We start from the raw sequence: 187,329 nt of genomic DNA, 5'->3' as shown, positions 1-187,329 counted from the left end.
CCTACAACCCCAACAAGCAAGCTTGTTGGTTTGGGCTCTTCCCGTTTCGCTCGCCGCTACTCAGGGAATCGAATTTTCTTTCTCTTCCTGCAGGTACTAAGATGTTTCAGTTCTCTGCGTCTACCTCTAATCAGCTATGTATTCACTGAAAAGTAATATCCTATAAAAGATATTGGGTTCCCCCATTCGGAAATCTCTGGATCATAGCTTACTTACAGCTCCCCAAAGCATATCGGTGTTAGTCCCGTCCTTCATCGGCTCCTAGTGCCAAGGCATCCACCGTGCGCCCTTATTCACTTAACCTTATCAACCTTACGGTTGGGTCTTGATCACTTCTTCTAGCGATAGAAGGTTAATCAATAAATAAGCAATTGAACTTATTAAAAAACTCATTCAACGCGGTGTTCTCGGTTTATTTTGATTCTTTTTACTTCAATATCCAGTTTTCAATGAACGAATGTTTTGAGAGTAGACCTCTCAAAACTGAACAAAGCAAAGACGAAATGTGTATTTCCGTAATATTCCTTAGAAAGGAGGTGATCCAGCCGCACCTTCCGATACGGCTACCTTGTTACGACTTCACCCCAATCATCTATCCCACCTTAGGCGGCTGGCTCCAAAAAGGTTACCTCACCGACTTCGGGTGTTACAAACTCTCGTGGTGTGACGGGCGGTGTGTACAAGGCCCGGGAACGTATTCACCGCGGCGTGCTGATCCGCGATTACTAGCGATTCCGGCTTCATGCAGGCGAGTTGCAGCCTGCAATCCGAACTGAGAGAAGCTTTAAGAGATTTGCATGACCTCGCGGTCTAGCGACTCGTTGTACTTCCCATTGTAGCACGTGTGTAGCCCAGGTCATAAGGGGCATGATGATTTGACGTCATCCCCACCTTCCTCCGGTTTGTCACCGGCAGTCTCGCTAGAGTGCCCAACTAAATGATGGCAACTAACAATAAGGGTTGCGCTCGTTGCGGGACTTAACCCAACATCTCACGACACGAGCTGACGACAACCATGCACCACCTGTCACTTTGTCCCCGAAGGGAAAGCTCTATCTCTAGAGTGGTCAAAGGATGTCAAGACCTGGTAAGGTTCTTCGCGTTGCTTCGAATTAAACCACATGCTCCACCGCTTGTGCGGGCCCCCGTCAATTCCTTTGAGTTTCAACCTTGCGGTCGTACTCCCCAGGCGGAGTGCTTAATGCGTTTGCTGCAGCACTGAAGGGCGGAAACCCTCCAACACTTAGCACTCATCGTTTACGGCGTGGACTACCAGGGTATCTAATCCTGTTTGCTCCCCACGCTTTCGAGCCTCAGCGTCAGTTACAGACCAGAGAGCCGCCTTCGCCACTGGTGTTCCTCCATATATCTACGCATTTCACCGCTACACATGGAATTCCACTCTCCTCTTCTGCACTCAAGTCTCCCAGTTTCCAATGACCCTCCCCGGTTGAGCCGGGGGCTTTCACATCAGACTTAAGAAACCGCCTGCGCTCGCTTTACGCCCAATAAATCCGGACAACGCTTGCCACCTACGTATTACCGCGGCTGCTGGCACGTAGTTAGCCGTGGCTTTCTGGTTAGATACCGTCAGGGGACGTTCAGTTACTAACGTCCTTGTTCTTCTCTAACAACAGAGTTTTACGATCCGAAAACCTTCTTCACTCACGCGGCGTTGCTCGGTCAGACTTTCGTCCATTGCCGAAGATTCCCTACTGCTGCCTCCCGTAGGAGTCTGGGCCGTGTCTCAGTCCCAGTGTGGCCGATCACCCTCTCAGGTCGGCTATGCATCGTGGCCTTGGTGAGCCGTTACCTCACCAACTAGCTAATGCACCGCGGGTCCATCCATCAGCGACACCCGAAAGCGCCTTTCACTCTTATGCCATGCGGCATAAACTGTTATGCGGTATTAGCACCTGTTTCCAAGTGTTATCCCCCTCTGATGGGTAGGTTACCCACGTGTTACTCACCCGTCCGCCACTCCTCTTTCCAATTGAGTGCAAGCACTCGGGAGGAAAGAAGCGTTCGACTTGCATGTATTAGGCACGCCGCCAGCGTTCGTCCTGAGCCAGGATCAAACTCTCATAATAAAAGTTAGAACAATCTTGCGATTGTTAAGCTCAATTTGTTTGCTAGCATATTGCTTGCTTGTTAAAAATGTTTGTTGTCTTGAATTGAATCAAGACGCCCTACACATTTGGTTCGTCTATTCTTTGTTCAGTTTTCAAAGGTCTACGTTACCTCGCAGCAACTTTTATATCATAACAAACTTCCGTTTGAATGTCAAGAACTTTTTTTAAAAAAGTTTTTTTAAGTTGTTTTGCTCGGTTGTTGTTGTCTGTTGTGACAACTTCTATATCTTATCATCTCGTTTGTTATTTGTCAACAACTTTTTTGTTGTTTTTTCAAACTTTTTTCGAGAGATTTGAAATCAAGAATTGTTATTTAATTATTGATTTCTGAATCGCTCAGCTGTGTGACTCGCCTTGCGACATGTAATAATATACCAAGATTTCAAGCATTGGTCAATCATTATTTTCACTTTTTTTAAACTTTTTTTCAATACCGATTATTCTTTCTTATCCGATTAGATAAAGTTCGTTTTTTTATCAGATTACCAATTCTTTTTATTACTCATCTTCGATTTTTTTAGAAAAAAAGAATTGGTTTCAATTGTTTTTCTATTCTTTTTTATTTAATTTTTTGCGAATACAAAAAAAGATGCCCTTAAGGCATCTTTTTTTATCTCATTGTTGGGAATAATAATACATCACGAATTGATTGTGCATCGGTTAATAACATAACTAGTCGATCAATCCCAATACCTAATCCTCCGGTTGGTGGCAAGCCATATTCTAAGGCTTCGATGAAATCTTCATCTACTCCGTGTGCTTCATCATTTCCTTGTTCCCGTTCTTTTTCTTGTTCTTCAAAACGTTCACGTTGGTCAATCGGATCATTTAATTCTGTAAATGCATTAGCAAACTCTTTTCCGATAATAAACAGTTCAAAGCGGTCAGTGAAACGACCATCTTCTGGATTTTTCTTCGCTAATGGTGAAACAGCGACTGGGTGACCATAAATAAATGTTGGTTGTTGCAACGTATCTTCTACAAATGTTTCGAAAAATTCATTAATGATATGACCGACTGTCATGGCATCTGTAATTTCAACATTATGTTCTTTAGCCAACGCACGGGCTTCTTCTATCGTCATCTCTTGCCAAAAATCTACGCCCGTTTGTTCTTTGACCGCATCTACCATGTGTAGACGTTTGAAAGGACTTCCTAAGTCAACCGCTTGACCATCGTACGTGATATCAGTAGTTCCTAAGACTTTTTCCGCAGCATTACGAATAATTCCCTCTGTTAAATCCATCACATCTTGATAATCAGTATAAGCAGTATAAGCTTCTAGCATTGTAAATTCTGGGTTATGAGTGGTATCGATTCCTTCATTACGGAAGACACGACCAATTTCATATACTTTTTCCATGCCACCGACAATTAAACGTTTTAAATGTAACTCTAGGGCAATGCGTAAGTATAAGTCCATATCTAACGCATTATGGTGTGTGATAAATGGACGAGCAGCAGCTCCTCCTGCTTCGTTATGCAAGACAGGCGTTTCTACTTCGACATAGCCATTGCCATCTAGATAACGACGGATTTCGCTAATAATTTGACTGCGTTTCATGAAACGATCAAAGCTTTCTTTGTTACTGATTAAATCCAAATAGCGTTGACGATAGCGTTGTTCCACATTCGTTAATCCATGGTATTTATCTGGCAATGGACGCAAAGCTTTAGTTAATAACGTAATTGTTTGAGCTTTAACAGTAACTTCCCCCGTATTGGTTTTCATTACTTGACCTGTCACACCAAAGAAGTCGCCTAAGTCAGCATGTTTAAATAGTTCATAGGCTTCGTCTCCAACTTGGTCCTTCCGAACATAAATTTGAATTTGGCCTTCACGGTCTTGCAAATGGGCGAAACCAGCTTTTCCTTTACCACGTTTTGTCATCATACGTCCAGCAACGCTGACTTCTGTATTCATTTCACTAAGTTCTTCTTTTGTATGATTATCATATTGTTCATGAAGTTCTGCTGAATTATGAGTGCGATCGAAACGTTTACCGAAAGGATCAATCCCTTCTTCACGTAAAGCTTCCATTTTTTCGCGGCGCACGAGCATTTGATCATTTAAATCCTCTAAATGCGCTTGTTGTTCTTCTGCCACTGTTGTTCCTCCATTCTTGATTTTAACCTATCCTAATAATGCCACAGTAATTCGAAAAAAAGCAAGCCGAATTTTACTTTCGGCTTGAATTTTTTATTCTTCTATAGTAGTTACAGCAACTTTGGAAACCTTCTCTACAAAGGCATCAAGTAAATCGACAACTGCTTGTTGTGTTTCAACTTGGTTAATCGCAACTTTCACTTTGGCCGCTCGCGAGATTCCTTTTAGATAGTAAGAAGCATGTTGGCGAAACTCACGGACCGCAATTTTTTCACCTTTTAAATCCACTAATCGTTGTAAATGAACTTTTGCAATATTGATTTTTTCAGCTGGTGAAGGCTCAGGCATCAATTCGCCCGTTTCCAAGTATTCTTTCGTCCGTTGAATCATCCAAGGATTGCCCAAAGCAGCTCGACCAATCATCACACCATCCGCTCCAACATATTCTAACATGCGTTTAGCATCTTCAGGCGTTTTGACATCGCCATTTCCCATAAAAGGAATGGTTAAATGCTTTTTCACTTCCTTTAAAACGTCCCAGTTGGCTGTCCCTTCGTACATTTGGACACGTGTTCGACCATGCATAGCAATTGCCGAAGCCCCTGCTTGTTCGGCAGCCAAAGCGTTGTCTACAGCATATAGATGATCTTCATCCCAGCCTGTTCGCATTTTTACAGTAACAGGCAAAGAAACTGCCGAAGAGACTGCGTGAACCATCTCATGCACTTTATTCGGATCCAGCAACCATTTCGCACCAGCTTCAGCTTTAATTATTTTATTGACAGGGCAACCCATGTTAATATCAATAATCGCCGCTTGCGTATTTTCTTCCACAAACTTAGCAGCTTCCACTAATGTTTCTTTATCTCCACCAAAAATTTGTACACTTAAAGGATATTCTCGCTCATCAATATATAGCATTTCTAAGGTTTTTTTGTTTCTTAATTTAATTCCTTTGTCACTAATCATTTCACAAACAACTAATCCTGCGCCAAATTCTTTTACAGTCACACGAAAAGCGGCGTTACTAATACCCGCCATCGGAGCTACGACAACACGGTTGGGGATTTCAACGTCTCCAATTTTCCACATAGTCTTTCCTCCTACTTTTGTTTCGTATTGCGAATCGCTTCATCGCGAAGTTCAATTAATTCTTCTTCACTATAGTGATATTTATTGTTACAGAATTGACAAACTGCTTCTGCTCCATGATCTTCATCAATCATCGCATTTAATTCATCGATCCCAACAGCAATCAAAGCGGTCGCAAATTTTTCTTTGGAACAGTCACATTTAAATTGTACAGGCATTTTTTCTAAAATTTCTACTTCGTCTTCTCCCAATAAGCGATACAAGACTTGTTCAGGTGTTTCTCCATTTTCTAGTAATTGTGAAATTGGTGGTACTTCCGCTAGACGCTGTTCAATAAAATCAATGGTACTTTCATCGGCACCTGGCATTACTTGAATCATAAAACCACCGGCTGCTTTCACAGATTCATCCGTGTCCACCAATACACCTAAACCGATAGCTGAAGGAACTTGTTCAGAGACCGCCATAAAATATGTAAAGTCTTCACCGATTTCACCAGAAACAATAGGTGTTTGTCCAGAAAAGGTTTCTTTTAATCCTAAATCTTTAATGACTGTGAAAATTCCTTCGTTACCGACAGCACCACGTACATCAATTTTACCTGTTGCATTCAACTTTAAGCTGACATGTGGATTTTTAATGTAGCCTTTTGTTTCTCCACGGCCATTACTATCGACAATAATAGCGCCAGCTGGGCCATTTCCTTGTACTTTTACAGTTAATTTATCGTCACCTTTTAAAGTCGCTCCTAGTAAAAGGGCTCCAATCAATGTGCGCCCTAACGCTGCGGTAGAAGAACTCCATGTATCATGTCTTCTTTGCGCTTCGCTAACAGTTTCAGTGGCACTGATGGCATATGCTCGTATTGAACCTTTATAACAAAGGGCTTTTACTAAATAATCTTCCATTCTTTTTCCTCTTCTCTTGGTGCTTTTTTGTCCATTAGTCAGATAATACTAGGAATCAGGTGTTTTTTCAACCAAATAATCTTCCTTCTATAGAATATCTTAATATTATAGAAGGTGCAGTATTCGTCAACTCGACAAATACTGCACCTTCTACTAATTGGTTATTTATAACGATCTTCGTAGTTATTGCGATCATATTCAGAATTGGAATCTGAATCTTTTTTCTCTTCAGATTGGACTTCTTTTTCTGTTTGTTCGCTTTCTACTTTGACTTCTTCTGCTTCATCATGTAATTCTTTTTTCGCTTCTTCAAAGTCTTGTTTTTCTTCAACTTGTTTTTGCGCTTCTTTTTCTTCTAAAGCACGTTTTGCTTCTTCGAATGTTTGCGCTTCTTTTTCACTAGGATAGTCGCTGTCAGCACCTTCAGGCATTTTACCTGTTTCAAATAATGATTTGATTGCTTTTGCATCTAATGTTTCATATTCTAATAGTTTTTCAGCGATTAGTTTATGTTGTTCACGGTGCGCTTCGATAATTTCATGCGCTTTTGTATGAGCATCCATTAAGATACGGCGAACTTCCTGATCGATTTCAAACGCCACTTGTTCTGAGTAAGCTTTTGTTTGACCATAATCACGACCGACAAAGACTTGATGGTTTCCTTCATATTGAACAGGTCCTAATTTGTCACTCATTCCATATTCCGTTACCATGCTACGGGCAATCCCTGTTGCTTGTTCAAAGTCATTTGAAGCCCCTGTTGATTGAACGCCAAAGATAATTTCTTCTGCTGTACGTCCACCAAGTAAGCCAACGATTTGTTCAAACATATCTTCTTTAGTCATTAAGAATTGATCTTCTTTTGGTAAAGCAATCATATAACCGCCTGCGCGACCACGAGGGATAATTGTTACTTTGTGGACAACACGAGCACGGCTTAAGACTAAACCAACAATTGTGTGTCCTGCTTCATGGTAAGCCACCATTTCGCGTTCTTTTTTATTAATCACGCGATCTTTTTTAGCTGGACCAGCAATTACGCGGTCTTCGGCTTCATCCACATCAGAAGCATCAATTTTTTTCTTGTTACGACGAGCGGCAACTAAGGCTGCTTCGTTTAAGACATTTTCTAAATCAGCACCAGCGAAACCTGGTGTTTGTTGTGCAACAACTTTCAAATCAACGTCATCAGCTAACGGTTTGTTTTTCGCATGAACACGTAAAATCGCTTCACGACCTTTGACATCTGGACGTCCTACCAAGATTTGGCGGTCAAAACGACCTGGACGTAACAACGCTGGGTCTAACACGTCTGAACGGTTCGTTGCAGCAATTACGATAACTCCTTCATTGCCATCAAAACCATCCATCTCAACTAATAATTGGTTAAGGGTTTGTTCACGTTCGTCGTGTCCGCCACCCATACCAGCACCACGTTGACGACCAACTGCATCGATTTCATCGATAAAGATAATCGCAGGCGCGTTTTTCTTCGCTGTTTCAAATAAATCCCGGACACGGCTAGCACCGACCCCGACAAACATTTCAACGAAATCTGAACCTGAGATTGAGTAAAATGGCACACCTGCTTCACCTGCTACGGCTTTAGCAAGTAACGTTTTACCAGTCCCTGGAGGTCCTTCTAATAGTACGCCCGCAGGAATCCGTGCGCCTAATTCAGCGAAACGACGTGGATCTTTTAAGAATTCCACTACTTCAACTAATTCTTGTTTTTCTTCTTCCGCACCAGCTACATCTGAGAAGCGGACACGGTTAGCTTTTTTATCGGCTTCTTTGGCTTTTGATTTACCGAAGTTCATCACACGGCCACCGCCGCCACCGCCACCGCCTTGTTGGCTCATCATCATGTAGAAGAAGAAGAAAATAATCACTAATGGTAAGAAACTAAACAACAGTGACAACCAAGCACCACTTGTTGATTGTTCTTTGACAACTAGCTTCACCTTGTTATTTTGTGCCGCATCTTGAATGCCAGCTAAGGTTGTATCACTAGGTAAAACGGTTGTTGTGAAGCCTTTTGACGACGCTTGCGTTGAGCCCCACAATGACAGACCACCTGTGTCTTTCACTTCTTGTTTTTCTTTATACTGACCTTCAATCCGGTAAACCCCATTGGTTGGTTGAATGGTCATGTCTTTGACTTTTCCGTCTTCCAATTGTTGTTGGAAGGTTGAGTAATCGATGTCTGGCGATTGTTGGTTGTTATTTCCAAAAATGAAATAGACAACCATGACCATGGCAAGTACTACTAAGACGTAGTATAAACCATTTTTCATGCCATTATTCTTTTTGTTCATGCCTGTCCTCCTTATGCTCATCATTACAATTCATGTTATTCTTTTATCAATCCTGACCTTTACATTGTAACACAATTAATTCCTTGATAGATATTAATTTGATTCGTAAACTTCAGGTTTTAAAACGCCAATATAAGGCAAGTTGCGGTACGTTTCTGCATAGTCTAATCCGTAACCGACCACAAACTCATTGGGCACATCAAACCCTACGTAGTCAGCTTTAATGTCTACCACACGGCCTTCTGGTTTATCTAATAAGGTAACAATTTTCACAGATGCAGCTTTACGGTATCTAAACAAATCTACTAAATACGCTAATGTACGACCACTATCGATGATATCTTCTACGATTAAAATATGTCTACCTTCGACATTTGTGTCCAAGTCTTTGACAATTTTTACTTCGCCTGAAGAAACTGTCGCGTTGCCGTAGCTAGATACATCCATAAAGTCCAATTCTAAATAAGTATTGATTTCACGAGTCAAATCAGCCATAAATGGTACTGCACCTTTTAAAATACCGACCACTAAAGGATTTTTCCCTTGATATTCTTCTGTCAGTTGCTTGCCAAGCTCTGCAGACTTCGCAAGAATTTCTTCTTTGGAGATTAGGACTTTCTCAATATCTTTTTCTATCATAGTGCGCTCCTTTCAGCATTACTCCTTTGTCTTAAAAAGGAGTCTGTAGTGTATTTTATCAGTTTCTAAAGGAATACTCAAATAGGAATTTGCAAATTTTGGTACCCAAATGATTTCCTCTTGCTCATCCGTAATGACCCAAGCACTCTCTCTCGCTTCATTTGGCACTTTTTGATCAATAAAAACTCTGCTTAATTTTTTCGTAAACCCTGGTTTTAATGTAATCCGATCACCACTTTGGCGATGACGAACGGTCAAAGGTGTGGCTGTGGTCAACGGGATTGCCAACAACTGGCCCGCCCATTGATTAATCTCTTCAGGAAGAGGAAACGGTTTGTCTGTCGCAATTAATCCTAGCCACTCGGTTTCCGATAAATAAATCCCCGCACCAGGTACTAATAAATGTGTAACTTCTTCTCGCAGTGCAGCCTGTTTTTGTTCTAAGCATAGCCAATCATAACTTTTAGCTAGTTGCCATTGCTGTTCTAACATAACCGAGCCTTGCGGTTGCCGTTCATCATTCAAAACTTTTAAAATTTGTGTCATCTGGCGTTGGTTTAACGAAACCCCTAATGGCACTAATGTTTTTTGGAAAAACGCGGTTAAAAAGAAGTGCTGGTACGCAGGCGTTTCTTTTAATAATCTCTTCAAAGGAATGCGCCATCCTTGTTTGGTCGGTTCTACGGCTTCAGATAATTGAGGCTCAATTTGTTCTTGAATAAATTCTTGGGCAAAACGTTGTTCATTACTAAAAGAAGCAATCTGATCTAAGAATTGCGGATTTTCCTGCTTTAATAGCGGCAAAACCTGATTACGGAGCCGATTTCTCAAATATTCATTGGTTTGGTTCGTTTCGTCCTCAAAATAAACGAATGCTTGGCGCTGTGCAAATTGATACAATTCTTCTTTTGGATAAATAAGTAACGGACGAATCAATTCCCCTGTCGCAAAAGGACGTCTCTCTTTAATGCCTGCGGAATGGGAAAAATTAGTTCCTCGAATCAGCTTCATTAAAATCGTTTCCGCTTGATCGTCTAGATGATGTGCCGTCATTAAGACCGCCGCACCTTCAATTTCCATGACTTCTTTAAAAAATTCATAACGAAATGTGCGCGCTTTTGCTTCTAAATTTCGTTGCTTTTCAGGGTCTTCCCAACGTGTTTCATAATACGTTAGCTCTCGCTGCTGACAATAGGTAGCGAGATATTGCGCTTCCTGTGCCGACGCTTCTCGCAATTGATGATTGACGTGTGCAACAACCAATTGTAATTGTTCTTTTTCTGCCACCTGTTCCATTAACGTCAAAAGGGCCATGGAGTCTACACCACCAGAAACGGCGACCACGATTGTTTGATGCGGTTGCCAAAATCCTTGTTCTTTTCCTCGTTTATAAAACTGCCAAAACATTGTTCGCCCTTCTTTCTTCCTTAGAATAAAAGAGGAACCGAGAAATAACCCATTCGTTATCCCCAGTCCCCCTATTTGTTTGTGCTTAGCCGCGACGTCCGCCACGTCCACCACGTTTGCCTTCAGTATTACGTTTTAATGAAGATAAACGGTCATCACTATCTTTCAAGAAAGAGCTCATCAATGAGTCAAAATCTTGTTTATTGTTATTGTTATTTGCTTGTGGTTTATTGAAAGGCTTTTTGCCCCCTGCGCGTGGATTACGGTCACGATTCTCATAATTGTTTTCACGACGTTGAAATTCACGTTTTGGTTGTTGCCCTTCTGCTGGCTCTTGTGCTTTACGGATCGATAAGCCAATTTTGCCGTCGTCACCAACTGAGGTTACTTTCACTGTTACTTCGTCACCTACTGTTAATACATCATGAATATCTTTAACGAATCCATTAGACACTTCACTGATGTGTACTAACCCAGTTTTTCCTTCTCCTAAATCAATAAATGCACCAAAGTTAGTAATCCCTGACACTTTTCCTGGCAATTTAGCTCCTACTTCGATTGACATAAAAAAATTGTTCCTCCTATTTTTTCCCTAATTATAATTGCAGTTTATTCAGCTGAAGACTTAGTTGTTTCAGTTGAAGACTGTGATTGACTATTTTTTTCTGAACTGCTCTTGCTTTCTTCCGCTCCAGAAGTCTGTGTTTTTTTCATTTGTTCTGGTGTGGGATAAATCTGTTCGCCTTCTTTTGAGAGAAGGAAACGGCTACGTGCTAATTTTGCCACATAATCATCATCTTTTAACAAAGCAACGTCTTTTTTTAGATCCTTGACCTTCTTATCAACTGCTACGGATTCAGCAATTGCATCTGCTCGTTCTTGTTTAAAAGCACCTAAGCGATGATAATCTTTCATCAATTGGATGCCAGAAAAGGCAAAAATAATGAAGGCCACGAGAAAAATCGCTGCCAAGCGTCTGCGTCTAAAAATCAATTGTTTCTGTTGTTTTTGGAATTCGACATACTGTTCTTTCGTGTAGTCATTTTCCAATGCCGCAACTTTCTTCGAGTTTTTTTCATTCTTTCCCATCGTCTCGCTCCACTCGCTTTGGATTGTCCGTTTTATTATACCAACATCTAAGAACCTTGTCTAATGTTAATTTCAGAGAAGTTAAAGAAAATCAAGCTTTTTTCTAAAATATTCTTTGCTTTTGAAATAACAGCGGTTGATTTATTAATTTTTTTCAAAAGCGGCGCGTCTGTTTCATTAAAACGCTGAAAGGATGAAGCGCTTGGAATATTCATCTTTTCAATGAACTTGCCAAGCGCTCCATCCTCACCTGCTTATTCTTCAGAGACACGTGTTTCTGATTTTATTTCATACATTTTTGTGGCATCTTCTTTTTTCGTAGAGTCATTTAGTTGCAGGACTTCTACTTCTAAAATTCTGTTCCCAAATTGAATTTTGACAAGGTCACCAATCTTCACAGTACTAGAAGATTTGGCTAAGACTCCGTTGATTTGAATCCGACCTTTATCAGCGACTTCTTTGGCAACTGTTCTTCTTTTAATAATGCGAGAAACTTTTAAAAATTTATCTAACCGCATCACATTCACCTCTTTTATTTTTTTTGTCTCATCCGTAAAATTTTTGCGCCATACGGTAAACTTAACCATTCACGTATCGTAAATAATTCTAACTTAATGATGGTGCTAATAAAAACTGTACCACCCACTGCAACACCTAAAACTGTAACGAAAAACGCTTGACTTCGGTGATGCACACCTTGGAACAAGATGGAGATAATTCCTTGATAGACCAGTAATGACAGCATCATGATTGCTAAACTAAGCAACAGTTTTTTCAAAAAGTTTCGTTCTCGAACAAAACAATTAATCGCTGCATCCGATTGTCGGACTAAAACGAATAACGTCGCTAGTAACCCAAGAATAGTAGACCAACTAGCACCTAATGTTCCCCAACGAATGGTAAAAAAGCCCGTTGTCAGTAATTTCACTAATAAGCCCACACCAGCTGCCACTAAAGGACCTTTAAAACGATTGCGACTTTGTTCAATACTTTGGTAGGCCTGAATAATGGCCATAAAAGCGATGGATAAAACATACACCCCTAAAACATCGTTGCCTTTATAATCTTTAAAAAGCGTAAAGTTCATGTACGGCAATAACATCATCAGACCAATCGAAGCCGCCGATGCCAAGGTTGTGGTAAGACGCAAAAAGATTTTTGCAACTTGTAAAAATTGTTGACGGTCTTTTTTCATAAAATATTTTGTCAAACCTGGTAAAAAGGTCGAGCTTAAAGCTAAAGCAATTACCAATCCTAATTGAACTAGTGGTTGTCCTCTATCATAGACCCCTTTGTCCACTTTCGCAGCTAAATCAGAGAGCCCGAAAAGCATGAGGGCATTTTTTACTTTAAAGGAATCAATTAATTGAAATAGAATCAGAAAAGCACTATATAAAGAGACCAAACCACCCTCAATCATTAAACGTTTAAATAGTCCTGTGGTTTGAGGCATAATCTTCCATTGATGCAAGTATTCCGTACTTCCACTAAGAATTTTTCGATTGTAGTACCATAAGACAAGTACCGCTAAGATACCGCCAGCCAACGCACCACTCATGGCCACCGTCCCCGTTTGGTAAATGGAGCCACCAAAGTAATGATAGGACAACGCAGCTACTAGAATAACCCCGACACGCACAAACTGTTCCATCACCTGTGAAATACCACTAGGCACCATCAACAAATGACCTTGAAAATTCCCACGATAGAAAGAAAGAATTGGAACGAGTAAAAAGGTAAAGGAAACAACTTCCATTAATGGTTGGAGTGCAGCATCCCCCATACTAATAGCAATTTCTTGACTACCAAAGAAAAAGAAGGCCCAACAAGCAATCGCTAACCATAACACATAGGGATATAGTTGGCGCAACACTTGTTTTTGACTCCGAATATCTGGTTGTTCAGCAACAATTTTGGAAATAAATTGCGGTAAGCCTGACAATGCTAATGTCATCGCAATCCCATAGATTGGATAAACTTGCTGATACACGTAAAATCCTTCATCCCCTACAAAGTTCTGAAAAGGAACGCGATAAAACGCACTCAACACTTTTGCAATGAAGGAAGCAACGGTTAACACAACGGCACCTTGCATCATTCGTTGCATTTCTTTTTGTGCCATCTTCTAGGCCTCCTTTTAAAGGGAATCCGTTCCTTGCGAATGTTTGTATTTTTCTTGTCGCAATGCGGTTGTAAAAGTAGCAATTTCTTGAATCCAAACAGCTTCTTTACAATCTTTCGGCAACTTCAAGGAAATAGTCATTTGTTCTTTCTCAACTGCTAGATCCGCTTTTAAGCTGGTTGCCGATAACGCTTCAAACAACTGCTCCACAGAGTATGTTTTTGTGCCAATTTTACTTAACACAAACTTGACTTTTTGGTCGCGTTTACGAATACTTTCTAACAAGGCACGGTCGCCATCCATTTTGATACGGCCAGTGGTTAATAAATGCGCCACTTCGTCAGGATACTCTCCAAAGCGGTCTAACAAGTCCGCTTCTAATTCTTCGTACATATCCATATTTTCTAATTGACGAATCCGTTTATAAATTTCAATTTTTTGTCGTTCGTCTGTAATGTACGTTCCTGGAATATAAGCATCAATGCCCAAATCAATTTCAACAGACGTTTTTTGGTCTTGGATATTTTTTCCTTGTTTACGAGCAACTGCCTCAGATAACATCTGTGAGTACATATCAAACCCAACCGAATCAATGAAGCCATGTTGTTGGGCACCAAGAAGGTTTCCGGCCCCTCGAATGGAAAGGTCTCGCATCGCAATTTTGAACCCAGAACCTAATTCCGTAAAGTCTTTAATTGCTTCTAAACGTTTCTCGCTAACTTCGTTTAGGATTTTTTGCTGTTCGTACATAAAATAAGCATAGGCCACTCGATTGCTACGCCCCACACGACCACGTAATTGATACAACGTAGATAAGCCCATGTAGTCCGCATTTTCTACAAACAAGGTATTAGCATTAGGAATATCTACTCCTGTTTCAATAATTGTTGTAGTGACTAATATATCATATTGTCCTTCAATAAAATCAAACAAAGTATTCTCCAGTTGTACTTCTGTCATTTGACCATGTGCATACGCAATTCGTGCATCTGGAACTAGTGCTTGTAACTCTTCAACTTTTCGTTCAATCGTATCTACTCGATTGTATAAATAAAAGACTTGACCATCTCGGGCCATTTCTCGCTCAATCGCTTCCCGAATCGCCCCAGGATTATTTTCCATGACATACGTTTGGATTGGATAACGATTCTCTGGTGGGGTTTCGATGACGGATAAATCACGGACACCTAACATCGACATATGAAGGGTCCTTGGGATTGGCGTTGCTGTTAACGTCAAGACATCCACTTGTGAACGCAATTGTTTTAGTCGTTCTTTATGTTTCACTCCAAACCGTTGTTCCTCATCAATAATCAACAAGCCTAAATCACTAAAATTAATATCTTGCGACAATAAACGATGGGTACCAATCACAATATCTACTTGGCCATGTTTAATTTTTTCAATTGTTTCATTTTGCTGTTTTTTCGTGCGGAAACGACTTAATAAACCAATTTCTACAGGAAAGCCCTCAAACCGCTCTTGAATCGTTTCGTAATGTTGTTGCGCTAAAATAGTTGTTGGCACTAAAAAGGCAACCTGTTTATTGTTGCTAACAGCTTTGAAAGCCGCTCGTAAAGCCACTTCTGTTTTACCAAACCCTACATCGCCAACTAACAAACGATCCATTGGTCGAGATTTTTCCATGTCGTGTTTAATTTCGGCAGCACTACGTAATTGATCATCTGTTTCAGAATACGGAAAAGCCTCTTCAAATTCTTTTTGATACGCATCATCTGGCGGAAAAGCATAGCCTTTTTCCGACTCTCTTGTCGCATAAAGTAAGATTAAATCATCCGCGATATCTTCAATTTTCGAAGCAACTTTTCGTTTAGTTTTCGTCCATTCGCTGCCGCCTAGCTTGTTAATTTTCGGCGTTTTAGACTCGGAAGCAACGAACTTTTGAATCAAGTTCAATTGTGTTACTGGAATAAATAACTTGTCATCATTTTGGTACAAGATAGTCATGTAATCTTGATGAACCCCATCAACTTCTAAGGTTTCCATACCAATATATTTACCAATCCCGTGATTCGCATGAACGACATAATCGCCCGTTTTTAAGTCGCTATAACTTTTCAAACGTTCCGCATTAGAGATTGTTTGACGACGTGCCCGTTTTTTGGTCGTTGTATGAAAAATTTCTTTTTCCGTAATCGCCACGAGCTTGTTTTTAGGTAATTCAAACCCTGTTTGTAATGCCCCTTGAACAATTTGGACATGTCCATCTAACAGCTGATCCCAATTGCTTACTACGCTAGGTATGTCAAAGTCCTGAAATAGCTCTTCGACTTTTTGAATCCGTTCTTTCGTAGGAACAAAAACAACGACCGTTTGGTTTTGCTTTTGCCAACGGTCCACTTCCGCTTTTAGCAACGGCATTTGACCGAAGAATTGTTGCATTGAACGATATTGGAAATTATGGACTTCTTGGAAACGAAGATTCCCCATTCCTTTTTGAAAAAGTGAAAAGAAGGTCGTATTTCGTGCAGTTTTTCGCAATTGATCATGAAAGTCTACGCCAAAAGTTTGTTCAGAAAACACGCGCATTTCTTCAATTTTCAGGGTTTGCCATTCCGCTTCCTCTCTAGCGATTTCTCGCTCCGTTTCCATCATACGAGAATAATCATCCACAAAAAGCAAACTATTTTCTGGTAAATAATCTAACAGCGTAGTTTTTTGTTGGTACAGAAAATCTGTATAATAGTGAGCATTTTCTGTAGGAATCCCTTGTTCCCAAGAAGACAGCAACTGACCAAAATATTCTTCTAAAAAATCGGTCTCCGTTTGATCTTTAGCTGTCGCTAAACGTTTTTCTAGAGCATCTTGTAACCTCATCATGCCATGATTCATATCTGCCTTTGAGAATACTAAATCAGTCATTGGTGAAATCGTTACTTCTTCAAGATTTTCTAATGAACGTTGGGTATCTGCTTCGAAATAACGGATGGAGTCAATTTCAACATCAAACAGTTCCACCCGAACAGGGTATTCGGCATTTAGCGGATAGACATCAATAATGCTTCCGCGAATACTAAATTCGCCAGGCTTCCCGACCATCGATTGGCGTTCATAGCCCATTAACACTAAGCGTTGCGCGAGGATTTCAGGTTCTACTTCCGTCCCGATTTCCCAATGAAGTTGCGCATTTTGCCACGTTTCTTTCGTTGGCAAATATTTTCGTAGTCCAGCTACTGGTACGACCACGATTCCTGCATTCGCTGTCATCAGGAAATTTAACGCACTCACTCGATCTGCGCGCGCTTCTGGTGAAGAAAAGGCCATTTCGGCGGATAACACTTCATCTACTGGAAATAGATGAACTTGTTCTGAAGGTAAAATATTTAAAAAATCATCTACTAATTGATTGGCATAGTATAGGTTTGGGACCGCAATAACAATTTTTTGATGCGTCTTTTGTAAAGCGCCTGCCATCAGTAATGTTTTAGCAGAGCCTGATAACCCAGTAATTAGTTGGCGCGTTCCTGTTGTCATTAGTTGACTGCGCCATGATTTAGCAATTTCTGTTTGGCTAATTCGTTCGATAATATTCAAACAAGGGCCCTCCTTTCTGCTATTTTCCATTAAATTGATTCATTGTTTCAACAAACGTATGTCCTTCGCATGCATATAAAGCGGCATCGGCTGCTTTTTTTACAGCAAGTAACATCTCTTCGTGTGTTTCTTTGGGAAAAGTACTTAGTACATGGTGGATAACTGTATCATTTTTTGAGGGCCGACCAATGCCAATTTTAATTCTAGGAAAGACATTAGTTCCTAAATGGGCAATCAGACTTTTTATCCCATTGTGGCCGCCAGCACTACCTTTTTGCCGTAAACGAATTTTACCGACCTCTAAGTCTAAGTCATCATAAATAACAATCAAGTCTTCCTCATCTACCCCAAAGTAGGTCAACAGCGGCCCAACAGAGCGACCTGATTCATTCATAAATGTTAATGGTTTCACTAACAATACTTTCTCAGTCCCTATAAAAAACTCTGCAATATCTGCTTCAAAATTACTATTATTAAACGAAACATTTTGCCGATACGCAATTTCATCTAGCGTAATAAAGCCAATGTTGTGTTTTGTTTCTTTGTATTTACTACCGGGATTTCCCAGTCCTACGATTACTTTCATCTTTCATTCTCCTTGGATTATAAGCTTGCCAACACAAAATGGCTGGGAAGCGTATGCGCTACCCAGTTTTATTCATTATACCATAGAAATAAAAAAACTCGCAGTCTTTGAAGATTAAGAAAGATGTAAAAAAATTTTTTAGAAATTTAAATATGCGTAAGATAGTGAAATTACGCACATGTAAGAGCTACCATTTTGAAACAGGTCTGAAAACTGTATCATTTTTACAATCAAAGTTCGTGACATTTTTTACAAACCATGTTACTATCACTTTAGCAACAGGAAATAAAAACTCGTTGCTCACGAAAAAGAATGTAGAGGAAGGAATGGTACACATGACTGCAGCCGCAGGGAATAAAGATCACCAAAAAGTAATTTTAGTCGGGGACGGTGCCGTAGGTTCTAGCTATGCCTTTGCTTTAGTAACTCAGAATATTGCTCAAGAAGTTGGGATTATTGATATTAATGTACCAAAAACTGAAGGAGACGCGTTGGACTTATCTCACGCATTAGCATTTACTTCTCCTAAAAAAATCTATGCTGCTACTTATGACGATTGCCATGATGCAGACTTAGTTGTCTTAACAGCTGGTGCGCCTCAAAAACCAGGCGAAACTCGTTTAGACTTAGTTCATAAAAACTTGAAAATTAATAAAGAAATCGTTACAACAATTGTTGATTCTGGTTTCAACGGTATCTTCTTAGTTGCCGCAAACCCAGTCGACATTTTGACTTATTCAACTTGGAAATTCTCTGGCTTCCCGAAAGAACGAGTAATCGGTTCAGGAACTTCACTAGATTCTGCTCGTTTCCGTCAAGCAATTGCCGAATTAGTTGATGTTGATGCACGAAATGTCCATGCCTACATCTTAGGGGAACACGGAGATACAGAATTCCCAGTTTGGTCACATGCGAATGTCGCTGGCTTACAAATTTACGAATGGGTGAAAAATAATCCTGACGTCGATGAAGAAGCAATGGTTAATTTATTCTTCAACGTACGCGACGCTGCTTACACAATCATCGAGAAAAAAGGAGCTACTTTCTATGGAATCGCGGTTGCACTAGCGCGTATCACTAAAGCTATCCTAAACGATGAAAACTCTGTGTTACCATTATCTGTTTATTTAGAAGGTGAATATGGTCAAAACGATATTTATATCGGTGCACCAGCGATCATCAACCGCCAAGGAGTTAAACAAGTCATTGAAATTCCATTAACAGATGCTGAACAAGAAAAAATGGAAGCTTCTGCTTCTGCATTAAAAGAAGTTATTGAAACAGCTTTTGCTAAATTTGAAGCAGAAGAAGCAAAATAACTCCTTCTATAATAGTCGAAAATTTAAAACAACCAAGAGTGGCCACTATTGTTACTCCGCTTTAAAGCCTGGTACAAAAATCCAAAGTGATTTTTGCACCAGGCTTTACTTTTAATCTGTTTTACTTTACTCATCACTCAACTTTTTCAAAAAATTATTGTTTTGTTTAGCTCGAAAATAACAATAGCCACAAATAAGTTTGTTATCTAAAATTCACTACACTACTTAATACAGTCCATCTGCTTCTTCTTTTGTCACAATGTAAATATTTTTCATTTGCGTATAAGCATCTAGCATTGATTTATGCGTTTCTCGACCAATTCCTGATTTTTTATAACCGCCAAATGGCGCGCCCGCAGGCAATTGATTGTATGTGTTGACCCACATCCGACCTGTCCGTACACCACGAGCAACCCGTAATGCCACATTGATATCTTGAGAAAAGACGGCACCACCTAGACCATATTCAGAATCATTAGCTAAACGAATGACTTCTTCTTCCGTTTCAAATTTAATCACTGTTGCAACAGGACCAAAGATTTCTTCTTGGGCCACACACATTGTATTCGTACCATTCGCTAATAACGTAGGCGCTAAAAACGCCCCCTTGTCTAGCCCATTTTCTGTTAAACGTTGCCCACCAGTAATCAGCGTAGCTCCTTCCTTCACACCAATTTCGACATATTTTAAAATTTCTTCCAATTGATGCTCATTGATCTGAGCGCCCATTTCAACATCTTTTTCCCACGGGAAACCAACGTTCACTTGTTCAAACTTTTCCTTTAAAGCTTCTACAAATTGATCATAAATACCTGACTGAACGAACACACGAGACCCAGCACAACAAACTTGCCCTTGATTGAATAAAATCCCTAACTGCACGCCTTCTAATGCACGTTCCCAATTGGCATCTTCAAAAATAATGTTGGCTGATTTTCCGCCAAGTTCTAAAGTGGCTGGAATTAGGCGGTCGGCTGCGGCTTTAGCGACAGTGTACCCTACCTCTGTCGAGCCTGTAAAAGCTAGCTTATCAAACCCTGGATGTGCCAACATATAATTTCCTGAATCAGAACCACGACCGGTGATTAAATTCACTACTCCTTTCGGCAAGACTTGATCAAAAATCTTAAACAATTCCAACAGACTTAATGATGTGCTCGAGGACGGATGAATCACAACCGTATTACCTGCTGCCAACGCTGGCGCTAATTTCCAAGCACCCATTAATAAGGGGAAATTCCACGGAATAATTTGACCCACAACACCGATGGGTTCTTTCACAACAATGGATAACGTATCCTTATCAAATTCTTTGACAGATCCTTCTTCTCCACGAATCACACTAGCAAAATACCGAAAATGGTCTGCACTGGCAGGGACATCAATCGATTGCGTTTCCCGAAGCGGTTTTCCATTATCTAAAGTCTCCACCATAGCCAAATGTTCTTGATTTTCTTCAATCAAATCAGCAATTTTCAATAAAAGATTGCTTCTTGTTACAACGTCAACATCTTTCCATGTCTGAAACGCTTCTTGGGCTGCTTCTACAGCTCGATCCACATCTGCATTTGTGGCATCTACAAATTCTGCTAATTTTTCACCATTACTAGGATTGTAACTAGCAATCATTTTGTTACCACTACCTGTTGTCCACTCTCCATTAATATACAATTGATAGCTACTGGCAACTACTTGATTTATTTCTTTTTTACTCATTTACCCACCTCTTTTTTTATTTTTTGTATCCGCTTACAATTATAAGACATCTTCCACCTAAAAGTAAATGATTCTACCTAAAAAAAATATAGCTCTCAGCGACTGTTGCTAACTCATCCCGACCTGAAGCCTCCTGGCAATATCTGAATGTATTAAACTTTATTGGAGAGAACTTTTGCCACAAAAAAAAGCTAGCACTGAAGAATTAAAATTGCTTCTTCAGTGCTAGCTTTGATTTTTCCAACTCATTCGTTCTTATTGACAAAGAGCTGATTTTTTTATTTATCTTTTGGAACGATATAGTTCATTAAATGTGTTTCATCAGCTGAGATTGTACGTGTCGAAACAACGTTTAATCCCTTCACGTTCATTTCAGAAATTAAGATGCTACCATCTTTAAAGACTTTTTCCACAAATGCGACATGACCATAAGTATTGTCTGCGCCTAAAACACCAGCTGGGAAGGAAACCGCTGCGCCTGCTTTTGGTGTACGACTTACTTTGTACCCGCGTGCACGACCTGTTTCGCCCCAATCTTGACCATTCCCCATTGTTAAGTCCACACGTTTACCTAATTGCGTAATACGGTTGTAAACATATTGTGTACAGTTGCCCCAAGCATAACTATTAAAGGTGTCATAGTTTTTGCCATTATAGGCTGGGAAATTTGATTCCATTGGTTCAACGGTTGCTTTTTCTTTATCATAATAAGTTAAATCGTATGTTTTAATTAACGCATTTAATTTCTTATGGTAATCTTTGTCCGTTGCGTATTTTCCTGTTAGGAAACGTGTCGCTTCTTTGTATGATTTGGCTTCCGTTTTCCAGACACCATGATAGAAATCTTTATTGGAATCTAAACCATTTTTCAATAATTTCGCATAATCTTCCATTGATTCTTTATACGTTGGATATTGACGGAATTTTGCTTCTACTGTGTATAGGTTACCGAAACCATTGTCTTCATAGGTAATAAAAGAAACAGATTGACCTTTGTAATCGCCTTTAATACCAAACAAATTGTAGTTTGGTTTCTGGCTTAATTTACTATTGCCGCTGCCACTTTCTAAAATTGCTTGAGCAATCATCACACTAGCATATAAGTTTTTGTCCTTGGCCACTTTCCGAGCAGATTCACCGATTTCTTGAATAAACTCTTCTGTCTTCTTCGTTTTGCTGACCGTAAACGTCTCATCGTCTTCCACTAACCCAACCGTTTCATTTGTAACTGGTGGGACTATTTCGGGCTGCGGTGTTGACGCTGCTGGTTGCTCTACTGGCTTTTCAGCTGGTGCTGTTGGTGTCACTGGTTTCGCCGGCTGTTTTGATTCAGAAGTACTCGTGCCAGGTTTTGGCTGTTCTTTAGAAGAACTTGGTGTGGTCGTTGGCGTGGTACTTGATTCAGTTGTACTTGTTGACGTAGAATCTGTGGTTGACTCTGTTGTACTCGTCGAGGTGGAGTCAGTAGTCGATTCTGTCGTACTTGTGGATGTAGAATCCGTTGTGGAATCTGTCGTTTCGGTTCCTGACGTTTCCGTGGACTCCGTGGTTGCAGATTCACTTGATTCGGTTGAACTTTCTGTTTCAGTTGTTGATTCTTCTGTCGCTTCTGTTGTTTCACTAGTCGCTGTCGTTTCAGTGGCTTCAGCAGTTGTTGCTTCTGCGGTTGTTTCTGCGACAGAACTATTTTCAGCTACCAAGTTATTACCTTCTGCAAATGCACCTACTGGCATTGATGAACCTAAAAGTAATAAGGTAGAGAACAGGGCAAATTGTTTTTTCATACTCATTCTCCTTTTTTATTTTTCTCCATTTATTTTTATGTACCAACATATATAATTGACATAGTTATTGTTTAAATGGCTCCTTTTTTAATAGTATACTGTTTCATAAAAAATTTCTAGCAAAAAGTTAAAAAAATAGAAGAAAATTCACAAATTCTTCTATCTTTTTTTGGTAATTTTCTAAGAAAAAAAAGAAAGGGCTTGAACAAACATCAACGTCCTCTCTTTTTCTCGTTATCCTTCAAACAAAATACTTTTTTTTCGAAGTGCCTCTTTGATTTCTTGGAAAGTTTCTTCGTCTGCACAGCGAATAGTATGCAGATGGACGCCTCCTGTTAAAACTGATAGTAATGTAGCATGCTCTTTTTGATACTTGTCCATAAATTTATCAATATCTTTCTCTGATTGAATGCGCAAACTGCCGATTAATTCCCCATAAAGCGGATGTGCAATACTCACATCTACCACTTCTCCACCTTTGGCAACAATGACTGACAATTCTTCTCTCGTTTGTTCAGGTGTATGTTGACAAGCAATTTTCCGTTCAATTCCTTCTAAAGGTTGTTCCAACATATACCCTCGAGCTGTTGCGACAATTTCGACCCCTGTCGCCCGTAATAGAGCGACATCTCCTACAATAATTTGTCTGCTGACATCAAAAGCTTTTGCAAAACGAGTGGCACTAATTGGCTTTTCGGTCTCTCTTAATCTTTTAACAATCTCTCTTCTTCTGATTTCTCCATCCACGACCTTCGCCTCACTCTCCTAAATGTTTTTCTTGGAAACGTTTAGAGGCGTCCATAATTCCCTGGAAAGTCTCAGATAATGTTTCTTCATACTCGGCATTTTCAACATGATTCAGAATAGTTTCTAATACTTGTTGTTCTCTTTCAGAATCAAAAACCGCATGACCTGCTTTCTTTTTCACTGCAGCAATCTCTGCGACGACGTCCATCCGCTGTTCTAATAAACGGACCAGTTCCTTATCGATTTGGTTAATCTTTGCTCGTTGTTGTTCTAAAGAAGTTGTTGGGGCGTCATCTTCAGTCAATTCTTTAATTATCCGTGCTGGATTACCTGCGATCACACAGTTTTCTGGAAACGATTTGGTCACAACAGCACCTGCTGCCACCACTACATTATCGCCTAATGTTACGCCAGGAAGGACAATCGCTCCACCGCCAATCCAAACATTGTTGCCAATGATAATTCGTTTCCCTGATTCCATTCCGCTATTACGCTTGGCCGCTTGTAATGGATGCTCGGCTGTATAAAGTTGCACATTGGGTCCAAACATACAGTTATCGCCAATTTCGATTGGACAAACATCTAAAAAAACGTTATTAAAATTGGCATAGAAATTTTTTCCCACAGAAATGTTGTAGCCATAATCAAATTGAATCATCGGTTCGATGTACGTCCCGACACCCACTTTTCCAAACGTTTCTTCTATTAATTGACGACGAATATAAGTGTCTGGTTGTTGGTTAATTAACGCCATTTGTTCACGGGCTTTTTTGCGATCAGCCACTAATTCAGGATCTGAGGCAAAATATAGTGCACCTGCGATCATTTTTTCTTTTTCTGATTTAAATTCTTCCATTCCGTTACTCCTTTATCGTTAATTCTGCAAATATCGTTTCGGCTTTCGCTTCTAAAAAATAATAAGGTTGTTGTAAAAATAGCGGCGTTTGATTAATGGCTAAAATAGTTGCCGTTGGTTGTTTATAATGAATCAAATCACAAAATGGATGCACTTGAAAACTCGTGCCGACAATCACGATTAAGTCGGCAGAAGCAACGGCCTGAATGGCTTTTTCAATTGCCTCTTCGGATAGTCCTTCTTCATACAAAGTAATAGCTGGACGGATTTGTCCATGACAATCAGCGTGCCGATCACTAAGCAAATAGTCTTGCCAAGGAACCGTTGCACCACAAGTTTGGCAATAACATTCATATAAATTACCATGAAAGTCCACCACTTCTTGGCTACCTGCTTTTCGATGAAGCCCATCAATATTTTGTGAAACAATTTTTCCCCGTTTCATTTGCTCTAATTGGGCCATTTTCTGGTGAATGATATTAGGTTGTGCGTCTGGATGATAGAGCGTTTTAACGAATTGATAAAACTTTTCTGGCTCTGTTTTTAAGCAAGTCCGGCTCAATAAGTATTCCGGTTGCTGGATTCCTTGATAGACACCTTTTAAGGAACGATAATCTGGCACACCTGAGGCTGTCGAGATACCCGCACCTGTTAAAAATGTGATTTTTTGTTGGGTTGCCAACCAATGAATTGCCTCAGCTTGCGTGATATCTTGCATATCGATTCAGCTCCTAATCTTCTATATTATAACGTATTTTAACATTAGCACCAAAAGTTTTTCCACTTTTTGAAAACTTCTTACCTATATATTGATTTATCTTGAAAGAGTTTGTGACAAATTTCTCAACTCGTGGTAAAATATGCATGAGTAAAAGTGAGGTGAAACAACAATGGTCGCATTTATTATTTATTGGGCTGCAATTATTGCCTGCATCGCTTGGGGCGTTTTAAGCATTTGGTTCTCTGTTTTTTATCTTTCTCGTAAAGAAAACGGAAATCTTTGGGCTTTTGCGTTCTTCAACGTTATCGCTATTATCGCCTTAGCAATTGTTTTATTAGTTTACAAAACTTGGGATTTCGGTATCTTAACTTACTCAAGTCTAATTTATACAATTTTAGCTTCTTTAGGTGTATTGACTGTTCTTCAAGCTATTTTAGGTCGTGAACCAAAAGCTGTCAAAGCTTAAGTAAAAAGCAACTGTTCCTTTAGGAATGGTTGCTTTTTTCGTATTAGTTTCTATTTCGTAGGGAAAATGTTACGCTAATTTCATGGTGTTTGTGTCCTCTTGATAAATTCCTTTGCTGGAACATATTGACTTTCTTCTGGATTTATCCTAAAATTAATAACTGAATTTAATAACTGAATAGTGCCTCAAAAAAGAGGTAGAGGTCGCGGTTTTTATTACGCTTGTGGAGTGAGAGGACACTGGGAAGCAAGTTTAGGATCAATCGCCGAAATGCATAACGGAGCCTCTTCTGTTGTGTGTTGGGACGTAAGTTAAGAGCTTGCGGACTGTCTTAGTAGTGATGCTAAGTTGTGCTATGTTTCGTTGAGGAATTTTTTTCGACATTACCTAGCAACCTTACATCTGTTTGGTTGTTTTTTTGTATTCAAAAATAGGTTGTGACAGAAGTATTCTCCTTTAAAAAGACAGAATCGCTTTTGCTCAGCTGATTATCAAAGCTTGTTGATTGAAAAAAGACAAAACGATCAATCAGACAAGAAATTTAAAGGAGAGAAAAAGATGAACAAAAAAGTTTTTTCATTCAGTCTACTACTTGTCACGCTATTTTCGTTACTTGGCATGACAACCAACGCTTCGGCGGAGGAAAATGGTGAATTTCGTGTCGGCATGGAAGCTGGCTACGCCCCTTTTAACTGGTCACAGAAAAATGACGCACATGGCGCAGTGCCTATTCAAGGCAACTCTTATGCAGGTGGCTATGATGTTCAAATTTCTAAAAAAATTGCCGATGGTTTAGGTCGTAAATTAGTAATCGTCCAAACCAAATGGGATGGCTTGGCGCCCGCCTTACAATCTGGAAAAATTGATGCCATTATCGCCGGAATGAGCCCAACCGCTGAACGAAAAAAAGAAATTGCTTTTACAAACCCTTATTATGAATCACAATTTGTCGTAATTGTAAAAAAAGATGGCAAATACGCTAATGCAAAAAGCTTGAAAGATTTAGCTGATGCTAAAATTACGGCTCAACTAAATACATTCCACTACGGATTAATTGATCAAATTCCAAATGTCAATAAACAGCAAGCAATGGATAACTTTTCAGCTATGCGAACAGCACTTGCTTCTGGCATGATTGATGGGTATGTTAGTGAACGCCCCGAAGGCATAACAGCAACTAGTGTCAATAAAGAATTAAAAATGTTAGAATTTCCAAAAGAAAATGGCTTTGATGCTAGCGCTGAAGACTCACAAGTAGCAGTCGGCATGCGTAAAGGCGATCCAGACATTGAAAAAGTAAACAAAATTTTAGCAGGTATTTCTCAAGATGAACGGACAAAAATTATGGACCAAGCAATCAAGGATCAACCTGCAGCAACAGATAGTGATGAACAAAAAACAGGACTTATTAACGATTTCAAAAATATTTGGAATCAATATGGCGACATGTTTTTACGTGGTGCTGGTTTAACGCTATTTATCGCGTTAATTGGGACAGTTGTCGGAACAACCCTTGGTTTACTAATTGGTGTCTTCCGTACAATTCCAGATTCTGAAAACCCAGTCGCTCGTTTCTTCCAAAAATTAGGAAATTTAATTCTTTCTATTTATATTGAAGTTTTCCGTGGTACACCAATGATGGTTCAAGCAATGGTTATTTTCTATGGTTTAGCTCTAGCTTTTGGCATCTCTTTAGACCGAACAGTGGCCGCATTATTTATCGTTTCTGTGAATACTGGTGCCTATATGTCTGAAATTGTTCGCGGAGGTATTTTCGCAGTAGATAAAGGACAATTCGAGGCAGCACAAGCGATTGGGATGACCCATGGACAAACAATGCGTAAAGTCGTTATTCCCCAAGTATTACGTAATATTTTACCTGCAACAGGGAATGAATTTGTCATTAATATCAAAGATACAGCCGTGTTAAGTGTTATCGGTGTCGCAGATTTATTCTTCCAAGGGAATGCTGCTTCTGGCGCAAACTTCCAGTTCTTCCAAACCTTTACAATTGTCGGCATCATGTACTTGGTAATGACTTTTGTGATTACACGAATCTTACGTGTTGTGGAACGTAAAATGGATGGCCCTTCTGCTTACGTTAAAGTAGAAGAATTAACTGAAGAAGGAAAAGAAAGCTAGGAGGCAAACAGATGAGTGCAATTATTGAAATTGAACATTTACGAAAAAGCTTTGGCGAAAACGAAGTATTAAAAGATATCAATATGAACGTCAATAAAGGAGAAGTTGTCACCATTATCGGTTCTTCTGGTTCTGGTAAATCAACGTTACTACGTTGTATTAATTTGTTAGAAAAACCAACAGATGGCAAAATCATCTATAATGGTAAAAATGTTTTAGAACGTGGTTATAGTTTGCCCAAATATCGGACCCATTTAGGCATGGTTTTCCAATCATTCAATTTATTTAATAACATGAATGTCTTAGAAAACTGTACTTCTGGTCAGATGACTGTCCTAAAAAGAAACAAAGAAGAAGCCAAAAAAATTGCCTTAGAAAATTTAGAAAAAGTTGGCATGGCTCGTTTTATTGATGCCAAACCTGCTCAATTGTCTGGTGGACAAAAGCAACGGGTAGCCATTGCTCGAGCATTATCAATGGATCCAGATGTTTTACTTTTCGATGAACCAACTTCTGCATTGGATCCTGAAATGGTTGGCGAAGTGCTAAAAACAATGAAAAATCTTGCCCATACAGGGCTAACAATGGTGATTGTAACACATGAAATGGAATTTGCGCGGGACGTATCCGATCGTGTTATTTTCATGGATAAAGGTGTCATTGCCGAAGAAGGGACCGCTGAAGATATCTTTGTCCATCCAAAAGAAGCTCGGACAAAAGAGTTCTTACATCGGATTTTAACGAAAAACTAGTAAAAAAGAGGCAGTCATTCTGGTTAGAGTGACTGCCTCTTTTTTACTAGTTTTTGTATTGACGAATCATTGGCGGTTCATAGGAATCAATAAATGCACCAATTTCTTCTAAGGAATCTGAAATGAAAATTTTAGCTCGATCCGCCGCTGTTAAGAAATTAGTTTCTACCATTTTATCAAAAAAAGCAGCTAATAAATCATAGTAACCATTCACGTTGTATAAAATACAAGGGTTCATATGTTCACCGACTCGGCCCCAAGAGATCACCTCGCTAATTTCTTCGAGTGTGCCGGGACCACCGGGTAAAGCTAAATACACATCTGCCAATTCAATCATTTTTTTCTTACGCGCATGCATATCACTGACTGTATGCATCTTTGTAATGCCATTATGTGCAATCTCCCGCTCCATTAAAAAAGTGGGCATGACACCAATTACCTCTCCACCTTCTGCTAAAAGCGTGTCAGCCACCGTACCCATTAGACCAACATTGCCACCGCCATAAACTAGATCATAGTGATTTTCTTTCATCCAAGCGGCTAACGCTACTGCAGCTTGCTGATAGATTGGCTCATTCCCCAGACTGGCGCCACAATATACTGCCATTTTTTTCACAAACATACCCTCCATTTAGATAGATTCTTTTTTACCATCTATCCTCTGGTAGCTATGGTAGCATATTTTGATTTTCTCGAAAAGGTGCAGCCATTTTTCTTTTCGTTTTAAAAGTATTTGAATTTTCAGACAATAAATGCTATAGTCTTTTTATATTTTAAAATTTCAGAAAAAGGAGCCCTATTATCTTGTCTACCTCACTCACTATTCGCTTAGTTGCCGAAGCCGATTGGCCCGCATTACATGCCTTGGATCAAATCATTTGGACAAAAAAGAATACCCCTGCCGAGATACAACCACTCTCGCTTGCGGCATATCAAGAAAAAATGAAAGATGAAACGATTTTCGTTGCCATCAGCGGACAACAACTCGCTGGATTTATTGAAGTCCATCCGCCCACTTCGTTAGCAGCTCATCAAAAGCAATGGCTACTAAGTATTGGCGTTTCGCCAGATTTCCAAGGCCAAGGGATTGGTGGTTCTTTGTTGTCGTATGTCAAAGATATGGCCCAGATAAGCGGGATTCATAAGCTGAGTTTGCGAGTAATGGCTACCAATCAAGAAGCCATTCGATTCTATGAAAAACATGGTTTTGTGCAGGAAGCACATTTTAAAGAAGAATTTTATATAAATGGACACTATTGTGATGATTATCAGTATGCTTATTTCATAGAAAAATAAGAAAACCAATGTTTTCTATAAAAACTGGTTGCTCTCTGTTTCTTCTTCTGTTATTTTAAATAATAAGACAATATTAAGGAGTGTGAATCTATGCAAAAAAAGTTAGTTTGGCGTGATTATCTATACGTTGGTTCAATGTTATTCGGTTTGTTTTTCGGTGCTGGAAATTTAATTTTCCCTGTACATATGGGACAAGAAGCGGGGGCTTCCGTCTTTTTAGCAAACTTGGGCTTCTTAGCCACTGGAATTGGCTTACCTTTTCTTGGTGTCATTGCTATGGGTGTTTCTAAAAGTTCAGGTGTTTTTGACTTAGCTTCTCGGATTAATCGTCGTTATGCTCTTATTTTTACCTTACTATTATATTTAACGATTGGTCCTTTCTTTGCTTTACCAAGGTTAGCAACTACTTCTTTTGAGATTGGTCTTGCACCATTTGTTCCGAAAGACTTGCAATGGCTGGTTCTTGCTGGCTTTTCCGCATTATTTTTCTTAGCCGTTTGGCTCTTCTCTAGAAAGCCAAGTAAAATCTTAGATTATGTGGGTAAGTTTTTAAATCCGTTATTTTTAGCATTGCTAGGAATTTTGATTGTTTTAGCCTTTGTAAAACCATTAGGTCATGTGGCCAGTGCCGCTGTTGGTGAAAATTATATTTCAAGTCCTTTCTTTAAAGGATTTACAGAAGGTTATAATACGCTGGATGCTTTAGCTTCATTAGCTTTTGGGATTGTTGTCGTTTCCACTTTACGAAATATGGGCGTCGAAAAACCAGGAGATATCGCTAAAGGAATGATTAAATCAGGTGCTTTCAGTGTTGTATTGATGGGGATTATCTATACCTTACTTGCTTATATGGGAACAATGAGTATCGGGGCTTTTCCAATCAGTGAAAACGGCGGGATTGCCTTAGCCCAAATTGCCAATTACTATTTAGGCCTACCAGGGAGTATTTTACTGGCTTTTATCGTAGTTCTTGCTTGTTTAAAAACCGGTATCGGCTTAAGCACAGCCTTTTCTGAGACTTTTGAAGAAATGTTTCCGAAAGTTTCCTATCAAAAATTCTTGGCAATTGTTGTTATTTTACCAGCTATTTTTGCAAATGTCGGCTTAACCAACATCATTCAATTTGCCGTTCCAGTCTTGATGTTCCTTTATCCATTGGCGATTACTTTAATGCTTTTGGTAATCATCAGTCCTATTTTCAAACATCGACGGGAAGTCTATCAAGCAACGACCTATATCACATTGATTGCTGCTGTTTTAGATGCATTAAATAGCGCGCCTGCCTTTATCAAAGATACGGCGTTTGTAACAACGCTTTTAGAAAAAGCCGGCCAATACTTACCATTGTTCACTATTGGCATGGGCTGGGTCGTTCCAGCAACGGTTGCTTTTCTAATTAGTTGGGTTTGGGTCATGATTTCTAAAAAAGAGCCTATTCTTGATTAATTCTTACCAAAACGACACTAGAAAAAATGCGGAAGCGCATCTTTTCTAGTGTCGTTTTTATGTATATTCGTTGTACCAAACTCTTGACTATGGTAAATTGAAGTTACCAACAAGTACTGGAGGAAATTGCCCATGTTAGTTACAACAACCGAGAGAATTAGCGGTCAAGAATATGAAATTATTGGAGAAGTTTTCGGGTTAACCACACGTTCTAAAAATATGTTTAAAGATTTAGGTGCTGGACTAAAAAGCGTAGTTGGCGGTGAAATCAAAGGTTACACTGATATGCAACGAGAAGCACGCGACCAAGCAATCGAACGTTTAAAAGCAGAAGCCTCTAAATTAGGTGCAGATGCCGTTGTGATGATGCGTTTTGATTCTGGCACAATTGGCACAGACATGCAATCTGTCGTGGCTTACGGAACAGCTGTTAAATACATCTAAATTTTGTAACTAAAAAGACGCAGACCTTTTCTTGTAAGGTCTGCGTCTTTTTAGTTTTCATATTTCACTTCTGCTAAATACAATCCTTCTGGATGAGCAGTCGGACCTGCTAAATTTCGATCTTTGGCTGCGATAATTGCTGGAATCGCGGTTGGTTCCAGCCGCCCATTGCCGATTTTCAATAGCGTACCAACTAAAATCCGAATCATTTTATACAAGAAACCATCGCCCCGAAAAGTGAATGTTAATTCATCCCCCGTTTCATTGACATGAACACTGGCTTCATGAATGGTTCGGACTTTATCTTCTACTGAACTTCCTGAGGCACAGAAAGAGGTAAAATCATGGGTACCTAATAAATCAGGCAAAGCTTGTTGGATTTTTTCGAGATCAATGGGATACGGGAAATAACTAGCATAAAAACGTCGAAATGGACTTCGCGGTTTGCCAATATCCACTTTAAATTGATAGGTTTTTTCGATCACGTGATAACGTGCATGAAAGTCTTCTGAAACACGTTCCACGCTGCGCACAGCAATGTCTTCTGGTGTTTGTGTGTCTAACGCAAAGCGCATTTTTTCCAACGGACGTTCCTGCGGATAATCAAAGTGAATCACTTGGCCCATTGCATGAACACCTGCATCTGTTCGTCCTGAACCAAAAACCGTCACGGAGTGTCCGTTATTCATGCGTGCTAACGTTTTTTCTATTTCTTCTTGAACGGTACGCTCATTAGGCTGCTTTTGAAAGCCATGAAAATGAGTGCCATCATAGGCAATGATTGCTTTATAGCGGGGCATAATTTTTCTTCACCTTTTCTAAGTTCTTAATACAAATAAGCCAATGGTTAACAAGACAAAGCCAAACATTACTATTGTATCTCGTAGGTGCCAATGAAGAATGCGGTATTTTGTCCGTCCTTCGCCACCTTGATAACCTCTTGCTTCCATGGCAGTCGCTAAGTCTTCCGCACGATTAAAACTACTTACGAAAAGCGGAATTAAAAGTGGAACAATAGCTTTCATTTTTTGAAGTAAGTTTCCTTCACCAAAATCAACACCACGGGCACGTTGGGCATTCATAATCTTTTCCGTTTCATCCATTAATGTTGGGACAAAACGTAAGGCAATTGATAACATCAATGAAACTTCATGAACTGGAAATTTCACCACACGAAGTGGGCGTAACAAATATTCAATCGCATCTGATAACTCTAATGGTGCCGTCGTTAAAGTTAATAACGTTGACATGAAAATAATTAAAACAAAACGACAGAAAATAAACAGCCCATTCGTCACACCAAACTGGGTAATGGAAATAATTCCCCACTGAAAGTACACCTCTCCCCCTTGTGTAAACAAGGTTTGAAGAGCCACAGTAAACAGAATTAGCCATAATAATGGCCGAACACCGCGGATAAAGAAGCGGGCGCTGATTTTTGATAATGAAATAGCAAAAGCAGTAAAGGCTGCTATTAAAACATAACTCTGCCAATTATTTGCTAAAAAGATAATTCCAATAAAATAAAAACTAGCTAATAATTTTGCGCGCGGATCTAAACGATGGATAAAAGAATCACCTGGAATATAGCGCCCAAAAATCAATTTATTCATCATTTTGCCTCACCTGCTTCCTGCATTTTTTTCAGAAGCTGATCGGCTAATTGATCGGCCGTTAATGGTAATTGCTCAAAAGAAAAGCCTTTTGCCACTAATTTTTCAGCAAATTCGGCTGCAGTTGGCACGCCTAATTGTTTTTCTTTCAGCCATTGTGTCTCTTGAAACACTTCTTGTGGTGCTCCCGCTCGGACGATTTGTCCTTTTTCTAAAACAATCACATGATCTGCGTAATTAGCCACGTCATCCATCAAATGTGTCACTAAAACGATGGTCATATTATGTTCCTTATGCAGACGACTAAACATCTCCATCATTTCTTTACGACCCTTAGGATCCAAACCAGCAGTCGGTTCGTCTAATACTAAGACTTCTGGTTCCATCGCTAGCACACCAGCAATTGCGACACGGCGCATTTGACCACCTGATAACTCAAACGGAGAGTGTTGTAAGTATTTTTCATCTAAGCCGACTAAATCAAGCATTTTCTTAGCTAATTTTTTCGCTTCTTCGTCTGAAACACCAAAGTTTTTCGGTCCGAAAGCGATGTCTCGCTCCACTGTTTCTTCAAACAATTGTGCTTCTGGAAATTGAAAAACGATCCCAACTTTTTTACGAATTGGTTTTAAATTCTTATTATCAGTTTCTGGCGTAATTACACGCTCTCCAATTGTCACTTGGCCTTTAGTTGGTTTCACCAAAGCATTCAAATGTTGTAATAACGTTGATTTGCCACTGCCAGTATGTCCGACAATCGCTGTATAAGAGCCGTCTTGAATCGTTAAATTAATATCGAATAATGCCCGTTGCTCAAAAGGAGTATTGGGTTGGTAAGTAAAATCTACTTGTTTAAAACGGATGTCCATAACCAATCCACCATCCCTTCTTCTGTTAAATAATTCGTTGGCACAACAACGCCACGCTCTTTCAAAGCTACTTTTAATTTTTCAGGAAACGGTAAATCCAAGCCCATTTCAACAAGCGCTTCTCCTGCAGAAAAAATCTTTTCTGGTGTTCCCTCGTTTGTCAATTGTCCTTGGCGCATCACTAAAATACGATTCGCATTAGCCGCTTCATCAATATCGTGGGTAATAGAAATAACTGTTAAATTGCTTTCTTCTTTAATCTTTTGAATGGTAGCAATTACTTCTGCACGACCTTCTGGATCTAACATACTTGTCGCTTCGTCTAAAATAATAATATCTGGTCGCAAAGCAACCACACCAGCGATAGCTACTCGTTGTTTTTGGCCGCCAGATAGCCGAGCAGGTTCTCGCTTGGCAAAATCTAACATACGAACCCGTTCTAATGCATCGTGAACACGTTCGACCATTTCATCACGCGGAATACCTTGATTTTCTAAACCAAAAGCCACATCGTCTTCGACTGTTGAACCGACAAATTGGTTATCTGGATTCTGAAAGACCATTCCTACCATACGCCGGATATCCCAGACGTTTGCTTCATTTAATTCTTTGCCGCCAACTTTGATAGTCCCAGCAGCTGGCAGTAACAGACCATTGATCGTTTTGGCTAACGTTGATTTACCAGAACCATTATGGCCAATAATAGCGACCCATTCGCCTTGTTGAATGGAAAAAGACACATCTTTTAAAGCGGGAGAAGCATCTTCTGGTTGATAATTAAATTGGATATTATTTAGTTCAATGATTGGTTGCATCGCGTACTCCCTCAATCTATTTATTCTTTCTAACACTACCAAAAAAGTAGCGTTTTTTCAATCATCTGTTCTGATTCTTCACACTATTTTTTATTATACCAAAAGAACGGTCATTATGGGAGCTCTTATCTGTCTTGACAGGTCTATTTTTCATAAAAATAACTTCTTGTTCTCATAAAACAAGAAGTTACTGATTTTCTTTTAAAAATGTGTCTTCAAATATTCAAACGCATATTGGGCATATAACTCAGCACCCATTGCCATCGCATCTTCATCAATATTAAAACGACCATGGTGATGTGCCCATTCCGTATCTTTCTCTGGATTACCACTTCCCACTAAGGCAAAACAACCAGAAGCATGTTCAGTATAATAACTGAAGTCTTCACCACCGGTTGTCGGCTCTTCTTGTCTTAAGGCCGCTTCACCAAAATTTTCCTTAATTAGTGTTTGGGCAAACAGGGCATCCTGCTCATCATTAATCACTGGCAACGTTCCATATTGATAATCTAACGAAGCCGTCCCACCGTAAATAGCGGCTGTTTGTTCCGCATAGCGTTGCAGTGCCTGTTCTACTCGATTACGCGTTGCTACACTAAAGCAACGAACCGTCCCTTCTAAACGAGCATTCTCAGCAATCACATTAAAACGGGTCCCCACATCCATCCGTCCAATCGTGACAACTACTGGATCTAAAGGATCTGTCTCCCGAGAAACAATCGTTTGCAGATTCATCACGAAAGAAGAAGCTATGACTGCCGCATCAATACAAGCGTTTGGCATGGCACCATGGCCACCACGGCCTTTAAAATCAACAGAAAAAATATCTGCGGATGCGAAACTTGAGCCCACTCGACACGAAGCGGTTCCTACAGGCATTTGTGACCAGATATGTAAGCCAAATACATCATCAACACCGGTCATTGCACCTTGCGCAACCATTGATTTAGCACCTTGCGCATTTTCTTCAGATGGTTGAAAAATTAACCTTACTGTTCCCTGAAGTTCTTCCTGGATTTCTTTTAATACTTTAGCCGCTGTTACTAACATCGCGGTATGGGAATCATGCCCACATGCATGCATCTTGCCAGCTTCTAAAGATTTATAAGCTAAATCTTCATTTAATTCCTGTACAGGTAAGGCATCCATATCAGCCCGCAGCGCAACCACTCGGCCTGGTTTGCCGCCCACAATTTCAGCAATTAAACCCGTCGGTTCTGTTTTGCGATAAGTAATTCCTAATTGATCAAGAACTGCCGCGACTTTTTCTGTCGTTCGAAATTCTTCAAATTGTAATTCTGGATGTTGGTGTAAATCCCGTCGAAAAGCAATCATTTCTTGTGAATGCTGCTTGACTAGTGCTTTGATTTTTTTCATACTTACGCCCCGTTTCTACAAACTTAATAAAATACTTGAAAAAATACCCGCTAAAATAACCGAAACAATAGTGACTGTTACGAAACCTGCCACTAACATCGGTGGCATTAAATGGCTCGTTAAAGCCGCCTGTTCTTGTTCATCTTCTGTCAATGATTGAATCACTTCATTCGTAATAATATAATCGGCTGGAAAGCCATATAAAGCTGTCAACGAAACAGCGAATGCCATCTCTTTACTCACACCTAATACACGACCAACAATTGCTGAAAAGATGTACATCCCGATAACACCAATCACAATAATCCCAATCATTGGTAAAAATAAATCCATCAACATTTCAGGTGTGGCTTGTTTTAAGCCATCAAAGACAAAAAGCATTAACCCTAAAATCGCAAAACCAAAGCTATTTGCTTTCTGCAATGGTTGCTTTTCTAAAAAACCTAAAGACGTTGCAATCACGCCAAAACATAAACACAGCACAAAAGGACTAATCGTCACAAACGGTGCCGTCCACACAGAAACATAATAAGCAAGTGTGGCAACTAAGGCTAAACGTAAAATTCGTGAATAATCTGTATGATATCGTTTGGGTACTTTTTCAAATAGTTTAGGCACATCTGGTTCTGCTCCTGTTTCTTGCCCCTCTTGTTCATGAACTAGCTGCCATGTCCCTGCTCGATATTCTTGAAGCTTCCGCTTTCCTTCTTTTTTTAGAACAATTGAAGTTAAGGGATAACCAGCAAACCCTTGAATGACATAAATTAAAATTGCCAAAACCGAAAGTGAGGCTAAACCAGCTGATTGAGCCGCTTCTGACATTACTAATGAAGAAACTAAACCTCCTACTAACGGCGGGATTGCAACTAAAACTGTTTTTAAGTCAAAAACAAAAGTCCCCACAGCTAACAACAAGGCAATAATGCCCAGAATACCTGACAAAGCAATCACAATCGTTTTCCATTGATTAACCAATTCTTTAACAGAGAGCAGAGTGCCCATATTAGTAATCAACAGATACATTAATAAAGTGGCAACCACTGTAGGAATCCCTGCCACTTCCACAATATTTTGTGGAAAAATAGTCCAATAACCAAGAATAAATAAAACACCACAAACAAAAACAGATGGAATCCAAGCTTTTGTTTTGATAGAAACTACATCACCAATGTATAAAATAACCATCAGCAACGAAAAAGCAAACATTTGCGACATATAATTCCCCCTTCTACTAAATCAGATTGTTTAATTATCTGAAAATTCCAATTAATAACCAGTATAACAAACCGGAAAAGCTTCCGCAATGCTTTTAAGAAACAAAAAAGCTTTGAGAAAACAGCGTTTTCCCAAAGCAAAAAAAAATCACCTTTATATGATGAGTGCTCCCCTGCTAAAGCCATCTTTAGCAGGGAAAGCAGAGCTAGACTCGGAGTCGCCTCCAACATCATAACACTCTAAAAGAAACATCTATAAAGTGATCGGTTTATTAATTATTTAACAAATTCGATAACTACCATTGGTGCTGCATCGCCGCGTCTTGGTTCTGTCTTCAAGATACGAGTGTAACCACCTTGGCGTTCCGCGAAACGAGGTCCTAAATCGTTAAATAGCTTTTGTAAAGCTGATTCAACAACGATAGACTCATCTTCTTCACGAACACTAGCAACTTCATTACGAACGAAAGTAGCTGCTTGACGACGTGCATGAAGATCTCCACGTTTACCTAAAGTAATCATTTTTTCTACAGTTGAACGTACTTCTTTCGCACGAGCTTCAGTAGTTACGATGCGTTCGTTGATGATTAAATCAGTTGTAATATCACGTAGCATAGCTTTACGTTGGCTTGATGTGCGTCCTAATTTACGGTAACTCACGTTGGGTTCCCTCCTTCGTTTCTGTTCTCACGAGCCACTGCTGTTAAGCAGGACTGGAAACTTCGTAAAAGTCTTAATCGTCCTTACGTAATCCTAATCCTAGATCATGCAATTTAAGTTTTACTTCTTCAAGAGATTTACGACCTAAATTACGTACTTTGATCATTTCTGGTTCAGATTTGTTTGTAAGTTCTTGTACAGTATTAATGCCTGCACGTTTTAAACAGTTATATGAACGAACTGATAAATCAAGTTCTTCAATCGTCATTTCTAGCATTTTCTCTTTTTGAGTTTCTTCTTTTTCCACCATGATTTCAGCGTTTTTCGCTTCGTCAGTAAGGTTTACAAAGATATCTAAATGCTCAGTCATGATTTTCGCAGCTAAACTTAGTGCTTCTTGAGGAATGATTGAACCATCTGTCCATATTTCCATTGTTAATTTGTCGAAATCATCACGACGACCAACACGTGTATTTTCTACTTGGTAGTTAACACGACGAACGGGTGTGTAGATGGAATCAACTGGAAGTACACCGATTGGCATATCTTCTTTTTTGTTTTCGTCTGCTTGAACATAGCCACGACCAGGTTTCACTGTTAAGCGAGCATGGAAAGTAGCTCCTTCAGCAACACTACAGATAACTAAATCTTTATTTAGGATCTCAACATCACTGTCCACGATAATATCGCCGGCAGTCACGGTAGCGGGTCCTGTAATATCGATCTCAAGGGTTTTCTCTTCTTCAGCATATAATTTCAATGCTAAGCCTTTAATATTCAAAATAATTTGTGTTACGTCTTCTCGTACACCTGGAATGGTTGAGAATTCGTGTAAAACACCATCGATTTGAATATTCGTAATTGCAGCTCCTGGTAAAGAAGACAATAAAATACGACGTAGAGAGTTACCTAAAGTAGTTCCGTAACCGCGTTCTAATGGTTCAACGACGAACTTACCATAATCTCTATTTTCATCAATTTTTTCGATTCTTGGTTTTTCAAATTCAATCATTCTTATCTATACCCCTTTCAAAACGAAAAGTGTCTTGTTCAATGACGTTCCTAATTCAAACTCAGAATGAGTGGCGCTCATTAAACACGACGGCGTTTTGGAGGGCGGCATCCATTATGAGGAACTGGAGTCACGTCACGAATTGCAGTCACTTCTAAACCTGTTGCTTGTAATGAACGAATTGCTGCTTCACGTCCAGAACCAGGTCCTTTAACTGTTACGTCTACAGTTTTAAGTCCATGTTCCATTGCCACTTTAGTTGCGGCTTCTGCAGCCATTTGAGCGGCAAAAGGAGTTGATTTTTTGCTTCCTTTAAAGCCTAATGATCCTGCTGATGACCATGCTAATGCATTACCATGTGTATCAGTAATCATTACGATTGTATTGTTGAATGTAGAATGGATATGTGCTACACCTGATTCTATATTCTTTTTGACACGGCGTTTACGACTAACTTTTTTTGCTGCCATGAAGTTCTAACCTCCTTCACTTAGGAATTATTTTTTCTTGCCTGCTACTGTTTTAGTAGGGCCTTTACGAGTACGTGCATTATTTTTCGTGTTTTGTCCACGAGTTGGTAATCCACGACGGTGACGGATTCCACGGTATGAACCGATTTCCATCAAGCGTTTGATGTTTAAGTTCACTTCACGACGAAGATCCCCTTCAACTTTTAACTTATCAATTTCCGCACGAATCGCATCTGTTTGTTCGTTTGTTAAATCACGTACACGAACATCTTCAGATACGCCAACGTTTGCTAAAACTTTTTTAGCTGTAGTGTTACCAATACCATAAATGTAAGTAAGAGAAACTACTACACGTTTGTCACGAGGGATGTCTACTCCTGCAATACGAGCCATTATTCGTTACACCTCCTAATTATCCTTGACGTTGTTTATGTTTTGGATTTGCTGGGCAAATAACCATAACACGTCCTTTACGGCGAATTACTTTACAATGTTCACACATTGGTTTTACTGATGGTCTTACTTTCATGATAATACCTCCTGTGGTTTTACGGAGTACAATTATTTAAAGCGATAAGTAATACGGCCACGCGTTAAATCATACGGTGATAATTCAACTGTTACTTTGTCACCAGGTAAGATACGGATGTAGTGCATACGGATTTTACCTGAAACAGTAGCAAGAACTTGGTGTCCATTTTCTAGTTCGACTTTAAACATTGCATTCGGCAAAGTTTCGACGACTGTACCTTCGACTTCAATCATATCTTCTTTTGCCACGCACAGTACCTCCTTGTACTTGTTTCGCGTTTTCACACGATAAAACGGCGGAAACTCCAGCTCCCACCTAGAAATTCTCAACTAACTTCGTTATTCATTTTGATGTCACAAAACTGTAGAAGTCGGACTGATATATTCTACCATATTTAGTTATGTTTTGGCAAGAGAAACTGAATACAACAACAGGGTTAAACTGCGGGCAATTGGAAATTAGTTTTCGTCAATGATTTTTTTCACATCAGAAAAAACAGTATCGATTTCGCGATTGCCATCGATTGTATGCATCAAGCCTTGTTCTTTATAGAAAGCTAAGATTGGTGCGCTACTTTCAATGTTGACTGCCAAACGATTTTTAACCGTTTCGGGCTTATCATCTTCTCTTTGGTAGAATTCATGTCCGCCACAGCGATCACAAGTGCCTTCAACTTTTGGCGGGTTGAATAATTTATGATACGTTGCGCCACATGTGCGACAGATGAATCGTCCAGCTAAACGCTCGATTAATACATCTTCTTCTACATGGATGTCAATGACAGCATCAATTTTTTTGTTTAATTCTTTAAGCATTGTATCTAATGCTTTTGCTTGATCCAGTGTACGTGGGAAACCATCTAATAGGAATCCTTTGTCTGTGTCTGGTTCAGCAAGGCGTTCTTTAACAATTCCGTTTGTTACTTCGTCAGGAACCAGTTCACCTTTATCGATATAAGATTTCGCTTCTAGGCCCAAGGCAGTTTCATTTTTCATTGCTGCACGGAACATATCTCCAGTAGAAATATGTGGAATGCCATACGTATCAATGATTTTTTCTGCTTGGGTGCCTTTACCTGCTCCAGGTAATCCCATTAAAATGAGGTTCATATATTCTCCTCCTAATTTTAAAGACCGGCTTATGAAGCTAGCCATATGTGAGAATGGTGCTGAGGTAAAACCTCAACACTCGATTCTTACTTATTGATAAAGCCGACATATTGACGTTTCATCATTAATCCTTCTAATTGTTTCGTTGTTTCTAATGCAACCCCGATAACGATTAGTAAACTTGTTCCACCTAAACCGATTGATTGAGGTAAGTTCCAAACCATTTGCGCAATGATTGGAAGTAAAGCAACAAGTCCTAGGAAAATTGAGCCGACAACACTTAATCTCATTAACACGCCAGATACATATTCTTCTGTACCTTTACCTGGTCGCACGCTTGGAATGTAGCTTCCTTGTTTTTGTAAGTTTTCCGCTAATTTCTCAGGGTTTACTTGAACAAATGCATAGAAGAACGTAAACGCAACGATTAGGACAGTATAGATGATTGCCCCTGGAACTGTGTTATAACTGAAGATTTTTGTCATAATGTCATACCAATTTTCACCAGCGAATTTTGATGAGAAAGCTTGTAAAATGGCATTTGGTGTTGCAATTAACGAGCTGGCAAAGATAACTGGAATAACCCCAGCAGCATTTACTTTTAACGGTAAATAACTACTTGTTGGTGCACCAGAAACACGTTTTGTATATTGGATTGGAATCTTACGTTCTGCTTGTTGGAAGAACGTTACGACTGTAACGATCACCAAAATAGCAATAACTAAGATTGCAATGAAAATAACAGATTGCCAAATACGAGAAGACTCGATATTGACGAAGTAATCTTCATAGATTTCTTTGACTGCTCCTGGCAAACGAGAAATAATCCCGGCAAAGATAATCATTGAAACACCATTTCCGATTCCTTTTTCTGTAATTTGTTCACCCATCCAAGTCACAAACATCGTCCCAGCAGTTAAAATAACTGCAATCATCACAAAGGTACCTAAGGTTGGATTGTTTACAATCCCAGTTTGACTTAAGCTATTAAAACCAGCAGTGATCCCCATTGACTGAGCCACACCCAAGACAATCGTTAGATATCTTGTTGCTTGATTTAATTTCTTACGCCCAACTTCCCCTTGTTTTGACCATTCTACAAATCTAGGTACAATATCCATTTGCAATAGTTGAATAATAATAGAGGCTGTAATGTATGGCGAAACCCCCATCGAGAAGATAGAGAAGTTTTGCATGGCACTACCACTCACCATATTCAACATATTCAAAAAGGGTAAGCTACTTAAATCAGACAATCCCTTTGCATTCACCCCGGGCACAGTAATGTGCGCGCCTAGGCGAAATACAAACAAGATTAAAACTGTAAATAAGATTTTTGATCTAATGTCTTTGACTTTAAAGGCGTTCTTTAATAGCTTGAACAATTAGATCACCTCGATTGAACCACCAGCAGCTTCGATAGCTTCTTGTGCTGATTTCGAGAATTTAGCTGCTTTCACAGTTAATTTTTTCGTTAACTCACCATCTGCAAGAACTTTGATTCCCGCTTTTTCGTTTTTAACGATTCCTGCTTCTTTTAGGACAACAGGAGTTACTTCTGTTCCATCTTCAAAACGGTTTAAAGTATCTAAGTTCACAACAGCGTAATCTTTACGATTAATGTTTGTAAACCCACGTTTTGGTAAACGACGGAATAATGGAGTTTGACCCCCTTCAAATCCTAAACGAACACCACCGCCTGAACGGGCTTTTTGCCCTTTTTGTCCACGGCCAGCTGTTTTACCATTACCAGATGAAGTACCACGTCCAACACGGTTACGTACTTGGCGTGAGCCCTCAGCAGGTTTTAATTCATGAAGTTTCATAGGTTTGGCACCTCCTTAAGCAATCTTCTATTACAAATCTATAAATCTTAAACTTCTTCTACGTCCACTAAATGTGAAATAGTGTTAACCATACCTTTGATTGCTTCATTGGCAGGTTTTGTAACAGTACTATTCACTTTACCTAAACCTAACGCTTTAACTGTAGCACGTTGGTTTTGAGGACGTCCGATAACACTGCGTTTTAAAGTAATTTTTAATTCAGCCATTATTTTTGTCCTCCTTAACCGATAATTTCTTCTACAGATTTACCGCGAAGTGCTGCCACTTCTTCGGCACGTTTTAATTGTTTTAGACCTTCAACAGTTGCGCGAACAACGTTAATAGGTGTGTTTGAACCTAGTGATTTAGATGTAATATCTGCTACACCAGCTAATTCCAATACGGCACGAACTGGTCCACCAGCAGCTACCCCAGAACCTTCTACTGCAGGTTTCATAAGGATACGGCCGCCACCGAATACGCCAATTACTTCGTGCGGGATAGTAGAACCAACCATAGGCACTTCAACTAAGTTTTTCTTCGCGTCTTCGATTGCTTTACGGATAGCTTCAGGTACTTCTTGTGCTTTACCAGTACCGAAACCAACGTGTCCGTTTTTGTCACCGACAACAACTAAAGCTGCGAAACGTAAACGACGTCCACCTTTAACAACTTTTGTTACACGGTTGATCGCTACAACGCGGTCTTCTAATTCCAAATGTTTTGGATCAATATAAACCATGAATGGTGTTCCTCCTTCTCCTAAAATTCTAGTCCATTTTCACGAGCAGCTTCAGCTAAAGCTTGCACGCGGCCATGGTAAAGGTATCCACCACGGTCGAAGACTACTTTTTTAATGCCTTTTTCAGCGGCACGTTCAGCAACTAGTTTACCAACAGCTGCAGCTGTTTCTGTTTTTGTTCCACCTGAAATTTCTTTATCCAAGGCAGAGGCACTTGCTAGCGTCACACCCGCTACGTCATCAATGACTTGCGCGTAGATGTTTTTGTTAGAACGGAAAATGTTCAAGCGTGGGCACTCAGCAGTACCAGAGATTTTGTTACGTACACGACGATGTCTCTTTTGACGTGTTTTGTTTTTATCTGGTTTTGTAATCACAATTTTCACCTCTTTGATTTAATGTTTACTACTAATATTTCAAGCAGTCAGCAGATTACGGAAAAGAGAAGCTGGCAGACAAGACAAAAGCATTTTATTGGAAAAATCCCATAAAATGACAGTTGCTTGTTGTTGACTTCTGTTTTCTACACAGCTGTTATTATTTACCAGTTTTACCTTCTTTACGGCGTACAAATTCACCAACATAGCGAATCCCTTTGCCTTTATAAGGTTCTGGAGGACGAACGCCACGGATGTTAGCAGCTAATTCACCAACAACTTCTTTGTTGATGCCTTTAACGATAACTTGTGTGTTCGCAGGTACTTCAAATGTTACGCCTTCTGGTGCTGTCATTTCGACAGGATGAGAATAACCAACGTTTAAAGTTAATTTGTTGCCTTGTACTTGGGCACGGTATCCGACCCCGATAAGTTCAAGTGCTTTTTGGAAACCTTCAGAAACACCAACAACCATGTTGTTGAAGTTTGCACGAGTTGTTCCGTGGATTGTTTTCATTTCTTTTGAATCGTTTGGACGAGTGAATGTCACTTCGTTTCCTTCGATGTTCATTTTGATATCAGAAGAAAATTCGCGTGTTAATTCACCTTTAGGTCCTTTAACTGTAATGTTGTTTCCGTCTTGCTTGATTTCAACACCAGCAGGAAGAACAACAACTTTATTACCAATACGGCTCACTTAGAGACACCTCCTTGTGTATTTTTTAGAATTACCATACGTAGGCGATTACTTCGCCGCCGATATTTTTCGCTCTAGCTTCTTTGTCAGTAATTACACCCTCTGATGTAGAGATGATTGCAATTCCTAGACCGTTTAATACTTTTGGTACTTCGTCAGCTTTTACGTATGCACGTAAACCTGGCTTAGAAATACGTTTTAAGTTTGTGATAACACGTTCTTCGTTTTTACCATATTTTAGGAAAACACGGATTACGCCTTGTTTGTCATCTTCGATGTATTCTACGTCGCGGATAAATCCTTCACGTTTCAGGATTTCTGCGATATCACGTTTGATTTTTGAAGCAGGTACTTCTAAAGTTTCATGTTTAACCATGTTCGCATTACGAATGCGAGTTAGAAAATCTGCAATTGGATCTGTCATGACCATTGAACTATTTACCTCCTTTATGCGAGTTTACTTGTTTACCAGCTAGCTTTCTTCACGCCGGGAATTTGACCTTTATAGGCAAGTTCGCGGAAGCAAATACGGCAAAGATGAAATTTACGATAAACTGAATGTGGACGTCCACAACGTTCACAACGAGTATAAGCTTGTGTTGAATGTTTAGCAGGACGTTTGTTTTTAGCAATCATTGATTTTTTAGCCACGTAGTTCGCCTCCTTATATTATTTTTGGAATGGCATACCTAATTGTGCCAACAATTCGCGAGACTCTTCGTCAGTGTTCGCTGTTGTAACAATTACGATGTCCATACCGCGTACTTTATCTACTAAATCATAATCAACTTCTGGGAAGATTAATTGTTCTTTAATACCTAAAGTATAGTTACCACGACCATCGAAAGCTTTTTTGCTGACACCGTGGAAGTCACGTACACGAGGTAAAGAAACTGTTACTAATTTATCTAAAAATTCGTACATTCTTTCGCCGCGTAGCGTTACTTTCGCACCGATTGGCATTCCTTCACGTAAACGGAATCCAGCGATAGATTTTTTAGCTTTTGTGATAAGTGGTTTTTGACCAGTGATTAATGCTAATTCTTCAACAGCTTTGTCTAAGTTTTTAGCATTTGATACTGCATCACCCACACCCATGTTGATAACGATTTTATCAACTTTAGGTGTTTGCATAACTGAGCTGTAATTAAATTTTTCCACCAATGATGGTGTTACTTCTTTAATATATTTTTCTTTCAGGCGGTTCATTCAGTAAGCCCTCCTTCCGCAATTTTTATTTATCTAAAACTTCACCTGTTTTTTTAGAAACGCGGACTTTTTTGCCGTCGACTTCTTTAAACGCAACTTTAGTAGCTTCTCCGTTTGAAGGATCAATCACCATTACATTAGAAACATGAATTGGCGCTTCCACTTCAAGGATTCCACCTTGTGGGGCTGCTTGGTTTGGTTTTTGGTGTTTTTTAACGACGTTGACACCTTCAACGATAACTTTATCTTGTTTAGGAAACGCTGCTAAGACAACGCCTTCTTTGTTTTTATCTTTACCAGTGATAACTTTTACTTTATCGCCTTTTTTAACAAACATTACTGTTTCGCACCTCCTTTAACGTGGGCTCGAGATTATAATACTTCTGGTGCTAGAGAAACGATCTTCATGAAGTTGTTTTCACGTAATTCACGTGCAACTGGTCCGAAGATACGTGTTCCGCGTGGGCTTTTATCGTCACGGATAATTACCGCAGCATTTTCATCAAATTTGATGTAAGAACCGTCAGCACGACGAGCGCCAGATTTTGTACGAACGATAACGGCTTTAACTACTTCACCTTTTTTAACAACCCCACCTGGCGTTGCTTGTTTGACAGTAGCAACAATAACGTCACCGATGTTAGCAGTTTTACGACCAGATCCGCCTAGGACTTTGATCGTTAAAATTTCACGTGCGCCAGAATTGTCAGCGACTCTTAAACGACTTTCTTGTTGGATCACGATGTGTATCCCCCTTTCAGATTTTGTGCTTCAATCTATTAGGAAATTCTCGTTTTATTAGATAATAACTGCTTCTTCGACTACCTCTAGTAAACGGAAACGTTTTGTAGCTGATAATGGACGAGTTTCCATGATTTTTACGATGTCTCCAACTTTCGCTGTGTTGTTTTCATCATGCGCTTTATATTTTTTAGAATATTTCATACGTTTGCCATAGATAGGGTGGTTTTTCTTTGTTTCAACGACAACTGTGATTGTTTTATCCATTTTGTCTGATACCACGCGACCTTGGTAAACTTTACGTTGATTTCTTTCTTCAGTCATACGCGTTTGGCCTCCTTCCACTATTAGTTAGCTTGTTCACGCAATACTGTTTTGATGCGTGCAATCGATTGACGTACTTCTTTAATACGTGCAGTGTTTTCTAATTGACCTGTTGCTAATTGGAATCTTAAGTTGAACAATTCTTCTTTTAATTGTTTTTCTTTATCTAGCATTTCGGCAGTGGTTAATTCTCTGATTTCTTTAACCTTCATTCGATTCACCACCCATTTCCTCACGTTTTACGATCTTAGTTTTTACCGGCAATTTGTGAGATGCAAGACGAAGAGCTTCACGAGCTACTTCTTCAGGAACGCCTGCGATTTCAAACATGATTTTACCACGTTTAACTGGTGATACCCAGCCTTCTGGTGCCCCTTTACCTTTACCCATACGTACGCCGATAGCTTTACTTGTGTAAGACTTGTGAGGGAAAATTTTAATCCATACTTTCCCGCCACGTTTCATGTAACGAGTCATTGCAATACGGGCTGCTTCGATTTGACGGTTAGTAATCCAGTGAGATTCAGTTGCTTGTAAACCCCATTCACCAAATGCTACTTCTTTTCCGCCTTTAGCTTCACCGCGCATTTTTCCGCGGAATTCACGACGGTGTTTTACACGTTTAGGTACTAACATGATTATTTCCCTCCTTTCTCAGTGTTTTTTTTCGTTGGAAGAATTTCTCCACGATAGATCCACACTTTAACTCCTAGTTTTCCGTAAGTAGTGTCCGCTTCTTCCCATGCGTAATCAATGTCCGCACGTAATGTGTGAAGTGGTACAGTTCCTTCAGAGTATCCTTCTGAACGAGCGATATCCGCACCGTTTAGACGACCTGATACTTGAGTTTTGATTCCTTTAGCGCCAGCACGCATTGCGCGTTGGATAGCTTGTTTTTGAGCACGACGGAAAGCAACACGGTTTTCTAATTGACGTGCAATTCCTTCGCCTACTAATTTTGCATCTAAATCTGGTTTTTTGATTTCAACGATGTTGATGTGAACTCGTTTGCCAGTTAATTTGTTTAATTCTTTTCTTAGGTTTTCGACTTCAGATCCGCCTTTACCGATAACCATACCTGGTTTAGCTGTGTGAATTGAAATGTTAACACGGTTTGCAGCGCGTTCGATTTCAATTGTAGATACAGCAGCATCAGCAAGTTTTGTTGCGATAAATTTACGGATTCTTAAATCTTCGTGTAAGAATTCAGCATACTCTTTTTCAGCATACCATTTCGCATCCCAGTCGCGGATGATGCCTACACGCATTCCAATTGGATGTACTTTTTGACCCACTGATTGTCCCTCCTCTTAAATGTTTAAGCTCTGTTTTCATAAAGAAAACAGCCTATTTCATGAGACTTATTTCTCTGTTACAACTACTGTGATGTGACTAGTACGTTTGTTGATTGGTGAAGCTGAACCTTTTGCACGAGGACGGAAACGTTTCATTGTTGGTCCTTCGTTAACAAATGCTTCAGATACGACTAAGCTTTCAACGTCTAAGTCAAAGTTGTTTTCTGCGTTAGCAACTGCTGACATTAAAACTTTTTCAATGATTCCAGCAGACTTGTTCGGTGTGAATTTCAAGATTGAAATTGCATCCGCAACGCTTTTCCCTCTGATAAGATCGATTACTAAACGTGCTTTACGAGGTGAAGTGCGAACTGTTTTTGCAGTTGCTTTAGCTGATATAATTTGTTCTGACATTTGCATATCCTCCCCTCAAAATTAGCGTTTAGTTTTTTTATCGTCAGCAACGTGGCCACGATAAGTTCTAGTTGGTGCAAATTCACCTAATTTATGTCCTACCATGTCTTCTTGAATGTAAACAGGGACATGTTTCCGTCCATCATATACAGCGATTGTGAAACCTACGAATGATGGAAAAATTGTAGAGCGGCGAGACCAAGTTTTAATTACTTTTTTCTTTTCGGCACCTTGTTGTGCTTCGACCTTTTTCATCAAATGATCATCGACGAAAGGTCCTTTTTTTAAACTACGACCCATGGTGAACCTCCTCTCAAAATGTACGACACATGGTCAAAAAAATTATTTAGTACGACGACGAACGATAAGTTTGTCTGATTTAGCTTTTTTATTACGTGTTTTGTATCCAATTGCTGGTTGACCCCATGGAGATACTGGCGCTTTACGTCCAATTGGTGTTTTACCTTCACCACCACCGTGTGGGTGATCGTTAGGGTTCATTACGCTACCACGAACAGTTGGGCGTTTACGCATCCAACGAGAGCGGCCAGCTTTACCAATGTTGATTAATTCGTGTTGTTCGTTACCAACTGAACCGATTGTTGCACGGCAAGTTGCTAAGATCATACGAACTTCGCCAGAGTTTAAGCGGATTAATACGTATTTGCCTTCTTTACCAAGTACTTGCGCGCTTGTTCCAGCTGAACGAATTAATTGTCCACCTTTACCAGGTTTCATTTCAATGTTGTGGATAACTGTACCAACTGGAATGTTTTCCAATGGTAATGCGTTACCTACTTTAATATCTGCTTCTGGACCAGATACTAGGCGCATGCCTACTTCTAATCCTTTTGGTGCTAAGATGTATGCCTTAACCCCGTCTTCGTAATGAACTAACGCGATGTTAGCAGAACGGTTTGGATCGTACTCGATCGTTTTAACAACCGCTGCGACGTTATCTTTATTACGTTTGAAGTCAATCACACGGTATTGACGTTTGTGACCGCCACCTTGGTGACGAACCGTAATGCGACCGTTGTTGTTACGACCGGCATTGTTTTTTAATGGCTGTAACAATGATTTTTCTGGTGTTGAAGTTGTGATTTCAGCGAAATCAGAACTTGTCATGTTACGACGGCCATTTGTGGTAGGTTTGTACTTTTTAATCGCCACGTCTTATTTCCCTCCTACGTTGATATTGTTCAGGACTGCTTATTCAGCAGCTTCGAATAATTGAATTTCTTTTGAATCTTCAGTTAATGTAACGATCGCTTTGCGACGTTTTTTTGTATAACCTGCATATTTACCCATGCGTTTGAATTTTGGACGCACGTTTAAGATGTTTACGTTTGCTACTTTAACATCGAATGCTGATTCAACAGCTTGTTTTACTAAAGTTTTGTTTGCGCGAGTGTCCACTTCGAAAGTATATTTCTTTTCGTCCATAGCTAACATGGATTTTTCAGTGATCACTGGGCGTTTGATTACGTCTAGTAATTCCATTATGCAAGCACCTCCTCAATTTGAGTAAGAGCTGTTTGTGTTGCCAAGACTTTGTTAGCTGACACAACATCTAACACACTAACGTTATCAGAAGTTACTACAGAAACGTTTGGTAAGTTACGAGCTGATAAAGCTGCAAAGTCGTTACCATTTTCTAAAACAACTAATACTTTAGTATCGATAGACAAGTTAGCAAGAACTTGTTTGAATTCTTTTGTTTTTGGTGCATCGAAGCTTAAACCTTCTACTGCTACCAAGTTATTTTCAGCAACTTTATCTGATAATACAGATTTCATTGCTAAGCGACGAACTTTTTTAGGAAGTTTGTAGCTGTATGAACGCGGTGTTGGTCCAAAGACTACGCCACCTCCACGCCATTGTGGTGAACGGATTGAACCTTGACGAGCACGACCAGTTCCTTTTTGACGCCATGGTTTGCGGCCACCGCCACGAACAGCGCTACGGTTTTTAACTGCGTGTGTTCCTTGTCTTAATGAAGCACGTTGCATGATGATTGCATCATAGACAACACTTTCATTAGGTTCGATTCCGAAGATTTCTTCATTTAAAGTGATTTCACCGTTTTGAGTTCCATCTTGTTTGAATAATGCTACATTCGGCATTCCTTAGTTCCTCCTTTCCCTACACTTATTTAGCTTTCACAGCTGATTTGATTGTGATTAAAGATTTTTTCGCTCCAGGAATGTTTCCTTTGATTAAGATAACATTTCTTTCTACGTCCACTTTAACAACTTCAAGGTTTTGAATTGTTACGCGGTCGCCACCCATACGGCCGGCTAGTCGTTTATTTTTAAATACACGGTTAGGCGCTACTGGACCCATTGACCCAGGACGACGGTGATAACGAGAACCATGAGACATAGGTCCGCGGCTTTGGCCGTGACGTTTGATTGCCCCTTGGAATCCTTTACCTTTCGTAGTACCTGTAACATCAACAACGTCTCCTGCTTGGAAAACATCTACTTTGATTTCTTTACCTACTTCATATTCTCCTAGCTCAACATTCTTGAATTCTTTAATGAAGCGCTTAGGAGCCGTGTTTGCTTTTGCAACATGACCTTTCGCAGGTTTGTTTGATAAAACTTCACGTTTGTCTTGGTAACCAACTTGGATAGCTTCGTATCCGTCAGTTTCAACAGTTTTTACTTGTAAAACTACGTTTGGCGTAGCTTCAACTACTGTTACTGGAATTAATTCACCAGACTCAGTAAAGATTTGTGTCATTCCCACTTTTTTCCCTAAGATTCCTTTGGTCATGAGTACACCTCCATCTTAATTTTATAGTTTGATTTCAATATTAACACCAGACGGTAAGTCAAGCTTCATTAGAGCGTCAACTGTTTTTGGTGTTGGGTTCACAATGTCAATTAGACGTTTGTGAGTACGCATTTCGAATTGTTCGCGAGAATCTTTGTATTTATGAGTCGCACGAATAACTGTGTAAAGTGAGCGTTCTGTTGGTAATGGAATCGGACCTGATACGTCAGCTCCAGTTCTTTTTGCTGTTTCCACAATTTTATCCGCTGATTGATCTAAAATACGGTGTTCATACGCTTTTAAACGGATACGAATTTTTTGTTTTGCCATCTTGTTCCCTCCTTCGCCTATTTTAAAAGTAGACATAGCTCCACGAAAATTTATCCGGCATGCTCGTTCATGGCAAAGCGTCCGAGCGTGTCGCAACCTCTCGCTTCACAGCCGGCAAATCAAATCGTTGATCTACCAATGCTTTTTACACTCCTGTAAACAGCACCTTTTTGATTATACTATGAAAGGATAGTGTTAGCAAGGATTTTCTGCGTTTTTTTGAAAGAATTTTTTCTTGTTTTGAAAAGCATTTGTTTTGTTTTTCAATTCTTTTCATTCTATTTTTATAAAAAAAGAATTTGAGATTCCTTTTTTACCAGAATCTCAAATTCTCTCTTTTTTATTCTATTAACCAATCCGGCGCATTGGAATATCATTGTTATCTGGATGAACCAATAAATATTGAATAACATCAATATTGCTTGCTTGGAATGAGGCTGCACATGCTTGCAAATATAAGTCCCACATTCGATAGAAGCGCTCGCCTTTTTCGTCAACAATTTCTGTTTCTATATTATGGAAGTTTTTTGTCCAATGTTCCAACGTCAATTGATAATCTCTGCGCAAACTTTCCAAGTCAATCACTTGCAAGTCGTTTTCTGTCATATGGCCGACTAGCTCAGTGACACCAGGAATATAGCCACCAGGGAAAATATAACGATTAATCCAAGCATTTTTAGCCCCACCTTGTTGGCGACTGATCCCATGAATCAACGCCGTACCTTTAGGCGCTAAATTCCGCTGAACGACATCAAAATATTCATGTAGATTTTCCGCACCGACATGTTCAAACATCCCAACACTCGTAATATGGTCAAAAGACTCTCCTTTTAAATCACGATAATCCATCAATTTGACAGTCATTCGATCTTGTAGACCTTCTTTTTCTATAATATGGCGAATATGATGAAATTGCTCTTCACTTAATGTAATCCCAGTTGCTTTGGCTCCATATTCTTTCACCGCAGTTAAAATTAACGTGCCCCAGCCGCAACCAATATCCAGTAAAGTGTCGCCCTCTTTGATAAACAATTTATCTAAAATATGATGAACTTTATTCACTTGCGCTTGTTCTAATGTATCTTCAGGCGTTTTAAAATAAGCACATGAATACGTCATTGTTTGGTCAAGCCATTTTTTGTAAAAATCATTTCCTAGATCGTAATGGCTGTGAATATCCTCTTGCGAACGTTTTTTTGAATGACTTTCTTTAGGAAGCCATTTAATAAATTTAGCATTGTGTAAAAAGCTATCCTTTTGGTTATACACATCATAAATCAGCGCTTGGATATCGCCTTCGATTTCAATTTTGCGATCCATGTAGGCTTCCCCTAAAGTTAACGAAGCGTTATTCAGTAAATCCTTCACAGGAATTTTTTCATTGAATACAATTTTAAAAACCGGATCCCCCGACCCTTGCCCATACTCTTTGACGGTACCATCCCAGTATGTGACTTGTGTCTTTTTTGAAAAAGACCATTTAAACAGTTGACTGTACGTTTCTTTTTCTAACATTGCATTCCCTCCATTAAATACCATTTGAAGCCAAAACAAAAAGAAGTCGCTTTCCGGTAGTTCGTCAAAACAAACACCACAGTCCGTTCTAAACTGAAGCACAGAAAAGTTATCACCCCTTCTATGTTCCGCTTCTTTTTTTGCAATTACAGTTCTATTCTACTCCTCTTTTAAAAATTTGAACATTCTTTTAACGTAATACCTACTATTGTTATTCTTTATCACAAAAAAACTAGAGCCAGTCCTTGACAGACTCCTCTAGTTCTAAATATTATTCTTTCTTACGCATCCGTTGTTCCGCATGAGTGTAAGCGCCATGCCACACGTGCCCCACATAAGGATTAACTTGAATACCGTGTTTAATCGCCGCTGCTACAAATTTTTTCGCTAAAGTTACTGCTTCTAACACCGAATAACCTTTCGCCAAGCCAGCTGTGATTGCCGCTGAAAAAGTACAACCTGCACCATGATTATAATCAGTTGGATATAATTCATTTTCCAAAAGATGCGCGGTGTGACCATCGTAAAACAAGTCCAGTGCTTTTTCACCAGCTAAGCGATGTCCCCCTTTAACCACGACATGCTTGGCTCCCATTTGTACAATTCGTTTTGCCGCTTCTTCCATCTCCGCCACGGAAGAAATTTCGCCTAAACCAGATAAGATGCCCGCTTCAATTAAATTAGGCGTGGCAACTAATGCTAATGGCAGTAAATCGTTTTTTAGGCCTTCCACACTTTTGGGTTGCAGAATTTGTGCCGTTCCCTTACAAGCAATGACTGGGTCAATCACGACTTTTTGAATTTTTTCTTGTTTAATGTACTTACTAGCCATTTTAATATTTTGTTCATTACCCATCATCCCTGTTTTCAAAGCCGCTACTGGACCGCCTGCAAAAACCGAAATCAATTGTTTTTCTAAGAGCGTTTCTGGCAATTCAGTTACTTCATGTGACCAACCTGTCGTAGGATCCATCGTCACAATCGAGGTTAAACTTGAAAATCCAAAAACTCCATACTCTTCAAATGTTTTTAAATCTGCTTGAATCCCTGCCCCTCCAGTTGAATCGGAGCCTGCAATCGTCAATACTTTTTCCATTAAATCACCTAACCTTTTTCTCCAAGTATACGGAAGAAACAAGTCTGCTAAAACAGCCAATTGGCTTATTTTTTAGCCAGCCAATTTCTAAACAAAAAAAAGACCAGAGAATAAATTCTCTGGTCTTACGTCCGAATACCCCAGTTTTTCACGCTGGTTAAAGCTATAGTTAAAAAGTTAATTATTTAACGATTTCAGTAACAACGCCTGAACCTACAGTACGTCCGCCTTCACGAATAGAGAAACGAGTTCCGTCTTCGATAGCGATTGGGTGAATTAATTCAACGTCCATAGCAACGTTATCACCAGGCATTACCATTTCAGTACCTTCTGGCAATTCTACAACACCAGTAACGTCTGTTGTACGGAAGTAGAATTGAGGACGGTAGTTAGTGAAGAATGGAGTGTGACGTCCGCCTTCTTCTTTTGATAATACGTATACTTCAGCTTTGAATTTTGTGTGTGGAGTGATTGTAGCTGGTTTAGCTAATACTTGTCCACGTTCGATATCTTCACGTGCAACACCACGTAATAAAGCACCGATGTTGTCGCCTGCTTCAGCGTAGTCTAATAATTTACGGAACATTTCAACACCTGTAACAGTTGTTTTAGATGTTTCGTCTTTAATACCAACGATTTCAACTTCGTCACCAACGCGAACTTCACCACGTTCAACACGGCCTGTAGCAACAGTACCACGTCCAGTGATTGAGAATACGTCTTCGACTGGCATCATGAATGGTTTGTCAGTATCACGTTCTGGAGTTGGGATATATTCGTCAACTGCAGCCATTAATTCTAAGATTTTTTCTTCATAAGACTCGTCGCCTTCTAAAGCTTTCAAAGCAGAACCTGCGATAACTGGAACATCATCGCCTGGGAAATCGTATTCTGATAATAAGTCACGAACTTCCATTTCTACTAATTCTAATAATTCTTCGTCATCAACCATATCCATTTTGTTTAAGAATACAACGATGTATGGTACACCAACGTTACGTGATAATAAGATATGTTCACGTGTTTGAGGCATAGGACCATCAGCAGCAGAAACTACTAAGATAGCTCCGTCCATTTGAGCAGCACCAGTGATCATGTTTTTAACGTAGTCCGCGTGTCCTGGGCAGTCAACGTGTGCATAGTGACGAGTTTCAGTTTCATATTCGATATGAGAAGTGTTGATTGTGATTCCACGTTCTTTTTCTTCTGGAGCGTTATCGATAGAATCGTAGCTTTGTGCTTCCCCGCCACCGTGTTTTGATAATACAGTAGCAATTGCAGCTGTTAATGTAGTTTTACCATGGTCAACGTGTCCGATAGTACCAATGTTAACATGGGATTTAGAACGGTCAAATTTTTCTTTTGCCATTTTGAATGTTCCTCCTAAAAATATAAATTTTATTGTTTGTTTTATATGTGATAGACGTTACTAAAAATCGTCTGATCATCATAAGCTATTTTACACGAAATCTTGAAAAAAGGATAGTTCTAAAAACAAACCTTTTATTCTCAAGGAAAATTATGCGTTGCCGCCGTTTTTCTTGATGATTTCTTCTTGAACAGACTTAGGTACGTCTTCATAGTGGTCAAATACCATCATAAATGTACCGCGTCCTTGTGTTGCTGAACGTAATGTTGTAGCATAACCAAACATTTCAGCTAAAGGTACCATCGCATTAACGATTTGAGAGTTACCGTGTGCTTCCATACCTTCAACACGTCCACGACGACTTGTTACGTGTCCCATGATATCACCTAAGTAATCTTCAGGAACAGTAATTGTAACTTTCATCATTGGTTCTAAAATAACTGGGTTTGCATTTTTAGCCGCAGCTTTCAATGCCATAGAAGCAGCTACACGGAAGGCCGTTTCATTTGAATCGACATCGTGGTATGAACCATCGTAAAGTTTTGCTTTGATATCAACTAATGGATAACCAGCAAGAACACCGTTGTTCATAGAGTCTTCTAACCCTTTTTCAACTGCTGGGATGTATTCACGAGGAACCACACCACCGACAATTGCGTTTTCAAACTCGAAGCCTTTACCTTCTTCATTTGGTGTAAATTCAACCCATACGTGACCGTATTGTCCTTTACCACCAGACTGACGAACGAATTTACCTTCTGCTTTAGTCGCAGCACGGAATGTTTCGCGGTAAGATACTTGAGGAGCACCTACGTTAGCTTCAACTTTGAATTCACGTTTCATACGGTCTACTAAAACGTCTAAGTGCAATTCACCCATACCAGAGATAACTGTTTCACCAGTTTCAACGTTTGTTTCAACGCGGAATGATGGATCTTCTTCAGCAAGTTTTTGTAGAGCCACGCCCATTTTATCTTGGTCAGCTTTTGATTTAGGTTCAACAGCGACTTGGATAACTGGGTCAGGGAATTCAATAGATTCAAGAATAACTGGTGCATCTAATGCACATAATGTATCACCAGTTGTTGTGTCTTTTAGACCAACAGCAGCAGCGATATCACCAGAGTACACTTTGTCAATTTCTTGACGAGTGTTGGCGTGCATTTGTAGGATACGACCGATACGTTCTTTTTTGCCTTTTGAAGCGTTCAATACGTATGAACCACTTTCAAGGACACCAGAATAAACACGGAAGAAAGTTAAACGACCTACGAATGGGTCAGTCATAACTTTAAATGCTAATGAAGCGAAAGGTGCTTCGTCATCAGCTGGACGAGTTGTTTCTTCGTCTGTTTTAGTATCGATCCCTTTGATAGCATCGATATCTAATGGAGATGGTAAGTAATCAAGAACAGCGTCCAACATTAATTGAACCCCTTTATTCTTGAATGCTGAACCAGCTAATACAGGGAAGAACTCAACGTTGATTGTTGCTTGACGGATACCAGCGACTAATTCTTCTTCAGTGATTTCTTCACCTTCAAGATATTTCATCATTAAGTCTTCGTCAGTTTCAGCAACAGCTTCAACTAATTTTTCGCGCCATTCTTGCGCTTTTTCTAAATAATCTTCAGGAATATCAGTTTCTTGAATATCTGTTCCCAAATCATTTGTGTAGATTTCAGCTTTCATTTTAATCAAGTCAATGATTCCAGTGAAGTCTTCTTCAGCTCCGATTGGAATTTGAATTGGATGAGCGTTTGCTTGTAAACGATCATGTAATGATTCTACTGAATAGAAGAAGTCCGCACCGATTTTATCCATTTTGTTACAGAATACAATACGAGGAACTTTATATTCAGTCGCTTGACGCCAAACAGTTTCTGTTTGAGGTTCTACACCTGATTGAGAGTCAAGAACTGTTACCGCACCATCTAATACGCGTAGAGAACGTTGTACTTCAATTGTGAAGTCCACGTGTCCTGGAGTATCGATGATATTTACACGGTAGCCTTTCCACTGTGCAGTTGTCGCAGCGGATGTAATCGTGATACCACGTTCTTGTTCTTGTTCCATCCAGTCCATTTGTGAAGCACCTTCATGGGTTTCACCGATTTTATGGATTTTACCAGTGTAGTACAAGATACGCTCAGTTGTTGTTGTTTTACCAGCATCAACGTGGGCCATGATACCAATGTTACGAGTTTTTTCAAGTGAAAATTCTCTTGCCATTTTGTATGTTTACTCCTCTCTTTATTTAAATCGATTGTAAATTGACTTTCTGCTGCCACCTTACGCGACAGACAGAGAGGATCTTACCAACGATAATGAGCAAATGCGCGGTTTGCGTCTGCCATTTTGTGTGTGTCTTCGCGTTTTTTAACAGAAGCGCCAGTGTTGTTAGCAGCATCCATGATTTCTTTCGCTAGACGTTCTTCCATTGTGTGTTCACCACGTAGACGTGCGTAGTTAACTACCCAACGTAAACCTAAAGTTGTACGACGTTCTGGACGAACTTCAACTGGTACTTGGTAGTTAGAACCCCCAACACGACGTGCTTTAACTTCAAGAACAGGCATAACGTTTTTCATTGCTTGTTCAAAAACTTCCAATGGATCGTTACCTGTAGATTCTTTGATGATATCAAATGAATTATAGATAATGTTAGCAGCAATCCCGCGTTTACCGTCAACCATTACACGGTTGATTAAGCGAGTTACTAATTTTGAGTTATAAATTGGATCTGGTAAAACATCACGTTTTGCAACAGGACCTTTACGAGGCATCCGTAACTCCTCCTTCCGAAATATGATTTTTCAAGTTGTTATTGTCTTATTATAATTAAGCTTTAGGACGTTTTGTACCGTATTTAGAGCGGCTTTGTTTACGGTCGTTAACACCGGCAGTATCAAGCGCACCACGAACGATATGGTAACGTACCCCTGGTAAGTCTTTTACACGTCCACCACGTAATAATACCACGCTGTGTTCTTGTAAGTTGTGACCGATACCTGGGATATAAGCTGTAACTTCGATTAAGTTTGACAAACGAACACGGGCATATTTACGTAAAGCTGAGTTCGGTTTTTTAGGTGTCATCGTACCCACACGTGTACAAACTCCACGTTTTTGCGGAGAGTTAACGTTTGTTTGAGTTTTCTTAAAACTGTTATATCCTTTGTTTAAGGCTGGTGAATCAGATTTTTCTACTTTAGATTTACGAGGTTTACGTACTAATTGGTTAATTGTAGGCATTCCTTGTTCTCCTCCTTCCTTACTTCGCTTCTAGTTCCACACATCCAGGTGGTTCTTTTTTCGCGATAAAAAATAATGCAATCTCTGCACTCTTTATCAAATATGCTTTGATAGACAGTCAGCACGTCCCTATAAGGAACCTGTAGATAAAGCACCTTTGTTAGGATACCACGATAAGTATCAGCTGTCAACCCTCTTCTTTCGCCTTTCGAAAAAAAGATTTTCCTTCTATTTAAACGTACTTTTCCTTTAAAAATTTTTATGACTTTTTCAAAAACTTTCTATCTTTTTTAGTTAAATAACGGTACAATATCTTTGACTATTGAAGGGGGCGGAAAACAGCGATGAATCTGAAACAAATGGTAGGAATCGAAGCTGCAAAATATGTAGAAGACGGCATGATTGTCGGTTTGGGTACTGGCTCAACAGCAAAATTTATGGTAGACGAAATTGGTCGTCGCGTAAAAGAAGAAGGATTGTCAATCGTAGGGGTTACTACTTCAAAAGAAACAGAGAAACAAGCCTTGGCCTTGGGCATTCCTTTAAAAAGTATTGATGAGGTTCCGTATGTGGATCTTACGATTGATGGCGCCGATGAAATCAGCGCTGATTTTCAAGGAATCAAAGGCGGTGGCGCTGCCTTACTTTTTGAAAAAATTGTGGCCACTTATTCAAAGAAATGTATTTGGATTGTGGATAAATCAAAAATGGTGGACGATTTAGGGGCTTTCCCACTTCCAGTTGAGGTTGTTCCTTATGGCAGCCGCCAACTAGTGCATTTATTTGAAGAAAAAGGCTATCACCCAACACTTCGTTTAAACGCTGCTGGCGAAACATTGATAACAGATGGAGGCCACCATATCATCGATTTACATTTAGAAAAAATTACAGATCCAGAAGCTTTAGGTTCTTATTTAGACAACTTGGTTGGCGTCGTTGAACACGGCTTATTTTTAAATATGGTTTCTATGGTAATCGTCGGTTATGAAGATGGACCGAAAACCTTACATGTTCCCGCACGTTAAGAATGTGTGAAAAAAGATTATTTATATAGGAAGGATAATATATGAAACGAATTGGTTATGCACGCACAACTATTATTGAAGACGATTTAAAAAATCAACTAACCACTCTCCAATCGTTTGGTTGTGATGATATTTTCCAAGAGACATTTGATCCTCAAGCGGAGATCAGTGTCTTAGACGAAGTCGAAAAACTTCTTTCTGCTGGGGATACACTTATTGTTTGTAAATTGCACCATTTAGGTAAAACAACCCGCCAATTAACAGACTTTATGAAAATGCTAAAGGAAAAACAAGTTGATTTTGTCAGCATTTCAGAAGGAATTGATACTCACCTTCCAACAGGTGAAGCCTATTTCCAATTAATGGAGAGCTTATCTGCGATGGAATGTGCACTAATTAAAGAACGAACACTCGTCGGGCTCCACAAAGCTCGTGAAAACGGAAAAGTAGGTGGACGTCCAAAAATCGATGGACGCACCGTCCGCAAAATCCGTGCATTATATTATGAAAACAAAGAAACAATCCAATTTATTTCTAATAAATGCGGCGTTTCGGTGGGCACTTGTTATAAGTACATCAATTTACCTGAGACAGATGTCGAGCGGCTGTATTCCTAAGAATAAAAAAGAAGTCCTTCAGATGGGGCTTCTTTTTTGATTCGATTTCACTCTAATTTTTCAGCAACTTTCACGTTTTTTTACTATTTTCCATTGGAAATCTTGCGCAAAACGGTGTACAATAAACGTGGAAATCTTATTTTCAGAAAACTAAACTCAAAGGAGAGCTTATACATGCCAAAATTAGTTTTTTCTCGTCATGGACTTAGCGAATGGAATGCCTTAAACCAATTTACTGGATGGGCTGACGTAGATTTAGCACCTGAAGGTGTTGAAGAAGCAAAAGAAGGCGGCCGTAAAATTAAAGAAGCAGGCATCGAATTCGACGTTGCTTATACTTCTGTTTTAACTCGTGCCATCAAAACTTGTAACTATTTACTAGAATACTCAGATCAATTATGGGTACCTCAAATCAAATCTTGGCGCTTAAACGAACGTCACTATGGTAAATTACAAGGACTAAACAAAAAAGAAACTGCTGAAAAATACGGAGACGAACAAGTCCACATCTGGCGTCGTTCTTACGATACTCTTCCTCCATTAATGGAAGCAACAGATGAAGGTTCTGCAGCAAACGACCGTCGTTATGCAATGTTAGACCAACGCGATATTCCTGGTGGCGAAAACTTGAAAGTTACTTTGGAACGTGCATTACCATTCTGGCAAGATGAAATTGCGCCAGCTTTAAAAGACAACAAAACTGTCTTAGTAGCGGCTCATGGTAATTCATTACGTGCTTTAGCTAAACACATCGAAGGCATTTCTGATGAAGATATTATGGATCTTGAAATCCCAACAGGTAAACCATTAGTTTATGAATTAAACGATGATTTAACTGTGAAAGAAAAATACTACTTATAAGAACTTGTTTCTTATTAACAAAAGCGGTTTGCCAAGGCAAACCGCTTTTTTATGGATTAAATAAATTGACTTTCGGTTAAACAATCTTTATAAATCGCTACTATATCCGCTGCATCCAATGGTACATAAGCCTTTTCGGCAATTGCACTATGGTCCACAGCTTGTTGTGCCATTTCTTCAAATTTATCTGCTTCGATGCCAACTTCTGGTAATGTCATTGGAATGCCACAAGCCACAAAGTAATCATACAATGCTTGAATACCTTTTTTCGCTGCTACTTCCTCTTCTTGTTCGACTATTCCCCACACATTTCGAGCAAACTGTGCAAACTTGCCTACGGTTTGTTCAGACAAAACGTAATTCATCCAACGAGGCGTTAAAATTGCTAAGCCAATCCCATGCGTAATGTCATAAAACGCACTTAATTCATGTTCCATTGGGTGACAAGACCAAACACCTTGTTTGCCGCGCCCTGTTAAGCCATTTAAGGCTAAACTACTTGCCCACATTAAATTAGCACGTGCATCATAATCTTCTGGATTTTCTAAAGCAATAGGACAATTTTTGATAACCGTTCGCATTAAGCCTTCTGACACAAAATCTTGGACGTCTGTGCCTGTCGAAATACTAAAATAGTTTTCAATCAAATGACTGAAAATATCCGCTGAGCCAGCTGCTGTTTGATTTTGAGGAACCGTAAAAGTATTCGTTGGATCCAAGAACGAAACTTTTGGAATCATATTCGGACCACCAAAGCCTAACTTTTGATTGGTTTCTAAGTTAGAAATGACAGCACCTGCGTTCATTTCACTACCTGTCGCTGCTAAAGTCAAGATGGTCACGATTGGTAAAGCAGGACCAGTATACCCTTTTCTGGCTGCAATGACTGTCCAGATATCTTCTTCCGAATAAAAGCCCGCAGCTATTGCTTTGGAACAGTCAATGGTTGAACCACCGCCAACTGCTAAAATAACATCGACTTGGTTTTCTTTACACAACTCAATTCCTTTTCTAACGGTTTCAATGCGCGGGTTTGGTTCGACACCGCTCAACTCAATCAGTGTATGCCCGTTTTTTTGGGCCAAATCAGTAATTTGTTGGTACAAGCCATTACGTTTGATACTACCGCCACCATAAACAAGTAAGACATTTTTGCCAAATTGATCTAACACAGCAGGTAATTCGTCTAAACGATCTTTCCCAAAACGGATGTCTGTTGGTACATAAAAATTAAAGTTTTCCATTCTTTCATCCTCCATTCAATCCTCTTACGCATTTATCATACTATTTTTTCAAAAATCCGCCAATAAAAAAGCCGAGCAAATGACAGTTGCTTTCACAACGACCGATTGACCCAGCTTTTGATTCTTTTTTATAACGAATCGCTTGTTTTGATTAACAAATAAAGAAAATAAGGCGCACCGATGATCGCAACAATAATCCCTGCAGGCATTTCTCCATTGCCAGGCAATAGCCGACCAATCGTATCACTAACCAATAAAAGTAAACTCCCAAACAACGCCGCCAATGGCAATACCTGTTTTTGTTGCGTAAAACCACATTTGCGAGCAATATGTGGCGCAAGTAAACCTAAAAAATTAATTCCCCCTGTAACGGAAATCGCTGATGCCGCCAACATCACCGCTAACAGCAACGAAACGATTCGTTCTTTTTTCACAGCAATACCTACAGAAATAGCTGTTTCGTCCCCCAATTGAAAAATATCCAACAGACGATGACGCTTCATCGCAAAAAAGAACCCGATGACTAGCCAAGGCAACAAAGCGCCCACAAAGAACCAATTACTGCCCCAGATACTGCCTGCTTGCCACATTGTAACAAAACGGTACTTTTCAGTGTCAATTTTTGATGTAATTAATAAGGTGAGTGCTGAAATACCCGTACTCAAAATGATACCCGCTAAGACCATTCGAACTGGCGTCAATCCTAAACGATGATGATACGCAATTACCAAAATCCCAACAGCCGCTAGCAAGCCGCCAACTAAGGCCACGAGCGGAAGTGCAAACGTCGTGATACTTGTCGTCTCAACAAAACTAATAAACAAAATCACTGCCAAACCCGCACCCGCATTAATGCCTAAAATCCCAGTATCTGCTAACGGATTCCGAGTAATCCCTTGAAGAATAGCGCCGCTTAAGCCTAAAGCTGCGCCCGCTAGGACCGCAAGCACAATCCGTGGTAACCGAAAATCCCAAACTAACAGTTGTTTGGCCTGACTTCCCTGTCCCAAAAGAAGGGCTTTTAAATCCATGACGGAAACAGATAATTCCCCTTGCGTTAAACTGATACAAGCCGTTAGGATAATCCCAACTATTAAGATAGCCACCCAACGGGACACTTTTTTCTGTGTCATCCTAGTTGCCCTCCTTTACGAAATAAATAAAGAAAGAATGGGATGCCAATTAAGGCCGTGATAATCCCAAATGGTGTTTCAAAAGGCGGATTCACCATTCGAGCGATTAAATCTGCCACCAAAACGAGGAGCGCACCGCCTAACGCTGAGAACGGAATCAAGCGCCGGTAATTTTCTCCAGAAACTGTTCGCATCACATGAGGCACCACCAAACCAACAAAACTGACCGAGCCAACTAGCGCCACAGACAATCCTGATAAAAGCAAAATCGTTATACTGGCAAACAACCGAATACGCTGCGGATTTCGCCCCAAACCAATTGTTGCATCATCGCCAAACCGTAAAATAGTCACCGACGGACTAATCAGAATTGCTAATGCAAATGCGCCCAGAAAGATAGGGACGACTATTTTTAATTGTGCCCAAGAAATAACGCTGACACCGCCAAGAAACCAAAACGTTAACTCTTGACTCAAATTGAACTGAATGGCTAAGAATTGACTAAATGATAAAAAAAGGGCACTAATACCAGCTCCCACTAAGGTCAGACGCATGGGGCTTGCTCCTCGAATTGAATGATTAGAAAGATAATAAATCAGTGCCACACTCACGCCGGCACCAAGAAAAGAAACAACTAAAAGCCACCAATAACTTGCCTGAGGGAGGAAAGCAAAAACAAGCGCTAAGCCCAAGCCAGCCCCAGCATTGATACCCAGCAAGCCAGAATCTGCCAATGGGTTTTGCGTAATCCCTTGCGCTAACGCCCCACTCACCGCTAAACTTGCCCCCACAAAAGCGGCCCCTAAAATCCGCGGCAACCGAACCGTTTGGATGACTTGATGCGCTTGATTGGTCGCATCGAAGTGCGTAAATGATTCAATAATCGTTTGAATCGAAACCGACGTCGCACCAAACATCAGCGACAGAAGCATTGTCCCCAGTAGCAAAAAAAGACAGACAAGCAACACTTGCCATTGGTGTCTATAAAATCCGCTTATGCCTTTCATCCATCCAGCTCCATTTCCATCAACTCATAAGAAAGCACTAGTGGCCGCTGTGTCTGACTATGATAACTAATTTCTGCTTGAATAGCGAAAACATCTGCTAAGCCAGTAACAGTAATCACTTCTTGCGGTGTTCCCTCATTGATAATCTTTCCCTCTTTCATCGCAATCACGCGATCAGAAAAACGAGAAGCTAAATTAATATCATGAATCGTCATCACGATAGTTTTCTGATGTTCTTGATTAATTCGTTTTAACACATTTAAAATTTCTAGCTGATGCGCTGGATCCAAATAGGTGGTCGGTTCATCTAAAATTAAAATATCTGTATCCTGCACTAGCGCCATAGCAATCCAAACCCGTTGACGTTGTCCACCTGATAAAATCGCCACAGACTCTCTAGCTAATTCAGTTAAGCCTGTTAATTCTAATGCCCATTGTATGTACTCTTGATCTTCTGTGGTGACACTTTTCCAGCCCGATTGATATGGATACCGCCCGAAAGAGACGAGGTCAAAAACAGATAAATCGATTGTATTTTCTGGCGTTTGTGATAAGATCGCTAGTTCTTGCGCCACTTCTTTTGAAGAAAAATGTTGAAGTTCTTGGTTCTTAATGAACACCTTGCCTTTCTCAGCTGGCAAAATACGCGCAAGTGTTTTTAACAAGGTCGATTTGCCACAACCATTTGGTCCAATAATACTTGTAATAGTTCCCGCTTCAAATGAACAGTTCAGCGCTTCACTAATCACTTGACGACCATATCCTGTAGTTAAGTCCTCTGCCTCTAAATAATTCATAACCATTCCTCTTTAATTTTTCTGTCGTTATTTTACATTTATTGAGAATCGTTCTCACTCATTGTTCCTTGATTATAAAAGACCCTTCCTTAAAAAGCAATGTTTCTTCCAATCAAAAAAACGAATTATCTAAAAAATGCAACTTATTTGCTCAAAAAAGCAAGCGATGATTGACAAACGGTCGTTTTTAACTGATAATGAGAATCGTTATCAACTAAAAATAAAGGAGTTACACAATGAAACTTTTAAAAAAGACGGTCCTAATTGGTACAACCCTTCTTCTTGGTTCATTCTTACTCGCAGCTTGTGGTAATACGAATAAAGAAGCCAACAACGCTGACAAAACACATGAAGTAACAGATACCTTAGGCAATAAAGTAACCGTCCCCGCGAAACCCAAACGGATTATTGCGAGTTATTTAGAAGATTATCTAGTTGCATTAGGAGAAAAACCAGTGGCACAATGGACAGTTGGACAAGGCAGCATTCAAGATTATTTAGCGAAAGAATTGAAAGATGTCCCCACTATTTCCTATGACTTGCCATATGAAGCGGTTCTAAAATTTGAACCTGACTTATTATTAATCAGTTCATCTGCTCTAGTTGAAGGCGGTAAATACAAAGAATACAGTAAAATTGCGCCAACTTATGTAGTCAAAAACGGCGAAAATGTCACCTGGCGTGATCAATTGGAAGATATTGCCACTGTTTTAGATAAAAAAGAACAAGCGAAAAAAGTGTTAGAAGATTATGATACCTTAACCAAAGGCGTCCAAGAAGACCTCGGCAAAAAGGATGCTGGCAAATCTGCGGCAGTCTTATGGGTAACCAACAACCAAGTCTTTATGGTTAGCGATAATCGCTCAAGCGGAACCGTGCTCTATCAGGACTTAGGCCTCCAAGTTCCAAAATTAGTGGAAGAAATTTCTAAAAACGCTACTGCGGATTGGAATCAAGTTTCTTTAGAAAAATTAGCTGAGCTTGACGCAGACCACATTTTCCTTGTAAACAGCGATGAATCAGCACCTCTTTTCCAAGAAGCAATTTGGAAGAACTTACCTGCTGTGAAAAATAACCAAGTTCATACCTATGATAAAAAAAGTAGTTGGTTATACAACGGACCTATTGCGAATACTCAAATTGTTGAAGATGTAAAAAAAGCGCTCTTAAATTAAAAAAATGCTTGGATGATTGTTTTCATCCAAGCATTTTTTTAATTAGCAATTGCCGTTTCTAAACCAACTTCAATCATTTCATTAAACGTCGTTTGGCGTTCTTCTGCCGTTGTTTCTTCGCCTGTCACCAAGCTATCACTCACCGTCATAATCGCCAATGCTTCTACATCAAATTTTGCTGCTAAATAATATAACATTGCCGCTTCCATTTCAATCGCTAATACCCCGTATCGACCTAAACGAAAGACATCATCTAAGCTATCTTTGTAAAAAACATCATCTGACAATACGTTACCAACATGGGTAGTAAAGCCTTTTGCTTTAGCAATTTCGTAAGATTTGAGTAAAAGATCAAAGCTCGCAATTTGTGGAAAATCATATTTAGGAAAATCATTGCGAATCGCGGAAGAAGGTGTCGCTGCTGCTTGTGCGATAACTAATTCACGAACGTTGACTTTTTCTGAAATAGAACCACACGTACCAACACGAATTAACTTCTTCACATTGTAAGAGTTAATTAACTCATGGGCATAAATACCTGCTGAAGGCATCCCCATCCCTGTTCCTTGGACCGAAACACGCTGTCCCTTATACGTTCCTGTGTAACCTAACATCCCACGAACTTGATTATAGCAGACAGGATTCTCTAAAAAAGTTTCCGCAATATATTTTGCTCGGAGGGGATCCCCTGGTAGTAAAATTTTATCGGCAATTTCACCTGGTTTTGCTTCGATATGCACACTCATTCTGGTTTACTCCTTTTTTATAAAGCTGCTAGTGTTGCTTTCACTAACTCTTTGAATTGTCCTTTAACGCGTTCAGTTGTTTCAACTACTTCTGCATGATTTAAGCTACTTTGCATACCAGCTGCTAAATTCGTAATACAAGAGATGCCTAGTACTTTCATGCCACTATGCACAGCTACAATGACCTCCGAAACAGTTGACATGCCAACTGCATCTGCACCCATCGTCCGTGACATCCGAATTTCTGCAGGCGTTTCATATGTCGGGCCAGAAAAGCCCATATACACGCCTTCTTTTAAGTCAATATTTTGTTCCGCAGCCACTTTTTTTGCCACTTCCCGATATTCTTGCGTGTAAGCATGACTCATATCTGGAAAACGCGGCCCGATTTCTTCATCATTTTCACCAATTAACGGATTATCGCCTGTAAAATTAATGTGGTCATTGATTAACATCAAATTCCCCGGTGTATATGTTTCATTTACGCCACCAGCTGCGTTGGTTACAATCATTGAATGAATGCCTAAAGCAGCCATCACACGAACGGGATAAGTGACCGTTTGCATCGAATGTCCTTCATAATAATGAAAACGTCCTTGCATCGCCAAAACTTTTTTTCCAGAAAGCGTTCCGTAAACTAATTGTCCAGCATGTCCAACGACTGTTGAAACAGAAAAATGGGGAATTTCAGAGAAAGGAATAGCAATCGCATCGGTTATTTCATTAGCTAATTCACCTAACCCTGAACCTAAGATTAGACCGAAGTCTGCTTGTTGCACCCCTTTTTCTTTCAAAAACTCAGTTGTTTCGTTTAAATGGTTCGTTAACGTTGTCATGTGTTGCCTCCTCGAATTATTGTAATTGATTTAAAAAGCTTTGACCGTTTTCCGTTGCAGGAACTTCAAAGTTTTCAGCAATCGTTGCTGAAATATCTGAATAAAATCCTTGTGGCAAGCTGCCTTGTTTTGTCATTTTTTTACTATAAGCCAATAAAGGCACATATTCACGTGTGTGGTCTGTTCCTGGGAAAGTTGGGTCATTCCCGTGATCTGCTGTAATTAAAAGCAAATCATCTTCGGCCATAGCTGCCATAATCTCTGGCAAACGACCATCAAAATCTTCGATGGCTTTTGCATAGCCCTTCACATCACGACGGTGGCCATACAGCGCATCGAAATCCACTAAGTTAGTAAAACTTAAACCTGTGAAATCTTTGTTCATGACCGTTAATAATTGATCCACCCCATCCATATTGCTCTTCGTGCGGATAGCTTCAGTAATTCCTTGTCCATTAAAGATGTCGTTAATTTTCCCAACAGCGATCACATCATTGCCGTTTTCTTTCAACGAATCTAAAACAGTATGGCCAAAAGGATCTAGAGCATAGTCATGACGGTTACTGGTTCGAGTGAAATTACCTGGTTCACCAACATACGGGCGAGCGATAATCCGACCAATCATATAAGGTTCGTCTTTCGTAATGTCACGAACATATTGACAAATTTTATACAATTCTTCTAATGGAATAATGTCTTCATGCGCCGCAATTTGTAAAACAGGGTCCGCTGAAGTATAAACGATTAAATCCCCTGTTTTCATTTGATGTTCGCCGTAATCATCAATGACTGCTGTCCCGCTATATGGTTTGTTACAAACAACTTTTCGCCCAGAAAAATCTTCAATTTGTTTCAGTAATTCTTCAGGAAAGCCGTTTGGGAATACCCGAAAAGGTTTTTTGATGTTCAAGCCCATAATTTCCCAGTGACCGGTCATAGTATCTTTTCCAACAGAAATTTCTTCTAATTTGGTGGCATAGCCATCGTGGTCTGCCTCTGCTTTGACACCTGTTAAAGGAGCAATAGTTCCCAATCCAAGTTTTTCTAAATGAGGAATGGTTAGTCCCGCTTCTTTGGCAATATGACCTAGTGTATCACTGCCGACATCTCCAAATTTTTCAGCATCTGGTGCTTCACCAATACCGACTGAATCTAGTACGATTAAATGAACACGTTTAAACACACTTGCTTCCTCCTCTAAGGTCGTAAATACGTCAAGAATGACAATTATTTTACGCTAGCCTTTTAAATAGTCTCGAGAATCAAACAGAATAATCTATTTATTCTCAGCTCTTCAATTATACCATGAATCCGCTATTATTGCCTGAAAGAGCATTAAAATTTTCAATGATTCCTTCGATTTTAGCAGGGCTTAAAAACTGAAAGAAAAAAAGTCTCCCACCGTAATTAGGAAACTTTTTTATTGTTTTTTTCGAATAGCCTGCTCCTTAAAAAGAACACGACTCTTTATACAATCAAAACTTTTAACACTCCAAGCGGTCTCCCTCTTTTGGCACATTTAAATACCAGATAACCGCTTCTGATAAAATCACACCAATGCCAATGGGCGGATAAAAATAAATGCCGATATATCCGATTGCGAAAAGACAAAGATGAATGATTTTTGTTGCCTTACTATAAGATTTCGATTTTCTTAACTTAGCTGCACCTTGTGGATCTTTCACTACATTGTCTTCATAAATGATCCTTGTTAGCAAGAAGTAGGCAAAATCCCAAATCGTATACACAACAAGATAAAAATAAACGGGTGCCCGCATCCACCAAAATTCACTCACCCAAGCAGTTGCTACCGGAATGAAGGCCATGGAGAATAACCAAAAATTATTTGCCCAAAACGCTTTTTTAGAAAACCAATGAGTTACGGACATTATGTAATGATGATTGTACCATGCGATACAGATAAAAATAAAACTGACAATAAACGATAAAAAATATGGGATATTTTCTATCAAACCTGCCAAAACACCCACTTGAGGGGTTTTAATTTCTAAAATCATGATGGTCATGATGATGGCAATGACTGCATCACTAAATGCTTCTACACGTGTTTTATTCATTGAACGTCCTCCACTTTTCCTATGCTTACTACAAACAAAAGTATAGCAGAAAAACCAACGATTTTTGAAAAAAAGCTGCTAGAGCTGTTTGGTTTTTTTCAAAATTTCGACACTTCCTTCGAATTGTAAAAAACAGCCAAAGGAAAAAAGTTAAGTCTCCTTTATCAACTCGCTTTTTTGCAGTGAAGCAGTGCCTAATGTCGCTTGTGTTCAACTGATTATCCTAAGAAAAGAAATGGCCCCCCGTCGCTTTGACGGAGGGCCTATTTCTTTTCTTATTTCGTTTTGACGTAATTTTTCCCGTTCGCTTTTGGTCCCGATGATTTTCCGAAGAACACAACTAGGACTAAAATGGTCAATACGTATGGTGCTGCTTGTAGATAAACTTTTGGAATTTCTGAAATAATTGGTAGGTTTTCCCCAGCAATACTCAAGTTTTGTGCAAAACCAAAGAATAAGGCTGCGCCCATTGCCCCAAGTGGATTCCATTTACCAAAGATCATTGCGGCCATTGAAATAAACCCTTGTCCTGCAATTGTGGTAATCCCAAAACGACCCGCAATACTTTGAGCAAAGACAGCTCCGCCCATACCGCCTAAGAAGCCGGATAGCAAGACGCCAGAATAACGCATTAAGTAGACATTAATTCCCAATGTATCTGCCGCTTGTGGATGTTCCCCCACAGAACGTAACCGTAAGCCAAAACGTGTTTTATAAATGACAAACCAAGCTAAAATCGCAATCAAAATTGCTACGAAAGCTGGCAAAGAGGTTTTTGCAAAGAATAGTTCACCAATCACTGGAATTTTTGACAATCCTGGGAAAGAAAAATAGCCAAATGATTGTGTAATCATATCTGTTTGTCCTTTTTGATAAATAACTTTTACTAGGAAAACCCCTAGCGCCGGTGCCATCAAGTTAATGACAGTACCACTGATAATATGATCTGCTCGTAAGTTAATAGTTGCAACGGCATGTAAGAGAGAAAAGACAATCCCAACAACGCCTCCTACTAAACAAGCAATCCATGGTGTCGCCGCGCCAAATGTATCAGCAAACGTCAAGTTAAAAACGACCGAACTGAAAGCGCCCATTACCATAATACCTTCCAAACCAACGTTAACCACACCACTTCGTTCTGAGAACGTTCCGCCTAATGCTGTCAAGATGAGCGGAGTTGCATACACTAATGTTTGCGTGATGATTGAGGAAATTGTTGCTAAATCCATTAGATGTCTCCCCCCTCTTGATTGTTTTTGTCTGGCGCCGCTTCAATTGTTTCTACAATCGCTACTTCTTTTTTACTACCAGACGCTTTTGCTAACAAGAAACGAATTAAATAACTAATTCCCACAAAGAAAATAATCGCTGCAATAACAACATCAACTAATTCGGTTGGTACACCAGCTATCAACGGCATTCCTTGTCCACCAAGTTTTAACATTCCAAACAGTAATGCGGAAAGTAAAATCCCGATTGAGCTACCTGCTCCTAATAGAGACACGGCCATACCATCGAACCCAATGCTCAACGATGTGTTTTGAATAAAGAAGTTTTGGAAAGTCCCCAATCCTTGGACCGCACCACCTAAACCAGCCAGCGTTCCTGAAATCATCATAGATAAAATAATTGTTCGCTTGCTGCTCATTCCAGCATATTCAGAAGCAAATGGGTTTAACCCCACCGACCGAATTTCAAAACCAAGCGTTGTTTTTTTCATCAAGAACCACACAAGAATAAGGAAAATGAAGGCCAAGAAAATGCCGATGTTCAAACGAGAGCCATCACTGATACTTGTTAAAAACGGTGAGCGTAATGATGCATTCGCACCAATCATTTTGGTGATCCCTTTGTTCGCCATAATACTTGGTTTCATGACATTATTAGCAATATGATTTCCTGTGTACAATAAAATATAATTCAACATAATCGTAACAATAACTTCACTCGTCCCAAAATAGGCACGCAAGAAACCTGGAATGGCTGCTGCTAAAGCTCCTGCAACTGCGCCAACAATAATCGCCACCGGCAACGCAATCATCCGGGGTGCATCAGGCATGGATAAAGCGACCCAAATACTAGCCACCCAACCACATAAGGCTTGTCCTGAAAGCCCGATATTAAAGAATCCAGCCGAATTTGCCACCGAGAATCCTAAAGCGGTAAAAATCAACGGAGCTGCGGTGACAAAAATCTCACCAATACTTTTCTTTCCTTGGAAAGCTGTTTCAAACATCGCTTGATACCCAGCCACTGGGTCATAGCCAAAGATAACCATAATAATTGCCCCTAAGAGGAAACCCATAATAACAGATAACACAGGGACTAAAATATTTCTTATTTTTTCAGAACGATTATTCAACAGTTTCACCTGCCTCTACTTTTGATAACTCAGCACGGGCTTCTTCCAATGAGTAGCCAGCCATTAACAAGCCCAATTCATTTTCTGTCGTTTCTTTCGGATCAACAATTCCGACAATTTCCCCCGCATGAATAACAGCGATACGATCAGAAACGTTCAAAATTTCGTCTAATTCAAAACTTACTAATAAAACAGCTTTATTTTTATCTCTTTGTTCAATTAGTCGACGATGAATGTATTCAATAGCTCCGACATCTAAACCGCGTGTTGGTTGAGAAACAATCAACAAATCTGGATCGCGGTCCACTTCTCGGGCAATAATTGCTTTTTGCTGATTCCCACCTGAAAGCGCCCGAGCTGGTACTAATTCATTAGGAGTCCGTACATCGTATTCTTCAATTAATTCACGGGCGTGTTTGTTAATCATTCGATAGTTTAAAATACCTGTTGAACTGTATGGTTTTTGGTAATACGTTTGTAGGCCAATATTTTCAGCCAATGTCATCTCTAATACCAAGCCATATTTATGTCGGTCTTCAGGAACGTGGGCGACACCCATTTCCGTAATTTCCCGAGGTTTGCGATTAGTAATCTCTTTTTCATTCAAATGAATGGACCCGTTTTCGACTTTGGTTAATCCTGCTAAGGCTTGGATTAATTCTGTTTGTCCATTGCCATCAATCCCCGCAATCCCAACAACTTCCCCTGCTCGGACATCTAAGCTAAGATTTTTCACTGCATCTAAGCCGCGGCTTTCTTTCACTACTAAATCTTTAATTGATAAAATTGTTTCTTTCGGTTGCGCTGGTTTTTTCTCTGTTTTGAAGGAAACAGAACGACCCACCATCATATCGGCTAACTGTTGCGAAGAAACGTCTTTCACATTGACGGTGCCAATACTTTGCCCCCGGCGAATAACCGTACAACGGTCCGCCACTTTTTTAATTTCATCTAACTTATGTGTAATTAAAATGATCGATTTGCCTTCATCGGTTAGTTCTTTCAAAATAATCATTAATTCATCAATTTCTTGTGGCGTTAATACTGCGGTTGGTTCGTCAAAAATTAAAACGTTCGCACCACGATATAAGGTCTTTAAAATTTCAACCCGTTGTTGCATACCCACAGAAATATCGCGAATATAGGCATTGGGATTTACATCCAACCCGTATTGCTTAGACACTTCTTCAATCTCTTTTTTCGCTTTTTTCCGGTCTAAAATACCGCCATGGGTAGGTTCACTACCTAAGATAATATTTTCAGTCACAGTAAAGGCTTCAACTAACATAAAATGCTGATGGACCATTCCGATTCCTAAACGATTGGCTGCAGTAGGACTTGTAATGTTGACTTTTTCGCCATTCATATAAATCTCACCTGAGGTCGGTTCCAATAGCCCTGATAAGATATTCATCAAGGTCGACTTGCCTGCACCATTTTCACCTAGCAGTGCGTGGATTTCACCAGGTTTTACTTGTAAATCAATTTGGTCGTTGGCTTTGAACGTCCCAAATTCTTTGGTGATTTTACGCATCTCAATTACGTTTTCTTCTTGAGACAAGGTCTATTCACTTCCTAACAAAATTATATTGGCAATACTTTAGAGGGTAATTTTGACCCTTAACTAAGTAGTTGAAGAACCTCAACTATTTAGTTAAAAATCCAAACATCATAAAGGGTTTCCTTGGCAGCCGTCGCTGCCAAGGACCACTTCATTTTTAGAAGGAACAATAATGAGCCCTTCTTTTTTCATTTAGGAGCTTAAATTATTCTGGTTTTTCTGGGACTTTTACGTCACCTGAGATTACTTTATCTTTTGCTGTTTTAACAGCTTCTTTTGTTTTGTCGTTTAAATAGCCGTCTGTTAAGTCAACGCCACCATCTTTTAATCCATAAACTAAATGTTCGCCACCAGGGAATTTGTCTTCTAACGCACGGTTGGCAATATCTTGAACTGCTGTGCCGACACCTTTAAGGGTTGAAGTTAACGTGAAGTTGTCTTCTTTGCCGTCTTTTGTTTTGTACTTGCCATCAGCATCTTGATCGCGGTCAACGCCGATTACCCAAACTTTGTCGCCAGAACCTGATTCATTCAAGTCTTTTGCTTCTTGGAAGACTCCTTGTCCAGTCGCACCAGAAGCATGGAAGATGATATCAACGCCGTTTTGGTACATTGCAGCAGCTAAAGCTTTCCCTTTGGCAGGATCAGCAAATGAAGCCGCATATTTTGTATCAACAGTAATTTCTTTACCTAATTCTTTCGCAGCATCAGCCACACCTTTTTCAAAACCAGCTTGGAAACGGTCAATTACGACCCCTTCTTCACCACCAACAAAACCGACTTTGTTCGTTTTTGTTTCGTTTGCAGCAGCAACACCGGCTAAGTAAGCTGCTTCATTATCTCTAAATGTTGCAGAAACGACATTCTTTTTGCCATCGATTTGATCATCGATTAAAACAAAGTTTGTATCAGGGTTGGCATCTGCTGCAGAAGAAATTGCATCTTTTAGCAAGTAGCCAATACCAAAGATTGTGTTGAATTTACTTGATACCGCTTGGTCAATATTTGTTGTATAGTCAGCTGCATCATTCGATTGAATATATGCATACCCTTTTGAACCTTCTGGTAAATCATGTTCTTTACCCCAAGCTTGCAATCCTTCCCAAGAAGATTGGTTGAACGACTTGTCATCCACGCCGCCTGTATCTGTAATGATTACAGCACTATGCGCTGCATCCCCTTTGCCACCGCCGCTTTCAGCGGTTTTGCCTTTGCCACCACCACATGCTGCAAGTGAAACTGATAAACCTAATGCAATCAAACTAAAACCGAATAATTTTGCTTTTTTCATTTCTGTAAAGCCTCCTAAAAATAGTTTAATGTATTTAAACAACTAAGTTGTTTCTAAGGTTGGTCTGGGACTTTTACGTCACCAGAGATGATTTGTTCTTTGGCTTCTTTAACTGCCGTTTTGGCTTGATCGCTTAAGGCTTCTGTTGTTAAATCAACACCGCCATCTTTCAATCCATAAGTTAAATGTTCGCCGCCAGGGAATTTATCTTCTAATGCAAGATCAGAGATTTTTTTCACAGCAATATTTACACCTTTAATGGTTGAAGCTAACGTTAAGTTATCATCCTTGCCATCTTTGGTTGTATATTTACCGTCTTCGTTTTGGTCACGGTCAACACCAATCACCCAAACTTTATCTTTTGAACCTGTTTCATTTAGCGCTTTGGCTTCTTGGAAGATTCCTTGTCCTGTAGTCGCCGCTGCGTGATAAATAATGTCGGCACCTGCTTGATACATAGAAGAAGCTAAGGCCCGTCCTTTTGAAGCGTCTGCAAATGTCCCTGCATAAGTAGACGTAATTTGAATATCTTTGCCTAATTTTTTGCCAGCGTCTGCTACACCTTTTTCAAAACCAGCTTGGAAACGGCCAATAACGGGTCCTTCAACCCCGCCGATAAATCCTACTTTGTTGGTTTTCGTAGTGTTAGCTGCTGCCACACCTGCTAAATACGCAGATTCATTATCTCTAAATGTTGCAGAAGCGACGTTGTTTTTCCCATTAACTGTATCGTCGATTAGAACGAAATTCGTTTCTGGGTTGGCGTCCGCTGCATCTACTACTGCATTTTTTAGTAAATACCCAATGCCAAAAATCGTTTTAAATTGACTTGAAATGGCTTGGTCAATGTTTGATGTATAATCAGATGCTTCATTTGATTGAATATACGCATACCCTTGAGGTCCTTCTGGAAGTTTGTGCTCTTTGCCCCACTCTTGCATTCCTTCCCACGCAGATTGGTTAAAAGATTTGTCATCAATGCCGGCTGTATCTGTGACCATTACGACACTATGTTGTGGATCACCTTTTGTGTTGGCGTTCTTTTTGCTATTGCCACCACATGCAGCTAACCCAATGGTTAAGGCAACTGCTGCCAATCCTAGACCTAAAAATTTTGCTTGTTTCACTTTCCGAAAAGCCCCCTACTATTTTATCTATTATTTCATTCGCATTTATGCTATTGAAATCTACTTTGAGCCCAACGAAACCTTATGTCCTTTTTTTAAAAATCTTTATCTGTAAATGAATAGGGCAATAATGCCTCAACTGTCATTGTTTTAGTCGCGCCATCTTTACCAACTAGCGTGACCGGCATTTGTGGATCAAAGAATTCAGCCATTACTTGACGACAAGCGCCACATGGAGAAATGGGTGCCTCTGTATTACCTGCTACAACTAAATGTTGGAAGGTCCGTTCATCTTCTGAAATGGCTTTAAAAATCGCCGTTCTTTCTGCACAATTTGTTAAACCAAAGGAGGCATTTTCAATGTTGACTCCTTGATACATTTTCCCGTCTGCAGTCACTAAGCAAGCGCCCACAGGAAAGTTAGAATACGGTACATAGGCGTGTGCCAATGCTTCTACGGCACAATCAAGCCATTCTTGTTTTACTGTCATCTTTTTCGCCACACCTTCGTTTAATTTGAAATACGAATTAATACCCTTCGCCAGTTGCGCCAGAAACAATTGCTACACCCGTACTTGCACCGATGCGTGTTGCCCCAGCTTCAATCATTGCTAACGCTTCTTCTGCATTATGCACGCCACCAGAAGCCTTAACGCCCATGTCAGGACCAACTGTCTCACGCATTAAACGAATGTCTGCTACTTTAGCGCCGCCTGTTGAGAAGCCAGTAGATGTTTTAACGAAATCGGCACCTGCTTCTTTGGCTAATTCACAAGCTTTAACTTTTTCTTCGTCTGTTAATAAGGCTGTTTCAATAATCACTTTGACTAACGCTTTTCCTTTGGCTGCATCTACTATGCCTTGAATGTCTTGACGTACGTGATCGTATTGTTGTGATTTTAATGCACCAATATTAATCACCATATCCACTTCATTCGCACCATTTTTAATCGCATCAGCTGCTTCGTATGCTTTAACTTCTGGTGTATTCGCCCCCAAAGGAAAGCCAATAACGGTACAGACAGCGACGTCGGTATCTGCTAATTGCTCGCTAGCAAAAGCGACCCAACAAGGATTGATACATACAGAGAAAAAGTTGTACTCCTTAGCTTCGTCAATAATTTTTTGGACAGCGGCTTCTGTCGCTTCTGGTTTCAAAATAGTGTGGTCAATCATGCGGTTTAATTCCATGATGAGAATTCCTCTTTTCTTTTTGTTTTATTCCGTAATGATATCGTGAATCAAAATAGGCTCTTCGCCGGTTGGTCCAATTTCAATGTTTTTATAAAGCAATTGTTCGACTTCTGTCACGTCTTCACGATTGGCATAAATGGTTAGTAATGATTCGCCTTTTTCAACTGGGCTCCCTACTTTTTTGTGAAGTTTCAAGCCAACTGCAAAATCAATCGTATCTTCTTTCGTAGCCCGACCAGCGCCCAGCAACATTGCGGCAACGCCAATTTCATTGGCAACGATTTTTTGTACCACGCCTGTTTCTTTGGCAGGTAAATCAAATTGATAAGTTGCGGTTAATAATTTTTCTGGCTGGTCAACAACGGAACTGTCGCCGCCTTGATTTTCAATCATTTCTTTAAATTTCGCGAGCGCTCGACCGCTTGTTAATGCTTCTTCCAATAAAGCCCGTGCTTCGTCTAACGTCTCGGCTTTTTTAGCTAAAACGACCATCTGACTTCCTAAGACATAGCACATCTCCACTAAATCTTCTGGTCCATTTCCTTGCAAGGTCTCGATTGCTTCAACGATTTCTAAACTATTTCCGATGGCCTCCCCTAAAGGTTGTGACATGTCTGAAATTACTGCCATCGTTTGGCGATTTGCCAGTTTCCCAATGCGAACCATTGTTTCCGCTAATCGACGAGCACTTGCTAGGTCTTTCATAAAGGCCCCTTCACCAGTAGTCACGTCTAAGACAATCGCATCTGCCCCTGCGGCAATTTTTTTACTCATAATGGAACTTGCAATTAATGGAATTGAGTCAACAGTGGCGGTCACATCACGTAACGCATAAAGTTTTTTGTCTGCTGGTGCTAGATCACCTGACTGACCAATCACTGCCACTTTTGTATCGTTCACCAATTGAATAAAACGTTCTTCTGTCAATTCAACTTTAAAACCAGGAATCGCTTCTAATTTATCCAACGTACCGCCTGTGTAGCCTAAGCCACGACCAGACATTTTTGCTACATTGACCCCGACACTAGCAACTAATGGCGCTAAAATAAGCGTCGTAGTGTCGCCTACGCCACCTGTAGAATGCTTGTCGACTTTGATTCCTTCTATAGAAGAAAGATCCACAATTTCGCCTGAATGGACCATTGCTAACGTCATTTGTGTAATTTCTTCGTCTGTCATATCTTGGTAAAAAACAGCCATTAAAAAGGCACTTACCTGATAATCTGGAATTGAACCATCTGTGTATCCGTTGATAATAAATTGAATTTCTTCGCTTGTTAGTTGATGCCCGTCACGTTTCTTTTCAATAATGTCTACCATTCTCATGAATTCGTTCCCTCCGATTTCCCGATAATGTATTATACAACAAAATCGTTCAGCTTTAAACCATTTAGTAAACCAGTTTACTATTATTTTTTTCTTGTGAAAACGCAAACAACACGAACATTCTATTTCTAAGCTGTTTTTTAAATCGGTTTTGTGCTTTTTCTAGCAATAAACGTCGCATCAAAAACTTTATTTGGAACTTTCCCTGTTGGATCTGCAATAGCTTCCACCAAAAATTTTGCTGCATAATAGCCAATATCAAAACTCGGCTGATAGACGGTTGTTAAACTCGGCACCAAATATTCGGAAATTTCCAAGCCATCAAAACCAACCACCGAAATATCGTCAGGAATTTTCTTGCCCGCTTCTTCAATGGCTTGATAAGCTCCCATCGCCATTTCATCATTGCCACAAAAAATTGCTGTGATTTCTTCATTTTTCAAAACTTCTTTCGCCGCAGCATAGCCGCCATGCAAGTTCAATTCCCCAGCACAAACATAATGCGGACGAAAAGGTAAATTGTTGTCCTGTAACGCATGCTGATACGCCGTCACTCGTTCCGTCAAACGATAATAGCCGGCACTTTCACGCAACATGCCAATATGCTGATGCCCTTGTTGAATCAAATGATGGACCGCTTGATAAGCACCTTCGTACTCTTTAACGATTAATCGTCCACTATCTCGTGGATTAATCCCACGATCGACAAGAATGACAGGAATCGGATGTTCTCGTCGGTCTTTTAAAATATGATTTTCTGGCAAAACATTCGGCGTGGCAAAAATAATGCCATCCACCGACCGATGAATCAACTCGCTAACATATTGCATCGCTTGCTCGGAATCATGCTTTGAATTGCATAACAAAATCATGTAGCCTAACGAATTTAAATATGTTTCTACACCTTCAATCACTTTTGAGAAAAAGAAATCCGTCACATCTGGCACAATCATACCAATGGTTTTGGAATGACGGTTGATTACATTCGAAGCAAAGTAATCTGGTTTGTAATGATTTTCAGCGACTACCGCCAACACCTTGTTGCGGGTTTTTTCACTGAAACGACTCCCTTTATTATTCAGAATTTGTGAGACGGTTGTGACAGAAACACCAGCCATATCAGCAATTTCTTTAATCGTTAGTTTCATCGCGCCCCTCCCAACGTCTCCTTTTGCATTGACAGACATTTGTAGACGTGTTACAGTCTTCAAAATACTTATCGAATCTTTTACATTTTAACAAAAAAAAGACAAAAGAAATAGACTAAAAAGATTAAAAAACAAAAGAAAATGGAGGCTATTTTTTTCATGGAAGAATCCCGTGTCCGTCAATTACCAAAAATCGAGCTGCACTGTCACTTAGATGGGTCGATTCGACCAACCACTTTACGCACCATTGCTGAAAAACAAAACATTCCATTACCCCAAGACGAACAAGCCTTGAAAGAGTTAGTGGTTGCCCCTGAAAAATGCACCGATTTGAATGATTATTTAACTCGGTTCGACTTCGTGCTAACCTGTCTACAAACGGCCGAAGCTTTGCAAGCAGCGGCGTATGACGTGATTAGCCAAGCTGCAGAAGATGGCGTGGCATACATAGAGGTGCGTTTTGCGCCTTCGCAACATACAGAAAAAGGCTTACGGTTACCTGAAATCGTGACCGCTGTTTTAACTGGCTTAAAACAAGGCGAAGAAGATTTTGGTGTAAAAAGCAATGCACTGTTATGCGGCATGCGGCATGACCAACAACAAGCCATAGAAAAAATCGTTCACTTAGCGCATGATTTCAGAGAGACAGGCGTTGTCGGCTTTGATTTAGCTGGCAATGAAGTCGATTTCCCTCCATACACATTTGAAGACGTATTAGCTTTAGCCAACCAATTGTCAATTCCATTAACACTCCACGCTGGGGAATGCGGCTGTGGCAAAAATGTCGCTGATGCTGTCACTTTAGGTGCTACTCGGATTGGCCACGGTATTGCTTTGAAAGATACACCCGAATATTTGGCGCTCTTAAAAGAAAAAAAGGTTCTTTTAGAAATGTGTCCAACTAGCAACTTCCAAACAGGCACCGTCAAAACATTGGCTGAATACCCTTTTCAACAATTTATAGAGGCTGGCTTAGCCGTCTGCATCAATACCGATAATCGCACTGTTTCAGATACTACGTTAACGAAGGAATTCATGAAATTGGCCACTTGGTATCAATTAAGTTATGACGAAATGAAGCAACTCACTAAAAATGCGCTTGCAGGTGCTTTTTTATCGCCAGACGAAAAAAAACTGTTGAACCAAAAAATTGATCAAGCATATCTATTCTAAAAAAGAACCTCCACTAAAAAAGAACCTCCACTAAAGTGGAGGTTCTTTTTTACTCTGCTTCTTTAACACTTCGTAAAATATAATAGCCTTTGTCTTTTGTCACAATTTCAACATTGCCAAATACTTCAGCCATTTTCTTTTCTGCACTAGGTGCACCTTGTTTCTTTTGAATAACTACCGTTAGTGTGCCACCAACTTTCAACAACGGAAAAGCCCCTGTTAAAATGCCATGGACAACTTTTTTGCCTGCACGAATGGGCGGATTGCTAACAATCGCCGCGTAGGTCGTTTCGTTTAAGGTTTCATACACATTGGAAGAATGGATATCCACAGTAGTAATTTGGTTACGTTGGGCGTTCATTTGAGCTAGCCCAACCGCCCGTTGGTTGACATCCACCATTTCCACCAGTCGACCAGTCGCCGCTGCTAAGGACAACCCAATTGGTCCATAGCCACAACCAACATCTAACAAACGGCCTGCTGGTAAATTTTCCCATTCAAAGGCATCAATCAACACACGAGAACCATAATCCACTGTTCCTCTTGAGAAGACCCCACTATCGGTCGTAAACTGAAAGGTCCGACCACGTAATGGAAAAGACCAGCTTTCTAAATCATGTGCTAATTCTGGATTTTCTGTATAATAATGATTCACCATTTTGTTCTTCCTATCTATGCTTGTTTTGGTTTTAGTCTACCTTTTATTTCTCGAACAATCAAGGCACCTAATAATTCATAGCCCACTTGTGAAAAATGCAAACCATCCGCTTGTAAAAATTCATCCGTTCCAGGATAAACAGTCATCGCTTTATACAAATCAATAACTGGCAAGTTATGTGCCGCCCCGACTTCTTGTGCAACCTTGACCAATTCCTTGATACGCGTCTGTGGACGTTCTGGACGTCTGCCACTATCCGCATATGGTGGCGTAATTAAAATCACCTTTTCTGAACCAATTTCGTGAATCATTGTTTCAAGGTTTTCTCTAAACGTGGCTACTGTTATATTTCGATCCAGTGACGCATCATTGGCGCCAAAGAAAATCACTACCTCATCAGGTTTCTCAATTAGCACTTCTTTATTTAATCGTTTTAAACCATCTTCTGTTGTATCGCCAGGCATTCCAGCATTAATGACAGCCACTTCTTCTAGACCCATCGCAGCAATATCCCGTTTCACTAAGTCAACAAGAACAGGTGAGACGGCTTCGTCTAAATAACCAGCAGTAATGCTATCACCAAATAATACAATTTTTCTCATGGCTTTTCCCCTCTTTTCTAACAGTTTTCTCTTTTCATGATACCATTTTCATCATAAATTGGCGAAGAAGGGAATTCTTTTGTAAAATCCTGTGTTTCCCTTGTGAAATTATGGTAAAATGTACAAAGATTGAACAGGGTTTGGTGGAGGAACAATGGACGATAAAATGAATTACTACCCAATTTCCAGAGAAGAATGGCATGGGTTTTATCATGACGGCAAAGCACCGTTAACCGAAGCAGAATTGGATAACATTAAAAGTGTGAACGACCAAATTTCACTAAAAGATGTACAAGAAATTTATGTACCCTTAACGCATCTTATTCATTTGTACATGAAAGAATTTGAATCGCTAACACTTAGCAAAGGATTATTCCTACATGAATATGTCTCTGTACCACCATTCATCATTGGAATTGCCGGCAGTGTCGCCGTTGGTAAAAGCACCACCGCTCGTCTTTTGCAAAGAATTCTGGCCCGAACGTTTAAACGAAGAAACGTTCAACTCATTACAACGGATGGATTTTTGTATCCCAATAAAGTGTTAGAAGAACAGGGAATTATGGACCGAAAAGGGTTTCCTGAAAGTTATGACATGGAGAAGCTAATTAATTTCTTAAACGAAGTCAAAAGCGGCAAAGACGAAATTAAAGCACCCGTCTATTCTCACAGTGTCTACGATGTTATCGAAGGCGAATATGAGTTGATTCAACAACCAGATATTCTGATTGTTGAAGGCATTAACACCTTACAGTTACCCGCCAATCAACAAATTTATGTGAGTGATTTTTTTGATTTTTCTATTTTTGTGGATGCCGATCCAGCCTTAATTGAAAAATGGTACCTAGAACGTTTTGGGGCCTTATTAGATACGGCTTTCTTAGATCCTAATAATTATTATTACCAATATGCAATTGGCAAACGAGAAGATGCTTTCGCCATGGCACGGAATGTTTGGAAAACCGTGAACTTACCGAACTTGGAGGAATATATCTTGCCAACGCGCGGACGTGCGGACATTATTTTGCATAAAACGGAAAATCATTTGATTGACCAAATCTATCTACGTAAATATTAAGGGTTGACGAGCTAAGAAATATCCTGTATCTTTTGTAGAAATATCCTTGAAAATTTTCAGCAGAATGCATGACTTTCAAGGAGTAAAATGTTTTAATAAGTATAGCTAGACAAAGAAGAGTACGGAACAAAAGTGAACCACTTTTTAACCGCCTGATTCTCGGCTGTTTAAAAGTAGCCCCTGCGGAATTAAGCCAAAATTTTCTAAAAATCGTAAAACAATTTTTGAAAATCCTTTCTTAATTCTTGGTGCTGACCACTTTTTAACCGCCTTTTCTTTAGATAAATTTAAATGGATAAGGGGTAATAGACGTGACTAACGTTGCCGATTTGACATCTGTCGAAAAAATTATTGTTTTAGACTTTGGTAGTCAGTTTAACCAATTGATTACTCGTCGTATTCGTGAATTTGGCGTATTCTCTGAGTTATTAAGCCACCGAACTACGGCAGAAGAAATTCGCAAAATCGCGCCTAAAGGAATCATCTTCTCAGGTGGACCAAACAGCGTGTATGACAAAGATGCTTTTAGCATTGATCCAGAAATTTATGAGTTAGGAATTCCCATTCTTGGCATCTGCTACGGTATGCAATTAATGACTCATAACTTAGGCGGAAAAGTAGAACCTGCCGCAAACCGTGAATACGGAAAAGCAGAATTAGAAATCCTTGGTGATGCGACCTTATTCCAAGGAACACCTGCGAAACAAACCGTTTGGATGAGCCACGGTGATTTAGTAACAGAAATCGCTCCTGGATTCGAAAAAGTTGGGACAAGCAATGATTGTCCAATCGCTTCTATCGAAGATGCCAACCGCAAATTCTACGGCGTACAATTTCACCCAGAAGTTCGTCATTCAGAATATGGTAACGACTTATTACGTCACTTTGCTTTTGATGTGTGTGGCTGTACTGGTGACTGGAGCATGGAAAACTTCATCGATATGGAAGTCGCTAAAATCCGTGAACAAGTAGGCGATAAAAAAGTCTTACTTGGTTTATCAGGTGGCGTTGACTCAAGTGTTGTCGGCGTGCTTTTACAAAAAGCCATTGGCGACCAATTAACTTGTATCTTCGTTGACCATGGATTATTACGTAAAGGTGAAGCGGAACAAGTAATGGAAAGTTTAGGCGGTAAATTTGGCTTAAACATTATTAAAGTAGATGCGAAAGAACGCTTCTTAAGCAAATTAGCAGGCGTTTCTGACCCTGAACAAAAACGTAAAATCATCGGTAACGAATTTGTGTATGTTTTTGATGACGAAGCAACTAAACTTGCTGGGGAAGAAGGCGTTTCATTCCTAGCACAAGGAACTCTTTACACAGACGTCATCGAATCTGGTACAGAAACTGCGCAAACAATTAAATCACATCACAACGTTGGTGGTCTTCCTGAAGACATGCAATTTGAATTAATTGAACCTTTAAATACATTATTCAAAGACGAAGTTCGTGCCTTAGGAACTGAACTTGGCATGCCTGATGCAATCGTTTGGCGCCAACCATTCCCAGGACCAGGATTAGGTATTCGTGTGCTTGGTGAAATTACAGAAGATAAATTACAAATCGTTCGTGATTCAGATGCTATCCTACGTGAAGAAATCGCAGCAGCTGGCTTAGATCGTGACATTTGGCAGTACTTTACTGTCTTACCTGGCATCCGCTCAGTAGGCGTTATGGGCGATGGCCGTACCTACGATTACACAGTCGGTATCCGTGCTGTGACTTCTATCGATGGCATGACCGCTGACTTTGCCCGTATCCCTTGGGATGTTTTACAAAAAATCTCTGTGCGCATCGTGAACGAAGTTGCACATGTAAACCGTATCGTGTACGATATTACTTCAAAACCACCTGCAACTGTGGAGTGGGAATAGTGGTTGGAAGCACCGAAACCTTTATACATCAAGGGTTTCGGGCTTTTTTTCATTTTCTATTGCACTTTCATTGCACTTTTGAACTTTGTGCATGAAACCAATAGTGTGTTGGTTGGTTGGGGATGTATCGAGGTTTGTTATTGAATGTTTCGGACTCACAAGTCCTTTTAGTTTTGACGCAACTTCAAAATTACTGTGTGGATATAAATGGCCGTATGTTCCTAATGTTGTTTCAATGTCTTCGTGGCCTAAACGCTCCTTAATGACTAAGGCATTTTCGCCTATTTGAATCAATAAAGAAGCATGTGAATGGCGTAAAGCATGGATTTTAATCCGATGTACACCTGCTATCTTAGCAAAACGAGTAATCGCATAACTAATTGTATACTTTTGCGTAGGCTCCCCATTGTAACTCATTACAAATCCTGTTTTTACGACACTTTCTTGTATCTTTTGCCATTCTTGGAGAAGATTCAAAGTATCCTCATCCAAAACAATAAAACGATTACTGGCCTTTGTTTTTGGCTCAACAAACTCATAGTGACTTAAATTTTTATAGTACAAAGTTTTATCAATTTTTAGAACACCGGTATCAAAATCAATGTCCTCCCATTGGATGGCTGTCGCCTCTCCTATTCGCATCCCTGTCATAAATAAAAACCATAACGACACATAAAGAAAATTTTGATAATAATCTTCTCTATATATACAAGAGACAACCTTTTCAAACTCATCGATTGTCCAAAAGTCAATTTGGGACTTTTGTTTCTTCACATTCCCTACGATTTTTGATGGATTTTGTTTTGCCATTCCTAAAACAACTGCACGGTCCATAGCTATAGAAAAAATCCCCTGAACGTTACGAATATAAGAAGCGCTAAGTTTTTTGAACAATTTAGATTGCCATTTTTGAACATGAATAGGCTCAATTTTATTTACAGGTAATTTATAGAAATAAGAAAAATGTTTCCGAATTGAATTTACTCGATTTTCATAGGTTCTAATTTTGACTTGCGTTTTATACCAAGGTAGAAAGATCTCCTCCACATATTCTTTAAAGGGAATGCTATCCTTCTCTTCACTAAGATGTTCTGAGCTTTCCAATAACAATTTAGAGTATTCTTCTTTAGCTTCCTTGATTGTCTTAAAACCACTTTTGTACTTTTGCACTTTCTTTCCATTTTGATCATATCCTAGATTTACTCTAAAATAATAGGTTCCATTTTTTGCCTTTTTAATAGAATTATTTTTTGTCATAGTTTTGCTCCTTCTTGCAAGCACAAACTTAACCCGAGAAATCCTAATTAGAAATTTTAATTCCTAATATTTCTTCTACAGCTTCAATAGGTACCCTACCTAGTTTTTTTGATTGATAATAAGTGTGACCTTTTGAAATCATTAATTCTTTTGATTTTTTAATAATATCTGCTGAAAAAGAATTCCCATAGCCTAACTCTATTAAATCCTTCTTTGTAACAGTTATCATCAAGGCTCCTTTCGAGGTTTGATAAATTTCAATATTCGTAGTTATTTTACCACACCACGACACCAATTGTTGGATGCATGATTATGTTGAAAAACTATCTTCTATTGATGTATCACAAACCTACTTGCTTGTTCCAATAATAATATATTCTGTTGATAGCCTTTGCAGGCCATAGGAATTTCACCTCTCCCCAGTCTTTGGCGAGCCTTGCGGAAGTATCATTATTCTCTCTTTTCACCATACATACTAAGCGCTCAAAATATACTTTTTCATGGCGACATTCAGATGAAATAGAGTATTCGTTACCAACAGAATTATTTAATTTTCAAAGGTCAATAATCTATTTAAATTACGGAAAGAGGAAGACCTGCATCTATCTATTTATATCGAACTTAGTAACAGCTATAATCAACTTAGTTTCCAACATTCTACGAATATATTCATCTGGATAATTTCCAACAAAGCATTTTTCATCATATTGCCGAGTCATTGAAAGTTTGTAAATATAGGATTTGTAGGTTTTAAGTACAACGTCCATAGCCAACGAATCACCCTGAGCAGCCTTTGCAATTACAGACCCAGGTAATAAATTTCTTGAGGAAATTTTTTTTTATTTTTCATCATACACTCCCCGAGAAAGACTAGCCTTAATCTTTCTAATGGATCTTTTTCGCGAGTAATTTACGGTTCCTTTCTTAATACCTAATATTTCACCAATTTCGCGATCATTATAATAATCAAAATAGTATAAACAAATAATTTTCCTACTGAGCTTATCAAGGTCAATTAAAGCTTTTTCCAAATCTGACCTTAGAACAGGCAATCCATAAGATATTGATAAAACTATCTCTTCTTCGACATTGTAATTAAGAAAACTGTCCTTTCCGTGATCATGAACAAGATCCAAATCAATTTGATTTTCTCTCTGTACGCTTCTGCTGTCTCTAATGTCTTTTGCCTCGTTACATAGAACTTTTTTACAGTAGCTATCAAATAAATGTTGTATGTGAGCTTCTTGTGAATAATCCATGTTTACATCTCCTTAATGATCATTCATTCTGCTCTTCCTCTTTCCACAATTACTACGATTCAAAAGGCACTATTTTTTAAAAAAAGAAAAAAAAAACAAACTAGCCAAAAATAGCCAGTTTGATCTTTAAACAATCACATCTATATTTTTCATAGACAAGCGTTTAATTCACCGTTAGAAAACAAGTCTATTAATTGCTGAAAATATATATCCTCAAAAACATTTTTTAAGAACCTTCCAACCAAAAAACAAGTATATCACTACGTCAAAAAGTGACCAGAAAGAAATAGTCAGGATTGTTAAATCTTCACCGTAGATGCATAAATCGTCAAAATGCTATGTGAAAAAGCAAATAAATGATTAACAAATTGATACCTCAAAATAACTTCTATTATTGCTCTGATAAAGTTTCCTCTGATTCCATGTCAATTTTTCCAAGAACTATTAATTTCTTGAATCTATGATAATAAGATGGACTCATTTATCAAGAATTTTTTGGAAGCAATCTATTAATATAGCTAAGTCTTTCAGATAGTTAGCAACTTTTTTGCTTTTTAACTGTTGCCTAATTTATTTTTTTCTTTTTAGAACAAGTGCTATAATTCCTGCCGAACCGCTAATTAAGCTACCCAAGATAGATAATATAGCTGTTTGTTTTTCACCAGTTTTTGGTAAAGTTTTTGATGATGATTTGTTAGAATTGGTATTTCCTGTATTCTGATTTCCTGTGTTCGAATGACCTTTACTTCCTTTTACTTGGTCTTTGGTATATACATAGATTACGGTTTGCGGTTGGTCAGTGAATTGACCAGTCACATTGCCTTGCACTTCTTTAAAGGTATACCCCGGTATTTCTTTTTGATCTGTTGTATATTCTTCACCAATGTTGCCACTTTTTACGACATCTTCTAAAATTGTATTTCCATCTTCATCCGTGTATTTAACCGTTAGATTACCACCTACTGTTGGGTCTTTGATATATATATAGGTTACAGTTTGTGCTTGGTCTGTAAATTGTCCGGTCGCATTCCCTTTCACTTCTTTAAAGGTGTAACCAGCTATTTCTTTTTGGTCTGTCGTGTATTGGTCATCAATATTTCCAGTTTTTATGACATCCTCGGAAATTGAGTTGCCATCTTCATCTACGTACTTAACTGTGACATCTCCACCTGCTACTGAGTTTTTAGTATATATATAAGTTACAGTTTGTGCTTGGTCTGTAAATTGTCCGGTCGCATTCCCTTTCACTTCTTTAAAGGTGTAACCAGCTATTTCTTTTTGGTCTGTTGTGTACTCTTCCCCAACATTGCCATTTAATATAACGGAGTCTGCAATTTCATTTCCTTCCTCATCTTCATAATTCACAGTAACCAATGCATTACCCTCAGGCTGTCCTTCTTGCCATACATATGTCCCAGGTAACGAACCGTCATATTTTTCCATAAATACTTTACTACTATCATAAATAGAATTTGGAGTCACTGGATTGCTCTTAATCCATTTACCAGAATACAAACCATTTGTTTGATCTATTTCTGGTAATTCTGAGGCACTACCAAATTTAAATGCATTTCCTAATGTTAAACAACTTAATTTGTAATCTCCATAAAAAATCCCATACATTGTAATATTTGATGTTTCAAAACTGCTTAGGTCTAGCTTTTTAAGATTAGACATTGAAGAAAACATATCTTCCATGTTCCTTACATTCGATGTATTGAAACTAGTTAAGTCTAACTCATTAATACTATAATCTCGTCTAAACATATACGACATATCTTCTACTTTAGATGTATCAAAATTACGTAAAGTTAATGATTTTAGATTAGGGATCGTATCAAACATAAATTGCATAGTTGTTACATTTGATGTATCAAAATTACTTACATCTAAATTAGTTAAATTAGGCATGCCTTGAAACATACTTGCCATGTTTGTCACTTTAGATGTATCAAAATTTTGTAGATTTAACTGACTAACTTTTGAAGATTGAAACATAAATTGCATATTCGTTGCATTTGATGTATCAAAATTACTCAATTCAATATTTGATAAAGCAGGATTACAAAACATGTCACTCATATCTGTTACTTTAGATGTGTCTAAATTACCAGTAATACTTTCAAGATTCGTCCACATATTTATAGCTGAAAACAAGTGTCTCCCATAGCTTGGTACTTGAACAACGTCTTCAAATATAATACTTTTTACATCTTTCTTGCTAATTTCGTTACTTTCATCAACATAATCTGTAATATAAGTATAGTTTGAAATCTCTCCTTTCTTTACAATTAGTTGACCACTAGATTTATTAAATTCCACAGGAGCATTGCCCCATGAAGAATAAATAATCTCTTCCTTGTTATTGATAGGATTTGTACTTAAATTTGAAGTTGCTTCTGCTTTATTTAAATCGATGTTTCTGTCGTTCTTTGCTTCAGCATTTACATTTATAGTCCCTATCAATAGGGTTGAAAAAAGTAAAGTTGATAAGATATATTTTTTCATTGTTTCAATTCCTTCTTCTCTAATTAATAATAGTTTTTTACTAATCACAAAGTCTCCTGATACTCATGTGTCACTCACTTAAATATGTCATAAATCCATAGCTCTACTATCGGCAGTCAATAGAGTATCTGTTAGAGAGAATCATCAACCATATCGCTATCCAGTGTATCCGTTGATTTAGTTGTACTTGTGCTATCTGCATAATTTTGATCCCGAGAGTCTTTTGCCAATTGATACAATACATCTTCATCTACTGTGTAGTGGTTACCTTCTTTCTCCATTGTAAAGCTAACTTCTTTTGTTTCTGGTGATTTTTCAGGTGAATTAGCCATATCACCATAATACATGGCGTATAATTTTAATGTAATCAAGCTTTGAATTGTCTTCACATCTTTGTTCTGAGATTTGTGGATAAATTCTTCTTCATCTAATCCACCAAATAATTCTGTACGTGCATTACCAATTGGATTGGCTTCAGAGAGTCCTGCAATTGGGGTAATTGTCGCTGCGATAGTTATTTCATCTTTATTTAACTCTTCCACTTTAATGTCAGAGTCATAGCCAATTTCTTTAGTCTTTTCTAAGTAGGCATTCGCATAATCAGCAACAATATCTTCCGCAAAATATTTAGAGCCATCTATGATTAAATAATAATCATTTTCATTCGCTTCAAATTGGTCATTTTGTTTCTCAGCTAATTTAGATAGTAGGAAATCATCATTCTCATCTGCTGTTTGACCAGTTACTTTTTCCACACCATTGACTTTGCCATCATAGATATAACTAAGTACTGTCTTTGCATCATTTTCAGCACTTTTCAAACTAATTTCATTTGATGCTTGTGTAGATTCACTTGACTCATTTTTATTACTACATGCACTTAATGCACCAATAGTAAATAAAATAGCGCCTAATCTCCAAATATTCCTCATTTTTCCATCTCCAACTTATTTATTTTGTATTTATAATTGCTTAGTTTAATACCATAATTGACGAAAAATACTATTCATTTATGATATATCTAATCAAAAAAATCGTTCTCAACTTTTTCTGCATCAGTATATTTTGACAAAATACTTAAAAAGGAGTGGGTTACCACTCCTTTTTATGCTTAAATTTTAGCGTCTTTTCTTTGCAGACCAAGCTAGTCCAATCAAGACAACTATAATTACACCAATTACAGTTATCCAAACACTACTCTTCTCACCCGTCTTAGGGTAGGATTTTGGTGAGTAAGTACTTGAACTTTGTCCTGAATTTGATGGGTTATTTGTTTTATCAGAATCTGTAGGATCAGTTTTCTTAGTATTTAACTTAGTTAGTGTAATAAGAGAAGAATCCTTTTCAATTGTAAAGCGAATTGCTGTTTTATCTAATATATACCCTGTTGGGGCTTGGGTTTCAATCAATTGATATGAACCTTCTTCTAGTCCTTCAATTGTTGCTATACCATTTTTATCAGTAGTTATCTCTTCTTTGATAGTCTTTCCTTTAGAGTCTAGCAATTTAAATTTTGCGCCTGATAACAATTCATTCGTGCGTGAGTCTCTCTTTTCAATTCGAGCAGATTTCTCTTGCCCTTTATTTGTCTTAGTCAAATTCTCTTGAGAAGATTTATCACTTTTTACAACAAATTCAATTGGTGTTGCATCTAATGTATAGCCAGTTGGCGCTTGCGTTTCTACTAACTGGTATTCGCCTGGTTTTAAATCATTAATGGCTAGTTTACCGTTGCTATCTGTCACTAAGTCTTTCAGAACAATTTTGTTATTGCTATCTCTTAATTCAAAGGCTGCTCCTGCCAACTTGTCTCTTGTTTTAGAATCAATTTTAGTTAGAACAACTGAACCTACCGTTGGTTGATTCGTCTTCGTTACTTGAACTGCTTCTGTTTGGCTTTTTTCTATTGTAAAGGTTACTGGCGTAGCGTCTAAGTCATAACCAGTTGGCGCTTGCGTTTCTACGAATTGATAGTCTCCTGGTTCCAAGCCGTCAATCGCTAATTTCCCTGAATTATCAGTTATTAGCCCACTTTGCAGAGCTTTGCCATCTTTGTCTTGTAACTCAAACACTGCTCCTTGTAAGGCTTCCCCTGTTTTCGCATCGGTTTTACTTAAGACCACTCCTCCAGGAGTCATTCTGTTCGTCATTGATACTTGAACTGCTTCCGTTTGACCTTTTTCTATTGCAAATTTCACTGGCGTTTGGTCTAAGTCATAACCAGTTGGCGCTTGCGTTTCTACGAATTGATAGTCTCCTGGTTCCAAGCCGTCAATCGCTAATTTCCCTGAATTATCAGTTATTAGCCCACTTTGCAGAGCTTTGCCATCTTTGTCTTGTAACTCAAACACTGCTCCTTGTAAGGCTTCCCCTGTTTTCGCATCGGTTTTACTTAAGACCACTCCTCCAGGAGTCATTCTGTTCGTCATTGATACTTGAACTGCTTCCGTTTGACCTTTTTCTATTGCAAATTTCACTGGCGTTTGGTCTAAATCATAACCAGTTGGCGCTTGCGTTTCTACGAATTGATAGTCTCCTGGTTCCAAGCCGTCAATCGCTAATTTCCCTGAATTATCAGTTATTAGCCCACTTTGCAGAGCTTTGCCATCTTTGTCTTGTAACTCAAACACTGCTCCTTGTAAGGCTTCCCCTGTTTTCGCATCGGTTTTACTTAAGACCACTCCTCCAGGAGTCATTCTGTTCGTCATTGATACTTGAACTGCTTCCGTTTGACCTTTTTCTATTGCAAATTTCACTGGCGTTTGGTCTAAGTCATAACCAGTTGGCGCTTGCGTTTCTACGAATTGATAGTCTCCTGGTTCCAAGCCGTCAATCGCTAATTTCCCTGAATTATCAGTTATTAGCCCACTTTGCAGAGCTTTGCCATCTTTGTCTTGTAACTCAAACACTGCTCCTTGTAAGGCTTCCCCTGTTTTCGCATCGGTTTTACTTAAGACCACTCCTCCAGGAGTCATTCTGTTCGTCATTGATACTTGAACTGCTTCCGTTTGACCTTTTTCTATTGCAAATTTCACTGGCGTTTGGTCTAAGTCATAACCAGTTGGCGCTTGCGTTTCTACGAATTGATAGTCTCCTGGTTCCAAGCCGTCAATCGCTAATTTCCCTGAATTATCAGTTATTAGCCCACTTTGCAGAGCTTTGCCATCTTTGTCTTGTAACTCAAACACTGCTCCTTGTAAGGCTTCCCCTGTTTTCGCATCGGTTTTACTTAGGACGGCGCCTCCAGGCATTAATTTGTTTTTAACGGATACTTTCACAACTTCTTGTTGATCTTTTTCTATAGTAAATTTAATTGGAGTATTATCTAATACATAACCTGTTGGTGCTTTAGTTTCTACAAACGAATATTCTCCTGATTTTAGTCCATCAACTAGTATTTTTCCTTCCAAGTTCGTCTGAAGTGCTGAACGAACAATAGAACCATTAGAATCTCTAATTTCAAACACTGCTCCTTGCAAAGCTGTATTTGTTTTTTCATCTACTTTTGTTAATTCTACACTACCAGTAGTTGAAATATTCGATTTCTCTAATTGAATCTTTTCATTCTCTGTACCATGAATAATAAATGAAACAGGGGTATTGTCGAGAACATAGCCTTCTGGAGATTCAATTTCGGTAAGGGTGTATGTCCCAGGATTTAGGTTATTAATTTCTAGCAAACCATCATTTCCAGTTGTAAATGTTCCTAGAACTTCCTTATTATCAATGTTTTCTAGTTCAAATTTAGCATTTGCTAACGGTTCCTTAGTTTCTTTATCCACTTTAAGCAGACTTATATTATTTAATGGCTCGTACACCGGTTTTATTGGGGGAACAGGTGGTACAGGTTCATCAGGAACAACTGGTACGATTTCGTATATTGGCGGAGTAGGCTCTGTAGGTGGCGTCAATTTGGGAATATAATTTGATTGACTCTTCCCAAAAGTAGCATAGCTGTTTGACCAAGAACTAGCTGTCGCAACAGTTATTACCTCCCCAGATTCAGGTGTCAATAAATGGAAATAGCCGTAAGTTGCTTCACTCGCCATGTTGCTCAGAAGTTTTAAATACCCATACTTATTGGCTAAATCAGAAGCAGATAAATTTTTCAAATCATTGTAATAAGGAGCGCTATTATCTCCATCTTCTAAACTAACTTCATTCATTCCTCCAATAAGATTCATTGCTTTTTTTTGAGTCTCAGTTGCTTTGTCTATTGCACTCATAAAAGTATTATAATCAGCTGTTTCGTAGTTAGAATTATTATAGGCCTCAAAAGCTGAAATATACTGTTGAATCGCGGTTGTATATAAAGTCATACCTTGTTTTTTAGCTTCTTCTATTGCTGAAGACCACTTGCTGACCATATTTTGATCAACCATGAAAGTATCCTTATTCATTTGTTGATTTGCTGCATCGAATGCTAAACCACCAGTTTTAGTGAATAAGTCGGTCAAAGCTTGTTTAATATTATCTTCCGTTGGATGATCCAAAATTTGGGGAACATTATCTGCTGTTTGGCCGGTTGTACTGTTAAAAGTATGATAAAACTCTACACCTTTAAAACCGTCATACCAAGCGCCATTAATAGCTCCAGGTGTAACCCCGCTAATACTCATAGGCGGAGTAGTTCCATAAATTGATTGTTCAAATTCAGCATAAAGATTCCATTGATCGATTACTCCTTGAACATTAGATTCGATTTCTGAACTACCAGTAAATGGATCTGCAGCCATATTTCCTTTAATAGTAGAAATTAGTGATTCTCCATTTATAGATAACCCATAATTAGACATTTGCACCATAGCAGAATAATTCACTAGATAAGATTGTAATTGTGAGTAAGTACTGTACACATTAGGACCTATGTACTGTCCTTTTGAATCATGATCATTTATTTCTGCTTGTTTTTTATTATATTCATCTAGATCCTTTTGATACTGTTCAAGCGCCTTCTCATAAGCAGCTTTTTTTTCAGCGTTCTCTTTCTCAACTCGATCTGCCTCTGATTGGGCGTCATCATGCTCTTGCTTCTTCTGATTATATTCATCCAAGTCTTGCTCATACTGAGCATATTCTTCGTTATACTGTTTTAATGCTTTTTGATATTCCTCGTAATCATGATATACCTTAGTTTCTCGAGCTGAAGAATCGTCTGGACTAACCGTTTCAGCAAATACTTGAGCAATTCCCAGCTGTCCTATAACCATAACGAGACTTGCTAACATATAGACTACTTTGTAAATTCTCTTTTTCATTGTTTTCCTCCTTATATAAATTGATTGTTCAACCTGTAAATAAAAATGTTTGGGCCAGATGTTTCATCTTTTGTCCTAATTGCGTTGTAGTCTCTCTCCCCCTCTTTAATTCCGGTTTAGCTTCCAGCATAGAAAGATACCCTTCCAAGCTATCTAGTGGTTTAGTTACTGATTGATTAGGTAACCGCTTTTTTTCTTGATTTGACTTGGTAATAATTACTTGATTGTTTTTATATTCAACTAACGCAGAAGAGGTCGTATCATTTCTAAACCCTTTGCTGTCCTTTTCTGCAAAAAGTCCAATCATTCCAAGTGTAAACATAGGCTGCACAATGACTGCTGTTCCAAACAGTCCCAAAATATTTTTCATTATGTACCTCCTTTCACTTGATAATCGTTTTCTGAAAACAAGAATTCCTGTTTAATTCTAACTACAGTATTGCCAAAAAACTCCCAGTCACTGGGTGTTGGGGGATTTTTCCAAACGATTTGTGCACCTTTGAAGTTTTCCCACACACAATTCGAGATTAAGATCTTGGTATGAACAGAGACTCTGTGTTCAATAACGAGATTAAGATCTTTAAATCCTTCAATTTGTTTAATAATAAAATTCGTATAGTCGGATCCTTGAGAAAAATCAACACAGACATACACGGGCTGTTCTATTAACTCTGGTGGATTCACATCTAACAAAATAAATAAATAATCATAGAAACATCTACTTATTTGATCTTTGGACATCTGTGCGTATGCCTCAGTAATTTCATTCCAGATGATACTCGAATATACCGGGTATAACTCATCTATAGACTGGATTTGCTTGTTGGTCGAAAAGCTTGAAGTTTCAAAGCTATAAATTGTACGTTTTCGATTTGCTTGCTTTATTCGATGTGTGTATGCTCGTCGAACATCTTGAGATAAATCTATTTGGTAGCTAATCTTAATTTGATCAAGTATCTTATTACTCAATTCTTCACTTTTGTAATCTATACTTTCAAAATAGCTAAAGTCAAAATTATCCTCTAAATCATTAGCTAATTCTCCTTCCGTAAAAAGGAACATTGAAAGATAGGATAACTCATTTTTTAGGGTAGCTAAATCTACGTCAATCTCATTTGATAGATGTCGCAAATTTTTTTCGACACTACTAAAGATTTTGTTTGACTCTGAAAAAAAAGAATAAGAAATTGGTTTTCCATGTTTACAACGTGCCAAACTAATACTCGTTAATAGAGTAAATTTAATATTTTGTGTTGGTGTTAGTCGAAGATCAAAAAAATAAGTCAGAAACTCGATAATCTTTTTCGATAATGTAATTACTTCATTTGAAAATGGAGAATAGTAGCCATTTAAGCATTCAAATATTAAGGTACTTAATGTATTTCGAACCGCGAATTCTTCACCAATCAGCTGATTTTTCTTTACTTTAATATTTACTAATTTAAGAAAAGATACCAACTGTTTTCTCACCGCATAGGCTTTAGATTGACTTAGAAAATAGCTTTCTGCATATTTGTCGATACTTCCACTTTCTTCTAACAAGTACAACAATAATTGGAAAACCTGACTATTTTTAAAATAATCTATTTGTAAAAGTTTAATCACTGTTAAATCAATGTTTTCGGTTACTAGCACATCATCTTGAATGACTATTCGGCAGTTCTCTCTAAATTCATGCAAATCATAGTTTAGAGACTGTATAAACTTAACAAGTTTAAATTTAGATTGACCAGTTACCTCTACCAACTTTGAAATCGTTATATAATCATCCACTGTTAAATCTAAAAAACGAAGGATAAATAGTTGAAAGCGCTGATCTTCGTCAAGTAATTGAGAGAAATCCACTGAATGTCCCCCTTCCTCAGACAGTTAATTTCTAGTAAAACATAGCCTACAATATTACAAAATAATAGTAGCATGATTTTTATCTCGCTCATAGCAAAAGGCTCTGAAAGACTTTTACACTATAACTCAAAAAAAGAAAAAAAAATCAAAATTTTTCATATATATTTTTTTGATTTTTTCAAAAATGGAAAAAATTTAAAAAAACAGCTTTGCTCTAGTAAAAACTAAGATCATATTGATACAAACAGCTATGATTAATCATTATTTATAAATAATTACTCTGCCCAACAACTGACTTTCAGCTTAGATTTTCCGTAAACGATACTTAAATATAATGTATGAAAAAAGAGAACACCTAAATGTTCTCTTTTGCGCACCACTTACATTAAGATTTATTCTCTAAACCGCTAATATATTTAAGTCAAAAACTTAATTAAACAATCAATATTGATACAATCAAATGAGCTCTATTTTTTCCTAGTTAAAAGGATGCTTACTTCTGTACTCTTTCCAATTGAAAATGTTTATCTAACCAGCTGTAACTATTCATCGTGAGCATATCAATTTCTTTGAGCTTTTGATCATTAATCGTTGAGAAATCGTCTTTTTCTGCAAGATTTCCTAAATAGTTATTCCCCATATCAACTATAACCCCTACACCATCTGGAAATAACCAATACTTCGTCAATACTACATAACTTTGTGTAATCTCGCCTAACTCATCCGATAACCCATGAGAAGGACTACAATTTATAACAATTCCAGTCTTTACGTCGCCGATATTCTCTTGTTGATACAAAGTCAAAAAAGAACCTTTCTCCTTCATTTCTTGCATATCCATACTTTTCAACAAATTTCCAGTAACCCGAACTGCGGTATAGGTTTCTGATTCAAAAGGATTCGCCGTGTCGTACATACGTTTTTTCCCATCGTTAACAATGGACCACTGCTTCATCGTACCTTTAGCAATTAATACATCCGTAACTGGATCGTATCCCTCGCTAGGTTTGAGAGAATAATCAGTTAATTTATTCTCAACACTAGTAAATCCTACCATTTCAAGCGCGTAACCATTGCCAAAATCAAGTTTCTTTCCATCAAAATGCAAATTATATTTTTCTACTTTTTGGTAATTGGGAGGAAATTGAATAGTTAGATTCTTCATAAATATGGGGACTTCAGTGAATGGCTGCGATGCCTCAATTTCATCAATCTTTTTTTGGGAATTTAAAATCATATGCTCATTTACTAGTAAAAATAAATAAGGAATAACAATAACACAACCCGTTACAACAACACCTAGTAAAAGCAGCACCTTAATTTTTCTTTCTTCAAAAACCTTTAATTTTGGCTTTTCGAACAGTTGATCGTATTTCTCTGAAAACTTAGTTGATTCTTTATTCATTAGCCGCTCCTTTAACCTATTGTTTGGTTACCACTTGCTCAATTTCGGCATCTTTTAATTCCTCATTCATATGGTCATGGAAAGTAGTAAGAAGTGCTTCGGTTAATTCGGCCAAAATAGCATCTAAGTCGCTTTTAACTTGAATAACTCCTTCATCCTCAACTTCTGCTAATTCGATTTTTTGTCTTCTTTCCAATGTACTAGTAAAAGCAGGTAGACTTCTATATAGAAAATCTCCATATAAAACCAGATCTTTCGGTTCGTCCATTAGATGTTTAAAAATCTCCTTACTGGCATTAATCGCAGAAAGTACATTGTTTTGATTATCTACCATCCATTTCGACGATTGCTCGGCTAATAGAATTTGTTTCTTAGCCTCACTCATCACTTCTTTAAACACTTTTAAATCTCGATTGCTTAACTTATTTTCTTCTTGAAAAGCTAAAACTGCTAATAGCTGTTTTGTTTTTAATTTTGACCGTTTCATTAGTCTAAAACCAATAATAGACAAAATAAGTAGCATAAATACACCAATTATTACATAAAAGTACAATGAACAATCCCCCTAGTCAATATTGATTCAAACAAATAAAAATTTCGTTAATCATATCATTCTTCAACTGTTGCTTTAGCTAAAGAAAGGTAACGATTCATTTGAATACTTAGTTGCTCGTTGGTATAATGCTTCGCGCTTTGAAGAGTTATATTTATTTCACCAAACCCCATACGAATATTTACTTGTACAGCTTTTCTTTGAAATTGTGATAACTTATCTAAAAATTCTTCTGGTTGTTTTAAGTAAACTGAAACAAATTCTTGATTTATCATACTTGTCTTTTCTATTTTGGAAATACTTTCCCAAGGAATCAAGAATTTTTTTGCACTTAACGCACTTGAATAATCAAAAAAACCTTCACTATTCAAAATAATAATCGGCTTTCTTTTAAAAACTTGTTTAATCAACAAAAATTCACAAAATCCAAAAAAAACTGATCCTATCAAGCCAATGATAATTAATAAAAATTTTCCATCTACTAAACCACCCATTAAAACAGCTAAACTTGTCACGACCATCAAAAAACCTAGTAACGATAAACCAATTTGTTTTAATTTGCTTCGGTATATAATAAGTTCTTCATCCATTATCTTGCCTCTTTGTCATTGGTTTTGATACAATTTAGGGATTCTTTGCGGAATGATAAAGAATATCTTTTAATAAAGTAAAATCTTCCCGTTCAACTCTACCATCCTCATCGACACCTCTAATCATAAACTTAATATCAGGGAACCGCTCTTTCTCTTTATATTTATTTTTGAGTCTATTAGTACCAACTAGTTTAGCTAAATAGATATTTTTTGATTTCAATCTAAATTGTCCTTTATGATAATTCAGATTAACCCCACTTGCTTTGGACATTGTCCAATATATCTAGTAAACATCTTCGATCTTTCTATTTCTTAAGCTTTTTATATATTGCATCGTGAATTATTAGCAACTCAATCCCTCAACAGTTGGATACTTTTCCTTAATAAAATAATTAATTTCTTTTTTATTTCCAATCTCTAAAAGTCTTCTTAAAACTCTATTATCTTCTTGATCTAACTTGTAATCTAGGCTTCCTGAAGCAGCTCCTCTATGTTGTTCAATGTTGATGAAATAGTTATCTTTCTTGATTTCTTTCATAAGCGTATAACTATACGGAATGTTATAAACAACTTCAATCTCAAACTTATCCCCTTCAACTTTTACCCAACGCTGATAAAATTCAAATAAATGTGATTTAGGAGATATATCTTTGAAGTCTTGCGTATCTTCTATAGTTGATAAATAATCCAAAAAATATTTTTTTCCTTCTTCATAAGTCATTTCATCTGCTATCAATCTATACCATAATATGTCATTATTACTCTGTGTTGGGTAAATTTCAAAAAAACATTCTAAATCAGTAAGAACATAATAAATAAAGCTATTCGTAGCTTTGCCAGCATAAAAATTTAAAATGTTTTTTTATTTCTTCTGCACAAACGCTTAGAGGATTGTCATTCTGTAATATTTCAATTATGCCCTTTATTCTCAGTTCATCATATTCAGTTTTATACATTTCTTGTCCCCCGTTAGAATATCTAAATACCATCAAAATCGATACTTCTGTTTGCCAAAAACATGTTCAATGCCAAAATTCCTTATAAATAATTTGGGATATAAGTAATTTATTATTATGATTCGCCAAATAATTTTTGGCAAAATCAAGAGCCCAGTCTAAATCATCAAACTCATTTTCAAATCCTGAGGTATATATATTTAATCTTTCTAATAAAATCTCATCGTAAGAATTAATTCTAAACTTTTCATTTGATAAATTTAAGTTATCCACAACTTCAGAATTTTTCCAAATGATTCCACTTTTATCTACAATAAAATAACGTCGCAACAAAATTAAAGTTTTATATCCTCTAGGAATTATTTTATTTAGAGTAGAATTGCTCATTGGAGCATCAAAGTCACACTTTTGTCCTAAATAAGTTAATCCAGAGGTATCTATATAATATTCTAAGTTTGTACTCATATCAAAAGGATGATGAGCAGTAGTCGGATAATCATATTTTATATTCATTTTCATATCCCTCGCTTATTTTTATCTCAAATAAATCGACCTATATTGCATCGAAAAATTACTACCTAGAATAAATCAAGTACTTATCTTCAGAAATCATATCATTATAAAAAAAATCAACAGGGTAACTCATTTGATATTCCTTACATAATTGAGAAATGTTGGGACCGATAGATTGAACAATCGATTTTGCATTTGGACTATCCATTTTCACCACAAAACTAAATTCTTCATTATTCCTCATTAATGCCAAATAAATCCGCTGAATTGTATCGTCATTAACACCAACTTTGATTAAAAAATCAATTAATTCTTTAGGCGGATGATTTGGCAATCCAATTTGGACAGGGGTATCTTTCTTTATAGTATATATAGAGCTAAATACAACTCGATTAAGCTGAACACTATCAGAGTGAGGATTTAACCAAATAAAATCTAAATCAAGATGTTCATTAAATATTTGTATAAGTGTCGGATAGTTCACAGTCGCAAAATTTTTGGCTGCTTTATCAGAAACTAAACTTTGATTGATATCTGTATAGATATTGAGATAGATTTGTTCTTCTTTTGTAGAGAATAAGGTAAATTTCCCCTCTGAATCTAACTCAATAATTAATTGCTCAGCATTCTTCAGCCAATCAACTACTTTTTGAAATCCGATATCATTTCTAGGAAAATCAAAAAAAAGGCTAGGCAATTTCTTTTTTCTTTTAAAATTAAATAATGTCATTTTCTATTCCACCACATTTTGCATTGACATTCATCTAGGACCTAACGATACTAATAAGTGGCAAAGAGTAAATTAATATGTCTTCTGCTCAATCTCAAAAGCATCAGTTATACTTTTTGGCGCTTTCTTTACCAAAATACTCCTCACAAATGTTCCTTGGACAACTAAGCGTGTTGTAGCATTCATATCCCCACAAGTCACCAATGTAATCAACTTCTTACCTGGTTGTACATTTAATAATTCAGTTTTCGTTGGTGCTACTTTTTCTTTGAAATTGACCGTATACTCATAGATATTTACCAAATCCGTCAAATATACCTTATCCCCAAGTTCTACTTTCTCTAAGGGACTAAATAGTAAACCAGGTTCATATGCTCTATGACTTGCAAGACCATAATTTCCTTCACCCATCTTTTGATTTTCAGACATTGTTCCTGCTCCCCATAACAATGCTTCATTCGATATTCCTTTAAAAATAGAGAGATTAAGCGACACTTCAGGTATTGCAATTCCACCAATTACAGGTAATTTTTTATTGGATAACTTAGCTTTTAATACAGCTTCCGGGCTCATCTCATTTACTGTCTGAAAGTTAAAATCCGCTGACTTTTGATTATTTTTTTGCAGTTCTGCTGCGTTTGCACTCTTTAAACTATATATATCTGATTGATTTTTCACAACAAAAGACTCAATTTGTTTATTAAAAATTAGTCCTAATCCTATTAGGAAAAAAAGAAGAATCAATGTTTTTCCAGCGATATTTTTCACATATTTCATTGCCACCATTCTTTCTGTCATTATACTCAATTACGTCTAATCTATCACACATATTTCCTTTGATTACCAAATGAATTATCTTTAACCATACTGCTCCTTAAATACTATATTTCAATTGATTCGCAGAAGGTGTCGGTGTGCTCTCACTATATTTCCTCCTTAAAAACATTAATCATCATCATCTCCGAGAAGACTCAAGACATCTAAAAATAAATTTACAAAGTCTAAATAGATATCTATCGAGCTAGACATAGCTAATAGCCACCACGATTTTTTCGAATCGGCAATGTCATCCCTTAGTTTGTCTAAAAACCGAATTTTAATCATTTGATTGTCATAAGCAACATATAATGTGAAAACAACAACATCTGCTAATAGAATCAGCATATTTAATAAGCTGTTCTGATAATAATACTGAAAGAATCCTAATATGATTATTGCAAATAGTCCACCAAATAAGGGCATTCCCCATCCGGTTAAGTTATTCTTTGTTAAAATACCAAAAAGTGAACTACTTGCAAAAATAATTAATGTCAGTACGAAAGCTTCAAAAATCAGATTCTTATCATAAACTATAGTAACTAATCCAAGCGGGATACCCATAAGTGTTGTGAAACTAATAATCGATACCAGTCCTAGCGCTAAAGAATTGATTCCTTGTGCTATCCACAATAAAAAAATTAGTAGTAGTGATACCACAATAAATACAAAACCGTGTACTGAAAAAAGAACAGTTAGTATTTTCAATAATACATCTGGCTGTAAATACATGTACCACGCCACCGCCCAAGTATAGCCTAATTGAAGCATAAAAATAAAATATACTTTCAAAATATGCTTTAGTAAGAAGGGAACTTCCTCTTCTTTAGGAGCAAACTTGCTCGCTCTCAGTAGTAGATGAAACTTTCCGATATAATTTCCATCTACACTACCAATACTCGTCATTTCCTTTGAGAGGCTCAGTAAATCAGACGAGCTAGAATTTTCTTCAATGTTTGAATGTGCTTGCTTATTTCTTTTCATTTGGTCTTCTTCTTTCATTTGATAATCCACCCGTGCAAATACAGTTAAAAACAAATCGATTATTCTTTTTGTTTACTATTTCTCTCTTTCTTTAAGAACTTGGTATTGATTTCGAAACATAACTACCGCATTCACTAAAAAAAAGATACCTGAGACAATGATCAAGATTGCCAGAACCTGTCCGTTAGGAGTGGCTATATAAGAACCACTTTCATCCACCAATGTTTTTAGTGGTAAGGAAAAAATTGTAATAACTAAAGGAATTATAATGATTAAACTACAAAATAATCGCAAATATAAAGACGGATATGATTTGGCGTGATCCATGCCAATGCCTAATAGTGGAAGAGCTAATCCAATAAGTGGGATTCCAAAAGTAAAGATACTAATAAAAAGAATAGCTCCCCAATCCCAAAATAATAAACCTAAAACAAAAAACACATAACTAACTATCATTATTGTATGAGAAACTTTTCTATCCTGATTTAACACATAAGTTCCCTCCATATTAGAAGTATTTAAAAAAATAATCTAAGCAAACGATTAAGGAGAATCATAAGTCCCAAAATAATAAAAATGATATCCACTATTTTACTCACACACTTGCGTCTCTTCTGTTTGTTTACTATCGGATTTTCAGATCTACCATTAATTTGAGATTTACTCATTCGTGGAACACCTGGATATTTCCCTAAGACAGGACGTACAAAAGTCCTTTTAGGAATGCCACTTTCTACTAGAAAGTGAACCAATGTATTCATTTCATTGTCTTTTTGATTCGTCACAGCCAAAACAATATATAATTCTTCGTAATCCTGCCTATATTCTACTTGCTTTTCTGTTCTTCGATAGAATCGACACCAAACATCAGGCGACACTGCTAACTGCAATAAATCAGTCGTATTGCCCTTGATTGTTCGCCAGCTCAGCGCAACGCCTCGAATATCAGACAATAGAATTTTTTTGGTTGCCCCTAATCCAAAATTGATTAGCATAAAATTTTGATTGCGATCAATAAAAAAATGATACTTATTTATAGGAAGTATAACTTGTACAACTGATACCCAGGCCATAAATAATGCGATACAAATTACACCAAGACTAAAAACTATGTTATGGTCTAGAATCATCATCCAAGCAATCCCGACGAATCCCAGTGTCGTTAATATACAAAAAAAAGTTACAAAGAAACGAAAATGGTATTTAAGAATAAACGTATTTTTTTCTGACATATTGATTCCTCGTCTATTTATTTTGATTTCAGCAATATCTTTCCTTATTTTTTATGACTTCTTTTTTATAGAAGAATTCACGTTCGTTCTCTACGTAAGCAATCTCTAGATGAAGTTTTTTTTGTGCTTTCCCTAAAATATTGAATGTGAAATACATAGTTCCCATCAGTAAAATGAAGAAGACTATTCCATGGATTTTTAAGTTAAGTATTTCAGAGATGTACCAATAACCTACCATAGATAGTTCTGCAACAACTGTGGCAATAACCCATTGTAAAATTGCCATAAAGCGATAACGATACTTTGATTTTTGGATGTTCCTTCTCATAGAATCATTTTGTAATTTCGTCTCATAAAAATTTGGAATAGTAACCCCTCTGCGACTGAATCTCGGTTTACTATACGCCCAATATCCAGTCAGATGGATAACTCGATAGTTTATATCCTGAAAAAATTGAAAAAAGAAAAGCCACAATGGTATTGCTATTAGAACTAAAGCAACTGCTACTATATCTTCTGAAAAATGATAGCTGTATAGTAAGACTTCTCTAATTAACAAAATCCCCATAAAGAACAGCGAAGAAAGACCAGCCAGTATAATAGCAAGCACAGTTATACTGAAAAACAGAAGATACACAATTATTTTTTTCATGAATAATCCTTTCTATTTGTTGAACATCTTTAGAATAGATTGTAATGCTTCTCCTTGACCTTTATATCCAAGCATAAATGGTCGGATAATGAAGGTTTCAGCCACATCGTCAACAGGCTTTACTTTCAATTTATAACCTAATAATATCTTTTTCATTTCTAAAATCTCTATATTCTCTCGTTTCAATAAGTGGATTTCACCACTAATATGTCCTAAAGATGTAATTGGAAGTAAAACTAATTTAACTTCATCAATTGCTAGTATAAAATACGAGCCCCCAACTGTTGACCATACAAAATGAGCACTATGATTGTACAAATTGTTTTGTACTAAATAGTTCTCAATTTCTCTTTTCTTTAATACCATTTTATTTCCTCTATTCTTCAAAATGATCTAACCACTATTTTCCATTCAACTAGTTAAGGCTCATATGATTAGGCAAATCACTCATACAGATTAACATCCATGGAATTTTTTCATCAACATGTTTACCTAATAGTTCCCGATAATAACTAAACTGACTATCTTCAACCATTTCAATAATTTCAATTTCAGCTAATAAAGAATCTTCTTCATTATAATTTTTCAATTGATTTAGCATCTGTATTTTTGCATCAATTAGTAACAATTCGCGCATACGTACCAGAAAGTTCCGACTTTCTTCCTCGATTACCTGTATAAATTCTTCACGTAATTTTTTATAGTATAGAGTAAGATTTGAATATTCTCCTTCAAAAATAATTCCTACTAAATTATCATAATATTCCAAGTATTCCTCTGGCTTTTGTAAATTACATAGTTCCATGTAGCTTCCCTCCGAAAAGTCTTTCACCAAAAATAAGTATTATCATATTCAATAAACCCTATATCAAAACTAAAATGTAGAAATAACTCTCTTAATTTTTCTATTCCCTATATTGAGAATTATACTTAACCATTTCATTTTAATAATATTCAAATCATAGTTTTTTTTTTTGATTTTCTTTAATTCAGAAAAAAATACAAAATACCCACAAATATCCCATTGATTCTAATAGAGTGACAGAAACGTAAAAAGCAACAGGAAAAATAAAAATATGGGTAGGAGGCAATAGTGATTTTAGACAAAGCAATAGACACTTACTGATGATAAAAGCAAGAAAATCGATAAAAACTAACATATTCTTACCGTCAAAATTACATTCGAAAATCGGTATTGATATTATATAACGAAGTATTTTCCTAACTGAGTCAAATTCATAATGGCTTTTTTTATATTGGTTTAGTATAAGAATAGACCATATAGCCATTTTTCTGATCTTTTGTAACACTCTTGTTAAAATCAGTAATCACATTGTTTTGCTCACTTATAAATTTTTCTGGACCAATAGATTTTAATCACTTAATTTCTGATAATAACCAACCAAAAAAATTACGGAAATTGCTAATAGAAAAAGTATCACCAATCCTTTTTTCATACAACCCTTCTTTCCTATTTGTGAATTATATCATTCGCTTAATCCTCGTTATGTTCCCTCAAGAAGGCTTTTATCTCTTTTATGTTCGTGACAATATATTTTCTCCAACATAATACAAAATCGAAACAGTTTTTATTTGATAATCCTTCAAATACTTTTTGAATCTATTTACCCACCAAAGGTAAGGATATGCTTTTTGACAATCAGAACAATAATCCCGATAGAAAATTATTACCTTTTCAGATAATTTTAATTACTGGACTACATCTCGTGAACGAAAATCATGTTGCATTTGTAGAAGACACAAAATCAATAAAGTTGAAGTAACCAGATAAACAAAAATAGTTTTATTAATCAATCAGATCAACCGTTAAAGTACTTCCAAGACTTTTTATTTCCTGAAATTTACCAGATTCCACATCAAAAGATACCTGGTACAACTCTTTTGCCATTTTAAATTTCTCACCAGCTAATTTACTCTGATAAGAAACAATCACTAAACCATCAATTGTATTTTTTTGTATCGTACGATTATAAATCGACAACTTTAATACCTCGGATGTAGTGTTATTTGCATCACCATAGTATCCATGGTCTCCAAAGTAACGATCAATTAACAGATCGTTTAGCAAGGCAGATATAACTTTTTCTCGAGAAAAATACGTATCCGGTGTGAACGAAAATAATCCATTAAAAACATTAGTCACAGCATTTTGATATAATTGATTACCTATATTTCCACTATCATTAACAGCCAAACCCTTTTGGCTTTCTAATTCTTCGCTAATTGTAAGAAAAGATTGATGCTGTGTTTCTAGTTCCTGATTTAATTGATTTTTATCCTTTTTTAATTGTTGAATTTGACTATCTCGATTTTGAATCTGATCATTTTTCATCTGGACAAATGAATAAATACTTCCTCCACCGACCATTAATAATATGATCAAAAAAACGACTTTACCTTTCATACAATTTTCCTTTCTCACTTAATGGGTCTAGCAAAACAAACATCCCCACCACTCAATAAACTTGTAAAGGATGTTCCAAAAGCTTCAATATTTACACTGTCTCCGTTTCCTCCTTCCTGAATTATTTTCGTTTCTTTTCCTTGCCACTTCTCAGTTAAAATCCCCGTATGACCGTTATTTCCTGCTCCTGCTCCTTGATTGACAATCACAACATCACCAGCTTTCGCCTCACTTTCAGATATTTCTTTGAACCATTGATGAGACTCTTTTGCATCACTAGCCATACTCCCTGTATACCACCCCATATTTTTTGGAACTTTGTATCCGGCTTTATTTAATACCAACCAAACAAAACCGGAACAATCGGTTTCTCCAGATTTATTGGGATTCTTTAAATCCTCTCCCAAAGTAGGGGAAGGGTGAACTTGTTTATAGTGAAACCAGCCCAACCATTTATTGGCGACACTGAGAATATCCCCATTAGAAGCGCTACTTACTTCCTCTTCACAATAACCACCATTACTCTCACCAATTGCAGCATTACCCAAAGATGCCTCACTCGCCGGATCACTTGTTCCAAGCTTTGAATACCATGTATCGGCAAAGGATAGCCGTTCATCTAATGCCGGAATGCCGGCTCTTTCAAACAGAGTCTGCCATGACTCTGTTGCTTCATGAACATCTGTCATCTTTAAAGCTTCAATTGCACCTTTCTCGGAACCTCTCAATTCATGGACTAAAAAAGCCAACTGCAAACCCAAATTTGACCATGGCTTCCCCTTTTCTTTCGCAAAATTCATTAGCAGCGTCGTTCTTCCAGCAGTCCATTGTGCCAATCCATGTCCGGAAAGAGGATCATTAGGACGTTCAATAGCAGTTGGATCTAAACCCGATTCACGCTGGAAATTTCCTAACATTCCTGAAATCCCTTGAATTGTTGCTTCTGGAATTTCCTTTTTTATATACGCTGCAATCTGTTTTGCATTTTCTTCCATGGTTTTAGAGTCAATATCGGAAATTGATTCTCCTGCTGCAACGGTACAGTTCTGAGAACTCGTGTTATCAGAGCCGTTACTAAAGAAAGTCATTAGAAATAGGATGCTGAAGAATGCGACAAAACCTTTTACTACCTTACGCATCTGCCTCACCCACTTTTCGTTGAGAGACTCTTTGAACGACATGATTCTCTATATTTATTTGTTTATCTTTTGTACCAGAATCGCCCCTAGTGATCACTTCAATTCGTTGAGTTTTATCATCATTTTGAGTCTTACGTATATGCGGAACTGTAACAGACAAAGGAATTTTTTGATCTGAACGGTCCAGTGCTTTTCGATTAATTACAACCTTTTTACTTGATAAACTACGTTCTGTTAATATTTTTTTCTGTGGCGTTCTAGTAGTATTTGGTATCCCAATCCCACCTTTGTAAGATACAAAATGTGCTTGCGGATTGCTATTTTTACTACTATTCTTCTCTCTTTGTAACGCTAGGGATTTATTATTAGATTCTGAACTTTGCTGTTTTCTCCGTTGACGCGTCTTTTCATCTGGGGCATATTTCCCATAATTTCTTTTAACCCTTTGACTCGTCCTAACAATACCGGACTTAATCATTCCAGCGGTTTGATAAACTTTCTGAGCTCCAGGATGCAACTTCACTGCTACCTTTGTTCCGACTTCCGCCCCTTGTTTAATGATTTGTTTACCAGATTCCTTTGTTTCGTTAGCCTTTTGTTTTACTTGATCCATTACTGCATCAGCTTGTCCTAAGCCCATCTTCTGAAGGATTTCTTTTCTTTTTTTCCACCCGACCAAACTAATGATTCCCTTAACAATCAAATTCACCATGAAGCCTACAATACTTCCTGAGGCAATCAAAGAATCCACAACATTAAAAACCAAGAAAAGTAACAAAACTAGCACACTATAAATTGATTTCTGAAAAATGAATCCTACAAATGATTTAAATCCTTTAAACAACAGATATTCCATATTAGGGAAAAAAGATAAAATCAACAGAAACGGCAAAGCAACTAACATTAAAAGAGCCCCTAGCTGAAAGATAAATCGTATGCAGCCAATCATTAACATTGGTAATCCTAACGTCAGATTTAACATTGGAGAAACGGTGCCAACAATTAATTTATAAACTCCTTTATATGGCTTGAGATATTTTCGATATTTCTCGTTCTTTTCATCCCCCTCCGCTTTTTTTACATTTTCTTCTATTCGCTTTAACGTCTTCTCTGAACCATCTTCTCCTAAAAATTCACTAGCTTTAATATGATCGGCTTCTAACTTCCCAATATCAGTTGTGCCATAATTCATTAACAGGTAAGGTCCAACAACGGCTTTTTGATAATACATCTCCTGAATTTGTTCAATTGCATCTTCACTGTTTGTAGCTACTTCTAATCCTTCAATGCTACTTGTCGCTTGGTATATCAGTCCTTCCACTTCAATTGACCAACTGTCTAAACGTTTTGTGTACTCTTCCCCATGTGATGATATTTGACCATGACCAAACCATGTAAATGCAAAACTGATAACTAGTAGTAGTCGAAACAACCTATTTTGTGCTTGTTTTGGGGATTTCACAAAATACAGATAAACAACATACAAAACATAGATAGCAATCAAACCGATTCCCACAACGCTATAAAGCTGATCGTAAATATTTTTTGAAAATGTAAAAAACAAATGAATCAATTGATCCATTTCAGCTCCCTTATATAATTTTCCAATCATAAACGAGCCGACTTCCCAAACTAATTTATTAAAGCTATAGAAAATATTGGTAACTGACATCATCATATTGCTGCCACTTTCACCAAAAATGAGTTTGGAAAGAGAAAAATCTGAATCTACCATATAAGAAGAGAAAGTATCTAAATCATATGCTCCAACTTTTGTAATATCTGTCCCCTCAGTCGCCGCAAATGCAGTTACTCCAGCCATCAAAAAAAAGACGACTAGTAGTAACATACACATCGTCCTTCTCGAAACCTTTATTCTGTTCAAACGCAGCTTCATATTTGGCCTCCTTCCTTTTTTATGCGACCAATTCTTCAGCCTCGCTATTACTTGTCTTAATTGTCGTTTGTAGTGACTTGGTAACTTCTTCAAACGGGCTATGAACATTCAACTTCCCAACTCGTCCGTATGGATCACGCATCCAACATTGCCCTTTAATCATATGACGCATTTCATTTAGGTTTTCTTTGTTTATCTCCAAACCTAAATGAGATAAAATCTTTTCCCTTTCCGAATCTTCATCAAAAGCGAAAACAACACCATAATTTCCTTTCTCGGCCTCAGATCCCAAATCATCAATAAACTGGGTATCTAAAACTAATTGATTCATTTGTGAACGTCCCACGCGAGCCATGGCGGTGATAATTGCTCTACCGGAATTGGACTTACTGAAGACCCAAGCCTCCGTAAAGTAGACAGCCGTTTTTTTCGTTAAATCTCGTTTACCAAACATTTCGCAAAAACGTCCTAAGCTCACCATCAAACACAATGCTTTTCGATCAACATCAGTATAATCTGAAGCATCTTGATCCTCAGAAGGTAATTTAAGATCTTGAATCTCTAAAATTGTGACCTTTTCATTGAAATCTAGTCCTTTATTCTCTCCATATGAAAAGCCCAATCGCAAGATCGAATCTTGAATTGTGAGACTAAGAAAATTACCATACTCAGCAATATCCGGCGTTGAATGGTCTTTCAAATAGTCTATTACATGCATTAGACCAACAATTTCTCCTTGTTCCTTTCTATCTTGAATCGCTTCTATAGCTTCCAAGACTGCTCCCTTCAATTGAAAATTTGCACCTAAAGGATTCAGTTCATTAATCATATCTTGCGAAACCTGTTTCGCATCATTTCGAGTGAGATAGGTGATTGGATCAAGTACTCCAAAGTTTTCTTTGTTTCTCGCATCCAAGGACACATAGTTAAAGCTACGTAAATGATCAACATATTGTGGATAATGCTCTTGATAATAGGGATCGTTCATAATCTTCGTGAACCAATACCGTTTTTCACCTTTTGGATCGATAAAAAGGCTTTGAACATCTAAAAATGAACTATATAAGAATAGTAATCCCACTAAAAAGGTTTTGCCTTTCCCAGTTTTACCAGTTACCGCAATATGAGGAGCGTCATACAAGGCCCCTTTTATTCCTTCTGCAATTGCTAAAGGATTCAAAAAAACATATCGATTTGAAGCAAAAATCAGATCTTCTAATGGCGTTTTTTCTCCCTGAATCCCATCAGATCCTAGTACATCTTGTCTTCCAATATACCAGCCGGATTCCATACCTAATTCTTCAATAGTCGCGAACATCAATTCTCCAATACATTCCAAAGAAGTTCGCTGTACCCAATGGCGTTGCCCTTCCAAGTCTTGCCCCATAATCATCTTATGAAATAGATTGATCTGATCACGCTTGCCTTTATAAACTTTGACGGTATCATTCAAACTCTTAATGATTTCCAGTGAATGCTCACGAACGTCCTCAGCTGTCTTTCCATATACAATAAAACAACATAACCAATCAACTACTGGCTCCTTCTCATCCATTTTTTTTCGTATATTTTGCACCAGAAAGCGAATTTTTTTCATTCGATTCGATGATTCATCTCCGTCAGACATCTGTTCCAATTCTTCTTCTTTAAAACGATTATTTAACCAACCAAGTTTCGCCCCTAGTCCATTCACTCCTTTGGTTTCGGGATAGTGAATTTTCATTCTTAATTCCACAGGAAAACGTAAATCCTGACAGTAATGGAACAGATTTATATTCTTCATATTTTCTACAGTTTCACCAATTGGCAAAATTGCAATGTAACTTTCATCTAAATCGTCTTCTAGCTTCAAAATCCCTTTTCCTCTGTTCAACGGTGTCAAAACACTATTTTGTATATCTTCGATGGTTTTCCAATGATTCTCTTCATCAATATTATGTTTGATTCCACGAATATACTGCGCACGATTTGCATAGATCATGTCATTCTCTGAAAGTGGGCGAATAGAATATGGAAACAACAGTTGCCTTAGCTCCTTTTCCGTCTGCCGGATCATTTCAAATAGAACATCTTGATTACTAACTTCGTAACCAAACATTTCTAAAATACTTACGGAAATTTCTTCACTTATTCGCTTAATCACATCACGAATATCATCCGCGATATATCCGTCTCGCATTTTCACACCCAATAAAAATGATGAACGATACACCGTGCCTAACTCTTGTTCCAAAACACTAATCGTTTCTTTGGCATAGTATTCACCTAACTCCGGATTTTTTGGATCAAAACCTTCTCCGAGTTTTTTCATTTTATTTCTGAGATTTAAGGTCTTGGGGTACATTGTTAAATCTACATCTTTGTATGGCTCTAACATTCTCATTAAGCGAACCATCATTTCTTTAGTTTCTTGTACTGCTTTTGGATTATTTTGAGAAATTGTTTTTGGCTCCACTCGATAATAAGCCCATATATGACCACGATCGTTCAACAACATATTTTCCTTCAATGCTTTTAGTGGACTATTGATCCTAATCATTCGCTTCTCCTCTTTCCTTCATTAATTTAAAAAGGTCGTATGCTACCAAAAGCATACGACCCTAATGATTAATTAAACTTTACCGATTCATTTATTTCTTTGCGTTTCACTTTAGTCCAGCAACAAAAGGCAATATCTACCCACTCTATCGTGCCATAATAAATTAAGGTATCCCACAAATAGTAATGAATTTTCTTTCCATCCGGTTGTACCTTGTTAAGTAACATAACCGATGTCACTGGCACTGCTATGTAACTTAACATATTCATAAAAGGAATCGTCTCTTGCAAATGCGCAACAATGCCACCAAATAATACTCTAACGAGTCCCGCAATAATAATCCCTGTTACCAAGTCTACTAATACAATAGAAAAGGGTAAACGCACCACATTTGGAATTTCTTGTATATGATAGGGTTCTTTAAAAACAATCGTATAATTGTAAGGTTCCCATTCCATCATTATCCACCAAATACCTTTCCTAATATTTCACCAATCGCATTGAGAACTTTTTCTGGATTTCCCAAGAAATAGTATGATAATGCGCCGATAATTACAGAACTAATAATTCCTGCCGTTTTAGATTTTGCAAAATGCTTTACACAGCTATATACAATCACACCGATAACCGCGTATTTCCCCTGATCTAGCACCCATTGAACAATTGATTGTAATGTCATCCTTCATTCCCCCTTACCTAGTCTGCCCATGTGTGAGTCATTTTCTGTACGTAATATTTTCCCGATTTCTTAATAAGATGAAACGTTAATTGTTCTCTTTGACGAATGTCTGTATCTTTGTCTCTGAAGTTCACATCAGTTTTCACTAGAACTTCTTTCTCATCGCCTCTATAAATATTATTCTCAGCGGTATCCACAGTCACGGCTCCATTCAATCCTTCGGGATATTCCATCATATAGCTCATGTCCGCTGCTTTACTCGATGCGTATTTTTCAAGAAATTCGTTCATGAATTTTTCTGATTCCTCAGTTTCTTCCTGACTAGCCAATTTCATTTTTTCTGGTTGATACGTAATGGCTTTTGATATCTTTCCATTTCCTTTTAACGGAGTAAAATATGGATAGGCAATCACTCGCATGCCTTTTTTTTCTTCCGCAAAGGGAATATTTAATTGTTCTGTATTAGTAACCTTCTGGGGATCATCAATCTCTTTTTTCTCCACCACTGTCTTTCCTTTACCGGCATCTTTTTTCGTCTCAACAATCTTCTTTTGTGAAGTTTCAATTGTATAAGTGATTTCATACGTAGCCGTTTGAATTCCTTCAACATTAGCCAATTGAACAAACGTCATATCTGATAACATCCTTGTTGCATTTGGACCTGTCTCGTTTTCTTTAAGACCTTCAGCATAAAAATCTGAAACCAGCACATTCATTCTTTCTTTGTATTGATTGCTATCTTTAGGTACATTGACGTAACACCTTACAAAACGATCCATAAACGCCTGTATTCCAGGTGTATAAGGCAGATTTTTCTTTTTTTCTCCAGCCAAATCATTCGTTAACTTGGTAATACTTGATTGAATTTCAGATAGATGATTACTGACAGCCATTGCTTTTATATAAGCTCCAACACCCGACAACATTAAGACTATTAGGCTAACCCAAACAATCTTCTTTATTGATTTTGTTTGAATTCCTCGTTTTTTGGGGACTGTTGCACTTTTGTCAGACTCTTTCTTTTTGAATTTGAATTTCATAAGCAAATCCTTCCATTACTTTTCTTTTTGGATTTTTTAATTTTTAGAACTGATTGCTCCTACTACTGAGCTTCGAATGGTAGATTGGACAATACATGGCAAGTAATCTCCGAAGTAACACCAATGAATCTTATCCTTGTTCCAAAAATTTAAAATGCCGCAAGATACTTAATAGTTCTTGCCGCACCAGTTGCTCACCATACACTTTAATATCCCTCGGCTCACTCGAATTGATATACCTAGCCTTATAAAAATCATAACGATAACCTATTGGGGTTCCCAACTTGGTCCGCAGCACGTTCCCTTCAATTATTAAACTAGTTACTTTTGATAATTGCCGTTCAAATAATACTGGAACATATGGTGTATAAGGTAGATCGTTCCGGTGTAAGAAGGAGCATACTTTTTCATATTCTTTTTGTTCCTTTTCTGAAGGATTACTCGGATAGACTAAAAAGCCGTATTTTTCATGTAAAATACGGCTTAATGGAATACTATATTCTTTTTTCATTACTCTACTTTATAAGCTCCGCCCGAACCATGAAACGGTTGTTTGTCCCTGGGACCGCATGGTCACAAGTTATCAATGTTAACAACCCCTCCCCTTCAGAATCAAAAGTAACATACCCATCATTCTTACTGATACTTTGAGTTCTAGTCACTTTATATGTTACTTGCTCACTCTGATAAGTGATCTGAATGAAGTCTCCTTTTTTCACATTTTGTATTCCTCCAAATAATAAACCGGCATCTGTCATGTAATGCCCTGCCAGACTGAAATTTCTCTTACCAGGCTCTTGATTTGCTTTCATGGTACCTGCACCCACACTCAAATTTGACTGACTTACACCTTCTAAAATAGGCAGCTTCATACCAATACTTGGAATTTCAATCATTCCGACGCCTAATGATTGAACAACTTTTACTGCATTAACCTTCTCCATGTCACTCAAAGTTAATGGTTCTACATCTTTTCCTGAATAATCTAATCGACTTTTATCAATCGTTTTTGGTTTTACATTTGTCGAAGGATCTTTGGTAGATGGATTCTTTCTATTTACATATTTAGATTTTGACAACTTAGTTTTAGACTTATTCCCATTTTTTTCCGAGTCTTTTTCCATTTCATCAATCGCTGCCTGCTGTTTCTCTGCTGCTATCTGATCAAAATGATGTTGTTGGTAAGTGTAATAACCAAATATACTTATACCGGCTAAAATTACTGTAATCAGTAAAAGAAGTTGTACTTTCCTATTCTTCAGAAATTTCTTCATGAAAACCTCCAATCTAAAGAGAATACCTTTTTCAGATACTCTCTCTTGTTAGACTATAATTTTCTAAATTTACGAACCATGAATCCAATGCAGCCAATCGCACTAGCAAATCCTGAGATAGCCAAACCAATCAATCCTTTGCTCTGATAATTATCGGAATCAGTTTGAATCAGCACTTCGTGCTTATGATTATTAATTGCCGTATATTCAAAAGTCTGACCATCATCTTTTAGTGTGATATTTTTCTTTTCAAATGAACCTTCATACCCTTCAGGGACTTTCGTTTCCTTTACTGCATAGGTTTCATTTGATTGGATATCAAAAACCACGTTTCCTTCTTTATCAGTCTTCTTAACCGCAACTGTTTTGCCGGCTTTGTCTGTTTCAGTAAATTCTGCTCCAACTACAGCTTTCCCATTCTCATCTTTTTTATGGATGATAATTTTCCCTTTATCTTGGATATTTTTAGCAGTATATTCAAATACTTGTCCATTATTTGCTAACGTAATATTCTTCTGATCAAATGTACCATGATAGCCTGTAGGATTTTTTGTTTCTTTTACTTCATAGGTATTGTTAGACAAAATATCAAAAGATACATCACCATTCGCATCTGATTTTTTAACTGCCACTACTTTGCCAGATTGATCATATTGTGTAAATTCCGCATCTTTTAAAGCTTTATCTGTTTCATCTTTCTTGTGAATAATAATTTTCCCTTTGTCTTGAGTATTATTCGCAGTATACTCGAAAACTTGTCCATTATTTGCTAACGTAATATTCTTTTGATCAAACGTTCCACTATAACCTACTGGATTCTTTGTTTCTTTTACCTCATAGGTATTATTTGAGGAGATTTCAAATTCTACATCTCCCGATTTATCCGTGGTTTTAACTGCAACTGTTTTCCCCGATTTATCATATTGAGTGAATTCAGCACCAGCTAGCGGTTTGTTAGACTCATCTTTCTTATGAACGATAATTTTCCCTTTTTTCGTTAACTTCAATTTTACTTGAGCTGCATCTCCTTGATTATATTCCGCCGTTGATAATCGTTGATTACTTCCCGCAGTCCATACAAAATGGTTCGCTTCTTTATTTCCCTTACCCAAGGTTACAGTTACTTCATCTGGAGCATTGTTTTCTGTTGTAACTACAATTTTTGAACCATCAAGTTTGGCTGAAGCACCTTCTGAAACATTAGCTACATAAAGATCCTTCCCCCCACTTTGAACAGAAAATATAGCAGTATCACCTGCATTTATCGCCTGAGACGTTTTATCAAATTTAACAGGAGTTAATAGTTCATCGACACCAGACTGAATCGTATTCTTTGCTTGATCAACTGCTGCTTGTCGCATCGGCTCCGTTTCAATATTCGTCGCTCCGCGGATGGACCAAATCATTTCTTGACCAGCAATAGCGGAAGTATCATTCCATGTTTCATTAACGACTGTTTGGATCGCGGAAATCTTGTTCGCCTGGTCTTCTCCAACAATACTTGTTAAATTAGATGAAGTATAATTTGGTGTTCCCAGAATGGGTTCCCCTGGATCAATACAAAAAGCGTGTTGACCATTGACCTTATGTGCACGCATGAAGTTTTCCGTATACTGAATTCCATCTGAAGGCCGATTAAATAAAGCAACCCAAATATCTGGAGCAATTGGTTGAATATCTTTAAAATATCCATAGTCTGAACTTGTCTTCACTGCTTTCAGCAATGGTTGGTCCTCCGCTGATACTTCGGCCTCCCCTCCCAAAGCAATGATTCGTTCCATGAAATAACTTCGAGTCTTCTTGTATCCTTCTTGTTGCTTCAAGGTTGAATTATATTCTGAGCTTGAAATAGCTGCTTCACTAACAAATGGAAAATCCTTATTCTCTAATGCACCTTGCAACGAGTTCACATCATCATAATTCACACTAGTAAAATCACTTGGTGGATTTCCTACTTCTTGTGCCATCGTCACCACTGGCAATACAGAACTACTGAATAATGATATTCCCAAATATATTACCGCAACTAATTTACTTGTTTTTTTAACCATTCTTGTTTTTCCTCCATTTCTTAATGCTCCACAATCAGTACAGCACTTTCTTCTTTTTGAACTTCACTAAATCTATTTTTGGCTTCCTTATCTAACACATTCAAAGGAACAAAATTACTTAACAATTCTTTGTATAGCTGAAATACTTGTGTTTCATCTGATATAGAAAAACTTACTTCTTGTCCTTCCTTCAAATTGAATTCTTTATCGTAGGCCATCAAAGCCTGATTCGTGTCCGTTGCTGCAACCAATGCATAACCCGGAGACGCAAACTCATAATATTTCGTAATACTCACCTTCTTTCCGAAAAAATTTATATAATAAAAAAGCCCATGTCCTCATGTGCTTTGAATTGTTTCCATCCAATTTCAAGTTGAATGAAAAAAACTTATTCGTTTTAACTCTGTTGACACCAGATCATTGAATGACTCTCAAATAACAAACAGTCTTACCATCGATAATCTTATAGGTCCGTTGCAAGTGTTTGAAGTACTTCAGAGAGCCTAACAATTCCATCTCTTCAGTATGGGAAAGTTTCATTTCTTTCACTAACTGACTAAGCTGAATCATTCGCTTATTTCGACTATTAAGCCAATCTAATACTTTTTGTTCAATCATCTTTTTTCCTCCAGTCTATTTTGAAATTATTTCCCCGGTATGAGCCAAATACATTTTTCCTTGATCACTTAATAGATCTGATCCTTCGGTTAATTCCCACTCCAGAATTTTTGAATTGGACTCATTTAATTCAGCAGCTTCGATAATTTCTTCGATATAGTTTTCTCCACGAACTGCTCCCACATAATCTGCCATTTTGAGAATTTGACCACAGTAGGCACGAATATAATTGAGTTTCCTCCAAAAGTTAGGCTTTTCTGCTTTGATTGATAAATCTACAAATCCAGTGGCTCCGAGCATTTTATTCCAGCCTTCCCATTTGCTTGTTGTCCCATTTCTATTTTTTTGCCAGAAATATATCTTTTCATCTAGAACACTTCGTACAAGATAGAGCAGTTGACCTCCTTCTAGATAAGCCATGATCAGTTTGTTTGCTACTTTATTTTGAAAACGAACCTCATAGCGGTTCTTCACTTCCATATCTTCTGGACTAACGCCTAATTTTTCAGCCTGTTCAAAATTTTTCTGATAAAAACAACAATACAAATTGGATTGTCTGGAACCAAAGTAAACCGTGGCACCATTTTTTTCACTGCCTATCTCTTTAGCCCCATTCTGATAAGTTTGAATTGCTTGAACTTTTTTGAATGTTGAATCATATTCATTTCGTTCCACTTTTCGCGCCATTTCAGGAAGAGAAACATATTCTAAATAATCATCTATAGCGACATCAATTCTTTTAACAATTCCATTTGCTAAAAAGCAGCGATCAAAAAAAGCTTGCCAATTTTGGTCAAGCTCATTCATTACGTATTCATAATTTCGGCACCCTTTTCCTGCGAGTTGAATTAATACCCCTCTATCATCTCCTTTTTTTGAATTAAGTATCCATATATCTCCATATCGATACAACTCAACATAGCCATACATTCCCGTTGGATACTCAACAAACTTTTCAAACTCCATCAAAAGAATATCTTTTACAACGAAATGAATATCATTTGTTGGTATACGGACTCTTACGTAGTCCAGCATAGCCTTCAAACCTTCCGATTGATTTAATTCATCATAATAAGCAACCAACTCATTATAAAATTCCGTAGAACACTTACGTCTTCCGTTTTCAATGTGTCCAAGATAAGATCGAGAAATGTTAAAGGTATTCGCAACTTCTTCCTGTCTAAGTCCTAACTCCAGCCTGTACTTCTTTAGTTTTGTAATATCAATAACAACTCCTCCTTTTTGTAGCACAATTCAAAATATGCACTTTTTTGCTACAAGGTATTCAAGGGCTAATATCCCTATAACTAGAGGTTTCCGCCGATTTTTTTAGAGGGATAAGTTTTAAAAGTTACCCCCCTATTAGAATATAGGGGTTGCCAGGGTAGGCGCTACGCGCCTACCCTTATTCTCGTGTGTCACTCGCACACCGCTGCTCGCAGTTTGCGAGTCGTCCCCACCGCTACGCTGGCCGGCTCCGCCTTGCGTTTACTTCGTACGCACCTGGGGCCTCCTTCGCAAAACTGTGCGAACCCGTTCTACACAAGAAACGGGTTCCCTAACCGTCAACCGCTTCAGATGCAACAAACTCATTTTCGTTTAGAACTTTCTCTGAAGGATCAATTTTTTGTTTCGGAAATTTTTTGAATTCATCAAAAAAGTCAAAGCTATTAGGCACATATGCCGAAAAGAATTCACTTGTCTGAGCGTCCCCAGCATCGATATATCCTCGACCTTTTTCATTCGTATTATAAAAATCTTTTTCATTTGAGGAAGAGCCAAACATCATGTCATAACCTGTTCGTGATAATTTCCCTACACTAATTCTCAATCCAAAGTTATCGCGTGTAGCCAGCGGTAAATTATTTGCATCTCCACGTTGCATCCCAACTATCAGCATGACTCCAGCTTCACGGCCCTTTAAAATTAACCGGGTAAAGTAGTCATCTACTTCCGCCAGAGCTTTCATATCTCTAGACAAACTTTGATAAAACGCCTGCCATTCATCAATAACCAAGAAGTAAGGTTTCAAATCATAAGCTGTATAATCCGATCCATAAATGAATCTTTCCGGATCAATCATATAAGCATAACGGGAATCCATTTTTTCTACCGCTTGTCTTAGACACTGAATAATTTGTGCTTTTGTACTGAAAACATGTCCTTCAAAAACAGGAGCACGATCAAGGGTTTTTAGACTTGATCCTTTTCCATCACAAACATCGACCTGACCAATCTTTAAGCACGCTAAAATCATAGAAGAAATCAAATAGGTTTTACCACCATTTGTACCGCCTGTGATTAAGCAGTGACTTACTTTATCAATTCGCCACCAAATATTCTTCATTAACTGAATTCTATTAGGTTTTACTTGCATCTCTGTAACTGAAATCCTATTAGAACGGGCACTTGTAGCAAACATAAACTTTAAGTACCCTTTCTCTCTTGTCGTTTCAATACCATCAACAAAGAGTACCTTCTCTAATCTAGATGACAGTTCTTCAAATTCTCTTTGGAACCTATTTCCGTCTAAGGGGAAGTAAATCGCAATTTGATCCTTTTTCTTGCGATAAAAAATTTTTGGCCTGTAAATGACTTTCGCTTTTTTACGGGAATCTCCCTTCTTTCTCTGATTATCATAAATAATCCACTGATTTTCATGAACCATTTTAGCTAAACGAGATCTATGATCTACTCTAGAGAAAAAGCCATTTCGTTTAAACGACCATTGCCAAAACATGCATACCATAATATAGCTAAGAGCAAGTATCAAAATCGGCAACAGAAACAATCGAATAACGGGAAATACATTTAAATCTCGCTGCTTCAATAAATGGTTTACCGGATCATAGAGCCACTTGAAACAAGCAAAAGATATTACTAGTAGAAAAGGAGTCCATAATAATAAACGATAAATGGAGTTAATATGTTTATGAAAAGGTCGAATCCGTATCCCGCGATATACAAATAAGGAATCCATTAGTTATTGCCTCTTATTTTCCTTTTTCACTATTATCTTTGGCTACTTGTTTATCAGTTTTAGCGGTTTTTTCCATACTTTCCGCAACAATCGAAAAACCCGTAATCGCATCTACTACATTACGACTTCCTTGTGGCAACACTGCCCAAGCTGTTGCTTCCTTTACTCCCTTTAATAAGACTTCATCTCCATATTTTAAGTTCAAGCTACTCAGATTAAACATTGGCGGTAAATCCACATTAAAGTTAGTTTTTTGTTCTGAACTTACAAGCTCAACACTAATCGCTCGAATTTCATCCGTTCGCTCGCCATCCTCATTGTTTACAAATTTCGTAGGACGCTCCTGCACAAAAGTTAACGTACCCACACTCTCATTAAACAAAACAGGAATAGTCTCATCACTAAATCCATTTTCATCACGCAATACAAAAGGTGCTTGTTTAGCCATTTTGTCCACCTACCAATTCAATTTTTTCTGCAATTAATAATTTACTTGGACGTGCAATAACTTCTCCATCCTCGGTTACACCAGGTACTGCTTCGATCTCAATTCTTGGATTTACTAAACGAACTTTCTTTTGGAAAAAGTCTCCCACCAATGCTCCAGCTGTTGGAACACGAACCATAAATGATCCTACTTTATCCGAAGTTAAAGAAATGATTTCTGCTTCTTTTCTAGCACGCCGGCGTCTTCCCCGACCATTGGAGTCTTTCATAACTGTTTCTACTGATTGAACATAATCAATTGATCCCAAAAAACTTTCTGGGATTTTCACATATTGTAATGGCATCTAAAATCTCCCTTTCTAAATTTACTTTCTTAAAAGTCTTTGTCAGTATTTCTACTACCTAATCCAAAACATCCCATCATCAACGTATAGAATATTCCCACTAAACCGCCAATCTCTTCCTAAAGCTTCATAATCAAGATAAAACTCTAGATCTTTTGGAACGTTGATAAGTCCCTCATCAACAATATATTCCCCATAGGATTTGTCATCAGTAACTCCTTCAGCAAAAATGATATCTTCCCATTCTTTTAGTAATTCACCAATATCGCCATAATAGTCACCAATCAATTCATTCATATGTCTCAAAATATAGTCAGGAACTTCATCTAACTGTTCGGCTATTTCATTCAGTTTTTCTATTGAATCAAACTCCTTAATATCAAAAGGTGCCTCATAATCAGTGATAACATACTCATCAAAATCGTCATCAAGCCCAAATTTTCTGGATAGATCATTCGTCGATACCGGCAACTCAAACCAGTTTCCTCGCCCCCTATTTCTTTCTGATAAACTTTCTACATAAATTTGCACTACAAAATCACCCCCTTTCAAAAATCAGAATTCTTACTCTCCTGACTAGCTTTACAACTTGGACAACCTTATTCTTTCCGAAAAAAAAGAAGAGACTTATATAGTCTCCCCTAATTGAATATTGAAATTTTGTTTTTTTATGGGAATAAAAAGATCACTCTCAAGCTGTTTCTAATTGCACTTACATTGCACTTTTTTAATTTTTTATGCTTTGTAATCCATTCTAATATCAAACGAAATTCCCTGATACATCACCATTTCTTCTAATACTCCACATCTCAAAAATTGAGTGGGAATAACAATAAACCCGCTAGAAAACCTATAAATAGGTTTTCTAGCGGGTTTATTTTTTATTGGTCACACTTTCCTCCCACCATTCTCCATTTTTCCTTTGCTCCACCGCCCTCAAAGTCCTATAATTTAATCATAAGAATAATGGCTATTAATAAAATTTATCAATAAAAAGGAAGCGATTTCAACATGTCAAAAAAAACTTTTCTTAAGTATGGTTTTGTTGTCCTCTTCATAGGAATTTTTTTACTTCGTGCCCAAAAATTTATTTCTGAGCCCCTTTCGTACCTTTTTTCGGGTATTCTTTTGCTTATTGTTGCGTATTTAATACTCGTGAAAAAAATGAACTTTTTCTCAAGTTTGCTCACTGTTACCGATCAACCTTCTTCTACCCAACAACGATTAGGTCAACTTTCTGGTCTTGTCAGTTTATTGATTGGTTTACTTCTGGTAATTCTTAGCTTCATTTTCTTTCTCCAACTTTGATTCCCCCTTGACTCTCCCTTCACTCTTGGCTATGATTACCTTAGCAAGTACAATGGTGTACTGTGAACAGTCGAGCAACGGCGCTCAAAAAGATTGGCTTTCGTGCATTCTTTTTGAGGGCTTTTTATTTTTAGAAAGTAGGGAAATTGAATGGAAAAAATGTACCGCAGTCCGTATGAAGCGTACCCGTATCTATCTTCTAAACCAGAAGATTTACGATGTGATTTTGAATTAATGACTGATGAATTGGCCTCGATGACAGGTCTTCTACGAGGATACGTGCAACAATTAGACGTCCCTGAACAGCCTGCACTAACAGAAGAACTAGCCAAAATTTGCGAGTTAATCTACCATGTCAATCCAACGACCCGAACAAAATTAACAGTCACAGAGGAAGAAATAGCCTGGCTTTTGGAACGTGTCAATGCTATGAATGAACTGACATACGAAGAAAATCGTCCTTTTGTTTTACCGATGGGCACAATCTGTTCCTCTTATGCACACATTTTAAGAGCCAAAGCCAAAAATATTGTTCGTTTACTTTATCGCATGGACTATGGTGGTAAAAAAATTGATCCGCAGCTGTATGATGTAGTCAACTTACTCTCAGGTTACTTTTTCATGTTAGCTTTGTATCTAAATCAGCTCGAAAATGGTGAAGAAGTTCCCTTTGTTTCTCGCAACTATTCTATTTAATTTGGAGGAAGATGATGAATTCATTGCCAATACTTGAAAAAGCAGTGGGCGCGATCACCCTGCTTTCCGAAGAAAAACAAAATGCCGAATATGAAGGCTTTTTATGTCAAGTTAATGAATCGCAACAACTTATCCGCAGTCGTTTAGCCAAAAAAACGCCGAAAAAAGAAGGCTATTTTGCAGCCTTCTGGGAAAAAAATCAACAAAATCAGAACGAAGCCTTTGATGCAACGGAAGCCCCTGAAATGTTAGCAATTGTCATTGCTGATCAAGAAAAGCAAGGTCTCTTTCTTCTGCCGAAAGAATGTTTAATCCAACAAAAAATTCTCAAAACGAATCAACAAAAAGGCAAAATGGCGGCCCGTTTTTATCCTTCTTGGTGCCAAAACCTTAATCAAACCGCCAAAAAAACACAAAAATGGCAACTAGCTTACTTTACTGATTTATCTAAATACTAAAAACGTCAGCTGGCTTCAGAAGCCAGCTGACGTTTGTTTCTTCTACTGTTTAACCAATTGGTGGCGTACCTTCTGCGTTCCCAGCAATCGCTTCGATTTGAATCTGAGCACCTTTTGGTAAATCCGTCACACCAATCACTCTTCTTGCAGGCGTGCCTTCAGGGAAGTACGTTTGGTAGACGTCATCTACTGCCGCCAGCTCTTCAATCTCTTTCACAAAAATGTTCACTTTCACCAGATCAGCTAAGCTGTGATCCACACTTTCAATAATCGCTTTAATATTTTCTAAACATTGCGTCGTTTGTTCCTTGATTCCGCCAGCGACTAACGCATTTGTTTTAGGGTCCAATGGTAGCTGAGCTGATAGATGGTTGTAATGAGAAAAAGCAACAGTTTGTGTCGAAAATGGACACTTCGGTGCGTGCTCTGTATTATTTGCTTCAATAATTAATCCATGTCGATCTTCAATCGCTTGTGGTGGCGTACCATCCCCATGAGAAACCACCGCTTCTACTTGCACCGCCGCGCCCATTGGTAAATCAGCAACAGCAATCACTGTTCGTGCTGGCATATAATTGACCGTGCGCGCAATTCCTGAATCTGGGAAAAAAGCGGCATGTACTTGATTGACAGCTTCCAGCTTAGATAAATCTTTTAAATAAATGTTGATCTTCACAATATCATCAAAAGGCACATCAATACTGGTTAAAATGGCTTTTATGTTTTTCAAACATTGCTTTGTTTGCGTTTTAACACAGCCAGCCACAACTCTGCCCGTTTGAGGATCTATAGGCAATTGTGCAGACAGATTGTTATAGTGAGAAAACGCGACCGTTTGACTGGCTAGAGCATCAATTGGTGCCTGAACAGTCTGATTTGTTAATTTAATTAAATCCCCAGCTTGAGGTGCATTAGGGATAGTTCCTTCCCCATTTGAAACAAGTGCCTCCATTTGAACAGAAGCGCCTAACGGCAAATCTGCGACGGCAACCACTGTTTTAGCTGGATAATAATGGGTAAAAAAGGCCGCATAGACCTCCTCAACTGCGGCAGCATCCCGCATATCTTTGACAAAAATGGTCATTCTGACAATGTCACTCATCACATGGTTGATACTTTCAACAACCGCTTGGATATTTTTCAAACATTGTGTCGCTTGGGCCCGAATGCCACCTTCTACCAATTGTCCAGAGGTTGGCTCAATAGGTAACTGTGCCGACAAATGATTATAGTGGGAAAATGCGACTGTTTGGGCTGCGAGAGGATGCTTTGGTGCACGCTCTGTATTTCTTGCTAAGACGATATTTTCATTACTCATAACTCTACTCCCTTTTTTAGCATTCCAACAAAAATGATTCCGCTTACATTTTAAAGCGTTAAACTTCCAACAAGATCCTTTTTATTTTCCTGCTTTTCTATTAATGGTGATAGCTTTCCACCACCACTTCTTTCAGTCTACAATAAGAACAGGAACATTTCAATAAGGCATTCCTAAATTGATTGTTGACCCTCAAACAAATCTTCTTCCGTTAAAGAAGGCTGAGGTCGGGAAAGAACCGTTTAGCTCCGAGAAATAAGAAGAAATTTCCGAAAATTGCTCTTTAATTTTTGGAGAATTTCGGCTTATTTCCGAAGGAGTTGGTTCTGTTCCCGCCGTTTATCAGGTTTTGATCCTGGGACAAAAATCCAAAGTGATTTTTGTCCCAGGATCAGTCTTTATAGATAACTCGTTAGCTTTAACTAGTTTTATTTAACCACCATATACTCACGATAATTTTCCGAGAACGTATCCATTAGCGTATAAATTCGTTCAAAATCATAGTCACGACGAGGGTCATCATACCAAACACATTGAATACTTCCAATAATTGGAAGATTTGGGCTACCTGCTGGCACATCTGTAAATGCTTTTTTCGACATATTTGCTAAAGCATCATCATATTGATAAATGCCAGAATCAACATTGCCAGCTACCCAATACCACGCATCATTGGTATTAAAAATTTTGTGTCCTTTTTGAACAAAGTACTCAGGTTTGGCTACGTCATACCCACTCCAACCGGCTGTCCAATAAGAAATAATAATCTCTGGGTCAAATGTACCGAAAGAATCGTCGCTGTTGTAATAAATGCCATCATTGAAGCTCATTGGCTGCATGCCCGCATCTTTAATTATTTTAGCTAAATCATTCGCATAAGCGACAAAATCCTTGTAGCGCCCAGAAGATTGCAGTTTCGCCCAACCGCCCGTGTCGACATCATTTGCATACTCATCGCCGCCAAAATTGAAAATTTCACTATGCGTGGAAAAATAAGCCACGTACTTACTGATAATCGCCTTTGTGAAATTCACTGCCTTTTGGTTCCCTAAATCTACTGTTCGTTTTGAGCCATCAAAAGCGGGATTTTTAATCGCTAGTTTTTCCATGGCCACTAACAAGGCATCCATATGTCCTGGACTGTTAATCACGGGAATGATGTTGATGTTGCGCGCTTTCGCAAAAGCCAACAACCGATCCATTTCTTTTTGTGTTAACGCGTTGCCATTAGGGTCATTGTAATACGCGTTGTTGCCTCGTTGGATTGCTTTTGAAACCCGGTTGTGGTTGTATTTTTTACCATTCACATTGACCGACATATCATCCAAGATAAACCGTAAGCCATCATTTCCTAAAATTAATTGGACATCTGTGTACCCATTTTGACTGGCTTTGGCCACTAATTCTTCCAGTTGTTCCACGGAAAAATATTTTCTTCCCGCATCAATGGAAAAGACACTTTTTAAAGGTTGTGTTTGTTTCTCTTTTAAATTATCCAAAGCTGTTTGGACCTCCGTTTGCCAAGTAGTCACTTGCGCGGATGTATACGTTTTTCCCGCAAGTTCTGTTGCGACTGTCTCTTTTGTTGTTTGTAGTGCTTGAATCGTTTCTGGTGTATAGCTTTCTGCCTTTTCAATGGCTGTAACTGCTTGATCCAACGCACGATATAAAGTGGTTAAGTCAATGGCTAACAGGCCTTTTTCTAATTCAGCATCATAGATGTTTGAAATCCCTTGGCCATAATCGCCACCTAAAATAGCTTTATTCACATCATAAAGCGTTGTTGCTTGTGTCACTGCTTCTGCGGCTTTATTTTGTGCTTCAAGGTCTGTGTTGGCGTAGCTAATTCGTTTTAAATAGTGTTGCGCAGCCGCTTTCATCTCTGCAAGAGAAACGCCTTTACTCTCTGCAATGGCCGTTTTTGTCCAAAGCAAATTAGAAGGTTTTATCTGATTTAAATCGTCTTCATTATAGGTGCGACCATCGCGATCTAAGGCATAGAGGAACATGCCCCCTAAATTATTTTCATAAGAATAACGAGCTACTTTATACATGTTACTTTCCATATACGGCTCTTTTGTGTCATACCAGCGGTTGCGATCTTGCTCTTCTGGGAAAGTTAATCCTGGAACAAATCGTTCCCCATTGAGAACCGGACTTAAATTATTTAATGCTCGTTGCGTGCGTTGGTCATCGCTGCCATACTGTTGATACGCGAGAAAATCGAAACAGTCACTGACATCTTGTAAAGGTGGTAAATATTCTGCATTGGTATCATACAAAAATGGACGATCCGTTCCCGACTTCGGTCCAATGTATTTTGATAATGCACGAATGACACCATTAGATAGAACAATATCTTTTTCACTTGGACGAGTTTCCATGTCAATATCTAACCCATCAATTCCTAAATCATCGACAAATTTGGTTAACAACTCTTTCGCATAAGCATCAAATTCTGCTTCTGTAGGCGTTGTTCCTGCGTAAGGAACTTTTAATAGCTCGCTGTAATCAATCCCACGAACTAAACGAACACCTCGTGCATGCAGTGCTGGCGCATACTCATTTTTTAACGTATCATAAAATGGCTGTGCAAGTGCTTCTTGTCCTTTTGGCACATAACTAAAGACATTCACAATGTCAATACCATAAGGAATATCGTGCATCGTTAGCCAATTTTCATCTGGCAATGTTGTATTAACTCCTTGCATCGTTTTGTCACGCCAAGCCCGATAATAAACCATAAAATGTTTCTCTTGGGTCGGCTCATTGGCTTGGCTGATCATTGGTTGATGAAACAGACTAAATAAGATAAACGCCAAGCCAACCAATAACGAAAGACCCAGCCAACTGACAATTGTTTCTCTGTTTTCTCCTTTTCTTGTCGATAAATTGTTCCCCACTTTGAACACCATTCCTTTCTGCACTCCGTTCATTTTTGTGTATCCACCTAAAAGAAAGCGCATACACAACCATCAATAGAATAACAAAAAATAACGAATTTGCAAAATAGAAACTGGAAAAATGAGGATTTTCTATAAAAATCTTTTCCCGCCTAAAATCACTTTTGTTAGACGGCGTTTAAATGGTAAACTTTGAGACTTGCAAGAAAAATAGGCCTGTTTTTCTTGCAAGTCTCCTTTACTTAGTCGTGATCAACATCGGCGATTTTCACAACAATTTTCCCTTGCGCTCGTCCTGTCAGTGAATAGTCCACCGCTTCTTGAATTTGGCTAAAAGGAACGACTCGGTCAATTATCGGCTGTAATTTTCCCTGTTCAATAAACTCAGTGAGTAAAGCTAATTGCTCGCCATCTGGACGCATAAACAAAAAATGATAACTAACATCTGTGGCTTGCTCCAATCGATGAATCTTGCGAGTAGCTATTTTAAAGGCCCATTGTTTCCAAAGCGGCAAGCCATACTCTTTAGCAAAACGTTCGTTGGGAATGCCTGACAATGTAACAACTTTTCCCTGAGGTTTAACCACTGAAAAAGCTTTTTCTAAGATTGTCCCCCCCATTGTATCAAACACATAATCGTAGTCGGATAAAACTTCTTCAAAATTTTGTGTCCGATAGTCAATCACTTCATCTGCTCCCAACGCTTGAACCCATTCTTTATTTTTACTACTCGTTGTGGTGGCAACGTAAGCGCCCGCTAGTTTTGCTAATTGAATCGCAATGGTTCCAATCCCTCCTGAACCTGCTTGAATCAGGACTTTCTGGCCTGGCTGTACATTCATAATATCATGTAGCGCTTGATAACTTGTCAAACCGACTAACGGAATGGCCGCAGCTTCTTCAAACGTTAAATTTTTCGGCTTCATAGCTACAGCCGCTTGATCCACTGCAATATATTCAGCAAAAGTTCCCACGCGATTTTTGGGTACTCGTCCGTAAACTGCATCGCCCAGCCTAAAATTTTGAACATTTTTTCCAACAGAAACAACAATCCCAGCAAAATCACTGCCTAAAATCAGTGGCATTTGATAATTTAAAAGCATCTTTACTTTGCCATCTTTTGTTTTTAAATCAATCGGGTTGATACTGGCAGCGATAATTTTGACCAAAACATCATTGTCATGAATGGTGGGTAAGGGCACCTCCTCGATTGATAATTCTTTTTGTCCGTATTTATGAATTAAAGCGGCTTTCATCATTGAATCTTTCCTCTCTTTCTATCCCTTTTATTGGTTTAAAAGTTTAAACCTTTAATCAATTAGTATCTTAACGAAAAATGGGATCCACGTCAAGTTTCAGCCCTCAGCGTATTTTATTGACAAAAAACACGAAAAATGGTTTAATCGTTTAAAAATACGAACCAAAGAGGCGAAAGAATATGAAAGAATTAGAAGGAATTCAAACAGAATTTACTGCGCTTAGTGATTTTTTAATCGCATTGGGTGATGAAAAACGCCAAGCAATTATTATTGCACTGTTAGAAGACCAGGCCTGTGTTGGCCGTCGTGTCACTGAGTTAACAGAGGCGACACAACTCTCACGTCCCGCTGTTTCTCACCACTTAAAAATTTTGAAACAAGCCAAATTAATTGATTGTCGCAGTGAAGGAACTAAAAATTATTACTCACTTTCTCACGATACCACCAAAATTGAGCAACTCCAACAACTATTGACCCACATTACGTCGATTATGCCAGGGAGGAAGCAAGCATGAAAAAAATTCTCGTGGTCCTCACAAACGTTTCCCGTTATCACGGCACCGAAGAACCAACGGGCCTCTGGCTAGGTGAAGCCACGGAGTTCGTGGAAGAAGTAACCAAAGCAGGATTTTCAGTTGACTATGTTAGTCCCCAAGGAGGCTATGTCCCTTTGGATCCCCGGAGTATGAAATATGTAGATTCATCCATTATGGCAGTTTATGAAAGTGCTGATTTTCAAGAACGAGCGCTAGCGCATTCCCTCTCTCTTGAAGAAATTGAGCCAGATGAATACGCAGCAATTTACTTTACAGGAGGCCATGGCGTTATGTGGGACTTTCCTGATAATCCTCAGTTGCAAGCAATCACTCGTAGCCTTTACGAACAGGGCAAATACCTAACTTCTGTTTGTCACGGAATTGCTGGTCTTTTAAATGTCAAAGATGCGTCAGGAAATTATTTGGTTGCAGATAAAACCATTACTGGCTTCACTACTGCAGAAGAAATTTTAGCCATGAAAAAAGCAGTTGTTCCTTTCTTAAACGAAACAATTGCCAAAGAACATGGTGCTAATTTTGCGAAAAAGCGTCCCTATAAAGAATTTGCGTATCAAGATGGCCGTATAATCACTGGGCAAAATCCTTTTTCTGTCCGCGCTGTCGCAAGATTGTTAATTCAACAACTATCAAAATGAAACAACAGCGACTACTTTTAGGTAGTCGCTGTTGTTTCATTGCTTCTTCTTTTTTCCGAAAGCCGAAGCCCTAACATAAAAAATTTTTGATTAGCTAAAGAGTAACATCGCGCCAATTAAGATAATTAGGTTAATTAAGCCTAAGACAATCATTGGTTTGGCCATGAATTTTGTCCAAGTGGCATATTGAACTTTGGAAATTTCCAAACCACCCATTACGACACCAGATGTTGGCGTGATCAAATTAATCAAACCACAACCTGAAGCAAAAATCATAACCATCACTTCTGGACTTAAACCAATGTTTTTAGCTAACGCACCCATTACAGGAATAGAAACGTACGCTAAACCAGAAGTTGAAGGAATTAGGAAAGATAAACCTAAGTATAAAACAAAGGCACCGATGACAAATAAGACTGGGGAGAGTCCTTGTAATAAGCCTGCCGCTTTATCAAGGATAAATGAATCTAAATACGTTTTAGACATCAAAACAGATGCCCCGCGAGCAACTACGATAATTAAAACAACGGATAACATATCTTTGGCACCGTCGATAAATGCTTCAATGGTTTCTTTTTCAGTAAAGCGACCAATCAAGGCAGCAATGATCCCTAAAAGGAAGAACCACATCGCTAAGTCGCCAAAGTACCAGTCACCGAAACTGTTGCCTGTTAAAACAGACGTCCAGCCTTTGAAAATCGTCACTCCAAAGTCGTTCCATGGAATTAAGGAAACAATCATAATGACAAAACAGAAAGCGAATACCATTAAGATTTTTTTATGACGATTCGTAAATGGCATTTCTTTCGACGCTGCTTGTCCATACGTTTTTTCCATATCCTCTTGTTCTTGTAAAGATAAAATTGTTGAACCTTTGTCAGCCTTCACTTTTTTCGCATAACGCATCACAATGAAAATAGAATAGCTAGTAGAGGCCGCCCACAAAATAGCACCGACAATTAAAATAATTCCTGTATTCGGCTGAATGCCAATACCTCGCAACGCATCCATCGCTACCCCTGTGGAGAAAGGGTTAACCGTTGAACCGATAACACCTGATCCTGCACCCAATAGCACAGTACCCACTGCGACAAACGTATCAAAACCAGCGGCGACCATGGTGGCACTCAATAAACCATAAAAAGGAATTGTTTCTTCTGCCATTCCATAAGTCGAACCACCAATAGAAAATAAAATCATTAAAATCGGAATGATTTTCAATTCGTTCCCTTTTAACTTTTTAACGACTGATTGAATCCCTGCTTCAAGAGCCCCAGTTTGCGTCACAATATTTAAAAAGCCACCGAGTACTAAAATAAAAATATTAATTTCAATGGCATCTTTAAACCCATTGAATGGAGCCATGATAATATCCGATAATTTGGCCCCTACCACGTGGTCAACCATTTTGCCATCAATTTCTCTTGGGGTAAATGGCTGGCCATTTAGCAAGACCGTTACGATACCTAAAACAATTAAAATAATAAATAAAATACTAAAAGACGAAAGCTGTTTTTTGTTTTTCTTCTTTTTTTCTGCCATATCCTTTTATACAGGAACCTACTTTCCTGTATCTCCCTTCTCTATGATTAATTACTCAATCGATCAATAAAGAATGGTGTATCTAGAAAAGTTAAGAATTTATGACTGTAGCTAATACGGTTCATTTGGACTAATTTTTTCATAACACTGCTTGCTGTTTCCCGCGTAGTTCCACTCATCCGTGCAATGTCATTAATGGTAATTGGACAAGCAATTGCAACGCGTTCTCTGTTGTCAATTCGTTCTCCTAAATCATTTAATAACATCGCCAGTGATGTCACAATCCGTTCACATGCATCATTGGTTGTTCCTTTTTGGATTTTGATCATACTTTCTTTTAAAAGGACCGATTGTTCTTGAATCCAATGAATCAATTGCTGGGGATTATTTTGGAGAAAACGCTCAAACAGTTTAACTGGCACAAACACAACCTCAATATCCGTATAGGCAATCGCGGAGTCGTAATGAACCTCATCTTGAAACAGTCCGATTCTCGGAAAAAGAGCCTGCTTTTTCATAAAATGCAGATAGGAAAAATTACCACTGCGATCATTTTTTTCAATTTTAATGACACCTGAAAGCAATAAAATTAAATGATTTCTCGGATCACCTGGATAAAAAAGGACTTGGCCTTTTTTATAGGAGCGAACGAAACTCTCGTTACGCAATTCTGTTAGTTCTGATTCAGAAAAGTATTGAAAATCTTGATTATTTTTAGTGATTATTTTCTCTATCATCATCTTAATTCTCCTAAATACTATACTTTATTTTGTCACAACCGTTCCTACGATTTCATCGCCGCTCATACTTCCTAAGTTTTCCAAAGAAGTGATAATTGCTTGTTTATTGGGTTGGCTTTCTACAAACTGAATGGCGGCTTCAATTTTCGGTAACATACTACCTGGTGCAAAATGACCCGCTTGTTTGTATTCTTCCAACTCTGCTACAGTGACATTGGTTAATTGTTTTTCATCTGGTTTGCCATAATTAATGCACACATAATCCACGCCAGTTAAAATAACTAGTGCATCCGCATCCACTAATTCTGCTAGTTTTTCAGAAGCAAAATCTTTATCGATTACTGCTTCGACACCTTTTAATTCTTGTCCTACGACAGGGATGCCGCCACCACCACATGAAATGGTAATTATATCATTTTTTATTAAGGTATTAATAGTCTCAGCCTCGTGGATATCAATTGGCTTAGGACTTGGAACGACTTTGCGCCAGCCACGTCCTGCATCTTCTTTAAAAATAGCACCTGCTTGCATTGCTTCTTTGGCTTCAGCTTCTGTTAAAAATGGACCGATCGGTTTTGTTGGATTTTTGAATGCCTCATCTGCTGGATCTACGACCACCTGTGTTAAAACAGTAGCCACTTGTTTCTTGATTCCTGCTTTGTTTAATTCTTGATTAAGCGCATTGGACAACCAGTAGCCGATACTTCCTTGTGTCATAGCAACACACGTATCTAGCGGCATCGCTGGATTTTTTTCAGAATCAGCTGCTTGTTGTTGCAATAATAGATTTCCGACTTGTGGACCATTGCCATGTGAAACAATCAACCGATGCCCTTGTTTAATTAAATGAACTAAATAGGCAGATGTTTGAACTAATGCTTGCTGTTGTGCATGTGCGCTAGCATCATTTGAAAGGATGGCATTTCCGCCTAGTGCAACGACCATTTTTTTCCCCATTACAAATCCTTCTTTCCTATCATAATAAAGAATAGGCCGCCCTTCAAAAGAATCTCTTAAAGGGCGAAACGACTATTCTTTTTTCAATGTTTTTTCAGTTGCTTCCTACACACGAGGAATGAATAAGTTGCCTAAAGTAGCTGCCATGATCGCTTTAATAGAATGCATTCTGTTTTCTGCTTCTTCAAATTGACGACCATATTTACTGCGGAAGACTTCATCCGTAATTTCCATTTCAGTAATGCCAAATTTTTCAGCAACCATTTCACCGTATTGTGTTTTCGTATCATGAAAGGCTGGCAAACAGTGTAATACGATTAAATCGCCATCCATGTTTTCGGTTTTTTCTAACATAGCCATATTAATTTGATAAGGTTTCAACAGATTGACACGTTCTTCAAATTTATCTTCTTCACCCATGGACACCCAAACGTCTGTATATAACACGTTGGCTCCTTTAACACCTTTAGCAACGTCGTCTGTAATCATTAATTCTGCACCAGATTCTTTCGCAAATTCTTTTGCATAATTAACGACTTCATCAGAAGGGAACAATTCTTTTGGTGCACAAATGCGAACATTTACGCCTAAAATAGCACCTGTCACTAACAAGCTGTTTGCCATGTTGTTACGGCCATCGCCGACATATACTAAAGTGATTCCTTCTAAACGACCAAAGTTTTCTTTCACTGTCATAAAGTCCGCAATCATTTGTGTTGGATGCCATTGATCCGTTAAACCATTCCAAACAGGAACACCAGAATATTTCGCTAAATCTTCCACTACTTCTTGACTAAACCCACGGAACTCAATCCCGTCAAACATACTACCTAAAACAATCGCTGTATCTTCAACAGATTCTTTTTTACCTAATTGAATATCGTTGGCGCCTAGATACTCAGGATGTGCCCCTAAATCAATCGCTGCTGTCGTAAACGCAGAGCGTGTCCGTGTCGAAGTTTTTTCAAATAAAAGAGCGATATTTTTTCCTTCTAAATAGTGATGTGGAATCCCTTTTTTCTTCAATTCTTTTAAGTGAATACTGAAGTCTACCAAATACTCTAATTCTGCTCTTGTAAAATCTTTTTCTGCTAATAAACTACGTCCTTGAAATACTGAATTCATGATGATTCCTCCTATTTTTGGGTGTTTTTTAAAGATCTTCACGGTAAAGTGGCATACTCATACAACGAGGGCCACCACGGCCACGTACTAGTTCACTTCCTGGAATGTAATTCAATTTCACGCCTGCTTCTTCTAGCGCTTTATTCGTAATCGTATTCCGATCGTAAACAACAACTTCCCCAGGGGCAATTGCTAATGTATTTGAACCGTCGTTCCATTGTTCACGGGCTGCTGCTGTTAAATTTCCAGCGCCGCAACGGATTAGTTGAACATTGTCTAAATGCAAGTATTTGCATAAAATGTTATCTAATGTATCTTTTTCTTTTGTAATTTGGATGTCTCCATCTGCTTTTTCAGTGATCGAGTAAACAACCAAGCCGCCTTCGATTTCTGGATGAATCGTAAATTTATCATAGTCAATCATGGTAAAAACGGTATCTAAATGCATGAATTTACGATGTTCACCGATATCAAAAGCCAAGATATTTTTGAATCCTAATTTTTGTTCAAAAATATTTCTCGCAATTTTTTCAATTGACGCGGCGTCCGTTCTTTGAGAAATCCCAATGGCCACCACTTCTTTTGAAAGAATTAATTCATCGCCACCTTCAATTCTGGTTGATTCTGAACGATCATAGACTCTAGGAACCTCTTTTCCAGCAAAACGAGGATGATAATCAAAAATGTATTGCCCAAAAATGGTTTCCCGTTGTCGAGTTACTGAATACATATGATTTAAAGAAATCCCGTGGCCCATTGTCGCAAAGTTATCACGTGTGAAGTATAAGTTAGGCATTGGATCAATAATGAATGGATAATCCGCTTCAACCATATCTGTTAAAAATTCTTGCTCATATTTAGGTAATTCTTGTTTTTGAATGCCAGCAATCGCTTTTTGAATAAGTTCTTCGTTGTCGTCAATTTCTAACATTAACTCTCTAACTTTTTCTTTTGCTGATTCACTGCGAATATTGGCTTCTTCTAAGAATTGGTCAATAAATTGTCGGCGGACCTCTTCATTAATCAACGCTTCAGCAGCTAAGTCCTCTAAATAGACCACTTCGATATCTTTTGATCGTAACAACTCTGCAAATGCATCATGTTCTGCTTGTGCTTTTTCTAAAAACGGAATATCATCAAACAACAGTCTCTCCAGATAATCTGGCATTAAATTTTCTAATTCCTTACCTGGACGATGTAACATCACTGTTTTCAATTTCCCGATTTCAGAAAATACATTAATTGGATGACTCATGTGAAATAACCTCCTCAACTTAATTACAAACACAGAATAACAGACCTGATTAACCTAGGACGTGAGCCATTTGCCAAACAAAATACCAAATATACAACGGTATTCTTTCTTATGCATATTTCCAGCCCAAAAGAATGCGCTTTCATAGATATTCTAAAAAAATAATGCATAATTAAATAAAAAAAAATGCATTTATTCAAAAAAAATTATTTCTCCATACACTTCATAAAGTTATAATCTTATAGAGGTAAAAGGAAGGGAGCCAGAAGTCAAAACGACTTCTGGCTCCCTTCCTTTTATGCGTTACTTTTTGACAAAGGTGTTGGCTGAATAAATTGTTGAAAATACTGCTCTAGTTCTTGTGCTTTTTCCTCGGATGATGAAACAATAATAACAGTGTCGAAGCCAGCGACAGAACATTTCTTTTCACACAAAGACACTTCATCAAGTACAGCTGAAAACAATGTTGCGTTGTCTGGTAATGTATGAACCACTAGTAAAAAGGCGACACGTTCAACTTTGGTCACTACCTCACGAATTGCTTGTATCAACTGTTCTTTTTTTCGTTCTTCTAAAGAAGTGAATTGTTCAAAAATCGTTAACCGCATCTCGCCAGACTCATCTAATGCTTTGACGACTTTTAATTCCCATAAATCCCGTGAAATCGTTGCTTGTGCGACATTTATCTCGCGCTTTTTTAATTCTCTTAACAACTCATTTTGACTATGAATTACGGTTGTTTGAATGATTTCTTTAATCAAACTTTGGCGTGTTTGCTTATTCACAAATAACACCCTTCCCCCAGACATTTACAAAGCAATACTAGCAGAATCTCTCTAATTAGAATAGAAAAAGGGTCGTTTAGCCAAAAGATTCTCATTGATTTTGTCGGATATTTCGCATTTAAAAAAGTGAGACTTGCACAATTTAGTAAAACGTTGTACAGTGATTTTAGGGAATTACTGGCACCGTTTTAAATAACAGCAATGATGTTTTTTTGCATGATTAACTGAACTGGAGGAAAGTAATGAACCGATTAAAACGCCAAACGATGATTAAGCGATTGGTCACAGAAAATGAAATCCATACACAAAGTGAATTACTAGCATTATTGGAAAAAGAAAATATTCACACCACGCAAGCAACTATTTCTCGTGACATTCGTGAGCTGAATTTAAACAAAGTAGACAATGGTCAAGGAGAAGCCTATTATCGTATCTTGAATAATTCTGCCCTTCGTCCAAAATATAAAACAGATGAAGAACGTCTTGTTGACATTATTATTGAAACTGGTGTTTCTTTAACACAAATAGAGTTCACAAATCTTTTAACCGTCTTACCTGGCAACGGGCAAGCCATTGGGGTTTTAATTGATCGCATACGTATCCACAACCCTCATATCTTGGGCTGCATCGCTGGGGATGATACCATCTTAATTCTTTCAAAAAATAAAGAAGATGCCCTTGAAGTTAACAACTATTTCCAGCAGTATTTGTACCACCCATAATTCATCACTTAGTAAAATCGACTATTCTTTGACATCATTGCTATTTTTATTAAAGATAAATAAAAAAAGGCGTCTCAGTGAAAGCTGAGGCGTTTTCTCATGAGTTTTTCTTTTGAACACCGTCTTTTTTTTGTATAATAATCAAAAAGCAAAGAAAGGGTTTCTTATGACTGAACAATTCATACTCACTTCAAACGATCAACAAACTCAGCTCAATGTACGTCATTGGCCCTGTCCTTCACCCAAAGCCGTAGTTCAATTGATTCACGGCATGGCAGAGCATATCCAACGTTATGATGAATTTGCTCGTTTTTTAAATCAATTAGGGTTTGCCGTAATTGGTCATGATCATCTAGGTCATGGCGAATCTGTACAACCAAGCGCACCAATCTATGGTTTTTTTGGAGAACAAGGGCCTGAAAATGTCGTTACAGATATTCATCAAGTGAAACAATGGGCTGTGAATCGCTATCCACAATTGCCCTATTTTATGATGGGTCACAGCATGGGGTCTTTCGCCTTGCGCAACTATCTGCAAGACTATCCTGTGACTGTGCAAGGAGTCATTTTCATGGGCACTGGAACAAGTCCGTTACCTTTAACCGCAGCATTGCCTTTTATTAAAAAAATGGCCGAGAAACAGCCGAAAAAACCAGCTCCGTTCATTGATAAGCTGGCATTTGGTTCTTTTAGTAAAAAATTTCCTGAAGCAAGTTCCTTTAATTGGCTTTCTAAAAATCAAGCCAATGTCGCTGACTATGAAAATGACCCATTAATGGGCTTCGTATTTACCAATAATGGTTTTGCTACCCTTTTTTCGCTTGTTAAACGAGCCAATCAAAGGAATTGGTACCAAGCGATCCCAAAAGAATTGCCTATTTTAATCATTAGTGGCGCTGAAGACCCAGTTGGTGATTTCAGCAAGGGGCCAGCGAAAATTCAAAAGCAATTAAAGCATGCAGGTTTTCAGCACGTGACGTTACGACTATTTCCCACATTGCGTCATGAAATTTTATTAGAAACGGAAAAAGCTACAGTTTTTCAAGAAATTGGGCATTGGTTAACGGATTTAACGAATAAAAAAAGAAGGTTGATGTTGTGACATCAACCTTCTTTTTTAATCTATTTTCGTTAAACCGCCCATATAAGGACGTAGAACTTCTGGAATCGTTACGGTGCCATCTTCATTTTGATAATTTTCCAAAATGGCAGCCACTGTTCGACCAACAGCAAGTCCTGACCCATTAAGAGTGTGGGCATATTGAACATGACCCGTTTTATCACGATAACGAATCAACGCCCGACGTGCTTGGAAGTCTTCACAGTTTGAACAAGAACTAATTTCTCGATACGTTTTCTGTGCCGGAATCCAAACTTCTAAATCATAGGTTTTCGCTGCCGAGAAGCCCATGTCACCTGTCGAAAGAGTAATCACTCGATAAGGGAGGCCCAATTTTTCTAAAATGTCTCCAGCATTGTTGGTCATTTTTTCTAATTCTTCATAGGAGTGTTCTGCATCACTAAATTTAACCATTTCTACTTTATGGAACTGGTGTAAACGAATTAATCCTCGGGTATCACGGCCTGCACTACCCGCTTCCGAGCGAAAAGAAGGACTTAAAGCAGTAAAATAAATCGGTAACTCTTGCGCATCTAAAATTTCATTATTATAGTAGTTAGTTAACGGGACTTCCGCTGTGGGGATCAGCGTCAAATCACTTTCTGCAACTTGGAAGACATCTTCTTTGAACTTAGGAAACTGACCAGTGCCAAACATTGCTTTGCTATTGACCAAATAAGGAGGAATCACCTCGGTATAACCATGTTCATTAACATGTTGATCTAACATAAAATTATAGACCGCTCGTTCTAAACGAGCCCCTAAGCCTTTGTAATAAAGAAAACGGCTACCAGATACTTTCGCGCCTCTTTCAAAATCTAAAATTCCTAAGGCTTCACCGATTTCCCAATGTGGTTTCGGTTCAAATGAAAAAGTTTTCGGCGTACTCCACCGCCGAACTTCTACGTTGGCGGCTTCGTCTGCGCCAACAGGCACGCTCTCATGAGGTAAGTTAGGCAGACGTTCTGCAATTGCTGTGCATTGTTCTTGCAAATGAACAACTTCTTGGTCTAAAACTTTAATTTGCTCGCTAACTTCTTGCATATTTAGCAACTGTTGTGAAGCATCTTTTTGTGCACGCTTTAATTGTGCAATTTCTCCTGATACCTGATTACGGTGTTTTTTCAGTTCTTCAACTTTAACAAGTAACGCTCTTCGTTCTTCATCTAAAGCCAAAAAGCGTAATAAAACTTCCTCGTCCACACCACGTGTTTTTAACTTTTTCTGCACTACTTCTACATTTTGGCGAATTTTTTTCATATCCAGCATCTTATTTCCCTCTTCATGATTAAATTTTAAACAATGGTGAATTTTACTTTTTCAAAAATTTCATTCTTCATTCGTTGGCCAGTCGCTGTGCCAGCTAAGCCACCTAAACCCGTTTCTCTCAATTCTCGTGGTAATTGACGGCCAACTTTATTCATGGCTTCCACCACTTCATCTGCTGGTATTTTATTTACAATTCCAGCTAAAGCCATATCCGCAGCGATTAACGCATTGCCTGCACCTACTGTATTTCGTTTGACACAAGGAATTTCGACTAACCCAGCCACTGGGTCACAAACTAAACCTAATAAATTCCCTAAAGCCATAGCAAAAGCTTCAGAAGATTGGCGTGGTGTTCCGCCAGCCGCTTCAACAGCTGCAGCGGCGGCCATCGCTGAAGCACTGCCTACTTCGGCTTGACATCCACCAACAGCACCAGCAATCATCGCATTGTTGGCTGTGACCATTCCAAATAAAGAACTGGTAAATAAGAAACGAATTTGTTGATCACGCGTTAAATTCAAGGTATTTTTAATCGCTGTTAAAACCCCTGGTAAGGTGCCACTTGCACCAGCAGTTGGCGTTGCGCAAACAACGCCCATTGCTGCATTGACTTCATTCGTACCTAGTGCGGCTTGAACTGCAGACATCATTAAATCACCTGATAACGTTTTGCCAGCTGCGCGGTATTTTTTTAAACGCGCCGCATCACCGCCCGTTAACCCAGTAGGAGAAAAAACGCCTGCTCCTTCTTGCGAGCGTTTGACAGCAGCATCCATGACATCCAAATTTTGACCCATCTGTGTCCAAATTTCTTCATAGCTTTTTTGGCTACGCTCCATTTCTTGCTCAATCATCAAATCAGAGATTTTTTTTCCTGTTTTTTCAGCTTTATCGATAAATTCTTCAATCGAAAGGTACATATGTCAAACTCCTATCATAATAAGATTATTTTCGATGTGTCATCTAGTGAAAACAGTTGTTCTTTCACCGAGGAAATGGGTGCCGAATCTAAGTCAAAGATGAATAAAATTTGATTCCCTTCCACATAACGAGACACCGCATTCACTTGAATATTATTTTTTTGTAACGTATCTTTAAAAGCTTGCATCGCCTGCTCTTCTTGATTAATGACTAACAAAATAGGTAAAGGACCATGTAGTTGGACATTGAAACCGTCTAATTCAATGTATTTCACCTCGATAGTGCCGCCACCTACAGAAATTCCTGTTAAATGAATTTCGTGCGTTGCATCACTGAGTGTCACACATGCTGTATTAGCATGCTTCACTGGACTTTCTTCACTCATTTCTAAAAATTGAATCTCAATTCCTTGTTCTTCCGCAAGTTCAATGGATTGTGTTACGTTGGCATCATCTGCTGCTAGTCCAAGAATTCCGCCAATAATTGCAAAATCAGTTCCATGTCCTTTATGCGTGTCTGCAAAAGATTCATAGTATTTAATCACAATTTTTTCTGGCGTTCCGCCGAATAACTTTCTTGCCGCTAAGCCAATTGCTAAGGCCCCAGCTGTATGCGAACTAGAAGGACCAATCATAATAGGACCGATAATGTCAAAACAACTTTTGTAGTTCATTACTTTGTTCACTTTTTTAGGTTTATTGATGGCCATAGCTGTGTTCATACGTAACTCCTCCTTTGGTTTTTACTGCTTCTTTTTCTTTTTCACTGGTTACTTCCGTCGTTCCTTCAAATTCTGGTGTATTATCCACCGCTTCAATTCTGTAACGTTTAAAGACCAGCGCACCTAAAAATCCAAACATCAGACTGACCACTGTGATAATCGCTACTGCTAGTAAAGTCGTTTGAATGGCATTGTTACCTAATGTCACAAGTAAACCAGCCCACGGTGTTGCCATTCCTGTCACAGGTACTTTTAAGCCAAAGAAAGTCACTACAATACCACTAACCATTCCTGAAAATAAATTCGTTGCGTAAATAGGTATTGGATTGGAGCTGATGATATCGACTTGTGTTAATGGCTCAATTGCCACAGCTAACGGAGTTGAAGCTGTGCCTAGTTTTAACTTTTTAAATAGCGCCGCATTGACAATGGAACTGCCGTAACAAGTCAACGCACCGACAGCCATTGGTACACCAGTCAAACCAATCAAGGCAGTTAAAACCATTGAACTTAACGGTGTCATACCAACAATCGGGATAATAGCACCTAAAATTGCGCCCATCACATATGGATTGCCATCTACTGCACTTAAAATCGTGCCCCCAATAACTTCTAGGACACCTAATACAACGGGTTGAATAAAACCAGCAACTAACGAAGCAGCGACTGGAATGACTAAAATAACGACTAATAAGTCAATCCCTTCTGGAATACGTTTTTGCATCTGCTCAACAACAAAAGATAAAAGATATGCGGTAATAAAGGCTGGTAACAAGCTGACTTTAATCAATGACAGACCTAAAATAATTGAAAAAACTGGACTAATCCCGAAAGCGAGCGGCACAAGAGCTCCAGCTGCTAAACCACCTAGACTACCCATTGTTTCACCAATTTGCGACACATAATCTAAATGAAAAACGCCGCCTACTGCATACCGCAAAAATGCCTCTGGTAGAAAGGTGGCACAAGCTGCACCAGACAAAGCACTTAAAGATTTTTTCCCTCGCGGTGCTTTAAAAGAGAATAGGGACATGCCACATAAAACTAAGACTAACATCAAGATTCCTGATAACGTTTTCATTTCTTTGCCTCCAACTATATTTTTTTATAACGGATGGTACTCCTGAATAAAATTTTTATTGCTCAACAAGTGAAAGAATGAGCGAGCATTCCGATGAACTAAAGTACAATGAGTAACAAAAATTTCATTCCACATTCAGAGTATACGACTAAACAAAAGTTTAGTCAATGTATTTTTTTAACGTAAAGAATCTTATTGCTTTTCCATTAAAAAAGTATTACACTAAAATTAATTTCAGTGTAGGGGAGGATATCACTTGGAGTCATATTTACGTTTAAGTGAAGTAGATAAACAAATCTTACATTCACATGCCTTAATGCTTGATGGATTAGGGAACTTCTTTGGTAGTACCCATGAAGTCATTCTTCATAGTTTAGAAAATTTGGAAAGTTCAGCTATCAAAGTCATCAATGGCCATTTCAGTAACCGCAAGGAAGGTGCCCCCATTACTGATATGGCGTTAAAAATGTTAAGTCAAGTAGAGTCGGAACATGATTACGCTGTGAAACCCTACTACAATAAAAATCAAAAAGGGGTTATTTTAAAATCTTCCACTATTCCAGTTATCGGTGAAAATGATCGTATTATTGGATTAATCTGTATCAATATGCATTTAGAAATGCCATTAATTGATTACTTGCAAGACTTATTACCTTCAGGACAACAAAATGATATGTCCCAAGAGCTTAAAAATTCTGAACATTTTTCTGACAATATTGACGAATTAATCACTACTTCACTGACAAAAGTAAAACAAGCAGTAGAAAGCGATCCAAATGTATCACATTTGAATCAAAATAAAGAAATTGTTATTCGTTTATATGATCAAGGAATTTTTAATCTCAAAGATTCTGTCATAAAGATTGCCGATCGATTAGGTATTTCAAAAAATACCATCTATTTACATATCCGCAATCATAAAAAAGAAGAAGCTTAAACCATCAAAGCCACCAACGCTAACTAGCGTTGGTGGCTTTGATCACTTCTCTTCTATTTTAATTTGGTAAATCAAACAAGTAAGGTGCCCCTATTTCTCCATTTAACGTAACGTCTAAGCGATTTTTTGTGCCGGGAACTAAATTACTGGCTGTGAAATTCCCTTGGGCATCCGCAGTAAAACTTGCTAGAATCACCCGCGCATCATCTGCACGTGACACTAAAATAGTTGCATTCGGTGCTGTTTTACCAGAAATTGTCCCTTGTTTCGGATCAATCGTAATATTGCTAAAAGAAAGCGCTGCTTCTTGTCCTGAACTTGGAATATCAATTTGGACAGGTGCACTATTCCGTTGATCAACGGTTGCGATTAATTGAGTAGTCGCTCCCGCTCTGGGACTAATTACTGTAAAATTGCCATTGGCATCCGCATAAAAAACACCTGCTTGTGCAGAAGCATCACCGACTACCGTTGCTGTAATGGTTGCATTAGGTAATGTAGTACCATTAATTTCATTTCTTTCAGGATTGAAAACAACATTGGTAATTGTAATGTTTGTATCAGGTGCTTGGTTTTGAGGGACTTCATTCGTTTCATCAGTTCCTGCAGAAGGCTGCGTGGCATTTTCTGACGGATTTTCCCCTGTCACATTAGAATTTTGACCCGTGACAGACGAATGACTACTTTTCATTTCTTGTTGGCTAGAGGATTTCTGCGTGGCTTTCTTTGTTTCTTGCTTTGGCTTAGAATCATTTGTGCTTGCTGTTTTTTTGTTTCCACATCCTGCTAGACTTAAAGACAATACACTGAACGTTAACATACTGAACAAAGCAATTTTTTTCATTTTTCGTTACCTCCAGAAATCTTTTTGTAACATTAATGTAACATTGTTTTAAAAATCTAGCAATAATTTTTCAACCGTTTTCCTTTTTGTTTAAAAAGAAAAAACCTGCACAAAGGCATTTAGCCTTTGTGTAGGTTTTTATCTGCTAAATGGATTTAATGTTTGCGATAGCTTAAATAGTAAAAGCCAGAAACAAAAATGGCACCACCAATGATATTACCTAAATAAACAAAAATAAAATTACGGAAAAAGTCTCCCCACTGAACGCCGCCTTCAAAAATTGCGGCTGGAATGATGAATGCATTCGCCACACTATGCTGAAAGCCAATTGCAACAAAAATCATTACTGGAAACCAGATGCCTAATAGTTTCCCCGCTGCATCTTTCGCACCATAACAAAGCCATAAGGCCAGACCTACGAACCAGTTACAGCCAATACCTGAAATAATTGCTTGAAGCCAAGTTGCTGCAACTTTATGTTCTGCAAGAGAAAGAACCTGATTTAAATAGGCGCCGCTACTGGTTAAACCTAAATAATGGCCAAAAAAATAGGCAACAAATAGGGCGCCAACCATATTTGCCAATGTAATTGTGACCCAGTTCACGAGTAATTCTCTGAAAGAGACCTTTTTAGCAAACCAAGCCGTACTCACCGCCATCATATTTCCTGTGATTAACTCACCACCAGCCATTAAAATAACAATTAGACCAATTGGGAAAACCGCAGCTCCCACTAAAGCTTGAACACTGGCTAAATCTGCTGGAATAGAGGCGGAAACACGCACATAAGCCAAATAGCCGAGGGAAATCATGGCACCGCCGATAAATCCTAAAATGAGTTTTGCTACCAAAGGCTTTTGAATTTTTTTCTGACCATTTTCAATACTAATACTTAAAATTTCATCTGGTGTATACAAACATTTCACTTCCTTTGTTTTTTGTCCTCCTTTACTTTACCCTTATATCACAGAAATTCAAGTACTTTTGTGTATTTTTTCACTAAAAACTGTAGTTCTTTTAATTTTATATGAAAACATCCTGAAACAAGTCCTATTTCTTGTTTCAGGATGCTTACTTATCCGTTTTTAAAGAGTTATCTTTTCACTTTAAAACAATAGGTTGCTATGGCTAACGATAAAAAGATTAGGCCTAGGAAGCTCACAACTGCTGAAGATTGTTCCTCTGTTTTGGGGAATTTTTTCTTGGCAATTTTGGTCGTATTATCCGCTTTTTTGACTGTTCCTGACGATTCTTGATTTGTCTGTATCTGTTTAGTTGCTTGGTTTTCTGCTACTGATTCCTTTGTTTGACTAGCCTTGGCAGAGGGCTTTGAATTACTTTGAGCGTCATTAGGATCTTGATTAGACTCTACCGCGTAAATGACAGAATTCTGGCCTTTGTTTTGACTGCTTTCGTTTACAGTGCTTGGGGTGCTACTCTCACTTGTACTGTTGGTTGCGCTGGTCGTACTTGAAGCACTACTTTCGCTGGTACTACTTGTTTTACTGGTTGTACTTGGTGTGTTGCTTTCATTTGTATTGCTTGTTTCACTTGCGGTACTACTTTCGCTGGTACTACTGGTTTCGCTGGTTGTGCTTTGCGTGTTGCTTTCACTCGTACTACTGCTCTCACTTGTCGTGCTTGGCGTGCTGCTTTCGCTGGTATTACTGGTTTCACTGGTTGTGCTTGAGGTGCTGCTTTCGCTTGTGTTACTAGTTGTCTCTGTTGATTTTTCAACTAACAGAAGTAACGCCGTTTTTATGGTTTGTGTTAATTGGTTAATACGCTTTTGTGCATCTGCAGGCGTTTTAAAGCCACCAAGTGTTGGCTCTAATAATTCTTCATCTGACCAAGCAAGCAGTTGTTGTAACTGCTTAGAGCTTCCTTCGCCAGTTGTTGTATCTATTAAGGCTTCTTGCATGGCTTGCCAAGAGTCTTTGGTATATACAGATTCGTCTAATTTATGAACGCTTGCAAGTTCATTTTCTGCTTCTGTACGCTCTAGCGTGATATCGGCTTTTTTGACTAATACTTTCATTGCAGATTGCAAATTACTTGTTAACTGATCCACTTGCTCTTGGGTTTTGTCCTGACTCTCCTGACCTTCTGCTAACAATTGTGTCGCCTGCTGATAATAGGAAGGAACAATTGTTTTAGGCCCAATGGCAGTGAATAGCTGCCAAGAGTAAACTGTATATTGGTTTGCTTCACCAATCGAAGCATAAACGGTTTGTAGCTGGGACAAATCAAGCTTTTTTGCAGGGGCCTCTACCGTCACCGGTACGTTCACTGTTACCAATGACCCTGTTTCATAAGTTAATTGAACAGTCACTTTTTGTTGGCCGATTTCATTTAAGACCTCTGGATTGACGATTTTAGCGGCTGGGACTGCTTCATCCGCGTCATTTGTATTAGCAACCAGTTGTTGCGGATCGATTGATTGTCCTTGCACAATCGTTGTAGCCACAGGGGTTGCTAAAGTATTTCTAACCGGAATTGGCGTATTTTTATATTGCTCATAAAGCGTTGGTGAAATTAATGATTCCCATGTTGCTGGCATTAAGCGATAGTCCGCCTCTGTCCAATTTTCTACCAATAATTGGCCGTTTTTAAGGCCATCATCTCGAGTATTGTCTTTCACAAAACTCGTTTCTGGTCGGAAACCACCGCCACTAGCGATTAACAATTCCCGACGTCGGTTTTGCGGAATATTATGGTAGTTAACAAACTGATTGTTGATAAATACGCCATTGAACACATTGTTATTTCCTGTATGTCGATTGTATTCCATTCCAATTGCATATTGATTATCCCAGTATTTCCAATCAAAAATGTTATTAGCCACTAACCAGTTAGAGAGTTCTGAAATAGCACCCTCTGCTTGCGTTTCTGCTAAACCAATCTCTGGTGTTCCATATATAATGAGACCTGTATTTCGCAAATAATTATTCATAATCGTAATATTACGGCCTGATTTAAACTTAAATCCGCCAGCTGGACCATTTTGTAGTCCACGTAAGTGATTCCCCACCACCGTGATATTTTGGGCACCACGGAAATAAATCGCATGATCGCCACCTAAGCCGTTTAAGTTTTCATTGTCATAGGGTGAATAGAAAAAATTATGTTGGACAGTTACATCCTTCAACATATTAAAAGAATTAACCCCGGTGGATAGATAATTTTGTTCATTAGGTACTGAAATAGCACCAGCTTCAATGGCTGTTTGCAAACGTGTAATAGTCGCTGCTAAATCTGAACGACTGGTGCTTTTAATCGCATCTAATTCTGTCACTTTTAACCCAAATAAATTGTCCACGATGTCTACATCTGACATATACTGGAAGCGACTTGGTGTTGAATAACCACCAATGTAAATCGCTCGGTTAAAATCAATCCCTGGCTGCATATGTGCTGTGTCTCGCATGAAAATATTACCTGAAATTTTAACGCCAATATCTGCATTTAAATTGACCACGAATCCTTTTAATGGATTATAAAAGATATTGTTTGCTAGCGTTAATTGATTCGTCAATTTTAAGGTCACATTGATGCCGTCAAAAGCAATATTTTGAAGTCGTACATTGGTTTTCGTCCCGTACGTTGTGTCTGTTAGTTGAATCGGTGTACCTGTAGCATTATGTAAAATAGTGGCTCCTGTTGTATCGCCAATTAATTGATAATTTGAAGAAATCGCAATATCTTTTGACAGAGCATAACTTCCCTGTGGTAAAAATAATGCCCGTCCTTCCTTTGCTGTCTGACTCAGTAATGTCTGTAACTTATCTGTTTGATCCTCTGTGCTATTAGGTACCATCGCTTGCGCACCAAAAATTGTTGCATCTGTTGCATCAACTGGTTCAGCCGCTTCAGTCACCATTGGTAGACCAACCACCGTCAATAAACCAAATAGAAGAATAAGTATTGTTTTCTTCATGTGTTTTCCTCTTTTCATTCCGTTACTTCCAACGGCTTATTTTGTAAAAGTTGATACAGCGTAATAACACGACTGTCTTCGTATGCATAAATTTTTTTAAATTTTGGATTCATATGTAAGATACTTGTTACCTTTAACAAGTTTTGATTTGTGACTTCTAATTCTAAGGCCTCAACCAATTCCTTTAATCGAACACCGGCACTATTTTCTTCACAACTTAAGATTTCTTCAATTTGTTCCATCCGTTTTTTCATTCTATCCCGCCTTCCTTCCCTTGCTCTTTCTATTATATAGAAAAATTCTTGTGAGAACCCTCAATATTTTTTAACTGACTGTTAAAAAAAGTAGTAGTTCCTTTACTATCAATAGCTAATCATCTATTATTTACGATAAAAAAAGCAAAAAAAGTACCTTTTTGACATAATTTTCAGAAGAATTGACGCAGTATTTATTAAAAAACAACGAGAAAACGTCAATAAGTAGGTGTTGATTACCTACTTATTGACGTTTTCTTCTTGTCTTTTTTTACTTTTTAGAAAAATTTTTTTACAATTTATCGGACATATACCTCAAAAAAGCCCATTTTTTTGATTTTTTATTAAAGTGACGTGGTTCTTTTCTCGTTAATTTTTACTATTTTTTGGTTCAAACGATTATATTGCTCAAACGTTAACTCACTTGAAAGTAAAAAGATCTCTGGATGGCCCGTTTCTACATCTGCCAAAGAAGTCACTAATAGTAAATCAATATTTTGCCATTCTTCTTTGCTTGCTTCACTGTATCGTAAGACTTCCAATGCATAAAACCGACGAAAATTATTTTCAATCGAAATTTTCACCCGTTCTTCTTCCAGTACTGGCAAGCCTGATTTTAACCCTAAAACAATTTTTTGTTCGCGATGAATTAAATCATTGGAAAGCGCCAAAACACTAGAATAACGCAGAGCCAAAAATTCTTTATTTGTAAATAATTCATTGCCTGTTTGTTCATAAAGTTGATTTAAGCCTTGGCTTAATTCTTCTAAAAGAACCGGATATTTTTCTTTGACTTTATTCCAAAAGACATTATACATTTTCACATTTTGGACATAGTAAAGTTCGGCAAATAAATGTGTAGCAAACAAATAATAAAAAATTTGCGGACGAATTTTCTCCAATTGCGGCGTCATGTGTATTTCTTCTAATAAGAAATGTTGGACTAAATGAGTCAACATATAAACAGGCGCTTCAGACTCATCAAAATGCGCTAAAATTGCTTGTGCAGTGGCTTCATCTTGATAAAATTGGTCATTGGCTAACAAGAAAAAGTACACAAAAGTTAAATCGTTTTTGTTAAGGAAAAGGGTTGTAGCTGTCATCTCTTCTATAAAGGCTTGGTAATGTTTATTACCTTCTAAATAAGTTTCTTGCTCGGCTGAAGGTCGATATTCGGCGCCTTGCGCACTACGGACTTTTGAGATAGCGACCATATATTTAACTCGGCGTATCACCGTTTCCGCAACTTCTACGTTGAAAAAAGCCATCATTTTTTGGACAGTTTGTGCGACTTCCGTTTCTTGTATATAGTCAAAAGGCCAAGTATCACGGATTAAGTCCATAAAAATAGTGTAAGCAAAATGGCGCAAATACGCTTCATTGCCTTCAATTTTCCAGGTGCTTTTATTAATCACTAACCCCAATGGTGCTAAAATTTCTGTAAACCCTTTGAGCAAGCGCCGAATCGTGGCATCACTGGTATGATATTTTGCTGTCGCTGGCACAATTCCATTAAATCGACCCCAGAATAAATCTTCCATTACTTGATAAGTTAAACTATCCCGAAAAATTGCTGTATAAAGTTTCTGGAATGCTTGACTGGACGCCAAGTTCAAGCGATAGCCATGCCCCTTTTCAAAAGCCAAAGAAGCATCATTATCCACAGCATAATACGTAATGTCATCTTTTAGAAGTTCTACGTATTTTTTGACTGATTTTTTGTTTAATTGTAATTCTTCTGCTAACTCATTGATGTCAATCCAGCCTTCATTAATTGGCAAGTTTCTTAAAATAATAATTTTAGAAACGACATCTGTATCGAATATATCAACATATTCATCCCATTTCACTGTTCACTCAACTGCCTCTCTTCTGTTCTATTGTACACAAAATGAGAAATCTATTCCACGAAAAAATAACAGTTGTTTCTTTTATTCTTTCGTAGATGTGGACGTTTCAGGAACAAACACGTTGAGTCCCCCAGCTTCCACCGTTACTTTAATCGGTAAATCATCGGTAGGGTCGCCATCTGTTCGTGTTTGGACTTTCTTGTCTTTTTCGCCACTAATTTTAAATTGACTCCCAGAGAAATACACGACACCAGGAATTTCATTTAATTGTCCTCTGATAATTTTAGGTAAATAATAGACAAACTTGTAAAAAACTAACTTAGGTAAAATGATAATGTGGACTTCGCCGTCATCTGGCGTAGCATTGGCATCGAAATTGGTAAAGCCGCCAGCAGAATTCGTCATGGTCATCGTTAATAATTGGGCTTTGCCATGCCAACGTCTTTCATCGCCATCAATTTTTAGTTTGTATTTTTTCTTTTTCATTAATAAGCGGAAAAATTGCTTTGTAAAGGCTAAAGGACCATATTTTTGTTTCTCCTGTTGGGTCACATTTGCTGCTGTGTCCGCCAATAGTCCAATCGTTAAGGTCGAAATCATCACATCTTGATTTACCATCCCAAAATCAACTGGCGTGGTCTGTCCTGCCAAAATGGTCTCAAAGGCGTCTTCTTCTTTCAAAGGAATACTTAACACACGCGCAAAATTATTGACTGTTCCACCTGGAATAATCCCTATTTGATAGTCACGAATGGTGTCTTTAAAATTTTGAACGGCATGATGAATGGTCCCGTCACCACCAATGACGACCAAGACACCCACTTGATTTTCTTTGGCATTTTTCCGCATTTCTTCAGGATCGATGTCTGGATTGGAAGGTTGCAAAATAACCGCTTCCCCTCTCGCTTCTGCAGCTTTTTTAAAGCGTTCTGCAATCTCTTTACTTTCACTACTTCCTGAAGTTTCGTTGTATAAAACCATCATCTTTTTCATCATTCTATCCTCATATCTCTAACTAAATTTCTTGCACATGTAAAGTGTACAATATTTTAGCCAAAATACCTAAAGATAGCATCGAAAAACAAAGGCTGAGGCACAAGCGGTTATCTCCAAGAACCCCGTAAGTTCTGTTCAAAGGCTAAACTGAGATGAAGGCTTACCTGAGAATGTCAATAAGAAGGAGCTGCTTTTGTTCAGTTGATTAGCTTAAGATGGAAAAAAATAGGCCATCCGTCGAAAGGACGGATGGCCTGTTTTTTTATAGTTTTTGCTTATTTCTTGCTCTTTTTATAGAAGAGCCAACTTGCCAAACCGACCAACAGGAGGCCGATAAAGACAAAGAAGTAATTGACTTGTGTGTTGGTTTTCGGTAAACCAAGCCAACCTGTCTCTCTAGCTGCTTGTTTCGTTGTTGGCTGATTTGGTTTTGTTTTTTTGGATACAGGTTGTTTCTCGTTAACAAACGTGCCCGCATCCACGAGTTCAGGTTTGTCTTTCGCTGTTGCCGCAATAGTGAATGCGACAGCTTGCTTAGACAGTTGGTAACCATCCGGCGCTTTTGTTTCCACAAAGGTATATTTTCCTGGTTGTAAGTGGTTCACTTGAACTAACCCTTGGTTGTCAGAACGTAATGAACGAGCGACAGTTTGCCCTGTCTCTGCATCTGTCACTTTAAATTCAGCACCTGCTAAGGCATTCTTTTGCTGATCAATTTTCACCAGCTTGGCAGCACCTTGGTAATTAATAAAAGGTGCTTTAAGTACCACAGTGGCTGGTTTGCCTTGGTTGTCTTTGGCAATCGTAAAGCTTGCGCTTGGCGTTTCATTAAGAAGATAGCCAGTTGGCGCTTGTGTCTCCACAAAACGATACGTTCCCGGTGCTAAGTTTTTCGCAATGACTTTGCCTTGCTTGTCAGACATCAGATTGGCTTGTCCAGCTACGGTTTGCCCTGTTTCATCAATGACCTTAAACACCGCACCTGCCAATGCTTCACCTGTTTCGTTTTCTTTGGTTAATTGAGCAGTTCCTTGATAATTGATAAGATCGCCTAAAGCAATTGGCTGCTCTTTTCCTAATTGGGCGGTTACATCAAATGGATGTGGCGTTGTGTCTAACAGATAGCCTGTTGGTGCTTTCGTTTCCACTAAAACGTAATGCCCTTCATTTAGCCCTTTAGCGTAAATTTCGCCAGTCTTATCCGTTGTTATTTCAGAAACCTTTTCTCCTGCACGATTCAAGAATGTTATCGGTGAACCTTGTGGCTGATTCTGCTCATCGGCATTGTAAATTGCAAAAACTGCACCCGCTAAGGTTTGACCTTGCTCGTTGACTTTACGTCCCATTACTTCCGCTTGATAATTTACAAACTCTAACTCATCTAGTGGTTGTTTATCATTTGAATTCTTCTTCACTACAAAATAAATGGGTTGTTTATTGACGATATAGCCATCCGTTGCATCCATTTCATCTAATTCATAACTACCAGCGCCTAAATCCTCCATAGCCAATGAACCATCTTTTTCAGCAGTTACTTCTCTTTCAAAGATTTTTTCCCCGTTTTCGATTCGATACAATTTAAAAATCGTTCCTGGAAGTGGGTTCGCATTGGCATCAATTTTCTTAAAGACGGCGCGTCCTTTGAAATTGGCGAAGGCCCCTAATTGGAAGATCTCCGGATCGCCTTTGAAATCACCACGAATTTCTACTTTTACTAATTCAGGATAAATAATATAATCTGCGCCATCTGGTAATTTTGGTGCTTTGATTTCTTTGTAATAATAGGTACCTGGCGCCAAGTCTCTAAAGATAATTTTGCCATCTTTGCCACTCGTTGCTGTAATCCCTAATGATTGTTTATTGTGATCATATAATTCAAAAACAGCACCTGCTAATGGTTGGTCTGCGCTATTCGTTTTCACGATTTGGAAAGCCCCTTTGTAATTCACAAAGTTGTCACTAGCAACAACGACCGCTGGTTTACCAGCATTTTTCTCAGCAATTTCAAATGGGACTGGCGTGGTATTTAATAAATAGCCTGTTGGCGCTTTGGTTTCTACAAAGCGATATTTACCTGGGGCTAAGTGCTCTGCAATAATTTCCCCTTGATTATTTGTCGTCAAGCCTGTTTGAATCGTTTGTCCCTTCGCATCAAGCACTTTAAATGTCGCACCACTTAATAAGTGTCCATTCACATCTTTTTTGATTAATTTAGCTGCGCCTTGATAGTTAACAAAGTTAGCCGTTGCTATAACTGTTGCTGGTTTGCCCCGATCGCTTGCTGCAATCGTGAAAGCACTTGGTTCAGTGTTTAAAAGGTACCCTGCTGGCGCTTTGGTTTCCACAAATTGATATTTGCCTGGGGCTAAATCCGTCACTGTGACTTTTCCGTTTGCATCCGAAACTAAGTGTTCTCGAACCGCTTGTCCTGTGGTATCAAGGACTGAAAATTCAGCACCTGCTAATGGATTGCCTGCTTGGTCTTTTTTAATTAGTTCAGCAGAACCTTGGTAATTAAGCATTTTAACATGAACATCACGAATTTGTCCGCTCGTGTTTTGTGTCACAATGAACCGTTTGGGTGTCGTGTCTAAAAGATAGCCTGTCGGTGCTTCGATTTCTGTGAACTGATAAAGCCCTGGTTTTAAACTATCCACCTCTAACTGGCCATTCGCGTTGGTTCGATCCGGCGCAAGGGGAACTTCTTCCCAATGAGTAAACGGCGTGGTTACGGCATGCTCTAATTTAAAGCGAGCATTGACTAACTTTTTACCCTTCTCATCCATTTTTTCTAAAAATACTTTATTGACATCGTTTTTAATAATGGTTGGTTGTGCTCCTTCGGCTGAAGTTTCTTCATCAATAGTAATGACTCGGCCTTTAGCTAATTCGTCCGAAACTGTATAGCCTTCTGGTGCTTTTGTCTCCACCAAAATGTATTGCCCTTGCGGCAACCCACCAAATGTGATAACCCCAGTGGCGTCTACTGTACCTTCACGTAGGACTTGTGTTTTAGCTTGGTCCCAAATTTGGAAATGGGCGCCTGCTAAAATAGTCGTCTCATCCATGGCTGTTTTCTTCAGCTGAATTTTGCCTTTAGTCCCTGTGGCATGCCCGCCACTGTGATCAATGTCAACGACCACATCGCCATTGTCATCCCCATGAACGACTTCTGAACCATTTCCAGTAATTGACACTTGGTTGGATACCGTGTCTGTACTCCCCGCCGCTGAAGAAGTCACTAAACTACGATATTCCATATAATAAGGTGCTTCAATATGGGCCATTTTAACGACAATTTTTTGTTGTCCTGTTTCATTATCGGTGGTAACTTCCAGTGTGTAATCTTTTCCTTCTTCTAAAATAACAGATTTATCTGGCGTAATCGTTCCGTCTTCTTTTACGTTGGTACCGTAAATCACCAATGACTCGGGATCTAACACTTGGTTTGGTGAGGGTGTATCAGTAATAACCACATCGTCTAAAACCGATTGGGCGCCATTGATCATTACATGCCAGTACACATGATCTGGATCATCTTTGTGGTATTCGCCACCTTTTTTCACTGATTCGCCACCATGTTGAATAGAAACTTTTCCTGTCACATCACGTGAAGAACCTTGGTTTGTATAAGATGCGGTATTGTCATAACTAGCCGAACCTTCGATAACTTTTTCATCAACAGACGTCTTAAATTCAATCACATACGTACGACTATCATTAGGAAAATCAACACGCCAAGTATTTTGGTTTTTCTCGCTTGGTTCTTCCATTGTGATATCCGTCAACGGTTGCGTTGGTTTCACTTTTTCAACCGAACCATCTGGCTTTGTATTGCCTTCATAGACTTTCAAGCTCCCAGCCAAATAGGTTTGATTGGTTAAAATTGGATCCGTCAAAAAGGCGTCGACTAAACGATTATTACTTAAATTAACCGCAATCGTCCAAGTGATTTCTTTGGTGACGGCATTGTAAACACCGCTTTTTTGCGCATTTAAATCAAAAGCAGGTAAAGGTTTAAACGGTTTACTATCTTCTGAATGATGATTATTTCCTGCTTCATCCGTCCAATCAATGGCAGCAGTATTTCGGTAATGGTCCAACGCGGGATCATTAGCGTCTAACTCGGTAACATCGAAAAAGGTAGTATAGGTTATGTGGAAAGCATCACTTGTTTTGGCATACGCCCCTATAAAACTTACCTTAAAGCCTGTTTCACCATCTGCATTACGAGTTATTTCTACCATGAAATCCTTGCCTAACGTCAACTGAGCACCAGTGGTTGTATCTTTGACAACCAACGAATTGGGTACCATAGTTAAGCCAGGAACTGGTTCGTACGTATCCGTAATCACGGCGTTTTCCATCAAATAATTATTTTGATTCACAGCTAACGTCCAACCAATCGTTGAATTTTGATAATCAACTACACCAGTGTTTTTAATAATATTTTGTTGACTGGCTGTGCCATCACCTTCTGAATGCTGACCAGTGCCGACATCCACACGATTATTCACGGCAACATCGCCTTCGACAATTCCATCAACTTTGGTTTTATAATCAATCTTGACTGCGCCATTCACATCATGTAAAAAGTCAATTGCAAAGGAACCGTCTCCGTTGATTACCACTTTGTAATCTTTTCCTTCCACAAGTTCTGCTCCAACGACTTCATTTCCTTTGTCATCAAATGTCACTGAATATAAATGTAAAGAATCTGGTTCAAACGTTAAATTATCCCCCATTGTGTCTGTAATGACTGCTTGGTCTTTTGGAATGGTTTGTTCACCATAGTTGTAGTTAATTTCCCAAGTGAATTCTTGATTGGCTTCGTCGTAATCTATATTGCGCTTGTCTAACATTTTGCCATATGTGGCGGTAACAGTTGCTTCAGCATCTAACCCATTTGGATTATTATCACTTGTTAACGTCGCGTGATTTTTAAAAGGCACATCGCCGCCGCCATCTGGAATAACCGCCTCGTCAATCGTCGTTTGGTACTCAAGACGATACGCTTTGTTGGTGTCACCTTTAATCGTCACATTGCCATTTTTATCAACGGTATATTCATCTGGACTAAGTTCGCGACCCACTTCTTTAATTGTTCCATCAAGATTCATCACTAACTCATAGACTTTCACGGACTTAAAGGTATTCCCTGTTGGCCATGTTTCCGTCACAGTTGGATTTGTTTGATCTTTCATCGCTTGATTGATATCTACCGTCCAAGTAATCGCACTAGGATTGGGCGTTCGATCAAAATGGCCTTGTTTATCAATTTGTTGTTCGGTATCTGGGACAATTGGAATCACTACAGGCGGCAAATCTTCTTGTGTAGGAATATCAATCAACCAATCTCCTGGGCCCCGCCCATCTGAATCATTCAAATGAGTATCTAAAGAAAAGTCCCCGTGAATGTCACTTTCAGACGTGATTCGCTCATTAAAGGTAAAACGAACCGTACCATCTTCACTAATTGTGTAGGTTCCATAGACATTTCCTTCTGCATCAACTAAATCACCTGAACCTGGTTTATTAGGTTTCAAATTGCCAGGTAATTGAAACTCGAAGTAATCGCCTGCTTTCATTTGTTCCCGCACATCTTCTGGAATCGACCAGTTAAAGTTCCAATGAATGGTCACATCTTCTTTATACGGCGGTGTTGCTGGTGTGCCATCAGGATTTAAATAAATCGGATCTTCAAAATTATCGATAATCGTTGTTTCATCACCTGTAAAATAGTCACTGATATCTGTTGGTCCTGCTACGCGCGGTTTGACAGTCGTCGATTCAGTTGTTTTACTTTCTATCGCTTTTGTCGTGCTGGCGACAGTTTCTTCGGACGAACGAGGAACAGAGGAGTTTGTAGATGCTTCTTCTGTTGAACCTTCATTCGCTGATGCGGCTGGCGAACTCGTGATTGCCGTTGATTCTGTCGGATCAGTACCAGTCTTTAACGTCAACGCTCGTTGCTGTTGTCCATAAGAAAACGTCACATCTTCTGTAGCTGTAGGGTTCAACGTTAAGACTAACGTATCTGCTAACGCTTGCTGATTCAATTCAATTTGAATCTGTTTCTTCTGGTCATCCACTTGAATCTTGCGCGTATTATTGGGCGCTGCCCAATGTGCAGCTTTGATTGACACATTGGCACTATAATGCACTACAACCTCTTGTGTTACTGGTTGTGCTTTTCCTTGAAGCGCTAAGGTCATTTCTTGCTGGCTGGTTTGCTTCACTTCTCCTAACGTTAACTGGCCATCGCTGTTAACATCTTCCGCCAAAGCCATGAGTGGTGTGCCATAATTTAGAACAAGTAACAAACACATCAACCCGTAGAGCCAACGGTTTACCATTGGACCATTCTTTCTCATTTCTTTCATCCTTCCTCTACTAACGACACATAGAAGAGAACGTTCACTTCGTACCAATTTTTTATTTTAAACCAAATAATTGAGTGCTCTTCTGTTGTCTTTCTTCCTTGCTAAAACAGACAGCCAACACACCTTTTCTTTTTATCTCCTCAAAACGCACTCTTACTTCGAATGCGGATTCATTTTCTGCTTTTTCCTATAGACTCTTCTATAAGAATAAGAAGAGTATAACGAGATTTTTCAGCGAAAATTATCAACAACTTCTCCTCCAAATAGAAAAAGTTGATGAAATCCCAGAAACCCTTTTCATCTTTATGAAAACACGTCCTTATCCTTTCTTATTTTTACTATTCCTTCTTCCACTATACCGTTTTTTTTAATTTTTTTCATAAGAACTAACCAGACAAAAAAGCCTATTTGTATAAGCTATTTAAGCTAAAAAATCAATAGACTCAAATTATCATTTTTGTTATTTAAATGTTTTATATAAACTGGTTGTTTTTCTTAATAATTTTTTGCTCTATCATTTTTTGTCCATGTTTTCTTCCATTTGACACATTCAGTTCTTCTTGATTTTTAAGAATAGATACAGTAGCATAAGAACAACTAGTTCTTTCACTGGCAATTGTCAAATGTCATTTAGACAAGAATGCCCTATCTGTATTATCTGAAAAATCAAACAATCATAACCAATTAGAAAGGTGGTTATTATGTATAACTTATTAACCAAACAGGAAATTCAGTTACTTTCCCTAATTGAATACTTGTATGACAGTAAAGAAAAAGTCCCCATGCAAGTACTCCGACGAAAATATGAATTTTCCCATTACAATATCAACAATTTATTGAATCAATTAACTTTGTTAATTTCTCGAGTCAATACACATGAAAATGTACATATTCGCATCATTAATAATCAACAGTCCATAGAATTAGTTGCCGATGAAAATATCCCGATTGAGTTAATGAAAGAAGCTGTTGTCCGCGGGTCACTAACCTATATGTTAGCCCTGGATTTACTTTTAAAACGCTACACATCAGCCAAAGATTTTTGTGAAGAGCACTTTATTAACTTTTCTATTTTTAAACAAGTCAGTGACCGTTTAAATAATCATCTAGCTAGATTTAATTGTTATTTAAACTTAAAAAGACGAGAAAAAATTTGTGGTAACGAGAAAGATTTTCGCAGTTTCTTTTATTCCTTATTCTTCATTTCAGGAACTTCTCTAGTACCATTTCTATCTAAGACTAATCAAGCACAATTGCAGAACTTCATTGAAATCATCAAAAACCGTTACCCTTACTTTACATATACTGATTTACGCAAATTAAAATTAATTATGTCCATAGGTTTACTCCGTTATCAATCCGGTTTTACAATCACCAATTATCCAGAAGTTGCTGCTATTAATTTGGCCTTTCCTTATTCAGAATTCCAACTATTAGTGAATGATTGTTTTATTGATGAACAAAAAGAACCTGACACTTGGCAAGCTGAGATTCATTTTTATTATGATTTCTTCAGCACATTAACGATGTACTCTCTGGTCCAAATGGAAACCATCAACTTTGCCAACTTAGCGATCATGGGAATGGATAACAGTCCACACGCTACTTGGATTTTTGAAAAATGTACGCAATTACAGTTGGATTTAAGCGCAATAGAAGTGGTCTTTTTGTTGGTTAATTTATCCAATGCCAGTGAACGACTGATTCATTTCCCTGTGGAAGAGGAATTGAGCTATGAGGTTGCTAATGTCTCTTTGTATGAAAAACAATACCCAAATGTTTCACGAACAACCAACTATTTCTTAAAGCGTTTGCCTTTTGACAAACAACATCCACTAGATGCGTTATTTAAAGAAACCATTTTTTTAATTATTCGGAGTGTTTTATTAAATAAACAAATTCCTGTTAAAATTTTACTTCATTCATCTATTAATCAGATACAAGAAAATTGGTTAGCGAAGGAAATCAATAATTATTGCGATGTTCCTTTGAAATTTGTTAATCATATTCAAGAAGTGCCTGACTTAGTCATTACTGACAAAAATAATCCGCTTTTTCACGCCAGTAAAACTTTTTATTGGCATCCCGTTCCTTATTTAGACGAATACTATAACCTAAAACAAGTAGTTCGCAAAATTTATTTTGCCAAATTGCGTGGGGAAAACAGTTTGGAGGGAATCGGATGTTAACAGGGTTACTTGATGTACCTTATCGTAAAAGTTTTGCTCTTTTAGAAGAGTTACTCGAACGTCGTGAAGCAGAAGAACAAACATTGGCGATTTCTACTTTAGCGACTCAATTAAAAATGCAACAAAATACCATTCTACAATCTGTAGCTTTGCTCCAAACAGAAATTGAAAAAAACGGCTGGGAGAACTTATTTTCTTTATCAGCAAACGCCAAAGAAATCACATTTTGGTTTGCACCCTATTTCCAACTGTCGTTTTTGATGCCCTACTTTGTCAAAAAAAGTTTCGCGTATCAAGTACTGACCTATGCCTTTAACCATAATGCAATTGATAGCAAACATTTTGAAAAAGTCCTAGAAATTTCTTCATCAACCTTTACGCGAAAAATTGGACAATTAAACCAATGGCTCCAAAAATATCAGATTGAAATCAATTTAAAACGTACCAATGTGTTGGTGGGCAAAGAAAAAGATATCCGGATTTTCTTTATGATGCTTTTTTGGAACAATTACTCTGAAGGGGATTGGCCGTTGCACACGATTACTAAAAAAGAAGTCCATAGTCTCTTTCGACGTTTAAAACACTCTGTTTCTTTCAATACAACACAAGATTTTACAAAAGACTTAATTTTTTCTGCGGTGATTTTAGCGCGTTGGAAAGAGGGCTTTTTTATCAAAGAAACTTTCGTGGAGGAAGAAGCGATTGTTAATCCCTTTGTTAATCTGAGTGAATTTGAATTGTTTTTTAAAGAAGAAGCCTTACACCAAGTTCCAACAAAATTTATACAAAAAGAAGGCCTTTTTGCCTTTTTCTTATTGACGATTAGTGTCAGCTACGCCACACAAGATGTCTTGGAAATTCCAGCAGCACGGATGCATATGGTCCAGCTATTAGGCTCACCCATTAAAGAGATCATTTATCAACTAACGTCTTTTTATCAAATTAAATTGACATTTCACGAGTATCTTTATCTATATACTTCTATCCAAAATTTAAGTGTCTTTTTTAAGACCTTTGTCACGATTGCCAATCCATTTGTGCAAGAAAGCTTTTTAAAAGAAGCACTTCAAAAAAATCCAAGTCTCTACAAAGATGTGAAGCGCCTTACAATTGAAATGCTTCCGACATTGATTGGCAATGAAAAATTGTTAGTTGACTGCTTGTTTATTCTTTTTTGTACACTGAAAACGAAATCTTTACCACCGATTCGTGTCTTAGTAAGGACCAATCAAAGTAACTTAATTTTAGATACCCTTTATGAAAAGCTAAGTAAAGCCGTGGATAAAAAATTAATTTTTGTCGCTTCACCAGAAAAGCCTTTCGATGTAATTATTACAGATATCTTTTCAGAAGTTAGTGTCAAATCAACGGTTCCCACTTATTATGTTGATTTTTCCGCTAGCATTGGTGAACTAGCGCAAAGCTTAGAAAATTTAAATACACAAATTGTCACCAAACAAAGTCCACGCCACTTTTAAAAGTTTTCACGTGAAACATTTTAAGTGATAAAAATTACAAAAAACGCCAAAAGGTAGCAGAAAAACTGCTACCTTTTGACGTTTTTTACGAAAATTTTCAATGTTCCACTCTAGTGATACCGAAACGTAGAACATTCATTTACTAACTACTCACTTTACATGACGTTGTTATTTTCTGTCACCAATTCTAGCTCTTGCAAGTAATGATCCAAAGTCGCGTGATGTTGATCGACATCGGCTAACTCTGTTTCAATTTTAGCTAAACGCGTGTTCATGCGTTGAATTTCCGTTAGTGTTTGTTGTAAAACGTTTAAAATCCGTTCATCGTTAGGCATTGAAATCACTCCTTGTCCATTTATAGTTCTGAGCCGTGTTCAATCTCTTCAATCGTTTCAAGAGACAAATCTTTGGCATCATTTTTAGCTTTGTGGAAGACCATATATAAAATGGTACAAACGATTGGGATACAGCCTGCTAAGAAGTACATTTGTTGGAATGACATAAAGTTACGTAATTCACCTAAAACGTACGGACCAACCCCTAATCCAAGGTCTAAACCGATGAAATAAGTCGATAAAGCAATCCCGATACGGTGAGGACTTGGGCTTTCTTGAAGACAAACCGCTTGGCCATTTGACATGAAGGTACCATAACCTAAGCCAATTAACCCACCTGAAACTAATAACATCCAACCAGACGTAGTCATACTTAATAAGAATAAGCCTAGTGTTAAGAAAATGTAGCTCGGATACATGACGTAGCGTTCACCTTTGACATCGAAAATCCGACCTGTCGATGGACGTGTTAAGGTAATCACGACCGCATAGACGATAAAGAAGAAGGTGCTGACGTCAACTAAATCGATTACTTTGACATAAGAAGATAAGAAAGATAAGACACTTGAATAAGCAAGACCCATTAAAAAGGCGATAAATGTAATAAATAAAACTTTCTTTTCAACAAAACTATCAAAATTCCATTTAGATAAAGCTTCACGATGTTCAGGTGTTAACTCAATATTTTTCACTGGGAAAATGAAGCAAGCAATGGTTGTTAACAAAATTAAAATAATTGAAAAGTTAATAATGACATGGAAGTTGGAAACATTTAACAATAACATCCCAATAAATGGCCCAATGCCGGCTGCTAAACTAGTACTCAACCCATAATAATTGATCCCTTCCCCTTTTTTGTTTTTAGGGATATAGGCGGTAACAATTGCGTTGGTCGCTGTCGAAACGGTTCCGTAACCAAACCCATTTAAAAAACGGACCAGATAAAGAATGCCCATACTTGGCATATACATATACGCAACAGTCGTTAAAAGATAAAACAAAGCCCCATAACGTAAGACTTGTTTACGCCCAATCAGTTCAAGGAGTTTCCCCATGAAAAGTCGTGCAAGCAATGTCCCGATGATGTAAATTCCTGAGGCCAAACCCGCTTGACCTAAAGTAGCGTGTAAGCTATCTTGCGCAATCACCGCAATAATAACCATTAATAAATAATAAACAAGATAGACAATGAAATTAATCACTGTAATACTGATAAAGCCTTTATTCAAAAGCTTTGTTGGTGTTTGTTCTGTCATAATTCTTTGAATTCCTCTCTCTTTTGTTCTGTTTATTTTGTGTTGCTATTTTTCAATAAAAGACCGCTATCCCCTCACTTTGATGACTTATCAAAAAATTTTCTGAAATTCATTTGCAGTTATTACTATACGAGATATCCGTTACAAAAAAATGTAAATTTGTGAATGATAAACGTTATCTACAAATAACTTCAACAAATGTTGTTGATTTTTGTTGAAAAGCCAAAATGACTAATGATTTTAATTAAAATAAGCTCTTGGCTAATTGCTCAAAATTTACTTTTCATACGAAACTTCCTCATACATAGAAAAAGAAAAATAGGGCATAAGCCGAAACGACTTATGCCCTATTTTTTTAAACTTTCTCTATTTTCGTCCTAAAATCCATGAAACGATGGCAACTAAAATCACTGCCCCGATAATCGATGGCACAATAGCCATCCCAGCTAAGCTTGGTCCCCATGTGCCTAAAATGGCTTGACCAATTGTTGAACCAACTAACCCTGCAATGATATTGGCAATAATACCCATCGATGATCCTTTTTTAGTAATTGCTCCAGCGATTGCCCCAATGACACCACCGACAATTAATGCCCAAATAAAGCCCATGATTGTTTCCTCCCTTTAACTGTTTATTCTACACGTGGTTCCATATTTTCTTTGACTTGTTCTGTTCCTTTATTCACAGCTTTTTTTGCTTTTTCTGTTTGTTCAGAAGCAAATTCACCGGTACTTTTGGCAGCGCCTGTGACTTTATCTTGAACCGTTTCGCTATCTTCTTCGTATTCTTCTTTTGATTTGATATCGACTACGTTAACATTCACTTCAATCACATCTAAGTGGGTCATTTTTTTCACTTCACGGCTGATTAATTCTTTCATTTTTTCGTAAATGTCTTGAATATCTTTGCCGTATTCTACTACGATATCCATATCAACAGCGACTTGTTTTTTACCAACTTCGGTATCAATACCCGCTGTGACGTTATCTGTGTTTACTAATTTTTCAGCAATATTTGAGAAAAAGCCGCCATCGACTGTTAATAGACCATCGACATTTTCTAAGGCTAAACCGATAATTTTTTGAACGACTTTATCTTCAAATGTTAATTCACCTTTGATTGCATGATCTTCTGGTGTGTGTGGTCCGTTTCCTGCTGGTTTTGGTACATTATTGAATTTTTCGTTACTCATGGTTCATTCCTCCTAGTTTCTTCTATTATTGCTTTATTTTTAATAAAATAATAACCAATTATTGAACACGAGGTGCCGTGTTTTCTTTGACTTTTGTCTTGCCTTTAGTTACCGCATGTTTGGCTTTGTTGGTTTGTTTTGACATAAAACTACCTGTCGCTTCAGCGGCGTTGCCAAGTTTATCTTGGACCGTTTCACTTTCTTCTTGGTACTCTGCTTGTGTTTTGATATCTACTACGTTGACATTGACTTCGATTACTTCCAAGTGAGTCATTTGTTGGACTTCGCGAGTAATAACCTCTTTCATTTGATCATAAATGGTCTCGATATCTTTCCCGTATTCGGCTACAATGTCCATATCCACTGCGACTTGTTTTTTGCCGACCTCGGTGTGAATGCCTGTTGTAACATCTTCACTGTTAATCATTTTATCTCGTAAATTCGAGAAAAAACCGCCGTCCACAGTTAACAAACCGTCGACTTCTTCCAAAGCAATGCCAATAATTTTTTGGATTACTTTATCCTCAAACGTCAACTCACCTTTAACAATCGATACATTTGCATTTTCCATAGCCAAAACCTCCTATTTATGATGAAAATAATTTTTGACAATGCCTGTCTGTTCCAAATACAAACCTAGCCAAATACCTAGTCCTGTCAGGAGTACTACTAACAATGTTTTAAAGAAGCCGATTGACAGAAACAAGATTGCAAAAACCAAGCCGACTAGGCCACCAATTAACGGAACGGCATATTGTTTTATCCATTCAACCATTGTACATCCCTCCTACTCCACACGTGCTTGTGTTTGCTGTTGTTGTGGTCGTTTCATTGATTGAATATCTTCAAAATGAACATCAATCGTAATCTTGTGACCAGTTCCCACCAAACGAGCAAGCCGTTCTTCCATTGTTTTTGACCAAGCTTCTGTTTGTCCAATTAAATCTGCCGTTCGTTTCAGTGTGCCTTTAACATTGACCTTAATGCGCCGTTTTGTCGCCTTTACACGAATGGTTGGTGCTTCCAGAAAGTCACTGTCTTGCAAGCTAGAGCGTACAAATCCTTCGATGGCTTTACGGTGTAACACTAACTTTCCTTGCTCTTCTTTTAATTCAAACGTGCCTTTTCTTCTTGGGAATAAAAGAATGAATAAAAATAGAAAGAGCATAATTCCTAGTAAAACCAGCGCTACCCAAAAGATTGCTTGACGTGCGTACTCGTTGTCTTGCAAGAACCATTGGACATTATCTGGTGGTTGCCAAGCTGTATCGGCTGACCAAGTGGTGATGGCCACCGCGCCAAATAATGCCATTAAAATCAGTGAACCTAGAAGCAAAAGTATTTTAACAACTTTATTCACGGAACATCCCTCCTAAAGATTAATTGCTTCTCCACCAGTTACGCCATAAACTTGAGCCGTAACATAACTTGCATCATTGGACGCCAAGAAAACATAAACAGGGGCTAATTCAGCAGGCTGACCCGCACGTTCCAGTAAAGAATGTTGTCCAAATTCTGGCAACTCTTCAATTGGTTGTCCATGATCTAACTGTAACGGTGTCCAGATTGGTCCTGGAGCCACGCCATTTACCCGAATGCCTTTTGGTGCCAGTTGTTTTGCTAAACCAACGGTAAAGTTGGCAATTGATGCCTTCGTTGCTGCATAATCCAACAAATGCTCACTGGGATTAAAGGCTTGGACGGAAGTCGTTGTCACGATGCTACTTCCGGCAGGTAAGTGAGGCACTGCTGCTTTGACAATGCCAAACATCGCAATAATATTGACATGGAAAGTGTCTATCACTTGTTCCATTGGCAATTCTTCAATAGCGGCACAGGAAATTTGTTGAGCTGCATTTAAAACGAGGGTATCCAAGCCTCCTAATGCTTCATGAGCTTGTGCAACCAATTTTTCAGGTGCCTGTTTATCTCTTAAATCTGCTGGCAAAAGAACGACTTTTCGGCCAGCTTCTCGTATATAGTGCGCCACTTCTTCGGCGTCTTTTTCTTCACCTGGGAAAAAATGTAAGGCGATATCTGCGCCTTCGCGAGCAAAAGCAATCGCCGCCGCTCGTCCAATCCCAGAATCACCGCCTGTAATTAATACCCGACGATTTTCTAATTTGTGATTTCCGACATAGCTGTCTTCCCCACAATCTGGTTTAGGGACCATTTTGTCCTGTAATGCGGGAGTTTCTTGATCTTGTTGCGGAAATCCATCACTATAAAATAACTTTCTTGGGTCTTTTAAGTTTGGTTCTGTCATTAAATCTCCTCCCTTTCTACTATTACCTTAATACAATTTTTTCTTTTTGAAAAATATTTGAGCACATAAAATAAAAAAAATATTTTTAATACTCATTAAGCGAAATTTTTGGCAAAATTATCTAAAAGCTGATTTTATTTTTCAAAATAGCGTTTAATTGACCTTTTTTATCAACATTTGTTATTGACATATGATGTCCAATTCGCTTAAATAAGAAAGAAGCCCAACAGGCAAAAACAAAAATATTTAGAGATAATTGAGGAGTTACCGCCAATGAGAAATGTTTTACAAGACTACTTAGATGAACATTCCTTTCGAGTCGTTGTAAAAAAGAAGAAAAATTATTTAACTTATGAAGGACTGCAAGATCGTTATGCCTATATTTTAAAAAGTGGCATCATCAAAACTAGCGTTATTTCCAAAGACGGTCGTGAATTTAATTTACGTTATATCAACAATTTGGAAATTGTTTCATTGCTACGTGATGAATATTCAGAATTTATTGATGCACCTTTTAATATTCGCATCGAATCTCCACAAGCAGAACTTTACCAAATCGACCGTGTTCAATTTTGGCGGGATATCAATAATAGTAAAGACTTGCAAATGTATGTCAAAGAATACTATCGGGACCGTTTAATGCATTCCATGAAAAAGATGCAGCAAATGTTGATGAATGGCAAATTTGGGGCCGTTTGTACACAAATCTATGAAATGTACGATTCATTTGGCGTAGAAACAGAGGAAGGTATTTTAATTGATTTCGTGGTGACTAATGAAGAAATTGCACATTTTTGTGGGATAACTTCTGCTAGTAGCGTTAACCGGATGATGCAGCAACTAAAAGAGTTAGGGGCAATTGAACTACGTAACCGCAAAATTTTGATTAAAGATTTAGATATGATTAGAGATAACATTATTGTTTAACATCAGCACCCCCCGCAAGTTTGACCTTGCGGGGGGTGCTTTTTATTTTTCAGTGACAATATTCAATGGAAACTGACCTTTTTCTAAATTAAATGTCCGACCAGCCGTCAGCTGAAGCATTTCTTTTTTCATGCCTTCCGCCAAACGTACATCGCCAAAGCTTTCAATCATATCAATAACGGCGATTACTTCTTTATAATATCTCATTTTGCCAGTGTACAGATAATACGTAAGGTTTTTTAAGTAACGTAAGTTAAAATGAATATAGTAGATTTCAGCAGGAATCGTGGTAACACTCATTAGCGCTAAATATTCCCGGGCTTTCGCATAATTTTTCTTATAAAGTTGCGCTGTAATGATATTTAGGTAAAAACCATAGGCGACATTTAATGTTTGGGTATCACGTAATTCAGCATCTTTGACGGGAAACATCTGCTCAAGAATTTGAAGGACTTCGTTTTCAGAAAATAACGCCCCTGTATTAGTCACCATTTGATAATCGTAATATGTATAGTAGCTTTTGTTAGAGATAAGTGCGAGAATTACCATTCGATCAGTTTCATCAAATTCTGGAATTTCCTCCCAATCATTACTGAAAGTTAGCTTAATATCTGTATAAATAGACATCTCTACTGCGTTTTTTTGGGGATTGCGCTCTAATTGATAAAAGTAATGAATCAGGTTCTTTTTTTCACTTGTATTGTTCACTCCCATTTGACAACATTCAATTTGATGCATAATTTTAGATGAAGCCGTACTTCTTGTTTCAGAGACCATATGAAAAAATTCATTAAAGGTAATCCCAAGTGACTGTAATGCTGTCATTAAATCCTCGTAACTTAGCTTGGCTTCACCAATTTCTATTCTTCGATAGGTTTGTTTCCCTTTTTTTGGTAAAACATCTTTCTGAGCAATTTTTTTCTTTTTTCTAAAATACTTTAATGCCTCTAACACATCCATAATATGCTCCTTTCTATTAATAAGTTAATATTAAGTATTATTTTTTTATTAACTAAAATATAACATTTTATAAAAAAATTATTTTTACAAACTTTAACATTACCAAACAATCAAATAATATATTTGTTTGAATTATTTTTTCGCGCGTTATAATTGTTAGGCGTCAACAAATTTAAAAAAAATTTTCTAATTCGTTCTTGAAGAAACTAAGATATCTGTCTTATAATGAAATTCAATATAACTTAGAGCAGGAGGTGTCGCAATGTTTGGTTTCAATATTAGTTTATTTCTTATTACTCGGTTTCGTTAAACCCACTCTTCACTAACCATTGTACAATCAATTTCGTTGAATATCTATTTCATTTTTATTAAATAACATTTTTAATAAAAGTACATATCGTTTATTTTTAGATGTTTTATTTAATTATATGGAATATATTTATTTAAACAAATAAATTACATTTAATTAAATCAGAGGGAAACAGATTGTAGCAAGTGAAGAAAAAAATAGCTCTTGAGAGATATTTTCTCAAGAGCTGTTTTTCTATTTTATTTCAAAAGCGGTTTGCGTTGTGGGGTTATTACTTAATAAGGTGTTTTTATACAATAAATAGTACGCTGCTGCTGACCAACTAAAGTTTTTCGTACTTAGGCCCTTCCCTGTCAGTGGATCATAATTTTCATGAATAGGTCCTTCTCCCATCAATCCTTCGGCATGTAAGAAGAGTTTTTGTGTCATTTCTTTCGCTTCTTTTGTATAGTCATAGTTTTGAAGAGCTTCTACACCAAACAAGGCTTGATCAAGCCAAACTGGTCCCCGCCAATATTTCGTTGCAGCAAATTTTTCATTGTCTTTGGATGCTGTTGGGAATGGCATAAAGGTATTGAACATTTCTTGATTCATCATGTTTTTCTTAACTGCCGCCGCCTGTTCTTTGGTCGCTACTTTTGCCCAGAGCGGCAACCAGCCTTCTGTTCCTTTGCCACGATTGACTAACAATTTTGTTTTCGAGCCGTCTTCATTTATTTGTAAGTCATAGAAGAAGCCTGTTTTTTCATCAAACATATTTTCTTGAATATATTTTTTTAGTTTCTTCGCTTCTTTTTGATAGTTCTTATAGTCCTCTTTTTTGCCTAGTTCTTCTGCTATCGAAGCTAAATAGCCCTTTTCAGCGTAGAGATACGCATTCAAATCCACTGATTCTTGATTAATCGAATACCCCACTACTTTTCCTTTATTTTTATTTTCAAAAACTTTAACTCCCACGTCGCCTTTGCCCACACCTTCTTTGTCAAACCGTGCAGCGTTATCCATGCCACTTTCCCATGCGGCTGCTTCAATAACAGCATCATCGTCCACTTTAGGTTGGCCATTTTTATCTTTAATGATTTGATCCTTGTCGTCTTTTTGCCAGTGAGCATCACTGACCATGCTTCCATATTCTGCTATCCCATTTTTATTGTGGTCTCTGTTGGTATACCACCAATTATGATAAGCCACAAGTTTGGGATACATTTCTTTTAAAAATTCCTTATCTTTGGTTTCTTGATAAATATGCCAAACTGCCCATGCAGCCAATGGTGGTTTAGAATTTCGTTCATTCCAGTTGCCACCTTCACCACCACGCGCACTGTCTTGATTGTAAAAGACAGCATCAATGATCGCTCCTGCATCTTGTGGACGTACGGTATCATCTTTTTGAATTTGATAATCAAACAAGGCCCGCATATTATTTTTAGCTAACTCAGGATTAAAATCAGCCGTTGCTACATCCGCTTTCCACGAATCCCAAGCCCACATACCAATAAACCATTTATAAGACATGGACGGAACAATCCCGTCATGCTTAAAGGCACCTGCCGCACTTCGCCAATTGGTGTTAATCGTTTCAATCGATTTGACTAGCGCATTTTGATATTCAGGAAATTCTGCTGTTTTCTTTTGATCAAACGTTTTATCTAGATATCCTTGCCATCTTTGCTTGTTCTCTTTGAAATAGCGCGCCGCATTTTTGGTATATTCGGGTGCTTGTTGTTGTTCCTTTGCCTCTTCTTCTTTTGTAAAAGTATAGCTTTCTGTCGTATAGGTGTTGTACGTTTGTTTAGGCTTCAATTCAATTGGTTCAGCGGTTGCTGTATAATTCCGATTATCAATTTTTGTTGAAACTTTATCCGCATGATGAATCGTATATTTTGTGTCTTTCGTAGCAAAATAATTCCACGTTTCTCTGACTTCACCAAAATTCACTTGAATGTCATTGTCTTTAGCAGTTAAACGAGTGCCAATATCTAAGGTTTCCGTTCCCTCTTGAATTTTATCAAAGACCGCACCTGTCCAGCTTGCTTCAAGTGACAAGGGCTCTTCACCAGTGTTTTCAAGTGTCGTTTGGATAAGCGCCGTTCGATTGCTGACAAAAATTAAAGCTAAATGAATCGTTAGATCGTCTAATTCATAGATTTGCTCTAGGCGCCCAGGATAATAAGACAGGTCCATGCGATTGCTTTGGCTTAAATCATAGGTTTCTCCCGTTTTTTTATTTTTGACCGTTAATTTGTTTAAACTTGCCGCCAAGTTTACTGGATATTCTTCCGCAATAATCAATGGCCCCGCAAAACCACCCAGTAGCTCTTTATTGCTTTTTTCAGGTAAATAGTAGCCATGCCATGCACCTAAATCAGAAAAATTATTAAAATAATTGGTATCGTATACGCCATTCGTCCGTTCGGTTGGTGATGCACTCACATCTAAAACATTTGCAAATTCATCAACTTTTGTTCTTTCAACACTTGCTTGCACTTCCCCGCTTAACGCAAAACAGCTGACTACGGTGATTCCTAACGCTAACCAAGTAGACACCCGTTTCTTTTTTGATAAACCCTTCATAAAACCCCTCCTATAAAATGATAGCGCTTTATACACTGATTTATTATCAGCAAGGACTATGCCAAATGGAGTGTATCCCTTTTTATTATTGAAAGATTCAACTTTCTCTAGAAAAAAAGCGACCGTATCGAAGTGTATTGATCAAAAAATAACGAGTGTATCGATAGTGTATTTAGTTTATGCTTGATTCTGTTTTATTTTCGTAGCTTCCACAAATTTTTCAGTAATTTTTTGCGGTCGTGTAATAACAGATCCCACCACCACGCTATAAGCACCTAGCTCCAGGACACGTTGGACTTTTGCTGGCGTATCAATCATTCCTTCTGCAATGATTGGTGTAGTAAAATGCTTCTTTGCTTCTCTTAACAGTTCAAAATCATTTTGTTCAATCCGCTGATTTTCACTTTGCGGCGTATAGCCGACTAACGTTGTGCCAATATAATCAAAGCCTAACTCCGCAGCTTCAATCATCTCTTCCAGCGTGGAACAATCCGCCATCCATTCTTGGTTAGGATACTTTTCTTTTATTCTTTTGAAAAATGTGGCTAACGTTTCGCCATTTGGTCGTTTTGAATGGGTTGCATCGAGAGCGATAATTTCTGGCTGAACAGCCATTAATTCATCTACCTCACGCATAGTTGCGGTAATATATACTTCTGCGTCAGGATAATCTCGTTTAATAATCCCAATGATTGGTAAATCAACCTCTTTCCGGATCGCTCGAATGTCTACCACAGAATTTGCTCGAATACCTTTAGCCCCTCCTTGTTTAGCGGCCAAAGCCATCTTGGACATGATAAAAGAACTATGCAACGGTTCGTCTGCCAACGCTTGGCAAGAAACAATTAATGCCCCTTTGATTTCTTTATTCAACATTGATCCCTCCAATTTAAAAGCGATTACAAACACAGTATACCTACAACAGCTGAAATATGCCACTCTTCTAAATAAGAACAAACGTTTCACGTGAAACAAAAGAAAGCAAGCGGTTAAGGCTTGCTTTCTTTTGACTTATTTTTAATTTTTATGACCCTCTAAATAATCATACCCAAAATGTGCATACGCAAATGGCGTTGCAATTCGTCCTCGCGGTGTTCGTTTAATGAAACCTTTTTGAATAAGATAGGGTTCATACATATCTTCCACCGTTTCGGTTTCTTCACCGATGTTTACAGACAAGGTACTTAAACCAACCGGACCGCCACCGTATAAATCAATCATTGTTTTCAACAATTTTTGATCGACATAATCCAAGCCTTGATGGTCCACTTGCAGTAAGGTTAACGCTTTGTCTGCAATCGCTCGGTCGATTTTGCCATCTGATTGGACTTGGGCAAAATCACGGACACGTTTTAACAAACGGTTAGCAATTCGGGGGGTTCCTCTTGAGCGGCGCGCAATTTCAAAGGCACCTTCCTCAAAAATCTCCGTTTGAAAAATATCCGCGGAACGAAGAACGATTTCTTTTAAATCCTGCTCTTGATAATACTCCATGTGAGAAATAATCCCAAAACGATCTCGTAATGGCGCTGAAAGCATCCCTGCCCGTGTGGTAGCGCCCACTAAAGTAAAAGGCGGTAATGGAAAATGAACGGGATGTGCCGTGGTTCCTTGACCGACCATGATATCAATGTAAAAATCTTCCATTGCGGAATACAGCATTTCTTCCACAACTCGCGGCAAACGATGAATTTCATCGATAAATAACACATCACCAGGCTCTAATTCGTTCAAAATAGCGACTAAATCTCCCGCCCGTTCGATGGCTGGTCCACTTGTGGTACGAATGTTCACATTCATTTCATTGGCGATGACCATCGCCATTGTCGTTTTCCCTAAACCTGGCGGACCATAAAGAAGGGTATGATCCAACGCTTCATTCCGATTTTTCGCCGCTTCAATATAAATCGTTAGTTCTTGTTTTACTTTATCTTGACCAATATATTGTGCTAAAAATTGTGGACGTAACGATTTTTCAATTGAAGCTTCTGCTTCTTGACTTGCAGCTGAAAGCAACCGTTCTTCTTCTGTCATCGTTATTCCTCCTTAGCGTTTCATCATGAATTTTAACGCATTGCTCAAATAAACATCTGTCGTTGTCTCACCTAACGCTTCCAATTGCTTAGTGATACGCTTAATCTCTCGGTCACTGTAGCCTAGGGCACTTAATGCTTCTAACGCTTCTGCCAATGCTTGATTGCTTGTTGTCACCGCTTCGGTTGCGGTCATGGCAGCCACCGCTGCTTCGGAAGACTCTAATTCGCCTAGTTTTCCTTTTAAATCTAAAATCATTTGTTGGGCTGTTTTCTTGCCAACACCTGGGAACTTCGTTAAATATGTAACATCTTCCCCTTCAATTGCATTGATTAAACCACCATGATCAGCCACAGAAGCCATGATAGCTAAACCACTTTTAGGGCCAATTCCAGAGACACTGATTAATTTTAAGAACAATTGTTTTTCTTCTAAACTGCCAAAACCAAATAAAAGTTGTGCATCTTCCCGCACGACTTGGTGAAGATATAGTTTAATGTCCGTATCCATTTTTCCTGAATAGCGATACGGGTTATCGACTGAAATCTGATAGCCAATGCCATTTGTTTCAACGACAATATAGTATGGGCTAACAAACGTTACTTTTCCAATAATATATTCGTACATGTTGTCACCTTTCCAATTGCTGATTGCGTACATATGTTCCATTTTAACACAAAGCATCAAAAAGCCATAGCGAAGAATTTTTTATCATCGATCTTGGCTACATCTATTTGTTACTTTTCGCTCACTAGGGAATTAAAAAGTGCGTACTGTTTTTTTTGACATGCTTGCGTAATAATAGCGGTAGCTTCAAAAAAATAACCAAGAAGGAGACTACATACATGAAATTAAGTATCTTAGATCAATTAACGGTTCCTAAAAATCAATCAGCAAGCGACACATTACAAGAAGCCAAAGAGCTCGCTCAATTAGCGGAAAAACTTGGCTACACAAGAATTTGGTATGCCGAACATCACGGTTCAGATGCCTTTGCCAGTGCAACGCCAGAAATTTTAGTTGCACATATTGCTAGCGCCACCGAAAAAATTCGTGTTGGCGCGGGTGGCATCATGACCATGCATTATGCGCCATTTAAAGTCGCAGAAACGTTTAAAACGTTAGCAGCTTTATATCCTGATCGAATCGATTTAGGCATGGGCCGCTCGCCTGGTGGCAGCCCTTTAACTACGTTGGCGTTAAATAATGGTCAGCCACCACAGCTAGACCAATTTGATAAATTACCTGAAATTTTACTCTTTTTAAGAGAGGAATTTCCTGAAGATCATTTATATTCTAAAATTTCAGCTGTTCCGCGGGAAGTTCTATTACCACAACCTTGGTTACTAGGTGCTAGTAAAGAAAGCGCACGTTCAGCTGGTGAATATGGCATTAATTTTTCCTTTGCGCAGTTTATTCATGGACATTTGCCCAAAGAAGTATTGTCAGCATATTACAAGCATTTCCGACCAGTAACTGAACAACAAGAGCCGCAAGTGAGCGCTGCGTATTTCACTTTTGCCGCCGACACTAAAGAAGAAGCAGAATACCATGCGGCTAGTTTCGAGCATTATATCTTTGCCACCGAACATGGGCTTTCAAATAAATTTTTATCGCCAGAAGAAGCACTAGCTTTCCCTTACAGTGAAATGGACAAACTTGTTTTAGAACAAAATAAACAACGCTTTGTCATTGGCAGTAGCCAAGAAGTTGCGGAGTTTTTCCACCAACAAGAAGAACTAGGGTTGACAGAAGCAATGCTAATCACCCCAGGTTATGACAAACAAACGCGCTTTCAATCGTTTGAACGCCTAGCAAAAGAATTATTATAGAAAGGAAATGAGAAATGTTAGAGGTTTTAAAAAGAATTAATACGCTTGCACAAAAAGAGCGTGAACAAGGTTTAACATCTGAAGAACAAGCTCTTCGTGTCGATTTGCGACAAGAATATTTGCGGACCATTCGTGAACAATTCAATAAAACATTAATGGGCGTCACTATTTATGATCCTACTGGTGAAGATGTAACCCCAGAAAAATTAAAAGAAGAACAGCAGAAATATTTTGATTAAAAGAGACACAGAACAGTCGATTTGACTATTCTGTGTCTCTTTTTAACTACTCTTCTGTCACATATGTCCACTTATAATCATATTGTGCGCCAGCACCATGGGCAACGACGCCTTTCACTTCTTTACTGCGTAGATGGGCAGTCGCCTTTTGATAAAGTGGTGCTAAAGCGGTCTCTTCACCAATCAATAACTTCTCAGCCTTAACCATGTCTTCCCAACGTTTTTCAGGATCTGAAGCATCTCTTGTAGCTGAAGCCTCAATCAACTCATCGTAGGCTTTACTTGAAAAACGCCCGCGATTATAGTTATTACCAGTAACAAAAAGATCTAAGAAACTACTGGGATCTGCGTAATCCGCAGCCCAACCACCTAAGATTGTCTCAAAATCGCCGCGACTACCTCGATCAATTCGAACTGAAAACGGCACTGGGCTCACTGTTACATCAATGCCCTCTAAAGTATCCTTTAACGTACCTTGAATATATTCCGCTAACTTTTTCGTAGAATCGACATCATCGGCAACAATATCCATTTTGAGTGTTGTTATGCCCAATTCTTTCTTCGCTTTTGCCCAATATTCTTTTGCTTTTTCTGGGCTATATTCAACAATTTTTTTATTTTCATCAGCAAAATCTGTGTCATCTGTCGGCGAATACGACATCCCTTCTGGAATTAAGCCGGTAGCGACTACTGAGCCGTCGCCTAAAATTTTATCTACTAATGCGTTGCGATCAATCGCTGCTGAAATTGCTTTGCGTAAATTCACATTATTATACGGTGAATTTTTATCTCGCTGATTAAATTCCAAATAGCTGGTTCGTGCTTCTTTTTCGATAACCAATTCTGGATCCTTCGCCATTTGCTGGGCCAATTCGCCACTTAAAATAACATCGTCTGCTTGACCATCTTGGAATAAGTTCAAGGCAGTTGGTGCCTCCTTGACGACATCAAAATTGATTTTATCTAATTTGACATTGTCTTTATCCCAATAGTTTTCATTTTTTTCCAAAGTCCAATTGGTATCTGAGCCAGCCCCTTCAAAGTTAGCTAAGACAAACGGACCATTATAGACTGCTTTTTCACTGGAAGCAGCGTAATCTTTGCCATATTTCTCTACGGTTGCTTGATGTTGCGGGAAAAATAGTGGAAAGGCCAGTAAATAATCAAAATATGGTGTTGGTTTTGCCAGTTTAATTTCTAGCTCATAATCCCCGTTTGCTTTAATGCCTAATTCAGAAACTGGTTTCTTACCAGCTACAATATCTGCGCCGTTTTCAATCATTTCTAGAAAATAAGCATACTCAGCGCCAGTCTGAGGATCTGCTGTACGTTGCCAACTAAAAACATAATCGGCAGCTGTGACAGGATCACCATTGGACCATTTTGCTTCTTCTCTTAGTTTCACTGTGTACGTCAGACCATCATCACTGACTTGCACTTTTTCTTTAGCCCCTGCTGGTTGCGGCTTGCTTTTATCATCTAAACGATAAATTCCTTCATACGCATTATTCAGTGCCGTAAAACTAATTGTATCTGTTCCTAAAGATAAATCTGCAGAAGGCATTTCTTGTTGAACTACTACTTTAAATTCTTGTTTAGCGGCAGTTTTCTCTGATCCGCCCTTTGCTTTTTCGGCGCCAGCTCCCCCATCACCACCACAAGCAGCTAAAACTAACAGCGTTGTTAAACTTAACCCGATAAGTCCTTTTATACGTTTACTTTTCATGCCTTTCTCCCTTCACAGAAAAAACTCTTCATTTTTTAATTTTTAGAATATTCTTATAATACTAAAATTAAAAACAAATGGCAAGCATTAAAATAAAAAAAGAACCAATCCCGAAGGACGGTTCTTAAAAAATGACTAACTAGCTTTGTTACGTCGTTTATAAATATACCAGCCAGAAGAAGAAAGTCCAACGAACAGTAAACCATATAATGCAAGCGTTTCTGTTTCTGTACCCGTTTTAGGTAAAAAGCCGCCATACTTTTTCTTCTCTGTTACGGATGGATTGCTCTGTCTTGCTCCCGCTTGGTTTTGTTTATTGGTTGCTACTGGTGTTTCTGGTGTTGGTTTCGGGTCTGGTTTTGGATCTGGTTTTGGATCTGGTTTTGGATCTGGTTTTGGATCTGGTTTTGGATCTGGTTTTGGATCTGGTTTTGGATCTGGTTTCGGGTCTGGTTTTGGATCTGGTTTTGGATCTGGTTTTGGATCTGGTTTTGGATCTGGTTTTGGATCTGGTTTTGGATCTGGTTTTGGATCTGGTTTTGGATCTGGTTTTGGATCTGGTTTTGGATCTGGTTTTGGATCTGGTTTTGGATCTGGTTTTGGATCTGGTTTTGGATCTGGTTTTGGATCTGGTTTTGGCGTCTCTCCTCCACCGATTAACTCTTTGTAAGCTTCTTCCGAAATAGAAACAATTCGTTCGCCTGGGAATGGTTCTTTATATTGTGCTAAATCAATCGTCGTTGCTGCACGATACAACCGCAAGCTGGTTGCACTTTTCAAGTATTCAATTAAGACAGAATCTAGTGAAATCCCTTCTTCTCGTTCACCACCTAGCATATCGTAACCATCACCACCAGCAGCTAAGAAATCATTGGTAGCCATCCGGTATTGTTTCTTCTCATCCAATGGTTCAAACTTTTGTGTTTGCCGATTTTTAATTTCTATTCCTAATACGCGACTACCGACAATCGTTTGTCCTGTTTCATTGCCTTCGTCACTAGCCAAGCGAGTACCTGGTTTTGTGGAATCATAGTGGATACGAATGGAGCTTGAAACATGTAGGAAACCACCATTTGCGCCAAGTTTTGGTTGGCCAGCATCATCTAGTAAAATTGTGCCATTCTCATCTTTTTGTGGAATCGAACGAACAGACATTTCAAACATTTCTTTAACTTGGGCGCCGGTTACTTGAATTTGCGCAATGCTATTGCCAAAAGGTAACACAGCAATGACATCCCCAACTTTAATTGGCCCTTGTTTAATATCAGCGCGAATGCCGCCACCATTAGTTACTGCAAAATCAGCAGGTTGGCTAAACGCGTCTTGGCCATATGACATAATCGCATCACCAATCAAATTCCCTAAGTTGGTCTCTCGTGTGCGCACATTTTCTCGTTGTCCATCCAATGTGAATGGAATATAATCGACAATTACTTTTTCATTTTCAGCGTTAAAATTCGTACGTGCTTCATCAACGATGGCTTTAACTGCCGGGTTTTCTGGCAATTCTAGCAGCTCTGCTGCTGAAATCAATTTTGTTGTTTTCTTAGTTGGTTCACTCTCTGGTGCTGTGACGATCCCAACATTATTTAAATAATTACCTGTTTGAGCATAGATCACTTTGCCATAACGTTTGCCACTTTCGACGGCTGTATGCGAATGTCCATCAATCACAGTGATATCTAACTCAGGATATGTTTGACTAAGGGTTTCTGCTAGCGTATCACCACGCCAGATATGCGGCGTCGTTTCATCTACGCCTAAATGCCCAGTAACCACGAAAGCTTGAATATCCGCGTACTTCTCTTTAATTTCCTTAATCACTGCTTCTACTTCTGGAATCGGGTCTTTAAATGTCACCTTCTCTACGTTTTTCGGGTGTGTTTTCGTTGCTGTTTCTGGGGTCGTCACACCTACAATGGCAAACTTTTTCCCGGATTTTTCTACGATTGTATACGGATCAAAAACCCGTCCACTGCCATCTTTGTAATACGTATTACTAGATAAAATCGGAAAATTCAGTTGGTCTTTATAACCTAGTGCAATCTCTAAACCAAAATCAAACTCGTGATTTCCCACCGCCATGGCATCATAACCAACTTCATTCATTGCTTTGGCCATATCCGCGCCTTTGGAGAAATTGGAGATTGGTAATCCTTGGAAAACATCCCCTGCATCCACCATCAAGGTTGGGTTTTCTTGGTCTTTAAAGGTTTTTAGACGCGCCATACCTAATTCGCCTTTCCCTGCTTCTAGTCGGCCATGAACGTCATTTGTGTGCATAATGGTATATGCATTATCTAAATCAAAGCCCGCATTACGGACATCTTGTTTCGTAATAGCGGCGGCGTTTGGTGTACGTCCATCAGGAGAAGTCGGAATTTGAAGAGTGCCGTCATTCACTAATTCGATTGCTTTGGCACGCCATTTTTCATCAAAATTTGTCCCACTAATTGACCAATTTCGTTCGATTTCTTGTTCTGGATCAAGAGTTCCTTTTTTCTTAATATAATCAACAATCATTCCTCGTAAGGTTTCTGGATCAGAATTTTTAATAGGTTCCCCTACTTGAATCCCTTGGCTAGCTAAACCGCCGTAACGATAATTATTCATAGCAATCGTATATTCTTTGGCAGGATCCAGCGGTTGGCCGTCAATTTTCGCATCTACAATTCGTTCACCCACTGGTTTTGAAATGTCAATCTTGTAGTCCACTCCAGAAATCATGTCATAGTTATATACACGAATGTTTGGATTAAAACTAATGGTCAAATCATCTGGCTGTGTTTGGTTATAGTACGCCCCTTGTTTTTCTAAATACTTCAGTAAGTTTTCACCGTTAATGGGAACACTCACTAAGGTATTCGGGTATTTGTAGATATCAAAAATCGTGGCATAGGAAATCTTCCCCGCAGGTAATTTACTGTCGTATTTAAACAGCGCTGCCGCACTTAATTGTGCGCCCGTTACTTCTTTTTGAACGTTATTAATTAAAGAAATCATCGCTGTTGGTTGTAATTGTGCTTCGGGAATTCCTTTAATTTCTTGTTTTGGTAAAAAATCAGCTGTTGCTGTGCCGATCTCCTCCTGAATAAACGCTCGCGTTTTTTCATGGTATTCTTTTGTCGCTGCCTTAACTGCTTCATCTGCTGGAACATTCGTTGTTGGTACAATCGTTGCTGTACCTTCTTGCACTTCCCACTTATCGGCATTTTTAGCAACTGAAAGATCAATTTTGACAACTTCTGTCCCCGTATCTTTCGGTCCCCCTACCGGTACAGTTTTTCCATTCGGCGCTGCTCCTTGCTTGGTAAAAGAAAGGTGGTCATGACCCAGAATATACGCATCAATCCCCGCGACATTTTCAATTACTTGGTCGGCACTGGCAGCCGGATCACTATTTTGTTGTCCCGCATGAATCGAGGCAACAATAATGTCAGCCTGATCGTTAGCTTTCAACTCAGTAACTGCTTTTTCTGCTTCTTCTTTCAAAGGTAAAAAATTAAGCGAAGTAACACGAGGGCCATCCCACAAAGGAATGTGCGGAATTGTTAAGCCGATAATCCCAACTTTTAAATCTGGCTGCCCATCTTGATTAAAATCAAGTTCCTTCGTGGTAGTCCCTTCAACAAAACGAAGACCATCTTCCTTATTGTAGGTATTCGCAGACAAGATTGGAAAAGTGGCTTCTTGTTGAATTTTTTTGATTAACGGTAAACCAAAATTAAACTCATGATTTCCCAAAACCATTGCATCATACTTCATCACATTCATGGCGGTGATCATTGGATGGGTCTTTTCATTCACTAAAGGCGCTTTATTATACAAGTCATCTGTTAAAATAGTGCCTTGAATATTGTCGCCATTATCAATTAAAACGGTGCCTGCTGGGTTTTGTGCCCGGACTTGGTTGACGACTGTACTTACTTGGGACAAACCAACTGGTAATTCTTTATCATCTTCATAAGACCAATTCCATAATTGACCATGAACATCTGACGTACCTAAAATTGTTATTTTTTGCGGCGTGCTCGTTTCTTCTTTTTCAGCGGTTGACGTTTCTAAATTCGTCGTCTCTGTTGGTGCCGTGGTTTCTTGTGACTGCTTGACACTGTCACTCGTAGCCTGATTTGGTGCTTCTTGTTTGATGTCTGTTGTTTCCTGTGTGATGACTGGTTCTTGTTTTCTACTTGAATCGGTGGTACTTGTTACTGCTTCTGAACTTTGTTGACTCGTTGTTTCTACTGCATATGCCGTACTAGTAACGCTTGGCGCTATCAACGCAACAGCCATTAAAAAATGCATGCCCCACTTCACTTTTTTAAAGCTCAACTTTTTCACAAATTTCCTCCTTGTGTTTCAACCCATTTGCAACAAACAATTGTCAAAGTAACAAACAACAAAAAGAGCCTTCCCCCATCACGCTGCTCTTCTTTTCCTATCATAATATATCCGTTAAATAAAAAACAGTAAATTCCGTTAAAATAAGATGTTTTTCCTGTAAATTGTTTTTATTTTTGGACAATATAGCGGATTTGTTTGTGAAAAAAATAGTAATTTTGACCAAAACACGAACTTTATAAAAAAGAAAGTCTTTTTATATTGGAAAAGCGGAACAAAAACTATTTTTTTGAAAAAAATAACTAAAAATACCGAATAAACAGCATTGGTCTAGTCCTTGAATACCTCTAAACAAATATTAGCAGCAATTGGTCTAGTCTTTAAGGAGGAAAAAGAACGCTCTTTTGCTTAAGCAAAAGAGCGTTCTTTTTTATTTGAGGTTAATCCTTCATGTAAGGTAACTTTTTAGCATAGCCTTCTTTATTCACTTGACGTGCCCGGGCAATCGCCAAATCTTCTGAAGGGACATCTTCTGTGATGGTTGAACCAGCAGCAGTCACCGCATGATCACCAATCGTGACTGGCGCAACAATGTTCGTTGCAGAGCCAATAAACGCGTGATCACCCACGATTGTTTGGTGTTTATTTTTGCCATCATAATTAACAAAAACAACGCCGCAACCGACATTAATATCTTTGCCTAATGTTGCATCACCAACGTATGTTAAATGGCCCACTTTTGTGCCTTCATCGATTGTTGCATTTTTTACTTCCACGAAGTTACCAATGTGTACGTTTGCCCCCACATCTGCTTTAGGACGTAAATGTGCATACGGACCCACATCGGCCCCCTCGCGAACCACACTTTCTTCAATCACAGACTGTTTAACAACCACTTGATTGCCGATGTGACTATCAACGATTTCTGAATGTGCGCCAATCAAGCAATCTTCGCCAATCACTGTTTTTCCTTTGATAGTGACTCCCGCTTCAATGACTGTGTCTGAACCAATTACCACGCCTTCATCAATATACGTTGTGTCTGAATCAATAAATGTAACACCATTTCGCATATGCATCTCATTTAACCGACGATGCATAATTTTATTAGCAGTGGATAAAGCAACACGATCATTTACACCCATTGCTTCGTCAAAGTCTGCCATTTGGTAAGCTGCGACAGCTTTGCCTTCTTTTTTCAAAATTTCAATGATATCTGTTAAATAGTATTCCCCTTGTGTATTGTTTGTATCTGTTTTCGCTAACGCTTCAAACAATGATTCATTATCAAAACAGAAGGTTCCTGTATTAATTTCTTGAACACGTGCTTCTTCTTCACTGGCATCTTTTTGTTCCACGATTCGTTCAACAATGCCCACATGGTCACGAATAATTCGACCATAGCCTGTTGGGTCTTCCGCATGCGCTGTTAAAATAGTCGCACTTGCATTCTTACCTTGATGGTAATCGAATAAGTTTTTCAAGGTTTCCGCAGTTAATAACGGCGTATCCCCTGTAATAACTAATGTTGTTCCTTGTTTACCACCTAATAACTCTTGTGCTTGCATGACTGCATGCCCAGTTCCCAATTGTTCAGCTTGTAAGGCATATTGACTACGTTCGCCTAAATGGCTTTTAATCATTTCCGCCCCGTGTCCAACGATCGTCACGATTTCTGTTGGTTCTGTTTGTTCTACTTGATCTAAAATATGTTCGACCATTGGTTTACCAGCAACTGGATGCAATACTTTATAAAGTTTAGATTTCATGCGTGTTCCTTTACCAGCTGCTAAAATAATTGCGTATCTATTTTCCACGTTTGCCACCTCAAATTAACTAAATTGTTTGATTTTCTTCTAAATCGTCCTCATTATACCTTTTCTAGTTTATCTTACTCTTTTGTCTTTTTCAACAAAATAAGGCATTTAAAAGGTAGACCAATTTATTTTCTCATCTTTTTTTAAAGGAATAAAACAGAAAAAAAGAACCTGAAAATGGAATGGACCATTTTCAGGTTCTTTTTCAAATTATTTCTCTGTGAAATAGTTTCCTGGGACTACGCTAATCGTTTTTGTTTGTGTATCCACATCTTCCACGTACAATAGCGAAGTATAGTCATCGATTGCACGACGGCCATTGAATTTTGACTCAGCAAAAACGGTAATGCCCACAAGTTCTGCTTCAAATTCTTCAATCATACTCTTCATACCATTGACGGTGCCGCCGCCTTTCATGAAGTCATCCACGACTAAAACTTTTGATCCGCGTTTTAAGCTGCGTTTTGAAAGTTCCATTTTTTCGATACGTTCTGAAGACCCTGATACATAGTTCACGCTCACCGTTGAACCTTCAGTAATCTTAGAATCGCGACGAACAATCACAAACGGAACATTTAAGTAATAAGACACAGCTTGCGCAATTGGCACTCCTTTGGTCGCAACGGTCATTACCGCATCAATTTGTTTGCCTAAATATTTAGAAGCAATAATCCGGCCCACTTGTCTTAATAAATTCGGTTCCCCAAGTAAATCTGAAAGATAAACATAGCCCCCAGGTAATAAGCGATCTTGTTCTGACAAACGATCACATAAATCCATAATCAACTGCTCCGCTTCCTCATAAGGAATTTCAGGGATAAAGCGGACACCGCCTGCAGCGCCTGGAATCGTTTCTAAAATACCTGTTCCACGTTCTTTAAATGTTTTTTTAACAATTGCTAAATCTTCACTAATGGAAGACTTGGCAGATTGGTATCGGTCAGCAAAATATGTCAAAGAAACCAATGTATGGGGATGATCTAAAAGATATTGGGTCATATCGATTAATCGTTCACTTCTCCGAATTTTCAAATTCGTCACTCCTTTTCATTCTATCGTTCCTTATTATAAGGGGTTTAACCGAAA

183 protein-coding genes, 2 rRNA genes and 1 riboswitch (1 of these 186 cut by a window edge) are annotated in these 187,329 nt (G+C 38.2%); of the genes, 27 read left to right on the top strand and 158 right to left on the bottom strand.

The annotated features are described in order from the left end of the window. The 14 genes from IGL13_RS01185 to pth all read right to left on the bottom strand — a co-directional run. Positions 1-303, bottom strand: a 23S ribosomal RNA gene (locus IGL13_RS01185); it reaches 2,610 nt to the left of the window's first position. A gap of 226 nt (positions 304-529) precedes the next feature. Continuing rightward, positions 530-2,090, bottom strand: a 16S ribosomal RNA gene (locus IGL13_RS01180). The 16S and 23S rRNA genes sit together here, the layout of an rRNA operon. A gap of 652 nt (positions 2,091-2,742) precedes the next feature. Further along, the gene (lysS, locus tag IGL13_RS01175) at positions 2,743-4,239 is read right to left on the bottom strand and encodes a lysine--tRNA ligase (RefSeq protein ID WP_002359372.1); all 1,497 of its coding nucleotides are present in this window, start codon (positions 4,237-4,239) and stop codon (positions 2,743-2,745) included. Between the two features lie 93 nt (positions 4,240-4,332). Beyond that, positions 4,333-5,331, bottom strand: coding sequence for a tRNA dihydrouridine synthase DusB (gene dusB, locus IGL13_RS01170; RefSeq protein WP_002378723.1), 999 nt, complete (start codon positions 5,329-5,331; stop codon positions 4,333-4,335). A gap of 11 nt (positions 5,332-5,342) precedes the next feature. Then, positions 5,343-6,239: an Hsp33 family molecular chaperone HslO gene (gene hslO, locus IGL13_RS01165; RefSeq protein ID WP_002359370.1), complete on the bottom strand. Its 897-nt coding sequence runs from the start codon at positions 6,237-6,239 to the stop codon at positions 5,343-5,345. Between the two features lie 161 nt (positions 6,240-6,400). Next, positions 6,401-8,557, bottom strand: coding sequence for an ATP-dependent zinc metalloprotease FtsH (ftsH, locus tag IGL13_RS01160; RefSeq protein ID WP_002363441.1), 2,157 nt, complete (start codon positions 8,555-8,557; stop codon positions 6,401-6,403). A gap of 93 nt (positions 8,558-8,650) precedes the next feature. Continuing rightward, positions 8,651-9,196, bottom strand: a complete 546-nt coding sequence (gene hpt, locus IGL13_RS01155) for a hypoxanthine phosphoribosyltransferase (RefSeq protein ID WP_002356260.1) — start codon at positions 9,194-9,196, stop codon at positions 8,651-8,653. An 18-nt stretch (positions 9,197-9,214) separates the two neighbouring features. Beyond that, entirely contained in the window at positions 9,215-10,603 is a 1,389-nt protein-coding gene (tilS, locus tag IGL13_RS01150; RefSeq protein WP_002378722.1) for a tRNA lysidine(34) synthetase TilS, read from the bottom strand. Positions 10,604-10,688: 85 nt separating this feature from the next. Beyond that, positions 10,689-11,168 (bottom strand): S1 domain-containing RNA-binding protein, encoded by a 480-nt coding sequence (locus tag IGL13_RS01145; RefSeq protein ID WP_002356258.1) that lies wholly within the window; start codon positions 11,166-11,168, stop codon positions 10,689-10,691. Between the two features lie 44 nt (positions 11,169-11,212). Next, entirely contained in the window at positions 11,213-11,692 is a 480-nt protein-coding gene (locus tag IGL13_RS01140; protein WP_002356257.1) for an FtsB family cell division protein, read from the bottom strand. Between the two features lie 254 nt (positions 11,693-11,946). Further along, positions 11,947-12,210, bottom strand: coding sequence for an RNA-binding S4 domain-containing protein (locus IGL13_RS01135; protein ID WP_002356255.1), 264 nt, complete (start codon positions 12,208-12,210; stop codon positions 11,947-11,949). A 14-nt stretch (positions 12,211-12,224) separates the two neighbouring features. Beyond that, entirely contained in the window at positions 12,225-13,814 is a 1,590-nt protein-coding gene (locus IGL13_RS01130) for a putative polysaccharide biosynthesis protein (RefSeq protein ID WP_002378721.1), read from the bottom strand. A gap of 15 nt (positions 13,815-13,829) precedes the next feature. Further along, entirely contained in the window at positions 13,830-17,369 is a 3,540-nt protein-coding gene (gene mfd, locus IGL13_RS01125; protein WP_002378719.1) for a transcription-repair coupling factor, read from the bottom strand. A 19-nt stretch (positions 17,370-17,388) separates the two neighbouring features. Further along, positions 17,389-17,955 (bottom strand): aminoacyl-tRNA hydrolase, encoded by a 567-nt coding sequence (pth, locus tag IGL13_RS01120; RefSeq protein ID WP_002361556.1) that lies wholly within the window; start codon positions 17,953-17,955, stop codon positions 17,389-17,391. A gap of 335 nt (positions 17,956-18,290) precedes the next feature. Here pth and IGL13_RS01115 point away from each other — a divergent pair, with 335 nt between their 5' ends. Beyond that, positions 18,291-19,274: an L-lactate dehydrogenase gene (locus IGL13_RS01115; RefSeq protein WP_002356251.1), complete on the top strand. Its 984-nt coding sequence runs from the start codon at positions 18,291-18,293 to the stop codon at positions 19,272-19,274. 225 nt (positions 19,275-19,499) lie between these two features. Here IGL13_RS01115 and IGL13_RS01110 read toward each other — a convergent pair whose 3' ends face one another. The 5 genes from IGL13_RS01110 to IGL13_RS01090 all read right to left on the bottom strand — a co-directional run bounded on the left by IGL13_RS01110 (position 19,500) and on the right by IGL13_RS01090 (position 25,095). Then, entirely contained in the window at positions 19,500-20,990 is a 1,491-nt protein-coding gene (locus IGL13_RS01110) for an aldehyde dehydrogenase family protein (RefSeq protein WP_002361555.1), read from the bottom strand. 278 nt (positions 20,991-21,268) lie between these two features. Then, a complete protein-coding gene (locus IGL13_RS01105; protein ID WP_002378718.1) occupies positions 21,269-22,780 on the bottom strand; it encodes a glucosaminidase domain-containing protein in 1,512 nt (503 codons plus the stop codon). A gap of 228 nt (positions 22,781-23,008) precedes the next feature. Beyond that, positions 23,009-23,521: a transcription repressor NadR gene (locus tag IGL13_RS01100; protein ID WP_002356248.1), complete on the bottom strand. Its 513-nt coding sequence runs from the start codon at positions 23,519-23,521 to the stop codon at positions 23,009-23,011. A gap of 10 nt (positions 23,522-23,531) precedes the next feature. Continuing rightward, positions 23,532-24,377, bottom strand: coding sequence for a chorismate mutase (locus IGL13_RS01095; RefSeq protein ID WP_002363448.1), 846 nt, complete (start codon positions 24,375-24,377; stop codon positions 23,532-23,534). 4 nt (positions 24,378-24,381) lie between these two features. Then, positions 24,382-25,095: an NAD-dependent protein deacylase gene (locus tag IGL13_RS01090; RefSeq protein ID WP_002381369.1), complete on the bottom strand. Its 714-nt coding sequence runs from the start codon at positions 25,093-25,095 to the stop codon at positions 24,382-24,384. 172 nt (positions 25,096-25,267) lie between these two features. Here IGL13_RS01090 and IGL13_RS01085 point away from each other — a divergent pair, with 172 nt between their 5' ends. The 3 genes from IGL13_RS01085 to IGL13_RS01075 all read left to right on the top strand — a co-directional run bounded on the left by IGL13_RS01085 (position 25,268) and on the right by IGL13_RS01075 (position 28,458). Next, complete coding sequence (locus IGL13_RS01085) at positions 25,268-25,564, top strand: hypothetical protein (RefSeq protein WP_002356244.1); 297 nt, start codon at positions 25,268-25,270, stop codon at positions 25,562-25,564. A gap of 189 nt (positions 25,565-25,753) precedes the next feature. Beyond that, a riboswitch (Lysine riboswitch) is annotated at positions 25,754-25,928 on the top strand. 194 nt (positions 25,929-26,122) lie between these two features. Next, the gene (locus IGL13_RS01080) at positions 26,123-27,706 is read left to right on the top strand and encodes an ABC transporter substrate-binding protein/permease (RefSeq protein ID WP_002381368.1); all 1,584 of its coding nucleotides are present in this window, start codon (positions 26,123-26,125) and stop codon (positions 27,704-27,706) included. A gap of 11 nt (positions 27,707-27,717) precedes the next feature. Continuing rightward, positions 27,718-28,458 (top strand): amino acid ABC transporter ATP-binding protein, encoded by a 741-nt coding sequence (locus IGL13_RS01075; RefSeq protein ID WP_002356242.1) that lies wholly within the window; start codon positions 27,718-27,720, stop codon positions 28,456-28,458. 46 nt (positions 28,459-28,504) lie between these two features. Here IGL13_RS01075 and IGL13_RS01070 read toward each other — a convergent pair whose 3' ends face one another. Further along, positions 28,505-29,089 carry a TIGR00730 family Rossman fold protein gene (locus IGL13_RS01070; RefSeq protein WP_002385418.1) on the bottom strand — a complete coding sequence of 195 codons (585 nt, stop codon included), beginning with the start codon at positions 29,087-29,089 and terminating at the stop codon, positions 28,505-28,507. A 173-nt stretch (positions 29,090-29,262) separates the two neighbouring features. Between IGL13_RS01070 and IGL13_RS01065 the strand changes: the two genes are divergently transcribed. The 3 genes from IGL13_RS01065 (at position 29,263) to IGL13_RS01055 (ending at position 31,644) form a co-directional block, all read left to right on the top strand. Then, complete coding sequence (locus IGL13_RS01065) at positions 29,263-29,754, top strand: GNAT family N-acetyltransferase (RefSeq protein ID WP_002367642.1); 492 nt, start codon at positions 29,263-29,265, stop codon at positions 29,752-29,754. A 90-nt stretch (positions 29,755-29,844) separates the two neighbouring features. Next, on the top strand, positions 29,845-31,200 hold the full coding sequence (gene brnQ / locus IGL13_RS01060) for a branched-chain amino acid transport system II carrier protein (protein ID WP_002364523.1): 1,356 nt from the start codon (positions 29,845-29,847) through the stop codon (positions 31,198-31,200). A 132-nt stretch (positions 31,201-31,332) separates the two neighbouring features. Then, complete coding sequence (locus IGL13_RS01055) at positions 31,333-31,644, top strand: heavy metal-binding domain-containing protein (RefSeq protein ID WP_002381365.1); 312 nt, start codon at positions 31,333-31,335, stop codon at positions 31,642-31,644. Between the two features lie 50 nt (positions 31,645-31,694). Here IGL13_RS01055 and truA read toward each other — a convergent pair whose 3' ends face one another. The 42 genes from truA to rpsL form a co-directional block, all read right to left on the bottom strand. Continuing rightward, positions 31,695-32,444: a tRNA pseudouridine(38-40) synthase TruA gene (gene truA, locus IGL13_RS01050; RefSeq protein ID WP_002356237.1), complete on the bottom strand. Its 750-nt coding sequence runs from the start codon at positions 32,442-32,444 to the stop codon at positions 31,695-31,697. A gap of 18 nt (positions 32,445-32,462) precedes the next feature. After that, positions 32,463-33,260, bottom strand: coding sequence for an energy-coupling factor transporter transmembrane component T family protein (locus tag IGL13_RS01045; RefSeq protein ID WP_002373841.1), 798 nt, complete (start codon positions 33,258-33,260; stop codon positions 32,463-32,465). Beyond that, positions 33,257-34,126 carry an energy-coupling factor ABC transporter ATP-binding protein gene (locus IGL13_RS01040; protein ID WP_002381364.1) on the bottom strand — a complete coding sequence of 290 codons (870 nt, stop codon included), beginning with the start codon at positions 34,124-34,126 and terminating at the stop codon, positions 33,257-33,259. Before IGL13_RS01040 ends, IGL13_RS01045 begins: the two co-directional genes overlap by 4 nt. After that, complete coding sequence (locus IGL13_RS01035; protein ID WP_002359354.1) at positions 34,102-34,941, bottom strand: energy-coupling factor ABC transporter ATP-binding protein; 840 nt, start codon at positions 34,939-34,941, stop codon at positions 34,102-34,104. The genes IGL13_RS01040 and IGL13_RS01035 overlap by 25 nt, the downstream gene beginning before the upstream one ends. A gap of 201 nt (positions 34,942-35,142) precedes the next feature. Then, on the bottom strand, positions 35,143-36,318 hold the full coding sequence (locus IGL13_RS01030; protein WP_002378716.1) for a M20 family metallopeptidase: 1,176 nt from the start codon (positions 36,316-36,318) through the stop codon (positions 35,143-35,145). Between the two features lie 15 nt (positions 36,319-36,333). Next, positions 36,334-37,533, bottom strand: coding sequence for a DUF819 family protein (locus tag IGL13_RS01025; protein WP_002378714.1), 1,200 nt, complete (start codon positions 37,531-37,533; stop codon positions 36,334-36,336). After that, a complete protein-coding gene (locus IGL13_RS01020) occupies positions 37,503-37,763 on the bottom strand; it encodes a hypothetical protein (protein ID WP_025193439.1) in 261 nt (86 codons plus the stop codon). Before IGL13_RS01020 ends, IGL13_RS01025 begins: the two co-directional genes overlap by 31 nt. 45 nt (positions 37,764-37,808) lie before the next feature. After that, positions 37,809-38,192 (bottom strand): 50S ribosomal protein L17, encoded by a 384-nt coding sequence (gene rplQ / locus IGL13_RS01015; protein WP_002356228.1) that lies wholly within the window; start codon positions 38,190-38,192, stop codon positions 37,809-37,811. Between the two features lie 73 nt (positions 38,193-38,265). Next, complete coding sequence (locus IGL13_RS01010; RefSeq protein ID WP_002356227.1) at positions 38,266-39,204, bottom strand: DNA-directed RNA polymerase subunit alpha; 939 nt, start codon at positions 39,202-39,204, stop codon at positions 38,266-38,268. 80 nt (positions 39,205-39,284) lie between these two features. Further along, entirely contained in the window at positions 39,285-39,674 is a 390-nt protein-coding gene (gene rpsK, locus IGL13_RS01005; protein ID WP_002356226.1) for a 30S ribosomal protein S11, read from the bottom strand. A 27-nt stretch (positions 39,675-39,701) separates the two neighbouring features. Beyond that, positions 39,702-40,067 carry a 30S ribosomal protein S13 gene (rpsM, locus tag IGL13_RS01000; protein ID WP_002356225.1) on the bottom strand — a complete coding sequence of 122 codons (366 nt, stop codon included), beginning with the start codon at positions 40,065-40,067 and terminating at the stop codon, positions 39,702-39,704. 19 nt (positions 40,068-40,086) lie between these two features. Next, positions 40,087-40,203, bottom strand: coding sequence for a 50S ribosomal protein L36 (rpmJ, locus tag IGL13_RS00995; RefSeq protein ID WP_002288710.1), 117 nt, complete (start codon positions 40,201-40,203; stop codon positions 40,087-40,089). A 32-nt stretch (positions 40,204-40,235) separates the two neighbouring features. Next, positions 40,236-40,454, bottom strand: a complete 219-nt coding sequence (gene infA / locus IGL13_RS00990; RefSeq protein ID WP_002356224.1) for a translation initiation factor IF-1 — start codon at positions 40,452-40,454, stop codon at positions 40,236-40,238. Positions 40,455-40,664: 210 nt separating this feature from the next. Continuing rightward, positions 40,665-41,315 (bottom strand): adenylate kinase, encoded by a 651-nt coding sequence (locus tag IGL13_RS00985; RefSeq protein ID WP_002356223.1) that lies wholly within the window; start codon positions 41,313-41,315, stop codon positions 40,665-40,667. Between the two features lie 86 nt (positions 41,316-41,401). Beyond that, positions 41,402-42,700: a preprotein translocase subunit SecY gene (gene secY / locus IGL13_RS00980; RefSeq protein WP_002359350.1), complete on the bottom strand. Its 1,299-nt coding sequence runs from the start codon at positions 42,698-42,700 to the stop codon at positions 41,402-41,404. Further along, positions 42,701-43,141, bottom strand: a complete 441-nt coding sequence (gene rplO / locus IGL13_RS00975) for a 50S ribosomal protein L15 (protein WP_002356221.1) — start codon at positions 43,139-43,141, stop codon at positions 42,701-42,703. A 47-nt stretch (positions 43,142-43,188) separates the two neighbouring features. Then, a complete protein-coding gene (gene rpmD, locus IGL13_RS00970) occupies positions 43,189-43,368 on the bottom strand; it encodes a 50S ribosomal protein L30 (RefSeq protein WP_002356220.1) in 180 nt (59 codons plus the stop codon). Positions 43,369-43,382: 14 nt separating this feature from the next. Further along, on the bottom strand, positions 43,383-43,883 hold the full coding sequence (gene rpsE, locus IGL13_RS00965) for a 30S ribosomal protein S5 (RefSeq protein WP_002356219.1): 501 nt from the start codon (positions 43,881-43,883) through the stop codon (positions 43,383-43,385). 20 nt (positions 43,884-43,903) lie between these two features. Next, positions 43,904-44,260 carry a 50S ribosomal protein L18 gene (gene rplR, locus IGL13_RS00960; protein ID WP_002356218.1) on the bottom strand — a complete coding sequence of 119 codons (357 nt, stop codon included), beginning with the start codon at positions 44,258-44,260 and terminating at the stop codon, positions 43,904-43,906. Between the two features lie 160 nt (positions 44,261-44,420). After that, positions 44,421-44,957 (bottom strand): 50S ribosomal protein L6, encoded by a 537-nt coding sequence (rplF, locus tag IGL13_RS00955; RefSeq protein ID WP_002356217.1) that lies wholly within the window; start codon positions 44,955-44,957, stop codon positions 44,421-44,423. A gap of 31 nt (positions 44,958-44,988) precedes the next feature. Further along, positions 44,989-45,387 carry a 30S ribosomal protein S8 gene (gene rpsH, locus IGL13_RS00950; RefSeq protein ID WP_002356215.1) on the bottom strand — a complete coding sequence of 133 codons (399 nt, stop codon included), beginning with the start codon at positions 45,385-45,387 and terminating at the stop codon, positions 44,989-44,991. Between the two features lie 35 nt (positions 45,388-45,422). Further along, a complete protein-coding gene (locus IGL13_RS00945; protein ID WP_002356214.1) occupies positions 45,423-45,608 on the bottom strand; it encodes a type Z 30S ribosomal protein S14 in 186 nt (61 codons plus the stop codon). Between the two features lie 18 nt (positions 45,609-45,626). Further along, positions 45,627-46,166 (bottom strand): 50S ribosomal protein L5, encoded by a 540-nt coding sequence (gene rplE, locus IGL13_RS00940; RefSeq protein ID WP_002356213.1) that lies wholly within the window; start codon positions 46,164-46,166, stop codon positions 45,627-45,629. Between the two features lie 25 nt (positions 46,167-46,191). Continuing rightward, on the bottom strand, positions 46,192-46,503 hold the full coding sequence (gene rplX, locus IGL13_RS00935) for a 50S ribosomal protein L24 (RefSeq protein ID WP_002356212.1): 312 nt from the start codon (positions 46,501-46,503) through the stop codon (positions 46,192-46,194). 35 nt (positions 46,504-46,538) lie between these two features. After that, entirely contained in the window at positions 46,539-46,907 is a 369-nt protein-coding gene (gene rplN / locus IGL13_RS00930; protein WP_002356211.1) for a 50S ribosomal protein L14, read from the bottom strand. A gap of 57 nt (positions 46,908-46,964) precedes the next feature. After that, on the bottom strand, positions 46,965-47,231 hold the full coding sequence (gene rpsQ / locus IGL13_RS00925; protein WP_002359348.1) for a 30S ribosomal protein S17: 267 nt from the start codon (positions 47,229-47,231) through the stop codon (positions 46,965-46,967). Between the two features lie 23 nt (positions 47,232-47,254). After that, entirely contained in the window at positions 47,255-47,443 is a 189-nt protein-coding gene (rpmC, locus tag IGL13_RS00920; RefSeq protein WP_002383858.1) for a 50S ribosomal protein L29, read from the bottom strand. Beyond that, positions 47,433-47,867: a 50S ribosomal protein L16 gene (rplP, locus tag IGL13_RS00915; RefSeq protein WP_002356208.1), complete on the bottom strand. Its 435-nt coding sequence runs from the start codon at positions 47,865-47,867 to the stop codon at positions 47,433-47,435. The genes rpmC and rplP overlap by 11 nt, the downstream gene beginning before the upstream one ends. A 2-nt stretch (positions 47,868-47,869) precedes the next feature. After that, the gene (rpsC, locus tag IGL13_RS00910) at positions 47,870-48,526 is read right to left on the bottom strand and encodes a 30S ribosomal protein S3 (protein ID WP_002356207.1); all 657 of its coding nucleotides are present in this window, start codon (positions 48,524-48,526) and stop codon (positions 47,870-47,872) included. Positions 48,527-48,592: 66 nt separating this feature from the next. Then, positions 48,593-48,940 (bottom strand): 50S ribosomal protein L22, encoded by a 348-nt coding sequence (rplV, locus tag IGL13_RS00905; protein WP_430604616.1) that lies wholly within the window; start codon positions 48,938-48,940, stop codon positions 48,593-48,595. 21 nt (positions 48,941-48,961) lie between these two features. Further along, a complete protein-coding gene (gene rpsS, locus IGL13_RS00900) occupies positions 48,962-49,240 on the bottom strand; it encodes a 30S ribosomal protein S19 (protein ID WP_002356205.1) in 279 nt (92 codons plus the stop codon). Between the two features lie 42 nt (positions 49,241-49,282). Further along, positions 49,283-50,113, bottom strand: coding sequence for a 50S ribosomal protein L2 (gene rplB, locus IGL13_RS00895; RefSeq protein WP_002356204.1), 831 nt, complete (start codon positions 50,111-50,113; stop codon positions 49,283-49,285). A gap of 39 nt (positions 50,114-50,152) precedes the next feature. Then, positions 50,153-50,443, bottom strand: a complete 291-nt coding sequence (locus tag IGL13_RS00890; RefSeq protein ID WP_002356203.1) for a 50S ribosomal protein L23 — start codon at positions 50,441-50,443, stop codon at positions 50,153-50,155. Then, positions 50,443-51,066, bottom strand: a complete 624-nt coding sequence (gene rplD, locus IGL13_RS00885) for a 50S ribosomal protein L4 (RefSeq protein ID WP_002356200.1) — start codon at positions 51,064-51,066, stop codon at positions 50,443-50,445. The genes IGL13_RS00890 and rplD overlap by 1 nt, the downstream gene beginning before the upstream one ends. Before the next feature lie 25 nt (positions 51,067-51,091). Then, complete coding sequence (gene rplC, locus IGL13_RS00880) at positions 51,092-51,721, bottom strand: 50S ribosomal protein L3 (protein ID WP_002356199.1); 630 nt, start codon at positions 51,719-51,721, stop codon at positions 51,092-51,094. A 21-nt stretch (positions 51,722-51,742) separates the two neighbouring features. Further along, entirely contained in the window at positions 51,743-52,051 is a 309-nt protein-coding gene (gene rpsJ, locus IGL13_RS00875; protein WP_002389727.1) for a 30S ribosomal protein S10, read from the bottom strand. Between the two features lie 348 nt (positions 52,052-52,399). Further along, positions 52,400-53,566, bottom strand: a complete 1,167-nt coding sequence (locus IGL13_RS00870; RefSeq protein WP_002389616.1) for an SAM-dependent methyltransferase — start codon at positions 53,564-53,566, stop codon at positions 52,400-52,402. Between the two features lie 271 nt (positions 53,567-53,837). Beyond that, entirely contained in the window at positions 53,838-54,662 is an 825-nt protein-coding gene (gene thiD / locus IGL13_RS00865; RefSeq protein WP_002368563.1) for a bifunctional hydroxymethylpyrimidine kinase/phosphomethylpyrimidine kinase, read from the bottom strand. A gap of 181 nt (positions 54,663-54,843) precedes the next feature. Continuing rightward, positions 54,844-56,031, bottom strand: a complete 1,188-nt coding sequence (gene tuf / locus IGL13_RS00860) for an elongation factor Tu (protein ID WP_002356194.1) — start codon at positions 56,029-56,031, stop codon at positions 54,844-54,846. A gap of 150 nt (positions 56,032-56,181) precedes the next feature. Further along, positions 56,182-58,263 (bottom strand): elongation factor G, encoded by a 2,082-nt coding sequence (gene fusA / locus IGL13_RS00855; protein WP_002356192.1) that lies wholly within the window; start codon positions 58,261-58,263, stop codon positions 56,182-56,184. A gap of 83 nt (positions 58,264-58,346) precedes the next feature. Further along, positions 58,347-58,817: a 30S ribosomal protein S7 gene (gene rpsG, locus IGL13_RS00850; RefSeq protein ID WP_002356191.1), complete on the bottom strand. Its 471-nt coding sequence runs from the start codon at positions 58,815-58,817 to the stop codon at positions 58,347-58,349. A 55-nt stretch (positions 58,818-58,872) separates the two neighbouring features. Beyond that, a complete protein-coding gene (gene rpsL, locus IGL13_RS00845) occupies positions 58,873-59,286 on the bottom strand; it encodes a 30S ribosomal protein S12 (protein WP_002356190.1) in 414 nt (137 codons plus the stop codon). Between the two features lie 344 nt (positions 59,287-59,630). Between rpsL and rpiA the strand changes: the two genes are divergently transcribed. From rpiA to gpmA, 3 genes are all read left to right on the top strand, one after another. Continuing rightward, entirely contained in the window at positions 59,631-60,311 is a 681-nt protein-coding gene (gene rpiA / locus IGL13_RS00840) for a ribose-5-phosphate isomerase RpiA (protein WP_002363468.1), read from the top strand. 41 nt (positions 60,312-60,352) lie between these two features. After that, on the top strand, positions 60,353-60,928 hold the full coding sequence (locus IGL13_RS00835) for a recombinase family protein (protein WP_002356188.1): 576 nt from the start codon (positions 60,353-60,355) through the stop codon (positions 60,926-60,928). Between the two features lie 174 nt (positions 60,929-61,102). Next, positions 61,103-61,789 carry a 2,3-diphosphoglycerate-dependent phosphoglycerate mutase gene (gene gpmA, locus IGL13_RS00830; protein ID WP_002359343.1) on the top strand — a complete coding sequence of 229 codons (687 nt, stop codon included), beginning with the start codon at positions 61,103-61,105 and terminating at the stop codon, positions 61,787-61,789. A gap of 56 nt (positions 61,790-61,845) precedes the next feature. Here gpmA and IGL13_RS00825 read toward each other — a convergent pair whose 3' ends face one another. From IGL13_RS00825 to IGL13_RS00810, 4 genes are all read right to left on the bottom strand, one after another. Continuing rightward, positions 61,846-63,033, bottom strand: coding sequence for an iron-containing alcohol dehydrogenase (locus IGL13_RS00825; RefSeq protein ID WP_002356186.1), 1,188 nt, complete (start codon positions 63,031-63,033; stop codon positions 61,846-61,848). Positions 63,034-63,161: 128 nt separating this feature from the next. Then, complete coding sequence (locus IGL13_RS00820) at positions 63,162-64,166, bottom strand: FecCD family ABC transporter permease (protein ID WP_002378713.1); 1,005 nt, start codon at positions 64,164-64,166, stop codon at positions 63,162-63,164. Continuing rightward, positions 64,163-65,173, bottom strand: coding sequence for a FecCD family ABC transporter permease (locus tag IGL13_RS00815; protein WP_002367634.1), 1,011 nt, complete (start codon positions 65,171-65,173; stop codon positions 64,163-64,165). Before IGL13_RS00815 ends, IGL13_RS00820 begins: the two co-directional genes overlap by 4 nt. Beyond that, on the bottom strand, positions 65,170-65,976 hold the full coding sequence (locus IGL13_RS00810; RefSeq protein ID WP_002356183.1) for an ABC transporter ATP-binding protein: 807 nt from the start codon (positions 65,974-65,976) through the stop codon (positions 65,170-65,172). The genes IGL13_RS00815 and IGL13_RS00810 overlap by 4 nt, the downstream gene beginning before the upstream one ends. A gap of 230 nt (positions 65,977-66,206) precedes the next feature. On the opposite strand from IGL13_RS00810, the gene IGL13_RS00805 reads away from it, so the two are divergent. Continuing rightward, on the top strand, positions 66,207-67,145 hold the full coding sequence (locus IGL13_RS00805) for an iron-hydroxamate ABC transporter substrate-binding protein (RefSeq protein ID WP_002361532.1): 939 nt from the start codon (positions 66,207-66,209) through the stop codon (positions 67,143-67,145). 38 nt (positions 67,146-67,183) lie between these two features. On the opposite strand, the gene deoD is transcribed toward IGL13_RS00805, so the two are convergent. From deoD to IGL13_RS00740, 13 genes are all read right to left on the bottom strand, one after another. Next, positions 67,184-67,891, bottom strand: coding sequence for a purine-nucleoside phosphorylase (gene deoD, locus IGL13_RS00800; RefSeq protein WP_002356181.1), 708 nt, complete (start codon positions 67,889-67,891; stop codon positions 67,184-67,186). 17 nt (positions 67,892-67,908) lie between these two features. Continuing rightward, positions 67,909-68,727: a purine-nucleoside phosphorylase gene (locus IGL13_RS00795; RefSeq protein ID WP_002356180.1), complete on the bottom strand. Its 819-nt coding sequence runs from the start codon at positions 68,725-68,727 to the stop codon at positions 67,909-67,911. Positions 68,728-68,743: 16 nt separating this feature from the next. Next, positions 68,744-69,910 (bottom strand): phosphopentomutase, encoded by a 1,167-nt coding sequence (gene deoB, locus IGL13_RS00790; RefSeq protein WP_002378712.1) that lies wholly within the window; start codon positions 69,908-69,910, stop codon positions 68,744-68,746. 301 nt (positions 69,911-70,211) lie between these two features. Then, complete coding sequence (locus IGL13_RS00785; protein ID WP_002371759.1) at positions 70,212-70,805, bottom strand: TMEM175 family protein; 594 nt, start codon at positions 70,803-70,805, stop codon at positions 70,212-70,214. Between the two features lie 275 nt (positions 70,806-71,080). Further along, complete coding sequence (locus IGL13_RS00780) at positions 71,081-72,034, bottom strand: ABC transporter permease (RefSeq protein ID WP_002356172.1); 954 nt, start codon at positions 72,032-72,034, stop codon at positions 71,081-71,083. Then, the gene (locus tag IGL13_RS00775; protein ID WP_002356171.1) at positions 72,034-73,167 is read right to left on the bottom strand and encodes an ABC transporter permease; all 1,134 of its coding nucleotides are present in this window, start codon (positions 73,165-73,167) and stop codon (positions 72,034-72,036) included. The genes IGL13_RS00780 and IGL13_RS00775 overlap by 1 nt, the downstream gene beginning before the upstream one ends. Continuing rightward, positions 73,160-74,728, bottom strand: a complete 1,569-nt coding sequence (locus tag IGL13_RS00770; protein WP_002381361.1) for an ABC transporter ATP-binding protein — start codon at positions 74,726-74,728, stop codon at positions 73,160-73,162. Before IGL13_RS00770 ends, IGL13_RS00775 begins: the two co-directional genes overlap by 8 nt. 205 nt (positions 74,729-74,933) lie before the next feature. Further along, positions 74,934-76,019 carry a BMP family lipoprotein gene (locus tag IGL13_RS00765; RefSeq protein ID WP_002356169.1) on the bottom strand — a complete coding sequence of 362 codons (1,086 nt, stop codon included), beginning with the start codon at positions 76,017-76,019 and terminating at the stop codon, positions 74,934-74,936. Positions 76,020-76,072: 53 nt separating this feature from the next. Continuing rightward, positions 76,073-77,146 (bottom strand): BMP family lipoprotein, encoded by a 1,074-nt coding sequence (locus IGL13_RS00760; RefSeq protein ID WP_002356168.1) that lies wholly within the window; start codon positions 77,144-77,146, stop codon positions 76,073-76,075. 95 nt (positions 77,147-77,241) lie between these two features. Beyond that, positions 77,242-77,706 (bottom strand): cytidine deaminase, encoded by a 465-nt coding sequence (locus tag IGL13_RS00755; RefSeq protein ID WP_002387503.1) that lies wholly within the window; start codon positions 77,704-77,706, stop codon positions 77,242-77,244. After that, positions 77,675-78,337, bottom strand: a complete 663-nt coding sequence (gene deoC, locus IGL13_RS00750) for a deoxyribose-phosphate aldolase (RefSeq protein ID WP_002378711.1) — start codon at positions 78,335-78,337, stop codon at positions 77,675-77,677. The genes IGL13_RS00755 and deoC overlap by 32 nt, the downstream gene beginning before the upstream one ends. Positions 78,338-78,364: 27 nt before the next feature. After that, a complete protein-coding gene (locus tag IGL13_RS00745; protein ID WP_002356165.1) occupies positions 78,365-79,666 on the bottom strand; it encodes a pyrimidine-nucleoside phosphorylase in 1,302 nt (433 codons plus the stop codon). Positions 79,667-79,806: 140 nt separating this feature from the next. Then, on the bottom strand, positions 79,807-80,814 hold the full coding sequence (locus IGL13_RS00740; RefSeq protein ID WP_002356164.1) for a substrate-binding domain-containing protein: 1,008 nt from the start codon (positions 80,812-80,814) through the stop codon (positions 79,807-79,809). A gap of 141 nt (positions 80,815-80,955) precedes the next feature. Between IGL13_RS00740 and add the strand changes: the two genes are divergently transcribed. Next, the gene (add, locus tag IGL13_RS00735; RefSeq protein ID WP_002356163.1) at positions 80,956-81,987 is read left to right on the top strand and encodes an adenosine deaminase; all 1,032 of its coding nucleotides are present in this window, start codon (positions 80,956-80,958) and stop codon (positions 81,985-81,987) included. A 49-nt stretch (positions 81,988-82,036) separates the two neighbouring features. Here add and IGL13_RS00730 read toward each other — a convergent pair whose 3' ends face one another. Together IGL13_RS00730 and IGL13_RS00725 are read right to left on the bottom strand one after the other, a co-directional pair. Next, positions 82,037-82,645 carry a class I SAM-dependent methyltransferase gene (locus IGL13_RS00730; RefSeq protein WP_002378709.1) on the bottom strand — a complete coding sequence of 203 codons (609 nt, stop codon included), beginning with the start codon at positions 82,643-82,645 and terminating at the stop codon, positions 82,037-82,039. Positions 82,646-82,659: 14 nt separating this feature from the next. After that, positions 82,660-83,247, bottom strand: coding sequence for an SGNH/GDSL hydrolase family protein (locus tag IGL13_RS00725; RefSeq protein WP_002356161.1), 588 nt, complete (start codon positions 83,245-83,247; stop codon positions 82,660-82,662). Positions 83,248-83,401: 154 nt separating this feature from the next. Between IGL13_RS00725 and coaA the strand changes: the two genes are divergently transcribed. Continuing rightward, positions 83,402-84,325, top strand: coding sequence for a type I pantothenate kinase (coaA, locus tag IGL13_RS00720; protein ID WP_002356160.1), 924 nt, complete (start codon positions 83,402-83,404; stop codon positions 84,323-84,325). A gap of 311 nt (positions 84,326-84,636) precedes the next feature. Then, the gene (gene guaA, locus IGL13_RS00715) at positions 84,637-86,199 is read left to right on the top strand and encodes a glutamine-hydrolyzing GMP synthase (protein WP_002356158.1); all 1,563 of its coding nucleotides are present in this window, start codon (positions 84,637-84,639) and stop codon (positions 86,197-86,199) included. A 21-nt stretch (positions 86,200-86,220) separates the two neighbouring features. Here guaA and IGL13_RS00710 read toward each other — a convergent pair whose 3' ends face one another. From IGL13_RS00710 to IGL13_RS00515, 40 genes are all read right to left on the bottom strand, one after another. Further along, entirely contained in the window at positions 86,221-87,456 is a 1,236-nt protein-coding gene (locus tag IGL13_RS00710; RefSeq protein ID WP_194180224.1) for a site-specific integrase, read from the bottom strand. A gap of 43 nt (positions 87,457-87,499) precedes the next feature. Further along, on the bottom strand, positions 87,500-87,685 hold the full coding sequence (locus tag IGL13_RS00705; RefSeq protein WP_061100608.1) for a DUF3173 domain-containing protein: 186 nt from the start codon (positions 87,683-87,685) through the stop codon (positions 87,500-87,502). Positions 87,686-88,058: 373 nt separating this feature from the next. Next, the gene (locus tag IGL13_RS00700) at positions 88,059-88,256 is read right to left on the bottom strand and encodes a helix-turn-helix domain-containing protein (protein WP_430604640.1); all 198 of its coding nucleotides are present in this window, start codon (positions 88,254-88,256) and stop codon (positions 88,059-88,061) included. Between the two features lie 39 nt (positions 88,257-88,295). After that, on the bottom strand, positions 88,296-88,715 hold the full coding sequence (locus IGL13_RS00695; RefSeq protein WP_061100549.1) for an RNA polymerase sigma factor: 420 nt from the start codon (positions 88,713-88,715) through the stop codon (positions 88,296-88,298). A gap of 570 nt (positions 88,716-89,285) precedes the next feature. Beyond that, positions 89,286-91,271 carry a MucBP domain-containing protein gene (locus IGL13_RS00690; RefSeq protein WP_194180225.1) on the bottom strand — a complete coding sequence of 662 codons (1,986 nt, stop codon included), beginning with the start codon at positions 91,269-91,271 and terminating at the stop codon, positions 89,286-89,288. A gap of 83 nt (positions 91,272-91,354) precedes the next feature. Further along, on the bottom strand, positions 91,355-92,155 hold the full coding sequence (locus IGL13_RS00685) for a hypothetical protein (RefSeq protein WP_194180226.1): 801 nt from the start codon (positions 92,153-92,155) through the stop codon (positions 91,355-91,357). Positions 92,156-92,341: 186 nt separating this feature from the next. Then, positions 92,342-96,481 carry a SpaA isopeptide-forming pilin-related protein gene (locus IGL13_RS00680; RefSeq protein WP_430604615.1) on the bottom strand — a complete coding sequence of 1,380 codons (4,140 nt, stop codon included), beginning with the start codon at positions 96,479-96,481 and terminating at the stop codon, positions 92,342-92,344. A gap of 28 nt (positions 96,482-96,509) precedes the next feature. Then, positions 96,510-96,851, bottom strand: a complete 342-nt coding sequence (locus IGL13_RS00675) for a hypothetical protein (protein ID WP_194180258.1) — start codon at positions 96,849-96,851, stop codon at positions 96,510-96,512. Next, on the bottom strand, positions 96,851-98,326 hold the full coding sequence (locus IGL13_RS00670; protein ID WP_194180257.1) for a helix-turn-helix domain-containing protein: 1,476 nt from the start codon (positions 98,324-98,326) through the stop codon (positions 96,851-96,853). The genes IGL13_RS00675 and IGL13_RS00670 overlap by 1 nt, the downstream gene beginning before the upstream one ends. 493 nt (positions 98,327-98,819) lie before the next feature. After that, on the bottom strand, positions 98,820-99,731 hold the full coding sequence (locus IGL13_RS00665; RefSeq protein ID WP_194180256.1) for a hypothetical protein: 912 nt from the start codon (positions 99,729-99,731) through the stop codon (positions 98,820-98,822). 16 nt (positions 99,732-99,747) lie between these two features. Continuing rightward, positions 99,748-100,284 (bottom strand): 5-bromo-4-chloroindolyl phosphate hydrolysis family protein, encoded by a 537-nt coding sequence (locus IGL13_RS00660; protein WP_194180255.1) that lies wholly within the window; start codon positions 100,282-100,284, stop codon positions 99,748-99,750. A 56-nt stretch (positions 100,285-100,340) separates the two neighbouring features. Continuing rightward, the gene (locus IGL13_RS00655; protein ID WP_194180254.1) at positions 100,341-100,874 is read right to left on the bottom strand and encodes an STM3941 family protein; all 534 of its coding nucleotides are present in this window, start codon (positions 100,872-100,874) and stop codon (positions 100,341-100,343) included. Between the two features lie 34 nt (positions 100,875-100,908). Then, positions 100,909-101,097: a hypothetical protein gene (locus IGL13_RS00650; protein ID WP_194180253.1), complete on the bottom strand. Its 189-nt coding sequence runs from the start codon at positions 101,095-101,097 to the stop codon at positions 100,909-100,911. Positions 101,098-101,220: 123 nt separating this feature from the next. Next, positions 101,221-101,598 carry a hypothetical protein gene (locus tag IGL13_RS00645; RefSeq protein ID WP_194180252.1) on the bottom strand — a complete coding sequence of 126 codons (378 nt, stop codon included), beginning with the start codon at positions 101,596-101,598 and terminating at the stop codon, positions 101,221-101,223. 301 nt (positions 101,599-101,899) lie between these two features. Beyond that, positions 101,900-102,346 carry a hypothetical protein gene (locus tag IGL13_RS00640; RefSeq protein ID WP_194180251.1) on the bottom strand — a complete coding sequence of 149 codons (447 nt, stop codon included), beginning with the start codon at positions 102,344-102,346 and terminating at the stop codon, positions 101,900-101,902. Positions 102,347-102,407: 61 nt separating this feature from the next. Then, positions 102,408-103,076, bottom strand: a complete 669-nt coding sequence (locus IGL13_RS00635) for an enhanced serine sensitivity protein SseB C-terminal domain-containing protein (RefSeq protein ID WP_194180250.1) — start codon at positions 103,074-103,076, stop codon at positions 102,408-102,410. 72 nt (positions 103,077-103,148) lie between these two features. Next, a complete protein-coding gene (locus IGL13_RS00630) occupies positions 103,149-103,874 on the bottom strand; it encodes a class A sortase (protein WP_228076923.1) in 726 nt (241 codons plus the stop codon). 147 nt (positions 103,875-104,021) lie between these two features. Then, positions 104,022-104,894: a Bax inhibitor-1 family protein gene (locus IGL13_RS00625; protein ID WP_194180249.1), complete on the bottom strand. Its 873-nt coding sequence runs from the start codon at positions 104,892-104,894 to the stop codon at positions 104,022-104,024. A 57-nt stretch (positions 104,895-104,951) separates the two neighbouring features. Next, a complete protein-coding gene (locus tag IGL13_RS00620; protein WP_194180248.1) occupies positions 104,952-105,368 on the bottom strand; it encodes a hypothetical protein in 417 nt (138 codons plus the stop codon). 26 nt (positions 105,369-105,394) lie between these two features. Then, a complete protein-coding gene (locus tag IGL13_RS00615; RefSeq protein WP_194180247.1) occupies positions 105,395-106,108 on the bottom strand; it encodes a hypothetical protein in 714 nt (237 codons plus the stop codon). A gap of 28 nt (positions 106,109-106,136) precedes the next feature. After that, the gene (locus tag IGL13_RS00610; RefSeq protein WP_194180246.1) at positions 106,137-106,760 is read right to left on the bottom strand and encodes a hypothetical protein; all 624 of its coding nucleotides are present in this window, start codon (positions 106,758-106,760) and stop codon (positions 106,137-106,139) included. Between the two features lie 12 nt (positions 106,761-106,772). After that, positions 106,773-107,126 carry a hypothetical protein gene (locus tag IGL13_RS00605; RefSeq protein WP_194180245.1) on the bottom strand — a complete coding sequence of 118 codons (354 nt, stop codon included), beginning with the start codon at positions 107,124-107,126 and terminating at the stop codon, positions 106,773-106,775. 49 nt (positions 107,127-107,175) lie between these two features. Continuing rightward, positions 107,176-107,565, bottom strand: a complete 390-nt coding sequence (locus tag IGL13_RS00600) for a DUF7006 family protein (protein WP_194180244.1) — start codon at positions 107,563-107,565, stop codon at positions 107,176-107,178. 1,002 nt (positions 107,566-108,567) lie between these two features. Next, positions 108,568-109,185 carry a hypothetical protein gene (locus IGL13_RS00595; RefSeq protein ID WP_194180243.1) on the bottom strand — a complete coding sequence of 206 codons (618 nt, stop codon included), beginning with the start codon at positions 109,183-109,185 and terminating at the stop codon, positions 108,568-108,570. 14 nt (positions 109,186-109,199) lie between these two features. After that, positions 109,200-110,324 carry a phage tail tip lysozyme gene (locus IGL13_RS00590; protein WP_194180242.1) on the bottom strand — a complete coding sequence of 375 codons (1,125 nt, stop codon included), beginning with the start codon at positions 110,322-110,324 and terminating at the stop codon, positions 109,200-109,202. Further along, a complete protein-coding gene (locus tag IGL13_RS00585) occupies positions 110,317-112,173 on the bottom strand; it encodes a CD3337/EF1877 family mobilome membrane protein (RefSeq protein WP_194180241.1) in 1,857 nt (618 codons plus the stop codon). The genes IGL13_RS00590 and IGL13_RS00585 overlap by 8 nt, the downstream gene beginning before the upstream one ends. 67 nt (positions 112,174-112,240) lie before the next feature. Continuing rightward, complete coding sequence (locus IGL13_RS00580) at positions 112,241-114,760, bottom strand: ATP-binding protein (RefSeq protein ID WP_194180240.1); 2,520 nt, start codon at positions 114,758-114,760, stop codon at positions 112,241-112,243. A gap of 68 nt (positions 114,761-114,828) precedes the next feature. Continuing rightward, on the bottom strand, positions 114,829-115,221 hold the full coding sequence (locus IGL13_RS00575) for a TcpE family conjugal transfer membrane protein (RefSeq protein WP_228076921.1): 393 nt from the start codon (positions 115,219-115,221) through the stop codon (positions 114,829-114,831). After that, the gene (locus IGL13_RS00570; protein ID WP_061100582.1) at positions 115,221-115,439 is read right to left on the bottom strand and encodes a TcpD family membrane protein; all 219 of its coding nucleotides are present in this window, start codon (positions 115,437-115,439) and stop codon (positions 115,221-115,223) included. The genes IGL13_RS00575 and IGL13_RS00570 overlap by 1 nt, the downstream gene beginning before the upstream one ends. 17 nt (positions 115,440-115,456) lie before the next feature. Continuing rightward, positions 115,457-116,479 (bottom strand): conjugal transfer protein, encoded by a 1,023-nt coding sequence (locus IGL13_RS00565; protein WP_194180239.1) that lies wholly within the window; start codon positions 116,477-116,479, stop codon positions 115,457-115,459. A 130-nt stretch (positions 116,480-116,609) separates the two neighbouring features. After that, the gene (locus IGL13_RS00560) at positions 116,610-116,990 is read right to left on the bottom strand and encodes a hypothetical protein (protein WP_194180238.1); all 381 of its coding nucleotides are present in this window, start codon (positions 116,988-116,990) and stop codon (positions 116,610-116,612) included. 4 nt (positions 116,991-116,994) lie between these two features. Continuing rightward, positions 116,995-117,753: a class A sortase gene (locus IGL13_RS00555; protein ID WP_194180237.1), complete on the bottom strand. Its 759-nt coding sequence runs from the start codon at positions 117,751-117,753 to the stop codon at positions 116,995-116,997. Positions 117,754-117,806: 53 nt separating this feature from the next. Then, a complete protein-coding gene (locus IGL13_RS00550) occupies positions 117,807-119,804 on the bottom strand; it encodes an MSCRAMM family protein (RefSeq protein ID WP_194180236.1) in 1,998 nt (665 codons plus the stop codon). Positions 119,805-119,824: 20 nt separating this feature from the next. Continuing rightward, positions 119,825-120,100, bottom strand: coding sequence for a hypothetical protein (locus tag IGL13_RS00545; protein WP_194180235.1), 276 nt, complete (start codon positions 120,098-120,100; stop codon positions 119,825-119,827). A gap of 121 nt (positions 120,101-120,221) precedes the next feature. Further along, on the bottom strand, positions 120,222-120,422 hold the full coding sequence (locus IGL13_RS00540; protein WP_194180234.1) for a hypothetical protein: 201 nt from the start codon (positions 120,420-120,422) through the stop codon (positions 120,222-120,224). A 15-nt stretch (positions 120,423-120,437) separates the two neighbouring features. Continuing rightward, entirely contained in the window at positions 120,438-121,673 is a 1,236-nt protein-coding gene (locus IGL13_RS00535) for a replication initiation factor domain-containing protein (RefSeq protein WP_194180233.1), read from the bottom strand. 307 nt (positions 121,674-121,980) lie between these two features. Continuing rightward, entirely contained in the window at positions 121,981-123,402 is a 1,422-nt protein-coding gene (locus tag IGL13_RS00530; protein WP_194180232.1) for an FtsK/SpoIIIE domain-containing protein, read from the bottom strand. Between the two features lie 13 nt (positions 123,403-123,415). Further along, positions 123,416-123,850 carry a DUF961 family protein gene (locus tag IGL13_RS00525; protein WP_061100591.1) on the bottom strand — a complete coding sequence of 145 codons (435 nt, stop codon included), beginning with the start codon at positions 123,848-123,850 and terminating at the stop codon, positions 123,416-123,418. Next, positions 123,843-124,193 (bottom strand): hypothetical protein, encoded by a 351-nt coding sequence (locus IGL13_RS00520; RefSeq protein WP_194180231.1) that lies wholly within the window; start codon positions 124,191-124,193, stop codon positions 123,843-123,845. The genes IGL13_RS00525 and IGL13_RS00520 overlap by 8 nt, the downstream gene beginning before the upstream one ends. Positions 124,194-124,247: 54 nt before the next feature. Then, positions 124,248-124,724, bottom strand: a complete 477-nt coding sequence (locus tag IGL13_RS00515) for an antirestriction protein ArdA (RefSeq protein WP_194180230.1) — start codon at positions 124,722-124,724, stop codon at positions 124,248-124,250. A gap of 480 nt (positions 124,725-125,204) precedes the next feature. Between IGL13_RS00515 and IGL13_RS00510 the strand changes: the two genes are divergently transcribed. From IGL13_RS00510 to IGL13_RS00500, 3 genes are all read left to right on the top strand, one after another. Next, positions 125,205-125,501, top strand: a complete 297-nt coding sequence (locus tag IGL13_RS00510) for a hypothetical protein (RefSeq protein ID WP_002391749.1) — start codon at positions 125,205-125,207, stop codon at positions 125,499-125,501. A gap of 150 nt (positions 125,502-125,651) precedes the next feature. Beyond that, positions 125,652-126,197, top strand: coding sequence for an ATP:cob(I)alamin adenosyltransferase (locus tag IGL13_RS00505; protein ID WP_002401626.1), 546 nt, complete (start codon positions 125,652-125,654; stop codon positions 126,195-126,197). 14 nt (positions 126,198-126,211) lie between these two features. Then, positions 126,212-126,655, top strand: coding sequence for a MepB family protein (locus tag IGL13_RS00500; protein ID WP_002356140.1), 444 nt, complete (start codon positions 126,212-126,214; stop codon positions 126,653-126,655). Positions 126,656-126,704: 49 nt separating this feature from the next. Here the strand turns inward: IGL13_RS00500 and IGL13_RS00495 are convergent, their stop codons facing one another. The 3 genes from IGL13_RS00495 to IGL13_RS00485 form a co-directional block, all read right to left on the bottom strand. After that, positions 126,705-127,973, bottom strand: coding sequence for a RidA family protein (locus tag IGL13_RS00495; RefSeq protein ID WP_002356139.1), 1,269 nt, complete (start codon positions 127,971-127,973; stop codon positions 126,705-126,707). 428 nt (positions 127,974-128,401) lie between these two features. Further along, entirely contained in the window at positions 128,402-130,909 is a 2,508-nt protein-coding gene (locus IGL13_RS00490; protein ID WP_010710079.1) for an EndoS/ChiA family endoglycosidase, read from the bottom strand. Between the two features lie 209 nt (positions 130,910-131,118). After that, on the bottom strand, positions 131,119-132,135 hold the full coding sequence (locus tag IGL13_RS00485; protein WP_002401629.1) for an NADP-dependent oxidoreductase: 1,017 nt from the start codon (positions 132,133-132,135) through the stop codon (positions 131,119-131,121). A 179-nt stretch (positions 132,136-132,314) separates the two neighbouring features. On the opposite strand from IGL13_RS00485, the gene IGL13_RS00480 reads away from it, so the two are divergent. Both IGL13_RS00480 and IGL13_RS00475 read left to right on the top strand, forming a co-directional pair. Beyond that, positions 132,315-132,650 carry an ArsR/SmtB family transcription factor gene (locus IGL13_RS00480; RefSeq protein ID WP_002359261.1) on the top strand — a complete coding sequence of 112 codons (336 nt, stop codon included), beginning with the start codon at positions 132,315-132,317 and terminating at the stop codon, positions 132,648-132,650. Then, positions 132,647-133,327 carry a type 1 glutamine amidotransferase domain-containing protein gene (locus tag IGL13_RS00475; protein ID WP_002378702.1) on the top strand — a complete coding sequence of 227 codons (681 nt, stop codon included), beginning with the start codon at positions 132,647-132,649 and terminating at the stop codon, positions 133,325-133,327. The genes IGL13_RS00480 and IGL13_RS00475 overlap by 4 nt, the downstream gene beginning before the upstream one ends. 90 nt (positions 133,328-133,417) lie before the next feature. Here IGL13_RS00475 and IGL13_RS00470 read toward each other — a convergent pair whose 3' ends face one another. The 6 genes from IGL13_RS00470 to IGL13_RS00445 all read right to left on the bottom strand — a co-directional run bounded on the left by IGL13_RS00470 (position 133,418) and on the right by IGL13_RS00445 (position 139,755). Next, the gene (locus IGL13_RS00470) at positions 133,418-134,869 is read right to left on the bottom strand and encodes a YfcC family protein (RefSeq protein WP_002356134.1); all 1,452 of its coding nucleotides are present in this window, start codon (positions 134,867-134,869) and stop codon (positions 133,418-133,420) included. 47 nt (positions 134,870-134,916) lie between these two features. After that, on the bottom strand, positions 134,917-135,609 hold the full coding sequence (locus IGL13_RS00465) for a Crp/Fnr family transcriptional regulator (RefSeq protein ID WP_430604613.1): 693 nt from the start codon (positions 135,607-135,609) through the stop codon (positions 134,917-134,919). 24 nt (positions 135,610-135,633) lie between these two features. Next, positions 135,634-136,566 carry a carbamate kinase gene (gene arcC / locus IGL13_RS00460; protein ID WP_002356132.1) on the bottom strand — a complete coding sequence of 311 codons (933 nt, stop codon included), beginning with the start codon at positions 136,564-136,566 and terminating at the stop codon, positions 135,634-135,636. Positions 136,567-136,671: 105 nt separating this feature from the next. Beyond that, positions 136,672-137,694: an ornithine carbamoyltransferase gene (gene argF, locus IGL13_RS00455; RefSeq protein ID WP_160747730.1), complete on the bottom strand. Its 1,023-nt coding sequence runs from the start codon at positions 137,692-137,694 to the stop codon at positions 136,672-136,674. 25 nt (positions 137,695-137,719) lie between these two features. After that, positions 137,720-138,946: an arginine deiminase gene (gene arcA, locus IGL13_RS00450; RefSeq protein ID WP_002356129.1), complete on the bottom strand. Its 1,227-nt coding sequence runs from the start codon at positions 138,944-138,946 to the stop codon at positions 137,720-137,722. A 296-nt stretch (positions 138,947-139,242) separates the two neighbouring features. Then, positions 139,243-139,755, bottom strand: coding sequence for an arginine repressor (locus IGL13_RS00445; protein WP_002387472.1), 513 nt, complete (start codon positions 139,753-139,755; stop codon positions 139,243-139,245). A gap of 218 nt (positions 139,756-139,973) precedes the next feature. On the opposite strand from IGL13_RS00445, the gene IGL13_RS00440 reads away from it, so the two are divergent. Together IGL13_RS00440 and IGL13_RS00435 are read left to right on the top strand one after the other, a co-directional pair. Continuing rightward, on the top strand, positions 139,974-140,453 hold the full coding sequence (locus IGL13_RS00440; RefSeq protein ID WP_002356125.1) for an arginine repressor: 480 nt from the start codon (positions 139,974-139,976) through the stop codon (positions 140,451-140,453). A gap of 130 nt (positions 140,454-140,583) precedes the next feature. Next, positions 140,584-141,555 (top strand): alpha/beta hydrolase, encoded by a 972-nt coding sequence (locus IGL13_RS00435; RefSeq protein ID WP_002390352.1) that lies wholly within the window; start codon positions 140,584-140,586, stop codon positions 141,553-141,555. Between the two features lie 15 nt (positions 141,556-141,570). Here IGL13_RS00435 and serS read toward each other — a convergent pair whose 3' ends face one another. Genes serS through IGL13_RS00415 form a run of 4 tightly spaced genes read right to left on the bottom strand, consistent with a single transcriptional unit; the run spans position 141,571 to position 145,565 of the window. Then, positions 141,571-142,842 (bottom strand): serine--tRNA ligase, encoded by a 1,272-nt coding sequence (serS, locus tag IGL13_RS00430; protein ID WP_002356123.1) that lies wholly within the window; start codon positions 142,840-142,842, stop codon positions 141,571-141,573. 26 nt (positions 142,843-142,868) lie between these two features. Beyond that, a complete protein-coding gene (gene sdaAA / locus IGL13_RS00425) occupies positions 142,869-143,762 on the bottom strand; it encodes an L-serine ammonia-lyase, iron-sulfur-dependent, subunit alpha (RefSeq protein ID WP_002356122.1) in 894 nt (297 codons plus the stop codon). A 14-nt stretch (positions 143,763-143,776) separates the two neighbouring features. Beyond that, positions 143,777-144,472, bottom strand: a complete 696-nt coding sequence (gene sdaAB, locus IGL13_RS00420; protein ID WP_002387470.1) for an L-serine ammonia-lyase, iron-sulfur-dependent subunit beta — start codon at positions 144,470-144,472, stop codon at positions 143,777-143,779. Then, a complete protein-coding gene (locus IGL13_RS00415; protein WP_002383466.1) occupies positions 144,459-145,565 on the bottom strand; it encodes a PTS sugar transporter subunit IIC in 1,107 nt (368 codons plus the stop codon). The genes sdaAB and IGL13_RS00415 overlap by 14 nt, the downstream gene beginning before the upstream one ends. Before the next feature lie 316 nt (positions 145,566-145,881). Between IGL13_RS00415 and IGL13_RS00410 the strand changes: the two genes are divergently transcribed. Then, positions 145,882-146,502, top strand: a complete 621-nt coding sequence (locus IGL13_RS00410; RefSeq protein ID WP_002383467.1) for a helix-turn-helix transcriptional regulator — start codon at positions 145,882-145,884, stop codon at positions 146,500-146,502. A 58-nt stretch (positions 146,503-146,560) separates the two neighbouring features. On the opposite strand, the gene IGL13_RS00405 is transcribed toward IGL13_RS00410, so the two are convergent. The 7 genes from IGL13_RS00405 to fss1 all read right to left on the bottom strand — a co-directional run bounded on the left by IGL13_RS00405 (position 146,561) and on the right by fss1 (position 160,757). After that, the gene (locus IGL13_RS00405; protein ID WP_002378699.1) at positions 146,561-147,346 is read right to left on the bottom strand and encodes a hypothetical protein; all 786 of its coding nucleotides are present in this window, start codon (positions 147,344-147,346) and stop codon (positions 146,561-146,563) included. A 155-nt stretch (positions 147,347-147,501) separates the two neighbouring features. Continuing rightward, the gene (locus tag IGL13_RS00400; protein ID WP_002389593.1) at positions 147,502-148,263 is read right to left on the bottom strand and encodes a formate/nitrite transporter family protein; all 762 of its coding nucleotides are present in this window, start codon (positions 148,261-148,263) and stop codon (positions 147,502-147,504) included. Between the two features lie 176 nt (positions 148,264-148,439). Then, positions 148,440-151,301: a glycosyl hydrolase family 28-related protein gene (locus tag IGL13_RS00395; protein WP_430604612.1), complete on the bottom strand. Its 2,862-nt coding sequence runs from the start codon at positions 151,299-151,301 to the stop codon at positions 148,440-148,442. Then, positions 151,298-151,537, bottom strand: coding sequence for a hypothetical protein (locus tag IGL13_RS00390; protein WP_002356115.1), 240 nt, complete (start codon positions 151,535-151,537; stop codon positions 151,298-151,300). The genes IGL13_RS00395 and IGL13_RS00390 overlap by 4 nt, the downstream gene beginning before the upstream one ends. A 344-nt stretch (positions 151,538-151,881) precedes the next feature. Then, the gene (locus tag IGL13_RS00385) at positions 151,882-153,387 is read right to left on the bottom strand and encodes a helix-turn-helix domain-containing protein (RefSeq protein ID WP_002378697.1); all 1,506 of its coding nucleotides are present in this window, start codon (positions 153,385-153,387) and stop codon (positions 151,882-151,884) included. Positions 153,388-153,468: 81 nt separating this feature from the next. Continuing rightward, complete coding sequence (locus IGL13_RS00380) at positions 153,469-154,383, bottom strand: diacylglycerol/lipid kinase family protein (protein WP_002387466.1); 915 nt, start codon at positions 154,381-154,383, stop codon at positions 153,469-153,471. Positions 154,384-154,658: 275 nt separating this feature from the next. Then, the gene (fss1, locus tag IGL13_RS00375; protein WP_010710074.1) at positions 154,659-160,757 is read right to left on the bottom strand and encodes a fibrinogen-binding MSCRAMM adhesin Fss1; all 6,099 of its coding nucleotides are present in this window, start codon (positions 160,755-160,757) and stop codon (positions 154,659-154,661) included. A gap of 710 nt (positions 160,758-161,467) precedes the next feature. Between fss1 and IGL13_RS00370 the strand changes: the two genes are divergently transcribed. Continuing rightward, the gene (locus tag IGL13_RS00370; RefSeq protein ID WP_002381348.1) at positions 161,468-162,955 is read left to right on the top strand and encodes a helix-turn-helix domain-containing protein; all 1,488 of its coding nucleotides are present in this window, start codon (positions 161,468-161,470) and stop codon (positions 162,953-162,955) included. After that, complete coding sequence (locus IGL13_RS00365) at positions 162,949-164,433, top strand: helix-turn-helix domain-containing protein (RefSeq protein ID WP_002359246.1); 1,485 nt, start codon at positions 162,949-162,951, stop codon at positions 164,431-164,433. Before IGL13_RS00370 ends, IGL13_RS00365 begins: the two co-directional genes overlap by 7 nt. A 155-nt stretch (positions 164,434-164,588) precedes the next feature. Here the strand turns inward: IGL13_RS00365 and IGL13_RS00360 are convergent, their stop codons facing one another. The 8 genes from IGL13_RS00360 to IGL13_RS00325 form a co-directional block, all read right to left on the bottom strand. After that, the gene (locus tag IGL13_RS00360) at positions 164,589-164,768 is read right to left on the bottom strand and encodes a hypothetical protein (RefSeq protein ID WP_002381345.1); all 180 of its coding nucleotides are present in this window, start codon (positions 164,766-164,768) and stop codon (positions 164,589-164,591) included. Between the two features lie 20 nt (positions 164,769-164,788). Continuing rightward, on the bottom strand, positions 164,789-166,024 hold the full coding sequence (locus IGL13_RS00355) for an MFS transporter (protein ID WP_002356101.1): 1,236 nt from the start codon (positions 166,022-166,024) through the stop codon (positions 164,789-164,791). 366 nt (positions 166,025-166,390) lie between these two features. Next, positions 166,391-166,633, bottom strand: coding sequence for a GlsB/YeaQ/YmgE family stress response membrane protein (locus IGL13_RS00350; RefSeq protein WP_002356092.1), 243 nt, complete (start codon positions 166,631-166,633; stop codon positions 166,391-166,393). Between the two features lie 23 nt (positions 166,634-166,656). Beyond that, positions 166,657-167,217: an Asp23/Gls24 family envelope stress response protein gene (locus IGL13_RS00345; protein WP_002356090.1), complete on the bottom strand. Its 561-nt coding sequence runs from the start codon at positions 167,215-167,217 to the stop codon at positions 166,657-166,659. 58 nt (positions 167,218-167,275) lie between these two features. Further along, positions 167,276-167,788, bottom strand: a complete 513-nt coding sequence (locus tag IGL13_RS00340) for an Asp23/Gls24 family envelope stress response protein (RefSeq protein WP_002383483.1) — start codon at positions 167,786-167,788, stop codon at positions 167,276-167,278. A 12-nt stretch (positions 167,789-167,800) separates the two neighbouring features. After that, a complete protein-coding gene (locus IGL13_RS00335) occupies positions 167,801-167,992 on the bottom strand; it encodes a DUF2273 domain-containing protein (protein WP_002356087.1) in 192 nt (63 codons plus the stop codon). Between the two features lie 12 nt (positions 167,993-168,004). Beyond that, complete coding sequence (gene amaP / locus IGL13_RS00330) at positions 168,005-168,577, bottom strand: alkaline shock response membrane anchor protein AmaP (protein ID WP_002381343.1); 573 nt, start codon at positions 168,575-168,577, stop codon at positions 168,005-168,007. A gap of 12 nt (positions 168,578-168,589) precedes the next feature. Further along, the gene (locus IGL13_RS00325) at positions 168,590-169,483 is read right to left on the bottom strand and encodes an SDR family oxidoreductase (RefSeq protein WP_002356084.1); all 894 of its coding nucleotides are present in this window, start codon (positions 169,481-169,483) and stop codon (positions 168,590-168,592) included. Between the two features lie 273 nt (positions 169,484-169,756). Between IGL13_RS00325 and IGL13_RS00320 the strand changes: the two genes are divergently transcribed. Beyond that, a complete protein-coding gene (locus IGL13_RS00320; protein WP_002356081.1) occupies positions 169,757-170,410 on the top strand; it encodes a Crp/Fnr family transcriptional regulator in 654 nt (217 codons plus the stop codon). A 42-nt stretch (positions 170,411-170,452) separates the two neighbouring features. Here IGL13_RS00320 and IGL13_RS00315 read toward each other — a convergent pair whose 3' ends face one another. The 5 genes from IGL13_RS00315 to ruvA form a co-directional block, all read right to left on the bottom strand. Beyond that, complete coding sequence (locus IGL13_RS00315; protein ID WP_002378693.1) at positions 170,453-171,370, bottom strand: helix-turn-helix domain-containing protein; 918 nt, start codon at positions 171,368-171,370, stop codon at positions 170,453-170,455. A gap of 544 nt (positions 171,371-171,914) precedes the next feature. Then, positions 171,915-174,254 (bottom strand): alpha-glucosidase, encoded by a 2,340-nt coding sequence (gene ygjK, locus IGL13_RS00310; RefSeq protein WP_194180229.1) that lies wholly within the window; start codon positions 174,252-174,254, stop codon positions 171,915-171,917. Between the two features lie 177 nt (positions 174,255-174,431). Next, a complete protein-coding gene (locus IGL13_RS00305) occupies positions 174,432-175,130 on the bottom strand; it encodes an N-acetylmannosamine-6-phosphate 2-epimerase (RefSeq protein ID WP_002370615.1) in 699 nt (232 codons plus the stop codon). 141 nt (positions 175,131-175,271) lie between these two features. Beyond that, positions 175,272-176,288 (bottom strand): Holliday junction branch migration DNA helicase RuvB, encoded by a 1,017-nt coding sequence (gene ruvB, locus IGL13_RS00300; RefSeq protein WP_002383488.1) that lies wholly within the window; start codon positions 176,286-176,288, stop codon positions 175,272-175,274. A 12-nt stretch (positions 176,289-176,300) separates the two neighbouring features. Further along, a complete protein-coding gene (gene ruvA, locus IGL13_RS00295) occupies positions 176,301-176,915 on the bottom strand; it encodes a Holliday junction branch migration protein RuvA (protein ID WP_002359241.1) in 615 nt (204 codons plus the stop codon). A gap of 218 nt (positions 176,916-177,133) precedes the next feature. On the opposite strand from ruvA, the gene IGL13_RS00290 reads away from it, so the two are divergent. Together IGL13_RS00290 and IGL13_RS00285 are read left to right on the top strand one after the other, a co-directional pair. Continuing rightward, positions 177,134-178,120 (top strand): LLM class flavin-dependent oxidoreductase, encoded by a 987-nt coding sequence (locus IGL13_RS00290; RefSeq protein ID WP_002378690.1) that lies wholly within the window; start codon positions 177,134-177,136, stop codon positions 178,118-178,120. 14 nt (positions 178,121-178,134) lie between these two features. After that, the gene (locus IGL13_RS00285; RefSeq protein WP_002356070.1) at positions 178,135-178,359 is read left to right on the top strand and encodes a DUF896 domain-containing protein; all 225 of its coding nucleotides are present in this window, start codon (positions 178,135-178,137) and stop codon (positions 178,357-178,359) included. A gap of 46 nt (positions 178,360-178,405) precedes the next feature. On the opposite strand, the gene IGL13_RS00280 is transcribed toward IGL13_RS00285, so the two are convergent. The 4 genes from IGL13_RS00280 to purR form a co-directional block, all read right to left on the bottom strand. Continuing rightward, on the bottom strand, positions 178,406-180,085 hold the full coding sequence (locus tag IGL13_RS00280; RefSeq protein ID WP_002356069.1) for a peptide ABC transporter substrate-binding protein: 1,680 nt from the start codon (positions 180,083-180,085) through the stop codon (positions 178,406-178,408). A gap of 135 nt (positions 180,086-180,220) precedes the next feature. Further along, a complete protein-coding gene (locus IGL13_RS00275; protein ID WP_430604611.1) occupies positions 180,221-184,426 on the bottom strand; it encodes a 5'-nucleotidase C-terminal domain-containing protein in 4,206 nt (1,401 codons plus the stop codon). Between the two features lie 440 nt (positions 184,427-184,866). After that, on the bottom strand, positions 184,867-186,243 hold the full coding sequence (glmU, locus tag IGL13_RS00270; protein ID WP_010710071.1) for a bifunctional UDP-N-acetylglucosamine diphosphorylase/glucosamine-1-phosphate N-acetyltransferase GlmU: 1,377 nt from the start codon (positions 186,241-186,243) through the stop codon (positions 184,867-184,869). 210 nt (positions 186,244-186,453) lie between these two features. Next, positions 186,454-187,275, bottom strand: a complete 822-nt coding sequence (gene purR / locus IGL13_RS00265) for a pur operon repressor (protein WP_002381336.1) — start codon at positions 187,273-187,275, stop codon at positions 186,454-186,456. Positions 187,276-187,329 lie beyond the last annotated feature (54 nt).

This window comes from Enterococcus sp. DIV1937, from assembly GCF_050535975.1.
GTDB classification, from domain to species: Bacteria; Bacillota; Bacilli; order Lactobacillales; family Enterococcaceae; genus Enterococcus; species Enterococcus faecalis.
This window is presented reverse-complemented; position numbering and strand designations above follow the sequence as displayed.

Bases quoted from the DNA above. Each gene is read 5' to 3' on its own strand.
- IGL13_RS00555 (WP_194180237.1), bottom strand. From the start codon at position 117,753: ATGAAGAAATTTCTGAAGAATAGGAAAGTACAACTTCTTTTACTGATT.
- rpmC (WP_002383858.1), bottom strand. From the start codon at position 47,443: ATGAAGGTTAAAGAAATCAGAGAATTAACCACTGCCGAAATGCTAGAT.
- IGL13_RS00590 (WP_194180242.1), bottom strand. From the start codon at position 110,324: ATGCGTAAGGTAGTAAAAGGTTTTGTCGCATTCTTCAGCATCCTATTT.
- IGL13_RS00680 (WP_430604615.1), bottom strand. From the start codon at position 96,481: ATGAAAAAGAGAATTTACAAAGTAGTCTATATGTTAGCAAGTCTCGTT.
- IGL13_RS00335 (WP_002356087.1), bottom strand. From the start codon at position 167,992: ATGGTTGAATGGATAAAACAATATGCCGTTCCGTTAATTGGTGGCCTA.
- IGL13_RS00325 (WP_002356084.1), bottom strand. From the start codon at position 169,483: ATGACAGAACCAAACTTAAAAGACCCAAGAAAGTTATTTTATAGTGAT.
- IGL13_RS00640 (WP_194180251.1), bottom strand. From the start codon at position 102,346: ATGAATATAAAATATGATTATCCGACTACTGCTCATCATCCTTTTGAT.
- IGL13_RS00530 (WP_194180232.1), bottom strand. From the start codon at position 123,402: ATGGATTCCTTATTTGTATATCGCGGGATACGGATTCGACCTTTTCAT.
- IGL13_RS00630 (WP_228076923.1), bottom strand. From the start codon at position 103,874: ATGACAGAAAGAATGGTGGCAATGAAATATGTGAAAAATATCGCTGGA.
- IGL13_RS00415 (WP_002383466.1), bottom strand. From the start codon at position 145,565: ATGAAAACGTTATCAGGAATCTTGATGTTAGTCTTAGTTTTATGTGGC.
- IGL13_RS01030 (WP_002378716.1), bottom strand. From the start codon at position 36,318: ATGAAAAAAATCAAAGCACTAGTCAAGCAGCATTCACAAGAAATGATT.
- IGL13_RS00560 (WP_194180238.1), bottom strand. From the start codon at position 116,990: ATGAAAAAAGAATATAGTATTCCATTAAGCCGTATTTTACATGAAAAA.
- rpsS (WP_002356205.1), bottom strand. From the start codon at position 49,240: ATGGGTCGTAGTTTAAAAAAAGGACCTTTCGTCGATGATCATTTGATG.
- IGL13_RS00380 (WP_002387466.1), bottom strand. From the start codon at position 154,383: ATGATGAAAAAGATGATGGTTTTATACAACGAAACTTCAGGAAGTAGT.
- IGL13_RS00305 (WP_002370615.1), bottom strand. From the start codon at position 175,130: ATGTTGAATAAAGAAATCAAAGGGGCATTAATTGTTTCTTGCCAAGCG.
- IGL13_RS00745 (WP_002356165.1), bottom strand. From the start codon at position 79,666: ATGAGAATGGTAGACATTATTGAAAAGAAACGTGACGGGCATCAACTA.
- rpsK (WP_002356226.1), bottom strand. From the start codon at position 39,674: ATGGCAGCAAAAAAAGTTAGTCGTAAACGCCGTGTCAAAAAGAATATA.
- rplP (WP_002356208.1), bottom strand. From the start codon at position 47,867: ATGTTAGTACCTAAACGTGTAAAACACCGTCGTGAATTCCGCGGAAAA.
- rpsH (WP_002356215.1), bottom strand. From the start codon at position 45,387: ATGGTCATGACAGATCCAATTGCAGATTTTCTAACTCGCATTCGTAAT.
- IGL13_RS00685 (WP_194180226.1), bottom strand. From the start codon at position 92,155: ATGAGGAATATTTGGAGATTAGGCGCTATTTTATTTACTATTGGTGCA.
- IGL13_RS01080 (WP_002381368.1), top strand. From the start codon at position 26,123: ATGAACAAAAAAGTTTTTTCATTCAGTCTACTACTTGTCACGCTATTT.
- pth (WP_002361556.1), bottom strand. From the start codon at position 17,955: ATGAAAGTAATCGTAGGACTGGGAAATCCCGGTAGTAAATACAAAGAA.
- rplE (WP_002356213.1), bottom strand. From the start codon at position 46,166: ATGAACCGCCTGAAAGAAAAATATATTAAAGAAGTAACACCATCATTG.
- ftsH (WP_002363441.1), bottom strand. From the start codon at position 8,557: ATGAACAAAAAGAATAATGGCATGAAAAATGGTTTATACTACGTCTTA.
- deoD (WP_002356181.1), bottom strand. From the start codon at position 67,891: ATGAGTGTGCATATCGAAGCAAAACCAGGTGAAATTGCCGATAAAATT.
- IGL13_RS01140 (WP_002356257.1), bottom strand. From the start codon at position 11,692: ATGGGAAAGAATGAAAAAAACTCGAAGAAAGTTGCGGCATTGGAAAAT.
- IGL13_RS00635 (WP_194180250.1), bottom strand. From the start codon at position 103,076: ATGACATTATTTAATTTTAAAAGAAAAAAGAAATTGCCTAGCCTTTTT.
- rplX (WP_002356212.1), bottom strand. From the start codon at position 46,503: ATGTTTGTTAAAAAAGGCGATAAAGTAAAAGTTATCACTGGTAAAGAT.
- sdaAB (WP_002387470.1), bottom strand. From the start codon at position 144,472: ATGGCCATCAATAAACCTAAAAAAGTGAACAAAGTAATGAACTACAAA.
- IGL13_RS00575 (WP_228076921.1), bottom strand. From the start codon at position 115,221: ATGATGGAATGGGAACCTTACAATTATACGATTGTTTTTAAAGAACCC.
- IGL13_RS00525 (WP_061100591.1), bottom strand. From the start codon at position 123,850: ATGGCTAAACAAGCACCTTTTGTATTGCGTGATGAAAATGGATTTAGT.
- IGL13_RS00500 (WP_002356140.1), top strand. From the start codon at position 126,212: ATGAATTCATTGCCAATACTTGAAAAAGCAGTGGGCGCGATCACCCTG.
- thiD (WP_002368563.1), bottom strand. From the start codon at position 54,662: ATGGAAAAAGTATTGACGATTGCAGGCTCCGATTCAACTGGAGGGGCA.
- IGL13_RS00410 (WP_002383467.1), top strand. From the start codon at position 145,882: ATGCTTGATGGATTAGGGAACTTCTTTGGTAGTACCCATGAAGTCATT.
- IGL13_RS00470 (WP_002356134.1), bottom strand. From the start codon at position 134,869: ATGGCAGAAAAAAAGAAGAAAAACAAAAAACAGCTTTCGTCTTTTAGT.
- IGL13_RS00290 (WP_002378690.1), top strand. From the start codon at position 177,134: ATGAAATTAAGTATCTTAGATCAATTAACGGTTCCTAAAAATCAATCA.
- IGL13_RS00365 (WP_002359246.1), top strand. From the start codon at position 162,949: ATGTTAACAGGGTTACTTGATGTACCTTATCGTAAAAGTTTTGCTCTT.
- IGL13_RS01095 (WP_002363448.1), bottom strand. From the start codon at position 24,377: ATGGAAGAATTTAAATCAGAAAAAGAAAAAATGATCGCAGGTGCACTA.
- IGL13_RS00440 (WP_002356125.1), top strand. From the start codon at position 139,974: ATGAACCGATTAAAACGCCAAACGATGATTAAGCGATTGGTCACAGAA.
- rpiA (WP_002363468.1), top strand. From the start codon at position 59,631: ATGAATCTGAAACAAATGGTAGGAATCGAAGCTGCAAAATATGTAGAA.
- rplO (WP_002356221.1), bottom strand. From the start codon at position 43,141: ATGAAACTTCATGAATTAAAACCTGCTGAGGGCTCACGCCAAGTACGT.
- IGL13_RS00485 (WP_002401629.1), bottom strand. From the start codon at position 132,135: ATGATGAAAGCCGCTTTAATTCATAAATACGGACAAAAAGAATTATCA.
- IGL13_RS01115 (WP_002356251.1), top strand. From the start codon at position 18,291: ATGACTGCAGCCGCAGGGAATAAAGATCACCAAAAAGTAATTTTAGTC.
- IGL13_RS00315 (WP_002378693.1), bottom strand. From the start codon at position 171,370: ATGGATGTGTTAGAGGCATTAAAGTATTTTAGAAAAAAGAAAAAAATT.
- IGL13_RS00585 (WP_194180241.1), bottom strand. From the start codon at position 112,173: ATGTTACTACTAGTCGTCTTTTTTTTGATGGCTGGAGTAACTGCATTT.
- IGL13_RS01135 (WP_002356255.1), bottom strand. From the start codon at position 12,210: ATGCGGTTAGATAAATTTTTAAAAGTTTCTCGCATTATTAAAAGAAGA.
- ruvB (WP_002383488.1), bottom strand. From the start codon at position 176,288: ATGACAGAAGAAGAACGGTTGCTTTCAGCTGCAAGTCAAGAAGCAGAA.
- IGL13_RS00405 (WP_002378699.1), bottom strand. From the start codon at position 147,346: ATGAAAAAAATTGCTTTGTTCAGTATGTTAACGTTCAGTGTATTGTCT.
- IGL13_RS00795 (WP_002356180.1), bottom strand. From the start codon at position 68,727: ATGACAACGTTAACGAACCATTTAAACGAAACAACTGAGTTTTTGAAA.
- IGL13_RS01110 (WP_002361555.1), bottom strand. From the start codon at position 20,990: ATGAGTAAAAAAGAAATAAATCAAGTAGTTGCCAGTAGCTATCAATTG.
- hpt (WP_002356260.1), bottom strand. From the start codon at position 9,196: ATGATAGAAAAAGATATTGAGAAAGTCCTAATCTCCAAAGAAGAAATT.
- arcC (WP_002356132.1), bottom strand. From the start codon at position 136,566: ATGGGGAAAAAAATGGTCGTTGCACTAGGCGGAAATGCCATCCTTTCA.
- IGL13_RS01070 (WP_002385418.1), bottom strand. From the start codon at position 29,089: ATGGAGGGTATGTTTGTGAAAAAAATGGCAGTATATTGTGGCGCCAGT.
- rplV (WP_430604616.1), bottom strand. From the start codon at position 48,940: ATGTCAGAACAAATTATATCAGCTAAAGCAACTGCAAAAACAGTTCGC.
- IGL13_RS00285 (WP_002356070.1), top strand. From the start codon at position 178,135: ATGTTAGAGGTTTTAAAAAGAATTAATACGCTTGCACAAAAAGAGCGT.
- IGL13_RS00605 (WP_194180245.1), bottom strand. From the start codon at position 107,126: ATGGTATTAAAGAAAAGAGAAATTGAGAACTATTTAGTACAAAACAAT.
- IGL13_RS00730 (WP_002378709.1), bottom strand. From the start codon at position 82,645: ATGGTGAATCATTATTATACAGAAAATCCAGAATTAGCACATGATTTA.
- add (WP_002356163.1), top strand. From the start codon at position 80,956: ATGGAGGCTATTTTTTTCATGGAAGAATCCCGTGTCCGTCAATTACCA.
- rpsL (WP_002356190.1), bottom strand. From the start codon at position 59,286: ATGCCTACAATTAACCAATTAGTACGTAAACCTCGTAAATCTAAAGTA.
- IGL13_RS00465 (WP_430604613.1), bottom strand. From the start codon at position 135,609: ATGATGATAGAGAAAATAATCACTAAAAATAATCAAGATTTTCAATAC.
- IGL13_RS00540 (WP_194180234.1), bottom strand. From the start codon at position 120,422: ATGATTGAACAAAAAGTATTAGATTGGCTTAATAGTCGAAATAAGCGA.
- rpsM (WP_002356225.1), bottom strand. From the start codon at position 40,067: ATGGCTCGTATTGCAGGAGTAGACATCCCTCGTGACAAACGTGTAGTA.
- IGL13_RS00835 (WP_002356188.1), top strand. From the start codon at position 60,353: ATGAAACGAATTGGTTATGCACGCACAACTATTATTGAAGACGATTTA.
- IGL13_RS00595 (WP_194180243.1), bottom strand. From the start codon at position 109,185: ATGAAAGGTAAAGTCGTTTTTTTGATCATATTATTAATGGTCGGTGGA.
- IGL13_RS00710 (WP_194180224.1), bottom strand. From the start codon at position 87,456: ATGACAAAAAATAATTCTATTAAAAAGGCAAAAAATGGAACCTATTAT.
- IGL13_RS00780 (WP_002356172.1), bottom strand. From the start codon at position 72,034: ATGGATTTAGCAACAATTTCCTCAATCATCACGCAAACATTAGTGTAT.
- IGL13_RS00345 (WP_002356090.1), bottom strand. From the start codon at position 167,217: ATGAGTAACGAAAAATTCAATAATGTACCAAAACCAGCAGGAAACGGA.
- ygjK (WP_194180229.1), bottom strand. From the start codon at position 174,254: ATGAAGGGTTTATCAAAAAAGAAACGGGTGTCTACTTGGTTAGCGTTA.
- rpsQ (WP_002359348.1), bottom strand. From the start codon at position 47,231: ATGACTGAAGAAAGAAATCAACGTAAAGTTTACCAAGGTCGCGTGGTA.
- IGL13_RS00570 (WP_061100582.1), bottom strand. From the start codon at position 115,439: ATGACATTACAATCAATTGTTCAATGGGTGCTAGATCAGGGGAAATAC.
- IGL13_RS01045 (WP_002373841.1), bottom strand. From the start codon at position 33,260: ATGATGAATAAATTGATTTTTGGGCGCTATATTCCAGGTGATTCTTTT.
- IGL13_RS01025 (WP_002378714.1), bottom strand. From the start codon at position 37,533: ATGTCGCAAATGTTTGCTTTTTCGTTGCTGATGGTTATTTTATACATT.
- IGL13_RS00740 (WP_002356164.1), bottom strand. From the start codon at position 80,814: ATGAAACTAACGATTAAAGAAATTGCTGATATGGCTGGTGTTTCTGTC.
- IGL13_RS00510 (WP_002391749.1), top strand. From the start codon at position 125,205: ATGTCAAAAAAAACTTTTCTTAAGTATGGTTTTGTTGTCCTCTTCATA.
- IGL13_RS00445 (WP_002387472.1), bottom strand. From the start codon at position 139,755: ATGTCTGGGGGAAGGGTGTTATTTGTGAATAAGCAAACACGCCAAAGT.
- IGL13_RS00870 (WP_002389616.1), bottom strand. From the start codon at position 53,566: ATGTTAGAAAAAGAAACGTACAGTCAACTGTTTAAATGGTCTTTTTCA.
- IGL13_RS00520 (WP_194180231.1), bottom strand. From the start codon at position 124,193: ATGCCATTACAATATGTGAAAATCCCAGAAAGTTTTTTGGGATCAATT.
- IGL13_RS00765 (WP_002356169.1), bottom strand. From the start codon at position 76,019: ATGAAAAAAGCAAAATTATTCGGTTTTAGTTTGATTGCATTAGGTTTA.
- IGL13_RS01010 (WP_002356227.1), bottom strand. From the start codon at position 39,204: ATGATTGAATTTGAAAAACCAAGAATCGAAAAAATTGATGAAAATAGA.
- dusB (WP_002378723.1), bottom strand. From the start codon at position 5,331: ATGTGGAAAATTGGAGACGTTGAAATCCCCAACCGTGTTGTCGTAGCT.
- IGL13_RS00615 (WP_194180247.1), bottom strand. From the start codon at position 106,108: ATGTCAGAAAAAAATACGTTTATTCTTAAATACCATTTTCGTTTCTTT.
- IGL13_RS00355 (WP_002356101.1), bottom strand. From the start codon at position 166,024: ATGACAGAACAAACACCAACAAAGCTTTTGAATAAAGGCTTTATCAGT.
- IGL13_RS00475 (WP_002378702.1), top strand. From the start codon at position 132,647: ATGAAAAAAATTCTCGTGGTCCTCACAAACGTTTCCCGTTATCACGGC.
- rpmD (WP_002356220.1), bottom strand. From the start codon at position 43,368: ATGGCTGAATTAAAAATTACTTTAAAACGCAGTGTTATCGGACGTCCT.
- IGL13_RS00985 (WP_002356223.1), bottom strand. From the start codon at position 41,315: ATGAACCTCATTTTAATGGGATTACCTGGAGCAGGTAAAGGCACCCAA.
- IGL13_RS00725 (WP_002356161.1), bottom strand. From the start codon at position 83,247: ATGAGAAAAATTGTATTATTTGGTGATAGCATTACTGCTGGTTATTTA.
- IGL13_RS00395 (WP_430604612.1), bottom strand. From the start codon at position 151,301: ATGAAAAGAGGAAAACACATGAAGAAAACAATACTTATTCTTCTATTT.
- IGL13_RS00625 (WP_194180249.1), bottom strand. From the start codon at position 104,894: ATGAAAGAAGAAGACCAAATGAAAAGAAATAAGCAAGCACATTCAAAC.
- IGL13_RS00350 (WP_002356092.1), bottom strand. From the start codon at position 166,633: ATGGGCTTTATTTGGGCATTAATTGTCGGTGGTGTCATTGGGGCAATC.
- rplD (WP_002356200.1), bottom strand. From the start codon at position 51,066: ATGCCGAATGTAGCATTATTCAAACAAGATGGAACTCAAAACGGTGAA.
- IGL13_RS00370 (WP_002381348.1), top strand. From the start codon at position 161,468: ATGTATAACTTATTAACCAAACAGGAAATTCAGTTACTTTCCCTAATT.
- IGL13_RS00340 (WP_002383483.1), bottom strand. From the start codon at position 167,788: ATGGAAAATGCAAATGTATCGATTGTTAAAGGTGAGTTGACGTTTGAG.
- IGL13_RS00675 (WP_194180258.1), bottom strand. From the start codon at position 96,851: ATGAAAAATATTTTGGGACTGTTTGGAACAGCAGTCATTGTGCAGCCT.
- serS (WP_002356123.1), bottom strand. From the start codon at position 142,842: ATGCTGGATATGAAAAAAATTCGCCAAAATGTAGAAGTAGTGCAGAAA.
- deoC (WP_002378711.1), bottom strand. From the start codon at position 78,337: ATGGAATTAAACCGCATGATTGACCACACTATTTTGAAACCAGAAGCG.
- IGL13_RS00825 (WP_002356186.1), bottom strand. From the start codon at position 63,033: ATGGAAAACTTTAATTTTTATGTACCAACAGACATCCGTTTTGGGAAA.
- IGL13_RS00360 (WP_002381345.1), bottom strand. From the start codon at position 164,768: ATGCCTAACGATGAACGGATTTTAAACGTTTTACAACAAACACTAACG.
- IGL13_RS00280 (WP_002356069.1), bottom strand. From the start codon at position 180,085: ATGAAAAGTAAACGTATAAAAGGACTTATCGGGTTAAGTTTAACAACG.
- IGL13_RS00490 (WP_010710079.1), bottom strand. From the start codon at position 130,909: ATGAACGGAGTGCAGAAAGGAATGGTGTTCAAAGTGGGGAACAATTTA.
- IGL13_RS01040 (WP_002381364.1), bottom strand. From the start codon at position 34,126: ATGGACATCCGTTTTAAACAAGTAGATTTTACTTACCAACCCAATACT.
- IGL13_RS01020 (WP_025193439.1), bottom strand. From the start codon at position 37,763: ATGTTGGAGGCGACTCCGAGTCTAGCTCTGCTTTCCCTGCTAAAGATG.
- rpsG (WP_002356191.1), bottom strand. From the start codon at position 58,817: ATGCCTCGTAAAGGTCCTGTTGCAAAACGTGATGTTTTACCAGATCCA.
- rplC (WP_002356199.1), bottom strand. From the start codon at position 51,721: ATGACCAAAGGAATCTTAGGGAAAAAAGTGGGAATGACACAAATCTTT.
- arcA (WP_002356129.1), bottom strand. From the start codon at position 138,946: ATGAGTCATCCAATTAATGTATTTTCTGAAATCGGGAAATTGAAAACA.
- IGL13_RS01090 (WP_002381369.1), bottom strand. From the start codon at position 25,095: ATGCAAGATATCACGCAAGCTGAGGCAATTCATTGGTTGGCAACCCAA.
- IGL13_RS00820 (WP_002378713.1), bottom strand. From the start codon at position 64,166: ATGACACAGAAAAAAGTGTCCCGTTGGGTGGCTATCTTAATAGTTGGG.
- rpmJ (WP_002288710.1), bottom strand. From the start codon at position 40,203: ATGAAAGTAAGACCATCAGTAAAACCAATGTGTGAACATTGTAAAGTA.
- hslO (WP_002359370.1), bottom strand. From the start codon at position 6,239: ATGGAAGATTATTTAGTAAAAGCCCTTTGTTATAAAGGTTCAATACGA.
- tilS (WP_002378722.1), bottom strand. From the start codon at position 10,603: ATGTTTTGGCAGTTTTATAAACGAGGAAAAGAACAAGGATTTTGGCAA.
- IGL13_RS01145 (WP_002356258.1), bottom strand. From the start codon at position 11,168: ATGTCAATCGAAGTAGGAGCTAAATTGCCAGGAAAAGTGTCAGGGATT.
- rpsE (WP_002356219.1), bottom strand. From the start codon at position 43,883: ATGGTTTATATTGATCCAAAACATTTGGAATTAGAAGACCGCGTTGTA.
- IGL13_RS00505 (WP_002401626.1), top strand. From the start codon at position 125,652: ATGGAAAAAATGTACCGCAGTCCGTATGAAGCGTACCCGTATCTATCT.
- IGL13_RS00785 (WP_002371759.1), bottom strand. From the start codon at position 70,805: ATGAATAAAACACGTGTAGAAGCATTTAGTGATGCAGTCATTGCCATC.
- IGL13_RS00320 (WP_002356081.1), top strand. From the start codon at position 169,757: ATGAGAAATGTTTTACAAGACTACTTAGATGAACATTCCTTTCGAGTC.
- IGL13_RS01035 (WP_002359354.1), bottom strand. From the start codon at position 34,941: ATGCAACCAATCATTGAACTAAATAATATCCAATTTAATTATCAACCA.
- IGL13_RS01105 (WP_002378718.1), bottom strand. From the start codon at position 22,780: ATGAGTATGAAAAAACAATTTGCCCTGTTCTCTACCTTATTACTTTTA.
- rpsJ (WP_002389727.1), bottom strand. From the start codon at position 52,051: ATGGCAAAACAAAAAATTCGTATCCGTTTAAAAGCGTATGAACACCGT.
- IGL13_RS00610 (WP_194180246.1), bottom strand. From the start codon at position 106,760: ATGAAAAAAATAATTGTGTATCTTCTGTTTTTCAGTATAACTGTGCTT.
- tuf (WP_002356194.1), bottom strand. From the start codon at position 56,031: ATGGCAAAAGAAAAATTTGACCGTTCTAAATCCCATGTTAACATTGGT.
- IGL13_RS00495 (WP_002356139.1), bottom strand. From the start codon at position 127,973: ATGAGTAATGAAAATATCGTCTTAGCAAGAAATACAGAGCGTGCACCA.
- IGL13_RS00805 (WP_002361532.1), top strand. From the start codon at position 66,207: ATGAAACTTTTAAAAAAGACGGTCCTAATTGGTACAACCCTTCTTCTT.
- IGL13_RS00655 (WP_194180254.1), bottom strand. From the start codon at position 100,874: ATGGATGAAGAACTTATTATATACCGAAGCAAATTAAAACAAATTGGT.
- IGL13_RS00480 (WP_002359261.1), top strand. From the start codon at position 132,315: ATGAAAGAATTAGAAGGAATTCAAACAGAATTTACTGCGCTTAGTGAT.
- fusA (WP_002356192.1), bottom strand. From the start codon at position 58,263: ATGGCAAGAGAATTTTCACTTGAAAAAACTCGTAACATTGGTATCATG.
- IGL13_RS00890 (WP_002356203.1), bottom strand. From the start codon at position 50,443: ATGGAATTACTAGACGTAATCAAACGCCCAGTGATCACTGAAAAATCC.
- brnQ (WP_002364523.1), top strand. From the start codon at position 29,845: ATGCAAAAAAAGTTAGTTTGGCGTGATTATCTATACGTTGGTTCAATG.
- IGL13_RS00565 (WP_194180239.1), bottom strand. From the start codon at position 116,479: ATGAAATTCAAATTCAAAAAGAAAGAGTCTGACAAAAGTGCAACAGTC.
- IGL13_RS00600 (WP_194180244.1), bottom strand. From the start codon at position 107,565: ATGGAACTATGTAATTTACAAAAGCCAGAGGAATACTTGGAATATTAT.
- IGL13_RS01085 (WP_002356244.1), top strand. From the start codon at position 25,268: ATGGTCGCATTTATTATTTATTGGGCTGCAATTATTGCCTGCATCGCT.
- IGL13_RS00705 (WP_061100608.1), bottom strand. From the start codon at position 87,685: ATGATAACTGTTACAAAGAAGGATTTAATAGAGTTAGGCTATGGGAAT.
- IGL13_RS00665 (WP_194180256.1), bottom strand. From the start codon at position 99,731: ATGAATAAAGAATCAACTAAGTTTTCAGAGAAATACGATCAACTGTTC.
- gpmA (WP_002359343.1), top strand. From the start codon at position 61,103: ATGCCAAAATTAGTTTTTTCTCGTCATGGACTTAGCGAATGGAATGCC.
- IGL13_RS00580 (WP_194180240.1), bottom strand. From the start codon at position 114,760: ATGATTAGGATCAATAGTCCACTAAAAGCATTGAAGGAAAATATGTTG.
- IGL13_RS01130 (WP_002378721.1), bottom strand. From the start codon at position 13,814: ATGGCACAAAAAGAAATGCAACGAATGATGCAAGGTGCCGTTGTGTTA.
- IGL13_RS01075 (WP_002356242.1), top strand. From the start codon at position 27,718: ATGAGTGCAATTATTGAAATTGAACATTTACGAAAAAGCTTTGGCGAA.
- sdaAA (WP_002356122.1), bottom strand. From the start codon at position 143,762: ATGTACCTTTCGATTGAAGAATTTATCGATAAAGCTGAAAAAACAGGA.
- coaA (WP_002356160.1), top strand. From the start codon at position 83,402: ATGGACGATAAAATGAATTACTACCCAATTTCCAGAGAAGAATGGCAT.
- IGL13_RS00695 (WP_061100549.1), bottom strand. From the start codon at position 88,715: ATGGATTATTCACAAGAAGCTCACATACAACATTTATTTGATAGCTAC.
- IGL13_RS01055 (WP_002381365.1), top strand. From the start codon at position 31,333: ATGTTAGTTACAACAACCGAGAGAATTAGCGGTCAAGAATATGAAATT.
- ruvA (WP_002359241.1), bottom strand. From the start codon at position 176,915: ATGTACGAATATATTATTGGAAAAGTAACGTTTGTTAGCCCATACTAT.
- truA (WP_002356237.1), bottom strand. From the start codon at position 32,444: ATGCCCCGCTATAAAGCAATCATTGCCTATGATGGCACTCATTTTCAT.
- IGL13_RS00390 (WP_002356115.1), bottom strand. From the start codon at position 151,537: ATGAAAAAACGGATGGAACAAATTGAAGAAATCTTAAGTTGTGAAGAA.
- IGL13_RS00645 (WP_194180252.1), bottom strand. From the start codon at position 101,598: ATGACTTATGAAGAAGGAAAAAAATATTTTTTGGATTATTTATCAACT.
- fss1 (WP_010710074.1), bottom strand. From the start codon at position 160,757: ATGAGAAAGAATGGTCCAATGGTAAACCGTTGGCTCTACGGGTTGATG.
- IGL13_RS00550 (WP_194180236.1), bottom strand. From the start codon at position 119,804: ATGGTTAAAAAAACAAGTAAATTAGTTGCGGTAATATATTTGGGAATA.
- IGL13_RS00810 (WP_002356183.1), bottom strand. From the start codon at position 65,976: ATGGTTATGAATTATTTAGAGGCAGAGGACTTAACTACAGGATATGGT.
- IGL13_RS00815 (WP_002367634.1), bottom strand. From the start codon at position 65,173: ATGAAAGGCATAAGCGGATTTTATAGACACCAATGGCAAGTGTTGCTT.